The following is a 230,686-nucleotide window of genomic DNA, read 5'->3' on the forward strand; positions in this document are numbered from 1 at the left end:
TTGGAAAATATTGATGAATTATGGGTTGCTACACTAGAAAAGATTGAAGAAAAAATTAGTAAACCTAGTTTTGACACGTGGCTAAAGAATACAAAAGCAGAAGTACTAGAAAAAAATACCTTGATTATTTCAGCACCAAATGAATTTGCAAGAGATTGGTTGGAAAATCAATACTCGAACGTAATCTCAGAAATTTTAGGAGAAATTACCGGTACAAAGCTGGCCACTAAATTTATAATTCCATCATCTCAAGCTCAGGTTGATGACACGAAACCAGTAAAAAAAACAAATTCAGATAAAAATGCAACCAATGATGTACCAAAAACGATGTTAAATTCAAAATATACATTCGATACCTTTGTTATTGGGGCTGGAAATCGTTTCGCTCATGCAGCATCATTAGCTGTCGCAGAAGCACCTGCAAAAGCATATAACCCTCTTTTCATTTATGGTGGTGTCGGCCTTGGGAAAACACATTTAATGCATGCAATCGGACATTATGTACGCCAACATGAACCAGATGCGAAGGTTGTATATTTATCATCCGAAAAATTTACGAACGAATTTATTAATGCAATTATGGATAATAAAGCGACAAATTTTCGAAATAAATACCGTAATGTCGATGTTTTATTAATTGATGATATACAATTTTTAGCTGGGAAAGAACAAACCCAGGAGGAATTTTTCCATACGTTTAATACCTTACATGAAGAGAACAAACAAATTATTATCTCAAGCGATCGACCACCAAAAGAAATTCCTACACTCGAGGATCGTCTACGTTCTCGCTTTGAATGGGGTCTAATTACGGATATTACACCACCTGATTTAGAAACCAGGATCGCCATTATATCGAAAAAGGCAAAAGCAGAAGGACTGGATATTCCTAATGAAGTAATGCTTTATATTGCAAATCAAATTGATACCAATATACGTGAGTTGGAGGGGGCCTTAATACGAGTAGTAGCATACTCTTCATTAGTAAATCAGGATATTGATCCTTCACTTGCTGCAGATGCATTAAAAGATATCATTCCCAGCAATAAGCCAAAAGTTATTACCATTCAAGGAATTCAGGAAGTTGTCGGAGAAAAGTATAACGTCCGTCTGGAAGATTTTATTGCCAAAAAACGAACAAGAGCTATTGCATTTCCAAGGCAAATTGCCATGTATTTATCAAGGGAATTAACCGACTTTTCATTGCCGAAAATTGGCGAAGAATTTGGTGGTCGAGATCATACAACGGTTATTCATGCTCACGATAAAATTATTAAATCAATAGAAAATGATTCAAATTTAAATCAAGAATTAGAAGAAATGAAAGAACAGTTAAAATCACTATAAAGGTATATTTCGTTTGTAGAACAGAAATCCACATGTGTATAATGTGTAAAAGAGAACATACCCATGCACAACTTGTTAACATGTGTATAACTTAGGCAGACCCGAGTTAATTAGACTTATCAACATATTCACAGCCCTTATTACTATTACTACTGAATTTCTAATAAAAAATAAATAGATATAGAACTTCCACAGAAGGAGTAAAAAGATGAAATTTATAATTCAACGCGATCAATTAATTGCAAGTATACAAGACGTAATGAAAGCAATTTCTACTCGAACGGTTATTCCGATTCTAACGGGTGTAAAAATCGAAGCAAAACAGCATGGTATAACATTAACTGGTAGTGATTCTGACATTTCAATTGAATCCTATATTCCAGCTGAAGATGATGGAAATGTTAATATCGAACAAATTCAAGAAGGTAGTATTGTACTACAAGCAAAATATTTTCCTGATATAATTCGTAAACTACCAGAGAAAATAGTCGAAATAGAGTCGGATGAACATTTAAAACTAACGATTCGTTCTGGAAAAGCAGAGTTTAATTTAAATGGTCAAGACGCTGAAGAGTATCCACAACTTCCTACACTGCAAACCGATGACAGCTTTGAAATGCCTACTGATCTATTAAAAAATTTAATTAAACAAACTGGTTTTGCTGTTTCGACGATGGAAACCCGTCCAATCTTAACGGGCGTTCATATGAATTTAAAAGACAATATTTTAAAATTTACAGCAACAGATAGTCATCGACTTGCATCTAGAGAAATACCTGTGAAAGATGCGAACATTCAATTTCCTAGTGTGGTTGTTCCAGGTAAAAGCTTGAACGAATTAAATAAGATTCTGGATGATAACGATGCACCGATTGAAGTTAGTGTGACCAATAATCAAATCCTATTTCGTACCAAGCATTTAAATTTTATGTCACGACTACTTGACGGAAATTACCCGGAAACATCACGCTTAATTCCAGAGCAAAGTAAAACAGCATTTCATGTAAAAACAAAGGAATTACTTAATACGATTGATCGTGCCTCGCTTCTAGCGAAAGAAGAACGTAATAATGTGGTACGCATGACAACACAAGGTGATAAACTTGTCGAAATCACAAGTAATTCCCCTGAGGTTGGTACCGTTTCAGAAGAAATTACGGTTCAATCTATTGAAGGTGAAGCGTTAACGATCTCCTTTAGTTCCAAATATATGATTGATGCATTAAAAGCAATTGAGTATGAAGAAGTAAAAATTGAATTCACAGGTGCCATGCGCCCCTTTATCATTCGACCTGCTAATGAAGATCCAATTTTACAATTGATTCTTCCGGTAAGAACCTATTAAGAAAGATTTAGCTCCCGCCTCGTCTTTTTAGAAGTTGGAAATCAGAGAAATAGCCAATTTCGTTATCTAAATTTCTTTCTGCAATTTTATAGTTTACTTCCTAACAAAAAAGATGAAAAAGTCTCTTATCAAATATAGATAAGGGCTTTTTTCATTATAAAAGGCAAATTTAAGGCTAAATAAGCGTCTATTTTATAAATTTAGGGGTTTACCTTCCCTTAATGGCAAAACTTTAGTAAAATAGGTTTATGAGACTTTTATAAGTAAACTACATTAATCAAATGAAAATGAGTGGGTAAATGATATGGAAAATATTGGGATTAATACGGAATTTATTACGCTAGGTCAATTTGTAAAACTGGCAAATATACTTGAATCTGGTGGAATGGTAAAAGCGTTTCTACAGGATGAGGGTGTTTTTGTTAATGGGGAGTTGGAACACAGACGTGGAAGAAAGCTTTATCCAAATGATGTTGTACAAGTTGAAGGTATCGGATCCTATCGTGTAATGAAGGAAAATTAGTATTTCAGAGTAGAAAGTTTCCTAGTGTTACGGCAGACGTAGCATTAAGGTTTACTGTCTAAAAATGAGGAATTTGCATGCACATTGACCAGTTACAGTTAAAAAACTATCGGAACTACCAGCAATTGGATATTTCTTTTGATGATAAAATTAATGTTATTATTGGTGAAAACGCACAAGGAAAAACAAATTTGATGGAGGCTATCTACTTGTTAGCCTTTTCGAAGTCATACCGAACCCCACGTGAGAAAGAACTCATTCAATGGGACAAAGAGTATGCTAAAATAGAAGGTAGAATTACGAAAAGAAAGCAAGCTCTTCCTCTCGAAATTATTATTTCTTCAAAAGGAAAAAAGGCAAAACTAAATCGGATGGAGCAAAAACGTTTAAGTGATTATATTGGAGCGTTAAATGTTGTCATGTTTGCCCCAGAAGATTTAACCCTAGTTAAGGGGCCACCACAGAATCGCAGGCGTTTTATTAATATGGAACTTGGACAGATCCAACCAAGATATATCTATCATTTAGGCCAGTACCAAAAGGTATTAAAGCAACGAAATAATTTATTAAAAAAAATGCAGCGACGAATCGTTACAGAAAATACGATGTTACAGGTATTAACAGACCAGCTTGTAGAGCATGCTGCCACGCTTTTAGAAAGACGATTTGTGTTTCTAGATTTATTGCGAAAATGGGCTTCCCCCATTCATTATGGGATAAGTCGTAAGCTAGAAGAGCTGGAAATTAGGTATCATTCCACAATAGAGGTATCAGAAGAGGCAAACAAGGAGAAAATAGAAAAGATATACTTATCAAAATTTCATGAAATAGAAGAAAAGGAAATAGAAAGAGGTACAACCTTAATCGGGCCACATCGAGATGATTTAATTTTTTACGTAAATAATAAAGATGTTCAGGTTTATGGTTCCCAAGGTCAACAGCGAACAACTGCTTTATCCGTAAAACTGGCAGAGATAGAGCTTATTAATAATGAGGTTGGTGAATACCCTGTTCTACTTCTTGATGATGTATTAAGTGAACTCGATCAATATAGGCAATCGCATTTATTAAATACGATTCAGGGTAAAGTTCAGACCTTTGTATCTACTACCAGTGTCGACGGAATTAATCATGAAACATTGAAAAATGCAGAACTGTTTCACGTAAAAGGTGGAACAATAGATAGATAAAGGGGGGTCAGCCTATGTTCATTCATATAGGAGATGATAATGTCATTCAATCTTCTGATGTTGTAGCGATAGTTGATTATAATTTAATCTCTTCATCTTCCATTATGGAAGAAATGATGACAGAATCGAATAAGCAAAAAAAAGTTGTTGGGCCAATGGTTGAAGCTAAATCGGTCATGATTACACATGAAATAATTTATTACAGTACGCTATCTGTTGCAACATTGAAGAAAAGAGCAAGTATGATCTCTACGATAAGTAAGCTGGATGATTTCTCAGATGAAATAGAATAGAACGTATTATTCCTGACTCGCTACGTATGAAGAAATGGATGTGAAAACATGTCAATGGAAGATAATAGCATGAATGAAGAAGCATATGGTGCTGATCAGATTCAGGTTCTTGAAGGATTAGAAGCTGTTCGTAAAAGACCTGGAATGTATATTGGAACAACGAGTGAAAAAGGACTACATCACCTTGTGTGGGAAATAGTAGATAATAGTATCGACGAGGCTTTAGCAGGTTATTGTGATCATATTCAAGTAATTATTGAAAAAGGTAACAGTATAACGGTAAAAGACAATGGCCGTGGAATCCCTGTTGAAACACAGAAAAAAACCGGGCGCCCAGCTTTGGAAGTTATTATGACAGTTCTTCATGCCGGTGGTAAATTTGGTGGTGGTGGTTATAAGGTATCTGGTGGACTACACGGTGTTGGAGCATCTGTTGTTAACGCCTTGTCCAGAAATTTGGAGGTTTATGTACACCGTGACGAGAAGATACACTATTTAGGTTTTAAAAAAGGTATACCTCAGGGAGAAATTGAAGAAATTGGTGATACAGATCGCACAGGTACAACCACACATTTTAATCCGGATCCAGAAATCTTTGAAGAAGGTACAACTTTTGAATTTGACACCTTAACACAGCGTTTACGAGAATTAGCCTTTTTAAATAGAGGCCTAACCATAACCGTTGAGGATAAACGGACAGATGAGGAGCCGGTGAGTTACTATTATGAAGGTGGTATTAGCTCCTATGTAGAATATATAAATCAAACGAAAGATGTGTTACATGAGCCTTTTTACGCTGAAGGAGAAGAGCAAGGAATATCCGTTGAGGTTTCCATTCAATATAATAATGGATTCTCTAGCAATCTTTATTCCTTTGCTAATAATATTCATACGTACGAGGGTGGCACACATGAATTTGGTTTTAGAACCGGTTTAACAAGAGTTATCAATGATTATGCACGAAAGAATGCTTTATTTAAGGAAAATGATCCCAATCTCACAGGTGATGATGTGCGTGAGGGGATGACAACGATTGTCTCTATCAAACATCCTAATCCACAGTTTGAAGGCCAAACCAAAACAAAACTTGGTAACAGTGAGGTACGTACTGTTACAGATTCCGTATTCAGTGAGACGTTTTCTAAGTTTCTATTTGAAAACCCGTCCGTTGGAAAAATTATTGTAGAAAAAGGCCTTATGGCATCTCGCGCACGAATGGCAGCTAAAAAAGCACGTGAGTTGACACGAAGAAAAAGTGCACTAGAAATTTCCAATCTGCCGGGAAAACTAGCGGACTGTTCATCCAGAGACCCAGCTATAAGTGAATTGTATATTGTTGAGGGTGACTCTGCTGGTGGCTCTGCCAAGACAGGACGCAGCCGTCATTTTCAAGCGATACTCCCATTACGCGGTAAAATTTTAAACGTGGAAAAGGCACGTCTAGATAAAATTTTATCCAATAATGAAGTACGGTCCATGATAACGGCACTTGGAACAGGGATTGCTGAAGATTTTGATATTACGAAAGCACGTTATCATAAAGTGATTATCATGACAGATGCGGATGTTGATGGTGCGCACATTCGCACATTATTATTAACATTTTTTTATCGTTATATGCGTCCATTGATTGAATATGGATATATTTATATTGCGCAACCACCACTTTATAAAATTCAACAAGGTAAAGCAGCCCATTATGCTTATAATGATGCGGATATGGAAAAGATTTTGGCTGAACTTTCTAAGACACCAAAACCAGGCCTACAGCGTTACAAAGGACTTGGAGAGATGGATGCGACACAGTTGTGGGATACAACCATGAATCCAGATACCCGAACGCTGCTACAGGTGAATTTAGCTGATGCAATTGAAGCAGATCAAGTCTTTGATATGTTAATGGGTGATAAAGTAGAACCAAGAAGAATCTTTATTGAAGAGAATGCCCAATATGTTAAAAATCTGGATGTATGATAACGAGGGTCAGAAGTAAGAGGTGGAAACGGATGTCAGAGGTAGGAAGTCTGAGGTCAGAAAACAGAAGTGAATCGGCTAATTCGCCGATTTCTACAAATCTGAAATCTTGCATCTGACTTTTGGTTATAGGAGGTAAAAGTAATGGCAGAGGAACAACGTCCAAACGTTCAAGAAATAAATATCAGTAAAGAAATGCGTACATCATTCCTTGATTATTCAATGAGTGTTATTGTGGCACGCGCATTACCTGATGCACGTGACGGGTTAAAACCAGTACACCGAAGAATTTTGTATGCGATGAATGATTTAGGGATGCATTCAGATAAGGCACATAAAAAATCAGCACGTATTGTTGGTGAAGTAATTGGTAAGTACCATCCACATGGTGACTCCGCCGTTTATGAAACGATGGTTCGGATGGCACAAGACTTTAGTTATCGATACATGTTGGTAGATGGTCATGGGAACTTTGGGTCTGTTGATGGGGATGCTGCAGCTGCCATGCGTTATACCGAGGCAAGAATGTCAAAGATTTCGATGGAATTATTACGTGATATTACGAAAGATACCGTCGATTATCAAGATAACTATGACGGAACAGAACGGGAACCTATTGTTTTCCCCGCCCGCTTTCCAAACTTACTGGTAAACGGTACTTCGGGGATCGCAGTAGGTATGGCAACAAATATTCCACCACATCATCTAGGCGAAACGATAGATGCTGTTTTAGCACTCAGTAGAGACCCTGATATAACGATTGATGAGCTAATGGAAGATTACATTCATGGACCAGATTTCCCTACAGCGGGGAAAATTCTGGGTAAGAGTGGTATTCGTAAAGCATATGAAACAGGTAAAGGTTCGATTACGATACGTGCTGAAGCAAATATCGAGGAAGAAGCCAACGGTAAGGAAACCATCATTGTTACAGAATTGCCATACCAAGTAAATAAGGCTCGTTTAATTGAAAAAATTGCTGAACATGTCCGCGAAAAACGTATTGAGGGAATCTCCGATTTACGTGATGAATCGGACCGTACTGGAATGCGTATTGTGATGGAAATCCGACGTGACGCAAATGCAAATGTGGTTTTGAATAATTTGTATAAACATACGGCATTACAAACGACATTCGGTGTTAATACACTTGCCCTCGTTGACGGTCAACCGAAAGTGCTAACCCTTAAACAATGTTTGGAGCATTATTTAGATCATCAAATAGTAATTATCAAGCGCCGTACGGCATTTGAATTGCGTAAAGCAGAAGCCCGTGCACATATTTTAGAAGGATTACGTGTTGCACTGGATCATTTGGATGAAGTTATTTCGCTTATTCGTAACTCAGAAACTGCTGATCTAGCCAAAAATGGTTTAATAGAACGTTTTGAGCTAACGGAGAAGCAGGCACAGGCTATTTTAGATATGCGTCTGCAACGCTTAACAGGTTTAGAACGTGAAAAAATAGAAAATGAATACAGTGAATTAATGCAGCTGATTAATGAATTAAAAGCTATTTTGGCAGATGAAGAAAAGGTACTCGAAATTATTCGTGAAGAGCTTACAGAAGTGAAAGAGCGCTTTAGTGATAAGCGACGTACCGAAATTGTAGTTGGTGGAACCGACTTTTTCGAGGACGAAGATTTAATTCCTGAAGAAAATATTGTCATTACACTTACAAATCAAGGGTATATCAAACGCCTACCTGCATCAACATACCGGAGGCAAAATCGTGGAGGCCGAGGAATACAAGGTATGGGGACGAATGATAATGATTTCGTTGAACATCTCTTATCCACTTCGACACATGATACGACACTTTTCTTTACCAATAAAGGGAAAGTTTATCGCACAAAAGGATATGAAGTTCCAGAATTTAACCGCACTGCGAAAGGAATTCCAATCATTAATCTATTACAAATAGAGAAGGATGAGTGGATTAATGCGGTCATTTCCGTGAATGAATTCAGTGAGGATAATTATTTATTCTTCACGACAAGACATGGTATTACAAAGCGTTCATCATTGGCTCACTTTGCGAATATCCGTAAAGGGGGATTAATTGCTGTTGGCTTGCGTGAAGAAGATGAACTTATCTCTGTTCGATTAACGGATGGTACCAAGCATATGATGATAGGTACGAAAGATGGCTACCTGATTCGTTTTCCAGAAGAACAAATAAGATCAATGGGACGTACAGCAGCAGGGGTTAAAGGTATTACCTTACGAGGTGAAGATGAGGTCGTATCGATGGAGATCTTACAAGAAGGGGCCAAAATCCTTCACGTTACAAATAAAGGGTATGGGAAACAAACAGTAGAATCCGATTACCGTGTGACAAAACGTGGTGGTAAAGGTATTTTCACTTGTAAGTTAACAGACAAAACGGGTCACGTGGTTGCAGTTAAAGCCGTTCGTGGTGATGAGGACTTAATGCTTATCACAATTGCTGGTGTCTTAATACGTATTCCTGTGGATAGTATTTCAGAAACGGGACGTAATACAATGGGGGTACGATTAATTCGTTTGCAGGAAGAAGAAGAAGTAGCAACCGTCACGAGAATTGAAAACGAAGAAGAAGACGAGGAAGAACCGATAGAAGAAGAGCATTCAGATGAATCGATTGAAGAAAAAGAGAATGATGAAACCAATGAAGAATAGGTGAAAAAATAAGGTGACGCTAAAAGACAAATCTACAATTTAGTCTCTGCAGTCACCTTATTTTTACTATGTGATGGGGGGAAATCACATGCGTGTGGAAACGTCACAACTCGCTGCTGGCTGTGTTCTATTAAATGAGGTTAATGGAAAATCCGGACAACCTATTATACCTAAAAACACCGTGTTAACAGAAGAGCATATAAAGGTTTTACGATTTTTTTTAGTAGAATCGGTCGAAATATCTTCGAAGACGGTGGACGGTGATCCTTTTATACCAAAGGACCCTAAGCAAGAAGAGTCAGAGCAAGTGAAAGAAATAGAATCGAGTCTTTTATTTCGAGACCACTTTGAGTATGTCGTAACAACCTATAAAAAACTTTTTAAAAACTGGCAAAATGGTATGGAAATTGATATGTCACAAGTTCGAAAAATCATGATACCCTTATTGGAAAGAATGGATGAAATAGGATCTGCTGTTTATACCCTTCATCATTATACAACAAAAAAGGACTATTTTTATTACCATAGTGTTGCAGTTGGTATACTGGCTGCGTTTATTGGAAGAAAAATGGGGTATAACAAAGGAGAATGGATACAACTAGGGCTTGGAGGATTTCTAAGTGATAGCGGGATGGTGAAAATGGACCCTGCCATTCTTTCAAAGGAATCTAGCTTAACCTCAGATGAATTAGACAAAATAAGAAAGCATCCCATTTATTCATATCGCTTACTAGATAATATATCCATCCTAAGCAATAAGGTTAAATTAGCTGTTTTGCAACATCATGAAAGATTAGATGGGAGCGGTTATCCACTCGGTTTAACACAGGGAAAAATTCACATGTATGCACGTATTATAGCGGTATGTGATATGTATCATGCGATGACGAGTGAACGGTTATATAAGGGAAACCAATCGCCATTTAGCGTAATGGAGGAAATGCAAAAAGAACAATATTCAACCCTTGATACACAAGTTGTCATGCAGTTTATTAAAAGTTTGGCTGATTTTTCCATAGGGACAAGGGTTAGCCTTTCCAATCAAGCGACAGGTGAAATTGTCTTTATTGAAAACAAATATCCAACCAGACCAATGGTTAAATTAGATGCGACCAATGATATTATAAGTTTAAAGGATAAACTGGATCTCTATATTGAACAAGTGTTATTATAGTCACCTAACGTTCCCATTTACAAAATCGGGAATGGTATAGTAGACTACCTGTTATATTAATGAATAGGCATTGTAGGAGGTTACATACATGAATACAACAACTTTTATACCAATTATTATAGGAACTGACATAAACGCCTACAACATGGCTATCTCATTTCACCAAGCATATGGTATGAAACCAATATTAATCGGAAAACAACAAATGGGATTTACCGATATCAGTAACATAATTGAAAAAATTGACATCCATCCAAACCTAGCAGATGAGGGGCAATTTGTTCCTATTATGACGCAATTGGCAAAGGATCTTGAGTCCACAAACAAAAACCTAGTTTTAGTAGGGACAAATGATGTATATGTTCGATTGATCATTGAAAATGAAGCAGCATTAAAGCCCTATTATATGTTTAATTACATCAATGAATCATTAATGAATAAACTGCAAAATAAATCTAACTTTTATAAAGTTTGTGAAGAACATGGAATTGACACACCTACTACTTATTTTTATGATTGCAGTAAATCTGAGCCATTTAATGAAGAGATGATGTACCCTGTTATCATAAAACCAAGTAATGGTATTGCTTATTATGACCATCCGTTTGAGGGACAGAAAAAAGTATATCGAGTTGATTCAAAAGAAGAGGTTCAGCAAGTAATTGATAGGATCATCGCAAGTGGTTACCAGGACGAGCTTATCATTCAGGATTTCATTCCAGGAGACGACACGTACATGTGGGATTCTGTTATTTATGCGAATTCAAAAGGGCAGACACAGCTCGTTACATTCGGACAAGTGGTGCTTCAGGAACACACGGATACAGCTATTGGAAATTACACGGCCGTCATTACACGGTATAATGAGGATATGATGAAGAAATTACAAACCTTCCTGGAAGCTGTTGGCTATGTTGGTTTTGCTAATTTCGATATAAAGTATGATGTTCGTGATGATAAATTTAAAGTATTTGAAGTAAATATTCGACAAGGAAGATCCAGTTATTATGTTACGTCACTCGGTCACAATATGGCTGAATATATCGTGGACGATGTTATGTATGAAAAAGAAAAACCAATAACTTATTTAAACAAAGAATATTTGTTTACGGTTGTTCCTAAAATTGTCCTTCGTAAGTTTGTAAATAACGAAGCTGTTCGTGATGATGTAAAACGTCTAATTAAAGAAAATAACTATGAAAATCCTTTATTTTACAAGAAAGATCGCAACCTAAAGCGCAAAATCTATTTGTTTTTACGCCAGGTCAATTATTATCGTAAATACAGAAATAATAAATGGGATGGTTAAGCGTTCTGTATTAAGAGAATGGAGCCCTTTGAAGCAGCCATTCCCCAATTAAAAAGGTAATCTTTTCAACGGAGAAATTTAAATAATGGGATATGATGGCATGATCCATGTCATATTGTGTAGAAAATAATTCTGCCCAATACTCTGTTTCATAGCGACTAATCATACTTAGATTATATAAAAGTAAATAATGAATCATAATTTCATGTATGGGCAAAAAGAGCTCCCTGGTACAGGGGAAATACACTTCTTGTTTATCAAGGTGGAAGTAAAAAGGGCCAGTAGAATGCTGAATGGGCTTTTCTATCTCAACAAGAAGGTGATCCTTCGTTGCATTGGTATGAATGGACGGTACATGCATACCAACGCGCTGAAGAAACGCTCGCTGCGTCAAATGATAACGATCTAATAAATGGACTGGAAAAGCTAAGGAAGTTGATCCTATCTTGCCAACGGATACACAATGTTCTTCTTGTCTATGGGCGAAAAAATCTTCCATTTCAGGAATTAAACCAAGCAGCACATTCATTTTAATCTTTGAGAAAGAAGGCGTTGTTGAATTGAATAAATGGTTGTGTGTATAGCTAAATAAACCATTTTGCTGGATTTTAACTTCATCGTCAACAAACGTATAATGTTTCTTTTTCCGCTTTCTCGAACTAACCCCATGCGCTAAAATAGTAGTGGATTCTGGATAGTTTGGGCGATTTGTTAATAGGCATGCCTTCAGCAAATGACCCAGTCCATAAAAATATAAAATCGGTTTTAATCTGATATCCACTTTTTCACCTTCTTTTAAAAACAACTTACCTTGATTAAGGTAATACATAAAACTTCCACTGTTTTCAAAGCTCTTTTTTTCGGTATCAATATCTGGTAAATCCTTATAACAATTTTTTAAATAGAGTTGGCTGGTTTTTATGGTTTGCAAATAGGTGTAAATAGATTCTATTGATTTTTTACTCATATCATTTCTCCTCCGCAAACAATTACAATATTTCGAATCAATTTAATTTTTATTAGTGGTTGAAAAAGGTTAATTGATAGCGTATTGTATATTAAAAAACTTGGCATTCACCAAGTTTTTAGGTGAATTGTCATCGTTGCATTTATGCAGAAAGAAAGTATGATATACTTTCTTTACTGATAAAATAGAATTTCCTACGTAGCTTAACCAAGTATACGATCAGCATACATAGATGGAGGAGGATAAAGATGCGGGAAGATAAATTTGCTAAAGAAGGATTAACGTTCGATGATGTGTTGTTAATGCCAGCTAGGTCAGAGGTATTACCAAAGGATGTTGAAGTTAGTACAGTACTGTCAGCTAATCTTAAATTAAATGCTCCTTATATAAGTGCTGGCATGGACACCGTAACGGAAGCGGAAATGGCAATAGCAATGGCTCGACAAGGTGGATTTGGTGTCATTCATAAGAATATGTCAATTGAAGATCAGGTAGAGCAAGTTGACCGTGTGAAACGTTCAGAGAGTGGGGTTATAACGAATCCTTTCTTCCTAACTCCAGAACACCAAGTATATGATGCCGAACATCTCATGGGGAAATTCCGCATCTCAGGTGTGCCGATTGTTAATACAATCGATGAGCAAAAATTAGTAGGAATATTGACGAATCGTGATCTTCGTTTTATACAAGATTATTCGATTATGATTTCAGAAGTAATGACAAGTGAAAAACTTGTTACAGGGCCAGTAGGAACGACTTTGAAAGAGGCTGAAGAACTTCTGCAAAAATATAGAATTGAAAAGCTACCACTTTTAGATGAAACAGGTATTTTAAAAGGACTAATTACGATAAAAGACATTGAAAAAGCCATCGAATTCCCAAATGCTACAAAAGATGCACAAGGTCGATTAATTGCAGGTGCAGCTGTAGGTGTTACAGGTGATGGCATGAAACGAATTGAAAAATTAGTTGAAGCTGGTGTAGACGTCGTCGTTATCGATACGGCACATGGGCACTCTGGCGGTGTTATCAGACAAGTAGAAGCAGTTCGGACTGCCTATCCAGATCTGGACATTATTGCAGGAAATGTCGCAACAGCAGAAGCCACAAAGGAATTAATTGAAGCAGGTGCATCCATTGTAAAAGTAGGTATTGGCCCGGGATCTATTTGTACAACGCGAGTAGTGGCAGGGGTTGGCGTACCACAGATAACAGCTGTACATGATTGTGCAGTTGCAGCAGGGGAATATGGTGTTCCTGTTATTGCAGATGGTGGTATTAAATACTCTGGTGATATTGTAAAAGCATTAGCTGCGGGCGCGCATGCGGTTATGCTTGGAAGCATGTTTGCAGGGGTTGTGGAAAGTCCTGGAGAAACGGAAATATTCCAGGGACGACAATATAAAGTATACCGGGGAATGGGATCCGTTGGGGCCATGGAAGCAGGTTCAAAGGATCGTTATTTCCAAGAAGGTTCAGATGTGAAGAAACTGGTTCCAGAAGGTATTGAGGGAAGAATTGCCTATAAAGGTCCGCTTGCAGATACCATTCACCAGTTAATTGGCGGCTTGCGTTCCGGTATGGGATATTGTGGAACAGGTACGATTGATGCCTTACGAAATGATTCCCGTTTTATACGAATAACAGGTGCAGGTTTACGAGAGAGCCACCCACATGATGTACAAATTACGAAAGAATCACCGAATTACTCGGTATTGTAAACGAGTAGACAACATCGGTCGTCGCCAAATTTCGCAGCGAAAGGCAAAGCTTGCACTTATTGTTGTTTTTGACACAATTTTTATATGATAGCATACCGCTGCGGAAATACACTACGCGCACCTTAGGGTGACCCGTGAGCCTCCTTGCCCTGGCAAAGGGTATGTCGACGTTGTTCGCAAAGAACGGTTTTAGTCGACCTTCCTTAGGAGAGTTCTGCGGGGTCTCACTTTGGCCACTGTTCCCGCAGGAGTCTCCGTGTATTTCCTCCGCTGGTAAGGGGAGTTAAAACTTCACCAAAATTGCTTGATTATATAATAAACAAAGCCATGCACTTTTATAATGGTTGATTGGAGCGGAGGACCCTTGACTCCTGCGGGAATAGCACGTGTCTGAAGACCCCGCAGAGTGCTTTCCTCGAGGCAGGTTAAAGTCGCGACGTCCTGGGACTGCGCGTAAATGCTCGCCCCACCGAAAACATTTGTCGCAACACCTGCACTAGCACGTCCTGTGCTTCGAAGGCTGAGGCCGTGCCCGCGGAAAGCAACGTACGCAGCGGAAAGAAACCCAACGGGTACATTGCAGTTTATATCAACTCTCTCAGAAAGCAACAATACTTGTAAAAGAGCCTTTGTTAAAAAATAGATGGGACTATTACCGTCTATTTTTTTATTTTTTTCTGTGGTAAAATAATAGAGGTGTATGATTTAATAAACATATTAAAAATTAAGGTGGAGGTACGGGAGAGTGAAACAAGACATAAAGAAAAGACTAGCATTTTTAATAGTAAGTATAGGGATGACGATTCCACTAGTTATACAGCCGTTATCTACTCAAGCAGCTGATAATTTGGATTTGAATGCAGATTCAGCTATTTTAGTTGATGCAGAGACAGGAAAAGTTTTATATGCAAAAGACCCCGATGTAGCCTTACCGCCAGCTAGTATGACGAAGATGATGACCGAGTATCTTGTATTGGAAGCGATCGATTCAGGTGAAATTAGCTGGGATACAACAACCGAAATTAGTGATTATCCATATGGTATTTCTGCAAATCCGTTATTTTCAGGTGTAGGATTACGACAGAATCATGAATATACGGTTGAAGAATTATATAATGCAATGGCGGTTTTTTCCGATAATGCTACAACAATTGCACTTGCTGAATTGATAGCAGGATCGGAAACTGAGTTTGTGACGTTAATGAATGAAAAGGCTGAAGAACTTGGTCTTCCTGAATATGAATTCGTAAATTCAACCGGACTAGACAACGCTTCTTTAGGTGATGATCGTCCAGAAGGAACAGAACCTGATGGAACGAACTTGTTATCAGCTAGATCATCAGCTTTGCTTGCTTATCATTTAGTTAATAATTATCCGGAAGCACTGAAAATATCAAGCCAAACGGAAGTAGAGTTTGGGGATGATACACTCATAAACTTAAATTGGATGTTGGACCATGATGCTACTTTCTTAGAACAATTTCATTTTGAAGGTATGGATGGACTAAAAACAGGAAATACAGAACTTGCAGGTTATACGTTTACAGGAACAGCTGAACGTAATAACAATAGATTAGTTTCGGTAGTAATGAAAACCGATAGTGAAGAAGAACGTTTTAATGAAACCGAAGAACTTCTGGAGTATGGATTTGAAGAATTTGAATCACAGGAGTTATTTCCTGCTGGCTACCAACTTGAAGATGAACAGATAGCGGTAGCTCAAGGAAAAGAAGATGTAATAGATGTTTCAACAGCTGAAGCATTTACTGTCCCAGTTAAATCTGGCGAAGAAGAATTATACAGCGTTAGCTATACCATTAATGAAGAGAACTTGAACGAAGAGGGTGAACTAGCTGCTCCAATTGAAGCCGGGGACACAGTTGGCATTGCAGAACTTGTGTATGATGGTGAAGCAGATTATGGGTACATTTTTGAAGATAGAAGTGATACAGTTGATTTAGTAGCAAATGAAGATGTAGAAAAAAAGAATTGGTTCATGCTCACATTAGGTGCAATTGGTGATTTTTTCAGTAATATATTTACGACAGTAGTAGATTGGGTTAAAGGGTTATTTTAGTTAAATTTGATGATGAATAAATACTCGAGGGGGATAAACAATGACGAACAGAGGTACAGAACGTGTTAAACGAGGAATGGCAGAAATGCAAAAAGGCGGCGTGATTATGGACGTCGTAAATGCAGAACAAGCAAAAATCGCAGAACAAGCAGGTGCAGTGGCGGTTATGGCACTGGAACGCGTTCCATCTGATATACGTGCAGCAGGAGGCGTAGCACGTATGGCTGATCCAACAATTACAGAAGAGGTAATGAATGCTGTATCTATTCCGGTTATGGCAAAAGGACGTATTGGCCATATTGTTGAAGCTCGAGTCTTAGAAGCTATGGGTGTTGATTATATTGATGAAAGTGAAGTATTAACACCAGCAGATGAGGTTTATCATCTTAATAAATCTGATTATACCGTACCATTTGTCTGTGGTTGTCGTAATTTAGGAGAAGCAGCACGTCGCATTGGCGAAGGGGCCTCTATGCTTCGTACAAAAGGTGAGCCTGGTACAGGGAATATTGTAGAAGCGGTGTCTCACATGCGAGAAGTGCAATCCGAAGTTCGTAAGTTGAGTGCAATGTCAAAGGATGAAGTGATGACATTTGCCAAAGAAATCGGTGCACCATATGAGCTATTATTGGAAATCCGCGAAGAGGGTCGCTTGCCTGTGGTGAACTTTGCAGCAGGTGGTATTGCAACGCCAAGTGACGCAGCATTAATGATGGAATTAGGTGCAGATGGTGTATTTGTAGGATCTGGAATCTTCAAATCGGATCACCCAGAGAAATTTGCAAAAGCTATCGTTGAAGCAACTACCCATTATAAAGACTATAAATTAATTAGTGAACTATCAAAAGGTCTTGGTACAGCAATGAAAGGTCTTGAAATGAGCACGATTGAAGCTCATGACCGTATGCAAGATCGGAGTGAATAATGAATAATCTCCCTCCATTTTTGAAGTGGGAGTCTTACAGCCAGTTACACTGCAGGAAAGAAGGAATTGCTTATGACAACGATTGGTGTTCTAGCATTACAAGGTGCAGTTCGTGAACATATTCGATCGATAGAAGCATGTGGTGCAAGAGCAATTGAAATTAAACACAAAGAGCAATTAGAAGTAATCGATGGATTGATTCTTCCTGGTGGGGAAAGCACTACGATGCGTAGACTGATTGACAGCTATGACTTTTTCGATGCTATTGAAGCATTTGGTAATCAGGGAAAACCAATTTTTGGCACATGTGCGGGATTGATACTAATGGCACGTGCCATTGATGGATCAAAAACGGCACATTTAGGTTTAATGGACATGAAGGTCGCCCGAAATGCATTTGGTCGTCAGGTCGCAAGTTTTGAAGCAGAGCTGGAAATTACGGGAATTGCTGCTGACTTTAATGCAGTGTTTATTCGTGCACCTTATGTAACCGAAGTCGGTCCAGAAGTGGAAGTACTAGCAACCTACCAGGACCAGATTGTTGCAGCTAAACAAGGACATTATATTTGTACAGCTTTCCATCCGGAGTTGACGGATGATAATCGTTTTATTGCATATTTTGTGGAAATGGTGGAAGAATCATTAGAAAGTATGGCACTTGCAGGCCTTTAGGCTAATACCCTTCGTTACACGTATGCAGTGGGAAAGATTATACAAACACTTGCATCTTGGTAAGAAGTTGGATATTATATAACATAATATAATGCAATGAAATCCTTTAAAAGTATTGATAGGAATTAGTAATAGCTTATTTATCAGTAGAGAGTCGATGGTTGGTGCAAATCGATGGTAGTAGGCTGTGAATCCATCCTTGAACTGGTTTATGGAAATCGATGGTCTAAAATCCGTCGGTGTAAGTAAACCCGGTTATGTTCCGTTATACACGAGAGCCGGAAGAGTTCAACTCTTCAACAAGGGTGGCAACGCGGGAATTATACTCTCGTCCCTATATTTATTAGGGACGGGAGTTTTTTGTATTAGCAGTTAAGAAAGTATAAAAACTTTCTTACTGCATAAGTGCAACTAAGGCTGTCATCTAAAGGCTTGGTGACAACCAAGTTTTCTAAAAAATATAAGGAGGCAATCAATATGTTAGACATGAAACTTCTACGACATCATTTTGAAGATGTAAAAGCAAAACTAGCTCATCGCGGTGAGGATTTATCCGACCTGAATAAGTTTGGTGAGCTTGATGAAAAACGCCGTAAATTAATCGCTGAAACCGAAAGTCTAAAAGCGAAGCGTAATGAGGCATCAAAGCAAATTTCTGCACTGAAAAAAGACAAAAAAGACGCAGAACCAGCGATCAAAGAAATGCGCGAGGTTGGTGAGCAAATTTCCACGCTTGATATAGAGCTAAAGGAGATTGAAGAAAAACTGGATTCTATCATGCTATCCATTCCAAATATCCCCCATGACAGTGTACCGATTGGAGAGGATGAAGAAGATAATGTGGAGGCTCGTACATGGGGAGAGGCTCCGAAATTTTCTTTTGAAAAACAGCCTCATTGGGATATCGCGACGAATCTTGATATTTTGGATTTTGAAAGAGGAGCGAAAGTGGCGGGAAGTCGATTTGTCTTTTATAAAGGGCTTGGCGCAAGACTAGAGCGTGCGCTTTTAAACTTCATGATGGATCTGCATGCAGATGAGCATGGATATGAAGAAATGCTGCCGCCATATATGGTGAATCGTACGAGCATGACAGGTACCGGTCAGCTGCCTAAATTTGAAGAGGATGCCTTTCGTATAGATGATTGGGATTACTTTTTAGTTCCAACAGCAGAAGTTCCAGTGACAAATTACCATCGCGAGGAAATTTTATCCCCAGAGGCTTTACCGAAAAAGTATGTTGCATTCAGTGCAAGTTTCCGTTCAGAAGCTGGATCTGCCGGACGTGATACACGCGGATTAATTCGCCAGCACCAATTTAATAAAGTAGAGCTTGTTCATTTTGCAAAACCAGAAGACTCTTATGAAACGCTGGAAACTTTAACCGGTAATGCAGAAAAAGTACTACAGTTGTTGAATTTACCATACCGCGTAATGAGCATGTGCACAGGGGATTTAGGATTTACCGCTGCAAAAAAATATGATATTGAAGTATGGATCCCAAGCCAGGACACATACCGGGAAATTTCTTCTTGCTCGAATTTTGAGGATTTCCAAGCAAGGCGTGCAGGTATTCGGTTCAGAAGAGATGCAAAAGGAAAACCGGAATTTGTTCACACGCTTAACGGATCCGGACTTGCCATTGGTCGAACGGTAGCAGCTATTTTGGAAAATTACCAGCAAGAAGATGGATCTGTTGTGGTTCCAGAGGTATTGCGTGCTTATATGGGTGGGAAGGATGTTATTAAGTAATTCATCTTTTCGTAAGTATTGGGACTGCGCTTACTCGTCCCACCGAAAACCTTTGTTGCTTTTAAATCGTCGTAGTTGATTTAACACTGCTACATAGTGAAAATCCTTTTGCAAACGTTGGTTGAGAGCAGAGATTCGCTACGGAAAACACATTTCGCTTTCCGCTTAGCATACATTTTGACAACGAATTAACAGTATAAATAGCAAGCAAGCACAGATTATTTCTGTGCTTGCTTAAATGTAAAATTGCTCTTTTTTCCATAATTTCGCCCTTTAATCAAAAATGGTAAACTCATTTATCTCTATCAGATTTCTCTTTTTTGGACAAATAAAACCATAAAAGTAACATAGAAGTAGTCAAAATTAATGGTGTAAAGTTTACTTCTACCTTAACAGCAAACTTCAAATACAATTGAAACATTAAAGTTAAAGATGTGTTTTTCTGTAATCGTTATATTTTTGAATCTTATTTCCACATGCCTCTTATTAAGATTCGGTACTTCTATTTCTTTCATACCATACTTGGAAGATATAAATAATAATAGAAAGGGATATAAATATCAGTACTACTGTTACATTTGACATATTCCCGGAATAAATTTCTGCTTTTCTCCAAAGTTCTAATACTAATCCAAACAGACAATTAGCAATTATATTAACAATAAGATAAACCCAAAACTTACGGAAAGTGAAACGGAAAATCCATATTGTGATAACCCAATATGCGCTAAATATTATAGGAACTGGTGTTACCTGATCCCAATTAAAAAGAGATTCTTCATACCTCCACCAGTTGTATTCCCAAGCAATTGAATAAAGAATAGTATTTATAACAGTTACAAAAAGTGCAACGGATATATATCTTCTTATAATCGTCTGACCTAGAAAGAACAAAGAAACTAACGGAATAATGAATATTAACCAAGCAAATACATTAATCATTGGAACCTCCCCTTTAAGGCTTATAATTATCTTTCCCAAAAGGAAGTTTTTATTCCAGAAAATGGCCCTATTGCGACACATATTTATTCGATTATTGCGCCCTTTTTTGGAATATCTTTTCACTTATATTAGCTAGTATAATTTAATAGGAATCCTTGTATGGAAACATAAAAAACAAATAAGGAAACAATAATACTCATAAAGCCTATTTGCTTCCGTTCGTTTTTGATTTCGGATATACCCATAACCAATAGCAGTGCTCCCATAAAAAGCATCATATATGGTAATACTACTATGGAATTTCCAGTTGTCAGGCCATACCCTGCTAAAACTAAAGTTATGAGTGCAAAGACGATCTTAAGTGTTTTTAACAAAATATCCCCCCTAAACAACTAAGTGCCAACCATAAACTTCCATCTTTCTTCAAGAATGGCGCCCGTTTGTTGCATACTGATTTTATTTTAACATAGTTATTATTGTGTTTTTGAGGAATTCATTAAATATTACTATAAATAGTTGATGTTTTGACATATATAATCTTTTAGAAAACAATTGACAAAATAATATAACGGTAGTAAAGTAAGTTATACAAATTAAATAATTATTACTTCTTATTTAGAGAGGTGGAGGGAATTGGCCCTTTGATACCTCGGCAGCGGACTATTTTATAGTACTGTGCTAAATCCAACAAGTATTTACTTGGAAAATAAGAAGAGTGTGCATATACATAATGTGAATCTCTTCTTATATTTCATAAGAAGAGATTTTTAAATTCAAAATTAAATATAAAAACTTCTTATCAAGAGAGATGGAGGGATTGGCCCTATGAATTCTCGGCAACGAACTTTTCCTAGGAAAAGTAACGTGCTAAATCCAACAAGCGGTGAGCTTGAAAGATAAGTTGAGGATGTACGATAATACCTCTTCTTATTTGATAAGAAGGGGTATTTTTAATAGGAGGAAAAGAGATGCTTACATTTGAAGATGTTACAAAAGTTTATGATGGTAAGACGCAAGAGGTGAGAGCATTAGATCAAGTCAATTTACATATTGAAAAAGGCGAAATATATGGTGTGATCGGTTTTAGTGGTGCAGGTAAAAGTTCATTAATCCGTTGTGCAAACTTACTGGAGAGACCAACTTCTGGAAAAATCACCGTGAATAATCAAAACTTACTAGACCTATCAGCAAAGGAATTAAGGGAAGCAAAACAGAATATTGGGATGATCTTCCAACACTTTAATTTATTGAATTCGAAAACAATATTTACAAATGTAGCAATGCCATTATTACTCCAGAAAAAACCGAAGGAAGAAGTTAACAAAAGAGTTAATGAGCTACTTGATTTTGTGGGATTAAGTGATAAGGCAACTAACTATCCAGATCAATTATCTGGCGGACAGAAGCAGCGAGTAGGAATTGCGCGAGCATTGGCTACGCAACCGGAAGTTTTATTATGTGATGAAGCGACATCAGCACTCGACCCAGAAACGACCAAGTCGATATTAAATCTTTTAAAGCGTGTCAATCAGGAGTACAATATAACGATTTTAATTATAACGCACGAAATGGGAGTTATTCGGGAGATTTGCGATAAGGTGGCGGTGTTGGATAGCGGAAAAGTGGTGGAAGCTGGGTCTGTATTTGATGTATTCTCCCAACCTCAAACAAAGATTGCACATAATTTTGTAAGTTCGGTTATGCATGATGAAATACCAGATTCAGTATATGAGCTTATCAATACGCAAGATGTAGACCATCAAATTTATCGAATCGTATTTGTTGGTGAGTCAACAGGCGCTCCATTACTTTCGCAAATTGCAAAGAACTTTAATGTCGAAGTTAATGTTCTCTTTGGCAATGTTACCGAATTACAAGGGACGCCATTTGGAAATTTGATTGTAAAATTTGAAGGCGAAGAGAAAGAAATAAATCGAGTTATTATGCATATCCACCAACAAGAAGTAACGATAAAGGAGGTGTTAGCAGATGTTAGTTAATTGGGATCAAATTTTAGAAGCATTATGGGAAACGATCGCAATGGTAGGCTTCTCTCTAATATTTGCGATTATAATAGGGTTACCTTTAGGAATTTTACTTGTTGTTACACGACCAGGTCATCTATGGGAGAACAAAGTCACTTTCACGATTTTGAGTGGTGTCGTAAATATATTCCGGTCGATTCCATTTATTATTCTTATGGTCGCAGTCATTCCACTTACACGCTTGATTGTGGGAACATCTATCGGAACAGCTGCAGCGATTGTGCCAATGGTTCTTTTTTCAGGCCCCTTTATTGCGAGATTAATAGAGAATTCTTTGCTTGAGGTTGATCCAGGTGTTATGGATGCTGCACAGTCCATGGGGGCTACACCTACACAAATTATTATACGTTTTCTCATTCCAGAAGCATTAAGTTCCCTGATGTTGGGGTTAACCATCGCCACAATCGGTTTGGTTGGTGCTTCAGCAATGGCTGGTGCGATCGGCGGTGGAGGACTCGGTGATTTAGCCATTACATTCGGATATCAACGTTTCGATACAGCCGTTATGTTCGTTACAGTAACTATACTTGTCATTATGGTTCAAGGGCTACAATCAACAGGAAATATTTTATCGAATAAAATAAGAAGAAGGTAGGAGAAGACATCATGAGAAAAATAGGATTTATTCTTTTTATAACAGTTTTAGCAGCGATCATTACAGCGTGTTCAAGTAGTGAGGCAGCAACAACAGTTGAATTAGGAATTAGTGGATCTGATACGACAATTTGGGATTATGTTGCTGACAAGGCGGAAGAAGAAGGAATTGAAATTGAGATTGTGCGTTTTTCTGATTATGTTCAACCAAACTTAGCACTAGCTGAAGGGGAGATTGATGCAAATGCTTTTCAAACAGTCTCTTATTTTGATGCCTTTATTGAAGAACATGATCTAGATCTCACTCCAATTGCGACAACCGTAATCGCTCCAATGGGATTATATTCGGAAAAACACGATTCACTAGAAGATATACCAGATGGAGGAACGATCGCATTAGCAAACGAAGCAACAAATATGGGTCGTGGATTACAGTTGCTGGAGGATGCTGGATTGATTGAGCTTGAGGAAGGATTTGATGGCAATGGTTCGGTCGATAAAATCGTAGAGAATCCGAAAGATTTAAATTTTGAAACGATTGTAGCTGCTCAGACACCGCGTGTGTTACAGGATGTCGATGCCTCTATTATTAATAATGGCATCGCAGTAGATGGTGGCTATAGTCCATTGGATGATTCTATTTTCCATGAAGATGAAACGGCTACACCGTATATTAATATTATTGCAACACAAGAAGAAGACAAAGATGATGACGTATTAAATAGAATAGCAGAAATTTACCAATCAGATGACGTCGCAGAATTTATTATCGAAGAACGTGATGGCAATTCAATCCCAACAACGGTACCGTTAAGTGAGATTGGGCATTAATTTCCTATTAAAAAAACATTTATGAGGTGATGAAAATGACAGTAGTAACAACAAATAGTTTAGAGACAGTCAAAAAGAGTATTTTAGATAATATTGAGGAAAATAAACAACGCTACATTCAAACAAGTCATGATATCCATGACAATCCTGAAATTGGCAATGAAGAACATTTTGCTTCTACGTATTTAACTAGCATATTGGAGGATGAAGGCTTTCATATAGAGAAAGGTGTTGCGGGACATGAAACGGCCTTTTTGGCTAAGAAGAAAGGGCAGAAGGATGGACGAACGATTGGATTTTTAGCAGAATATGATGCACTTCCTGAAATTGGTCACGCCTGTGGTCACAATATTATTGGAACAACGAGTGTGGCTGCTGCTGTGGCATTAAGTAAGGTTATTGATGAAGTTGGTGGAGAGCTTGTTGTGCTAGGGACACCTGCAGAGGAAGGTGGACCAAATGGAAGTGCGAAAGGAAGCTTTGTGAAGGCAGGTTTAGTGGAAGGTATTGATGCAGCCATTATGCTTCATCCAGGAGCAGAAACCAATCTTACAGGCCCAACCTTAGCTGTTGACCCACTAGATTTCGAGTTTTTTGGAAAACCTGCACATGCTTCCGCACATCCGGAAAAAGGGATTAATGCATTAGATGGCGTTCTTCAATTATTTAACGGGATCAATGCATTGCGTCAGCATCTACCATCTGATGTACGAATTCACGGTATTATTACTGATGGCGGGGACGCACCAAATATTGTGCCTGAATATGCGAAAGCCAGATTTTTCATACGTGCAGCTTCAAGAACGGTGTTAAATGACGTGACGAAGAAAGTAAAAGCGATCGCTGAAGGTGCTGGGCTTTCAACAGGTGCAACCGTTCACGTTAGTGCGTTTCAAAATGAAGTGGATAATTTCATTTTAAATAATAGCTTTGATCAGGTGTTTAAAGGGGTCATTGAAGATTTAGGAGAAACCGTTGATACAGCAGAAAGAGAGGCACTAGGATCTACAGATGCAGGAAATATAAGCCAGGTTGTCCCAACAATTCACCCACATATTAAAATAGGTTCAAGTGATTTAATCGGACATACGGTAGAATTTAGAGAAGCAGCTCGCTCCCAACAAGGCGATCAAGCATTGATTTTAGGGGCAAAGGCAGCGGCCTTAACGATGTTAGAGGTTCTTACAAATAAAGCCACATTTGGTGAAATTCATCAAGAGTTTGTAGATCGATCAAAAGGCTAACTACTTAAAAGGGGGTCTGTCTCGTCATAAAGGGTTCAGTTTAGGGAGAGAAAATATAAAATCCAAGGATACAAATCACAATTGATTATATAATGCGTTATACCATGATTTTTAAGAAATTGAAGCACAGGCTCATGATAGTGTCCGGTAGATTCAAAGATGATAGCCGGAGTCTAACCCGAAACCCGTTCCACTTCTTGATAAAAACGATGAAATACGTGAAGCCCCTGTAGGTCGTGAGCAAATTTAAAGCTTTGCTTATAAGTTTGTTTCGTAAAAAAGCTTGGACCTGGCTTTCGCCTTTTGCGACATCCAGACCATAACAGGATCCATATGAATCACAACTCCTTTAATAGATTCGCCGGTGCGCCCCTACATCACTTGTAGTGTCATAGCTTCGCTTGTTATGCGGGATCGTGTCCCAAGCAGCCTCAAACATGTTTCTACAAGGAGGGGGTGGACAGTATTACGGACGGGATCAGTGTCCCACGGGCGCGATAACCGAATAAATATGTGCCGCAATAGGGCCATTTAACGGAATAAAAATAGTGAATTTAGTAACGCAATATATGGGGATCCGAGATATATGCAAAATTAGGACATAGTCTAGATAATTGATCCAGGTCACATTATATAAGAGGATTCAGCGCTTTTGTTATCATTCTGGTCAAACTATGCGATATAAATCATAATCATTACGATTTAACAATATAATGATTTTATAAAGTCATAAAGGGGATGAAGAATGAAACGCGTATCCACTACCACTGTAAAAAAACGAATCGTTACTGTTTTTCTTTTTGGGCTACTATTATTAGGTGTCATTGTTTTTCGTTTGGGGTATGTTCAATTTGTACTTGGTGAAGAACTAATGGAAAAAGCCGATGAATCATGGAGCAGGGATATAACCTTTGAACCTGACCGTGGTAATATACTTGACAGAAATGGAGATGTTTTAGCAGAGAATGTTTCTGCCCCTTCTGTCATGGTCGTACCTAGACAAATAGAGAACCCAGAAGAAACCGCTGAAAGAATTGCAAACATTTTAGAGCTACCTGTAGATGAAGCTTACGGGTATCTTACAGAAAATGAGAACATCGTTCGGATTCATCCGGAAGGCAGAAAGATTTCCGAAAATCAAGAAGAAGCACTTCGAACACTTAATACTGATGGCCTTTATTTAGCCAAAGATTCAAAGCGTCACTATCCATATGATGATAATTTGGCGCATGTTTTAGGATTTACAGGGATTGACAACCAGGGATTAATGGGGCTGGAGCTTTATTATGATGATAACCTGAGTGGGGAGGAAGGGAGCTTGTCTTATTATTCCGATGCAAAAGGTGGGAGACTAGATCAGCTTGCTGACAGTTATACATCACCGGAGGACGGCTTAAATTTAAAGACAACCATTGATTCAAAGGTGCAAACAATAATTGAGCGAGAACTCGACTTGGCTGTATCGCAATATAATCCGGATCAAGCGCTTGCTATTGCTGTGAATCCGAAAACAGGCGGGGTTTTGGGCATGTCGTCAAGACCCACATTCAATCCTGAAAACTACCAGGAAGTGGATGCTTCTATTTTTGACCGAAACCTGCCTATTTGGAGTACGTATGAGCCAGGGTCAACGTTTAAGATCATTACATTGGCTGCAGCTTTAGAAGAAAATGTTGTGGATTTAAGGGAAGATACATTCTATGACCCAGGTTATATTATGGTTGATGGTGTCAGGATTAATTCATGGAAAAAAGGTGGGCATGGTGAGCAAACCTTCTTAGAAGTTGTTCAAAACTCCTCTAACCCCGGTTTTGTTGTGTTAGGGCAAAAGCTTGGAGAAGAAAAACTGTTTAGCTATATTCGAAACTTTGGTTTTGGTAAAAAAACAGGTATTGATCTACAGGGTGAAGGAAATGGAATTCTGTTTGATCCCGAAGACATTGGTCAGGTTGAGCTGGCAACCACTTCTTTCGGTCAGGGTGTATCTGTAACGCCTATACAGCAAGTGATGGCCATATCTGCTGCCGTTAATGGTGGTGAACTATACCAGCCTTTTATTGCGAAAGAATGGATTGATCCGCAAACGAATGAAGTCGCTGAAAAAGTCGAACCGATATTAAAAGAAAACGTGATTACGGAATCCACATCCGAAGAAGTTCGTCATGCGCTTGAAAGTGTCGTTGCCGAGGGAACCGGCCGACCGGCTTACGTTGACGGTTATCGTGTAGGTGGAAAAACAGGAACAGCCCAAAAAGTAGGTCCAGACGGGAATTATATGCAGAATAATTATATCGTATCGTTTATGGGTTTTGCTCCAGCTGATGATCCGGAAATTGTCGTTTATGTAGCGGTGGATAATCCGAAAGACACTGTTCAATTTGGCGGTGTTGTCAGTGCGCCAATTGCCGGAACGATTATTGGCGACAGTTTGCGGGCAATGGGGGTTGAACCGCGTGAAGGCGGACCGGATAGGGAATATACCTGGCCGGAGCAGCCAAAAGTTGAAGTTCCGGATTTAATCGGACTTAACAAAAATGAATTGACCGAATACCAGACAAATTTATCAATCGAAACAAGCGGATCCGGTGAACATATCATTGATCAGGCACCAAGTCCAGATACTCAGTTGGAGGAAGGATCAACGGTAAGAATCTATCTATCTGACGAAAATGGTCGTGAATGAAGGTGAAATTTGCTAGAATGTAAAAGTTAATAGACGAGGAAGGGAGCTCTATCCTCTTAAAATAGGATGATGGGCAGAATAAATATGTAGAAAAATATTTTTGATAGCCCGAGTTTCGTTATTTTTGATGGGTTTTTATCAAAAACTGCCGAAACTTGGGTTAAGGGAATGTTTTTTAAGCATGTTCTGTCAAATTATTATAAAGGTTTTTCTGTACTATCCTACTAAGCAATTTAAACGCAATTACTCAAAATTTAATTATTTAAATGTATGAACTTAATTGGTGATTAGGCAAACTCATCATTCCGAATATATAATATTTTAATATAAGTAATTCTCAAAATGGTATGAGTTACACTATTCTAGCTCGTTGCCCTTTCGTGATGATGTACGAAGGTAAATTGCTCCGATATTGCATTTTCACGCGAAAAGTAAAATCCGTATCTATATTTAGATGCGGATTTTTTAATGAATAAATTAACAGTCGAATAAATATAATATAAATCGTAATCATTCCTATTTACAAATCGTAATCATTACGATATGATGATAAAGTAAAAAAATTCAAATAGAAGGGAACATGGTGAAATGAAATTTTTCCAAATTGTTTTCGCATTATTATTAGTGGGGTTGTTTGCTGTTGGCTGTTCTGAAGAAAACCAAGCTTCAACGAGTACAGATGAATCAGATCTTACTATATATACGACCATCTATCCACTTCAGTACGCAATTGAGCAAATCGGCGGGGGAACGGTTAACGTTGAAAGCGTATATCCTGCAGGCGCAGATGCACATACATACGAGCCTACTTCAAAAGATATGACAGCCATCGCAGAAAGTGACGCCTTCATTTATTTAGGAGCTGGAATGGAAGCTTTTGCAGAAACGGTTGGGGATGCTCTTAGTTCACAAGATGTAAGTTTAATGGAGATTGGCGAACACGAGGAACTTTTCACAGCATACGAGGATGAGCATGTTCACGAACACGAAGAGGAGGAAGTACATACCCATGAGTCCCATGATCATGAGTCCCACGATGAAGAAGGAAATGGTGGTCATGAAGATGAAAAGCAAGACGAACATGCGGGCCACTCCCATGATGGGCACAACCATGGTGACCATGATCCGCATTTTTGGTTCGATCCGCTGCGAATGATTGAAGCAGCTGAAATTATCAAGGATGAACTCATTGCCTTGAATCCAAGTAAAGAGGCTGATTACAATGAAAACTTTGAAAGCCTAAGGTCAAATCTAATCGAACTGGATGACCAATATACAGAAATATTGGGGGAAAAGGAAAATAAACAGGTCCTTGTATCACATGCTGCATTTGGATATTGGGAAGAACGCTATGATATCGAACAAATAGCAGTGAATGGTTTGTCCACTGAAAACGAACCATCCCAAAAGGAATTGATAGAAATAATCGATCAGGTAGAAGAAAATAATCTTAAATACATTCTTTTTGAACAAAATAGTTCAAATCGCGTAACTAAAGTTATACAGGAAGAAGTCGGCCTGGAACCGTTAACGATTCATACGCTAGAGGTATTGAGCGAAGAAGATATTACGAATAACAAAGACTATCTTTCTTTAATGAATGATAACTTAGAAGTTTTGGATCAAGCAACAAAATAATTAACCGAAGTGCCCCCAAATCGAAGTGGCTGGGGGAACTAGATGAAGGAGCCGTGAGAATGCTGCTGCGACAAAATAAAATTCCCGTCACAATTTTAACAGGATTTTTAGGAAGTGGAAAAACAACGTTACTGAATCACATTCTTAGTGAAAATTAACATAACAAGACAGCAATTATAAGGAATTCTCTATATTTCAGGTATGGGTGAACGAGTTGTCTTTCAAGGGGTTCATATGCTGTTTTCTGGAACAAACGACCGAGTATGGAAACCAGGAGAACCGAACGCAGTGAATTGGTTTTCATCGGAAATAATTTAACTAAGAACGAACTGGAAAAGGGATTTCATTATTGCGTACAGTAAAGAAAAAATTTTACGCTATAAACCGTAATGATTACGGTTTGATAGTTGGGAGGAATGACAATGGCTAAAAAATCAAAAATAGCAAAAGAAAAAAAACGACAAGCAATGGTTGAAAAATATGCTGAAATCAGGAGAGAATTAAAGGCAAAAGGTGACTATGAAGCTCTTAGAAAGCTCCCAAGAGATTCCTCGCCAACTCGTCTACATCATCGTTGTGAAATAACTGGACGGCCAAGAGGGTATATGCGCAAGTTTGGGATTTCTCGAATTGCTTTTAGAGAATATGCACATAAAGGCCAAATTCCAGGAATAAAGAAATCAAGCTGGTAAGATCGAAAGGATGGAAGAGATGAATAAGATTCCAGTGACTGTTTTAAGTGGTTATTTAGGAGCAGGTAAGACAACATTGCTGAATCATGTTTTACATAATTGTGAAGGCATGAAGATTGCTGTGATTGTCAACGATATGAGTGAACTTAATATTGATAGTGAACTCGTACAGAAACAAGGTGGATTCTCGAGGGCAGAAGAGAGATTAGTTGAGATGTCGAATGGCTGCATTTGCTGTACGTTAAGAGAAGATTTGCTCGTGGAAGTAGAAAAACTGGCTGAACAAGGGGAAATTGATTATCTCTTAATTGAATCATCCGGAATTAGTGAACCGATTCCCGTTGCTCAAACATTTACTTATATTGATGAAGAACTCGGAATTGATTTGAGCCGTTTTTGTGAATTGGACACCATGGTGACCGTTGTGGATGCCAATCGATTTTGGCATGATTTCGAGTCTGGCGATTCCTTGCTGGATCGTAAAGAAGCTGTTTCTGAAAATGACACCCGTGAAATTGCTGATCTATTAATTGACCAGATTGAATTTTGTGATGTCCTGATCCTCAATAAATGTGACCTAATTTCACCAGAAGAATTAGAAAAACTGGAAAATGTGTTACGGATATTACAGCCAGTTGCAAAGATAATTAAATCTATCAATTGCAAGGTCAGTTTAAACGAAATTATGAACACAGGATTATTTGATTTCCAGAAAGCGAGTGAATCACCCGGGTGGCTTCGCGAATTAAACATCGGTCCAGCTGATCATACACCGGAAACAGAAGAATATGGTATCTCTTCCTTTGTCTATTCAAGAAAGCAGCCTTTCCATTCAGAGCGTTTTTATAACTGGTGCGGCGCGATGCCGATGCAAATTATCCGGGCAAAAGGGATTGCCTGGTGTGCGACTAGAAATGATCTGGCATTACTATTGTCACAGGCAGGTCCGTCGGTAAGTATTGAACCAATGGCTTATTGGGTCGCATCACTTCCGGAAACGGAGCAAAAGGAAATAATTAAACAAGATCCATCGCTTCAGGGTGAATGGGATAAGGAATATGGTGACCGTTTTACAAAACTGGTATTTATCGGAACGAAATTAGAGGTTGAGTTAATCACGAAAGAGCTGGATGCATGTTTATTGACAGACGAAGAATTCCATAGCGACTGGAATGGACTGCCTGACCCATTTTCCTGGGAATTAAATCCTGGATAATGGGTATACATTGGGGATTTTCCCCGTTGTAAAGATATATGGATAATACTAATCGTAAACATAACCATTTGGAGAGAAGGAGTGTTATAATGAAAATTTCATTTGCAAAGGGGTTAAGTATATTAACTTTTAGTTCATTACTAATATTGGTGGGCTGTCAGACTTCAGGTTCATCCGAAGGCGAGTCTAATGAAGCAACACCATCCTCATCAGCTGCAGAAGGCTCTTCTGAATCACAAGAGCAAACATCTGAAAGTCACACACATGAAAGTGAACACGACCATGATCACGATCATAGTCATGCACATGATGAAGAAACAGAACAAATTTATAACGGCTATTTTGAAGACAGTCAAGTAAAGGATCGTTCACTTTCCGATTGGGGAGGAGACTGGCAATCTGTATATCCATATCTACAAAATGGTACGCTTGACGAGGTGTTTACTTATAAAGCGGAACATGAAGGTGACATGACAGCTGAAGAATATAGGGATTATTATAATGAAGGGTATCAAACAGACGCTGATCGCATTGTGATTGAAGAGGATGTTGTAACATTTTTCAAGAACGGAGAAGAATATTCTGGTGAGTACATCGATGATGGTTACGAGATTCTAACATATGATGCTGGAAATAGAGGAGTAAGATATATATTTAAATTAGCAGAAGAAGCTGAAGGAGTTCCTCAGTATATTCAATTTAGTGATCATAGTATCTATCCCACTGAAGCTAGTCACTATCACCTGTATTGGGGAGACGACCGTGAATCTTTACTAGATGAAGTCACTAACTGGCCTACCTATTACCCGTCAGAAATGGATGGACATGATATTGCCCTTGAAATGATGGCGCATTAATTTAAGGGTCAGAATGATTATCACTTTGTCAATAAGTTAACATTAAAAATATACTCTTATATTAACAAATGCTTTTATGGAATAAGGTTCGCAAGAATAATCCAACTTTTTTAAATAGGAATTCAATTATTATTGATTTTTATTGAATTTAGGCTTTATAAGCCCATTTTGTTTAAACTTTATTTTAAACCAACATATTTCATTGGGAGATAATGAATTGAGAGACACATGTATATATGCAATGACAAGATAGTTCTACAATACGATCAGGCGCGTTTCTAAAATAATAAGTCGTTCTGCTGGGGGCAAAAACATGTGTGTTGTTAGTTTTTAAAACTAACAACAAACTAACTAAAAATGTATTCAACCCTGAGTATATACGAAAACAAGTTTGTTTTCAGTAATTAACATTACTTAATACCATACTAGAAAATGGTTTATTGAAAATTTACGTATTTGTTTGGAATATGGGCGGCATGATGTTATCATCCCCCTAAGACCTTGATGTAATAGGATTTGGTGAATAGTTGATAGCAAAATGCTAACTTCCGTTCATTTGATTAGCCATATATAAAATTTTAGATATAAATTTAAAATGAAGTTGCGAATATTTCCCCCTTTGGATATGATATCTAAAGGGGATTTCTTATGTTTTAAAAATAAAATAAGTATTCAAGAATAGGGCCATTTTGTGGAAGAAATTTACTTAAAGTAACTGATTAGTTAGTGAAAGAACGAAATTCAAAAAGATTCCTTGTAGTACGATGAAAACTGTTAGTAAAAATATTATTTTGGCGGTGTAATTTATGAACAACAGTCCTATTGTGAAAGAATACTCTTATGAGAATCAAGTTCAAGTTGTAGATTTAATTCTTCAAATTCAACAACAGGAATACAACATATCAATAACAAAGGATGACCAGCCCGATTTGTTTACCATAGAAGAGTATTATCAGACGGGTAATGGTAACTTTTGGATTGCTCTTTATGATAAAAATGTAGTTGGTACAATCAGCCTTTTAGACATAGGAAATAATCAAGTAGCATTAAGAAAGATGTTTGTAAATAAAGAATATCGAGGAGCAATATATAAAACTGCAAGACTTTTGTTAGATACTGCAATTAAATGGGCAAAAGAACGTCCAATTAAAGCAATATTTCTAGGAACTACTCCGCAATTTTTGGCAGCTCATAGGTTTTATGAAAAAAATGGATTTATAAATATAGACCTTAATGATTTACCTGAGCATTTTCCAGTGTTACAGGTTGATAAAAAGTTCTATAAGTATGTGCTTGAATAAATAAAGAGAGAAAAATGTATTTAACAAACGGGCGCCGCTCGACAAGTTCTGTTATAAACGCTTTGTAGCGTGAAAAACAGGAAATAAAATAATTTCAACTTTACAACGGAGGATGGGAATGACGGAACCACGTTTCCCGAAACCACCCCGTCAATACTCCTGCATGCGTTATGGCTGACAGGTCATAGGGTTTGAAGTACAGGTAGATTCGGAAGAACGAAGGCTGAAGCCATTCTGAAAAGAAAAGGTATGCCAACGGATATGCCGCACGGCTGAAAAACTATATAAGGTGAGAATGTTCCGCTGAAAAGGGACTGACAAACTTCTGAATTTAAGGGTCTAAAGTTTGAACATAAGGAAACTTATGGGTCATCCAACGATGACGTGAGTGGTGTAAAGTAAAAATGCGCCCTCTGAAATACGCTATACCGAACAAAGGCGGTATCCAGCTCACAGGCTTACAGGAAGCACCTACGTTTAGAACGGATAGCTACGTTGTAAGGGACTTGGAAAGCAGGGAGCGTTGAAACAAGGACTGTTATCCGAAACGGTTGCCATAAGGCAAAAGCTGAAAGGCATTTATCCTTGTGAGGGTAAGGGCATGACTCAGGAATCTCCTGTAATGGGAGTGGAGGAACAGCCCCAAGTCTAGCGAATGGAACGATGGTTTTCCAAGCGTGCATCGCACCGATCGGGTAGGAACGTGGGGTTTTCCACAGTGCGAGCTTTCAAGCAAAAGGCATTTAGGCGATGGCCTTCTTGCTTGAAGGTAACGAGGAACTTATCATCTAGTAGATTCAGTTAGATGGAGCGCGGAATGTGGGGAAACTTGCACGTTCCGTGTGGAGCAGGGGAAAAGGGGGCACGGCCCATAGTCTCCTCGCGGGAAATCACCGAGGCTACTTTTTCAGTAGCTTCGAACAGTGGCCAGAGTAGGACCCTACAGAGCTACACTAAGGAAGATCGACTAAAACCGCTCTTTACGAACAACGTTGACATACCTTTTGCCAGGGCAAAGCCGTTCCCTAAGGTGCGCTATTGTACGCAGCGGAAATCAACCTGGTAGTTATGTCGTCTTTTATAGATTTTGCACCAAAAACAACAATTTTTTCGATGGGGCGATTAACCGCAGTCCCAAGCTTTTAGAAACAGCTATATTATAAGAAAGTGAGAAGTGACTAAAAAAATTTCGTAAAAATAATTGACAATAAAAACGAGGCATGATATATTAATTCTTGTCGTTACGGAGGAATACCCAAGTTCGGCTGAAGGGATCGGTCTTGAAAACCGACAGGGGTGTCAAAGCCCGCGGGGGTTCGAATCCCTCTTCCTCCTCCATTTATAAAACAGCGCATAATTTTGGAGATATAAACCGCTACATTGTAGTGGTTTTTTTGTTTTTTGCATAAGTGCGGATTCTGGCATTCACCGAAGGCTTGCACGCTAAAGCATAAGGGTTATTAATGGTTTGGGCAGTAAAACCCCCTATCTCAAAAATGGAGTTAGGACGAAAATTTTAGATGGGATAATTGCCTGTATAAGCCCGATGATAAGGTAGCATTGATTCGCTTTTGTTATACAAATCCATTTTATTCTTCACGAATAAAGGATTTTAAAAAAGTAGTCGTTAAATGATTCGTGTTATCGTTAATCATTTGTAAGAAATCAAACTCATCTTCTGTATCCTCCAGTCCCTTGATGTTCCCCACTTCTTTATGGATCTGTTCCATTCTATGATCTAATTCATTTGCTATAGAAGCAGCATTTGTCAGTTCCTTTGTTAAGTTTTCAGGTATCGTTTTATTATATTTGTAATAGATCTTATGTTCAAGACTAGCCCAAAAATCCATCGCTACTGTACGAATTTGTATTTCTACAAAAACCTGCTCTTCTCGGTCAGACAATAATACAGGAATGGATAAAATGAGATGCAAACTTTGGTAGCCATTGGGTTTAGGATTTTTGATGTAATCCTTAAAGTCAACTACCGTAATATCCTTTTGCATTTGAATCATTTCACTTATTTTGTATATATCCGATCTAAACGAGCAAATAACTCGTGTACCCACAATGTCATGAATATTTTGTTTGATGGATTCTTGTGACATATCAATGTTCTTTCGTGAGACTTTTTTCATAATACTTTCCGGCGTTTTTATACGTGATTTTATATGTTCAATAGGGTTATATTCGTGAACATTCTGGAATTCCTCTTTTAAAATGTTCAATTTGGTATTCATTTCATCTAATCCAAATTTATATATCATCATAAACCGTTTCATTTCATGTCTAATTTGTCTTAGTTCCTTTAATTGAACCTGATTCATCTCCATACTCAACTGCTATTCCCACTTTCTGCTGTCATTTTTTGAGTGATATAATATATTTTACTCTAACTCAAGTTATGATAACAATGAATAAACCCTTAAGAAATGCTTGACAATTGTAATAAAAGCTCTTATATTGCATACTTATGTAAATTATTAATTAATGTGGACGGATTACTTTTCGGCAAAAGGTGGTTATATATATATGAATAAAAATATTGCATTTATTGGTGCAGGATCGATGGCCGAGGCTATTATTTCGGGAGTCGTAAAGGCTGAGATTTTAAATAAGGAACAAATTATTGTTACGAATAAAAATAATCGAGAGCGTGTAGAGCAGCTTCAACAGAAATATGATATCCGGAGTATCATGGATAAAGAAAAAGTAGCACATGAAACGGATATTATTATTCTTGCTACCAAACCATATGACCTGCAAAAAGCTGTAGAGTCTATTAAACCCTATATTCGTCCTAACCATTTACTTATTTCTGTGATTGCGGGGGTTTCTACTGATTATATATCCAATTTATTCGGAGGTAATACACCAGTAGTGCGTACCATGCCAAATACCTCTGCATCTATCGGTTATTCAGCAACCGCTATTTCAGCTGGAAAATATGCTACGAATGAACATCTAGAACAAGCGGAGACTCTATTTAATACGATTGGTACCACAACAATTGTTGATGAAAATGATATGCACACCGTAACAGGCATCTCTGGGAGTGGGCCTGCATATATTTATTATTTAGTGGAAGCAATGGAAAAAGCAGCTGTTGAAGCGGGACTGGACCAAGAGGTTGCCCGTACGCTTGTTACCCAAACCGTCGTTGGTGCAGGTGAAATGCTCCAACATTCCGGTGAATCCGCATCTACTTTACGAGATAAAATCACCAGCCCGGCAGGAACAACTGCCGCCGGTATCGAAGCTTTAGATCAGCATCATTTTGAAGAAACCATTAGGCAATGCGTGAAAAGCGCACGAGATCGCTCGATAGAATTGGGAGAGAATGAATAAGGGGAGTTCTATATGCCGACATGTGCTCATTGTGGAATGCAGTGGAGATATAAGGATACATTGAAGCAGTTCTTCCGTGTGAGGATGATTTGTCCTTTCTGTGAGGAAAGGAATTTTCCGTCTTCTAAGGGTGGGAAGAAAATCGGATTATTTAATTTGATACTATTACCTTTAGTCATATTTCTTGGCACATTTCTTGATTTATCCAGTCTATGGATTTTTATTACAGTGCTTATTTTAGCATTAACTATTTTTTCAGTAACACCCTATTTTATCGAACTAAGTAAGGATAAAGAGGCATTATGGTGAATGGGAGATTTTTCTAGTGTGTTTGTGGGAATCTTTCCTGAAGTTATTCATCAAAGGGGATAAAAATGATTGGAACAATTGGGAATTATATTTTCTATTGGAAAAGGATCCTTAAATTAAGATAGGTTTGGATGAAATAATTGAACCTTTTAAAGTTCAAACAACAGACGGAGTTGTATTTGAAGCCGTTATGGATAAAGTAGGCGATTAAATTATCTAATCTTGTATTTTTTACTGGAAGGATGTGAGGCGTATGTGTATAGGTGGGGAGGAAAAAGATATGCATGCTACAGTAGAAGCGAAACATGATAAAAGTATTCCCCAATCCAGTACTTTTTCGAAACTCAGACAGAAAACGCAGAATGAAATGAAAAGAACTAATACCCAATATGAAGACGTTTTAAAAATTATGGAGTCAATAAAACGTGGTGAATAGAATAGCTCTAGACACCACGTTTTATTGAATATTATTTAGCGAGGAAATTTCATTGCTAATATTGGCTTCCATCCAACTACTTCATCATTTCCCTAGATTTCCATCGCCTCGATTGCTGGATAAAATGCCCGACCTTCTCCAAAACGGGCTCAATCGATCCTTCTTTTTTCATTAAATCGTAATCCGAAATATTAATCCGTAAAATTGGGCAGGCATTGAAATTATTAACCCAATTTTCATAACGTGTATACATTTCTTCCCAGTAGGAAATCGGCGTGTTCTTCTCCATTTCGCGTCCGCGTTCGTGAATTCGTTCTACGATTTCATCAAATGTACCCTCTAAGTAAATGAGTAAGTCCGGATGTGGGAAATATGGTGTCATAACCATGGCATCAAATAGATTTTTATATGTTTCATAATCTGTTTTGGACATGGTGCCGTTATCGTAATGCATACGCGCAAAAATTCCTGTGTCCTCGTAAATGGAGCGATCCTGAATGAATCCACCGCCATATTCGAATATTTTCTTTTGCTCCTTAAACCGCTCCGCTAAAAAATAAATTTGCAAATGGAAGCTCCAACGTTCAAAATCGGCATAGAATTTTTCCAAATAAGGGTTTTTATCTACCTTTTCTAGGGATGTTTTAAACTGCAATGCGTTTGCCAACGCATCTGTCATGGTTGATTTACCGACACCAACCGTACCTGCTACTGTTATGATACTATCATTTGGAATTTGGTATTTTTCTCTTAAATTCATTGATTTGTTCTCCTCTATAATCGTTTACCGTTCGGTTGAGCTGTGTGTGGACTTCTTCAATAATACGATTTAAATCGTCCTGATAATGCACAAAATCGATCTCATCTCCATTAATTCGTATGACCGGTATGTCTGGGTGCATGACCTCAAATTCGTTCATGTAATCCTCATAGTCTTGCGCGAGTTGTGCCAGATAGGATGGCTTCATGTTTTGCTCCACATCCCTACCACGTCGGCGGACACGCTCAACTAGTGTATCAAGGCTCGCATGCAAGTATATCATCATATTTGGGACAGGCATGTCACTAGTCAAAATGTGATAAATCTGCTCATACTTCTCAAATTTATCCGCTTGTAATGTACGTTTTGAAAAAATCATGTTTTTTGATATATGATAATCAGCAATAACTGCTTTATTATGATTCAGGAATTTCGTTTCAATTTCCTCTAATTGCTTGAACCGATTGCATAAAAAGAACATTTCTGTTTGAAAACTCCATGCTTCAATGTCATCATAAAATTTGCCGAGAAATGGATTTTCCTCGACGATTTCTTTTAATAAATGAAAATCAAAATGGGCAGAAAGTTTTTTTGCGAGGGATGTTTTGCCGATACCTATCGGCCCTTCAATTGCAATGAATGGGACTTCTGCCATAGCTACTCCTCCAATCAAAATTTTGGACAGATGTATTTTATTTTATCATAGAATGAGACAATCTTCTAACTGAAAAAAATAACACTTCCCAACAGCATGGGATTTTTGTATAATGAGTAGTGTTACTTTAAATTGGCTCCGTAGCTCAGGGGATAGAGCGTTGGTTTCCTAAACCATGCGTCGCAGGTTCGAATCCTGCCGGGGCCATCTATAAAAAGTCAGTCGTAGCAAGGGTTACAGCATTTCGCGACCTTGCTACTTTTATGCCAAAATCCCAAATTGGTCACCGATTGGTCACCTTTACCATGCTAAAGCGATTCTTTGTTCTTGTTTTTCGTCTCTTTTTTGAAAGCAGATTCTAGTGATTCCGCAACAGCTTCTTGCATGTTTGGTAGCATGTGGGAGTAAGTATCCAAGGTGACAGTAATAGAAGAATGCCCTAAACGCTCTTGCACAATTTTAGGATGTACGTCCAACGAAAACAACATAGACGCGTGTGTGTGCCTTAAATCGTGAAATCGTATGCGCTCTACCTCTAATCTTTCTATGCATCTGTTAAACGATCTCCAAATGTTAGATGGCAATACATAATTTCCACTACCAGTTGCTACTACTAGATTATAATCGTGATAATCCTTGCCAATTTTCATCTTAATTTCTTTTTGTTCATTATGGTGTTTTTTTAGCTCGAATACGTCCGAATCAGATATCGCAATGGTGCGATAGCTTGCGTTGTTTTTTAAATCAGCTATGATGTGTTTATCGTTATCTCGCTTTAATGCCCGTCGCACATGAATGGTTTTGTTCTCAAAGTCCACACAATCCCATTTAAGGCCAAGTATTTCACCTTGCCGCATTCCTGTAAAAGCCCCAAGATACCAGGATATATAATGCGCTTCCTGCCTAGTGGCATCTAAAAAGTCGCTTAATATATCCATATCCCAGAAGTTCATTTCCTTTTTTCGTACCGTAGCAGGTTCAACAGCCTTTGCCACATTGCTTTGTATATCGCCTATACGAGCACCTTTTTCCAATGCGTTAGATAAAATACGGTGGATGTGATGTACAGACCGCTCTGACAAATCTCCTTTTTCTAGCAAGGAATCATAAAAAGACTGCACCTGCCTAGGCTTTAAATCAAACACTTTGACGTTGCCAAGCGCAGGCTTAATGTGATTGTTTAAATATGACTTATAATGTAGGTATGTGCTATGCGCTATACGTTTTTCCTTGTGCTTAAGCCAATCATCCAAGTAATCCCCTAACGTCTCAGAGGATGGCTCTACATAACTACCTTTATTTAACTCATTGATTACATCATTCATGGCCGCCTGTGCCTTTTTCTTACTTGTGAAACCTGACACTCTTTTCTGTTTTCTTTTCTTAGTAACAGGATCACGGCCTAGATTAATTACAAATGAATACTTGTTACCTCGCTTGATTATAGACCCCTGCATCGATCATCTTCCTTTCGTACATCTCTAATCTATTGAAAGCGAATTCATACTCTACATTAAATAGATTCATGATTCTATATACTGTTAAATTCCTTTCTTTTTGTAGCATGAAAGTAGGTACGCAAAAATGATAAGCAAAATGATTGGCCTGATCCTCCTGCAAATCACGAAACATATAATACATCTTTGCTTGATTTCCAGTATGTCCTAAATAATGGGCCAATTCATGACCAAATTCCTGCCACTCTCTTTCTTTATTTGAACTTTTGAGAACAATGATATTTTCAAAACGAAAACTGACATTTGCATAACAAACTTTCAAATCTAATTTATCTGCTATATTGTTTATTTCTAACTGACCAGCGTCACTAATTTTTAATGACCTGTACAACTCACGAATACAATCTTCCGTAATTGTATAATTCATGTTGTCCCCCTAATAATAGAATGCACGCTCTTTATGTTTAAAAAAATAAGATGTACAAGTTAATGCACATCTATTCTTTATTGCTGTTAATATTGGCATATATATAATGTGTATCGTTTATATCTCCGTCCACCCTATAAGAGTGATCGTTCATGTCTTTATTTTCATTGTTTATTAGCCAATCTTCTATATAACCAATGTCGTCTATACTCATTGTCATGTCATCATCAAGAGTTACTATTAACGTCCCCATTAAGGATATCATTTTATCCAAGTGATCAGATGTGTGTCCGTTTCTTGATATAATTTGTACTTGAGTAACATTTTCTGGATCGTCTACCCCCATTAAAAGATTGGGTTCTTCTCCGATCCTTGCTAGGTTTTCATCGTTGAAATCTCCTAATTCTAAATCGTGGTTGATATGTCCGACTTCCCAATTTTCTTCAATTTCCTCTATAGGAATCCCTTCTCTTGCTTCTGATTCCGAGCATCCAATCAAAGTTATGAACATAATCATAATGAATGGTATTTTCTTCATTCAATCCCCCCTTTTACTTTGCTTGAATTTAATATATTCGTACACATCTTCTAATTGTTCTGCCGTCATATGAGCCAAATCATTAAACATAAGGTCAGCATCTGGAAATTCATTTGCTATTTTGTCCATGATTGCAGCTTTTTCGTCATCGGATTCCCTTTCTTCTATATAACCTGCCATTACAAGAAGTTTGTCATAGGAATAATGATAGGCATTAGCAATCAACTTTAACGTGTCTGGTGTTGGTTTCACCTCTTTTCCCGATCGTTTGTCATGACCTTTCTCAATTGTATCTAAGTAAGTATGACTAATCCCGATGCGTTTACTAGCTTCTCTTAATGATTCTTTTCCCCTTAATTCTTTTAGTAAGCTTCCAATATCAGACATGCTTTCACCCCTGTAATTCACACTTTACATCATGTAATCAAAAAAAGAAATAATCTTTTTGTAAATCTTTATTGACAGGTTTGTTATACATGTGTTACATTATGAATGTAGGAGGTGTTAAACATGAATAACAAATTACGACTAATTCGAAAAGAACGCGGAATGTCAATATCCGAATTATCGAGAAGGACAAACATTTCACGCCAGTCTATAACAAAAATTGAGCTTCATGATTCAGAGCCTAGCGGTATTACAATGTTGGAAATCGCTAGATCGTTAGATAAAGATCCACGCGATATTTTTTTTACTAATGTTGTTATACAAGATTTACAGAACGAGAAACAAATTATCTAGGAGGTATGTAAATGAATCAATTAAAAACAATTGCCGATGAAGTTCTACCTGTTTATGAAAAAGATACTGGAGAAAAATTAGTTAGCGCCAGGGAGTTGCATCAACAACTTTTCAGTAAACAAGAATTTGTAAACTGGATAAAGCGGCGAATTGACAATTATGGATTTATTGAAGGAGAAGACTTTTTGACAACTTTATCAAAAAGTACTGGCGGCCGTCCTTCAACTGAATATTTACTTTTGCTAGATACAGCGAAAGAAGTAGCAATGGTTGAAAACAATGAACAAGGACGAGCAATTCGAAAATATTTTATTCAAGTAGAAAAGCAGTCAAAAGTTGAACAACCAAAAACTCAACTCGAAATTTTGCAAGGAACCATTAATCAGATGGTTATGCAAGAAAAAGACATAAAACAGATCAAGCAAGAAAATGAAGCATTAAAGCATCGAATGGACAATTACGACAAAATAGATCAATTAGGCGATCTTCAACAACGTTTAAACAACATGATAAGAAAGTACGCGGCACAAAACGGAATTGCTTTTCCGGAAGCTTGGAGGCATTTTAGGAGATCCTTCAACAACTCTTATAGAACCAATATAAAAACTTTGATGAAAAACTTCCAAACTAAGCACGGATTAAAAAGCATTACGGCACCGCAATATCTGTCTATGTCCGGCAGGTTAGAAGATGCGGTAAGAGTAGCTGACAAAATGTTAAATCAGCAGACATTTTTAACCAATAAGGAGTTGATCTAGTGCTTTATCATAAGTTTTCTTTAGGTGACAGCAGAACATTGATAGCCGAATTATACGAAGATGAAATCATAACATTCTGTCCAACCTGCGGAAAGGAACACCAACTTGAGCCGGAAGAAATCGCAGATATCATCAACCGCGGCAGTGATTTTGTTGGAACAAGCTACTTTTGCAACGGATGTTATATAAAGGTGGTGAAATAAATGTCATTCGAAGATGCAATACGCCAAATCATCAAAGAAGAAAACGAAAAACACCTAAAAGACATTGAACGACTACTAGAATCACACGGCTACAACGAGATACCTAGATTCCTAAAAGTACCGGAAGCAGCCGAGATTCTACGTATAGGACGTACGGCAACATACGAATTATGCCAGCAATCAGAGGTTAACGGCTTTCCGTGTATCAAGGAGGGTAACAAGATACGGATTCCGTACAATGCCTTGATGAACTGGATCGAGCAACAAACAAGTAAAGCAATCTAGCAATCTATTAAGAGGGTCAGTAACTACATTATAAATCAGTCATCATGAAAATACTGTTCGCTCCTTGCACAAGAAAAAGATGTTCAATCGGTGAACATTAGGAGGTGATAACAATGGAATTCGGGGCAGTCTTACAGCGCATGAGAAAAGAATCGGGGATAAGTCAAGAAGAAATGTCGCTCAAATTACACAAGTCACGAAGCAGCATATCAAAGCTAGAGACAAACAAGCTAGAACTGCGCGCAACGGATTTAGTCAACTGGTGCAGGATTACGAATAATCCAGACGTGATGATGGGATTCATTTACGGACAAGACGTTGCACTTATGGCATCTGACTTTGTGCAGTCAATAGGGATGGTATTCATGACATTAGGAGGGATATTCTTATGAACAAAAAAGCAAATGATAATTACTTAGTTTTGTTAGGCGCATTTCCATTTATAGCTATATTAATAAACCATTTTTAGGAGGATTAACATGTTTTTAAAAGTAGATGAGAACCGAGCACAAAACGAACTTGAATGTTTCCATTATTGCGCTGACCTGGCAGAAAAGGAATTTAAAAAAGAGAATTACGCAAAGTCAGCAGCATATTACGAAGATGCAACACGATCACTATATGCACTTGAAAGGATGCAAGAAACGAAACGCAAGGTCGATCAGACTTGGTTTGAAATCAAACAAGCTGAGGGTCAAATGGCAATAGATAAAATGATACACGAAATGAGGGGTACATCATGAGCATGAAATTAATATCAAGGGTAGGAATCATCGCAGGAATAGCGCTTTATATAGTAAATCTTTATGCATTACACGATCTGTTAGGCAGGTACTAATATGCAGGATTGGAAGGAATTAATCAGCCAAGCAAGGGAGCAAGGGATAACTAAACAAGAGGTGAAAAACTTTTTAGGAGGTAGCAACATGCAAAAGAATTATAGAGATTACACGGTAGGTGAATTGTTGGATATGGGGCTTAAAATCGACGTTTACAATCACACGAATCCCTCAAAAGAGAAGGCTTATAATCTTTTATCAAAATTTGAAGGGATTAAAAGGACTTCTTACAAATTAGAAAGCCAAGTTAGCGTTGTCAAAGGATGGAAAAATGAATTTGAAATAATCAACTTTATAGACGAGGAGGGATAAATATGGATCATCCAGACGTTGAAAAAATCGAGAGGACAGGCTACGCAGAACCGCAACCAAAATTAAAAGAATATCCAGGCGAATATTGGGATCCGATTGAGTGGATGAAAGAAAATAGCCTGCGCAAACAGGCTAAGAAGGAAATCTATTAAAACATCTCGTCCCTTTATTATAAGGGACTTAAGGAGGAAAAGCAATGAACAAATTTGTCAGCAAATACAAGGATTTTCGCAATAGAGGATACAGCGATTTAGAAGCGTTTGGCATGGTTTCTAGCTATATAGCAGTGAAAGGGTCGCATGATGATTTAGAAACAGTGTACAGCTACTATTTTGATGATTTCATGCAAGAATCTAACAAACTATTTGGGGAGGAATTAAACGATGACTGTAAGAGAGTTAGTTGAAAGATTATTACATTGCGATATGGATCATGAAATCGGAGGTTCAATTGAATTTAGATAATGAAATCGATAATCATTCATTTGATGTAGAAGAAACGTCACATATGAAAGAGGTTCAGCTTGAAGTTAATCTAACAGACTCTGTTTTAGTCGATAAGGACAGGTTGGAAGAGTTGGAAAAAGCAGAAGATGAATTGGAGGAATTTAAAAATGACTAACCTAAACGATTACCTGGACGAGCAGGAACAGGTGGAAAATGAAGCATTTACCATTAAGGATGATAATGCCGCGAATTGGGCTTTACGAAAGATTAAACAGCATCAACAGCAAAAGGAAGCTAACAATAAATTAGCTGTTGAAGAAATCGAGAAATTAGAAGCATGGAACAAATCAGAAAATGATAAGGCGCAACAAAGCATTGATTATTTTCAAGGTCTACTATCCTATTATGCATTATCGAAGCGTGAAGCAGATCCGAAATGGAAGTCTCAAAAATTGCCGAACGGACGTATACGCTTTAAAAAACAGCAACCTAAGTACGTTTATAATGACGAATCGTTAATGATGTCACTTAAAGCCTTGGGACGTCACGACCTTATAACAGTAAAGGAGACTCCTAGCAAATCCGATGTCAAGAAGTCGTTTGTCGAACAAAACGGGCGATTGATAGACACAGAAACAGGTGCATTACTTGACGGTGTGACTGTGGTAGATCAAGAAGAGAAATTCGAGGTGGCGACTGATGACTGAAGAAAGAAAGCTTGTCAAAAAACTAGCAAACGTTATGAAGGAAGTTAAGTATATCGAGAAAAAAGGATTTAACAATTTCAACAAATACAAATACGCGACTGAATCTGATGTAGCTGAAAGAGTACGTGAAGTATTAGCTGAACAAAGTGTAATGATGCTCCCTGATGTGGTGGAACACACTACACGGGAGCACCAAAACAGGAAAGGGAATGTCGAATATATCGCCACAGTCAAGGTTAAATTTACCTTCATTGACGGTGAAACTGGAGAAGAAATATCCATTCACAGCGCGGGTGAAGGGCAGGATGCAGGAGACAAAGCAGTATACAAAGCAATCACTGGGGCGCAAAAATACGCTTTAATGAAAGCATTTATGATCCCCACAGGCGATGATCCAGAGAATGATCCCAATGAACAGAATCAACAAAACGGAGATAAAAGCAAGCCGAATCAACCACAGAAAGCATCGGACAAGCAATTGAACTTTGTCAAGAAGCTAATCAAGGATAATGTCACAGAAAAATTCAATGAATCACAGCTTCATGACCTACTAAAAAAGCGCATTAAAACTGAAAACAATATGGAAAATTGGACACCAAAAGAAGCGAGTGCGGCTATTAAAATACTAAACAAGGATGAAGAGAAGCAGGGGGCATAGCCCTTTGCTTCATAGGAGGAATGGGAATTGAGAGCAACAATAGAACAGTTAATCTTTATCGAAGAAATCGAGGATTTTGTTAGCGAAAGATTCGAAGGTTACACCAAGGAAGAAGCAAGGCTTTATATTCAAAGGAACATAGATTTGTACGAACTTTATTCATCGTCGAACTGGGCATCAATAAACGGATATGACTAACTAGGAGGGATAACATGATAACAAAATTAGAAGAACCTATTTTAATGCACGCAGAGAGCGAGTTCACTTTTATGATCGCTGAATATGTTGAAATCGAACCTTTACAAAACGGCGGACATATAAGTTACTACGGAAAAGTTTATAACTACGATGATGCAGAATTAACCTTGTACAACGAGGGTCAATGGGTGTATGACGTTTCTCTAAATATCATGCTGAGTAAGGATGAAAACGGTAATTACGATTGAAGGAGGGATAAAAATGCCAGCAATACCTAAGCCGCAACACAAAAGGAAAGCGCCCAAGCGATCTGCGAGGGGAGAATTTAGTAAAAGTACACGAATGAAAATTTATGAACGTGATGAGGGCAGATGTCGCCAATGTGGAGGGCAAGGAGAGGAAATACACCATATATATTTTAAATCGCGCGGCGGTCGAGGGGTTATGAAGAACGGATTAACTCTATGCAATGAATGCCATAGGAAAGCACATTCGAACAACGATATAGCTAATTATTGGATTGGGTGGGCAGCCGAAGAATATGGCCCGGATTTCTATAAGGATGTTTACGACTTATGAGTAATCAAGGATCACAAAAACGATTAAAACAAATATATGAAGAAATAGAACAATTGAATCCAGAACATTTAGCTGATCTAAACCAAACTATCAGACTATATTCACAAGCTCAAATGGTGATAGGTCACCTTGATGCAGATGCTCTTTATACCTATGGAGCGACTTACGCCCAAAGGAAGCATAAACAAGCTGAAATCAAGCAAGAAACAGAAGGAACAATTTCAAACAAAGAATCAACAGCAGAAATGGAAACATACGATTTGCGGATGAAAGAAGCAGAAGCGAAAGCAGAATCCCGTAAATGGCAGAATCTATTTAAATCTACGGACAATCTAATCATAGCGTTAAGACGGGATGAACGTACTGCGTTGGAAGAATACAAGAAGGCGAATGATCTAAATGCAGGATAAGATATTAAACCCAACAAAAATTATTTTGCCCAAATGGATATGGACACAAGCCGAGGATAAAGCGCATTTCAAACAGTTGGTATCTGAGTATTTAATGCGTTATCCCGGCTATACTGTCCGGGAAATTGGTAAGTATTATGCTATTTGCGAGATTCCTTTTCGATAAATAGAAGGTCTCCGGGATCACATTCAAACAGATCACATAACCTTTCCATTACGTCAAATGTAATTTGTATTGATATTTCATGATATAGCTTACTTACTGATTTACGACTTAAGCCAGTGGCTACGGAAACATCTTGTATATTCATTTTGTGTTGAGCCATCATGACTCGTAGGTTGTTCTTTACTACCATCACTTATCACCTCACAACCTATTATACACATAATGACGTCATTTTTATACCCGTTGTGATAAATTGGAACTTTTTCAATACCTATGGGTTGCATAGGAATACCCATTGATGGTACACTATAAATATGGAAGGTAGGGATTTACATGCGAAAGATAACAATAAATTTATATTCTCTAATGGCTCGAAAGAGAGTTAGAACAGTGTCCGAAGTGGCACAGGAAACCAATATTTCAGGCAAGGCCTTATATAAAATTATAAATGGACAAACTAGACGAATTGATTTCGAAACGATAGCAAAGCTATGTGAGTACTTTAATTGCGAAACTGGAGATCTGATTGTGTTTGAAGACATGCAGGAAGTAGGTTGATCGAATGTCAGGAATCATGAGGGTTGAGAAAAACAAAAACTTTGTAGTAATGGACAAAACGCCTTTAAATGATAAAAGTCTTTCTTGGAAAGCTAAGGGGATAATCGCTTACATGCTGTCAAAGCCCGATGATTGGATATTTTATCTCGATGAGGTAATGACGCATTCAACCGATGGAGAAAAGTCATTTCGAACTGGTTTCCAAGAGTTAAAAGATAATGGCTATGTAAAAAGAAAACCTATTAGGGAAGGTAGCAGGATCGTTAGGTGGGAAACGATAGTATACGAGAATCCTCTACTTGCCGATTTTGTACATGTAGGTAATGAACATGTAGGAAATGTAGATGTAGGAAATGGCTACGCTACTAAGAATGATAGTACTAAGAATGAATTAACTAAGAATGATAAAGATATATATGCGCTTTACGATCACTGGAACGAACAAGGAATCATCAAACATAAAAGAATGAACCAAGCAATGAAAAGTTCTACTAAAGCAAGATTAGAAGATTATTCAATTGATGAATTATTGAAAGCCATAGATAACTACACGGAAATACTCTCAAGTACAAAATATTACTGGACACATAAATGGACATACCAGGAGTTCATGAAGCCGAACAACGTAATTAGGTTTTTGGATGAAGTTGATCCAAAGAGTAACTTCTCAACAGAAGAAATCAAACAAGCAAAGCCAACAAAAGGATTTCAAAAATCAAAAGAGCAACTAGAACATGAACAGATGCTTAAAGAAGTGGGGTTTTTTAATTGAGTTACCTAGAAAAAGAAATACTAGGGTGTTTTCTCAAGGATAATACCCTGCTTAAAGAAACAGTAATAAACAAAAGTCACTTTGCCGAGGAACAAAACAAAATAGTCTATGAATCCATGATGAAGCTTGCACAGGATAACAAAGCAGTTGACCAGGTTACCTTGCTATCTACCAACTATGACTACATACAACAATTAGGTGGCCCTGACTTCATAACAAAACTAGAAATGACCGGAGACGTTGAACATTTTGAATCATATGAGCGTGAATTCATCGACCAGTTTAAGCAGCGTGAATCAGAACGGATTATCAAGTCGTGGCTAAGCAAAAGCGATAAAGATAACCAAGAATTGATAAGCGAATTGCAACAATTGGATGATGTTGGATTTTCGGACGAGCCAGATAAGAATGAAACACTGAAAGATATGCATGATGAACCGTATCACGAAAAGAAGGAAACAGGAACACCTAGCGGATTGAGTGATCTTGATAGCTTGACAGGAGGATTTCAAAACCAAAACAGTTATGTGATGGGAGCGCGTCCTAGTATGGGAAAAACAGCTACAATGCTTAAATTCGCTCTAAGTGCAGCGCAAAATGACAAAGTGCCTCTTATGTTTTCGTTGGAAATGTCAGAGAAAAGTTTACTAAGACGCCTAATAGCTACTGTTGGAAATATTAATTTATTCCTTACGAAAAACCCGAACAAGCTAATTGAAAGCAAAAAAGAACAATGGAAAAAAGCCGTTAACGCATTATATACACTGGATTTTGAGATTTATGACAAGCCAATGCAAACAATCCAGTACATCCGTTCAAAAATAAGGAAAGCCAAGAAGAAACATGAAGGCAAGCAAATAATTGTTTTGATTGACTACATGACGCTAATTAACAACGCAGGTACATTTCATTCAGATCATGCCAAAGTATCCGATATAAGCGCAAGATTGAAGGCAATGGCTAAAGAATACGATTGCCCGGTTATCACACTAGCCCAACTATCACGAGGTGTTGAATCGAGGCAGGACAAGCGCCCTATGTTAAGTGATATTAGGGAATCTGGAAGCATTGAGCAAGATGCCGATATGGTTATGTTCTTGTACCGTGACAGTTATTACAATCAAGAAAACCCGGATGATGAACTAGAGGTAATTGTAGCTAAGCACAGGGACGGGCCAACAGGTTCGGTTAAGGTTTATTACAATAAGGCGACTGGGAAAATGGGGGATTTGCATTGAAGATAAAAGAACTTTTTGAACAGTCGAACGAATACACGGACTTGCAAGCACTTATCATGTTCTTGACGTTGGAAAAGCAGGTTTTGAGCATGTCGGATGATGTAAATGAACTGGATTTGTATTTTAAAGAGAAGCATAACGTGCGCATGAACAAAGAACTTTTTGCTTACAAAAAGAAAATGAATATGCGGTACAGGCCTTACTTGTATGAAATTAAGTCAGAAAAATTTACTTATCTATATATTTTGGCTCACAGCGAAATACAAGCCAGACGTATTGCGAATGAAAATTTGGTGGAGGCAACGGATATAAAAACTTGTGACGAGGACAACGTAATGTCTTTTGAAGACAGGGATATGACGGTTAGAACACTCGTTAAAAATAAGAAAATAGGTATACTAGGAGGATTTCATGATTAATTCAGTAAATATTGTTGGAAGAATTACGAAGGACATACAACTTAGATATTCGGAAAAAGGGACAGCCGTTGCAAACTTCACAGTGGCTTGCAATAGACCTTTTAAAAATTCACAAGGTGAAAGAGAAGCTGATTTCATAAATGTTGTTCAATTTCAAAAGGGGGCGGAGTTAACAGCGCAATACATGAGTAAAGGAAGTCAGGTTGGTGTCTCCGGAAGAATCCAAACACGAAATTACGAAAACAAAGAAGGTCAGCGTGTTTTTATTACTGAGGTTGTTGCAGATCAAGTGGCATTCCTGGAATCGAAGAACAAGCAGGAAAATAGCCAGAATCAAGAAAAACCAAATAACGATCCATTCGAGAAAAACGGTGAACCAATAGATATCTCAGATGATGACCTACCGTTCTAAGGAGGAATTGAATATGAAACTATACGATTTTTATATCACGCCAGATGAATACGAAATAGCTAAGAAAAACGACATCCCTAGACGTCTTGTGGATGAGCGAGTCAGAACGTTGTGCTGGGATAAAGAAACAGCGATAACGAAGTCAGTAAAAGCACATAAGAATAACTTTGAAAAATGGTCTGCGGTGGCGAAACAGAACGATATACCATATCCGACATTCACGACAAGGGTGCGCAACGGAATGACACAAGAGGAAGCTGCAACAAAGCCAGTCCAATGCAAAAAGCAATGGAGTGCCGAAATGAGAAAAAGAATCAAAAGAAGACCTGATTGGATTAACACGAATTTAAAGAAATATAAAGTGTCTGTGGAAACGTACTACCGAAGGCGGAGATTGGGTTGGTCAAAAGAAAAAGCTTCCACAACAAGGCCTATGACAAAATCAGAAATCGGAAAAATGGTGATTGGAAAATGATCATTAAATGGAAAATCAGCAAATACAGAAAAGGCAGCACGAACAATAAATTTGATCCGAGGTTATCGAAATATTGGCAGTCAGTATATTATTCCGCATTTAAAAATTGGTAAAAGGAGAGGTTAACAATGGTAAAAACAAAAATGGAGTTACACCGCGATCATTTTCAAAATTTTAAAGGGTATAACATTCCGAGGGCTCAACTTGTCATAGCGGATATCCCCTATAACTTAGGAAACAACGCTTATGCGTCTAGCAATCAATGGTATGTGGACGGTGACAATAAAAATGGTGAAAGCAAACTGGCAAACACATCATTTTTTAAAACAGATGAAAATTTCAATCTAGCTGAGTACATGCATTTTTGCAGTAAGTTATTAAAGAAAGAGCCAAAAGCAAAAAACCAAGCGCCGGCAATGATTGTATTCTGTTCGCATCAACAGATTCCTATGATTGAGGAATATGGTAAGAAGTACGGGTTTAAAAAGTCGTATCCACTGTTCTTTGTTAAAAATACGAGTTCCCAAGTTTTAAAAGCAAATATGAAAATTGTGGGCGCAACTGAACATGCCGTTGTTTTATATCGAGATAAGCTACCAAAGTTCAGAAACGGAAAAACAGAAGATCAAAAAGGGCGAATGATAAAAAACTGGTTCGAATGGAAGAGAGACAAGGCTAAAGAATACCCAAAGGTTCACCCAACACAAAAACCTGTAAATTTACTAAAAGAATTGATTGAAATTTTCACAGATGAAGGTGATGTGGTAGTTGACCCTGTCGCGGGAAGTGGATCTACTTTAAGAGCTGCATATGAACTAAATCGTAACAGCTTTGGTTTTGAAATAGAAAAAGAATTTTATGATAAAGCAAAAGAAACACTCTTGGACGTTGAACATATAAGCAGGGCTGAACAGATAGAGTTGGCGGAAGTCATGGGAGGTAACCCATGAAAATATTTGTACGTGAAACAACCACCAAAACAGCAGACGGCGATAAATTAACACGGATAGAAACGTTTAATAGCAAGGTAGATAATTTTAGTTATATTTTGCGGCTTTAATAATAGGAGGGTGAAGTATGAGGAAAATTAAATTTAGAGCGTGGGATAAGGCAACTAAAAACGGATGGATACCCAAACCAATAAAACAGATGATTTATTTTAATGTTTATTGTCCACCAGAATATTTGGGGGTTACTTATGATGAGGAAGGTACTTGGAAAAGGCGATTTGAGATTATGCAATATACAGGATTAAAAGACCAGGTCGGCGAGGCTATTTATGAAGGGGATATTTTATATAGAACGGTTATTATATCTCTTATTGGATCAGATATGCCGAAGCGAACTGTTGGTGAATATTTAGAAGTAGTCTTCAGGGATGATTACGCAGGATTTTTTATTGGAGAAACGCCATTGCATGGTTATGTGGGTGCAACAGTTGATATTCATACAAAGTGTAAATGTACGGATGTTGAAGTGATTGGGAATATCTACGAAAATCCAGAACTACTAGAGGACAACACATGAACGCCAAACAACGCCTCCAAGAAGCTTTAAACACACAAAAGACCATAGCTACCAAAAAGCTTAAAACTCTATTGAGAGATAGCTATATTAAAGAAATAAAGGAACTACGGAAAGAGAATAATAGATTAAGTCAATCTAGGCATGATTACAAGCAAAAATGGGAGCGAGTCAGGAAGAAGAATAGGAATTTGAAGGATAAATTGGAGGGTGAATGATGACTGAACAGCTAGAACACATAATTAAAACGCACGAAAAACGAAAAGAGCAACTTAAAAACGGTAAAATGGTTAATTTTAGCCACCCGAACGACATTAGTTATCTTATCAAGCAAGCAAAGTTAATCGACGAGTATAAGGATTCCCTTAAATCTTACATGGAAGAGACTAGCGAGTTGCAGTATCGTGTGAAGGAATTGGAAGGACTAAACCAGCTATATAAACAAAATTTAGAAGAAGTTATTCAATGGTATGAGGTTGCTTATTATCGGAATCAGCGCTACAAGCAGGCATTAGAGCATATAGCAGTGGAAAGGTTGTACGAAAGCGAACTCATGGAATCAATAAAATTTGTAGCACGTGAAGCATTGGGGAGGGATCGAGATGACTAAACAAACCCTACTAACAATAGATAACGTCCGTATTAAAGAATATGACAGCATGAATGTAATTGTAGAACGATTTGAAGAAACATATAACCCTTTCGAGAAAGAAAATATAAGTAAGTGGCAGTTGAAGGGTTATTTCCCGACCGTGTTTGATGCTTTGAAAGGAATCAGCAGGAATGAATGGTTAATTGATTATAAAGCTGTACATGACCTTAAAAGCTATCTCTATGAGGTTCGGGGATCTAATAATAAATTATTGGAGGCAAAGAAATGACTCCTTACGATATTGCAGAAAAGAACGGAATAAGCGAACAGGCGTTAAATGCAAGATTAGCACGAGGCTGGACTCTAGATAGATCTATAAAAGCGCCAATCAACAAAGGTCGTTCTAAATGGCTAAAAATAGCGTTAGAGAACGGAATAAAAAAATCGACATTTGATTATAGGTATTATTCTCTGTTTTGGTCATTTGAGGACGCTGCTACAGTTCCCGTAAGTCAAAAACCGCCAAGCGAACGGCAAAGATGGTTAAAAGTGGCAAAAGAAAACGGCATAAGTTTAGGTACGTTTAATTCTCGCGTGAATATGTACGGACGATCATATGAATATGCAGCTACTCACCCTGTTCAGAAACAAAGGAAGAAAGAAATATCCTAATCGGAGGTAATCACATTGAAAACAGTTGATACGCATGATGGCTTTAAACGCAAGCATGTTATGGAGCAACTGGAGAAGGTCGGAAGCTATGAAAACGATCATTATACGTAAAACGAATTAGTGAGGAAGTTGGCGACTGCTAGGGCTTTAGATGTGGATGTTGAGAGTGATTCTAATAAGTATTTTTAGGGAGGTTATGACATGTTGGAAGTACTAATTAATACAATTTGGATATTCTTTATCTATTGCGGTGTAGCCGTTGCCTGGGTAGGTGCTGAGAAATTAATTTACGGAAAAATAACACCAAGAAAATTAGACGATGTAATTGCTATGACTTTGGCAGTGTCTCTATTTTTTAATTTTAGTTGAGGGAGGAAAAACAATGAATTTAACTACTGGTGAAATGATAGATAAATTGAAGGTCGGGGAAGTTGCGGAAAATGTAAACGGAACAATGCAAATCACAAAAAAACCAAGCGGTGAATTTGTGCACATAGACCATCCACAAGGCGCCATGATTGTTAATGAAAGGGTGAGTAACACCAAATGGTTCATCCTGCCAAACTATGTATCTTTTGAAGAAGCAATGACGGCGTTGGATAACGGAAAGATAGTTAGAATTAGTTTTTCTGGGACATTAGTTAAAGTTAGCCAGTTCTTGTCCTTGAAAGGGATTCAAGAGGCTTTAGGTGAACCTGTAGGCTTATTAGATTTAATTGACGGAAAATGGACCATTGAGGAGGACAACCAATGAACAACGAACAATACAAGAGATTGTCGAAAATACAATCAGGGTTAGATAATTACATCGGAGAGAGCAAAGGAATCGATATGAAGGATTACAAGCTTGAAAGAATTATCGCATTACAGGTAGAGTTTAATGAACTTTTGCAAGAATTACCTTTCTTATTCAAGTATTGGAGTAACAAAGAAATGAACAAGGAAAAAGCATTAGAGGAATTTGTCGACGGGATCCACTTCCTGTTATCAATTGGAAATGACCTCAATATCACAGATTACGAGTATGACAGACCAGAAGCGCATGATATGAAAAAAATAGTATTCGGAATACAAAACGCTATCAGTATTTTACCAGAAATGAATGTTCCTAAACCAATGTATAACGTATTAATGCATCACTATCTATTGTTTGGTGAGAAATTAGGATTTACCACAGATCAAATAATTGATGCTTACATGAGTAAAAACGAAGTCAATTATGCCAGGCAGGAATCAGGGGTGTATTAAATGACTGAATTATGGAGATACGTCAAGGGGCACGAAGGAGAATACATGGTCAGTAATAAAGGGAGAATGCTTTCTTTTAAAGATAATGATAAACCGCTTATATTGAAAACATTTTTCAATCATTCCGGATATGTGAGAGTTAATCTTATGAAAGAAAGCAAATTAAAACAAGTATTCGTTCATCGCCTTGTTGCTGAATCGTTTTTAAGAGAATTTAAAGAAGGCTATTCTGTTAATCACAAAGATGGAAATAAGGCTAACAATATTATTAAAAATTTAGAAATGGTCACTCAAAAAGAAAATGTAAACCATTCTCTATATGTTTTAGGAAACGGGATAAAACCAGTGCTAATGTTGGATAAAGATTCTTTCGTGCCTATAAGGGAATTCGATAATGTCGAAGTAGCTGGAAGAGAAACAGGGATCGACAGCGTCAGAATATGGAGAGTGTGCAATTGGGAGAGAAATTTCGTTAGTGGATATTCATGGATGTATAAGGATGAATATAGTGAAGAATGCATCGAAAAGCGAAAGAATAATGTAAACAAGGGATTTGGACGGAAAAGAGTTTACCAGATTGACCCTAAAACCAACATTGCCATAAATGCATTTGAAGGGGTAGGGATTGCCGAAAGAGAATTAGGATTAAGTAATATCAGGCATTGTGTCGCTGGACTCGGAAAGACAGCAGGAGGATATAAATGGAGTTATCAAAATCCGCATATTAAGGGGTGAGGGGATGAGGTTTACTGTGCCAGGAACATTGCCAACGATGAATGAGATCATAAAAGTAAGCAAATCACATCCGATGGCTTATGCAAATATGAAGAAGGACTATACAGCATTGATTATGATGCAATCTAAGAAACTTCCAGAAGTGGGTAAGGCAGACTTTGAAATCACATGGTACTGCAAGGATAAGCGTAAAGACAAGGACAACATTATGAGTGGTCAGAAATTCATATTTGATGGTCTGGTCAAAGCGGGAGTTTTAAAGGGTGATGGGTGGTCTCAAATTGGGGATGTGGCTCATTACTTTGAAATAGATAAGCAAAATCCGAGGGTGGAAATAAATATAAGAGAATATCTTGAAGCAAGCTAGGAGGTCAGACATGAATAAAGTAGAAGTAAGACTGGACGAGGATGCGGTTTATATCATTCAAGACGGAAAGAAAATAAAAGTTTCTCCTAAACAATTCGGGAACGATAAGATCATTTGGATGGACGGCAAGGTTTTAGACATAGAACGTAGCGAGAGGGTAAGAGTTGAAGGGCAGGAGATTATATAATGAGTAAAGAGACCATGAACAGCGACGTTGAGCGAATGTACAGGCCTTCAGAATATAATAATATCCAAAAAGAAAATGAACAATTAAAGAAGACCATCGAAGCATATAAGAAAGTTATAGAAGATTTATTAAATAAATAATAAGTCCTTACGGAAGAACCGACGGACGACATTGAGTGCATTGAGGGATGCGCATCATGTCGTCCTTTTATATTAGGAGGGGTTATATCGAGATGATTAAAATTTTCGAGTCAATGGCAAACGCAATCGAGAGTTTTTGGGATTACCTAGTCGATAAAAGCAAGTATGTTTATGTGGGTCTTGCTTTAACGATAATTATACTTCCGATCATTAAGTATTTTTTTTAGAACAAAAAATGGAGGGATTAAATGAAAACACTATCACACGCAGCAGGAGCAACGATATTATTTGTAATCTTATTAACGATATCAGAGGTACTAGCACAGTATTTGCCACTAAGCGTACCTTATATGTCGTCGATGCTGGCATTGGGTATAGTGTCGTCTTATTTAGTCGGAGAGTTTGTTTGGGGTAAGTAATCTAGCTAGGGGGTCAGTAAAGATGTATACCACGAAAAAAATAATGCAGATCATAAAATATTATCATATCAATGTGCAGAATTTGAGGGATATGCAGCAGGAGAGCATGAAAAGTGTAGGTGTTTCCCAATACGGGTTAGAAGCATCTTTGCCAAAAGGAAACGACATTAAAAGCGTAGTCGAGAATGAAGCGTTGAGGCGAATTGAAAACACTAAATTCTGGGCTGAAATAATAACGGATATAAAGTATCTCCAAGATAGATGGGATCGGATCACAGATGAAAAGGAAGCGCAGATATTAAGTTTACGATTGAGTGGATATAGGACAACTGATATAGCGGAAATTATGAAGATGACTCGCTCTGGGGTACACAGGACATTAGAAAGAATAGCGTGCAGGATTAAAAGTTATCCACAGGTGTACGCAACGCATTCAACAGGTTATGAGATGTTGAAAGAGGCGTGATATAATAGGGTTAGGAAGAAAATATACAGGATCTCAAAAAGCACTTGTCTGCGAGAAATCGGGCGGGTGCTTTTACATAGAAAAATCAACAAAACGAATATCATAGTTATTTCGGAGAAGCGTTTGTAGGGATAAATCAGCATGGCGGGGTGCTGATATAATCGTTCTAAACTTGAACAAGGGAAACGCCCCATTCTATCGAATTAGATAAGCGGAGGTGCTTCATGGACGATTTAAAAATAGACTGCACATATGAAATAATAATAGAAACAGATGAATATATCCTATACCGTGTGAGTTGGGTGATACTAGGCAAGCATGGGGAGCAATGGGTAACGGAATATAAAGATTAGGACATCCTGGAGGGTGTTCTTTTTTTATTGGGGGCGAGGTGCTATGTAGTGAAACTGACTGAAAAACAGCGTAAATTCGTTGATTATTATATCGAGACAGGAAATGCAGAGGAAAGTGCAAAAAGAGCGGGATATAGTGCAAGGGGTAACACAACCAAACTACTACAGAATACTACAATTTTGCAATATATGGATAAACAGATGAAAAAACTAGCCGACAAGCGAATAATGGGGCAGCGTGAAGCTCTTGAATTACTAACTAGTATTGGTAGAGGGGAAATGAAGGAAGAAGTCTATATGTCTACTGAAATGGGCATAGAACGCATTGAAAAGATTCCTGACATTCGAGATAGACAGAAAGCGGTCGAGGCATTATTGAAACGTTACCCAGTCAACGAGTATGAAGAACTTAAAAATGAACAACTTCGTAATCAAATTAAGAAATTGGAAGCTGAAACCCAAAACGAGGTAACGGGTGACAATCGTGTCATTATCGTCAATGATAAGGAATCAATGAGAAAGGCTATTGAAGATGAATAAGATAAATATTGCGGATTTAATAAATAAGAATTTTTATTCATTTTGGCTAAACGATAAACCTAACGCTATATTATCTGGTGGTCGTTCTTCCATGAAATCATCTGTAATCAGTTTAAAGTTGGTCATTGACTTTTTGGAGGATGACCAGGGCAACGTGGTGTGTTTGCGCAAAGTAGCTAAATATCTAGCGACATCGGTATATGAGCAAATCAAGTGGGCTATATACATGCTAGGTGTAGAGGATGAATTCTTTTTTGGCCGATCTCCATTAGTCATTATGCACAGACCAACTAATACAGGGTTCTATTTCCACGGCGTGGATGATCCATTAAAGCTAAAGTCTATGAATATAGCTAATGGTTACTACATGGCTTTATGGTATGAGGAACTAGCTGAGTTTGCAGGCGTTGAGGATATTGACGTTGTGGAAGACACATTTATTAGGCAGGATTTAGGCGATAAACAAGTAAAGGTGTACTACTCGTATAATCCCCCGCGTAATCCGTACAGTTGGGTAAATGAGTGGAAGGATAGTAAAGCTAGTGACGATGACTATTTCTTGCACCACTCAACTTATTTGGAAGATGAGAAGGGGTTCTTATCCAATCAGTTAATACGCAAGATTGAAAAGTACAAGGAATTAGATTATGACTATTGGCGTTGGATGTACTCAGGAGAGATAATCGGATTAGGTGGATTAGTTTATAATGCTGCACACTTTAAATGGCGTGACGAGATGCCTAGTGATGACGACATACTAATGATTGATATTGCTAGTGATAGTGGTTATTCCGTGTCCGCCACTGTATTCCTGGCATTAGGCTTTACAAAGCGAGGAAACGTGTACTTACTAGATACCTACTATTACTCACCTGCTAACAAGACAGTCAAGAAAGCACCTAGTGAGTTCTCGAAAGCATTAAATGAATTCGAGAAGGACGTAACAAGCAAACACCCTAAGCCTATTGATATGCGTACAATTGATTCTGCGGAAGCTGCATTGCGTAACCAGTATTTTAAGGATTACGGGGTAAGGTTGCATCCAGTAGCTAAGAAAAAGAAAGTTAATATGATCGAAAATGTAACCGACCTGCTAGCACAAGGTCGTTTTTTTATGCTTAATAACGAGAATAACAAAATATTCTATGAAGAACACAAAAAGTATGTATGGGATGAAGATACGTTGCAAACTGATGATCCCAAGGTAATAAAAGAGGACGATCATTCTGTCGATGCCTTTCAATATTATGTGCAAGACAACTTACAGAAACTAGGACTTAAAAATTAGGTGGTGACTACCATTGTGGAAAAAGATATTAAATGCGCTGAAAGGAGGTCTTGCTAAATTGGGGCTTATTAGATCTATCAATAGTATATCAGATCACAAGGACATCGAAATGGACGAAGAAATGTTCCAAAACATTGACGTATGGAAAGACTTATATCGCGGGTATCACGCCCCGTTTCATGAAATAAAATACCATACATTAGATGGGCAAAAGAAACGCACAATGCACACGCTAGGGTTGCCGAAGGTGTTAGCAGGTGAGATGGCTTCACTTGTTTTTAACGAGAAATGTGAGATTAGCATAAGTGATCAAGGATTATCCGATAACATCGATGAAGTGTTTAAGCAGAATAAATTCCATAAGAAATTCCAGGACTATATAGAATACGAATTCGCACACGGCGGTATGGTTATCAAGCCATATGTAGAAGATAACAAGATCAAACTATCTTTCGTTACTGCCGATTGTTTTATACCTCTCTCTTGGGATAACGATACGATAACCGAAGCAGTATTTCCTAATGAGTTCAAACGTGGAGATAAGAAGTATACGCATCTTGAATGGCATTTATGGGAGCAAGGAACTTATGTTATTCGCAATGAAGTATATGAGTCTAGTGGTAACGATTTAGGGCATAAGGTATCGCTTGAGCAATTCTTCCCAGGGTTAGATGAAGAAGTAAGGATAAACGGACTTAAAAAGGCTCTATTTATTCATTTCAAACCTAACACAGCTAACAACATAGATACACAATCACCGTTAGGCATCTCCATCTTTGCTAATGCGCTAGATACTATTAAAAGCATTGATACAGCGTTTGACAGCTTTAATAGGGAGTTTAGGCTAGGCAAGAAGCGTATTATAGTGCCAAGTCATATGGTAAAAAGCGTTGTTAATACCGAAACTGGTGCAATGGAAAGGTACTTTGATTCGACAGATGAAACATACGAATCATTTAATACGCAGGGCATGGACGAGAGCAAGATACAAGACGTTAGCATTGAATTACGAGTTGACGAACATATAGCTGGAATAAATGCGATGCTTAATCTACTGGCAACGCAAACAGGGTTTTCAGAAGGTACGTTTTCGTTTGATGGACAATCCATGAAAACGGCTACTGAGGTAATAAGCGAGAATAGCAAGACTTTCAAAAGTAAGCAATCGCATGAAATCATCATTGAAGCAGGATTGCAAGAATTAGTTGAGTCTATCGCTAACATTGCGAAGTTATACGGTATATTCAGCGCACCAGATGACATTGAGGTGTCGGTATCGTTTGACGACAGCATAGCCGAGGATAAGACGGCAATCATATCCAAGCAAATACAAATGGTTACTAATAAGCTAACATCTAAGAAAAAAGCCATTATGAAGATACACGGTATCACTGAGGACGAAGCTGCATTATTAATCGCAGAAATTAATGACGAAAATGCCACTGCTACTGCTGATAGTGTGGATATGTTCGGAACAGGAGGCGGAAATAATGGAACGAATACAAATTAAGAAGCGTAAAGATGCAAAAGGAAACTTATCTAATACAGGAAATTATGATTTTTGCATTGATGGTGAAGAACAAGACATGAAATGGGTTAGAAGTGTGAATGTGCGATTAGATGCGGGGGGTAATCCCGAGGTACAAATAGTAGCGCATCCTAGATATTTGGAATTAGACATAGATGGAGAAATTGAGATAATCACCGATAGATTCTTGGATGATGACTAATGGATAAGCGCAAACTACAGAATCTATCCAAGCCTACTGTAGATGTTTACAACGGTATAGAGGAACAACTACTTATTAACATAGCCGAACGTATAGCAAGGCATAATTCATTGCTTGACGGTGATATCGAAGCGTGGCAGACGCAAGTGTTAAGTGAATTAAACTCATTGAGTGATGATAATGTGAAATTCCTTGCTAGTCAGACGGATAAAACAAAAGATGAGATTGTCAAAATGCTAGATAAAGCAGGTTATGGGTCACTAACAGAAAACGAGGAAATATTGCAAGAAGGTGTTAAAGCAGGACGATTGGATGAGCCACCTAAATTACGTGAGAGTTCAGCGTTAGCTGGGATACTAGCAACATATGAAGCCCAAGCAACTGACAAGATGAATCTAGTTAACTCAACTCTATTAGATCAGTCACAGCAGGCTTATAGAGATATTGTTAACCGTACAACTGGACAAGTATTAGCGGGTGTGTCAACTGGGCAAGAGGCATTAAGGCAGACAGCTAGCGAGTGGGCAGAACAAGGTGTACCTGCATTAATCGATAGAGGCGGAAGACGTTGGAGCACAGAGGCTTATGTGTCAGCGGTGACGCGTTCTACGAGTAATAATATAGCTAACGAAATGCAACTGGAACGCATGGAAGAATACGGATCGGATTTAATCGAAATATCGAGCCATTCAGGCGCACGCAAAAATTGTTTCCCATATCAAGGTAAAGTTTTTTCAAGGAGTGGAGAGCATGGCAATTATCCACCACTTAGTAGCACATCATATGGCGAACCTAGCGGGATAGCGGGCGTAAATTGTGGCCATGTATTTCATGTTTTTATTGAAGGCATATCAGAACGAACTTACGAACAAGGTGACAAAAAAGAAAACGATAAAGTATATGAAGAAAGTCAAAAACAACGCTATCTTGAACGACAGATCAGACATGCCAAACGTGAAGAACGCATGATGGAATCGCTTGGTGATGATGAAGGTGTCAAGGCAGCGCACAGGAAAGTATTAGATAGGCAGAAAAACCAGAGGGAATTCCTTAAATCAAGCGGGCGCACGCGCAGGTATGATCGGGAAGCTATTCACTAGGAGGTCAGTCTTATGAATTTAATGTTTTTGATAGGCTTGCTAATGACTGTTTTCGTTACAATACCCATTGTTGGAATGTTTATTTATATTAAAAAGAAATACTAGGGGTGATGTATTAATGGCAACTAAAAAAGAACTAGAAAGCGAAATAAACGGATTGAAAGAAGAAATCAAAGGGTTGCATCATAATTTCTTTGCTCTTGCTGAGAAAGTGCACAAATTAGAGAAGAAAGAGAAAACGGAGTATTTCGGTTGAATCAGTTAATCCCGTTATGGGAGAAAGGTTTGAGTGATCCGCTATGTGCATATCTGACTAGAAAAGTTAAATTCGTCTTTAAGCATAGACGTTAAACAAGCTTTTTTATTACGCCCATTTTAAAGGCTTGGGGTAAAACTAAGCGTAACCTTAACGCATGAGGTGTAACATGCTAAAAAACATCAATAAGGAGCGAATATAAATGCCATTAAAAGATTTATTAGGCGAAGAATTGTATAACCAAGTAATCGAAAAAGCAGGTGATGAGAAAGTAGCTGTTGTTTCTGATGGTTCTTATTTACCTAAAGAGAAATTTGATGAGAAAAACCAAGAGGCAAAGGACTATAAGAAACAAGTAGAGGAACGCGATGAACAGATAAGCAATTTAAGCGAAAAAGCTAAAGGTAGCGAGGATTTAACCAAACAGATTGATGATTTAAAAGAACAGAACAAAAAGCAGTCAGAGGATTATGAGTCTCAGATTAAACAACAAGCATTCGACCATACTTTAAAAGATGAATTGACCGCTGCCAAGGTAAAAAATCCAAAAGCGGTTAAAGCTCTGTTGGATACCGATACTATTAAGCTAGATGGCGAGAAATTGCTAGGATTAGAGGAACAGTTGAAGGGCATTCAGGAAAGTGACCCATATATGTTCGAGGAAGAAGAAAGCAATGAACCGCCAAAGCCTAGTTTCTCAACAGGACAGCACAATAAGGGCGGGGGCGGAGAACCTGCTAGCTTGCAAGAAGCACTATCACAACACTTTTCACAAAAATAAAAAATGGAGATGATTATGTATGCCAGTAACATTAGAACAAGCAAAAGTCGGCATGGCCGACAAAATAGATCAATTTGTAGTAGATGAGTTTCGCCGAAGCTCTTTTCTGTTAGACCAACTAACTTTTGATGATGCGGTGTCACCAGGAACGGGCGGATCAACCCTTACGTATGGGTACACGCGTCTAAAAACACCGTCAACAGGACAATTCCGTAACATCAATGAAGAATATGAAGCGAATCAAGCAGACCGTGAAAATAAGTTTGTCAACCTTAAAATCTTTGGTGGTTCATTCCAAATTGACCGTGTCATCCAAGATACAAGTGGTCAAATTAATGAAATGAATTTCCAATTACAGCAAAAGGTAAAAGGAGCGTCGAACCTTTTCCATAACACGGTCATTAATGGTGATTCTGGAGCAGACGCTAAGTCTTTTGATGGACTGTCCAAAGCCGTTAATGGCACTTCTACTGATTTGGAAACAGATATTAACATTTCTGATAATACTAGCATGGAGAATAACAAACAGGCATTCATTGATGAAATTGACGGATTCCTGTCCGAATTGGACGGACGGCCAACCATGCTAATGGGTAACAACAAACTGATTACGAAAATTAAATCAGCAGCCCGCCGTGTTGGTTATTTCACGCAAGCAGAAGATGCATTCGGTCGAACAATTGATATGTATGACGGAATACCATTGGTTGACCTGGGTTATTTCTACGATGGTAGTAACTCAGTTCCTATTATAGGAGTAGATAATGGGTCAACTGATTTATATGCTGTTAACCTCGGTTTGGATGGGTTTCACGGAGTATCTCCACAAGGTAATGGAGTTATCAAGACTTATCTTCCAGACTTCGATCGCCCAGGAGCCGTTAAGAATGGGGATGTTGAAATGGTCGCAGCGGTAGCTCTTAAAGCAACGCGGAAGGCAGGTCGTTTGAGCGGAATTCAAATCGCAGGAGTTGATGCATAATGCCTTACAATATGAAAAACGTTCCGGCTAATACTGGAAGAATACTAGGAGAGGACGGCGAGGTTTATAACCTTGTCGATCTCCTTCAAAACGTAGGTGGTGGGAATATGGATCCCAATGACTTTTATAACAAAGAAGAAGTAGATGGTCTTCTAACGGATAAAGCTGATAGTTCTTATGTCGATACAGAATTGGGAAAGAAGGCAAACGCATCGTCTTTATCCAATAAAGCAGATCAATCCATCGTTGATGACTTGATTGCTAGAATCGAAGCGTTAGAAGGTGATTGATATCCCTTACATCGACAAACAATACTACGATGACGATTATCAAGGAAAACCGATTGAAGATGTGGCAGAATTCGAACGTACAGCAAAAAGAGCAAGCGACAATATAGACGAGTTAACAAGCTACTCTATAAAAAACAATCTGCCAGACGTACAAATGGATCTAGTTAAAAAAGCAACCGCGGCAATGATCGAGCATTATGCTTTAAACGGTGGCTATGAAGCTAGTAATCAACCTGGAATGGGTAACGTTAGTATAGGTTCATTTAGCTACAATGCAGGTGATAGCGCAAGTGGTGAAGTTCCTTCTAACGTGGTCGGTTATCTGAAATATAGTGGATTACTTTATAAGGGGATTGGTACGTATGGTTAAGAGTATTCCAAGTCAGTTGTTAATCCACACCATTGAATATGAAGCATTCGCAGGTAATGACGGTTGGGATGATACCTGGGCTGAACCTATCACAATTAAAAACGTTCGTGTTGAGCCAACTAGCAGGTTGCAACGATCTAACAATTCAGAGGGCGCACAGATTAGTCACGTGGTATTTGTGGACAGGGTTAATTCGTCTCATTTTCCCGTTTTCACTATACAATCAAGAGTGATATTCGAAGGTGTATCACGTGAGGTTATTGACGTGAAGCCTTTTTATACATTTGATACGGTGCCGCATCATTATGAAATTGAATTAGGGTGATTACATGCTTAGCGTGAAGGTTAACTTAGGTAATATAGGTGAAACAGTAAGTAAAGCTACCGAATATGGTCAATTCGTGCTAGATGAGGTCATATTAAAAGACAGCAACTACTATATTCCTGAGCACCAAGGATATTTAAGGGATAGTGGCGTAATTCACTCTAAGATTGGTGAGGGAGAATTAAGATGGAGCGAACCATATGCAAGACGACTTTATTACAACCCGCAATACGATTTTAGTACGGATCGCAATCCACAGGCCAGAGGGATGTGGTACGAGTACAGTAAATCACAAAACAGAAAAGACTGGTTGAAACAGGCTGAAAATGCTGTTAAATCAAGGTTGTAAATGTTATAATATAAGTACAGGCTAGGATGTATACACCGAAAAGGGAGTACCCACTCCCTTGCCTGTAAATATATAAATGGGGTAACTGTGGGAGGTTACGATATGAGTAGAACCAAAGACTTAACGGGAATGAAATTCAACCGATTGACTGTGGTTAATTTCTCTCATTCTAACAAATTTAAGAAAAAAGTTTGGGACTGTGTTTGCGATTGCGGCAACCATGCGCAAGCGGTAAGTTCCCAACTCACAAACGGATATACGAAAAGTTGCGGATGTTTGCAAAAAGAGAAAGCCAGAAAAAGTATACGAAATATAATTCCGAAAGAAAACTTTATTGATTTGGCAGGCGAAAAATTCAACCGATTGACTGTTGTTTCGTTTGTCGGAGAAGAAGGAACACACAGGCTCTGGCGTTGTAAGTGTGAATGTGGCAACGAGAGAACTATAAGAGAATACGCTTTTAAAAATGGAAGAACAAAATCTTGTGGTTGTTATAATAGACAAAGATCAAGTGAATATAACACAAAACATGGACAGTCGTATAAAAACAAGAAATTCACACCAGAGTACCAAGCGTGGGCGAATATGGTAAAGCGTTGTACAAACCACAATGCTACAGGATATGAATATTGGGGCGGTAGAGGAATAACCATATGTGATAGATGGGAGCTGTTTGAAAACTTCTTTGCAGATATGGGCAGTAAACCAACAGAAAATCATTCCTTGGATAGAATTGATAACGAAAAGGATTATTCGCCTGACAATTGCAAGTGGTCTGATAAAACAGAACAAGTTATAAACAGAAGAATACCGAAAAACAATTCAACAGGTGCAAAAGGGGTGTATTGGCATAAAACAGCCAATAAGTATCATGCAAGAATTGGCGTTAATGGTAAAACCATAAATTTAGGGTCACACAGAAACTTTGAAGAAGCTGTTAAGGCGAGGGTGGAAGCAGAAGAGAAATACTGGAAGTCATCCTAATGGGTGGCTTTTTATTATGCCTTAAAGAAGGTGATAGCAATAGACTTTTTAGAAATACTCAAAACGTATATAGAAGACTTATCATTCACACCTTCTACTATTCATATTGGGTTGTACAACGAAAACAACAACTCGATCGCCATACGTCCGATGCCTAGTAATATTGATGATCGGTACATGGAGTACGGCAAAGTGTACCCTTTCCAGTTTCAATTATTAGTACATCACAGAGAAAATTTGTTTGCGTACAGCATAACAGAGCAATTAATGAGCCAATTAGATAACCTATCAAGCGGAGCGATTACATCGAGTAATCGCTCTTTTAGTTTGATTTCTTTTCAGTGTACGAATACGCCTAATTTTGTGCAAAAAACAAGCTACGGCGTACTTTGGCAGACAGTTTTTACAGCTGAATTATATATAGGAGGTAATGCATGATGAATACGGGATTTTTATTGCAATCCAAAAACAAATTAGAAATAAACACCAGTCCAAATAATGGTGAAGAGAATTATGCTCGTCTAGCAAAGGGCATATCGAGCATGGAGCCAGACCCGAACGAGGAAATTGATCAAGCTAGTTACTTGGATGGAGATGGTTTCGCAGAAAGTGACGTAACAGGCGCTCAACTAATCGTGTCGTGTGATGGTCATCGCTATTACGGTGACGAGGCGCAGGATTTCATTTACGGGCTGCAGATGGAATTAGGCCCAGCTAGACGGACAACTTTTCGTTTAACACTGCCTGATGGCTCTAAATTTGAAGGGCCAGTTACAGTGGCTAACATTGTTGGCCCTGGTGGAGAAGCTAACACAAAAGGTGAGATTTCCTTTGAATTACACTTTAACGGAAAACCAACCTACGAACCTGCAGAAGTAGTTACAGAATAAGGAGTCGCTAAACGCGGCTCTTTTTTTATTAGGAGGGAAACCATGAAAAAATTTGAAGTCAAAAAGAGTTATGAAGAAGTTGACATCGAAGGCGATATATACCGCATTGATTTGAGCGACAACAAACTAAAAGAACATATTTTAGAAGGTCATAATTTAAAAGAAAAAGCAGATGAAATACTCAATATGCCAAGTGGTTCATCGGTGGAACAGATCGAACAAGGTTTAGAAGAGGTAAAGGCTGTCACCAAGGACGCTACTGACAACTTGCTAGGAGAAGGTGCGTTTGACGTTATTTATCCCAAAACAGGCGAGTCTGTAAACGTTATGGCTGACACACTTTTTCAAGTGATTGATTACCTGAATGAAAAACGCGAAAAAGATAACGAAAGCAAGAAAGCGAAATACACAAAAAAGAAAAAGAAATAGCCTATGTTACTTACTGAGTTTATAGAGGACAAATTCAAATATGGTAGATGCGTACTGCATGTAGATATGGCTTATGACAACATTCTAAGGCTGTTTGACTTGTTTAGGGATGATTCATTTAATCAATATGATCAGATTGACATAGGTCTTGAAATGCTTCTACACGACTACGACAAAATAGAAGATTTAGCACTAGATAAGAAATACGAACTGTTTAAATTTATATTACTTGAATTTATTGACATTGATCTTGATAAACCACAGGAACAATCGGGAGAAAAACAAGAAAAAATATATGACTTTGACATTGACGCGGATAGAATCTACGCGTCTTTTTTAATGGATTACAAAATCGATCTAATGGATCTACAGGGTGAATTGCATTGGAAGAAATTCTTTGCACTTTTTGAAGGATTAAGTAGCGAAACACCATTCCAAAAAGTTGTTGGTTATCGTACTGCAAAAGCTCCGAAAGAAACCAAACACAACAAAGAACAACGCAACAACATTAAAAAGTTGAAACAAAAATACGCGTTGGAGCAAAAAGAACAAAACGCAGATGACGTATTTAACGACATGATCACGGCATTTGGTGGCACTCAAAGTTAGGAGGTGATCACTATTTCAGACGGCTCAATAAAGATAGATACGAAGATAGATCAGTCAGGTATCGACAGTGGTGTAAAAACCATGCAATCCAAGCTAAACGGTACCGCATCTAAGTTAAAAGGCGCAGGTACTAAGATGTCAGCAGCGTTCACGGCTCCAATTGTCGGATTAGGAGCGGTGGCATTCGCGGCGGCGGACGACATGGAAAAAGCCTATAACAACATACGAGCGGGCACAGGCGCGACAGGAGATGAACTGGAAGAACTACAAGACAGTTTCCGCGATGTATTTAAGGATGTGCCACAAAGCGCGGATGAAGTAAGTAATGTCATGGCAGACGTTAATACTGCAACGGGCGCAACTGGCGACACACTAAAGGAATTAACAACAGCTACATTAGACGCAGCAAGAGCTTACGACATAAACGCTGACACATTAACAGGGAACGCAATGGAAGCGTTGAATCGTTGGAACATTGAAGCCGAAGACGGTGTTCTTGCAATGGACAAGCTGGCAGTCGTTGCCGAAGATACAGGTACTGATATGGATAAATTAGCGGGTTTGATATCGCAGCATAAAGGCACACTTGAAGGCTATGGCATGAGTTTCGAGGAATCGGCTGTATTTATGGGCGAGATGGAAAAAGCAGGTTTTGACGTTAACGGCGTTGTTCGTGAAATGCGGTCTAGTATGGAGCGTTTAGCCGAAGATGGGAAAGACCCTGCCGAAGCATTCGAAACACTTTCCAAAGAAATGATGGAAGCAGAAACACAGGCAGAAGCTACCGCAATTGCACAAGAAGTATTCGGTTCTCGCTCGGCAGACGTCGCCGGAGCTGTTAGAGACGGGACATTTGATATTGAGGAAATGGCAGCAGGATTAGACGATGCAGGCGGAACGATAGAAGAAGTTGGCGAGGATACCATGACAATGGGTGACAAATTCTCGCAGCTTAAAAACACTGCACAAGAGGGATTAGAGCCACTAGGAGAGATCCTCATGGAGTTGGCTGAACAAGCGATCCCACCACTAATGGATGGCATAGAGTTGTTAGTCGAGTGGTTTCGGGATTTATCACCAACCGCGCAAAAGCTAATTGTTGTAATCGGAGGAATCGTTGCAGCAGTTGGCCCACTACTCGTTATGCTCGGCATGATGATACCTGCCATAACAGCCGTTATAGGAATAATTGCCAAAGTTGGCGCGGCTATTATGTTGCTTGCCAACCCTATAACTTGGATTGTTGCGGCAGTAGCGGGAATCGTTGCGTTAATTATTGTTTATTGGGATGAGATATGGGAAGTCACGAAAACCGTTTTCACAGCTATTGGTGAGTTCTTTGTTGAGGTTTGGGATCAATTTGTGGAATTATTCACAACAAGTCTAGAGTGGATAAAGGAGATATGGAATACCGCATGGACTTGGGTAAAAGAGACCACGGTAACTGTATTCAATGCAATAGCTGACTTTTTCAGCATGATTTGGGAAACCTACGTTACGATTATCACAACTTATATAGAAATTGTGCAAACTGTCATTTCCACAGTATGGAATTTTATTAAAGACACAACAGAAACTGTCTGGAATGCGATAAGCAACTTTTTCTCAAATATATGGGAAAGCATTAGTAATACGTTTACAACAGTCACGTCAGCAATAAGTAACATTATTTCAACTGTCTGGAATACTATTTCAAGCGTTACATCGTCTGTATGGAATGCCATAAGTGGCGCCATATCAGCAATAATAAGCGGAATTTCATCTACGATATCAAGCGTATTCAGCGGTATTCAGTCGGTCATTTCGACGATATGGAACACAATTTCTAGCATTACATCTTCTATATGGAACGGAATTACCAGTACAATAAGCGGAATCATAAACGGAATTAGTTCCACTGTGTCAAGCGTATTTAATACGATCAGCGACACAATTAGCGGAGTATGGGATACTGTTTCGAATAAAACGAGCGAAATATGGGATGGAATAGTTGACGCTATAAAAGGCGCAATTAATGGCGTTATTGGTGCTATAAATGGAATGTTGAATGCGATAGGAGATATTAGCATTGATCTGCCGAGTATGCCAGATTGGGTTCCTGGCGACATTGGTGGCGGTTCAATAAGTTTTCCTAGCATACCGAATATACCTAGTCTGGATGTTGGTACTAACTTTGTAGCGCAAGACGGACTGGCTATGTTACACGCAGGTGAGGCAGTTGTGCCGAAAGAATATAACCCTGCTGCGGGTGGTAGCGGTGACGGTATCAAAGTAGGTAACATTATAATTGATGCCAAGAACGTGAAAGAGTTTAACGACGTTGTGGAAATTGTTAAAAACTTCAAGCAAACGGTGAGAAAGGGGTGAGAGAGTGGCTGTTATAAGATTTGAACCGGAGTTAATCCACGTTAGACAAGGAAATGTAGTCCAGTATGAAGGTGAACCTATAGTGACTGGTGCTGATCCGACATACAGGAGCGAAATGTGGTTTGATGTAGATGAAATTTTAAAAGTCATTAACTCATCTACAGAAAGTATAGAGGCCTACTTTTCTATGGTTGTTAGAGTAGAAGGGCGTTTTGTTTTTGGGGTTTTATACGATCCGCCCGATCCGCAAAACATACTATCTTATTACCCTACACAAGTAAGTCATGATGCGGAGTCCACAGGGGTGCACGAGATACCCTTTAACAGTTTTTGGACTCGTGAAACACTAGGAGAAAGAGCGTCATTAAGAGAAGCTATAGACCAAGGTGTTGTGGGTTTTAATGTGTATAGCGGGATTCATTATCCCGAGTCAGAAGCGATTGACGTTGCGATTGAAATAGAAGGGGATTGGGATAACCAAACCCCCTCAATTACTTATCCGATAGGTGGTGTCATGCGTAACATCAATGAACCTATAGAATTGTTATGGGTGCATAATTCCCCGCTTTTGCAAACAGAGTATCATATCAGATATCGCGAAAAAGGGACGTCAGATTGGATGACTGTATCGGGTTCATCTGGGTCAAAAACATATAGAATACCTGCTAATTCGTTGAATATTGGTGAATATGAATGGCAGGTCAGAACGATTAGTGAGTACGGATTTGAAAGTTCATGGTCAAGCATGGGCGTTTTTGGTGTAGGTGATCTAACTCCAGACCCAGTAATAATAGAACCAGGCGATGTAGTGCCTGTATCTGATTTGAAAGTTGTTTGGGAATCTGAAAATCAAGAGGAATATCAAATTGAGTTAGTATCTCCAAATGGCGTGGTTTGGACAAGCGGTTGGTCTAATTCAGACACGGAGGATAGTGTTGATGGGATACTCCAAAATGGAATTCCATACACAATTCAATTACGCGTTCGAGCAGTAGATAATCTGTGGTCGGCTTGGGTCAGTCATTCGTTTACAGTTGATTACACAGAACCTGCTAAGCCTGAATTTACATTTGTTAATGATAACGAAAAGTCTACCATAACAGTTTACATTGACAATCCAACGCCAACCGGAACAGACCCAGACGTTATAAGTCAGAATTTATACAGGCGCACAGGAAACACTGATTGGATCAAGATAGCAGATTCTTTAAATGCTAATGACTACTTTGTCGATTATACACCTGCCAGTGATACGGTTTATGAATATTATGTGAACATTCGTGGAGATAACGAGACGAATGCCGATAGTGATGTTTTTAATGCTTTAGTAAAGGTTAAGCGTGCGATACTATCTATTGCAAATGAATTAAATAAATCGATTCGGCTGGAAAGAGTTAGGACAAGATCCGGAGGCAATAACTACAATGCTACAACACGGATCTTTGCGGGTAGAAGGCTTCCAGTAACAGAATTCGGTGAATCAGTAGAGGGCACCCTTGATATAGAATGTCTAGTAAATCAAGATGAATTTGATTTACTGCTAAATCTAATAGAAAGAAATGAGACTATGCTTTACCGTGATGGGAGAGGGAGAAAGAAATACGTGACCATTTCAAACATATCCATTAATGATGAATTTATAAACCGTTATTCGGTCGAATTACCTTTATCAGAAGTAGATTACAACGAGGCGATAGTATGATAGATCTTAGCAGAGATGGGTATGCGCACGATCAAGTTAGAAACATGCTTCACATGCGGAAGGGTTCAAGAAAAGTACGGTTCCGATATTTTTTGCTAGATCAAAACGAAAATGAAATATTAGAGTTAGATAATGTTGAAGGCGGATCCGTTGAAATGGCTTCATTATCTGATTTAAAACGGTCAGCCAAATTTAGTATGAAGGAACCAGAGGGTTACGACATCGACTATAACAGTGATCGAATACAGGTATTTGTGGAATTTAAAATGCCAACTGAATATGAGCAGAATATAGTTGATGACGATGAGTGGTACTTTATATCACCAGGATTCTACACCGACCAAACCCGAAAGATGGTCATGACGAAAAAAGAAGGCGGTTGGGTATCGTTTTCTTTGGGCATTTTCCTGCTATCGTCACCAACTCAGGTAGAAGAAGGTAAGTCAGTGTACCGTGATATAGAGGCTTATGATAAATTGTTAATACTACAAGAAGATAAAGTGACAGATAGGTATACTATCAGCGCAGGAACAAGCTATTATGATGCTATGGTTGATATTTTAGAAAGTGCTGGCGCGGATAAAATTAACATCGAAAATGACGATAAGGTGATTAATAACGATAAAGAGTGGGATCCCGGTACTGAAAAGTTGCGTATTCTAAACGACCTAGTAAGTGATTTGAACTTTACACAATTATGGGTCGATGAATACGGATACTTCAGAACATCGGGCTATCAGTCACCACAGAATGCGCCAACAGACTATATCTATGAAGATGATGAACTGTCGGTAACGCTAGAAGGCATGGAAGAGGAATTGGATTTGTTCGATCTGCCAAATGTTTTTAATGTTGTTGTGGCTAATCCTGATACAGAGGAAGAATTTACATCCATTGTCGAAAACACGAATCCTAATCATCCGCGTTCGATACCTCGTTTAGGTAGGCGCGTAGTTAGGTTTGAGGAAAAGGACGATATAGCAGATCAAGATTCGTTGGATGGACACGTTGAGAGGTTAGCTTCTAATGCATCTCAAATATACGGAAAAGTAAAGTTTGATACGGCTATTATGCCATTCCATAGCTATTCTAATGTGATTAGAGTTCGTAACTCTGTATTAGGCATTGATCATAAATTCGCTGAAACGAGTTGGAGTATTGATTTGGAGGCAGGTTCCGATATGTCGCATGAAATGCGCAGGGTGGTGAGTCTTGTATAATGTTAAACTCTACTGAATTTAGGGATTTAATCCGCGATATAGTCCAGGAAGAAATGGGTAATCAGGCGCGATTTAAAATAGGAACAATTGCAAGTGCACACGAAAAGCCAACAGTCACTTTTGCAGGGGAAAGTCAACCAAGCGGAAAAGGGTATAGTTTTTTAGAAAGCTACACCCCTTCGGTTGGTGACCGAGTTTTGCTAACAAGAACAAAAGGCACGTATGTAATATTAGGTAAGTTGGTATCTACAGTTGCTATGGGATAGGAGGGGTAATATGAATAATGTGTCAACAGAACCAATCAAGCGCACCGTGTTAATTCAGTTATTTCACGTATCCTCTAATTACTCGTTTATAAGTCCTGTTCAGTCTCTAGAAAAGGCAGAGGAGCGTAAAGGATGAATCAAATTACATTAAAGCGTGGCGATACCGGAATAGGGCTGCGCGCTACATTATCGAATGAAGCAGGGAACGTGGATTTAACAGATGCCAACGTTCTCTTTTTTATGGGCAAACACGAGATCAAAGCAGGTATTCATGATGCGGAAGGTGGTGTAGTGAATGTCACATTCAATCGTAATCACACAAGTAAAACAGGCATATTTAGAGCTGAATTTGAAGTGACTTATTCAGATGGCAGAGTAGAGGCATACCCAAATGATGATTATGTTCAGATTAGAATCATGAAGGATTTAGGAGGGAATTAGCATGGCGGACTTAAATGTTGAGTTAAAACGCGCATTAGATGGGCCTGCTCCACAACATAAGGTTGCAGGTCAAGAGGAATTAGAAGTTACCGAGGGTTCTGATGGGCATTTACACGTAAAAGACTCAGAATTATTAAACAAGCTAAATGAGTTAGACAATATCAAGGAAACGCAAGGGCAGATAATCGACGTTTTACGAAGCACAAATGAAAGTTTGCTAGAAACAAATGAAAAGCTAAGTAGTGTTATTGAGGATGGTAGGTTACAAAGTGATACTCAACTAACTGGGAGTAATGTTGAGGATGGTATTCCAGTTCAAGTGGAGAAAGATTTTATAGAAATCACCGTCTCTGCTCAGGATATACCTGCTGAGTCAGATAAGGTTTTTGATGTGTATTCCAATCCAGGGGAAATTTGGACATTGCAACGTTTTGGGTATGATTGTGGCAGAGATACTGATGCGACAGGAGGTCATGCAGTTTGGGTTTATCACGGTGAAGGGAGCAGTACTGAAAGGTTTATTTTGAGTATAGGCAGAGATAATAATAACTTTTTGCGAGGTGCGATTCCAGGGAGAAGAGAAGGTTCTTATGCGGGAGAAACAAATCCCGATAGTAACTATGAATTAGTAGAAACTTTGAGGGGAACGACAGTTTTAAGTGATAAATTACCTATACGAATCAGGTATAGAAATTACGGAGATAAGCCCATGCCCAACGCATTATTTAAACTATTTTTCTTAGTTGAGAAGGTGGGAGAGTAGATGACTACAAAAAGTAAAGAAATAGGCGACACTTGGGAAGATGAATTAGGTAATAAATATAAAGTGATTGATAAGCTTGACACGGTTGTCATTTCCGAATCAGTCGGGGAATTGACAGAGGAACGGGAATAGATTACTCAACTAACGCAACGTCTATAGTTGAGGAATTAAAAGAAGGATTTTGTCCTCTTTTGTCGAATAGGTAGATAGGAGGGGATAAAATGACACTAGATCCGAAGCCAGAAAAATATGAAGTAAAAAAGAAAACTTGGGAAGACCTTAACAATTCACTCAATTTTTACTTTACAAAGGGGCAATTTGATCGTCCGTATTTCATTGTGAATTTTAATGAATACGAAATGTCAAAGGAAGAAATTATTGAAGAGGCTGAAACTAAAGGGTATAAAGTAACAGAGCATAAAAACGACCTGTTGAGGTTCGAATAAATAATAATTAAAAAAGCATCTCACACGAGGTGCTTTTTATATGGGGGGAACAGGGCTATTGTAGTAGCCCCTGCCACGTCCACGGAGTCATGTGGGCGTGGTATTTATATTTATACGAGATATGTCTGAATGTTTAAGGGGGTCAGTATGGCAGACCAAGAGGTGGAGGACATGAAAGAATTCATGGAAGTGCTCACAGATGTCAAAGTCAGCATGGCAGAACTAAACGGAAAGATCGATCAACTCACGGATATGAAGGAAACGCTAGCTGAGACGAAAAAGACAGCAGATGATGCGAGTTATCGATCTTTAGAAAACGAGAAAGACATCCAAGATATACAGTCTAATAACAGAAAAACTACAGTAGCACTCATAACAGTTGTGGGTGCTTTTGTGTTTCAAATTTTATTCTTTTTACTGACATTTAATTTTTAGAGGAGGTTTTTATATGAAGCAAAAACTAAACAAAATAAATAACAAATGGGTGCGCCTGGCTGTATTTATCATTGTAGCAATTAACTCTGCTGCAATGATTTTTAATGTGCAGTTATTGCCGTTTGACAATGATCAGATTGTAGCCGGAGCATCGGTTGTGGCAATGGTTTTATCTGAAGTCTGGAATCATTACCAGAACAACAATTACACCTCAGAAGCAAAACGCGCTCAAAAATATTTAGATGCTGAAAAGGAGACTAAATAATGGTCAAAACACAAGACGTAAGAAACCAAATGCCAGGTGGAAACAGCAAGCGAAATGTATCACAAATTAAAAACATTGCAAGGCATCACAGCGCCACTACAGCAGGCACGGCGCAATCATTTGCCGACTATCATGTTAATCATCATGGATGGGGTACAAGCGGCTATCATGAGGTTATATTGCGCGATGGTACTGTACAGATAGCTTATGATGATAATGTGGTAACAAATGGTGTTGGTGGTCACAATACACCGACTTATCACATTTGTGTGGTTGGGAGTGGCTCATTTACGGACAAGCAAGAAGAAGCATTCGAGGAGCGCGCTAGGGATGCAATGAGCCGTTTTGGCCTATCTGCTAGTGACGTGTTAGGTCATAATGAATTTTCTAACACAGGCGGATATAGTCACAGCTCCAATGCTTGCCCTGGCATTAACATGAATACAGTGCGCGGTTGGTTAGGCGATCCTTCACCAAAACAAAAAGTAAAATCGTCCACAACAACCTGGTATCTATCAAGTGGAGATCGAGGATCAGAAGTTAAAGACATGCAGCAAGACCTAATCAACTTGGGTTATGATTTAGGGAGTTACGGTGCTGACGGTGTGTATGGAAACGACACTAAAAAAGCAGTAACGCAATATCAGCGTGATAATAACCTGCAGGTTGACGGAATTTACGGAGTTGAAAGTCGTGGGGCTATGTCATCCGCTAGGTCTGTTGGATCGTCTAGCAACCTACCTAATGAGACTTATTGGGTTAAGTCGCCGATATTTAACGGTAGCGGTGTAAGGGCAGTGCAAGAAGCACTAGCAAGTATTTACTTTTATCCAGAAAAGGGTGCTAAAAATAATGGCGTAGATGGTTGGTACGGAAATAAAACAGCAGATGCAGTAAGGCGTTACCAGTCAACTAAATCTAACCTTGTGACTGATGGAGATTATGGCCCGAAGACAAAAGCGGAATTGGAAAAAGATATTTAAATAAAATAACAGTACATTGATTATTCTATAAAAGCCTACCTCACGGAAATGGGGTAGGCTTAATATTATTTATTCTTCCAACACTTTTATGATCCCGCTTCCGCAATAGGGGCATTTCAATATTGCACTTTCTTCATCCTCTATTATCTTTTCTTTACAGTTCATACATTGAGCTAATGCCATTTATGCCACCTCATATCCTATGATATCCATATCCTCATCATCTGAATAAATTGGTTCTATCTCAAATTCTTCCTCACTTGCTACCATGTTATATTCCCCTGTACATATCCAACAGTTATTAAATTTTTCTCCATTCCATCCGTGCAAAGCATATACGGTTCCGTCAATTTCCACTAAATCAATATCCTTATCGTTCCACCAAGTTCCAACATTTTTAAAGTTTGTCATTTTAATTTCCTCCTAATTTTTATTTGAGAGGCCGAAGCCCCTCGTTTTATATCTTATCTACACTTACAGGCTTATCCCAATCCTCTACCATTTCCTGCTCATCTTCTATTAGATCCCAGTTCTCAACAACTTCCCATTCAACTTCATATTCGTTGCCTTCTCGGTCGATTCCGTGAGCTTTGTAAATTGGCGTTTCGTCAGCAAGACCATCGATGTATGCTTGTTGCGTAAGTGCTATTTCTGTTGTAACGACTTCCTGAGTTCGTTCTGCTAATTTATCACCGCCGTTATTAGCAGCGCCTGTGCTTGTTGCTCTTGTTCCCGTTACCCCTCTAATCGCCCCGTGTTGTTTTTTTGCTCCCTCGAATTCTCTTATGCTTTCTAAACTGTTTGCGAAAATGTCTTCCATTTTATTTCCTCCTTTAATTTGTGTTTCCTAACTTTCTATACTCTTAGTGTATCATGTCTTGTCATGACATGCAAGTGTTTTATTTATTTTCTTTTATATATTTTTCAATCCACAATCTTATGAGCGCTGATGGATTCTGGGCATTTGATTTTGCTATGTCTTGAAACTCTTTCCTTAAAGACTCAGGTATTCTTGCTTGAACATGTACGCTTTTTTCGGTCATGATGATCAATCCTTTCTTTTTTTACAAGGGAGGTAAACATTATGCTCCTTTTAGTACATCGTTTCTTTTTTGTTGCAAATAAACTTTAGCTTTACCTATTTTGATTTGCATTGCCTTGGTAGCTCCCTCGATATTTTGCGGAGTTGCCTTTGCCATAAGTACATCAACGTCGATGACTGGTGTGTTTTTGTTATGCTCTTTAGCTTTTAAAGATAACTCTTTATATTGCTCCAACGCACTTTTGAAATTATCAAGCTGTAACTGGTAACGGTCTGTTTGGCCTTTAGCTTCTTTCCAAGCCATCTTAAGTGCTTCACTTAGATACTCACTAACTTTCCCACCATGATTATTTTGACCCCATTTTGCGATTTCCCAAGCTCTCTTCATAATGTTTTTCATTTTTATTTCCTCCCTTGTTTGACTGTAAATAAATTATATCATGGTTTGTCATGACGGTCAAGGGATAAGCGAAAACTTTTTAAATTTATTTTCAAACAAAAGAAAAAGACCGCTATTGCGATCTATAATGCCTTGATGTTTTCTTACTATTTAATTTACCGCATACAATGCAGCGATCATCATATATACTAAACCTGTGTTTTTTAAATACTTTGCAGTCAATGATCCATCTAAATTTCATACTTTACCTCCATTGGTCACCACATTGGTCACCGATTAGTCGAAATGAATTGAAACAAACTAAAACTAAAACACACTATTATATAGAAGGAACGCATTTATATAGTGTTTCCATTATCGATTGAAACATGATAAAATGATTCTTATCGGTTTCCTAAACCATGCGTCGCAGGTTCGAATCCTGCCGGGGCCACTTTCAATGCATGTTACCTACCTTGATTTTAGAAAACTTGGCATTGGCCAAGCCCCTAGGCGAATGTTCTAGCCCGCACTTATGCAGTAGGAAAATCTAAACGCTCCTATCTGCCAAGAAATAATTCATTTCCTTATTTAATCCCATAGATTTACAACAAGAGAGGATGTACTGATTATGAGTCTTACGAAAAAAATTCTTATCGCCCTTATTTTAGGGGGTATTGTTGGTATAGGTTTTACCTTTGCACCGTCAGAAGTATTTTCGCCTATTGACACGTATGCATTAACGCCGGTTGGGCAAATATTTTTAAACCTGATCATGATGATTGTTGTACCGATTGTGTTTGTATCTATCGTCTTAGGTACAGCTGGTTTAGGTGATCCAACAAAGCTTGGAAAAATCGGGTTGCAGACGATTGGTTTTTATTTAGTTACCACTGCAGCAGCATTAGTTATTGGGCTTGGGGTGGCTTATGTGCTTCAACCTGGTACGGAGGGAACATTTGATGTAGAAAACGCGAATTTTGAAGCAGAATCCACCCCACCGGTCATGGAGACGCTGATCAATATTATTCCGGATAACCCAATTGAAGCACTTGCCACCGGGGATATGTTGCAGATTATTGCCTTTGCTATATTCATTGGAATAGCACTTGCCTTTCTGGGTGAGAAAACGGCTGGAATTTATCGGTTGTTTGAACAGGTGAATGAGATTTTGATTTGGCTGGTTAATGTTATAATGAAAACAGCACCATACGGGGCGTTTGCTCTGATTGCATCAGCGATTGGTAGTGCTGGTTTGGATGCAGTTGGGTCCATGGCGATGTATATGGTTGCGGTGGTATTAGCATTAATTATACATGCGGCTGTTACGTATAGTTTGGCAATTTGGGGAATTGGAAAGGCAAGCCCAATTAAATTTTATAAAGGGTTTTTCCCTGCCATGTCAGTAGGATTTAGTACGTCCAGCTCCAGTGCTACGCTACCTATTTCCATGAAAACGGCTCAGGAAAGTTTGGGAGTCAAAAAGTCTATTAGCAGCTTTGTCCAGCCATTAGGTGCAACTATTAATATGGATGGAACCGCTATTATGCAGGCTGTTGCAACTGTGTTTATTTCTCAAGTCTATGGTATTCCATTAGGTTTCACTGAAATTATCATCATTATATTAACTGCAACACTCGCAAGCGTAGGAACAGCAGGAGTTCCGAGTGTAGGATTAATCATGCTTGCTATGGTATTGCAGCAAATTGGCTTACCGGTAGAGGGGATTGCATTAATTATCGGTGTTGACCGCTTACTGGATATGCTTCGTACATCCTTAAATATTACAGGGGATGCAACAGCCGCATATATCATCTCGGAAAGTGATAAGCGTAAGGAAGCGAAAACAGCTCAATCCACAAAATAATTAGAAAGAGCCCGCACTTATGCAAACAGGAAATTCTTCCTTGCTAAACAAAGACCGCCTTTATCGATAAAGGCGGTCTTTGTTAATAGTTAGGCTTTTAACAATCGTCAGTCGGTTATCACCTAAATATAAATTGGCTAGTTTTATCAGTATTTGTCCTATGCTACTCGAGCGAATCACTTTAAAAATGTCACTAAATGTTCTAAAATGGAAAATACGTTACCAAAATGTTTAAAAAATTTGTTTTTGTAATCGATTGCAATTTTATAAAAGAGGTGATTGGATGGAACTACAAAAAATTTCCGCAAGACAAGGGAATCATAATTTGCAAAACTATGAGAAAATGCGTGAGACGTTTAACTGGGAGGATATACAAAAGAACTTCAGCTGGAATGAAACGGGCAAAGTAAATATGGCGCATGAAGCGGTAGACCGCCATGCGCAGAATCCTGATAAAAAGAATCAAGTTGCTTTATCCTATTCTGCTCCGGACCGGGAAGAGGATATAACATTTGAGCAACTTTCCATTTCCAGTAATCGATTCGCAAACGTATTGAAAAAATACAATGTAAAAAAAGGGGATCGTATTTTCTTATTTATGCCGAGAATTCCAGAGTTCTATGCGGCTTTTTTTGGGATATTAAAAACTGGTGCGATTGCAGGACCCTTGTTTGAAGCCTTTATGGAACAGGCCATTCGTGATCGCCTTCAGGATAGTGAAGCCAGTGTGCTTATTACGACCCCAGACTTATTAGGCAGAGTGCCGCAAGAGGATCTACCGGATCTTGAAAAAATCATCCTCGTTGGCGATCACAATGAAAATTCGGATACGTATATAGATTATCAGGAGGAAATGAAATCGGCATCGCCAGATTTTGCGATCGAATGGGTTGAATTAGAGGATGGCATGCTGATTCATTATACATCTGGTTCTACTGGGAAGCCTAAGGGTGTTTATCATGTACACAATGCGATGATTCAGCAATATGCTACCGCTGATTGGGTGCTTGATCTTAAAGAAGGCGATGTCTATTGGTGTACCGCAGATCCTGGTTGGGTTACCGGGACAAGCTACGGCATATTTGCCCCATGGCTAAAAGGGGTTACGAATGTTGTCCGCGGTGGTCGTTTTACACCGGAGGACTGGTATGGCACACTCGACAAATATAACGTAAACGTATGGTATACAGCACCGACAGCATTAAGGAAGCTTTTAAGTGCCGGTGAAGAGGCTGTGAAAAAGCATGACTTATCATCCTTAAGACATATGCTGAGTGTTGGTGAACCGTTGAATCCAGAAGTTGTTACATGGGGATTAGATGCATTTGGTTTGCGTATCCATGATACATGGTGGATGACGGAAACGGGTGCACAACTTATTGTGAACCTTCCGTCAGAAGAGATTCGTCCAGGATCAATGGGTAAACCGATTCCTGGAATAGAAGCTTCCATTGTTGATAATGAAGGAAATGAAGTCCCACCAAATCAAATGGGGAACTTGGCCATTAAAGAGGGATGGCCGGCGATGATGCGTGCCGTTTGGAATAACCCAAGCAAGTTTGAAAGCTATTTTATAAATGGCTGGTATGTATCAGGAGACAGTGCCTATAAAGATGAAGATGGTTACTTCTGGTTCCAGGGTCGTTTGGACGATGTGATTAACACTTCGGGTGAACGCGTTGGTCCGTTTGAAGTAGAAAGTAAGTTAATTGAACACCAGGCTGTTGCAGAAGCAGGTGTGATTGGAAAACCACACCCAGAGCGCGGAGAAATTGTTAAAGCATTTATTACATTAAATGAAGGCCATGAGAAATCCGATGAACTGTTAGAAGAGGTTCGCCAATTCGTAAAAACAGGACTAAGTGCACATGCTGCACCACGAGAGATGGAATTTACGGATAGCATTCCCAAAACACGTAGTGGTAAAATCATGCGCCGCCTCCTGAAGTCATGGGAGTTAGGCTTACCTACAGGAGATACATCGACGTTAGAGGAATAGGGAGTATAAAACTTTGATTTTCGTCATCTTATTGGCTGGCGGAGGTCGAAGTTTTTCTTTATGCAGATCGGAAACGATAAAATATTCTTACTGCATACATGCAGCTAGAAGTAGCTTAAGAATGGAGAGGAAAAAACAAGCATGAATTATGTTGATGAGGCAGATGATCCTGTTCATATATATCCAAGAACATCCATTCTGATGCAGCCTGGTGACATCATTTATTCGCATAAAACGGGGTTGTCTTCATTTATCGTTGGACATGAAGGGATCGTTGGCGAGGATTTTAAAATTTACCATGTAAATAGCAGAGGCAGATACGGCCACTCCGATAGTATGCCCATCTACCTCAGCAGACATAAAAAAGGGGAGAAGCTAACCATATTAAGAAATAAAGATGCCGAGATTGCTAGACAGGCTGCCAAATGGGCAAAAAGAAATATTGAAAATGTGACAAGGTATACGTATTCGAGAAACCTGGCAGATGTAGAAAGGAACTATTGCTCTAAATTCGTTTGGCAGGCTTATTTTTATGGAAGTGAAGGGGAAATTGACCTCACTGATCGGGGGAGTGAGGTCAATGTAAAGCGCTATATAACACCAACGCATATTTATCGGAATTTGGTGGTGATTGGGCACTTTACGAACAACTTGTATCATCGGTGAAAATTGTACAATTCGACGTGAGAGCTGGACCGTAAACACATAACATCTCAATCACTTTTTTAAAAGATAAGAAAGCATATCATCTTATTCCTTATGCTGTAATATCTTCCGCCGGACCGAAAATTTCAAAGTGGAGGTCCGTATCTGCTACATGATAGTTTCTTAAGTTTTGGTAAACGGTACGCATGAACCCTTTTGGCCCACAGAAGTAAAAAGCAGCGTCATGTGTTGGAAGAATGTTTGCTAGCCATTCGTAATCAATATGTCCTTCTTTATCATAAACGTCTTCTGCAGATGGACTGTCATATACGGTATAGCTTGTAACTTGATCATGGGTTTGTGTAATTTCCTGTACACGTTCTTTCATCGCATGGATATTACCGGATTTCGCGGCATGAATAAAGACTACTTCACGATTTGGCTGTTCTTTAATCACTGTTTCAAGCATACTAATCATCGGTGTTAGTCCCACACCACCACTCATTAAAATTAATGGCCTTGTATCTTCTTGATCAAGAACGAAGTCCCCAGATGGTGCGCTAATCGGTAGAATGCTTCCTTCTTCCATTTTTGCATGCAAGAAATTAGATACGATACCTGCAGGATTATCACCCATTGGATCTTCGCGTTTTACGCTGATTCGATACATGTCTTCTCCAGGTGCGCAAGATAGGCTATATTGACGTAAATGCGTATAAGGTTGCCCCTCAATAGTAGCTTTTACGGTAATATATTGGCCTGGTTGATAGGCAGGAAAGGCTTTCCCATCTTCGGGTTCTAAATAAAATGAGGTAATAACATCACTCTCTACTACCTTTTTCATTACTTTAAAGTTACGGAAATCAATCCACCCGCCGGGACTATTTTGAACCGCTTTATACATTTCTTTTTCAACGTTGATAAATACATCCGCGATAACACCATAAGCCTTTTCCCAAGCATTGATGATGTCATCAGTAGCAGCATCTCCCAGCACATCTTTGATCCCTAATAATAAATATTTTCCAACGATCGGATAATGTTCTGGCTTAATATTCAGGCTTTTATGCTTCTGAGCAATTTGTTTCACTACCGGTAAAATTTCTTCCAGGTTATCAATATGCAGGGCTGCTGCGTACACCGTGTTTGCAAGCGCTTTCGGTTGATCCCCTTTTCGCTGATTTGTCAGGTTAAAAATGTTTTTTAATTCCGGATGATCTTCAAGCATGAGTTCATAAAATCGTTTTGTTATTGCATTCCCATGTTCTTGCAAAACTGGTACAGTTGCTTTTACAATGTCTCTCGTTTCTTTGTCTAATCCTACAGTAGTTTCAGTTGTCATAACAATGCACTCCCTTAAAGTAATTAAACATGTATTTCGTATACATGTTTATTGTATATGAAATGTAACAACTGTATCAATAGTATAAACGAGTTCTGTGTTACAATATTGTGAATAGATGTGTACAAGGAGAATTTAAATGCAATTAAAAAAATATACCGATTACGCATTACGCGTACTCATTTTAACTGGAATGAAACAAGATGGAGCGTTAGCGAGTATAAAGGAGATTTCTGAAGTATATAATATTTCCCAGCATCACGTAGGGAAAATTGTTTTTGAGCTAAATAAAATGGAACTTTTGGAAACAATCAGAGGAAGGAATGGGGGCATTCGACTGGCAAAACCAGCTGAGGAAATCAATGTCGGCCTCATTGTAAGACAGCTTGAAAATGACTTTGCTTTATTGGAGTGTTTTGACCATGGCACCAATCACTGTGTCATATCTCCAGGCTGTACGTTGAAACATGCACTAAATAAGGCGCTTCATGCATTTTTCCAGGTGCTTGATCAGTATACGATAAAAGACTTAGTAGCGAATGAAAGTGAATTGCGTGAACTGATGGGAATGAAATAATAAGTTTCGATCCTGTACAAATGGGAATACTCATTATGTAGACGTATTAAAAGGAGCGGATTATTTATGGGTAAGAAAATAGCAACCGTCATCACAGATTTATTCGAGGATGTTGAATATACAGATCCAGTCAAGGCTTTTAAGGATGATGGACATGAGGTTATTACAATTGAAAAGGAAAAAGGAAAAGATGTAACAGGAAAAAGTGACGACACAAAAGTTACCATTGATCAGGGGATCGATGACGTAAATCCGAGTGATTTTGACGCATTATTTATTCCAGGTGGTTTCTCACCGGATCAATTACGTGCAGACGACCGGTTTGTAAAATTTGCCAAGCATTTCATGGATGAGAAGAAACCTGTCTTCGCTATTTGCCATGGACCACAATTATTAATCACAGCAAAAACGTTAGAAGGCCGTGATGCAACTGGATTTAAATCCATTCAGGTTGACATGGAATATGCTGGTGCGAAAGTAGTTGATAAAGAGGTCGTTGTTTGTCAGAACCAATTGGTAACAAGTCGTCAGCCAGATGACATTCCAGCATTTAATCGTGAATCGGTTAACCTACTCAAATAAGTATAAAACCCCCTAATCGCAAGTTAGCGGTTAGGGGGTTTTTCTAATTGCATAGGAAACTATAGAATTTAAATGCTGGGGGATAACTTATATGCTGGAATATCCACGTCCAGCTCCAGCGCCCAGCAACTATCAAACTTCACACTCCTCCACTACGATAAAGAAGACTTACTGATTGCCAAGCCGGAGGCGTAGGCAGAAGTAAAGTCGCACTTATGCCCTGTGGGTGAAAAGAAGACTTACTGATTGCCAAGCCGGAGGCGTAGGCAGAAGTAAAGTCGCACTTATGCCCTGTGGGTGAAAAGAAGACTTACTGATTGCCAAGCCGGAGGCGTAGGCAGAAGTAAAGTCGCACTTATGCCCTGTGGGTGAAAAGAAGACTTACTGATTGCCAAGCCGGAGGCGTAGGCAGAAGTAAAGTCGCACTTATGCCCTGTAGGTGAAAAGAAGACTTGCCGATTGGCTCCGCCAGAGGCTTAGTCGCACTTATACCCTTGCGGTGAAAGTCAACATCTACTCCCTTCGTTTAAGGAAGGCCGACTAAAACCGGGCTTGCGCTCAGGCGTCGGCATACCCCTATGAAGGGGCATGTTTCCTTTTCGCTTTCCAAGCATAAGATTCACTTTGACTTTCGCCACTACTGGCGATAAGTCAAGTTCATCTAATCTCATTGCGGGGTGGAAGTTCAACTAAAACCGCCACTTTGCGTGGCAACGTTGAACCACCCGCGATGCGCGGGCGCAGTTTGTACGTTGCTAAACGGGCGCTTGCGCTTTTGTTCTCTATTCAAGTTTTGTAATGTTAAATTGATCCTGTAGTAATAGCCAGTTCTGCGGAAAGGCCAGACCCAGCTTCCAATAAGCAATTCCAAGCAGGTCCAATTCACGAATCAAATCGAACTTTGCCTGGATCGACCTAGCATCTTCAAACCATACCTCATGTCGGTTTCCTTGTGCATCTGTATATAAATAAAATGGTGCGTGTGCTGTCTGGTCAAATTCAATTGCTACGTTTTGTTCACGGGCTCTTGTTATCGCTTGTTGTGGACTGATGGCTTCAGCTAGTTCTCCCCCTTCTTCAAATGGTAGCGTCCAATCATATCCATATAAGTTTTGGCCGAGTAAGATTTTTTCAGAAGGCATTACGGATAGGGCAAACTCTACTACTTCACGAACCTGGTCGATGGGGGAGACAGCCATTGCGGGGCCACCACCATACCCCCATTCATACGTCATTAATACGACAAAATCAGCAATTTCCCCGTGAGCTGCGTAGTCATGGGCTTCATACCATGCCCCTTCTTGTTCAGGATCGGTTTTAGGTGCTAATGCAGTAGACATTAATAAGCCTGCATTAGCTATACGTTGTTTGGCGGTTCGCAGGAAATTATTATATGCTTCTCTATCGTCTGGCGGTAAAAATTCAAAATCGAAATGTATATCTGTAAACCCAGCCGTCGTTGCTGTATTAATCACACTGTCTATCAATGTGTTTTGAACAGCTTGAACCGTTAAAATGATATGGCCTAATTCAGCACTGAACGCGCCCTCTTCCAAATTAGTGACAACAAGCATGAGAGACGCATTATTGTTATTTGCAATTTGTGGCAGGTTACCAAGCGGAGGTGCTGTTAGCGTTCCATCACGATTAACATTGTAGCTGAAAAGCGCAAGATAGGTTAAATAGGGTGCATTTTTCGATGTGGCGTTTTCCAGTGTTTCCGAAACGGCATCGCCCATCGGTTCAACATAGGCATTCGTTGTAATAGCCCTTGTTGGTCTAGGTGGGATATATAATCGGTATCCAACCGGCAGTATATTACCTACAGGGAAATTATTTAGTTGTGCTAATTCCTGATAGGACATATCAAACTGCTGTGCAATTGAATAAAGACTGTCATTAGGTTGAACGAAATAAAATTGGCCAACAATAGGGACGACAATTGTCTGCCCGATAACAAGATTATCAGGGGCAGTTAGCTCATTTGCATCTGTCAGTGCAGTCGTCGTTGTATTGTACGTATTGGCTATCGCAGTTAACGTATCTCCCTGTTGCACAACATGTATTTGCAAAAAATCTCCTCCTTTATGTGACGTGTTACTATCACTTTATGAGGAGAAGTAATAAGATATAACTGTTAAATTGGTTCGATATTTGCCTTCATCACGGTTCGCATGAGGTATAACGCATATTCACTCCCTTCCTTTTCCTCAGAAGCCATGCAATTTTCTGGAATGTGCATATCAAAGTCGTACATGTACGCATCTTTTGCCGTAAATAAAATACATATATCTCCAGCAATGCCAGCCATAATAAGATGCGTCTTATTTAATTCATTTAGCAAGGATTGGAGCGGTGTCTGGAAAAATGCTGAGTGTTGTGGTTTAATGATAAAATAGTCATCTTTGTCAGGCTTTAATGTGTCAATAACCTGTTTGCTTCGTTCATTTTTACAGCGGTCGATAATTTTATTGAAATCGGCTTGCCATAAGCCATAATGGTCATTAATATAGATTGTAGGCAAATTATTTTTCTTGGCAAAATCCCTTAATTTTTTCATGTTTGGCAAAATTTCGTCGGTATGTTTCAGCAGATTCTCCCCACCATCAAAGTCAAAGTCGTTAATAACATCGACAAATAACACAGCCGTATTTTCAAGTGATTGTTTCATCGAATTCTCCTTTATGAATAGAAACGTATGGGTAGTATTATTCCCTTTTTCCTCTTTTAAAAACTATTACAGAAATGTTGTGACCAATATGACAGACGAAAAATTCATACATGTAGCGATGGAAGAAGCTAAAAAGGCACGTGAAATAGATGAAGTTCCGATTGGCGCAGTCATTGTATATGAAGGTGAAGTAATCGCCACTGGATATAATGTGCGCGAAACGTCACAAGAAACCCTGTCCCATGCTGAGCTGATTGCTATCCAAGAAGCAAACAGGAAAATCGGCAGCTGGCGCTTGGAGGATTGTACATTATATGTGACGCTTGAGCCCTGCCCGATGTGTGCAGGCGCAATTGTACAATCACGAATAAAGCGCGTTGTCTACGGTGCACCTGACCCGAAAGCAGGCTGCGGGGGCACGTTAATGAATCTGCTGGATGAGGAGCGGTTCAATCATCAGGTGGAGGTAACGCGCGGCGTGCTGGAAGAGGAGTGTGGACAGTTGTTGACGGCTTTTTTTAGGGAGCTTAGGAGGAAGAAGGGGAAAGAATAAAGGCTAATCCTTCTCAATCTAGAAAGAATATGTACAGCTTCAAAATAGCGATGAACTGTACATATTTAATGGTCATTTGTTCAATTTTAAAGATAATACAATGAATTAATACTTACCTTTTATTTTGCATACCATGGTGAATTTTAATAACTTTATCTTCCGTAAGGCCAGTGGATTCCACCACAAATTCAACACCCATGCCTTTTGCCAAAAGTCTGTGGGCAACTTCACCTAATCTTTCCTCAGCCATTTCCTCGGCTTTTTCCTCAGCCCTTTCCTCAGCCCTTTCCTCAGCCCTTTCCTCAGCCCTTTCTTCTACTTCCTTAGCCTTTTGTTCAGCTTCCTCTACTTGTCGCTGTGCCCATAATTGGACATCCCGTCGTCCTGCTTCGTCATCCATAATCTGTTTGAAGCGGGATTCATATGCAAGCCTTTGTTCCTGAGTAGTGCTCAATTCTTCCCAGTGCTCGAAAGCTTTATACAATGTCTCGTCATTCATGGCAATAGCCTCCAGTTCCTTATAAATATCATCGTAAACTTTCTTGTTTTTATGATCAACCATGCCAAGCATCAAAAGCCATCTTGCTAACACGCTGCTCCATGGATTTAGATCGTCATTTTTCCAGGCCTTTATTAACTTGCCCATCTCAATAAAATGAAATTCCATCACATTCGTCAGTTTGAATAGGTCTTCATCTTCATACAGATGATAGGACGTATGAAAACGTTCTGTTTGATCAAAGAGCTTGTAGTTAAGAATATTTATTGCGATTACGGGATTCAGCTCCGTATATCCCATACCCTTTTCAAGTGGCTCTGAGTATACTTTGGACCAATAGTAGATAGAACGTTTGATCATGTTGTGTTGATCCGAAAATTGAATTTCGACGTTGATACGCTCATTCGCATCCGTAATGACTAACAAATCCAATCTTGACTGTTTATCATCAACATATTCTCCGCCTAACTCTATATTCGTAAATAAAATATCTTTAATGGAGTTCCTACCTGTTGTTTGCAAGATCGCATTCAAAAATACAACCGTAATATCTTTGTTTTTTTCATTTCCAAAGAGTTGCTTGAAGGCGAAATCCACCTTTAAGTCCATCAGTTGTTCTAGCGGTATGCGTTTTAGTAACTGTGATCTTTTGCGTTTTTGCTTGGAGTATTCAGTTCGGTCTTCTCTTACTTGAGTAACTGTAGTATAATCAGTGGTTTTTTTATCATGTGGTCCAGCCAGTGTCATTCCAACACTTCCTTTGGTTATGTGAAGACTTACCGAGGTGTCTAACTAATTGTATTATATCAAAATTCAGACATATTAACAAGCGCTTCACCTTGTTAATCTCAAATGTTGATTTACCCAAGAGGACGGTAGGCTGGGGGCAAATTCGAGCCTATCTAGGGTAATCGTAAAAGCCGAGTCGAGTTTTAAATCACTATCGTCAAAATTATTTGATGAAGGCTGCTTATTCCTACCCTTTCACCAACTTAGCCATATAAGACATCGCCTCACCCAAAGGTGCATTTTCCCAGTATTCCCAGGTTTCATAATCCATCGCTCCACCTGGCTGTATATCGACTAGCTTTAGCCCCGTAGTTTCCAGTAACAGCTGTAAATCTTTGGGAGAGTAACATTTCAAGGATTGTGTTATCTGCTTATTATCGGAATCAAACCATGTATCAAGCATTCGAGAGCCAGCAAAATCATAATTATATTTTCTAGAAGCAGAACCGAACTTCATTTCCTGCCCTGCATTACTCGACCAGTACCACGGAGTATAAATATCAATTAACGCACAGCCATCTGAATTCAGCCACTCACTGATTCGCTTTAGTAACCGTCTCTGGTCCTGATCCCCTCCAATCCCAAATCCATCTAAATAACAAACTACATCATACGTTTCAGAGAGTTCAAGTTGATAAAAATCATCACATACAGTTGAAAGCTTCCCTTTTAGTACGTACTCTTGCTGTAATTTTCTCATATGCTTCACTAATGTAGGCACTAATTCCACTGCTGTAACATTATATCCCCTCTTGGCAGCTGTTACCGAAAATTCGCCCGAACCGGCACCTAACTCTAAAATGGAACGGAATGGCCGATCAGCAAAAGTTTCTACCTTATTTAGTTTTTCTTCATGGTTTGCCTCTATCCCTGAACCATTACCTTTCATTAGTTGAAATTGCTTTTCGTAAAATTGATGAATCCATTCCATGCTGATCGCTCTCCTTCTTTATATTTCCATATTTCATAGAGAGTTCAGACCAATGAATTATAAAATAACATAGACTCTCCCGGTGTTTAAAAAGTAAAAATATTCATACTCCATATTAAATGCTATTTCGCAAGTAGAGTCAACATTTCATTTCCATAAATTTGCACCTAAACATCATTGCATTTTCTCCTTAAAATAGTTATAATTGATATTGTCGTGCTAAGCGGGGAGGTAGCGGTGCCCTGTACTCGCAATCCGCTATAGCGAGGTCGAATTCCCACCCGAGGTGAGGCGTCTTTATGGTCTGCCTTAAGGGAGTGGTGTTGACACTTAGGTCCTGCGCAACAGGAACCCATGAATTCTGTCAGGTCCGGAAGGAAGCAGCAGTAAGTGGTGCTTTCTGTGTGCCGCGGGGAAGCCTGGGTAGAGCCATGAACTTAAGTAACGCATAGGGACGTCACATCAACGGTGGGTGCACGGCATACATAATGGAAGGAACCCTTGTCAATGTCGAATTGGCAAGGGTTTTTCTGTGTTTGTAACTCTCATGCACCGTGTCAAATACACTCCGCTTTTTCGCATATCTAATCCATTTTTATTTTTTCCAGTAAAGAGACATTTATAAATGATAAAATGTAAATAAAAAGGTATATGTTGTCAATATAATTCAAGGATTGTTTTTTATAACAGGGAAAGAATAGAGGTTGTGAGTAGTTACAAATCGAAATTTGATTTTGTAATTCACTTAACAAAAAATTGAGGAGTGTTTTACCGATGGCAGATAACAATAACAACAACCGTAATAACAACCGTAATAACAACCGTAACAACAATCGTAACAATAACGATAATAACAATGAAGTAAACAACGTCGAGTTCGCTAACGAATTTCTTGATGATAATCAAGATAACAATAATAACAACAACGATAACAACAATAATAATCGCAACCGTAACCGTAATCGCAATAGATAGTCGTAAAACTGAAATAGTTAAAGAGCCTGTATTTAGACTGAATCTAGATACAGGTTCTTTTTTTGGCAAATAGGGAAAATGCTCACTGGCTAAACCCGTCACGTCCTGGAGCTGTGCGTAAATGCTCGCCCCACCGAAAACATTTGTGCGTCGTGAGTGCGGGATTCGGCAATTCGCCTAAAAGTTACTCCAAATCCATAAGAATTTCTAACGTCGCTAAGTTTTACTTAAACATTTCTATTTCAAGTGCAGGTCTTTTACCAATACGATCCTTATATATTTTGTAAGTTCCGACATATTCTTTTGAAACATAGGGTGATGTCATGGCTAAAAGGAGTGCACCATAATTAAGGTCAAATCGCAACTCGTCTCCTACTTTTAAATTTGCTTTCTTCATGTTAAGAACAGTGTGGTCACTGCTTGATCCAATAATATCAATATCTAATCTTGGTGTAAGCCCTGATACGAGGATATCTTGAGATCCTACTCCCATAATAGCCCTTTTCATTTGTCCGATATCTTGAAATTGAGGGCGCTTGCCAAATGCATCCTGACCTATTTCTCCATAGGGAACGGATGGTTTTGATTTTAATTCAATGATCTCTGAAACCAATGTAAAAGCATCTGTATATAAACCAGGTATCACCATTCGATTTAGTGTTTCACGTCCCAAATAGATAGACTCACCAAGTCTTAGGTTATTGATTTTCTCCGTGTCAGAGGTGGACATGAACCAATTGTAATTAGCTGAGTTACCTCCTGATACAAAGGAAAGAGGTAACCTGAATTTTTCCTCCATGGTTTCCGCCAGTGAAGATAATTGGCGTATGTTTTCTCCACTTGGTTTTACACCACCAAAGCAAGCAAAGTTCGCGCCTATACCAACAATTTCAATCCCGGATAGGTTCAATACTTCTTTAATGAATTCCTCAAGTGTGTCGGGCATAATACCTTCGCGTAGGTCTCCCATCTCTATCATAAGGATAATTTTATGGCGGATATTGGAATCAATAGCTTTTGCTGAAAGTTTTTTAATGACGGCTAATTCTGTATTCATGCTGATGTCAACGTGTTTAATAACAGAGCTTACCTCACTAATAGCTGGTGACCGTAGTAGAACAAATTGTGCGGTGATACCTGCTTCGCGCATTCTCTTTATATTTTTCAATTTGGAATCTGCAAGCGTATGGATGCCTTGATTTACAAGAGCGTTAGCAACAGCAGGTTCTCCACAAACTGTTTTCGTAACGGCCATGATCCCGATACCTTTTGAGTCATATAATCGGACTAAATTTTTTGCATTATGTGCGATTTTTGCAAGGTTGATTTCAATTCTAGGTGTACCAAGTTGGCTCAATTAACAAGCACTTTCTTCTGTTTGCCTTTAAGTTCGGGGTAGCTTTTGAAAATGCTATCTATTAACTTATCGCATCCATGGGTGAGAACATCCGTTGATGGCAAATTCAATTGTGTTTCATTTTGTTTGATTTCTTCTTCAACCTCTTTATCCGTCATATCTTCATGGTTGATCGTAGTGGCGATGACCTTTGATATTTTTGAGTAGGCCTCAATAAGCTCTATTTCACCTTTTAAGGTTGGCATTTCCATAAAATTAAAATCGCCAAGGAATTTACGTTTTGGAGCGTGCTGAACAATAACCGCCCCAGGCCTCGATCCTCTTATAATTGCATTGGAGCTAATATAGGCAGGGTGACTTAATGCGCCTTGTCCTTCAACAATGATAATGTCGGGATTTTCCGTATCATGCGCTTTCATAATTTCATTCTCTATTTCACCTGTAATGAATTGGGAAGGAAGTGCGTCTACCGCAATACCGTATTTTGCACCTTGGATTAATCCAGTTTGCCCTGTTGTTATAAAGGCAGTCTTTATACCTTTTTTGTTTAAAGCTTCTTCTAGCAGAACGGATGTGGTTCGTTTGCCGATGGCGCTGTCTGTTCCAAGTATTGTTATGACAGGGGTTTCGATGTGTAGGATTCGCCCTGTGAAAAGATGCATATCTTTTTTGTGGGGAGGCTTTCTTACGTCCGTAATCGTAACGTTAAATTGTTTGGAGTGCTTTACAAACTCTTCATCATCTGTAAAGAATTCATGGAGTGTGTTTACAATATTCATTCCGTTTTCCATGGCACGTAAGACGATGTTTCTTTCATCACTTTTCAGAAAGGCTTCAGATGGGGCTATCCCATATATAAATTGGGCAGGTGTTGTGGGTAAATTCTTAAGCGCATGATCGAGACTTGCGAATACAGGAATACCGTTTTTCTCTCCACTTAGTAATTCACCTGTATCCATGCCAACCTTCGTACTGTCAATGACACCTTGAATTTGATATTTTCTCGAACTTCTAACCAGTCCGTTAGCTGTCTTTCCGTCCATTTTCCCGAAGTTGTTTTCACAATAAATAATTGCAGTTTCTTTCATCGACCTTACCTCCATTAGTGTTCATGTTTCTATTATTATGGGTATAAAGTAAAAAAATTCCATTTAGATACATAAAAAACACCTTTGTAATATTTTCGAGGGCTGGTAGGCGATTGCCAAGACGCTGAAAAAGTCCAAGGTGTTCTTTTGCTGTATCCAGTTTTACTCCCTATCACCCAGTATAGCATAGTTTAACGAATTTGAAAAAATTTGGTGATAATTAGCAAGAAAATTAATATTTAGATATCTTTAAAAAAGGTGCAATTATTCCATTGATTAGAATTGCTGCTCAGCAAATAATGATCGATCCAATAACGATAATGTTCTATTAGAAACAGCTCTGTTTAGAATCTACAATCGAATAAACTCCCAAAAAGGGCATTACCTCGAACTTTCATAAATGTTTTACCCTCAAGGTTCACATTTACCCCTTAAATCGGGTATAATTGCAAGAGAGATCCTAAAGGGGAAAATATACTATGAGTTATCAAGCGTTATACCGCGTCTGGCGGCCAAGAAACTTTGCTGACGTTGTGGGACAAACACATATTACACGTACACTTCAGAATGCGATTTCGCAGGAGAAGTTTTCACATGCGTACCTTTTTTCTGGCCCGAGGGGGACCGGGAAAACAAGTGCCGCGAAGATTTTCGCGAAAACAATCAACTGTGAGCATTCGCCTGTGAATGAGCCATGCAATGAATGTGATGCATGTCGTGGCATTCAAGATGGTTCAATTTCAGATGTCATTGAAATTGATGCCGCATCTAACACGAGCGTTGAGGATATTCGTGATATCCGTGATAAAGTAAAATATGCTTCAAGCTCAGTTCCATATAAAGTATATATTATTGATGAAGTGCACATGATCTCAACGAGTGCATTCAATGCGCTGTTAAAAACGCTTGAGGAACCACCGAATCATGTTGTATTTATTTTAGCAACAACAGAACCGCATAAAATTCCACTAACGATTCTTTCCAGGTGTCAGCGCTTTGACTTTAAGCCGATTTCCAATCAATCGATTGTTGATCGTATGCATACAATCCTTGAAGCAGAGGACATTTCCGTTTCATCTGATGCAATGGAAACTGTTGCTTTAACTGCAGAAGGTGGGATGCGTGATGCATTAAGTATTCTCGATCAGGCTATTTCGTACAGTGAGGAAACCGTTGAATTAGATGACGTGTTAGCTGTAACCGGCGGCGTTTCTCAGGAAATCCTGACAGATATGGTAAAAGCAATGCATGAAAAGGATGTGCAGCACGCTCTCGGGCGCTTAGATACATTAATCCAAAGCGGAAAAGATCCAGGACGTTTCGTGTATGATCTGATATACTTTATGCGTGATCTATTATTATATAAAAGCTCACCATCCTTGGAGGGACTATTGGAGCGAGCAAGAGTGGGTGAAAGTTTCCAAGCGCTGACTGAATCTGTATCGATAGACTGGATACAAGATGCGATTATGCAATTAAATCAGTGTCAGCAGGAAATTAAATGGACGAATAGCCCGAAAGTATTTATTGAAATTGCACTATTAACCATTACAAATCGGTATCATGAACAAGAACAGACAGCTAGTAGTATTGATTCCGAGGCGGTTACAAGGTTAACGAATAAAATGGCACAATTGGAAAAAGAACTAACCATGTTAAAAGAAAAGCCTGTTGAGCATGCGCAGCCAGCACCCCAACAACGGGAACAACGAAAACCACAATCCAGAGGGGCGAAAAACAGTTATAAAATACCCATTGAACGAATTCGAGATGTACTGAGACAAGCTGAAAAGGCGGAACTTAAAAATGTACAGTCACAATGGGCGAACTTTTTAAGCAAGTTAAAGACGACAAATGCACCTGCACATGCTACCATTCAGGATAGTAAACCAGTTGCTGCATCTAATCAAGCACTTGTCGTGTCCTTTAAATATGAAATACATTGTTCCTTGTTTCTAGATAACCAGGAAACAATTGAATCCGTACTCGTAAGTGTGATGGATAAAAGTGTAACCATCATTGCAATCCCAGAAAAAGATTGGACTCAGTTACGCACGGAATATATCAATAATCAAGAGAAGACAGAATCGAACCCTCAGGAAGAGGAAGAAGTGCAAGCAGATCCGTTTGTGGAAGAAGCAAGAAAGCTTGTGGGAGACGATCTACTGGAAATACATGATTAAATGAACCCATGTATCTGGAGAAAATAAGCAAATTACGTAAAGGAGGTATTTTCCATGAAGGGAAATATGAATAATATGATGAAGCAAATGCAAAAGATGCAAAAGCAAATGACGAAGGCACAAGAAGAACTGCATGAGTTAAGTTTCGAGGCGTCTGCAGGTGGCGGAATGGTTACCGTGACTGCAAACGGGAAAAAGGAAATTATCGATGTTCAAATTAAGGAAGAAGTCGTCGATTCTGATGATGTCGAAATGTTACAAGACCTTGTTCTTGCAGCAACGAATGATGTGCTTAAACAAATTGAGGACAAAACAAATGACACAATGGGACAATTCACGAAAGGGCTAAACATGCCGGGAATGTTCTAGGAGGCGCAACCTGATGTATTATCCAGAACCGATTTCTAAACTGATTGACAGTTTTACAAAATTGCCGGGGATCGGACCGAAAACGGCAGTCCGTCTGGCTTTTTTTGTATTAAATATGAAAGATGATGATGTCATGGATTTTGCGAAAAACTTGGTAAGTGCAAAGCGGGAGCTAACACATTGCTCCACGTGCGGCCATATTACCGATCAGGATCCATGCGCCATTTGCCAGGACACGTCACGTGATCAATCCATTATTTGTGTCGTGCAGGATCCAAAAGACGTCATTGCGATGGAAAAGATGAAAGAATTCCATGGAAAATACCATGTTCTTCACGGTGCTATATCTCCTATGGATGGAATTGGCCCGGAAGACATCAATGTTCCTGATTTGATTACTCGTTTAAAAGATGAAGAAGTGAAAGAACTGATCTTAGCAACAAACCCAAACATTGAAGGGGAAGCTACAGCTATGTATATTTCACGTCTTGTTAGACCATCCGGGATTAAAACGACACGAATTGCACATGGTCTACCCGTTGGTGGAGATTTAGAGTATGCGGATGAAGTAACATTATCAAAGGCATTAGAGGGTAGAAGAGATCTATAGGAGTTAGGTGAAGGACATGGGGAAAATAAACAAAAAAGATGTGGACGGGGAATTGTTAGATGCCATTTTTACGTTGGAACGTGAATGGAAGCAAATCGAGTCGATTGTAGAGAAAAGCATTGAACCCTCACACAGCAGCCACCAGATGGAAGCACTGGCACAGGCTAAGTATTTATTTTTACTGCGTGAAGCAAGGCATCGAAAGGTTAGCGCGCTACAGCGGGTGTGATTGATAGATTAATAGATAGGACAGCTAAGGCAAGGGGTGTAGGATTACTTTCCCTTGTCTTTTTCACTTTACTTAATGTGGTGGTAATCTCAAGTGAAATTTTCTTTTGGAAGTGACATTCTTTTTGGAGTGGTGATCAATGTTAGTATGATAATATCTTTGCTCTAAATTTACCGATTGAGGATAACACCATAATAGAAAGGGGCATAACCTATTATGAAAAAATGGCTGATGATTTTGATTCCTATCATTGTTATTGGACTTGGTGCGTTTCTTATTGTTAACTTCATGAATTCCACAACTTTTGAAGAGGAAATTTCAGATTTGGCTGATGAGTTTGGAGAAATCAGTGAAATTATTGTTTATGAGCATAGCGGAAATCAAGTAAGTGATGAAAGTGTAGTATTAGATGAACAAGAAGAAATTTATCACTTCCTCGATGCCCCATCAGGCATGGAGTTGAAACATGTATCCAGTCAACCTGTTGATTGGGTATATAGTTTAGTAGTCTTTAGGGAGGAATCTCAGACTCGACAAGTTTTCTTCATTGCTGAAAATGAAATAGGAATGGGTGGTAATTATTATGAGGTAAACGGTCAAAATGAGCTTATAGAATATATTGACAATGCTGATCTTGATTGGAGAGACCCTTCTAATAACTAACTTATTAATGATAAATATGAAAAAACTCTGTGACAGGCCTTCCTTTACCAGATGTATGATAATGGAAGGCCTCTTAATAGATATTACAATTCAATCCATCCAGTTTTCCGTTTGAAAACGTTGTACTATCCAGTCAACCCCCTCTGTTGCAGCGTCGCCCTTAACTCTTTTAAATCTTGGTAATCTCTGCGTAACCATTTATCATCCATGGAAACTTCCTCCAACTCAGCATAAATGTCATATAGACAATTATTTTTCCAAATCTCGCTGTATTCCCATCACTCTATCCCTGGGCAAACCAGTAGATTCGGCAACAAGTTCAACTTCGATCCCATGTAATAAGAGTCGGCGGGCAGTTGCTTTTTTTGACTTCATTACTGCTTCCTTTTTTATTTGACTTATTTTTTTCTCTTTTTGCCTTATTTCTTCCTTACCACGTTCTATCTCTTGTGCAAGCAAATCCATATCACGTTGGAAAGATTCCTCATCCATAATACGTTTCAAACGCGATTCATAAGCAAGTTTTTGTTCCTGCGTCATGCTTAACTCTTCCCAATTCTGGAAGGCTTCACGCAATGATTCGTCTTTCATGGCTATCTCCTCCAGTTCCGCATAAATGTCGTCATAGATTTTCTTGTTCCTGTGATCAACCATGCCAAGCATCAAGAGCCATCTGGCCAAAACACTATTCCATGGATCCAATTTGTCGTCTTTCCAAGCTTGTATTAATTTCCCCATTTCTATAAAGTGGTATTCCATCATATCCGTCAGCTCAAATTGCTCTTCATCCTCGTACAAATGATAGGAGGTATGGAAGCGCTCTGTTTGTTTAAAAAGGTCAAAATTAAGAATGTTAATCGCAATGACCGGGCGCAATTGTTTATAGGACATCCCTTTTCCAAGCGGGTTTAGATAGGCCCTGGACCAGTAGAAGATAGAGCGGTTAATCATATCGTATTTATTCCCAAATTGCATTTCTACATTAATCCATTCATCAGCATCCGTAACCACCATTAAATCTAATCTTGACTCCTTATCATCAACATATTCCCCACCTAATTCCGTATTCGCAAATGAAATATCTTTGATCCGGCTTCTGCCTGTTTTTTGAAGAATTGCGTTTAAAAATACGACCGTGATGGCTTTATTCTTTTCATTCCCAAAGAGTTGTTTAAATGATGACAATAGGTAAAGCTTTGAAGTTATCTCCGCTTTTTCCCCTGTCCCACACCGTGCGTGCGACTTTCATCGCACACGGCGTTCCATCTTTTAATTGTTTTTTTAACTGATAGATTCTAAGTTACACATCTTACGATAAATGTTAATTTTTACTAAGTCCCCACTACCAACTTTTTGTTCTTCTATATACTTTTTAATAGTTGCTTTATTGGTGGCATGAATGAGTACGTGTAAGGATTTATGGATGATTCTTAAATTCTTAAATACATCAAGCCCACCAAGCTTTACTGGCAAATAGTGATGACAATGAACCAGTTCGGCTGGAAGAAACCTTCCAGTAATTTCGCATTTCCCACTTCTCATACTATATCTGCTAATACGATTATCAATATATTCTATATTCCTTGTGGAAATATTTGATTTCATTAGTTTGATAATCTCCTGATATACATCAATATTAATGTTCTTATGTATACCTGCTCTTCCTTTTTCGGTATATGGCGTTTGCCACTGAGAAAAACTCCGTAATATCTGGTGTTTAATATCTGCCAAAGGATAGAGGTATACTCCATTAACTTTATAGGCCTTGATTGATGTCTTATAATACCTAGAGTATGTGGGAGGGGGTCTATTAGGGTAATCATATACTCCAATTTGTTTAAAGCGATTGTATAAACTTCTGCTTAGGCAATATGCAATTTCTCGAAATTCTTTACACACATGTGTAGCTGCCTTGCTATAATTATGGATGCCTAAAACCCAACTGTTAAAAAGCATTGCATTATTGGCAGTTGGTATTTTTTGAAGTTGCTTGATTCTTTTTAAACCTTCCGCTTTATAAGCTTCTTTTTTCTTTTTACTCAGACGTGAGTGAACGACTCGTTTATTACCTTTTTGTACAGCTCTAATTGTAAACCCTAAGAATTCCGAACTTCGTTTTCTTAAATTAACAATTTGAGACTTTTCCTCGGAAATGTTTAACTTTAAGCGTTCGTTTATATAAAGTTCAACCGCATGGTACCATTTTTGGGCAGTTTTCCAATCTCTACATAGTATTTTGAAATCATCTGCATATCTGACGATATATCCTTCTTTTAAACCCGTCTTTTTAAGAGCCTTAAATTTCCCGCTAATATTTGCATATTCATGATGGGTTTCAAAACATTCCCATTGACCCGAAACCCATTTGTCCACATCATGTAAAACAATATTTGATAGTAAAGGGGAGAGAATACCTCCCTGCGGGGTGCCCTTCGAAGGCACACCTTCGCCAGCTATTTCCGCTTTCAACATTTTGCTTATAATTCGTAGAATTTTTCTATCCTGAACACCAAAATTCCATAGTTGCTTTAATAATAAACTATGGTTCACATTATCAAAGAAACCTTTAATATCAATATCAACTACATAATGTAAGTTGCTTCGATTAATTAAACGATTCATTCTTGCAATAGCATCATGTGTAGAGCGGAGTGGTCTAAATCCATAAGAATGTTTAAAAAATTGAGCTTCACATATAGGTTCAAGAAATTGTTTAATAGATTGTTGTATAATTCTGTCACTCATACTTGGTATACCTAAAGGGCGTTTATCTCCATTTGCTTTCGGAATATATACTCTACGCACCTTCATAGGTTGGTAATTTGCAACCCTTTTTTGAATTAAATTTACAAGCTGCTCTTCCGACATGGACTTAAAGTCGTTAATTGTACGACCGTCTGTCCCCGCTGTTTTCGAACCCTTGTTATTCTTAATTGTACGATATGCTAATAAAATATTCTCTCTTGAAGTTATCTTGTCATATAATCTATTAAATGAGTTCCCAGCTTTCGCCTGTTCATACAATTCATCAAAACAGTTTGTTAGACCGTAATATTCCCAATATCGTAATTGCGTTTGCATAATGGACCATCCCCTTTCTTAGAGATGATTTCCCATCTTCTGACCAGACCCCTGCAATTCACTTTTAGAATACCAATCGAACAATAAAAGACTTGGGGTTGTTCCTCCACCTCCATTACAGAAGTTTCAACGGTCGTACCCCTACTCTTGTAAAGACAAATACATTTCGGCGTTTCACCTTATAGTAACCGCTTGGCTGACAGACCTTTTAAGCGTCCCTTACTTTCCTTGTTCCTTTTATTTTAGCTTTCCATTATATCCTTAGGTGTTTCCTCTGAGCCTGTGAATTTAGCAGCACCTTTGTTTGCTGGATGAATTTCATAACTACGATTCTTACTTTTCATCAACTCACCTAGCTTATTACTAGCAGTAGTTTTCATCTACTGTAATCGTCTAGACCCGTACATTCGGAAATTCGTCAGTCTTTAATTAGTCATTCTCACCATAGATGTTTTATAGCCACCCGGCTTATTACTAACCATACCTTCTTCAGACTCAATGGCTTTAGGTCAGCTTCAGCCGACTTTACCTAGCTTCACACCATCAATCTCTGTCCAGATTAAACGCATGTAGGAGTATCAGTGTAGATGTTTTGAAAAACATGGTTTTCGCATTCCATCCATCAAATAAAAAGTTAGATTAAAAAGAATTTTTTAACCCCTGTATTTCCTAGTTTAATTCCTAGTTATAACAGAACAAGTCACACCATAATCAACTTTTTAATCCATCAGTTTTTCTAATGGTATGCGTTTGAGTAATTTTGTCCTCTCTCCCTGTTTCTTCTTGATATAATCATTGGGGTCTTCTTTTACCGTGAAAATTATAGCGTCATGTGTAGGTTTTTGATAGTGCAGTTTAGCTAGTGCCATTTTAACACATCCCTTGCGCATTGTGAGGACTTACTGAGGTGTATATCTAATTAAATTATAACACATTTCTGATAAGGGAACGAAGGTTCTGGAAAAGACCCCTCTTCTACGAATCACCCAAAATCTCTCTTGTTTTATCAAGGATCTCATCATCTTTCAAACGAAACTTGAATTCCACTCTACGGGAATCTGTCGCACTATAGTCCCCCTCTTCATCTGTGCGTACAGCAGAATAGGACTTGCTGTTTACGGTCAACTTTTCTTTGACATGGTTTTGAATATTTTCATATGGAAAATCCTCACCCAGAATATAGTCAGCGACACTATACGCCCTGTCCTGTGCGAGCCTCAAGTTGTATAAATAGCCACCATCACGATCCGTGTGGCCTTCAATAATGATTTCAGCAATATATTCTTCGTACCCACTTTGCAAGAGGATATCTAGGTACTTTGGAACAAACTCATCCAAAAACGTAAAGGAATCTGGCTTTAATTCGTCATCACCATACTCAAATAATATTTCCGTGTTAAAAATAATCGCACCTGTTTTATCGTCCACCTCAACCCCCATAGCAGAGCCACTGAATTCCTCTTTTAATTCACTAACCAGGTTTGCCCGCACGCCCATGATTTGGTCGAGCGTTTCCTCCATCTCCTCTATCTGCAATGATTTAATAACCATCATGAAAATAAAAATTAACATGAAACACAGCAAAATGGTCGTAAGCAAATCCGTGAACGATGGCCAGAATTGACCTTCGTCCTGGTCTTGTTTAAATAATCGTTGGTATTTAGTATTCATTTTGATCCAACCCTATACCATTAACCCTTTTTCGTGCTTGGGAACCAATGGAATTTTGCTGCTGATTGAGTGCTTGAATTTCCCGGGCGAGCTCCTGTAATGTTTGTTGGATAAAGCGACCATTGCTTTGATGGGTTGCTTCGGTTATCCGACGTAATTCCTTAAATTCGTTTCGCATCCCTTCATTTGTTTCATTCACGTATTGTCCAAATCCTTGAGCTACCTTATCCAGTTTGTTTCCAAGGTTTCCTTCCAGCGTGGCAACATAATTGGTGAGTGTATCCTTTAGAACGCCTACACTTGCCTCAAGCTGATTCTCCCGCTGATTGAATGTGTGATTCATTTGAGCAATCGTCCCGTTCATCTCATTGATGAGCTGGTTATTTTTCATCCCTACCTGTTCATAGGTTCTGGAAGCCTCCTGTATATGCTTCTCAAATGCCATTGATTCAGAGGAATGGGCTTTTAGATGGTTATTAAATGTTCGATTAAATTCCTTCAATTCATTAAAACGATCGGATAACAGATGCTTATATTCGGCCTGTGTTTGATTGATAACGTCAAGGGCATCAGGAAGCTTGCCAATTGAATCACCCATTTTATCAAAATCCCCCGAAAGCTCACTCAAATATGTCATGATTCCTGCGAGTTTTCCAGTAAGATCGTCCCCAAAAATCTGTTTGAACTCCTTATTATGTGCCTCCATCCGATCCACAAGGTCACTGCTTTTTCCATGTATTTTCTCAAATGCAGCTTGTATGGATTCTTGCCCTTCCACAATGGAGGAGGTGAATTGTTTGATATCCACCACCGAATCCTCGAATTGATTTAGAGTCTCCAGTTGCGTATTTGAGACTTCCTTCACTTTTTCATAAGTATTTTCAAAAGCCTGCGTCATTCGCTCATTTCGTCCGTCCATCTTTTTGAAATAGGAAAATAGACTATCAAAGTTCTTATTTAGCTTTGTTGTACCTTCTCCAAATCCGTCCGTCACTTCCTTCATACTTCGGAAAAGCTCCTGAAATTCCCCTAGGTTATCAGAAAGTCCCTCATTAAATGCAGCCAAGTCCTTAGCCGATTGCTGGAGCCCTGTCGTATATTCCTGAAATCCCGTAAACGCAGATTCTATTCCCTGTAGAGATTGCTGATTCGTTTCCTGCAGGCTGAGAATGGATTGATTAATTGTTTCCGACACCTCAATCATCCGGCTGAGTCCATTTTGCTCCGTTCCTTCCAGATTGGATTCGGTCATCAGCATAATATCTGTCAGCATCAATTCCGTGTTGAGCATTCTAATGAGAACCGTCATGATCAACGAGAAACTCATACCCACTATACTTGTGTAAAAAGCAACATCAATCCCTGACAGAACGCCAGCTACTCCTGCAACTAAATCACTATCGTCTAAATTAATACTATTTAAGGATGATGTCAGCCCAATAAACGTCCCCAATACACCAATCAGGATAAAAACAGAGACCGTCATCTGGATCATTTTAATTAGACTGACAACAGGCACATTGAAAACACGCCAACTCGAAAACTTCTCCTGCACGAAGGTTTCCGCCTTTACCGCTTCTTGTTTCTTTTCAAATTGTTCCTTAAAAGAAGATAGTGGATCGATATCCATTCGATTTGTGTCTTTTAAGTAATTCCTTATTTTTTTCAATTTATTAAATAGGACAATATGAACCAGAATCGCGATCACGAAAGCGGTAAATAAAAAGATAAAAATGCCCTCAATCATTGGATTGGCCAACATCGCCTCCGCTTTTTGCTCACTTGTAAACATCTCCAGAATTGATTGCACCATTCGTTTTCCCCCTACCGGAAAGCTTTTTTTACAGCGTTACACATCGTATACGGAGGTAACCAGATTTGCAGCCCTCTCTTACTATTGCTATTCGGGGGTTGGACGATTCATGTGTACAAGGTGGATAGATATTGAATAATATCGGTGGAAGGTTATTTGGAAAGCGGATATTATAAAAAATCAGGATCTTTGCTTTATCATTGCTGTTAATTTAGTGATCTATTCTTATAGTTACTTTGTAGAGTTTGAGTTTGCAATAGACATGTTAAGCGGTAGGTAGTTGATGTTCCACTGCCTCTAGAAATTTAATATTCACTTTATCTAGTAAGAGCTGTTACTTTCCTAATAAGGAGGTGAAAGGTGTTAAAAGACAAAAGCCAAAAAATGAAGGATTTTAACTAACTCTAAAAATTTACGAAAAATTAAAAGGGAGGATATATAAATCCAATGACATTATTGGCATTCATTTTCTGTAATGTTCCTGCTCAGGCACATCAACTACAAAATGATTATTCTATTTTCCTTCTATAATTTCCTCAGAGGTTTGTACAAGCATGAACGGATTACAGAAAAAATTAAAAAAAGAGCGAACCTATTTGATTTTATTCATTCAACTTCTCTTTCTTAGGATGTGAGACATCAAACGAGTAAGACGGTTTGAGGCTGAAACATAAAATAAAAGGAGATGAATGGTTTGGTACAACTACAAAACACATTAAGACCAGGCGATGAAGGGCAGGCGGTAAGAGATCTTCAGCAAGCACTGGTAGAACACAATTTTTATCCAGACATCGATTCACCGAATAATGGCGTCGATGGCATCTATGGACCGGATACAGAAGACGCTGTACGCCGGTTTCAGATTATAAACGGTCTACAAGTAGATGGTATCGCGGGCTCTGAAACGCGTAATGCATTAGGTATTGGTGGCGGTTCCGGTGGAGGAACTGGAGGGGGCTCTGGCACTACACTACGAACAGGTCATTCAGGAGAGCGTGTGCGAGGATTGCAGCAGGCGCTAGTTGATGCTGGGTACTATCCGAATATTAATGCTTCTAACAATGGGATCGACGGTATCTACGGCGCAAATACTCAAGACGCGGTTCGGCGTTATCAAATTATGCATGGTTTACAAGTGGACGGGATTGCCGGGCCAGAAACATTAGCGTCACTTGGTTTAAGTGGCGGTTCCGGACAGGTATTGCGTCTGGGCGACGAAGGTGAAGCCGTACGCCAGTTACAACAGGCCCTTGTAGACAACAACTTCTACCCTGACATTAACGCACCAAATAATGGGGTGGACGGCATCTATGGTCCCAATACTGAAGACGCGGTACGCCGTTACCAAACGATAAACGGCTTAATGGTTGATGGCATTGCAGGTCCAGATACCCTTTCATCGTTAGGTATTAGCGATGGCGGATCAGGAGGAGGCGGTAATGACGGTGGCTCAGGAAATCCAGGTAATCTTCGCAGAGGCGACCAGGGTGAAGCTGTTCGTGTTTTGCAACAAGCCTTAGTTGATAACAATTTCTATCCAAACATTAACGCCGCGAATAATGGTGTGGATGGACACTACGGCGCTAATACAGAAGATGCTGTTCGTCGCTTCCAAATCATAAATGGTTTAACGGTCGACGGGATAGCTGGATCCGAAACGCTGAATGCTTTAAGTATTAGTGCAGGCACAGGTGACCCCGGTGACGGATCAGGAGGAGGCGGTGGCCCTGCTACTGGCGGTGATATTTCTGGTATGAAAAAGGTTGAACGCCTTGTTCCTCGTTCCAACTATAACCGCCCAGAGTATGCAATGAATCCAGACTATATTACGATTCATGAAACAGCAAACACAGCACCGAGCGCGACTGCTTCTATGCATGCAAGCTTTGTTCGCAATTCGTCCACACAAGTTTCATGGCACTTTACTGTTGATGATTCCGACACATACTATCAACATCTGCCGCTAAACGAAAGTGGATTCCATGCAGGTGATGGCAGTGGGGATGGAAACCGAAATAGCATTGGCATTGAACTGTGCGTAAATACTGGTGGGGACTTTTCTAGAACTAGGCAGACAGCTGCAGCACTTGTTAGACAGTTAATGCATGACTTAAACATTCCGATTGAAAATGTCGTCACGCATAATCACTGGAGCGGTAAACTGTGCCCAGCAAATCTCTTAAATATCTTTGATGAATTCAAAGATCAGGTGATGAATTCAACAGTCCACGACGACGGGAACCCAGGGGAGCTCCCAGAAGATGGGGGAGTGATTGAATATGGAACCTTTAAATATACTTCTCCTTTTATTGATTTAGAGTCAGAGCATCGTATGCGAGAAGAGGGGTATACATTTGGTTTTAATGTGGTCGCAGACGTTGAGCTAGGACCCGTTTCAGGAGAAATGTCCGTCACGATTGGGTTCGGTGACCCTGATGACTCTCTATTTGATGTAGGAGAGACTTGGAGATTGACTGAGAATGAGTTGGGAACAGAGATAACCGCAGCAATTACAGACATTGCAGAGTTTTTTGGAGTTCCTGGTTCGTCTGAATACAATCAAGCCAGAGATACCCTTAATGACATCCTTAGTGAAGATATAAACGACATTGTGGAAGTGCGTGTGCAACCACCATCAAACCCGCAATTTAGCTCTTCTTGGCCATTTTTCACCTTTGATTTGTTTACCATAGAGGTAATGCGAAAACTTGAAGACGATGGCGTCTTTGTAGTAGAAAAAATGGTTATTCAAGATGTGGATTGGAACAATGACGATAATTTTAAAAGGTATGCCACAGTCGTTGTTCTTGTTCTACTAGCTGCAATTCTATTAAAAGGTAGCTGGTTAGCAGTATTTATTGGGAATGTTTTAAGACAAATTGCTGGCTGGTTTGGTCGAAACTTACCAGGGATGCCGGCCCCGATTTAAGCTCTTAAAAAAAGGAAGTTGGCAATTTGCAACTTCCTTTTTTCTTTTAAATTTATTTTAATTTTGATAGAATAAGGGTTCGTTAAACTGTGTAAGGAGGTTTAGATTTTATGAAAAGCTACATAACGTTAGCAAGCTTGGTTGTATTAATCTTTGCAGGCTGCTCAAATGAAGGAACTGAAGAAACGAATAATTTAGACATAAAAGACGTTGAAGAAGCTAGGAGTGAAGAACCAGACTTGGCATTTCCTATTGAGCTAGCGAGGTTTGAAGTGGGGGAAGAGCTTCGTTTTGAAGAGATCTTATTTGACTTTGATGAAGCCACATTCGTAAACGGGTATTTTAAGGATTCCTTTCTTGAAGAAGATGTGGGAGACGAAGAATTGGATTTTATAGGGTTTGAAGTAGATGCTTCAGGTTTTGAGGAAAGTGGAAACGATATTCATTTTGAGTCAGACCAATTTGAGCTTACGATTAATAATGATGAATCTTATCCTCTCCGCGATGGCTTCAATTCCATGCCTGTCATTAGAGGGAATGAAGAGGTAGTTTTGTATTTCGATGTGACGGACTTTATCGAATCGAATGAGTATGAAGAAATAGTCACAATAAAGTTACATATTGAAGCGCCGATTGATCCTAAAACGGATGAACGAATTGGCAAGGATGCATCGGTGGAAATTGAGGTTTAACAATCGCTTATTGAGAGGAGGGACTCTAATTGAATTCTGTCTTTCTTGTACAGGATAGTTGGGTGATCACGATGCTTTCGGTTTATATCCTCGCACTGACCCTCTATCTATGTATAATTTATTTACAAAAAATCGATTTTTATTCTCTTAAGGGAGGAAAAGTTAAGAAGCCTCAAAATCGCCGGCCGGTTTCTCTACTATTTCAAGTCCATGTCATTCCCCTTCTAATTGGTGCGCTGCAATTCTTTAGCGAGGGTCTAGAAAACTGGTTGTCTACAGTGGTTCATTTCGTTGTTTTAAGTACTTATATTATTTTGTTCATCGCTATTGTTAAACATATTTTTTACATTTTGGCGTACAAACGAAACGCCTATACAGACGTTTGGTCCATCGATATTGGTCAGTCTAAGGTTTATTATATACTTGCTATTATCGTGTTTCCTTTTTCTTTTTTCTTTGAATGGAGTGTTCTTACGTGGCTTCCGCTTGTTTTTCTCATCTATGGATTTATAACTAAAGTTGGGGCTGAGGACGCCCTCAAGGCAAACGAGCAGCGTGCGTACATGGAGAGGTTAGAAGAAGAGAATAAGCAGCTCAGAAAACAGTTAAGTCAAAATGAAGACTGAATTAGTTAAAAGAAACAAGCATCTACTAAAAAGCAGATGCTTGTTTCTTATTTGTCAAAGTTAATTAACCCTAGAAATTCAATTAGCCCAGGAGCCTCTAAGTTTTGGATGACCGGCATCTTTTCGTAAAGCTTTAGTTTCAGTTCTTGTTCCAGTTCTTCTCGCTTTTGATAGTCGGTTTGGTTCAACGACTTTTTAATCTTAGGTTTAAACTTTGTAAGTAGTGTGTGGTAGTCGTAATCAATGGTGTTCATGTTAATGTTATCCCTCCAATGCTGCTCGTAGTTGTTTTAGTGCACTTTTTCGGTGATAGGAGACCATTTGCTCAGAAAGGTTCAAGGCTTGAGCTATTTCTTTGTTCATCAAGCCACTTACAATTGAGTAAGTGAGTACATCTTTTTGTTCGGGTCGAAGTTTTTTAAATGCCTTCGCTACGCATTCATTCTCAATCAAATCTTCTAAAGGTACTGTTTTTTCAAGCGCTGACTCAAAAATTTCTTCTACGTCTCCGTCCTTTAATGCATCTTTGAGCGTGACGGTCTCGTCCTCGGAGTCGTTAATGGGCCTATCTAAAGACAGGGAAGCCCCTTCTTTTTTTGAGCGTTTATCATAATCTTGAGCAAAACCCTTGATTAAGTTGCTTATATAAAGGACTTTCTTTTTTTCTTTAAAGTACCGTTTGAATGCTCTATCTAATTTTTGAATATTAGTATCATAAGGGTCGTTAAGTGCTTGAATAAAGAGACGATAGTTGTCGCTGTCTTTGTAAAAATTGACTAACAATGGATCGTCGCTCGTATTCTTGATTTTTTCAACTGTGTTCATTAGTTCTCTATTCATTGATCCACACTCCAGATTACCGTTTTCCTATTAAAGAGACCAAAAGAAAGAAAAGATCAAAATGCGAACATAAGTTCTTTAAATAAATTTATCACAGTATGCCAACTCGAACAAGAAAAAACCAATAAGAAATTATTGGTTTTTTTCTTGAGAGGGCTTACCTCCATCTTCTTGCCCTTTTCGTTGTTCAGCTTTTAGGGAATCGGCTGGGTCATACCGATCCTTTAATAGGTTCATCGTTTTTTTCATGACATTAGGCACATAGACGCCTGCATCGCGCAAGTTTTCCAGAATTGACACGGCTTCATTAATCAGATAGGCCCAAATGACCAGAGTTCGGAGCGGAATATCAAATAGAGGATCGTTTGTAGTAATGAGCAGATGGTCGATTGCATGAGCCATCAAGACCACGAGGATAACAGAGAATTTACGAAGAATCCCAGCCCATCCGAACCGACTCGATAAGCTTTGGTTTTTAATGGAGCGAATCATGCTGATACAATAGTCGATAATCATAAAGAGCACTAAATATTGAAAAAGCATGCCAAAACTCCCAAGCAGATGGTTTAGTTGAAAGAACGTTAAAAAGGAATCCATTAAACTGCCTCCTTAGATGTGGAAGTTTTTATCTAAAGAGAAATAGAGCTGAAAAAAATCAAATGAAAGGAGGGGAATGGTGTTTAGGAAGAATGTGGGTAATAGTTATCACGTTTTTCAGGGCCTTAATCGGGCATTGGGAGCTTGACAGAGTGAATACAAGGGTGACATCCGAAAAGAATTGAAAGAACATAGTTGGGGGAATTTCATCTTATGGCTTGATACATGTGAGAAAACGCTGGATGATTCGAAGAGAATAGAGAAGGTTGGAGAGTATCGCTCGTACATAGGGCAGTATGCAGAAATTTATGTGCCACTATTGCTGGTGAAGGCTGTAATGCTGCAAAAGAAAGCTTTTGTTAAATGACAGGACTAAGGAGGAATAATGAACCTTATAGCCTACAAAGATTCGACTGGAACACCGACAAAATTTGATTTATTTTTCTTTAAATGCCTCCACTTACTGACTTTGAAACGTTCTAACTGGGTGGAAAAACAAATTCGACAGATAAATAAAGATAAAACAGAGGAATAAGAATAAAACTATATATTAAGTTAGATTTAAAGGAGCTGGTTCAAGAAGGTTTTTAGAGTTAACTTCCTTTTTTATTGCTGGAAAATCTGTCATGGTATATCTATTTGTAGAATTGATGCGAATGCTTTATCCTACCTAACTACTGAAATTACAAGTTAAAAAAACAGTATGAAGAACTATTTACACCTCACACTGCTTTTATTCTTCATTTGGTTTTTGTTTAGAATATAAAAGGTCGCGTTTAGGCACTAATTTGTCTTCCCTACATTTTTAATTGTTTTCCTGTATAAATTCCCAAAACCCTGGACTGTACCTACATTCAAACATCTGAAGTTTTTCAATTTTGATAGCTAATTCCTGTTCTAAATTCTCACGTTCCTGATAAGTCGTGTTTGTGATACTACTCTTTATTCTTGGGGTTAACTCCTTAATTATTTTCTTTACCTCCTCATTTTCCAATCGTTCTCTACAGTTTGAATCTTGCACTCGGAAGGCATTTTTTCTTTACACCTCTTCTAATAATTCTTCTCTCTCTCTTATTTCTATTTCCCTACTGGTATAGCTGGGGATCAAGTGAAATTTATACAAATGGATGCGACACTTCAGAATACAACTGATGATCCAATGCAATTCTTCTTTGCTTCCACAACGCTTCAACTGAACGGTGCGCAGTTAGTTGCGCAGGATATGTTTAGTGGAGAAGCCAATGGTAATTTTGATACACAGACACCGAGAAACACCACGTTAGTGTATATGCTGAGTGATGAGAATTTGACTGCGGAAGATATAAACGACCTGACTGTTCAGATCACGGGTGTTCCGATGAATCTGAAAAAGGAAGAAGAAACTGTACAGGTGCTTTCTTTGAGGTAGGAATTGAGCGATGAAATCAGGAATATTTAACAATGAACCAAGGGACATAAGTACTTGTCCCTTGGTTTTTACTCATCCTATAGAAATCCGGTATTGCTCGCTACCTGACATCACTTTATTCTTCTTCTCTATCCCCTTTGGATACATCCTGTACATTTAATTTTTTCTTTTGCTCTTCTTTAATAAAATCGTAAAATCCAGGCACATCCTCATATTTAACATTATCAGCAGATTTAATAATCTTTTCCATTAAATCTTGCTTGACATCCTCACGATATTTCTCGGGAATAGAATTAATACTCTTTCTAATTTTTGGTTCAACTTTCTTTATAAGTTCTTGATGCAACTCTTCATATCTTCTCAAGATGCCACCTCCAGCTTGTTTTTTAAAGATTTTATTGCCCGTTTATGGATTCTGGAAATGTTTTGGTCACTATCACCGAAAACATCTGCAATTTCTTTATTTCCTAAACCCTCCGCATATAACAAGTTAAGAACCTTTAGCTGTTTAGTAGAAAGTGACAAGAGGGCTTTATAAAGGTTTTTGTCCGTTGTGCAGTCTAGAAGTCCCAAATGATTCTCTAATTTATCTTCCGGAGTGTGAATATTTTCATCTGTAGTTAAATCTATTAATCCAACGCTTTCGTCTTCTTCTGTCGTAAAATCATCTAAAATAAAAAGGTTTCGCTTATGGAACCTTGAATACCTTTCCTTCATCTCAATGGTGTAAAAACGAATTAATTTGGTCGTATAATTGAACAATTTTACTTTATAGAAATGTTCTTTAAATGCTTCATCCAAGTGTCTTTTGTTGGCAATGCCTTCCTCTTCATATGCAGAGATTAGAAGAGAGATATTTTTATCAGAACTAAAAAAGTGATGCATTACCGAGTTTTCCAAAATATAGAGATCACCAGGAAAATAGTCTTCAATATAATTACCTGTCATTTCCATTGTTAACACCCCCTTATATTATTAAAGAGACATATGTTTGCATAAAATAAACTTCTTCAAGAAAAAAATAGAACATACATTCCTTAGAATGTGTGTTCTATTATGTAGATTGACTATCTCGATGTCTATTTTTTCTTTGTTCCACTTTATGGTAATTATTACTTATTCTTATCTTTTATTAATATTTTTTCAATTGTTCTTGCCATTGAATTAACCCTATCAGAAAGTTCTCCTATTTTCTGTTCAAATCGAACAAGCAAGTAGATAGATACGAGAATAGGAAACCCAAAATTACCTAATAACATTGCAATTTCATTCGCATGTTCCATATGACCCCTCCTTTCCTATTATCTAAAGAGGATTCGAGTTAATCCTATTCAACTATCAAATTTTTACATTGGAGTTGATTTTTACTTCATATATCCCTCTTTTATAGTCAACTGATGAAAAAGGGTGGTGAGGAAATGGACTTGATTTCTATGATTTCTAATTCGCAAACATATTGATAAGGATAGGGAGATCTGCCGAAGAAAAGAGGATTGCTTAAAAAATTTATCAAAATGGTTGATTTTTTAGTATACTTTTTCCTCTTTTATAAAGTGAAAGATGCTCCACCTATTAAGGAACGAGAGGATTCTTAATTCTTTCTATTTGAAACAGGTGGATATAAAAAATAGTATAAGGAGATGGACAATTATGAGCACAGGAAGAGTTTTACGTTTAACAAGTCCTTACATGCAAGGAGAAGATGTTCGAGAGCTGCAACAAGCATTGGTAGATAATAACTTTTATCCGGATGTAAATGCTTCAGACTATGGAGTAGATGGAGTTTATGGTCCAGATACCGAAGATGCGGTACGCCGTTACCAAACTGTTCAAGGATTAGAAGTAGACGGTATAGCAGGCCAGGCAACATTGGCATCTCTCGGGGTTAGCAGTGGAGGAACTGGCGGCACTGGAGGAAATGTATTACAACGAGGAGATTCTGGATCAGCAGTACGAGAGTTGCAACAAGCACTGGTAGATAATAATTTCTATCCGGATGTAAACGCCTCAGACAATGGAGTAGACGGGGTTTATGGTCCAGATACTGAGGATGCAGTACGCCGTTATCAAACCATTCAAGGACTAGAAGTAGATGGAATAGCAGGTCCAGCGACATTGGGATCACTTGGTTTAAGCAGCGGTGGAACAGGAGGCACCGGTGGCTCAGGAGGAAGTGTTTTGCAACGAGGAGATTCCGGTTCAGCAGTACGAGAGCTGCAACAAGCATTGGTAGATAATAATTTTTACCCGGATGTAAACGCCTCTGACAATGGGGTAGACGGAGTTTATGGTCCAGATACCGAAGATGCGGTACGCCGTTATCAAACCATTGAAGGACTAGAAGTAGATGGCATCGCTGGCCCAGAGACATTGGGATCACTTGGTTTAAGCAGCGGTGGCACAGGAGGAAACGTATTACAACGAGGAGATTCGGGTTCAGCAGTCCGAGAGTTGCAGCAAGCATTGGTAGATAATAATTTCTATCCGGATGTAAATGCCTCTGACAATGGAGTAGATGGAGTTTATGGTCCAGATACCGAAGATGCGGTACGCCGTTACCAAACCATAGAAGGGTTAGAAGTAGATGGAATCGCTGGCCCAGAGACGTTGGGATCACTTGGTTTAAGCAACAGCGGAGGAACCGGTGGAACTGGAGGCACTGGTGGCTCAGACGGTGGTTACAGTATTGGTGGTGACATGGGTCATCTAACTGTAGTAAATGATATTATTCCACGTTTTAATGGTAACCGTCCAAGTATTATCATGACTCCACAGTATATTACGATTCATGAGACGGCTAATACGGATGTTGGAGCAAATGCTGCTATGCATGCTAATTATGTAAAACAACCAGGGACAGCAGTTTCGTGGCATTTTACGGTAGATGATGGAAATAGGATTTATCAACATCTCCCAACGTATGAGACTGGGTATCATGCAGGAGATGGAAGTGGAGATGGAAATCGCAATAGTATTGGAATTGAACTATGTGTAAACAGTGATGGATACTTCTTGGAAACCAGACGAAATGCAGCGGCATTAGTTAAGAAATTAATGACGGACTTTGCAATTCCAATTTCTAATGTAGTTCCGCATAACCATTGGAGTGGGAAAAACTGCCCTGCTAATTTACTAAGTGTCTTTGATGACTTTCTGGCTCAAGTTGAGAATTCCTCTTATGAGGAGCCTGAAGTATACAGCCCGGACTCCGTCTTTACAGATAAAAACCCTTTCTTATCACCGGATACCCCTGAATACGATTATGACATTACAGTAGGAGGACTAACCGGGACTCTGACCGGAACTCTGGTTTTAGACGGTGACGTTCCATGGACAATTGCAGAAGAAGGAGAGAATGGTGAAAGTAAAGTTCTGCATAGTCATGAGTTGGATGATGGCATGGATAAGATGCTAAATATAATGAAAGAACACTATGGATTGAATGAATATGGGAGTATTCAGGAGGCGCGGACTGAAATTGAAGGGATACTTGGTGAAGTGATGGATCGTCTAGAGGAGGTGCGTATTGATTACTTTACTGATTTTGAAGCTACGTGGGATCCGCCTTTTCTTAACACAACTTATATAAAGATGGAAATTCTCTATTTTATTCCGGGTTCGGATGCAAAACTTTTGGAAACTGTTTCTTTAGATGAAATAGATTATGATAATAATAGGAATAGGGGTAGGCCGCAAACTGGGTTAGTTTTGGTGTTGGTTTTGCTCGCGGTATTCGCGCTTGTGGCATTAGGGTTAACGATGGGCAGTATTATAGCTGCAATTATAGCGTTGTTATTTGGTTCATCCGCAGCAAGCTAAGTAACCTGGTTAGAAGCTAATGAATTAGTCATCTCCCTTAATATTATGGAGCTGTCTTCACCGAAGACAGCTCCAGTAATGAAATCATCAATTAAATTATGTTTATTTAGTGTTTGGCAAATTAAATCTCCATGAATTAGCAAAATGGCCTAACCCACCTAGTAAAAACGAAATAAGGGCTAATAAATAATTAATATCTGAGGTCGCAAAATATAACAACCCTAAAAACACACCAATTACACCACAAAGTAAAGAAGCTTTTCTCCATATTTTATGGATACTTTCTCCATCATTTAATAATAAAAAAGCGGCTATTAATAACGAAGAAGCTGAACTAAATTCGTTGAGTGATAAGATAATAATAAGGATGACAATGAGTCTATGAAGGGAGGGTTCCTCCGGTAAAGTTTGCTCTGTAATCACCATGCAAAGGAATATACACACCACTGCCACAAAGGTTGCAAGTATAGGTACTAACTTTTTCTCTCTAATGAACAGGGTGCGTTTGTGTGCTTTTTTTAAAATCTGGATGTCTGGGATACTAGCACTTTTATATTTTATGACAATGAATATGCTTACTTGGACAAAAATGAGGCAAAACGCCAGGAGTCCTGCAGCTAATATAGCGTTCCCCCATAAAAGGTCAATCATGAATAGTCCTCCTTTTTGATTTTAATAGTTAATATATAATCTGAGTGACAACAAAGAAATCAGCTTTAATCATCCTAACATAAAATTATTTAATTATGTCGATTGCCTGTATCTATAAATCGAATATCGTTAATATCGTATTTTCTTTGAATAGGAAAATAAGTAAAGAAAATGCTGAAAAAGAGTATGATAATTGCTTGAAAAAGCAATTACTTTCCCAATATACAAATTATTTATTCTATGATAAGTTTATTATAAGAAAGTTTAATAAATTACAAAAGTAGGATAGCTTAGGAAGACAATTAAAATAGTAGTTTATTAATAATGAAAAGAGAGGTTTATCAATGAAACTAAAAGCCTTTATAGGAAGTATGTTGTTATGTATAATTATACTATTTGCCCCGATTATGGTGAACGCTGGCGTAAGTACTCATATACTTCATCCGGGGGAATCAGGGGGGATGACGTATGGTGTACATCTTCACCAAGACCCTGCTAGTTTCTGAAACAACAGCTGGAAGAATTAAAGATATTACCGAACCTGGAAATTATTTAGATGTAGATCCTTTTGCTTATGGTTTAAAAGGGCCATCAAGTATAGTTCCGTTGCCAGATGGGAGAATTTACGTCTGTGAAACTTCAGGGAATAGGATTGTTGATATAAGTATGGGTGGAGAAAGCTCAGATAATATACCTTTTATTGATGGTTTAAAAAGACCATATAGTTTAACCTATTTAGATAATAATTTAGAAGTAGTAGAGCGTGAAAGTGTTAGCTCAAATAGAGTTTTAAAAATTAATCCAGACACTGGTTCTAAAAATGTGTTAATAAAAAATATACCAGCAGTACCAATGCCTGGATTAGAAGGAATTCTTCCTCAGAGTGCCTTTCCTGATGACTGGGAATATGAGTGGAGTATGTTTAGTAGTTGTGCAGGCTGGAAAACGAAAATACGAGCCGAGGATGGGAACGAATTTAGTGTATCTAGTAGTTCTGCTTTGGGCCAAATTGTTAAGGATCCAGAGAGTGAATCAGATTATATGGATATAGTTAAAAATGGACATTTGATAGCTTCTGGATTGGATTGGAAAGGTGGTATGATTCAACATCCAACTAATAAAATGTTATATGTTACTCAGCCACACAAAGGTACTATACTGGAAGTAGATCCTTTTGATAGTAGAGATTATAGATTTCAAGCCCCTATTATTCAGGGTTTAAACATGCCGACCTGTGTGAGATTCAGTCCTGATGGCAATAGTTTGTATGTATGTTCAGCGCCTACAGGGTCTATTTGGAAACTTTCGGGTTTTCAAGCTTAAAGGAATGGAGGCTTTATTGCCTCCTTTCTTCTATATGGGGGTGTTTTAATATGGCATACACGCCAAAACTTATAACCGCACTACATAATAAGTCCTTTGCTTTGCTATGGTCCGGACAGAGCATATCTTTTTTTGGGTTAGCGATCTATTCCACTACACTTCCTTTTCTAGTTTTTCATGCTGACGGGGGTGCAATTGAACTCGGATTGACAAATACATTCTTTATTCTTCCACAGATTATCTTTCTATTAATGAGTGGCGTTTATGTTGATCGATGGCCGAGGCGAAGGGTACTGATAGTTTGTGATATCATTCGCGGCGGAGCTGTACTTGGGATTTCATTGCTCATCATCACGGATGCGTTGGTGCTCACGCATATTTACATATTAACGGCCTTAATGGGGTTTATTTCCACGTTTTACCGTCCGGCTGTTCGAGGAATAATTCCGCAGATTGTAAGAAAGGATCAGCTTATAGCTGCTAATTCGCTTCGATCTATTTCGGGGCAAGTAAGTGAAATGGTTGGACCTGTAGTTGGTGGGGCGCTTGTTGCTGCTATCGGGCTCTATATTGCTTATAGTATTAATGCGGTTACATTTTTATTATCCGCCCTGTTTATTTCTTTCGTATCGATTAAAACGAAAGATGAAAAGGGGATAAATGAGCCGAAACTCGCAACTTCTTTTTGGAATGACTTTAAAGATGGATGGAATGCGATTCGTGAGCGAGCATGGCTGGGAGCGAGTATTTTAATTGGATCTTTATCAAATATTGGGATTGCCTCTTTTGATGTGATCATTTTGCCTGTTTATGCAGAGACTTCATATAATGGGGTGCAAACATATGGATGGTTTTTGGCTGCGATGGCTATAGGAGCATTATTATGTGCAACGATCATTGGGCGATTAGAGAGGATATCTTATCGTGGTATTTTATATTATGTTTTTATGGCATTGTCAGGGGTATGCGTTCTGCTTTTGTCATTAAGGCCAGTATTCCTTGTGTCTCTCTTTCTATTAGCCGTAATCGGATTCAGCTTAACGGCATTTATCATTATTTGGGATAGCGCTGTACAGGAATTAGTCGATGAGCATGTACTGGGGCGTGTTACTAGTTTTCAGATGTTTGGTGGGTTGGCCCTTTTGCCGATTGGTTACGGCTTATTTGGTTCTTTCATTGAAAACCTGGGAACTGTAATGGCAATGGGGATAGCGGGGGTAATAATTGTTCTTGTCTCTTTGCTTGGTTTGACTAATAAAAGGGTGCGGCAGCTTAACTAAGGATGTTTTGGTTTTTTCCAGTTCTTTTTCCACGTTTTATATCATATGTACTAATAAGGGGACAAGGAAAAGGGGTTGATTTGAGTTGAGTTCTACGGTCGTTATTTCCATTATGATTGCATTAATTGTTTTATTATTAATTGTAGGTGCTCCGGTTAAGCCGATGCGTTTTATTGGACAAAGTACCGTTAAACTGGGGATAGGTATCTTGTTTTTGTTTTTCCTGAATGTGTTTGGTGGAGCAATAGGGCTACATATTCCTATTAATCTGTTTACCGTAATCGTGTCAGGGTTTTTAGGTATATTTGGACTAGCCTCACTGACGGCAATTCATTTGTTTTTAATTTAAGGTAGGTTGGATCAAAGCTAAAATAAAAGTTTCAAAGTTTCCTTGTATAAATTCCGTTAGATTGGGAGATACTAATTTCTAATGGAGGTGGGGAAATGAAACAATCTAATTTCTTTGAGCGGTGCGGTATTTGTGAGGAAGAAAAGGCAAGGGGCATTCATTTGTATACCATGTTTATTTGCAGTGAATGTGAGTATAATATGATTCATACCGAGCCCAGAGAAGAGAAGTATAACTACTATCTAAGAAAATTAAAAAATGTAAGCAAACCGAAATTATATTCATAGATTAGAAAGTCTTTGCGCGTCAAAGGCTTTTTTTGTTTTTAATGTGCTTTTCAATGGGGTGGACGAGGGGCCACCCGTTTCACTCACATATTCCTCCGGTACATGGCCTCCCGCTTTGAAATAACAGCGTCTCTATTCGGCATGCGATGCTTATTGATTAAGGCTTCATCACTCATGTCGCTTGAATTACCGAATGTGCAGCCTCTACCTTGAGAACGTTGGTGGCATCGTTTCATAAGCTCATCATCAATAATTGGCAGATTCATGCTTTCATAAGGTTTGTTTGCGCGAATAGCAGTCAATTTCTCCGCAAACAACTGCAATGCAACTTCCCCATCTAAACCAAAAGCACGCAGCAGAGACTGTTCTTTTTCCAAACGTGTTATGGCGTTTTGCATGGCACGTTCCCCGCCTTTGAAATTACCCCGACGGTGATGGTATTGCGAAACGGCAATGGCGATGAACCCTTTCCAATACGATTTTCTTTCTTCAGGGGGGACCTTCTTCCATTCATCTTCCAAAATTTCATGACACTCGAAATAATCCCGTACACCTTGAAAATAAACAAGGAAATCAACATAGGCTTCTGGATAACGCACATGCTCCCTCCTCTCCAAACCGATGAACCCTATTGGCCATTGTATCATAGCTGCGCGGTAGGGGCGATTCCTTAGACCTTGTGTGGTCGTGTACATAACAGTGATAACAGCAATTTTGAGGATGCGAGGAAAAGCACTACGTAACTTTGATATACTAAGATAAATAGAACCTATAAAGGGAGGTGGGATTCTGATGATGGTAGAAGTTATTGTACAAAATCAAATAGAAGCTGTTCAAGCGGAAAAATGGGGTGCGGATCGGCTTGAGTTAGTATCCGCTATTAGTGAGGGTGGTTTGACACCAAGCTATGGCACGATAAAACAAGTCCTTCGCAGTGTTTCTATACCTGTACAGGTTATGATTCGCCCGCACAGCAAAGGCTTTTGGTATGATGAAAATGATTTTGCTATTATTCAAGATGATATCAAGGCTGTTCTCGACCTAGGAGGTAAAGGGATTGTATTCGGTGCGCTTCTCGAAAATGGCACGATCGATGAATATAGGTTAAAAGAGGTTATTGCCACTGCGCCGGAAATGGATATTACGTTTCACCGTGCATTTGATGAAATTCCTGACCAAAAGGCTGCATACACGAAGCTCGCGCGTTATTCCGATCATATAAAGCGAATCTTGACGTCTGGTGGGGAGCCAGATGCACAAGCTGGTAAAGAAAACCTTCGTGAACTGGTGAAACTTGCGAAAAATATCGAGGGGCCCGGAATATTGCCAGGAGGAGGACTCTCACGGTACAACATAAAGTCAATTCATCAAGCTATAGGTGCCAAGCAGTATCATTTTGGAAAAGCGGTACGGGTAAATAATTTGTTCACGAACACGTTTGATCCGGAAAAAATGAATTCCATTAGCAACGCATTGATTTAGGTGGGCAGAGACTTGTTTAAAAGGGGGACGAGGAACCTGTCCCCACGTCCCCTTATCCGCTATACCACGCTCGCACTTTTTGATCAGACGGGAGCCACCATGCAAGCAATCCGAGGATTGGCAGAAGGGACATGAGGCTCATGGTTGTGCCTAAACCAATCATGTCGATCATAACCCCGAGCGCAACGGATCCAATTGCTCCTATTCCGAAACCGAGTCCCACAATCAATCCGGACATGGTGCCAATTTTGCCGGGAATGAGCTCCTGGGCATAGACGACGGAGACTGAAAAACTAGACGTGATGACAAGTCCCAAGACCCCAAGCAATGGGATTGCGACAAATGGGCCGACGACAGGCAAAAGCAGAGCAAGCGGCGTTGCCAGTAAAAAGGAATATACAATCACATTCTTTTTACCAAATTGGTCTGCGATAGGCCCGCCCAAGAAAGTACCCACTGCACCCATTCCAAGGAAAGTAAAGATATAGATTTGAGCTTCTGCAATGGAAAGTCCATACCGATCGATGGCAAAAAATGCATAGAAGCTAGAAAGCGAACTTACATACCAGGAGCGTGCAAACACGATAAATACGAGTGTGACTAACGCCAATTTAATTGCCTTCGAGACCTGTTGATCGCGTTTTTTTGGCTTGGCCTCTTTTATTGTAGGCGCCCCGGGTCCAACTTGCGCGGCATACCATTTCGCAATATAGATCAGAAACAGTACCGCCAATCCGGCTATCAATGTAAACCAAATCGCGCCGAATTGCCCCAGCGGAACGAGTACCAATGCAGTTATGACAGGGGCAAGCGCCTGGCCTGAATTGCCACCAACCTGATAGATGGATTGAGCCAACCCCCTGCGCGAGCCTGCAGCCAAATAAGCCACCCGTGACCCTTCTGGATGAAATATTGCCGAACCCAACCCGATAAACACCACACTCAGTAAAATGAAAACAAAATTAGGTGCCAGAGCCAAACCTAACATACCAATCATGCTGCTGGCGAGTCCAATTGGTAAAGCAAATGGCACGGGCTTTTTATCGGCATATAACCCAACGACAGGCTGCATAACGGATGCAACCATATTCAATGCAAATGTTATGAATCCAAGTTGTGTAAATGTCAGGCCGTGTGATTGCTCCAAAATAGGGAACATCGCTGGTATAACCGCTTGAAGCGTATCATTTAACAAATGACAAATACCGAGAATGACTAAAATAGGATAAACGGTATGATTGCTTGAATTTACTTTAATTTTACGCGTATTCGCCTTTGCCAATATTACGATGCCCCTTTCCATCCCGATGTAACAACTGACTTCCATCATAGCATTATACATGTGGCATTTCTAGAGGGATTTGGGCGGACCTGAGGTTAGCGCAGATGGATTCACTTAATGGCAATATATTCTGTTAAATATATTTACAAATTAGATAGTGATGGTATAATTAAAATAAAGGTTTAAAGAAATAAATTTTTTTAAATTAAAAGTATATATTTTATGGGGAGGGGCATATATTATGGTAGTGACAATACCAAAGGAGAGAGTTGATATGGCAGATATACATGGAAAGCCAGTCCGGCGTGTAAAAGTTTCTAAGCAAAGACAAATCAGTATTCCAAGGGATTTTTATGATGCTTTGGATTTAGATGATGAAGCAATCGTAGAATATACAGGTAAGGAAATTGTTATCCGACCTGCTGTATTTGAGGACGTTGATTTCTCTGAGGATATTCTAAAGGATTTAGTCAAACAGGGGTATTCCGGTGATGAGCTAATAGAGGAATTCAGTCGTATTAAATCAAAAATACCAAAGGCAATGGACTATATGAAGCGAGAAGCGATGGAGCAACCAATTGTCGCAGAGAGTCTGGACGATTATTTAGACGCTTTGGAGGACGGAGAAGAAAATGAGTGAGTTGTTGCCATATAAGATTGGGAAGCGAGCTGCAAAGGAATTTAAAAGAATACGTAAAACGGATCAAAAATTGTATCGGAAAATGAATGAGGCTATTGAATTTATCCGCAAAAATCCCTTCTCAGGTAATGCCAAAACAGGAGACTTGAAAGGGTATTTTTGTATTGACGTGAGCCATATTGGAACCAATTATGAATTATGTTATACATTGGAAGAGGATGATACTGGCGACATGATTCTTATAGTCTTAATGGGGCCAAGAGAGAATTTTTATGAACAGTTGAAACGGTATTTAGGGAAAACATGAAAGGGGTTTCAAAAAGAGTGCATAAGGATAATCTAAGAACCTGCCCCCCTGTCCCCACCCGCATTTTGTCAAAATTGTCTAATTATGGAGTGTGAAAAAAGGGCTCCGCATAACGGAACCCTTTTGTTCTGATTTTTAATCAGTTTATACGCCGATACCTAAATAGTTGGCGAGTAAAATAATAATGATCATGATTGGTGCTACGAAACGAAGTAGAATCAACCACAAGTTTCCAAGCCATTGATTTTTAAAATCTGCAGTTTCAAACGCTTCGCTACGTTTCCAGCCCCAACCGACAAAGAGAACAACGATCAAACCGCCAATCGGCAGGAAGTAACTGTCCGTTAATAAGTCGACAAAGTCAAGGATCGTTTCGCCAAATATCAGAACCTCACCGAGCGGGCCTCCCTGACTTAATGCCGATGGTACACCAACTAGTGTAATGAGTGCCCCAACAATGAGCGCTGCTTTCTTTCGGCTCATGTTAAACTGGCGAATCGCAAAGGAAACACTGACTTCAGCCAAGGAAATAGCGGAAGACAGACCGGCGATAAAGACAAGGAAGAAAAACAGGATCGCAAAGAATGTACCTGTACCAGCCATTTGGTTAAACACTTCAGGTAACACCGCGAAGATTAACGTTGGCCCTTGGTCTGGTTCAATTCCGCCAATCGTGAAAATAGAAATAAAGATGATAACCCCCACTACGATCGCGAATAGCGTATCAAGTAGGACAATACTCGCAGCGGTTCCCGGCAAACGTTTGCCGGTTTGGCTCGACAAGTAACCGCCATAGGTGACCATTATTCCCATCCCAAGAGATAAGGTGAAGAAAGCCTGCCCGATAGCTGCCAGATATAAATTCGGATCTCCCAAAGCACTCCAATCAGGAATGAACAAAAATGCCAAGCCTTCAGCAGCGCCATCCAGCGATAAACTGTACCCAGCCAATACGATAAGAATGACGGCAAGCAACGGCATAAAGATTTTATTAGAAAGCTCGATTCCTTTCTTTACGCCAAAATACAGGATGCCCACAATAATAGCCATGACAATAATTTGCCAAACGACCGGAAGGAAATCATGCCCGATAAATCCTTCGAAAAATTCTCCAATCCCGCCAGGCTCCACCTGCTGAACCGCTCCGGTTAAATAACTAAACATATAATACAAAACCCAACCGGTAATGACCGCATAAAACGACACAATTAAAAACGAAGTTATAACGCCGAGCCAGCCACCAATGACCCACGGTTTAGACTTTGCTGTTTTTTGGAATGAACCCACGGCATCTAGCTGACCTCGTTTACCAATTGAAAACTCTGCAATCATTGTCGGTAAACCAATGATGAGCACACAAATAAGATATACTAATAAAAACGCTCCGCCACCTAATTCTCCTGTAATATAGGGAAAACGCCAGATGTTACCCAAACCGACTCCTGAACCAACAGCCGCAAGCATAAATCCATAGCGAGTTGCCCATTGTTCTCTGCCTTGCATCTTAAACTACCCCCTTTTATCGATATTTCTTAAAATTATAAATAATAGTTGTGCAAATGTCAAAAGATAGATAAAATTTACTAAGTAATTTGCATTATAGGTATAATGAACTAGATATATTCAAGCGTTCTGGAGAAATGGGGAGCATGGGCTAAAGTCGTGGGGTGCAGTTTGTTTTTACATAGATTATGATGGTATGATTAAATAAGCAAATATTTAAATAAAAGTTTCTAAGCAAAGACAAATTAGTATTCCAAGGGATTTTTATGATGCTTTAAATTTAAATGATGAAGCAATCGTAGAATATACAGACAAGGGAATTGTTATCCGGCCTGCTGTATCTGACGAAATCGATTTTTTGAAGATATTTTAAAAGATTTAGTAAAACAAGGGTATTCTGGTGATGACTTAATAGAGGAATTCAGCCAGATTAAGTCAAAAATACCAAAAGCATTGGATTATATGAAGCGAGAAGCGATGGAACAACCTATGGCCGCAGAGAGCCTTGACGATTATTTAAGCGCTTTGGAGGACAGGAAGAAAATGAATGAGTTGTTGCCATATAAAATTGGGAAGCGAGTAACAAAGGAACTCAAAAGAATACGTAAAACGGATCAAAATTATTATCGGAAAATGAAAAAAGGAGACTTGAAAGGTTATTATTATATTGACGTGAGCCATAATTGGAACTAATTATGAATTATGTTATACATTGGAGAAAAATGAGACTGGGGAGTTGATTCTTATGGTTTTAATGTGACCAAGAGAGAATTTCTATGAACAGTTGAGACATTATTTAGGGAAAATATGAAAAGGTTTGAAATCCAAACCTTAGCGATACAATTAATTCATCATCCATATAATTTTTGATATACATCACTTGGTAAATGTCTATGCCCGAATCCGCGGATTCTAATAAAATCTCCTGTGTCATGATATATAATTCGGAGATCAGCTGGGTGTTTTTGAGTACGTTGACTTTGAAAATGAAATGACATCCAACTGGATAAATTGCCGACAAGTGGTTGTCCGATATCTCTGGTCTTCACAATTTGAAGCATTGCTTTTTTAATTTGAGCAATTGCTGTCATGAACAGAAGTTCGTTATCAAATACATAAGCGACCAGCACAATATCATCAAGCATCGCATTTGGATCTGTTTTTATACCTTCTATCTCAGTGATAGCATCAATAGCTTGTTCTATTAAATTATTGTCGATCGTCATCTAGTAAACCTCGAATATATCTTTGTCGTTCTTCTAGGCTTGCCTTTGCTTTTGTAGCTAAATCCTCCCCGGATGACCAATCATTTGAATCTTTACGGTATGCAAATATTGCTTCAACTTGTTCTTGTTCAAGTTCCTGTTCAACTTGGTCTAGATACGTCATAAGTGCTTTAAAGGATTCCGGTTTAAGTAATACAGCAGCTGTCTGGTTTCTATCCACAACCTCCATGGCTGTTAAGCGTTCAAGGTCGTCACGCCATTGTGTAGAACGCCCCAGTTGCGTAACACCCACACGACTGCCAAGTTCAAATCCTCTTCTGATTTTCTCAACATCTTTAAGCATCTGATTAGTCATCTTGTTCAGTCCTTTCTGCTTCATTATTCTCACCTCCATTATATATTATTTTATGCTTTTATACCAGTTAAATACACGTTAAGCTGTGTATTTATATATGTTACTAATTGTGTCTATTAATTATTGCCTTTATGTATTATATTTACACAGTAAAAATAGTGTTCTTTTTCATTTTAATGTATGCTTTTAAATAATAAGTAATTGCTAAAATATAAAACTAAAAAATGGAGACGAGATATTAACATGGATCATTCTCACACCCCACTATTTCAAACCTTAAAACAATTTAATAACACAAACCCAACCTCCTTCCACGTCCCTGGGCATAAAAATGGCCGTCTCTTTCCTGAGGAGGCACGGGAATTTTTCGACTCAATTTTAAAATTGGACATGACAGAGATCCCTGGCCTGGACGACCTGCATGCTCCAACAGAAGCAATTGCCGAAGCGGAAAACTTGGCAGCGGATTTTTTCCAGGTGGATCATACCTTCTTTCTTGTCGGTGGAAGTACTGCCGGTAATTTGGCAATGATTTTGGCGACATGTAATGCCGGGGATAAGGTGATTGTGCAGCGAAATAGTCATAAATCGGTGATGAATGGGATGGAGCTAAGTGGTGCAAGGCCAGTATTTATAGCGCCGGAATATGATCAAATGGTGGGTCGTTATGCCAATCCGAGTTTGGATACCTTACGAGAAGCACTTCGCCAGCATCCGGATGCAAAAGCTGTTGTGCTTACTTATCCGGATTATTTTGGGAAAACCTATGAGATGAAAGAAATGATAGATGTAGTGCATGCCTATCATATGCCTGTACTCGTGGACGAAGCACATGGGGTCCATTTTTCACTGGGAGATCCCTTTCCTGCATCAGCCTTGGAACTTGGGGCAGATGTTGTTGTCCAGTCGGCGCATAAAATGGCACCTGCTATGACGATGGGTTCCTTTTTACATATGAATTCCGGGCTTGTTTCAAAAGAGCAAATCGCACATTATTTGCAGATGATCCAGTCTAGTAGCCCATCCTATCCATTAATTGCGTCACTTGATATTGCGCGTGGATTTTTGGCAACAATGAAAGCAGAAGAAATAAATAATACTGTACAAAGTGCTACAATGGTGAGGACGATCCTGCAAGCATCTGTGCACTGGGATATTCTACCGACAGATGACCCATTGAAAATAACGTTACACTTAAAAGATGGCTTATCTGCAAAAAATACAGCTCGTCTTTTTGAAAGGCAAAACATCTATCCAGAGCTGGTTACACATAATCAGATTCTATTTATTCATGGTCTTTCCCCGTTTCAAAAACCAAATCAATTGAAAAAAGCTGTGAAAAGCGTAGGGGAACAATTAAAAAATCAGACGAACCATGCTACAATAGAGATAACAAAGCTTTTCACACATCCGATTCAGGAATTGGCTTTGTCGTATCAGGAAATGAATCAATTAAACGATAAACAGGTTTCTTTTCACGAAGGAATTGGACATATAGCAGCAGAAGCGGTAATTCCGTATCCACCAGGAATCCCTGTTATTCTAAAAGGGGAAAGAATTACAACAGAACATATTGAAATCATAGAACAACTGGTTGAGCGGGGTATCAACATTCAACAACGCGATAAGGGCATCAAGATATACACGGAATGACGAAGGAGATAAGAACGTGAGTGGACATTTTATAACAGTTGAAGGTGGCGAGGGTGCAGGCAAAACTTCCATTCTTCATTCTTTAAATAGCAAACTACAGGACCTTGGATATGACGTGCTTGCAACACGAGAGCCTGGAGGCATCGAAACCGCAGAACAAATAAGGAAAATCATTCTCGATCCAAACCACACAAAGATGGAAGAACGAACCGAGGCATTGCTATATGCGGCGGCTCGAAGACAACACCTCGTCGAAAAAATAGTACCAGCGTTAAAGCAGGGGAAAATTGTCTTATGCGATCGTTTTGTTGATAGTAGCCTTGCTTACCAAGGTCATGCGCGTGGGCTTGGAATAGATGAAGTTCTTGCGATTAACCAATTTGCTATCCAGGATACGATGCCTGATTTAACTTTATTTTTTGATATTGAGCCAACAAAGGGATTAGAGCGCATTACAGCGAATAAAGATAGAGAGAGGAATCGGTTAGATCTGGAAAAGCTTCATTTTCATGAAAAAGTATACGAGGCCTATCATATGCTTATGAATCGATTTCCGAATCGTATGCAGTCTATAAATGCCGACCAATCGTTGGAAGCTGTTGAAAAGGATACCTTGGATCACATTCTTGCTTATCTACATAAAAATGAGTAAAGGAGGTATGCCAAATGAAATTAATTATTGCAGTCATTCAGGATAAGGACTCCAATCGACTTGTCGATGCTTTAGGGGAAGAAAAATTTCAAACGACCAAGCTTGCGACGACGGGTGGATTTTTAAAGGAAGGCAATACAACACTTATGATTGGGTGTGAGAATGAATATGTGGATGAGGCATTAGCTATTATTCGAGATAATTGCTCCCATCGTGAACAAATGGTTGCACCGATCTCGCCAATGGGCGGAAATGCCGATTCTTATATTCCAAATCCAGTTAAAGTCGAAGTTGGCGGAGCAACCGTATTTATGCTACCAATCGAATCATTTTATCAATTTTAATATAAAAGTGCAGGCGACTGTTCAGGGGTGACCGCATAAGCAAGAGACCGTAGATCGTCAACTGCTTATGATGCGAGCTCCTAGGAACCGGAATTAGCAATGTTATAAAAAGGGGGCTGAACGCATGAAAATAAGCCAGGAAATGCATACACAAACAGAAACGAAACATCCACGACCCGCTGCAGCGGAAACAAAGTCCTTTAATAAAATGGTTCAGTCCCAAACACAACATCTAAAGCAGCAGGAATTACAGCAATTAATGAAGAACATTACAGTACAAGGGGATAGAGTCGCTCGATTTCGATCGTTTCGTGATCTTGCAAAATTTAAACGTATGGTTAAGGGCTTCCTACAGGAAACGGTATATAGTGGACTCGACTTACAAAAATCGCATAGCTTTAATGTTGAAGGGAAAAGCCGTCAACTAGCAATTGTTAAAGAAGTAGACGAAAAGCTTCTTGAATTAACGGAAGAAATAATGAACCAAGAAAAAAAGACAGTAGATATCCTCGGCCTCATAGGTGAGATAAAGGGACTACTCATTAATATATATACATGATTAGAAAAACTCGGCTGCCACCTCGTCTTTCTAGAGGAAAGTAAGAAAAGGTTATATGGAATAAAATTGGCGAAGGAGCCGGTTTTGTTAGTAAGGAAGGGTACTTATGAAAACGTGGTCTGAAGTTGCAGAGGTACAACCATTAGCAAGTAAGATTATTACGAACAGCATAAAAAAAGACCGCATTTCTCATGCGTATTTGCTTCAGGGCGGGCGCGGTACTGGTAAAGAAGCGATCGCTTTATTACTCGCGAAAGATTTATTTTGCGAGTATAAGGCAGCGGCGGAACCTTGTAATGCGTGTAATGCTTGTAAGCGTATTACTTCTGGGAATCATCCGGATGTTCACTGGATCGAGCCTGAGGGGCAATCGATTAAAATAGAACAAATTAAAAACCTCCAAAAAGAGTTTACCTATTCAGGGCTTGAATCCAATAAGAAAGTTTATGTGATTAAAGCTGCAGATACATTAACATCGAATGCCGCTAATCGGATTTTGAAGTTTTTGGAGGAGCCGAGCAAGCAGACGACGGCGATCATGCTGACCGAAAATAGTCAATGGATTATCCCGACGATTAGGTCACGTTGTCAGGTGATTGATTTACAGCCGCTGAACCCCATCTCTTTTGAGAACCGTTTGGTGGAAGAAGGAATGACGAAAGCAAATGCCGTTTTAATGCGTGCATTAACGAATAATTTAGATGATGCATTTGCCATGAATGACGATGAGTGGTTTGCTTCAGCAAGAAAGTTAATGGTACAATTGGTAGGAGTATTTTCAAATAATCCAGAAGATGTATTTCTGTTTATTCATAATCATTGGGTGACACATTTTAAGGAAAGGAAAGAGCAGGAGCAAGGATTGGATTTATTGCTTTTAGCTTTTAAGGATATTCTTTATTACCATATTGGAAACGAAGACTCCATGGTTTTTTTTGCCGCAAATGATGAAGTGCTAGAAAAAGCAGCAATGTCTTTTTCACAAGAAAAATTAGTAACTGTCTTGAATGAAATTTTGCAGGCAAAAAGAAACTTGAAGCAAAATGTTCATCCTACATTAGTGATTGAACAGCTTACACTTCAAATACAGAGGTGATACAGAATGATTGATGTTATTGGCGTCCGATTCAAAAAAGCGGGTAAAATATATTATTTTGATCCAGGTGCTAAAAGCCTTTCAATAGATAACTATGTTGTTGTGGAAACCGTTCGCGGTATCGAATTTGGAAAAGTTGTAATCACCAATAGACAGGTCGATGAGGAAGATGTTGTGCTTCCTTTAAAGAAAGTCATTCGTAAGGCTGACGAGAAAGATAAGCATACAGTTGTGGAAAATCAGGAGTACGCTGATTTAGCCTTCAAAACTGGGACAGAAAAAGTTATAGAACATAAACTGGATATGAATCTAGTAGAAGCAGAATATACATTTGACCGGAATAAAATTATTTTTTATTTTACAGCAGACGGCAGAGTCGACTTCCGAAAGTTGGTGAAAGACCTGGCGGCGATGTTTAAAACACGTATTGAGCTTCGCCAAATTGGCGTTCGTGATGAGGCGAAGATGTTGGGTGGGATTGGCCCATGTGGCAGAATGCTTTGTTGTTCCACCTTTTTGGGAGACTTTGAGCCTGTTTCTATTAAAATGGCAAAGGATCAAAACCTTTCCCTTAATCCAGCGAAAATATCTGGTTTATGCGGCCGATTGATGTGCTGTTTGAAATATGAGAATGATAATTATGAAACAGCGAAGCGTGAATTGCCGGATATTGGGCAAGCTATTAAGACACCTTTTGGTAATGGGAAAGTAGCAGGGCTAAACATTCTTGAGCGTCTTGTTCAAATCGAAATTCCAGAAAAGGAAAGTCAAGTTGAATATACGCTAGATGAGCTGATCGAAGAAGGGATTTTAGCTTAGGGCCACAGAATAACGGAGTGAGTAGGCGTGAACAATAGACAAATATTTGACCAAGTATCGGATATGGAAAAGCAAATAGGTGAGTTATATGAACAACTTGGTGACTTGAAAGGACAATTAAGTAACTTGTTGGAAGAAAATCATCGGCTCGCTATGGAAAATTATAATTTGCGAAATCATTTGGATCACCCCAAAGAAGATGAAGAAGATGCTGATGAAAGGCCGTCTAAGACAATTCCTGGTGAAGGCTATGATAATTTAGCCAGATTGTATGAAGAAGGCTTCCATATCTGCAATCTGGAATTCGGTAGTCCAAGGCAAAATGCGGATTGCATATTCTGTCTTGATTTATTTAATCGGACGAAATAGAGTATAAATTAACAGCTGTCTCGGATCCGGGGCAGCTTTTCTTAACTTAAGTAAAGAGGGTTGGAACATGGTAGAATTATACGATGATGAAAGACTTGATTATTTACTGGCAGATGAAGGTATGAAAATTATTCAGAGTCCGACTGCCTTCTCCTTTTCGCTTGATGCTGTACTGCTTGCAGATTTTGCTTATGTTCCAGTCAGAAGAGGTAAAATACTGGATCTATGTACTGGAAATGGTGTCATTCCTCTGTTACTAACAAGGCGCACAAACGCTACTATAACAGGAGTAGAAATTCAGGAACGGATTTTTCAAATGGCAGAAAGAAGCGTACGAATGAATGAACTAAGTGGTCAATTATCGATGATCCATGGGGACTTAAAGGAAATGCAGTCAACGCTGGAGCAAAGTAATTTCGATGTCGTCACATGCAATCCGCCATATTTTCGTACAGCTTCCGAGAAGGAACGTAACCATAATGAATATTTGACAATTGCTAGACATGAAGTTTATTGTACCTTGGAAGATGTTGTTAAAGCTTGCAAATTATATGTGCGGCCTGGCGGTAAGGTAGCAATGGTACATCGACCAGGGAGACTGATTGATATTATTTCGCTTTTTCGGAAATATAAACTAGAGCCAAAGCGATTGCAGTTTATATATCCCAAGGCAGGAAGAGATGCGAACATGTTATTGATAGAAGGTATTCGTGATGGGAAAGCGGATTTGAAAATTTTACCCCCTTTGTACATATACAATGCGGATGGAACCTATACAGAAGAGGCAGAGGATATTATCTATGGCAGAACATGAACATACCGTTTATATACTAAAATGTGGTGATAACTCGTTATATACGGGTTATACGAATGATTTAGAGAATCGATTAACCATGCATAACGAGGGAAAAGGTGCAAAGTATACGCGTGGGCGTGGCCCGTTTCAGGTTGTCTTTGTGGAGAAATTTTCTACAAAGGAAGAAGCATTGCAGAAGGAATACCAGATCAAACAACGTTCCCGAAAAGAGAAGTTTGAACTGATTCGGGATAAGCTGAAAGAAGTGATGCAGTTTGGACATACAGAAAAGCTTTGATGATGAAGCAAAGGGTGCTATCTACGTTGTTCCAACGCCGATTGGCAACCTCGAGGATATAACGTTTCGTGCGCTGAAAATATTGGGATCTGTGTCGATAATTGCTGCAGAGGATACGAGGAATACGAAAAATCTCCTCAATCATTTTGAAATCACTACATCCTTAATTAGCTATCATGAGCATAATAAAATGGCTCGTGAGGATCAGCTACTGGAAAGAGTGGAAAACGGGGAATCGGTCGCTATTGTCAGTGATGCGGGCATGCCTGCCATTTCTGATCCAGGCTATGAACTGGTGCAAGCCGCTACCAGCAGAGGTCAGTCTGTTGTTGTTCTTCCGGGGGCGAATGCTGCGTTATGCGCGTTAGTTGGTTCAGGACTTTCAACGGATACGTTTTACTTTTACGGATTTTTGCCACGGAAGAAAAAGGAAAAAATAGAAGCGCTAAATCAGATGAAGGCATTCCAGGCAACACTGCTATTTTACGAATCTCCTTACCGGTTAAAGGATACATTGAAAGAAATGCTGGAGCAACTGGGTAACCGTCAAATTGTGATTGCACGCGAGTTAACGAAGCGGTTTGAGGAATATGCACGTGGAACAGTAGAAGAACTTATTTCCTGGGCTGAAGGAAGAGAGCTAAAAGGCGAATTTTGTATCGTTTTGGAGGGGAATCCTGAACAGCTAGAGCCGGACACTGCTTTATGGTGGAGCCACTTATCGGTCACAGAGCATGTGAACCATTATATAGAAGAACGTCATTTATCCAGTAAAGAGGCGATTAAGCAGGCTTCAGTGGACAGGAAGATGCCGAAGCGGGCTGTTTATCAGGCTTTTCATGTCGGGACATAGGGACAGGTTCCTTGTCCCGGTAAGAGCATCTTGTGATCAACCATGAATCATGTCGGTATTTACACCGTGTTTTCATTACCAAAAAGGGACAAGGTTTCTGCCCCCTGTCCCTTTATTTATCGAATCGTGATTGTATCTCTTCAATTAATCCTTGTGCGCCTTCTTGGCTGAGTACAAGTTTTCCATTTGCAAATGATAGGTTTTCATCTGAGGTTTCGCCGGTTATTTGGCATGTCATATTTGGTTTGAATTTCTTTAAAACAATACTATCATTTTCGACATAAATTTCCATTGAATCCTTCTCGTGGATATCAAGTGTCCGACGTAATTCAATGGGTATGACAACACGACCAAGTTCGTCAACTTTTCGTACAATCCCAATAGACTTCATATTTTTTCTCCTCCCTCTTAAGGTTGGAAAAACGTTGCTAATCGCAAAAGCGGATGCATTAGTTTTTCTTTTAAATTATAATTATTAAAAAAATCCACATATTTCGACATCTGTCAAAATAATACCAATAATCCCCTGTTGTGTCAATTAATTTTTAGAAAAAAGAAAAATTGGGTTTTCGCAGAATTTGGCAAATGACACTTTAATCGCTACAATAGAAATAGTTTTAAATTTTGTAGAAAGCAACGAAGGTTTCACCTATAAAGACTTGGTGGATGCTTCTTTTTCTAAATGCTGGTAGTAGACTCGAGGAGGTAAAATGAATGCCAAAAAATGATAAAACGTTTTATATAACGACACCGATTTACTATCCAAGTGGGAACCTCCACATTGGACATGCTTATTCAACGGTTGCAGGGGATGCCATTGCAAGGTACAAACGCATGAGGGGCTACGATGTCATGTATTTAACGGGTACTGACGAGCATGGTCAAAAAATTCAACGAAAAGCAGAAGAGAACGATCAAGAACCACAGGCGTATGTTGATGAGATTGTTAGTGGTATTCAGGACCTGTGGAAAAAACTTAAAATATCGAATGATGATTTTATACGTACGACAGAAGACCGTCACAAAAAGTTAGTAACAAAAATCTTTAATCAGCTTTTAAAACAGGGAGATATCTACCTGGATGAATACGAAGGTTGGTATTGTACATCAGATGAATCCTTTTTTACGGAGCGTCAGTTAGAAGATGGACATTGTCCGGACTGTGGGAATGCAGTTGAAAAGGTTAAAGAAGAGTCTTATTTCTTCAGAATGAGTAAATATGTGGATAGACTGGTTCAGTTTTATGATGATAATCCTGATTTTATTCAACCAGAAAATCGTAAAACGGAAATGCTGAACAACTTTATCAGACCTGGTCTGGGTGATTTAGCCGTATCACGAACAACGTTTGATTGGGGAGTTGAGGTTCCTGGAGACCCGAAACATGTTATTTATGTATGGATCGATGCGCTGAGTAATTATATTACAGCACTCGGATATGGATCAGACAATCCTCAGAAATACGAAAAGTATTGGCCGGCTGATGTACACCTGATGAGTAAAGAGATTGTCCGTTTCCATACGATCTATTGGCCAATTATGCTTATGGCACTTGATATACCATTACCGAAAAAAATCTTTGCGCATGGCTGGATTTTGATGAAGGATGGCAAAATGTCCAAATCAAAAGGAAATGTGGTTGATCCAGTTAAGCTTGTGGATCGTTACGGGCTTGATGCATTGCGCTATTATTTACTACGTGAAGTTCCGTTTGGTTCGGATGGTGTATTTACCCCGGAAGGATTTGTGGAGCGTACGAATTATGACCTTGCAAATGACCTTGGGAATTTGCTGAATCGTACGGTTGCTATGATTGATAAGTATTTTGATGGCGAAATCCCGGCATATAAGGCTTCTGAAACCGAAGTTGACGCGGAACTGGAGCAATTTTTTAAAGATACAATTAACCAAGTGGAAGATGCAATGGAAAACATGGAGTTCTCTATAGCTCTCTCGTCATTATGGAAACTGATTAGCCGTACCAATAAATACATTGATGAAACCAGACCGTGGGTAATGGCGAAAGAGGAAGCTCAAAAAGAACGTCTTGGAAACGTAATGGCACATCTTGTAGAGTCGCTAAGAAAAACGGCCGTTATGCTTCAGCCATTTTTAACAGAATCACCAACCGAGATATTCAATCAATTGAATGTAACGGATGATTCACTAAAAGAATGGGATAGTGTTTATGAAGATGATCTAATTAAAACAGGAACTCAAGTTCGTAATGGCGATCCTATTTTCCCGCGACTGGATGTAGACAAAGAAGTAGAGACAATTAAAGCAATGATGCAAAACCCTGCACAGGAAGAAGAAGCTGCAGTTAAAAACGAGATTCCTGAGCAAAAGGAACAAATTGCCTTTGATGATTTTATGAAGTTGGATATGCGTGTAGCGGAGGTCCTTCAAGCAGAAAAGGTGAAAAAAGCTGATAAGCTACTACAGATACAGATTGATGTTGGGACGGAAAAGCGCCAAGTAATTTCCGGTATTGCAGAACATTACAAACCAGAGGACTTAATTGGCAAAAAAGTAATTTGTGTAACGAATTTAAAGCCTGTAAAACTGCGTGGTAAAATGTCTGAGGGAATGATCCTTAGTGGCGAAGATGAGTCTGGAAACCTTGCTCTAGCATCTGTTGAGCAATCGTTGCCGAATGGATCTGTTGTAAAATAATTAGAAAAGGTCACCTTAGGGTCGGCCTTTTCCTTTGATATAAGGAAGTGATGAAGTGCTTTTTGATACACATGTACATTTAAATGCAAGGCAATTTTCCGAAGACCGTGGAGCGACGATTCAGCGTGCTTTTGATGCGGGTGTAACCAATATGGTTGTCGTTGGTTTTGACAGGGAGACAATTCCGTTAGCCATTGAAATTGCCGAACAGAATGAGACGATTTATGCAGCTGTAGGCTGGCATCCGGTTGATGCGATTGATATGACGGATGAAGATTTGAATTGGATTGAGGAGTTGGCCGCGCATCCGAAAGTAGTTGCTATTGGTGAAATGGGATTGGATTATCATTGGGACAAATCGCCGAAAGATATACAAAAACAAGTCTTTCGTAAGCAAATTCGTCTTGCAAAAAAAGTGAATATGCCGATTACCATTCACAACCGTGAAGCTACCTCAGATATCATTGAAATTTTGCAGGAAGAAGATGCGAAAGCTGTAGGTGGGATTATGCATTGCTACAATGATTCGGTAGATTACGTCCAGGCATGCCTGGATATGAATTTTTATATCTCTCTTGGGGGCCCGGTAACCTTCAAAAACGCTACAATGCCAAAGGAAGTTGCTGTTGAGGTGCCTATAGATCGTTTATTAGTGGAAACCGATGCACCATTTCTAGCACCACATCCGAATCGCGGCAAACGAAATGAACCGGCTTATGTTAAGTTGGTAGCTGAGAAGATTGCTGAACTAAAAGAGATGACCTTAGATGAGGTTAGTAAAATTACGACAGAGAACGCATTTTCTTTGTTTCGAATTAATAAGTAGAAAAAGATGTCATCCTATCTGAAAAAGTTGAGACTAGCTATTCATTAAGCTAGTCTTTTCTCTATTTTTATAGGTAGCTTATAACCCGTTCATAACGGCAATTCTTAGCTTTTTTGGATAATTAATGTGCCTGTTCGTTATAACTTGTAACTTAATTGTAAACGAATCGTAATTGAAATTGCTTTGACTTCGCATATGAATGTTTATATAATCGATAACGATATGGGGGAGGCAGAAGCATGCGAATTATTCAAAAGCTAATGCCGGCGTCAAAAATGAAGCTGGTTATTTCAAGTATTGGGGTTTTAGCACTTATTTTATTTTCTGGACACTTATTGTTTGAGGGCACGCAAGCAGAGGTAGTAATTGTAGATAATGACGAAAAGCAGACGGTGCACACACACACCGATACCGTTGAAGACCTGCTTAACGAAGTAGGTATTACGGTTAGCGAGCATGACGATTTGTCACACGATGCAGACGAAACGGTCGTTAATGGGATGGAGATCGAATTCGTATCTGCTAAACAAATTAGCCTAGAAATTGATGGCGATGAACAGGAATACAACACGACAGAAGGCACGATTGGAGAATTTTTAGCAGCGAATAATCTTTCGTTTGAAGAACGTGACGATGTCTCACATGATAAAAAAGAAGCAATCAAAGACGGACTACATATAGAAGTTAACCAAGCATACGAAGTCGAAATTAATGACGGTGGAGATGAGGACACATTCTGGACAACTGGCGGGTCTGTTGAAGAATTATTAGCAGAGGCTGATATTGACTATGATCAGGATAGTGATGATGAAATCAAACCAGGCTTAAGTGACGATGTAACGAAAGACACGCCGATAGAAATTGTACGTGTCCAAAAGGATGAAGATGAAGTTACGGAAGCAATTGCCTTTGAAACAGAAACAAAGGAAGACAGCTCCCTTGCTAAGGGGGAAGAACAGGTCGTTAGTGAAGGCGAGCAAGGAACGGTTAAAAAAATCTTTGAAATAATAACGGAAAACGGCGAGGAAGCAGAACGTAATTTAGTCAGTGAAGAAGTGACAGAAGAAAGCGAAAATCGTGTGGTGGCTGTTGGCACGAAGGAATCGGACCCGGATCCCGAACCACAAGAAGATTCAAACCTTGTCACATTATCAAGCGATAGTTCTGAGTCAGACAATAATACAGAAAGTGCTTCAGCTAGTGAATCCGAAAGTGAATCAAAGCGTAACGCAGGTGGAGAAACATATACCATGAGCGCAAGTGCGTATACGGTAAATTGTTCTGGTTGCTCCGGAAGTGGATATACGGCGACCGGCATTAATTTGAACGAAAATCCGAAAGTTATTGCAGTAGATCCAAATGTAATCCCTCTCGGTACCAAGGTATGGGTTGAAGGGTATGGAGAAGCGATTGCCGGAGATACTGGTGGAAGTATAAATGGAAATAAGATTGATCTACATTTCCAAAGTAGGCAGGATGCTTTGGCGTTCGGCAGACAAACAGTTGAATTAAGAATTATTGATTGATAAATAAAACTGCTCTTGCCATGATATAATGGTAAGAGCAGTTTTTATTTAAATGTAAAGAAACGTAGTAAAATCAAAGACTAGGTTTTGATTATGAACTTGGTAGATGCCGAGTGTGTTGCCAAGGTCTTGAGAATGTCGAGGTTAATTTTGAAATGAGGAATCGTATTGAAAATTAAAGAGGTAATTGTTGTTGAAGGAAGAGATGACACAACTAAAATCCGCCAAGCAGTTGATGCGGATACGATTGAAACGAATGGTTCAGCGATAAATAAAGAAGTGTTAGGACGAATAGATCATGCAAAACGTAAAAGAGGTATTATAATCTTTACGGACCCAGATTATCCTGGTGAACGGATTCGTCATATTGTTGATCAAGCTGTTCCTGGTTGTAAGCATGCTTTTTTAGATCAGGATAACGCACGAGCGAAACATCCGCATAATAAAAGTCTTGGCATTGAACATGCATCAACGGAAGCAATTCAGCAGGCACTGCAGGGCGTTTATGAATTAACCAATAGGGTAGAAAGTGAGATCATGAAAGAAGACTTAGTTAACCATGGGCTGATTGGTGGCGCAAAAGCAAGCTCACGTCGAGATAGGCTTGGTGAGTTATTGCAAATCGGGCATACTAATGGAAAACAGCTGTTAAAACGGTTAACCCTATTTCAAATTACGAAAGAGCAGTTCGAGCAAGCAGTAATCCAGCTGCAACAGGAGGAGAATCATGACACCTAAAAAGCATATAGCTACTCCAATCCGCACGAAAGAGATTTTAAATAAGTATGTTTTTTCATTTAAGAAAAGCTTGGGACAAAACTTTTTGGTGGATGTCAATATACTAAAAAATATTATAAAGCATGCAGGAATAGATCGTAAATCGGGAGTAATCGAGGTTGGTCCTGGAATCGGCGCATTAACAGAGCAGTTGGCTATACATGCTGATAAGGTTGTTGCATTTGAAATTGACCAGCGTCTGTTGCCCATTTTACAAGATACATTAGAAGATTATAACAACATACAAATTATTCATGAGGATATCCTTGAAGCGAATGTGCATGAAGTGATGGAGGCTCACTTTGAAACGGAACAGCCCGTTCACATTATCGCAAACCTCCCTTATTATATTACCACGCCGATACTGATGAAATTATTAAAAGATAAGTTGCCAGTATCGAGTCTCACCGTAATGATCCAAAAGGAAGTTGCTGAACGCATGGCCGCAAAGCCTAACACGAAAAGCTACGGATCGTTGACGATTGCGGTTCAATATTATACGCAAGCTGAAGTTATGATGAGCGTGCCAAGAAGTGTCTTCATGCCACAACCAAATGTTGACTCAAGTGTTCTTCATTTAGTTAAACGTGATGTGCCACCCGTTCATGTGGAGGACGAAGCGTATTTTTTTGCTCTTGTGCAAGCATGTTTTGGCCAGCGCCGGAAAACATTGCGAAATAATTTAACGCGTTATTTTGAGGAAACATACGATAAAGAATCAATTAATCAAAAGCTGGAGCGTATAGATATTGATGGTACGAGGCGCGCGGAATCGTTGAATATGCAGGAGTTCGCTACCATGGCCAATGAATTCTATAATGCTGATAAATAAAATAAGTATCAAGCTATTGCTGTTAGGGAGGCAATAGCTTTTTCTTTTAAGCCATATACTATACATTTTGTGTGAGGTTTAGAAAGGCTCTTTTCGTAAGCAGTTGATATAAAAGACGACGCACGTGTTGGGTTTCTTTCCGCTGCGGACCGTTGCTTTCCGCGGGCACGGCCTCAGCCTCCTTGCCCCGGCGAGGGGTATGCCGACGTTGTCCGCAAAGGACGGTTTAGTCGGCCTTCCTTAGGATAGTCCTGCGGGGTCTTCAGACTCGTGCTGGGGCTGCGCGTAAATGCTCGCCCCATCGAAAACCTTTGTTCCCGCAGGAGTCAACGGTCCTCCGCTCCAAGCAATCACCGGAAAAGTGCAAGCATTTGTTTACATTAATCAAATAATACATTTTTAGAAGCAGAAAAACACAACACACAGCGGAGGAAATACATGGAGACTCCGGCGGGAGGAAAGGTCTAGGTGAGACCCCGCAGTGCGTTAGCACGAGGAGGCTCACCAGCCGCCCGCGGAAAGCGGAATGTATTTCCGTAGCGGGTATAAAAAGCATCACCCTTAATTTCAATTTACGTCGTCTTCTATAGATTTTGCGTCAAAAACAACGATTCTTTTCGGTGGGACGAGTAAGCGCAGTCCCAGTCCCAATCTTTTAGAAAACAGCCCAATACATAAAAATTTCTGTATCATATCTTTTCGTGAATAGACCGATTTATTTCACAAATACTAATAACGGTGTTTCCGAACTCTTATAATCAATGGGAACCTAGAAAGGGATTTTACATGAAAAAGGTAACCACGGTCTTTTGGGTTACATTGGTGATTGTGTTAGGGCTATCTCTTTGGGGATCATTGGATCCTGTGAGATTTGAAAATGTTTCAAGTACTATTATGAACTATGTATCTGTTCACTTTGGTTGGTATTATTTATTAATCGTATCACTGTTTCTCATCTTCTGTTTGTATTTGATCTTCAGTCCATATGGGAAGATCAAGCTCGGAAAAAAGGATGACAAGCCGGAATTCAGTTATCCTACTTGGTTTGCCATGCTCTTTAGTGCAGGTATGGGGATAGGACTTGTGTTTTTCGGCGTAGCTTCGCCAGTATCTCACTATGCTACAACCCCACCTACTGCAGATCCTGCTACAAGTCAGGCTATTGAGGATGCGTTGCGCGTTACATTCTTCCATTACGGGATTCATGCATGGGCAATATATGCAGTCATCGCACTAGTGCTTGCTTATTTCATGTTTCGCCATGATAAGCCTGGTTTAATCAGTGCGACCCTTGAGCCAATATTTGGAGATCGTATGAAGGGTGCTTGGGGTAAAGGGATTGATGTCATCGCCGTGTTTGCGACTATTGTTGGTGTAGCCACAACCCTCGGGTTTGGTGCCACTCAAATTAACGGTGGTTTAACGTATTTGCTGGGCATCGATAATGCGTTTTGGGTTCAACTGGTTATTATTCTTGTCGTTACTGTTTTGTTCATGATTTCATCCTATACCGGCCTTAGTAAGGGTATTAAGTACTTAAGTAATGCCAATATGGGGATAGCTGGTTTATTGCTTGTTGCCACGATTATTTTAGGCCCGACGCTCTACATTCTAAATTCATTAACGGATGCAATTGGGGCGTACTTTCAACAGATACCTGCTGAAAGTCTGCGTCTATCACCAAATAATGCGGATGAACAGCAGTGGGTGTTGGACTGGACTGTCTTTTTTTGGGCTTGGTGGATAGCCTGGTCCCCGTTCGTTGGAATATTTATTGCTCGTGTATCGAAAGGACGTACTATTCGGGAGTTTCTATCTGGGGTTCTAATCGTACCTTCTGTCGTTAGTTTTGTATGGTTTGCAACATTTGGGATTTCAGGCATTGATGCACAGCAAGGCGGTTTAGATATTGCTAGCCTTCCTGAAGAGCAAGCGCTGTTTGCCATGTTTAGCGAAATCCCTCTTGGTTTGATTTTATCGATTCTAGCGATGCTGTTAATAGGCACCTTTTTTATTACATCAGCAGATTCCGCTACATTTGTTTTAGGAATGCAAACGACAAATGGATCTTTATCGCCTCCAAAAAAGGTTAAATTCGCATGGGGATTTGCACAATCGGCTATAGCAGCTGTGCTTTTATATACTGGAGGACTGCAGGCACTAGAAAATGCACTAATTTCGGCAGCTCTCCCATTCTCATTTATCATGCTACTTATGGTCTTCTCATTTTATAAAGCGCTAACGAAAGATAAACAAGAAGAAAAAAAGCAGAAGCATTCATAAGATGAACGGAATTCAAATGAACGATTAGCGCACAGATAGGTAGGTCCCCTCATAGTCTATAAAAGGATTGCTTTCATTCTAATGGAGGCTGTGAGGTGAATATATGGACTTTACAACCGGCGAACTAGTAACACGTAAATCATATAATAATGACCTGCTTTTCCGAGTGGCTTTAGTGAAAGATGATATTGCTAAATTACATGGGGAGTACACTCGATTAGAGGCAGATTCTCCTTTTGAAGATCTTACTCAGGTGCAATCAAGGGAATTAGAAAAGAGACGCAAAAAAGGTAAGGAACAAGAGGAGTTTTCCTACCGTTTGTTTAGGCAAGATTACCAATTAATGCGGGAAAAGCGAGAATATGAATCAACAGATGGCTATCATAGCGATGTTTCGTATTTTCAATTACCTACTAAGGTGCTTCATTTAGATGGGGATCAAAACTATTTGCGAAAATGTATTGAATTATACGAACGGATGGGTATGCAAGTACATGGTGTGCATTTATATGAAAGGGATATGCCGCTTGAAATAGGAGATTTGATTGACAGAATACAACCAGACATCATTGTGATAACGGGGCATGATTCTTTCTCAAAGAATAAAGGAATAAAAGGCGACCTCCGTGCTTATCGAAATTCCAAATACTTTGCGGAAACGGTTAGAGAAGCAAGGCGGAAGAACCCTCATATGGATCAGCTTGTTATATTTGCAGGAGCATGCCAATCTCATTTTGAATCCATGATACGTTCTGGAGCCAATTATGCCAGTTCTCCATTACGAATTAATATTCATGCGCTCGATCCCGTATATATCGCAGCAAAAATTGCTTACACACCATTCATGGAGAAAGTGAATGTCTGGGATGCGCTGCGGAATACATTAACCGGTGATAAAGGAATGGGAGGGATAGAAACAAGAGGACTACTTCGAACGGGAATGCCATATATAAAAGAAGAGTCAGAGGAGTCAACTAATTAAGGTGCAAACATCTTGTCTTCATTCAAAAAAGCTGAGGACAGGATGTTTTTTAATCATATTGGATAAAATGTAAAAAATAATACATAATTTGCAAACTTTTACAAAGAATAAAGGTAACAAGTGAATTTTACTGTTGACATTAAAAAAGGAATACTGATATAATATAAAGTTTTATTTGACTATTATACAAGCTTATGGTATGATAAATACAGTGAGGTGGAGTGTAGTGGCTAAAACATTAATCGAAATTAAGCAAGGTCTTGAATGTCAACTTGGAAACCGTTTGAAATTGAAGGCCAACGGCGGACGAAGGAAGACCATTGAACGCTCAGGTATATTGGCGGAAATGTATCCTTCAGTTTTTGTTGTTGAGCTGGACCAAGACGAGAATGCCTTCGAACGTGTTTCATACAGCTATGCAGATGTTTTAACAGAAACAGTAGAATTAAGCTTCCCCGACGAGAGAACGGTAGCTTTACTCATGGAGCAGTAAACAAGAAATTGTTTGCTGCTTTTGTTTTCTGCTACATTTTCTGACTATTTAAAAAGGAGATTACGCTTAAACTTGAAAAATGCTTAAAGAGTATGTTTTTCCATGTTAAAATTAACCAATTTTGTATACATATAACTGGAGTTTAAATTAACTTATAACATAAGCTATAGATGTCGTAATAATTCACGGAAAGGGGTTGTTCTTTCATGGCTAGACGTCGAGGTGTAATGTCAGACCATATGAAAGAAGAAATTGCCAAAGAGTTAGGATTTTACGACACGGTACAGCAGGAAGGCTGGGGAGGCATCAAATCCAGAGATGCCGGTAATATGGTGAAACGTGCAATAGAAATGGCCGAGCAAAATATGCAAAAAAAAGACAGACCCTAAATGGGTTTGTCTTTTTTGGCAGTTAAGAAAGTTTTACTGCATAAGTGCAACTAAGGCTGTCACCTAAAGGCTTGGTGACAACCAAGTTTTCTAACATCGCTAATCCCTTTAAATCTTGTCAGCTGATAATGAATAGCTCTTGTCCTAGAAGTCGCGACTGTTTTCCTAATGTGTTACAATTTGTTTATATTTTCAAAGTAGGTGACGGTGATGGCTCTTTTTGAAAAAGCACCGGCAAAAATTAACTTATCCCTTGATGTGCTGAGTAAACGAGATGATGGTTATCATAATGTAGAAATGATCATGACGACGATTGACTTAGCAGATCGCATTAAAATGTACTCCATTGAATCGGATCGGATCGAGATTTATTTGGAGAGCAGATTCGTGCCAAGTGATGAGCGAAATTTGGCGTATAAAGCTGCTGATGCTTTTAAAAAAAAATACGGAATTAAAAAGGGGGTACATATTCATATTGAAAAGAGTATCCCTGTGTCGGCTGGTCTTGGTGGTGGCAGTACAGATGCTGCTGCTGTGTTGCGTGGACTAAATCGGCTATGGTCGCTGAACATTCCTCTTGAGGATTTAGCGGCACTTGGGGCAACGATTGGATCTGATGTGCCTTTTTGTGTGTATGGTAATACAGCAATCGCAAAAGGGCGTGGGGAAATTATTGAAAAATTAGCTTCACCTCCTTCCTGTTGGGTTGTTCTCGCAAAACCGGACATTGGCGTATCCACATGGACTATTTTTCAACGAATCAATATAGATAAACTCTCTCACCCAAATAATGATGCACTTATCGATGCACTTCATCATAAAAATTTCTTTAAAATGTGCGCAAATGTTGGGAATGTATTAGAAGATATTACGCTAACCATCTACCCAGAAGTTCAGCGGATTAAAGATAAAATGGCAGAAGCAGGGGCAACAGGTGTCCTTATGAGCGGAAGTGGGCCGACAGTGTACAGTTTAATTGAACAACAGAGTAAAGCGCAGCGTATTTATAATGGGATGCGTGGCTTCTGTGAAGAAGTTTATTTAGTACGTATATTAGGGTGAACATTGCCTAAACACGTATAAAAGTGGTATATTTAATGTAAATATTCGGTTTTGAGGTGTGTAAATGAAAAGAAGTAATCGATTAGTTGCATTAACTAACTTTTTTCTGGAAAATCCAAGGGAGCATAGACAGTTACCATATTTCTCTGAAATTTATGGGTCATCCAAGTCTTCCCTTAGTGAGGACTTGGATATTATTAACGATGTTTTCAAAACGGAATCGATAGGTTATTTGGAGCGAAACTCTGGAGCAACTGGTGGCGTTAAATATATTCCGGAATTTTCTCTTGAAAAAAGTGTTCAATTTATAAATGAGCTTTGCCATAAGTTAGAAGACCCGACTCGTATTCTTCCCGGAGGTTATCTCTACATGAGCGATATACTAGGTGATCCGAGGCAAACGAGAGAAATAGGTCGCGTCTTTGCATCAGCATTTTCTCAAAGAGAGATTGATGTGGTTGTAACGGTGGCTACGAAAGGGATTCCTTTAGCGTACGCTGTTGCCTCCTTCCTTGATGTTCCCGTTGTCATTGTTCGAAGAGACCCTAAGGTTACCGAAGGATCTTCTGTAAGTATTAATTATGTATCTGGTTCCTCCCGTAAAATTCAAACGATGGTATTGCCAAAACGCAGTCTGCAAGAAGGTGCAAATGTGTGTATCATTGATGATTTTATGAAAGCTGGCGGAACCATTACAGGAATGATTAATTTACTGGAAGAGTTTGACGCAAATGTCAAAGCAATTGGTGTACTGGCTGAAGCAGATGACGATGAAGAGGAACGCGTTGTAGACGAATATACTTCATTAGTCAAAATAAGGAATGTAGATAGTAAAAAGAAATATATAGATGTCCATTCTGGAAATTTTATCGAAATTTAAAAAAACCAAGCTTTCTAACCTTTAAAACGAGTTTATTTTGAAAATATTTAATTTTTTTTAATAATAGGCAGGAATTCCTGTTGTTTTGTTGAAATAGTTAAATAAGTTCAAATGTGAAAAGGTGGTGAATCATCATGGAAGTAACTGACGTAAGATTACGCCGCGTTAATACAGAGGGAAGAATGCGAGCAATTGCATCGATTACATTGGATGAGGAGTTTGTTGTTCATGATATCCGCGTTATCGACGGAAACAATGGACTATTTGTAGCAATGCCATCCAAACGTACCCCTGATGGTGAATTTAGGGATATTGCACATCCGATTAATTCGGGTACTCGTGCAAAGATACAAGATGCTGTGTTAGAGGAGTATCGTCGTGTAGGGAAAACGGAAGAGGAATACGAAGAAGCGGGTGCTTCCTAATAAGTATGAATAAGAAATGATTAAAAAGCTTTTAAATTTTTCATACAAACTAATACTTTTCACGAAAGAGGTCTAACCTACTACTAAAGGTTAGTCTTCTTTTTTTTGGCAAATAGGAAGGTAACGTGGACTAAAATCGTTATTTCCTGGGGCTGGGACTGCGGTTACTCGTCCCACCCGCCTTTGTGCGTCGTAGTGCAGGCTAATCTGTTTCTCCGAAAGGCTTTCACTCTAGTATAAGGGGTTCTAACAAAGCCAAGCGCGCTTTCTAAGAATCCTTTAACGAATGCCAAGTTTTCTAAAAAAACGAATACTACAGGCTATTATATGTTGAAATCATCTGGTTTTTACGATATATTCATAATGGAGAATATAGGATTATTGGAGGTTTCCTTATGATGAGACGTTATGCTGTCATTCTAGCAGCAGGGCAAGGAACCAGGATGAAATCGAAGCTCTATAAGGTGCTCCACCCCGTTTTGGGTAGACCGATGGTGCAGCATGTTATCGATCAGATAAAAGCAGTGAAGGTAGATAAAACGGTTACAGTTGTTGGTCATGGTGCCGAAAAAGTAAGCGAACATATTGGCAATGACACGGAATTCGTTATACAAGGGGAACAACTCGGAACAGGGCATGCTGTGATGCAAGCTGAAGATTTGTTAAAAGATAAGCATGGGACAACAATTGTTGTTTGTGGGGATACGCCATTAATTACAACTGAAACCTATCAAGCTCTCTTTGCTCATCATGAGAATGAAGGAGCTAGTGCTACTATTTTAACAGCGAAAGCAGAGGATCCTACAGGATATGGAAGAGTCATCCGTAATGAAGCGGATGAGGTCGAACGTATTGTAGAGCATAAAGATGCGAGTGGAGCGGAGAGGCTAGTAGATGAGATTAATACTGGTACATATTGCTTTGATAATCAAGCTCTGTTCGCAGCGTTGAAAGAAGTATCAAATGATAATGTTCAAGGTGAATATTATTTACCTGATGTGATAGAAATTTTACGTAATAAAAAGGAAAAGGTGACCGCTTCCCTAACACCTGATTTTGAAGAAACGTTAGGGGTGAATGACCGTGTAGCGTTGGCTCAAGCTGAGAAAATAATGAAAAAACGTATTAATGAGAAACATATGCGTAACGGTGTAGCGATTAGTGATCCAGATAATACGTATATTCATCCTGGTGTTGTAATTGAACAGGATGCAGTTATTCATCCAGGCACGCATATAACAGGGGGTTCGACGGTCAAAATGGATGCTGAAATTGGTCCGAACAGCGAGGTCGACAACTGTTATGTTGGCATCGGTTCAGTTGTCAAGCAGAGTGTCGCAACGAATAGTAAAATTGGTGACCGTGTAAATGTTGGGCCATTTGCTCATATTCGACCGGAATCTGCAATCGGCGATGACGCTAAAGTTGGTAACTTCGTAGAAATTAAAAAGACAGTAATTGGGGAAGGTAGCAAGGTTCCCCATTTAAGTTATATGGGTGATGCACAAGTTGGAAGCAATGTGAATGTCGGATGTGGTACAATTACAGTGAACTATGATGGAAAAAATAAATATGTAACAACCATTGAAGATGATTCATTTATTGGTTGTAATTCCAATTTAATTGCCCCAGTAACAATAGGAAAGGGCTCCTATGTTGCTGCAGGATCAACGATTACGAAGGATGTCCCTACAGAGTCGCTATCCGTTGCCAGAGCAAGACAAACGAATAAAGAAGGATACGCTACAAGACTTAAAAACAGACAAAAAGATTAACGGAGGGTTTATCTCATGGCGTCTAGCTATAAGGATCCATCTTTAAAAGTATTCACATTGAATTCAAACCGCAAGTTAGCAGATGAAATTGCGGAACATATTGGAACACCCCTTGGAGAGTGCACCGTTAAACAATTTAGTGACGGTGAAATTCAGATTAATATCGAAGAAAGTGTACGTGGACATGATGTATATGTTTTACAATCAACTTCTTCACCGGTTAATCAACATATTATGGAATTACTGATAATGATTGATGCATTAAAACGTGCTTCTGCAAGGTCTATTAATATTGTAATGCCGTATTATGGTTATGCGAGACAAGATAGAAAGGCTCGATCAAGAGAGCCGATTACTTCAAAACTAGTAGCGGATTTATTAGAGACTGCAGGGGCTAATCGGGTGATTACACTCGACTTACATGCTCCACAAATTCAAGGGTTCTTCAATGTGCCAATTGATCATCTTCAGGGTGTTCCTATTCTTTCTGACTACTTTAAGGAGAAAGGCCTTGAAGATATTATCATTGTGTCACCTGATCATGGTGGAGTTACACGTGCTAGGAAGATGGCCGATCGTTTGAAAGCGCCGATAGGTATTATTGATAAAAGACGCCCCCGTCCAAATGTTGCGGAAGTTATGAATGTTGTTGGTAATATCGAAGGCAAGACAGCGATTCTTATAGATGATATCATAGATACAGCTGGAACAATTACCTTAGCAGCTAATGAACTAATCGAAAAAGGGGCTAAAGAGGTTTACGCATGTTGTACCCATCCTGTATTATCCCATCCGGCAGTTGAACGAATTAACAACTCACAAATAAAAGAGTTGGTTGTGACCAATTCGATACCATTAGCAGAGGATAAACAAAGTGAAAAGGTTAAAGAATTGTCTGTTGCCCCGCTTATCGGTGAAGCAATCATACGTGTCCACGAGCTACAGTCCGTAAGTATCTTATTTGATTAATGTTTAGAAGTCCTGTAATTCGGGAATTATCTAGTTGATAGGGAAGTATAAACTTTCTTACTGCAACGTGCAGCGAAGGACATACCCCTAAAGCGTTTAGCGGATGCCAGGTTTCTGACATTTAAGGAAAGCTTAACAAAAAATATAAACAGATTTAAATGTAATAAAAATGAAGCTATCACTTGATAAGTGAATTTTTTCTAAAAATAGTTGGAGGATGATGGAAATGGCAGTAAAATTACAAGCAACAAAACGAGATGACTATACAAAATCGCAAACGAAAGAAATCAGAACGAGTGGAAGAATACCAGGTGTTGTTTATGGAAAAGCGAAAGAGCCTATAACGGTTTCGGTTGATAATCTTGAACTCGTTAAAACAGTTCGTGACGAAGGAAGAAACGCAATTATTTCGCTTGATGTTGATAATGACAAAGCAGTAGACGTTATGTTACATGATTATCAAATGGACTCCCTTAAGAATGAACTATTACACGTTGATTTCTATATCGTAAACATGGCAGAAGAAATGGATGTTACAGTAGCACTACGCCTTGAAGGTGAAGCAGCAGGTTCAAAAGATGGTGGCGTATTACAGCAACCATTATATGAGTTACAGGTTCGTGCAAAGCCAGCTGATATTCCTGAGGAAATTACAGTAAATATTGACTCCTTAGGAATTGGTGACAGTATAACAATTGATGATCTACCTACAGGAGCGAATTATGAGTTCACGGAAGATGAAGACACAACAATCGCTACAATCCTAACACCGGACAACCTAGACGACGAGGAAGAATCAGCGGATGGAGATGCTGAGCCAGAATTAGTAGGTAGCAAAAAAGATGAAGACGAAGAGAAGTAAAATATTATAGCAAAACCAATACCCCTCCTTCTAAGAAGCTGTAAGAATAAATAATCCTTAAGGAGGGATTATTGTATTGGTTAAAAAGGAAGAAGTTAAATGAAATGTATTGTTGGACTTGGAAATCCAGGTAAAAAATATAAAGATACCCGTCATAATGTCGGATTTATGGTAATAGAAGAATTACTAAATCGGCATCAATGGGATTTAAATAAGAAGAAGTTTAACGGCAAATACGCGATGGAACATCTTCAAGGTGAAAAGGTACTATTGCTGCAGCCTCACACGTATATGAATCTTTCGGGGCAGTCGATTCGTCCTTTAATGGATTATTATAATATGGATGTGGATGATGTACTTGTTATGTATGATGACCTGGATTTACCACCTGGAAAAATCCGCCTTAGGCAAAAGGGTGGACATGGCGGACACAATGGAATCCGTTCATCAATTGATCATTTAGGAACGAAAGAATTCAAACGCCTTCGTATCGGTATCGGAAGGCCAACTACGTCAATACCAGTTGTTGATTACGTTCTGGGTTCCTTTACAAAAGAACAGCAAGAAGATGTAGAGCATAGCATTAAAGTAGCCGCAGATGCTTGTGAGTATTGGTTACAGAATCCATTCCTTGAAGTAATGAATGAATATAATAGCTAATGGAAGCATAGTGTAGCATCATAGGTTTGAAAGGATTGGCCATCAAATGTATAAATAACTACTTTTCGGATAAACTTTAAAATATGTGTTTATTCGAGGAGGTTTTTATATGGCTATTGTCTATACATGCAGACATTGCGGACATGTGATTGGAAAGTTAGAACAAAAAATGGTTGACACATCCCTGTTGGGGTTTGACCAATTATCAACGAAGGAAAAAATAGATATGATAGAATATAAAGATAATGGGGATGTTCAGATCAAGGCAATTTGTGAAGATTGTGAAGATACGTTAGGACATCATCCACAATACCATGAACTAGATTTTTTTATACAATAAAATAAGCAACAAAAGCTTTGGTTATAAAACCAAGGCATTTTTGCGCTTACGTAGGACTGCGTGGGGGTTTAACAATGCAAGGTATAAACAATTATTTAAAGTCAAAAGAAGATATACAATCAATTTTACAAGGGGTATCCAGTGGAATGCAGGAGCAACTCGTTGCAGGTTTATCCGGATCGGCAAGAAGTCTGCTTGTGTCGCTAATTAGTGAATCCACAACGAAGCCGATCTTACTGGTTACGCATCAATTAGTACAAGCGCAACAGCTTTATGATGATTTATCCGAGTTTGTTGGAGAAGGGTATGTACATTTATATCCAGTTAATGAACTAATAGCTTCTGAAATAGCGATTGCAAGCCCGGAACTTAGAAGTCAACGAATCGACTCCTTAACAGCCTGGTCCAAAAAGAAATCAGGTATATTAATCGCGCCAGTAGCTGCATTAAAAAGGATTTTGCCACCGCCAGATTATTGGAGCACGTATCAATTACAATTTGCACTTGGGGAAGAGATTCAGATTGATGATTACCTATCATCTTTAGTAGATATGGGGTATGAACGTCAAGACATGGTCACTACACCCGGTGAATTTAGTAGGCGTGGTGGAATCATTGATATATATCCAATAACAGAAGCGCATCCGATACGTATAGAATTATTTGATGACGAAATCGATTCTATACGCTATTTTGATGCGGGAACACAGCGGTCTTTAGAGAAACAGCAGGAGGTCATTGTCGGACCAGCGACGGAGTTATTACTTACAAATGAAGATATACATTTGGCTGCCGGCAGATTGCAGGATGCATTGGCAGATAGCTTGAAAAACATGAAAGCTTCAGAAGGAAAAGAGAAATTAGCGGAAACGATAGAACATGATATCGGACGCTTACAGAATGCAGAACACTTTCAGGAAATGTATAAATATATTGGATTTCTTTATAAAAATCCTGCTAGTTTGTTAGATTACCTCCCTTCAAACGGACTCGTTATTTTAGATGAAATGAGCAGAATTCAGGAAACAGCTACGAATTTGGACTCCGAGGAAGCAGAATGGTATAACAGTCTATTGGAATCGAATCAAATGGTAAAAAATAGTAGTTTTTCATTTGATTGGCCAACCATATGGGGCAATATGGATCATCAACGACTATATATGTCAGTATTTTTACGGCATATCCCAAATACACAACCACAAAATATTATTGATCTCTCGTCAAGGGCCATGCAAGAATTTCATGGTCAAATGAGTCTATTCAAAAATGAACTAACCCGCTGGAAAAAAGGCGATTATTCTGTTGTGGTTCTAGCTCCTAATCAAAAACGGGCAGAGAAAATTCATTCTATATTTATGGACTATGATATTGAAGCGAGCATTACAGGTAAATTGGAGCTTCCTGTGAGCCAACCTACAATAGCCATTGGAAATATTAGCAGTGGTACGGAGCTGCCCATGCATAAGATGGCTCTGATAACGGAGAATGAGCTGTTCAAAAAAAGAACGAAACGCCCGAAAAGACAACAGAAAGTATCCAATGCCGAACGTATTAAGGATTACCAAGAGTTAAAAATTGGCGATTATGTCGTCCATGCCAACCATGGAGTAGGAAAGTATATAGGAATTGAAACGCTTGAAGTGAAGGACTTGCATAAGGATTATCTGTTAATCAAATATTCCGGTGATGATAAACTCTTTGTACCGATTGATCAAATTGATTTAGTCCAAAAATTTGTCGGTGGTGAGGGAAAAGAGCCAAAGCTTTACAAATTAGGCGGCTCAGAATGGGCGAAGGTGAAGCGAAAAGTTCAATCATCTGTTGAAGATATCGCGGATGATTTAATTAAACTCTATTCCGAAAGAGAAGCAAGAAAAGGGTATGCCTTTTCAAAAGATAGCGAGATGCAGCGTGAGTTTGAAGCGGCATTCGCCTATCAGGAAACGGACGATCAAATTCGCTGTATCGAGGAAATCAAGCATGATATGGAAAGAGAACGCCCAATGGATCGTTTGCTTTGCGGTGATGTCGGGTACGGAAAAACAGAGGTAGCGATTCGTGCTGCCTTTAAAGCAGTGGCAGATGGTAAGCAGGTGGCTATTTTAGTTCCAACAACGATTTTAGGACAGCAGCATTATGAAACGATCCGTGAGCGATTCCAGGAACATGCAGTGAATATTGGACTATTAACCAGGTTTCGAACAAAAAAACAGCAAACGGAAACATTACAAGGTTTAAAAAACGGCACAGTTGATATCGTTATTGGTACACATCGCTTATTATCCAAAGATGTAGAATATCGCGATTTAGGGTTGCTTATTGTAGACGAAGAGCAACGATTCGGTGTTAAGCATAAAGAAAAAATCAAACAATTGAAAGCCAATGTAGATGTACTTACCCTTACAGCTACGCCAATCCCAAGAACCTTGCATATGTCTATGTTGGGGGTTCGTGACTTGTCTGTAATTGAGACGCCACCAGAAAATCGTTTTCCAATTCAGACCTATGTGATGGAACATAATCCTGTTTTTATCCGTGAATCGATTGAGCGAGAAATGGCTCGTTCGGGGCAGGTGTTTTTCCTATATAATCGAGTGGAGAATATTGAAAAGGTGGCACGGGATATTAATAACCTCGTGGACAATGCGAGAGTAGCGGTGGCGCATGGACAGATGAACGAGGCGGAGCTTGAAAATGTGATGTTCGGCTTCTTAGCAGGTGAATTTGACGTTCTAGTTAGTACAACGATTATTGAAACAGGAGTAGATATTCCGAATGTCAATACACTTATCGTCAATAATGCGGATCGTATGGGTTTAAGCCAACTTTACCAGCTTAGGGGACGCGTAGGACGCTCCAATCGTGTAGCTTACGCCTACTTCACTTACCAAAAAGATAAAGTACTCACAGAGGTTTCGGAAAAGCGCCTGCAGGCTATTAAGGAATTCACGGAATTAGGGTCAGGCTTTAAGATAGCCATGCGCGATTTGTCCATTCGAGGAACTGGGAATTTATTGGGTGCTCAACAACATGGATTCATTGACTCTGTCGGATTTGATATGTATTCACAAATGCTTAAAGATGCAATCGACGCACGTAAAGCCGGTAAAGATATGGACGATATCAAAGTATTTGAACCAGAACTAGCACTGGATATAGATGCGTACATCCCAGACTCCTATATTAATGATGAAAAACAAAAAATTGGTATCTATAAACAGTTTCAAGCAATTGAAGCTGCTGAGGATATAGATGATTTAAAAGATGAATTGATTGATCGATTCGGTGATTACCCACAGGAAGTAGAGCATTTATTTGCTGTTTCTTCCCTGAAAATGTATGCAAAAAGAGAACGCATCGAATCGATAAGCGAAAAGAATAAAAAAATTGAGTTAATCGTTGAAGATAATCGAAGCCAACAAATTGATGGGTCAAAATTATTTGAAGTAGCAAACACTTTTGGGCGAGGCGTGCAATTGGGGACGGAGAACAATAAATTAAAAATGGTGTACAAATATACTGCTGAATCTGGCCTTAGACGCTATCAAATAGTGGAAGACTTGGTGGATCAATTAGCAAAAGTGGATAGAGATGGATAAAAAATTGGTATCATATGTATAGTCTATCTGAGATGAATCATACTAAAAGCACAACAACTGGTGATTTTTGTATTTGAAAAGGGCTTTGTACAAATAATAATAATCATCATCTTAAGAAAGTGAGGCTACTTAGATATGAAAGCAACTGGTATTGTACGACGTATTGATGATTTAGGCAGGGTAGTTATTCCAAAAGAGATCAGAAGAACATTACGTATCCGAGAAGGAGATCCACTGGAGATATTTGTGGATAGGGAAGGCGAAGTTATTCTGAAAAAGTATTCACCGATAAGCGAATTGAGCCACTTCGCCAAAGAATATGCAGAAGCATTGTTTGATTCCATGCAATCTCCGGTTCTAATTTGCGATCGAGACGAGGTTATAGCTGTAGCTGGCGAGTCAAAAAAGGATTATCTAAATAAAAATATTGGATCTGAATTAACAAAAACAATCGAAGACCGATCCCAGGTATTTGAAACAGAAGCAAGTAATACAGAAATCATTGATGGCATTCAACAGGAAATCAAGTCTTATTGCATCAGCCCAATCATCGCAAACGGTGATCCAATTGGCTGTGTTATGATATTTTCTAAAGAAGAAAAACTAACCAATGTGGAACAAAAAGCAGTCGAAACAGCAGGGAGCTTTTTGGCAAGGCAGATGGAATAATACGTAAATGGCCAGGGGCTGTCTCTAAAAGGTGTAGACTTTTTAGAGGCAGTCTTTTTATTATGGGTGAGGGAAAATGGTAACGTGACCTTTTAACGGGAAATTAATACAAGCAGAATCATTTTAGATAGTAGCTTTTTATTATATCAAGACACCTAAATCGTAAAAAATAAAGGTTAATATATATTTTACATGACTAATATGTATCAACCTTTAAATTCTACAATAGCGCGTAGATTGGCGCGAAGTTTCATCCAATTTAAGTGTTATTACTTTTTAAGGCTTCTACTGAAATGACATGTTCCTTAAAAAAGAAAGCACCGTTTTCGTTAAAGAGTCCATCTTCCCCCATGATTTGATTTTTAATTTCTCGGTCACTTTCTCCTTGTAAGGTCGTCTCAATAACATGGCCATTTTTAAGGGATATTTTTACATTATATTGTTGCATTTGTTTCATCTCCTTTATTCTTTTTATACCCATAGGTGGAATTTATTACACATTTTCCTGAAAAAATTTGAATCCATGTTCGCTTGTTACTTGCTAAGTTACGCTTTTCTCGAACCACTTTTTTCTAATATAATTGGTAATGCTGAAGAAGGCTACCACAACGGTTCATCTTTATCGCTTATTTTGACAAAGAAAAGGAGAAATGGAACGAATATAAGACTTAGATACCCCAATGTAAGTATCCGCTGTGTCACTGATGAGATGCATTGCTTATGCTGGCAATTCGGGCAATTTTTCCCGTATTTTGAAAACCCAATTAACAAAATAGCTTTCACTTCCCATTTATAATTACAATTTGTGCATCGTGCCATGGGGCTATCTCCTTTCTCTCTACCTCAACTAACTTGTCATCTAACTTCAGCAAAATGCCACGTTGCAGATGAACGCACTATTCGATTAGCGCGCACTCGTTTCAGAAGATCGTTATTTATGAATGATTGTTTCCTTTCTTACTATAAATTTCATAAGCAAAGTACCCAAATAAATAGCCTATTATCTATATCCCTCGGATTGATTTTACGATTTAACTACATAAGAGATAAACGTTTTGTTACAATAATCTAAAGTGAGGTGAGCGGTTTGGATAAATCATATCTTGATATCATACAACTCGAAAAAGAAAAAGGTTTCAGAAATGGTCTGTACGATTATATCAACGTCAAAATGTCGTATGATACCAATAGAATGGAAGGTAGTACACTAACATTCACGGACACGCAGGCTCTCTACGAGAAAAATATTGTGCCTACTGGGGGACATTCTTTTGATGATCTGTTAGAGGGCAAAAATCATTTTGAACTGATGGATTTTATGTTAACCACAATTGATGAGTCTTTAACGGAAAGATTGATAAAGGAATTTCATCAAATACTTAAAAAAGGAACGCTTGATGAGGAAAGATATGGAATAGGACGATACAAAGGAATTCCGAATATGGCAGGCGAGCAAAAAGTTGCCGAACCTCATGCAGTTCCTGAATTAATGAGAAATTTGCTGGAAAGTTATGATAAAAAGGATGCAACGCTTGATGATGTTTTACGTTTTCATCATGAATTTGAGTTAATTCACCCTTTTCAAGATGGGAATGGCAGAGTTGGCCGGCTAATCATGCTTCGAGAGTGTCTGAAGCATGACATAACACCTTTTATCATTTCGTCTGATCGGAAAGAAGAATATATTAATGGGCTGCGTTTTTTTGAAGCGAAGCCACATCTCTTAAAAGAAGAAGTTATGGCACAACAAGAAGCGTTTAGAGGAATAGCAGAGCCCTTTGTTAATCATTATAATTAATAAATTAGTGGTGAAAGAGGTTCAGATATCTATGATATGGATACTTTTAGTAATTAGTTTGTTTTTTGGTATTAGTTTAATAGTAAAAGCTAAATCAAAACCGTATAAAATTATTGGATATATTTTAACGGTGGTTGTATTTCTATTTTTAATCGTTGTTATTTTAAATATAGGAGTGGGAAGTAATGAAGAGATTATAGAAGATGACTTTTTGATTAATTGAGAATATAAAAGTATCCTTCTGCTTTAGGTTTGTGCAGAAGGATACTTTGTTGTTAGTTACTATACACGTTGTTTGTCTTTTTATTTATTGATTCCTATTCTCTGCCTTATTAAAATTTTTCAAGGGAATTATCACATGAAACGGGCTAATTTATCCGTGTTTTGTCACTATTACGGCTGGATAATCTTGATATTACGGACTAGGATTTATCGAATAACCCATTAGAATAACAACTAGAAAGGTTATGATTGTTAACAAGTTGATTATAAGGCTTAAGATAGTAAACAGTTTGTTTCTTGTTTTAAGAAATAATGCGGCTATCCCTGTGAGAACAGCGATTAGTAATAGAGCAAGAGCGCCGGTCGGAAGCAAATTACGATCAGTCATTATTGTCAAGTTAAGCAAGATTAAATGAACAAAACCAATAATAAATGATGTTCCAGTTAGGACAGCACCAATATTTAGTTTATTTAATTTACCCAGTTCCATAATTCAACCTCCCCTACTTCCGCTTTGCTTACTTGTGATAGATTTTCCACCTTTAGTAATTCATTTGTTGGGCCAGTCAGCACAACACCATATATTTGTATCTCGCCTTCTTCCAAAAAGTTTATTCTATCTGTTAAGTTTAAAGCTTTTGATCTTGCTGCTGTAGTTGCCCATTCTTCGTGTTTAGCTAAGTTACGTAGAACATCAAGAAATTGCTCCTGATTATTTGCATTTTTATTAAAGGAAGAATTAATATCCATATTTGTTTCAGCTGGATAGCCGATAGGTTGAATTGGCAAACCTTGGTCGTTTACACCTAACTGATCAATTCCTGTGTTGACAGCAAACCATGTAAGGTCAACGTCTAATTCAGAGAAAATAGATTTAACATCTGCTTCGTTGTATAAGTCACCAAGCGAAACGTATAATTCACCAACCGTGCCATCAGGGAGCTCATCTAGTAAGCGAAATTCATTAGTAGAACTGATTTCTCCGGCAGGGGGAACTAAAAATGACGAATCCTCCACTTGATATACCGAATCAGGAGCATCAATGAGGTAATTCCGTTCGGGGAATTCCATGCTACTCATCCACAGGGAGTGTTCCTGTTCACCAATTTGTTTCTCCCTTTTTCCGATGCGTTTATAAAGATCCATCGTTGTACTCATTGAAAATGGACTGATGTTTTCATTTATACTATCTAACTCGACTCTCGTGTTAGGCTCTGTAATGGTTATTGTATCCGTAATAACTTTCAAAAATTGATTTCCTTTACTTTGATCAATCCCATACCCATAATATAGAAATGTGAATGCGGTAGTAATCGGAAGAATCATTAATATAAAAGAGGCTGTAACAAGTGTATTCGTAATAATGGCCTTCCTTTTACTTTGGTTAAGAACCTTCATTTGATTTGAAGTATCCGATTCCTTCTTTTTACTGTTAACATGTTTTTCATCCAAGCTGTAATCTATATAGTCCTGGTAAATTTCAACCTTTTCGAGTTCGGCTTCAACTTGTTTTTCATCTTTTTCTGATAGTAAACCATTATTATAATCGTCTAATTTCTTTTTAAATTCTTCGTTATTCACGTATGATCACCTCTATTTCCTTTCTCCCATTTTCTTATTTTTTGTCGACCTCTAAATAGGGAGGATTTAAAATTAGCTAGTGAAACACCCATAATATTGGCTGATTGTTCATAAGTCAGATCACTAACGTCACTTAATAAAATTGCTTGTTTTTGTTTATCTGGTAGCGTTTCAATGAATGCTATAATTTGATTCAAAGTCTCGTTTCGCAACACGGTCTCTTCTATATTTATATTAGATTTTAGATGGCTGAACTTTTCATCACCCGTCACTGTTACTCGCTTATGCTTCCTAAAATGATCAATACATAGATTATGCGCCACACGAAAAAGCCATGGTTTAATATCATCAATTTCAAACTTTTGAAGGTGAAGAAAAGCTCGATAAAAGGTTTCTTGAAGCAAATCTTCTGTTAGATAGTGATCAAAGGTAAGGGAATAAAGATATCGATAAATATCATTTACATACTGTTTATATATCTCTTCAATCGTTCAAACCTCCCTCCCCATCTGTATTATTCACGTATGAGATGTTAAAAAGTTTCACATTTAATAAAATCATTCCAAAAGATTTACTTTATTGCTATTTTTAATCCAACCCATGCACGTCCCTAACTATAATTACAAACATAACTCCCATCTATCCTATAATGAAATCTACATTTACACGACGAAAAAAGGGCGTTTACCATGGACGGGAATGAAACGAATAAATTAGTTAAAGGCGCTTTGCTGCAGGGGACATCGGTTTTTATATTTACCAGCAGATGTATCCCATTCTTGGGGTTGCGCTGGTTCTGGCATTATATGGCTTTCCGTCAGCGATATCAAAAATGACGGTCGACTTAAAAGTGGAAGGGAAAAACTTTTCGCTCACAACGGCTGTTCTGGTTCCAACCCCTGGGAAGAAAGAAGCTGCAACAATTGCTCCAGATGCTACCGTTCCAATATCATTTGGTATAGTTTTGTATCCTTCTTGTGAATATGAATGCTGCCAGTTAGTTAAATCACTAGATTGTATCCCTAAATGATCCTCGTATTGATCAAATTTCGCAGTAAGTTGTGTTTCAGATTCAAAAAACATGTATCACTTTTTGTGAAATTGTGTATGATATGTGTATACAAATTTTGAGGGTTGTGATATTATGGATAATAATAATAAAAAAGGGGATGTTATTTTGACAACAAAAGCCCAAAAATGGGGAAATAGTATCGGTGTACGTATTCCTTTTAGAGTGGCAAATAAATATGGAATTGAAAATGGCTCACCTATTGAAATGGAAGAAAAAGAGGATGGGATATGTGTTAGACCAGTTGAAAAGGAGCCATCGTTAGATGAAATGTTAGATCAGATCACTGATGAAAACAGACATGACTATATTGATTTTGGAAAAAAAGGGGATGAATTGCTCTAATGGAAATACCAAAAAAGGGGGATTTAGTTTATATAGATTTTGACCCTCAAAGCGGATATGAACAAGCAGGGCATAGACCAGGAATTATTTTATCCCCCGAAAGGTTTAATCGAGTAACCAATATAGCGGTTGTGTGTCCGATTACCAGTAAAATAAAAGGTTATCCGTTTGAAGTAAAATTACCAGAAGGATTACCCATTTTTGGAGCAGTACTTACAGATCAACAAAAAAGCCTAGATTGGAAATCAAGAGGTTTAAAGATTATTGGACAAGCACCTGAAAATACTGTTAAAAAATGTGTAAATCACATTCACAAATTTATTTATGAATAACGTTTTGTAGATTATTGTAATGTATACACGTAAAAAGTTATATCTAAAAAATGTGCAATATATTATTCGGTATTTATTCCTTCCTAGAATTAATTTTATGGAGGATTTTTTTATGTAATAATATAATAATAAGACGTACAAATTTTGATTAATAGGTTCGGCCGTTATTTTTACTCTTAGTTCCAACCCACACAAGTCCCTAACCCCAATTACAAACATAACCCCCATCTATGCTATAATGAAATCTACATTTACACGACGAAAAAAGGGCGTTTACCATGGACGGGAATGAAACGAATAGATTAGTTAAAGGCGCTTTGCTACTGACCATAGCCGGCTTGTTCAGTAAGGTCCTAAGTGCCGGCTACCGGATTCCCCTGCAAAACATGACAGGGGACATCGGTTTTTATATTTACCAGCAAGTGTATCCCATTCTTGGGGTTGCGCTGGTTCTGGCATTATATGGCTTTCCGTCAGCGATATCAAAAATGATGGTCGACTTAAAAGCGGAAGGGAAAAACCTTTCGTTCACAAGCTTTTATATCCCCATTTTTATCATTCTCTTAGGAATCAATGGGGCATTATTTCTTTTTCTATTTTTTAATGCGCCTTCGATAGCTGGCTGGGTAGGAGACGCGAATTTAGCGAATACGTACCGGTTTGCGGCGTTTGCCTTTTTACTAACTCCCTTCTCTGCCTTATTAAGAGGGGTGTTTCAAGGGAATTATCAGATGAAGCCGACAGCCTATTCGCAAATCGGAGAACAGTTTATTCGCGTTTTTATCATCATAACAGCTGCGGTTGTCGTTGCCGTTCAGGGACGAGATTTTTATGAGGTTGGACAGGCTGCTGCACTTGCGTCGATACTAGGCGGGGCAACGGCTATTCTGATTCTGGCTCTGTTTTTTATAAAAGAGAAGCCAGTCGTACGGGATACATCTAAAGTGCCGTGGAATTATTATATACGGACGATTTTAACATTGGGAATGGTGGCTGCTTTAAATCATATGGTGCTGTTGGTGATTCAATTTGCCGATACATTCACGCTGATCCCCAGTTTAATGGACTATGGTTTCACGCAGATGGAAGCGATGGAGGCAAAGGGCGTGTTTGACCGCGGGCAGCCGTTAATCCAGCTGGGAACGGTGTTGGGATCTTCTTTTGCGCTTGCACTTGTACCATCTATATCAAAACAAAAGCTGGAGAGAGACCCGGATACATTTCATCATTACATAAGCGGCGCGATGTTGTTCAGTTTTTATTTAGCAGTTGGGGCCACAGTAGGATTAATTGCCATCTTCCCGGAAGCGAATGTATTATTGTTCCAAAATGATAAAGGAACGGTTGATTTACAAATACTTGTGATTGCCATACTCCTTTGTTCGCTAGCAATTACGGCATCTGCTATTCTTCAAGGGCTGGGCTATATGAAACGAACAGCTGGCTTTATTTTGATTGCATTCTTTATAAAATGGATCTGTAATCAGTTGCTGGTTCCATGGTTTGGTATAACGGGTAGTGCTGTAGCAACGGTGATCAGCTTACTTGTATTATGTATGGTTGTTCTTTTTGAACTGAAGCGAAAATTGCCAGGCCTGCATTTTTTTGGGCAAATTAATGGTGTTGCACTTATAAAAGCTACGTTAGCGATGGTTATTTATATTCTAGTAGTGGAATCTATTTTTTCCAATGTGGGTGTATCAACACGCATTGGATTACTGTTCTATATCGTGTTTGTTGCTGTGTCGGGTGGGGTTATCTTTATATACAGCCTGTTAAAATGGCGAGCCTTTACAGCCAGAGAACTAGCCATGCTACCGTTCACACATGTTTTCATTCGTATCCATAAAGGGAGGAACATAAATGAGTAAAATTGAAATTATCGGATTAGGCGCAGGTGATATGGACCAGCTGTCTCTAGGCATTTATAAAAAATTGACGAATACGAACGGTGTTATCTATACACGAACAATCGATCACCCCGTTATCGGTTCGTTACAGCAGGAGGGAGTCACCTTCGAGGCATTTGATCATGTTTATGAGAAAGAAGAACAATTTACAGCGGTCTATCAAACGATCGTAGACACCTTAATCGAAAAAGCAAAGGATGCGTCCATTATTTACACACTCCCTGGGCACCCGATGCTAGCGGAAAAAACGGTACAGCTTTTACTCGAGCAAACAGAGGTAGAAGTGGAGGTTGCAGGTGGACAGAGCTACTTGGATGACTTATTTACAGCCCTGAAAATTGATCCAATCGATGGGTTCCAATTTGTAGATGGTACGTCTTTTGAACGCAGTCAGCTTGATTATCGGCACCACCTCCTATTTTGCCAGGTGTATGACCGCTTTATTGCATCAGATGTGAAGCTTACGCTATTAGAGGATCTACCACCAGACTATCCAGTTACAGTGGTGGAAGCGGCTGGGAGCGCGCTCGAGGTTATCCAGACCATTCCAATCGATGAGCTTGATCACTCTATTGAAGTTAGTAATGTAACAAGTGTTTATGTACCACCAGTTCCTTCCAGGATGCTCCATCATACGTTTACAAATTTAAGAGAGACGATCGCAACATTAAGAGGGCCGAATGGCTGCCCATGGGATAGGGTGCAGACCCATGAAACGCTTCGGGAATATGCGATCGAAGAGGTGTATGAATTAATCGATGCCATTGATAATGAAGACGATGAAAACATCATCGAAGAGCTCGGGGATATCCTCTTGCAGGTCATGCTTCATAGTCAAATTGGGGAAGATGATGGCTATTTCAATGTTGATGATGTGATTGGTTCCATTACGAACAAGATGATCCACCGTCATCCGCATGTTTTTGCTGATACAGCGGTTGATTCGGTTGATGACGTTTATAAAAATTGGGACGAATTGAAGGAAGAGGAAAAAGGGGAACAGCGCAAATCGGTACTAGATGGTATTCCAAGACAGCTTCCATCTCTATCAAAAGCATTCAAACTGCAGAAAAAAGCAGCAAAAGTTGGTTTTAATTGGGACGCTATTTCGGATGTATGGAATAAACTAGAGGAGGAACTGGGAGAAGTACAGGAAGCTATAGAGTTGGATGATAAAATGGAGATAGAGAAAGAATTCGGTGATGTACTATTTGTACTTGCCAATCTTACCAGGTATTATAAAATAAACCCGGAAATCGCGTTAAACCAAACCAATAAGAAGTTCCTTTCTCGTTTTTCTTATATCGAAGAACAATTACGTATACAGGAAAAAGAAATGACGGACACGACGTTAGAAGAAATGGATGCATTATGGAATCAAGCAAAAAAAGGGGAATGATAGAATTGCGACTGGATAAATTTTTGAAAGTATCGCGTTTGATTAAACGTCGTACAATGGCAAAGGAAGTTGCGGATCAAGGAAGAGTTACAATTAATGGAAACAAGGCAAAATCATCATCGACTGTGACCAGTGGTGATGAGCTTGTGATTAAATTTGGGCAAAAACTTGTAACAATCGAAGTGAATGATTTGAGAGAGAACGTAAAGAAATTCGAAGCTGAATCGTTATATAAAGTTATCAAAGAAGAGCAAAATGAATAGTTCTATACTTGTCCTTCCTATCATAAAGTAATAATGATAAGGAGGGCTACCTGAAATGAATAACTTTTATGAAAATCGAGACAATGTCACGGGTGTTCAAAAAGAGCATTATGTCAAACTGAATAACCGCAAAGACCTGGAAATAACTGGTGTTAAAGAAGTAGATAGCTTCGATAATGAGGAATTTTTGCTAGAGACTGTTATGGGGTATCTCATCGTCCGTGGGCAAAATTTGCAGTTGCAAAACTTGGATGTAGGTGAAGGTATCGTTACGATTAAGGGTAAAGTTTATGAGCTTTCTTATGTGGATGATACCAATGAGGAAAAGGCTAAAGGATTCTTTAGCAAGCTATTCAGATGACGCTTAGCATTCAATTCATGACGATGATAGCCATGGTTTTAAGTGGCTTTTATTTGGGTATCATACAAGAAACGTTCCGGCGATTCACTTTATATTGGGAAAAAAGAGTTATTTTCTCTTATTTTATGGAAGTTTGTTTCTGGCTTACGCAAACAGTCATTTTATTTTATGTTTTATTTCGATTAAATGGTGGCGAATTTAGGCTGTATATAGTGGCGGCTGGTTTATTAGGCTTTGCCATGTACCAAGTATTTGCTGCACGGATATATAAGCGAATTCTTGAGCGAATAATTCGTACCACAGCAGCGATTTATCAGTTTTTTGCAAGAATGGTACAAGCAATCATCATCACGCCAATTCAATGGATTGTGAAGCTACTTATAAGATCTGTTTTAGTGCTAGCAGGATTACTAGGTTCTATTCTCCTTTTTATAGGTAAGCTTATAATTGTGCCCATAAAATGGGTCTTGCAGCTTATTTATCGATTATTGCCGGAAAAGGTGCAAAACTTTATATTCAAAATAGCAGGATTTTATAGTACAATGAAGAATATATATATAAAATGCGTGAAGTATATAAAGTCTAAGAGGAGGTAGAAACCTATGTCTAAAAGGGATAAAACGGTGACAAGACTAGATTCAGCATATATGCAGCAATATGATGCACATATGGAGAGACAGAAAAGGAAGAAGAAACGGTTGATTCGACGTCTTGTTGTATGTTCGTTCATCGCATCGTTGTTCATTGGGGGCATGGCAATCTTCCATTACCAACAGCGGGTCGTTCATGCAGAGAAGGAAGAAGCGTATGAACAACTAGAAGAGGAATTGGCTTTCTTAGAAAAACAAGAAGAGAATTATAAGGAAGAAATAGAATTGTTAAATGATGAGGACTATGTGCTGGATGTAGCCCGGACGAATTATTTCTTCTCAAAAGAAGGAGAATTAATTTTTAATATCCCTGACGAGGATCCCTCTTATTGACACACTTTCATGAGCTTAGCTATACTATAGGAGTAGTATACATTTAATCTTTTAAGGAGGAGCATTTTTTTTATGTCAATCGAAGTAGGCAGCAAATTGCAAGGAAAGGTAACAGGTATTACTAATTTCGGGGCATTTATTGAACTTGAAGAAGGTAAAACAGGACTTGTCCATATTAGTGAGGTTGCGGATAGCTATGTCAAAGACATTCATGAACATCTTAGCGTCGGTGAAGAAGTAACGGTAAAAGTAATTAATGTCGAAAAGGATGGAAAGATTGGTCTATCGATTAAAAAGGCTAAAGATAAACCAAAGCGACCACAAAACACCCGAGTACAGACGGAAAATTTTGAATCGAAAATGAACCGTTTCCTCAAAGATTCTGAAGACCGTCTAGCCTCTTTGAAGAAGCACACGGAATCCAAACGCGGAGGTCGAGGTGCTAAAAGAGGATAGCATTTTGCTGTCTATATAATGCTCTATAAAAAGAACAAAAGCGCAAGCGCCCGTTTAGCAACGTACAAACTGGAGCACTCCGCAATGAGATAAAGGAAACACGACGAACGAAGGGAGTCGATGTTGACTTATCGTAGTGGAGGAGTGTGAAGTTTGATAGTTGCTGGGCGCTGGAGCTGGACGTGGCTATTCCAGTATATAAGTTATCCATAGCTTTTAAATTCTATAGTTTCCTATCCAATAAAAAAGCAGGTACTTAGCCTTGTGCTGGTACCTGCTTTTTGTATTTAAGGAAAGTGCGGGATGTCTAAGGGCTAGTTGTTGAATAAAAATAAAGGACTTTATTTTTAAAATTGTGCAGCCGCATTTCTCCGTTGACCAAGATATATATTGCGTTATTGCTATAATTATAGACAAACCTCATGTCAGGTGTCATTTGGGATTCAGGTGAAAACAGAAAAAATTTACATTCTCTCCATCCCAACAAATCATACTAGTTAATGGAACATCTATTTTGTATTTACCAAGAAATTATTTTGTCTCGCTTAAACTGACTAGTTGAATGATAAAAACGCAGGCAGTTGTTGTTCATGCTTGTCGAGCATAATCTGTACTGGCTTGATGCCTTGCTCGCGTAGTACGTCAATGTTCTGCACGAGGAATTCGTCGCTGCCGACAACATAAAAGAGTCCATCTTTGTCTGCAGCAAGATTTTTCACTTCTTCATAGTAGTCTTTACGATTATCGATGAATTGTGATGTGAACTTCTTGTCAGGTGTGGATTCAAAAATATCGGTAAATAAGAAATTTTTTGATGAATCGATGTTCAGGGAATGAATTTGCTTAACATTGTCAGCACGTTCGAAATAATCAAGTACAAGTGGTCTAAAAGTTGCTAGGCCGACCCCTGAAGACAGTAGGTATACATTTTTGTCTTCTCTTTTAAGTGGTACATTCGAATGGGTTTTAAATATTGCAACTTCATTGCCGACTTCAAGATTTCTTAAAATCGCTTTAAACTCAGAGCACTGCTCTCTGATACGTGTTGTGATACCGATTAAATTTGATTGCGGTAAAGTAGAGATTGACATATGGCGAATCAGGCTGCGATTTGGTTTATCTCCAGCATTAAAACCTTCGAGTGCCAAGTGGATGTGGGCGCCTTCTTCCCATGTATAGTCTTCCGGACAGTCGAGCAGGTATGTTTTAACCTCAGGCGTTTCTTCAATAATCTTATTTATTTTAGTCCAGTATATTTGCATTATATATCCCCCTTATATGTATCGTTACTATCTAATGTACAGTAAGTGATAACAATTCTCAATTAAAAGGATTGGTTATTTCAACATAGCTTCATTACTGAAACCTCTCCTCAATAAAATGAGCCGTTTGCTTAAGGTCATCAACTAGACTTGCTTCATATATATATATTTTGCGGAATAGTATAATGGGCGTATTTCTTATACATAACATAGAACAATAGGGAAAATTGGCATAAAAAAAGTAGAAACCCACAGGATTTCTACGTAAGTAAGCCGAAGCTTGGATTATTTTTAAAATAGCGGCAGAGGGGTTCGAACCCCCGACCTTACGGGTATGAACCGTACGCTCTCGCCAGCTGAGCTACGCCGCCAAAATTAGTCAACAGAAATTATGATACAACAGAGTAAGGATTATGTCAATGAAAATTTATAAAGTGTTGCTCTTTTTACCGAGCAGCACTTTATATCTTATCTATTTTCATATCCTACTTCGCGTGTTACATGCATGTTCGATTCCTTTTTGCTTGCAGCTTGTCGGTAATATTCTTCATCTTCCTCAACTGGCTTTGTTTTTTTGATAAAGAAGGATAAAATAAATCCTACGACCGCAAAGACGGTAGCAACCATGAATGAGTCGTTAATCCCTTCGATTGTTGCCAGATTTTCGATGTTTACTAACTGCGATTCGGATGGTGTCCCTGAAGCAGGCATGAAATCAGCAACGTGTTTGGCTGTCTGGCTGCTCATAACAGTTACCAGAAATGCGGTACCAATGGAGCCGGACATCTGGCGCAATGTATTGGCCATCGCCGTTCCGTGTGAATACAAGCGTCTTGGCAATTGGTTTAGTCCCGCAGTCATAATCGGCATCATGATCATGGATATACCAATCATTCGCATCGTATAAGCGAACATCATGAAGTAATATCCTGTCTCATCCGTAAGGTTAGAAAATAATAATGTGGTCACAGCCGTAAGCCCAAGGCCAACTAATGCCAACGGTCGCGCGCCAATTCGGTCAAAAAGTGCCCCGGTGAATGGTGACATGAAGGCTGCTATTATTGCCCCTGGAAGTAAGAGTAGTCCGGATTCCAATGGGGAAAACCCACGGACGTTCTGGAGATAAATCGGAATGAGAATCATAGCTGCAAACATGGCCATCGTAACAACAACACTAATCACGGTCGTCAGTGAAAACATACTATATTTAAATACGCGGAACTCAAGCATTGGTGTTTTCATCCGGAGCTGCCTTAATACAAAGAAGACCATAACAATCATACCAATCCCAAGTGGTGCAAGTACGAGCGGGCTCCCCCATCCCATTTCCCCTGCGCTACTGAATCCATACAATAATCCGCCAAATGCAAAGGTGGATAGAATGATAGATTTATAGTCCACTTTTGGATTAGATAATTTTGTCACATTCCGTAATAGGAAATAGGCTAGAATGATATCAATAATTGCTATTGGCAGCACGATGAAAAATAATACACGCCATGAAAATGACTGCACGATAAGCCCGGAAAGTGTAGGTCCGATTGCCGGGGCAAACATCATCGCTAGACCAATCATTCCCATTGCGGAGCCACGCTTTTCAATCGGGAATAAACTTAGGATAACATTCATTAATAATGGCATCATAATCCCTGCACCGGCCGCCTGTACAACGCGTCCTGCCAAAAGCGACGGGAATGAAAAAGATATGCCACAAATAAGCGTTCCGAATGCAAACAGAGACATGGCAGTCAAAAATAAATGCCTCGTTGTAAATTTCTCCATTAAGAAAGCGGTAATTGGAATTAAAATGCCGTTTACCAGCATAAATATCGTCGTTAATGATTGTGCGGCATTGGCTGACATTCCCATATCAACAATCATAACCGGAAGTGCTATGTTCAGCAGGGTTTGGTTCAAAATAGCAACAAAAGCCCCCATTACCATGACAAAAATAATCGGTCCTTTTGCTACTTCGTTTGCATCTATAAAAGCTGTTCTATCTTTCAACTTCAATTCTTCTCATCTCCAGTTACTTGAATCTTTTCCTTTACTAATTGATGCAGATCAAGCAACGTGTTTACATCTTCATCACTGATCTCATCAAGATGCTTGAGTCGTTCATAAAATAAGGTATGCCCCTCTTTCTGCCTTTCCTTTCCTATTTCCGTCAAGTTAAGGACAATTGCCCTCCTGTCTTTTTCTGATTGTTCCCGTTCTATATATCCTGCTTTAACCAGACGTTCTATCGTACTACTGACCGTGCTTTTGTTTACATTCATCTTTTTTGTAAGCTCCAGTAGGCTCATGTTTGGTTCTTCATCGATTATTTTCAAGATTTGCAGCTGCACAATGGTGATACCTAATTCATTTGCGTGTTGCCACATCTGTCTGTAAAAAAATTTATTTACCTCGCGAAAAGAATAAATAATCGTACTGATTTTTTCATCTTTATCCATAGCTTATCTCCTTCGACAATAAAAAAGTTCATGCACGAACAATTCGCACAAGAACCATTATAGGAAAGTAATGTTTACTTTGCAAGAGGGTTGCTTATTAAAAAGCTCTTTTCTAAAACTGGGAATGCGCTTACTCGCCCCACCGAAAAGATTGTTGTTTTTATCCGCCGCTACAGAAATACATTCCGCTTTCCGCGGGCGGCTGATGAGCCTCCTTGTGCTGGCGCACTTCAGAGTCTCACCTAGGCCTCAGCTCCCGCAGGAGTCTCCATGTATTTCCTTCGCTAGTATTGGTTTACTATATATTATTTGTGTGATGAAACGAAACAGTGTTGTTGCTATCACTAGTCAGGGTGAGTGGAGGGCAGTCGACTCCTGCGGGAACAAGGGTTTTTGGTGGGGCGAGCATTTACGCGCAGTCCCAGCACGTGTCCGAAGACCCCGCAGAGTGGGCTTCTCGAGGCAGGTTAAGTTCGCGACGTCCTGTCGCAACACCTGCACTAGCACGTCCTGTGCGTCGAAGGCTATGGGCCGTGCCCACGGAAAGCGACTGCCCGGAACGATTACGGACGGCAGCAAGAGCACACGTCTTTGGAAATAAATCTAAAGTTACGTCGCACTTTACATCAATTCCGAAGGTTTAAAAGCAACAATACATAATAATGGAAAGTTTCGTAATATCCATTTTTTCTGCACAACACATCCCATTTCGGCAAACTTTTGAATGAAAACCGTAATCGCCCTTTTCAAAATAATCCGATGTCTATAAGGATTAGCAAAAACTGCCATACGTCCGTTCGTGTTGAAACGTGCCTCTTATTCAGAAAGCCGTCGAACGATTTATGGAATAGCCTCTGTTATTTTGACAAAAAAAGAAAGCGTCGTGTGTTTTAATAACACATAGACGGGAGTGGTTTTATATGATGGATTCATTATCAAGAGTGGAACCTGAAGCGCTTGGAAAACAGAAGGATAACAAAATAAACAGGCTTTCGAAACGGTTGTACACGCAAGCTAAAATAATTTTGCTTGATAAAGGGTGGCTCTACTATATTGTTGGTTTTTTATTGGGACGAGCAGTTATATTGTCTGCCGTTTCTCCCTTTGCGGTGGCATTCTTAGCTACCATGTGGTTTGTAAAAAAGGACAAGGCTGCAAAATCAATGCTTGCAGTGTTTGCTGGTGCGCTAACTTATTCAGTAACACATGGGATTTTTATTGCTCTGGCTATGATTATATTTATATTCCTTGCAGGATTGTTTAAAAATGCGAATAACCAACAAGTTATTATTCCATTATTTGTTTTTATATCTACTACCGCACCACGATTATTTCTTTACTCTATTAATGATCGGTTATCATCTTATGAATGGATGCTTCTATCTGTCGAAGGAATATTAGGAACGGTCCTAGTATTGATATTTATGCAAAGCATTCCATTATTATCACCAAAAAGATTTAAACCAACATTAAAAAATGAAGAAATCGTTTGTATGATTATTCTGATTGCCTCTATATTGACAGGTACTATTGGTTGGGAGATCTATGGTGCTTCTTTGGAGCAGGTGTTATCACGTTACTTTGTTTTACTTCTTGCATTTATTGGTGGTGCAGCAATCGGTTCAACGGTCGGGGTTGTAGCCGGATTAATTTTATCACTGGCTAATGTGGCGAATTTATACCAGATGAGTCTTCTTGCTTTTTCCGGTTTACTAGGTGGGCTGTTAAAAGAGGGGAAGAAGCCTGGTGTTGCTGTAGGGCTTTTAGTCGGGACGTTTTTAATCGGCATCTACGGAAGTGCGGATACATTGGTTCCAGCACTTATGGAATCACTTATTGCGATTATTTTATTTTTCCTAACTCCAGCCAGCTGGGTTAGAAGTCTTTCTCGCTACATACCAGGTACCCAGGAGTATACGAGTGAGCAAGAACAATACTTACAAAAGGTTCGTAATGTTACAGCTAAACGAGTGGAGGAATTCTCTAATGTATTTGGTGCTTTGTCTAAGAGTTTTGCTCCTTCTAGTGTAACGATGCAGGATGAAAAGGATACGAGCCGGGAAACCGACTATTATTTAAGTCAAGTTACGGAAAAGACATGCCAGACCTGCTTTCTGAAAGACCGATGTTGGCAGAAGCAATTCGATCAAACCTATTCCATGATGGAAGAAATGAAAGGTGATATTTTCGAGGGGCGTGAGCCGAATCGCAAAGTGATGCGTGAATTTGAAAATTATTGTGTGAAACCCCAAAAAATAGTAGATGTGATGAAGGATGAAATCTCCTTCTTTGAAGCAAATCGAAAGCTTAAGGAACAAGTAATGGAGAGCAAGCAATTAGTTGCGGATCAGTTGCAAGGTGTTTCGGATGTTATGGAAGATTTTTCAAAAGAGATTTTAAAGGAAAGGCAACACCACGAGCAACAGGAATTAGAAATTGTTCATGCCTTAAACCATATGGGAATTAATTTGGAGAAGTTAGATATTTATAAGCTGGAAACAGGTAATGTTGATATTGAAATGACTGTATCCTTTTATGATTATCATGGAGAAGGACCTAAATTAATTGCTCCGGTACTGTCTGACATTCTAGGTGAAATAATTGTTGTGAAGCAGGAAGATATTTCGCCATTTCCAAATGGCTATTGTTACTTGGCGTTTGGTTCAGCTAAGGAGTTTATCGTTGAAACTGGTGCGGCAAATGCAGCAAAGGGTGGTGGGCTTATTTCAGGTGATAGCTATACAACGATTGAACTTGGTGCTGGCAAATATGCGATGGCTATAAGTGATGGCATGGGGAATGGGAAACGGGCGAAGGAAGAAAGTATGGAGACGCTCCGCTTGTTGCAGCAAATCTTGCATACAGGTATTCCGGAACAAGTGGCAATTAAATCGATTAATTCGATACTAGCACTAAGGACAACGGATGAGATGTTCGCAACGCTTGATCTTGCGGTAATCGACCTGCATGATGCCTATGTTCGTTTTCTGAAAATTGGATCCACTCCAAGCTTCGTTAAGCGTGGGGAGAAAATGTTGAAGATAGAAGCAAGCAATTTGCCGATGGGGATTGTTCAAGAATTTGATGTGGACATTGTTAATGAGCAATTAATTTCGAATGATTTGTTAATCATGATGAGCGATGGGATTTTTGACGGCCCAAAACATGTGGAGAATGCGGATGTATGGGTGAAAAGAAAAATTCGTGAAATGACGACCGAAGACCCGCAGGAAATAGCAGACCTATTGCTTGAAGAGGTAATACGGACAAGGTCTGGTGAAATTAAAGATGATATGACCGTGCTCGTAGCGAAGGTTAAGAAAAACACCCCAAAATGGGCAGCGGTACCGGTGTATCAGAATAAGGCGCAATGATAACTTGTAAGCAAATAATGAGATCGTCTATTTCGCCGATTTCCACCAATCCGACTTCCAGTATCTGAGCTCTAAAAATACGTTTCAGCGCTTTTGTTCATCACGTATACTCCTTTCTTTTTTTGTCTATGATGGTAGTGGAATAGTTGGGAGGTATGACGGTGAAGAAAGGTACGTTGAAACAGATACTGCTGATCACGGATGGTTGTTCGAACAGGGGCGAGGACCCTGCTGCGGTGGCTGCGCTGGCAAACCAGCAAGGTATTACCGTAAATGTCATCGGGATTCTGGAAGATGATCAGTCGGAACAGCCAGAAGGATTGCAAGAGGTAGAAGATGTTGCATTATCTGGTGGTGGCGTGAGTCAATTAGTTTATAAGCAGGCTTTATCGCAAACGGTTCAAATGGTCACGAAGCAAGCAATGACACAAACACTACAGGGGTTTGTAAATAAGGAACTTAAACAAATTTTAGGATCAAATGAATCACTGGAAGATTTAGAACCAGAAAAACGTGGTGAAATTATGGAAGTCGTCGAAGATATGGGAGAAACAAGCGATTTGGAGGTTCTTGTTCTACTTGATACGAGTGCAAGTATGCATGACAAGCTTCCAACAGTGAAAGAAGCGTTAATTGATTTATCAATAAGCTTGAATGCCCGTATTGGTCGAAATCGTTTTTGTATTTTTAGTTTTCCGGGTAAACGCAAGGATATTCAAAAAGTATTTGATTGGTCACCAGAACTCGATGCAGTAACAACTATTTTTCCCAAGCTGACAAGTGGAGGAATTACTCCAACTGGCCCAGCGATACGTGAAGCAATGTATCAATTTGGTAAGAAGAACTTACTAAGGAGATTTAGAGATGAAGACGAACCAGGAATGGAAGAAGCAGGGTATTGAATTAAAACCGGGAACGAAACTAACTGGCAAGTGGCATAAGAAGAGTTATACGATTAAAAGTAAGCTCGGTTCTGGTGCTATTGGAGCGGTATATTTATGTGAATCGGGCGGAAACCCTGCTGCATTAAAAATTAGTGATAAGGGTTCATCAATGACGGTTGAGGTCAATGTGTTGAAGTCGTTGAAGAAGGTCCAAGGACATCGTCTTGGGCCTTCTTTATTGGATGTAGATGATTGGGTGTCGCCCTATGGTCCAACTTATTCCTTTTACGTCATGGAGTACCTGCAAGGTGAGACACTATCTTCTTTCGTACAAAAACAAGGGAAAGAGTGGACGGGTGTGTTTATGCTTCAACTGCTTGAAGATCTGGAACGTTTGCATAAATCGGGCTGGGTTTTCGGTGATTTAAAGACAGATAACCTTCTCGTCGTTCATTCGCCTCCAAGGGTCCGCTGGGTTGATGTTGGCGGCACAACTCAAATGGGGCGCGCAATCAAAGAATATACGGAGTTTTATGATCGAGGTTATTGGGGAATGGGATCAAGACGTGCGGAGCCAAGTTATGATTTGTTTGCATTTGTAATGGTTTTTTTAAATTTGTATTATCCGAACCGTTTTGAAAAAGGTTCTCAACCTGAAAAAACGCTTTTTAATAAGTTACACCAGGTAAAAGCATTGGCTCCATATAGTACCCCTCTAAAAAAGGCAATCTTAGGAAAGTATCAATCTAGTGCCGAAATGAAACAAGAAATAACGAATCGTTTATACAATGTCCAAAAAAGAACTCGTTCGAAAAGAAAAGCTAAAAAAGCACCATTCTTCATAGAAGCAGGAGGCATTACGTTAGTTGCATTAGGTTACTACCTTTTTTCTCTACTTTTATAGTGAAAAGAGGTATGATGGAATAAGTTAGTTTGCAATCATTCGTCTTGGAGTTGGAAGTGAAATGAAATGAAGCGTAATGTAATGACATTTATAAATAAGCATCAGTTATTGACAAAGGAATCAACGGTATTGGTTGGGGTTTCCGGTGGCCCTGATTCGATGGCTCTCCTCCATTTTCTTCATTCTATACGCGAGGAATGGAATTTGAAACTTATTGCGATTTCAATCGACCATCAACTCAGAGCGGACTCGTCTACTGCAGATCTTCTGTATGTTCGCAAGATGTGTGGTAATTGGGGTATAGCGTGCGTGGGGGCTTCTTTAGATGTTCCATCGTATAAACAGGACAATCGTGTTGGAACTCAAGTTGCTGCACGCGAGATGCGTTATCAATATTTTGCAGAGCAAATGGAGAAGTATCAGGCTGATTATCTGGCGCTTGGCCATCATGGTGATGATCAAGTGGAAACGATGTTAATGGGATTGTCCCGATCTGCAAACTCAAGTGCATTAGCAGGTATACCGATTACACGGCGCTTTGCTACAGGGGCTATAATCCGCCCGTTACTCCGGGTTACGAAGGAAGAGATAGAAACCTATTGTCAGACGCATAACATTATGCCTAGAATCGATCCAACCAATTATGAAACGAACTATACGAGGAATTTTTTTCGAAAAAACGTACTTCCACTACTAAAAGAAAAAAATAGAAATATACATACTACAGTACAACACCTAAGTGAAACCCTTCAACAAGATGAGAATTATATGAGGGATGAGGCAGAAAAAGTGTTGCACGAAACGGTAAAATTAGACCCGGATATCAAAAAAGCAACAATCAAAATCGATATGTTTCATACACACCCCGATGCTTTACAAAGAAGGACGTTTCATCTAATATTGAACTATCTGTATAATAGGCCACCCAAGGATTTATCTTATATTCATGAGGAGCAATTTTTTGCGTTATTACGAAGCGATAAAGGGAAACTTCGAATGGACTTTCCATCTGGTTTGAAATTAGAGAAATCATATGAAAAGATCATGTTTTATTTCTCAAGTCAACATACCTACAATCCTTCTTATCACAAGACGCTGGAAATTCCCGGACGTTTAGATTTGCCAGATGGTTCAACCATTGTTAGTTTATATAATGATAATTATCAGGAGCAAGATGAGTATTCCTATTTTTGTAATGTTGACCAAATTGCGCTACCGTTACATATCCGATCTCGTCATGAAGGAGACAGGATGCGCTGGAAGGGTTTAGAAGGAAGTAAAAAGTTAAAAGATATTTTTATCGATGCGAAGATACCACAAAGCGAACGTGATAAATGGCCGATCCTAACCGATGATAACGGAGAAATCCTATGGCTTATTGGATTAAAAAAAGGACAACCTAAGCATCATACAAAAAACAACACCTCATATATTCAGATAATCTATGAAAAAGGTGACATGTAGGAGGAACAAGCATGTATAATGATATTAAGGAAATATTAATATCAGAAGACGAAATTGCAAAAAAGTGCAAGGAACTTGGACAGGAACTAAAAGAGGAGTATGATGGGAAGTTTCCATTAGCCATTGGTGTATTAAAGGGTGCGATGCCTTTTATGTCTGATGTATTACGCCAGATTGATACGCATTTAGAAATGGACTTTATGGATGTTTCAAGCTATGGAAGCGGAACACGCTCTTCAGGTGAAGTGAAAATAGTGAAAGATCTGGATACACAGGTAGAGGGCCGTGACCTATTGATAATCGAAGATATTATTGATAGTGGGCTGACATTAAGTTACCTGGTTGATCTATTTAAATACCGTAAAGCAAATTCCATTAAAATTGTGACGTTACTTGATAAACCATCAGGGAGATCGGCTGCTATTAAAGCAGATGTTGTTGGATTTGAAGTTCCGAATGAGTTTGTTGTAGGTTATGGATTGGATTATGACGAGAAATATCGTAATTTGCCTTATATTGGAATATTGAAACCAGAGATTTATGGTGGATAAAAAAAGTGAAGACAATTGAGTTGATTAAAGTTAGAAGATTAGTATAAAATACATATTATCTATTGGGAATATGCACTTTTTAAGAAGTCATCGAGAAGTGAGAAATGTAACATCACGAATGAGTGAATTAGTTGTATTGAAACTTTTTCATATGATACGATGTAACATAGTTTTTCCCGTTTAGGGAGGAGGCAGGAAATGAAACGGATATTTGGAAATGCATTTTTTTGGATACTTATATTTCTTGTAGTTGTAGCAGTTATAGGGGTATTTCAAGGAGATACTGACGAACAAGTAGAATACAATGTACAAGAATTTATGGATGCTTTAAATAATGGTGAAATCGAAGAAATGACGATGCAACCAGCTAACGGTATTGTTCGATACAGTGGAACATTAACAGATGGCGAACAGCCATTTATCGCAGAAGTTCCAGATAATACTGAAATTGTAGCATCCGTTACAGATCAAGCAACACAACAGAGTGTACTTCATGTAGAAGAAGAGGAACAACCAAATGCGTTTGTTAGCTTTCTAACAATGATGCTTCCGTTCCTAATTATAGGTCTTATATTCTTCTTTATCCTCAGCCGAGCCCAAGGCGGCGGCGGTGGCGGCGGTGGAAAGATGATGAATTTTGGTAAAAGTAAGGCCAAAATGTACACCGAAGATAAGAAAAAGGTTCGTTTCGCTGATGTTGCCGGAGCAGATGAAGAAAAACAGGAGCTCGTTGAAGTCGTCGACTTTTTGAAGGATCCTCGTAAATTCGCTGCAGTTGGTGCACGTATTCCAAAAGGTGTGCTTCTTGTAGGGCCACCTGGTACTGGTAAAACGCTACTTGCTCGTGCCGTTGCAGGTGAAGCTGGGACGCCGTTCTTCTCAATAAGTGGTTCAGACTTTGTGGAGATGTTCGTTGGTGTTGGTGCTTCTCGTGTACGTGATCTATTTGAAAACGCGAAGAAAAACGCGCCATGTATCATATTTATTGATGAAATTGATGCAGTTGGTAGACAACGTGGTGCAGGCCTTGGCGGTGGTCATGATGAACGTGAACAAACATTAAACCAGTTACTAGTGGAAATGGATGGATTTGGAGCCAACGAAGGTATCATCTTAATCGCAGCAACAAACCGTGCGGATATCCTTGACCCAGCGTTACTCCGTCCAGGACGTTTTGACCGTCAAATTACGGTTGATCGCCCAGATGTTAAAGGACGCCAAGATGTGTTAAAAGTTCATGCTAGAGATAAACCGCTAGATGACACAGTTGACTTAAAAACAGTTGCAATGCGGACGCCAGGGTTTTCGGGAGCTGATTTAGAGAATTTATTAAATGAAGCAGCTCTCGTAGCAGCCAGAAGTGACCGTCATAAAGTTAATATGTTTGACGTCGATGAAGCAATCGATCGCGTTATTGCAGGTCCTTCTAAGAAGAGTAGGGTTATTTCGAAAAAAGAACGAAACATTGTGGCATACCATGAAAGTGGACACACCATTATTGGAATGGTTCTCGAGGATGCTGACTTAGTTCACAAGGTTACGATTGTACCGCGTGGTCAAGCTGGTGGTTATGCTGTTATGCTACCAAAAGAAGATCGCTACTTTATGACGAAACCAGAACTGTTCGATAAAGTTATTGGTCTGTTGGGTGGCCGTGTTGCCGAAGAAGTGATGTTTGGTGAAGTAAGTACCGGCGCATCAAATGACTTCCAACGCGCTACTGGCATTGTTCGTAAAATGATTACTGAATTTGGTATGAGTGATAAGATTGGTCCGCTTCAATTCACAAGTGGCGGTGGCGGTGATGTTTTCTTAGGTCGTGATATTGGCAACGAGCAAAACTATAGTGATACGATTGCCCATGACATCGATCAGGAAATGCAAAACTTTATTAACTACTGTTATGATCGTGCTAAAACAATTCTTACAGAAAATAAAGATAAACTGGAGCTTGTAGCACAAACACTTCTTGAAGTAGAGACATTGGATGCAAAACAAATTAAATCATTAATGGATCATGGTGTACTACCAGAGCCTGAAAAAGAAGACGCTGATTCAGAAGATGTAAAAGTGAACATCCAATCGAAAGAAGAAGCAGAAACATCTGTGCCTAATGAAGAATCAGAAACAAAAGAAGAAAGCACAGAACAACAAGACACAGCCAATAAACCATTGACAGAGCAAGAAAAAGAAGAAATTTTTAAAGACAACAAGCCTTCTTCAGACGATATAGATAAAAAAGAATAATTTCAAAAAGTGCAGTCACTTATGAATATAGTGGCTGCACTTTTTTCTTCTGAAATTAAAATGTGGTATATTAATAAAAGGCTCTTTCGTAAGTGTTATTGCTTTTAAATTTTCGGAGTTAATATAAGTGTGACGTATGCGCTGGGTTTCTTTTCGCTGCGGACCGTTGCTTTCCGTAGCGGGTAAAAAGCATCATAAATTACGTCTTACTTTATAAATCTTGAGTCAAAAACAACAATTCTTTTTGTTGGGACGAGTAATCGTAGCCTCAATCTTTTAGAAAATAGCCAATAAAAAAGAAAAAACTTGTAACTTTATGAATAGGAAGGTTTGGGATGGGATGTTATTTGTTCTCGATGTAGGAAATACGAATACAGTGCTTGGTGTTTTTGAAGAAAATGAATTAAAGCATGAATGGCGAATCAAAACGGATCGTTACAAGACGGAAGATGAGTTCGGCGTACTGATTAAATCATTGTTTGACCATAAAGGGGTCTCCTTTTCAGATATTCACGGTGTTGCCATATCAACAGTGGTTCCTCCGATAATGTACGCACTTGAAAAAATGAGTCATATTTATTTTGATATAGACCCTTTAGTTATAGGGAGAGAGACGGTACAATCCTCACTGAAAATGCGTTACCCTAATCCGCGGGAAATTGGAGCAGATCGAATTGTTAATGCTGTAGGAGCGATTGAAACGTTTGGTGCACCACTCATTATTATTGATTTTGGTACTGCTACAACCTTTTGTTTTATAAACGAACAAAAAGAATATCAGGGAGGCATCATCTCCCCAGGTGTTGATATTTCGATGGAGGCATTATATAGTAAGGCGTCTAAGCTTCCTAAAATTGAAATTCAAGCACCAGATAATATAGTAGGAACGTCAACGGTAGAAGCAATGCAGTCTGGTGTTTTTTATGGATATGTTGCACAAGTAGACGGTATAATAACACGTATTGAACACCAAATGGGTAGCAAACCAAAGGTAATTGCTACTGGGGGATTAGCATCGTTGATAGCTGGTGAATCTGAAACAATTGATTATGTTGATAGCTACTTAACGTTAAAAGGTTTAAATTTGATCTATCAAAAAAACAGACAAATATAAAGGAGGTTTTCGGTATGAAGGATTATTTAGTCAAAGCAACAACGCATCAAGGTATGGTTCGTGCATATGCAGCTATATCGACAAACACAGTAGAGGAAGTGTGTAGAAGACAGGATACATGGGCGACCGCAACTGCTGCTTTAGGGCGTACCGTTACAATAACAGCAATGATGGGTGCGATGCTTAAAGGAGAAGAGACAATTACTGTAAAAATGGAAGGTGATGGGCCAGTAGGTGTTATCATTGCAGATGGTAATGCCAACGGTGAGACTCGTGGTTATATAACAAATCCACATGTTGATTTTGATTTAAACGATCATGGGAAATTAGATGTCGCGCGTGCGGTTGGTACGTCAGGGAGTCTTCGTGTTATCAAGGATTTAGGGTTAAAGGATTATTTTACAGGAGAAGTGCCGATTATTTCCGGGGAAATTGGGGAAGATTTTACTTATTATTTTGCGCATTCGGAACAAACCCCTTCTGCAGTAGGTGCGGGCGTATTAGTTAATCCTGATCACTCGGTACTGGCCTCTGGTGGGTTTATTATTCAAGTGATGCCAGGAGCTGACGAAGAACTAATTAATGAATTAGAGGAACAAATCCAATCATTTCCTGCAATATCCTCCCTCATCCAAGAAGGAAATTCACCAGAGGAAATTTTACAACGCTTGTTTCCTGATGAAGAGGTGAAAATGCTAGAACAGTTGCCACTTGTATTTAAATGTAAATGTTCCAGAGATCGGATCGAACAAGCGATTAGTGGTTTAGGGGCTAAAGAGATTCAAAGTATGATTGAGGAAGATCATGGTGCGGAAGCTAGTTGCCATTTTTGTAATGAAGTTTATCGTTTTACAGAAGATGAACTTGAATTGTTAAAGTAGAATAATCATGAATTACTGGGAAGGAAGTCATCAATGTCAAGGAAATTACTGCTAGGAATTATCGTTGTGCTAGTCATTACAAATATTGCTTCATTGCTGTTTTGGAATAACGACAATGCAAATGTAGCAAGTGATGAAGAAGTAGATATAGATACGGAAGAAGCAGTAGCATCTATTGGTGGTGAAGAAGTTAGCTATCAGGACTGGATGGGTGCTTTAAGAAGTACATATGGGGAAAATCAATTAAAAACAATGATCGACTATGCGGTAGTTAATCAACTGGCCAATGAAAAAAATATAGAAGTAGATGATAAAGTTGTGGAACGAGAGGTAGCGTTATTAACATCAATGCAAGGGATAATGACTGCAGAGGAATTTGAGGCGGAAGAGGAAGCGTGGCGTGAAGATATTCGTTATCGCTACCAATTGGAAAAATTGTTAACAGAGGATGCGACCATTCCTGAAGAGGAAATTCAACGTTATTATGATGAATACGGAAATCAATATGATTTCACATCGACTATGCAACTCTCCCATATTCTTGTACGGGATTTGGATACTGCTGAACAAGTTACGGAAGAACTAGAAGAAGGAGCTTCCTTTGATTTACTTGCACAAGAGTATTCGATAGATGAAGAAACGAAGGACGAGGGTGGTTACCTTGGCTTTATAAATACGAATAGTCAATTCTTTCCGAACGGTTATGAGGAGGTAGCTGCTGATATAGAAGAGCACTCCTATAGCGAGCCATTTCGAGCTGATCGTGGGATAGCGATCATTTACGTTCACCGAAAGCTCCCGGCCATTGAGTTTACATATGAGGAAATGAAACCATATGTTGAAAGTGAGTTAGCCTTACAAGAATTAAATCAATCGCTCACAGCAACCCCTTTATGGGAAGAACTGGAAATAGACTGGATATATGCTGAATAATGGATGTAAGAGGATATTCAACTATTAGTTGACATTATTCTGAGAATAACGTACATTTGAATTAATCATACAAAATAACTAGGGATTAGGAGGCAGTATTATGAGAGTAGGAAATGATATTGCTAGTTTAATTGGAGAAACACCAATTGTTAAGCTAAACCGCATGACAGATGCAGATAGTGCGGATATTTATTTGAAATTGGAATTTATGAATCCTGGAAGTTCGGTTAAGGATCGTATTGCTATGTCCATGATCGAAGCAGCAGAAAAAGACGGTTCTTTAAAAGATGGGGACACAATTATTGAGCCGACAAGTGGAAATACTGGTATTGGTTTAGCAATGGTGGCTGCAGCGAAGGGATATAAAACAATCTTAGTAATGCCAGATACCATGAGTAACGAGCGTCGTAATTTACTCCGAGCCTATGGCGCTGAGTTAGTATTAACTCCAGGTGCAGAAGCGATGAAAGGTGCTATTAAGAAGGCTGAAGAATTAAAAGCAGCAAATGGCTATTTCATGCCACAGCAATTTAATAATGAAGCAAACACCGAGGTTCATGCACGTACAACCGGAAAAGAAATCGTTGAACAAATGAACGAAGGACTTGATGCGTTCGTTTCTGGTATTGGAACAGGTGGGACCATTACAGGTGCAGGAAAAGTTCTAAAGGAACATTATAAAGGTATTAAGCTCTATGCTGTAGAGCCTGAGGATTCCCCGGTTTTAGCTGGCGGATCTCCGGGGCCACATAAAATTCAAGGAATTGGTGCGGGTTTTGTACCTGGTATATTGGATACAACAATTTATGAGGAAGTGCTTGGTGTATCCAATAATGAAGCAATGGAAACAGCACGTGAAGTTGCGACAACAAATGGGGTTCTCGGTGGCGTTTCAGCAGGGGCCGCAGTGGCTGCAGCTAAAAAAGTAGCGAAGCAATTAGGCAAAGGCAAAAAAGTACTTGCGATATTACCAGATAACGGAGAGCGTTATCTGTCGACTCCTTTGTATCAATTTGAGGGAGATAACAAATAATAGAATGAAAAGGAAGGGGTTAGCATCGAAAAAATGATGCTAGTCCTTTTTTTCTGTGATAAAATAGGAATCAAATAAAGTTGCTGGAAGAAGGTTAAAATTAAAATGATCTTAAAAACAACTACGAAAACATACGACTTATCAGATCGTACACATATAATGGGTATACTAAATGTTACGCCCGATTCCTTTTCGGATGGTGGGAATTATACATCAGTTGAAAAAGCAGTGAAACAAGCAGTTGAGATGGAGGAACTTGGGGCAGATGTGATTGACATTGGTGGTGAATCAACCCGACCAGATCATGATCCTGTATCCTTAGCAGTCGAAATGGAGCGTGTTGTGCCAATAATTCAAGCAGTAAAGGCCAAAGTAAATATACCGATTTCCATCGATACATACAAAGCAGAAGTAGCAAGAAAAGCAGTGGAAGCCGGTGCCGAAATAATTAATGATATATGGGGGGCAAAAAAAGACCCTGAAATTGCGAAGGTGGCTGCTGCTTATAATGTACCGATTATTTTAATGCACAATCGTACAGATATGAATTATACCTCTCTCCTAGACGATATGAAAAATGATTTAGCTGAGAGTGTTGAAATTGCTTTACAGGCTGGTGTTGCAGAGGCGAACATCATACTGGATCCTGGCGTCGGTTTTGTGAAGACGGCAGATGATAATTTAGTCGTAATGAACAATTTGGAACAATTTACAAACTTAGGTTATCCGGTTTTGTTAGGTACGTCACGCAAAAGGTTTATTGGTGGTGTCTTGGATCTACCTGCTGAAGAACGAGACAATGGAACTGGTGCAACCACTTGTTTAGGTATAACAAAAGGTGTTCAAATCGTTCGTGTTCATAATGTGAAAGTCAATGCAGAGCTGGCAAAAATGATGGATGTAATGCTCGCTAAAGGAGGAAGGGCTCTTGGATAAGATCATGCTTACTAACATGCAGTTTTATGGCTATCATGGGCTATTGCCAGAGGAAAACAAACTAGGACAACGATTTAATGTCGATATAGAGCTTTTCTCCAATTTAAAAAAGCCGGCACAAACCGATAACATGAATGATTCCATTCACTATGGCCATGTCTACGAGCTGGTGAAGGAAATAGCGGAAGGTGAGGCGATGAATCTTATCGAAGCAGTTGCAGGAACTATTGCGGATGAGTTGCTTGCCTCATTTGACCTATTATCCGCTTGTATGGTAAGGGTTACGAAGCCAGATCCGCCTGTTCCAGGACATTATCAATCCATAGCTGTAGAAATTTTCAGGGAGAAAACATTATGAATATAGCCTATATCGCTTTAGGGGCCAATATCGAGCCAAGAAAAGAATATATGAATAATGCTTTGAAGGAATTGGCAGCTCGTGATTCTGTTTTCATTCAGAAAGAGTCTTCCATTTATGAAACAGCCCCAGTGGGTTATGCGAATCAAGCTTATTTTCTAAATATGGTGATTGAGGTAAATACATCCCTTTCACCTATAGAATTAATGTTATTATGTCAGAAGATCGAACATAAAATGGGCCGTGATCGTAAAATCCGAAATGGGCCGAGGACAATAGACCTTGACATTTTAGTGTATAATCAAGAAAATAGTAAAATGGAAAACTTAATTCTTCCACACCCAAGGATGCATGAACGTGCATTTGTACTCATTCCATTGAATGAGGTTGCACCTAACCTAATCCTACCAACATGGAATAAGCGTGTTGCGTATTTTATAAATAAACTTCCAGAATCAGACATAAAGGATGTAACAAAATGGATGCAAAGCGAGTCGGTAGAAGAGTAAAGGCGTTTCGGAAATTAAAGGGTTTTACACAAATAAAATTTGCAAATGAGTTAGGTGTCTCTGTTAGCGTAATTGGTGAATTGGAAAGAGGAAAGAAGCAGGTATCCGAAGAATTGTTAAACCAAATCGCTACGACACTAGTTGTATCAAAGGAAGAATTAACCTTGACAGATAAGAAACCAACATGACTCGCCTAGGTCGAGCCACCATCTACCGTGAAAATAATGATTGGACGTGCTTGGAAACAGGTAAGCTAATTAGCGATTCGAAACCAAATGAAAAAATCGACGTTTGTATGCTTCATATGGACGGGTTGGTGAAAATAAAAGGTGAAAAAGTAATGGAAAATGTGAAAACACTGCATGGTATCTAATAGGTTTAAAAGGAAATGGGAGTAAGAAAGCTTATTAATATTGCTGAGACGCGGGAACAGCTACTAGAGATCTTATACACGTACGCTAGTGATTTAGAAGCTGTTAGTAATGCATAAGGCTTGATTTTGATCCCTTATTAGAAAGCTTGGCACCGCCAAGCTTTTCGAAGGAATGTAGTAGCCTGCACTTATGCAAATAGGAGTTTTATCTTTCCTATTTGCGAATAAAACCTGCCAGTAGTTTGCTGGTAGGTTTTATTCTTTAGCGGGGTTTGGCAACAACTATTTGGATTAGTTACGTTTTCTACAAGCAATAAAGTATCCATATAACGTGAAAGGTTCCTGCTTTTTCTATATACTTAATTTAACAAATGACTGGAGTGATAATTGTGTCAGAGGAACTAAATGAACAAATGCAAGTTCGCCGTGAAAAACTAAACACGTACCACGAACAGGGGTTAGACCCATTTGGCGATAAATTTTCTAGAACACACTTAGCAACGGAGTTACAAGAGCAATATGATGCGTTCTCTAAAGAAGAATTAGAACCAAAGGAAGACCAAGTCACGATTGCTGGAAGAATAATGACAAAACGAGGCAAAGGAAAAGCGGGATTTGCGCATTTACAGGATCAAAGTGGTCAAATTCAAATCTATGTACGTCAGGATTCTATCGGCGAGGAAGGTTATGAAGTTTTCAAGACAGCAGATATAGGAGATATTATCGGTATTACTGGAGTTATGTTCAAAACAAAAGTTGGGGAGCTGTCCGTTAAAGCAACAGAATTTAGTCTGTTAACAAAGTCACTCCGTCCGTTACCAGAAAAATATCATGGCCTAAAAGATGTGGAACAGCGCTATCGTCAGCGGTACTTAGATCTAATTTCAAATACAGATAGCAAAGAAACATTTATTTTAAGGAGTAAAATCATTCAATCTATGCGCAGGTATTTGGATGAGCAAGGATTTTTAGAAGTGGAAACACCGATGATGCACGGCATTCCTGGTGGTGCTTCTGCGCGACCATTCCTAACCCATCATAATGCGCTTGACGCTCAACTATATATGCGAATTGCGATTGAGCTACATTTAAAACGCTTGGTTGTCGGCGGGATGGAAAAGGTTTATGAAATTGGGCGCGTGTTCCGCAACGAAGGAGTTTCTACAAGGCATAATCCAGAGTTCACGATGATTGAATTGTACGAGGCATATGCAGATTATCATGATATTATGTCACTAACAGAAAACGTTATTGCGCATATTGCAAACGAAGTATTAGGAACAACAAAAGTCTTGTATGATGAACAGGAAATTGATCTTGAGCCGGAATGGACAAGACTACACATGGTCGATGCAGTAAAAGAGAAAACAGGTGTGGATTTCTGGGAACAAATGAGTGATGAGAAAGCAAGAGGGCTGGCTAAAGAGCATGGAGTCGAGATTACAAAAGCAATGACTTTTGGACATATCGTCAATGAGTTTTTTGAACAAAAGGTAGAAGAATCCTTAATTCAACCGACATTTATTTATGGACACCCATTGGAGATTTCGCCATTGGCAAAGAAAAACAAAGAAGACGATCGTTTTACGGATCGATTTGAATTGTTTATCGTTGGTCGAGAACATGCCAATGCATTTAGTGAATTAAATGACCCAATCGATCAGCGTGAACGTTTTGAAGCGCAGGTGAAGGAAAGAGACGCAGGGAATGATGAAGCGCATTTAATGGATGAAGACTTTCTGGAAGCATTGGAATACGGAATGCCTCCAACAGGTGGATTGGGAATTGGTATCGATCGACTTGTCATGCTATTAACAAACGCTCAATCGATACGCGATGTCTTGCTATTCCCGTTAATGCGTGATAAATAATTAAAGTGGCCGGCAATATTGTATTGTCGGTCCTTTTATTTTGAAGAGGGTTTTATTTGTTAGCGTTCGGTTAAAATGGAAAGCGTACTTTGTATTTATCGCATCGCCATTATGATAGAAGGAAGTAATAATAATTGCAGAACGGAAAGAGGCATTCAAGCTTTGTGTCGCGCTTTTCTAGACGTTAGCAACTATATAAATAGTGAAAAACATTATTTCCAGTTATTTCTTTTTCAAATACACTTGATTTCTGTAAATAATCATGGTAAATTAAATATCGTTGTTCAAACAAAAGACAACCCATAGCAAAACAGGTAATAAAAATAATTTTAAAAACATATTGACTTTCACAAGTCAGCATGGTAAATTAATAAAGTCGCATTTTTGAGAAGCGGCACAAAATCAAATCTTAAAAAACACTTCAAAAAAGTTATTGACTTATAGGAGTGGGCATGATAAGGTGAAGAGGTTGCTATTTTAAAGCAATCACTGAAATTTGCTCCTTGAAAACTGAACAAAACAACCAGTATGTCAAGAAGAACAGGTTACTGTTTTTCACATGTCAGAAGAGGTAAGTGAATGTCCGGATTCTATGAATTCGACAAAAACAAATTTCTTTTGCACATGAAAGGAAGGAAGCTAAGACAATTGATGAGATTGACGGTGTCGATCTTATTCAAACTTTTTTGGAGAGTTTGATCTTGGCTCAGGACGAACGCTGGCGGCGTGCCTAATACATGCAAGTCGAGCGCGTGAAGCAGATGGAATCCTTCGGGAGGAAATCTGTGGACCGAGCGGCGGACGGGTGAGTAACACGTGGGCAACCTACCTGTAAGATTGGGATAACTCGCGGAAACGCGAGCTAATACCGAATGACACTTTTTATCTCCTGATGAGAAGTTAAAAGGCGGCTTTTAGCTGTCACTTACAGATGGGCCCGCGGCGCATTAGTTAGTTGGTGAGGTAAAGGCTCACCAAGGCGACGATGCGTAGCCGACCTGAGAGGGTGATCGGCCACACTGGGACTGAGACACGGCCCAGACTCCTACGGGAGGCAGCAGTAGGGAATCATCCGCAATGGACGAAAGTCTGACGGTGCAACGCCGCGTGAGTGATGAAGGTTCTCGGATCGTAAAACTCTGTTGTTAGGGAAGAACAAGTACCGTTTGAATAAGGCGGTACCTTGACGGTACCTAACCAGAAAGCCCCGGCTAACTACGTGCCAGCAGCCGCGGTAATACGTAGGGGGCAAGCGTTGTCCGGAATTATTGGGCGTAAAGCGCTCGCAGGCGGTCTTTTAAGTCTGATGTGAAATCTTGCGGCTTAACCGTGAGCGGTCATTGGAAACTGGAGGACTTGAGTACAGAAGAGGAGAGTGGAATTCCACGTGTAGCGGTGAAATGCGTAGAGATGTGGAGGAACACCAGTGGCGAAGGCGACTCTCTGGTCTGTAACTGACGCTGAGGAGCGAAAGCGTGGGGAGCGAACAGGATTAGATACCCTGGTAGTCCACGCCGTAAACGATGAGTGCTAGGTGTTAGGGGGTTTCCGCCCCTTAGTGCTGAAGTTAACGCATTAAGCACTCCGCCTGGGGAGTACGGCCGCAAGGCTGAAACTCAAAAGAATTGACGGGGGCCCGCACAAGCGGTGGAGCATGTGGTTTAATTCGAAGCAACGCGAAGAACCTTACCAGGTCTTGACATCCTCTGCAACCGGTAGAGATACCGGGTTCCCTTCGGGGACAGAGTGACAGGTGGTGCATGGTTGTCGTCAGCTCGTGTCGTGAGATGTTGGGTTAAGTCCCGTAACGAGCGCAACCCTTAATCTTAGTTGCCAGCATTAAGTTGGGCACTCTAAGGTGACTGCCGGTGACAAACCGGAGGAAGGTGGGGATGACGTCAAATCATCATGCCCCTTATGACCTGGGCTACACACGTGCTACAATGGATGGAACAAAGGGCAGCGAAGCCGCAAGGTGTAGCAAATCCCATAAAACCATTCTCAGTTCGGATTGCAGGCTGCAACTCGCCTGCATGAAGCCGGAATCGCTAGTAATCGCGGATCAGCATGCCGCGGTGAATACGTTCCCGGGCCTTGTACACACCGCCCGTCACACCACGAGAGTTAGCAACACCCGAAGTCGGTGAGGTAACACGTTTACGTGAGCCAGCCGCCGAAGGTGGGGCCAATGATTGGGGTGAAGTCGTAACAAGGTAGCCGTATCGGAAGGTGCGGCTGGATCACCTCCTTTCTAAGGATAAATAGAAGGAACGCTTCAGAGGTACCCTAACGGGTTCTCTGAGGTCAGGGACATACATGGTTGTTTGGTTCAGTTTTGAGGGATGTAAATCTCTCATTTTGTTATTTTGTACCTTGAAAACTAAATAAGAGTAATCAACGACATCAAATTAAATTGTACGTTCTTTTGAATGAAAACAAGTAACTTAGTTAAGTGAAGAAGAGCGCACGGTGGATGCCTTGGTACGAGGAGCCGAAGAAGGACGGGACTAACGCCGATATGTCTCGGGGAGTTGTAAGTAAACATTGATCCGAGAATTTCCGAATGGGGGAACCCACTGTTCGTAATGGAACAGGACATTTATCTGAATACATAGGATAAATGAGGCAGACCCGGGGAACTGAAACATCTCATTACCCGGAGGAAGAGAAAGCAAATGCGATTTCCCAAGTAGCGGCGAGCGAAACGGAAACAGCCCAAACCAAAGAGCTTGCTCTTTGGGGTTGTAGGACATTCCATTGGAGTTACAAAGAAATGCGTTAGACGAATCGATCTGGAACGATCAGCCATAGAAGGTAAGAGCCCTGTAGTCGAAAAGGCATTTCCTCCGGAGTGTATCCTGAGTACGGCGGAACACGAGAAATTCCGTCGGAATCTGGGAGGACCATCTCCTAAGGCTAAATACTTCCTCGTGACCGATAGTGAACCAGTACCGTGAGGGAAAGGTGAAAAGCACCCCGGAAGGGGAGTGAAATAGAACCTGAAACCGTGCGCTTACAAGTAGTCGAAGCCCGTTAATGGGTGACGGCGTACCTTTTGTAGAATGGACCGGCGAGTTACGATTACATGCAAGGTTAAGTGGAAGACACGGAGCCGCAGCGAAAGCGAGTCTGAACAGGGCGTCTCTAGTATGTGGTCGTAGACCCGAAACCGTGTGATCTACCCATGTCCAGGGTGAAAGTCAGGTAACACTGACCGGAGGCCCGAACCCACGTATGTTGAAAAATGCGGGGATGAGGTGTGGGTAGGGGTGAAATGCCAATCGAACACGGAGATAGCTGGTTCTCTCCGAAATAGCTTTAGGGCTAGCCTCAAGGTTGATTGTACTGGAGGTAGAGCACTGATTGGACGAGGGGCCCTCACCGGGTTACCGAATTCAGTCAAACTCCGAATGCCAGCTACTTTGCCTTGGGAGTCAGACTATGGGTGATAAGGTTCATAGTCGAGAGGGAAACAGCCCAGACCGCCAGCTAAGGTCCCAAAGTATACGTTAAGTGGAAAAGGATGTGGAGTTGCCCAGACAACCAGGATGTTGGCTTAGAAGCAGCCATCATTTAAAGAGTGCGTAATAGCTCACTGGTCGAGTGACTCTGCGCCGAAAATGTACCGGGGCTAAACGTATCACCGAAGCTGCGGATTGTTCTTAGAACAATGGTAGGAGAGCGTTCCAAGTGCTGTGAAGTCAGACCGTGAGGACTGGTGGAGCGCTTGGAAGTGAGAATGCCGGTATGAGTAGCGAAAAAAGAGTGAGAATCTCTTTCACCGAAAGCCTAAGGTTTCCTGAGGAAGGCTCGTCCTCTCAGGGTTAGTCGGGACCTAAGCCGAGGCCGAAAGGCGTAGGCGATGGACAACAGGTAGATATTCCTGTACCACCTCGTGACTGTTTGAGCGATGGGGGGACGCAGTAGGATAAGGAATGCGCACAGATGGAATAGTGCGCCCAAGCAGTGAGAAAGTCGAATAGGCAAATCCGTTCGGCAATTTCAAGCTGTGATGGGGAGGGAAATTGAGTACCGAAGTTCCCGATTTCACACTGCCAAGAAAATCCTCTAGTGAGGTCACAGGTGCCCGTACCGCAAACCGACACAGGTAGGCGAGGAGAGAATCCTAAGGTGAGCGGGAGAACTCTCGTTAAGGAACTCGGCAAAATGACCCCGTAACTTCGGGAGAAGGGGTGCTCACTCGTGAGTGAGCCGCAGTGAATAGGCCCAAGCGACTGTTTATCAAAAACACAGGTCTTTGCGAAGCCGAAAGGCGAAGTATAAGGGCTGACACCTGCCCGGTGCTGGAAGGTTAAGGGGAAGCGTTAGCTTTCGAGCGAAGCGCAGAACCGAAGCCCCAGTAAACGGCGGCCGTAACTATAACGGTCCTAAGGTAGCGAAATTCCTTGTCGGGTAAGTTCCGACCCGCACGAAAGGTGCAACGACTTGGGCACTGTCTCAACGAGAGACCCGGTGAAATTATACGATGTGTGAAGATGCACATTACCCGCGACAGGACGGAAAGACCCCGTGGAGCTTTACTGTAGCCTGATATTGAATGTTGGTATAGCTTGTACAGGATAGGTGGGAGCCTTAGAAACGTGAGCGCTAGCTTACGTGGAGGCATCCGTGGGATACCACCCTGGCTGTACGAACCTTCTAACCCAGGACCGTAATCCGGTTCGGAGACAGTTTCAGGCGGGCAGTTTGACTGGGGCGGTCGCCTCCTAAAAAGTAACGGAGGCGCCCAAAGGTTCCCTCAGAATGGTTGGAAATCATTCGTAGCGTGTAAAGGCACAAGGGAGCTTGACTGCGAGACCTACAAGTCGAGCAGGGACGAAAGTCGGGCTTAGTGATCCGGTGGTACCGCATGGAAGGGCCATCGCTCAACGGATAAAAGCTACCCCGGGGATAACAGGCTTATCTCCCCCAAGAGTTCACATCGACGGGGAGGTTTGGCACCTCGATGTCGGCTCATCGCATCCTGGGGCTGTAGTCGGTCCCAAGGGTTGGGCTGTTCGCCCATTAAAGCGGTACGCGAGCTGGGTTCAGAACGTCGTGAGACAGTTCGGTCCCTATCCGTCGTGGGCGTTGGAAGTTTGAGAGGAGCTGTCCTTAGTACGAGAGGACCGGGATGGACATACCGCTGGTGTACCAGTTGTTCCGCCAGGAGCATGGCTGGGTAGCTACGTATGGCAAGGATAAGTGCTGAAAGCATCTAAGCATGAAGCCCCCCTCAAGATGATACTTCCCATCACTTTAAGTGAGTAAGATCCCTCAGAGACGATGAGGTAGATAGGTTCGAGGTGGAAGCGTGGTGACACGTGCAGCTGACGAATACTAATCGATCGAGGACTTAACTAATTTCTTATTTGATCGGCGTTGATGATACTCTTATTTAGTTTTTAGGGTATAAATGGACAAAAACCCTTGCATTTTAGACAAAAAATGCATATAATAAAACTTGTCCTTATCATAAGGAAGTTCTGTTGATATGTTCACATCCAGTGAATAACACAGAATGACATCAGGTCTGGTGGTAATAGCGGAGAGGTCACACCTGTTCCCATGCCGAACACAGAAGTTAAGCTCTCCAGCGCTGATGGTAGTTGGGGCTTTGCCCCTGCAAGAGTAGGACGTCGCCAGGCTTTATAGATATAATGAATCAATTTGATATTATATATCTATACGTAAGAATATATTATATGTTGGAGGATTAGCTCAGCTGGGAGAGCACTTGCCTTACAAGCAAGATGTCGCAGGTTCGAGCCCTGCATCCTCCACCATTTGCCGGCCTAGCTCAACTGGCAGAGCAACTGACTTGTAATCAGTAGGTTGGGGGTTCAAGTCCTCTGGCCGGCACCACTTTTGATTTTATGAAAATGTATATTACACTTAGATTGACAATCACATAAAGTAATTGGTTTAATTGTACGAGCCATTAGCTCAGTCGGCAGAGCATCTGACTTTTAATCAGAGGGTCGGAGGTTCGAATCCTCCATGGCTCACCATTAGCGGGTGTGGCGGAATCGGCAGACGCGCTAGATTTAGGATCTAGTGTCTTCGGACGTGGGGGTTCAAGTCCCTTCACCCGCATTATTATTTAAATATGCCAAAGCGGAAGTAGTTCAGTGGTAGAACACCACCTTGCCAAGGTGGGGGTCGCGGGTTCGAATCCCGTCTTCCGCTCCAAACCCTGCCGGGGTGGCGGAATGGGCAGACGCACAGGACTTAAAATCCTGCGATAGGTTACTATCGTGCCGGTTCGAGTCCGGCCCTCGGCACCATATATATGCGCCCGTAGCTCAATTGGATAGAGTACTTGACTACGAATCAAGGGGTTAGAGGTTCGAGTCCTCTCGGGCGCACCATTTTAACGGGAAGTAGCTCAGCTTGGTAGAGCACTTGGTTTGGGACCAAGGGGTCGCAGGTTCGAATCCTGTCTTCCCGACCATTTAATACGGGGCCTTAGCTCAGCTGGGAGAGCGCCTGCCTTGCACGCAGGAGGTCAGCGGTTCGATCCCGCTAGGCTCCACCAAAAATAATTTTAAAAACATATTGACTTTCACAAGTCAGCATGGTAAATTAATAAAGTCGCATTTTTGAGAAGCGACACAAAATCAAATCTTAAAAAACACTTCAAAAAAGTTATTGACTTATAGAAGTGGGCATGATAAGATGAAGAGGTTGCTATTTTAAAGCAATCACTGAAATTTGCTCCTTGAAAACTGAACAAAACAACCAGTATGTCAAGAAGAACAGGTTACTGTTTTTCACATGTCAGAAGAGGTAAGTGAATGTCCGGATTCTATGAATTCGACAAAAACAAATTTCTTTTGCACATGAAAGGAAGAAAGCTAAGACAATTGATGAGATTGACGGTGTCGATCTTATTCAAACTTTTTTGGAGAGTTTGATCTTGGCTCAGGACGAACGCTGGCGGCGTGCCTAATACATGCAAGTCGAGCGCGTGAAGCAGATGGAATCCTTCGGGAGGAAATCTGTGGACCGAGCGGCGGACGGGTGAGTAACACGTGGGCAACCTACCTGTAAGATTGGGATAACTCGCGGAAACGCGAGCTAATACCGAATGACACTTTTTATCTCCTGATGAGAAGTTAAAAGGCGGCTTTTAGCTGTCACTTACAGATGGGCCCGCGGCGCATTAGTTAGTTGGTGAGGTAAAGGCTCACCAAGGCGACGATGCGTAGCCGACCTGAGAGGGTGATCGGCCACACTGGGACTGAGACACGGCCCAGACTCCTACGGGAGGCAGCAGTAGGGAATCATCCGCAATGGACGAAAGTCTGACGGTGCAACGCCGCGTGAGTGATGAAGGTTCTCGGATCGTAAAACTCTGTTGTTAGGGAAGAACAAGTACCGTTTGAATAAGGCGGTACCTTGACGGTACCTAACCAGAAAGCCCCGGCTAACTACGTGCCAGCAGCCGCGGTAATACGTAGGGGGCAAGCGTTGTCCGGAATTATTGGGCGTAAAGCGCTCGCAGGCGGTCTTTTAAGTCTGATGTGAAATCTTGCGGCTTAACCGTGAGCGGTCATTGGAAACTGGAGGACTTGAGTACAGAAGAGGAGAGTGGAATTCCACGTGTAGCGGTGAAATGCGTAGAGATGTGGAGGAACACCAGTGGCGAAGGCGACTCTCTGGTCTGTAACTGACGCTGAGGAGCGAAAGCGTGGGGAGCGAACAGGATTAGATACCCTGGTAGTCCACGCCGTAAACGATGAGTGCTAGGTGTTAGGGGGTTTCCGCCCCTTAGTGCTGAAGTTAACGCATTAAGCACTCCGCCTGGGGAGTACGGCCGCAAGGCTGAAACTCAAAAGAATTGACGGGGGCCCGCACAAGCGGTGGAGCATGTGGTTTAATTCGAAGCAACGCGAAGAACCTTACCAGGTCTTGACATCCTCTGCAACCGGTAGAGATACCGGGTTCCCTTCGGGGACAGAGTGACAGGTGGTGCATGGTTGTCGTCAGCTCGTGTCGTGAGATGTTGGGTTAAGTCCCGTAACGAGCGCAACCCTTAATCTTAGTTGCCAGCATTAAGTTGGGCACTCTAAGGTGACTGCCGGTGACAAACCGGAGGAAGGTGGGGATGACGTCAAATCATCATGCCCCTTATGACCTGGGCTACACACGTGCTACAATGGATGGAACAAAGGGCAGCGAAGCCGCAAGGTGTAGCAAATCCCATAAAACCATTCTCAGTTCGGATTGCAGGCTGCAACTCGCCTGCATGAAGCCGGAATCGCTAGTAATCGCGGATCAGCATGCCGCGGTGAATACGTTCCCGGGCCTTGTACACACCGCCCGTCACACCACGAGAGTTAGCAACACCCGAAGTCGGTGAGGTAACACGTTTACGTGAGCCAGCCGCCGAAGGTGGGGCCAATGATTGGGGTGAAGTCGTAACAAGGTAGCCGTATCGGAAGGTGCGGCTGGATCACCTCCTTTCTAAGGATAAATAGAAGGAACGCTTCAGAGGTACCCTAACGGGTTCTCTGAGGTCAGGGACATACATGGTTGTTTGGTTCAGTTTTGAGGGATGTAAATCTCTCATTTTGTTATTTTGTACCTTGAAAACTAAATAAGAGTAATCAACGACATCAAATTAAATTGTACGTTCTTTTGAATGAAAACAAGTAACTTAGTTAAGTGAAGAAGAGCGCACGGTGGATGCCTTGGTACGAGGAGCCGAAGAAGGACGGGACTAACGCCGATATGTCTCGGGGAGTTGTAAGTAAACATTGATCCGAGAATTTCCGAATGGGGGAACCCACTGTTCGTAATGGAACAGGACATTTATCTGAATACATAGGATAAATGAGGCAGACCCGGGGAACTGAAACATCTCATTACCCGGAGGAAGAGAAAGCAAATGCGATTTCCCAAGTAGCGGCGAGCGAAACGGAAACAGCCCAAACCAAAGAGCTTGCTCTTTGGGGTTGTAGGACATTCCATTGGAGTTACAAAGAAATGCGTTAGACGAATCGATCTGGAACGATCAGCCATAGAAGGTAAGAGCCCTGTAGTCGAAAAGGCATTTCCTCCGGAGTGTATCCTGAGTACGGCGGAACACGAGAAATTCCGTCGGAATCTGGGAGGACCATCTCCTAAGGCTAAATACTTCCTCGTGACCGATAGTGAACCAGTACCGTGAGGGAAAGGTGAAAAGCACCCCGGAAGGGGAGTGAAATAGAACCTGAAACCGTGCGCTTACAAGTAGTCGAAGCCCGTTAATGGGTGACGGCGTACCTTTTGTAGAATGGACCGGCGAGTTACGATTACATGCAAGGTTAAGTGGAAGACACGGAGCCGCAGCGAAAGCGAGTCTGAACAGGGCGTCTCTAGTATGTGGTCGTAGACCCGAAACCGTGTGATCTACCCATGTCCAGGGTGAAAGTCAGGTAACACTGACCGGAGGCCCGAACCCACGTATGTTGAAAAATGCGGGGATGAGGTGTGGGTAGGGGTGAAATGCCAATCGAACACGGAGATAGCTGGTTCTCTCCGAAATAGCTTTAGGGCTAGCCTCAAGGTTGATTGTACTGGAGGTAGAGCACTGATTGGACGAGGGGCCCTCACCGGGTTACCGAATTCAGTCAAACTCCGAATGCCAGCTACTTTGCCTTGGGAGTCAGACTATGGGTGATAAGGTTCATAGTCGAGAGGGAAACAGCCCAGACCGCCAGCTAAGGTCCCAAAGTATACGTTAAGTGGAAAAGGATGTGGAGTTGCCCAGACAACCAGGATGTTGGCTTAGAAGCAGCCATCATTTAAAGAGTGCGTAATAGCTCACTGGTCGAGTGACTCTGCGCCGAAAATGTACCGGGGCTAAACGTATCACCGAAGCTGCGGATTGTTCTATCGAACAATGGTAGGAGAGCGTTCCAAGTGCTGTGAAGTCAGACCGTGAGGACTGGTGGAGCGCTTGGAAGTGAGAATGCCGGTATGAGTAGCGAAAAAAGAGTGAGAATCTCTTTCACCGAAAGCCTAAGGTTTCCTGAGGAAGGCTCGTCCTCTCAGGGTTAGTCGGGACCTAAGCCGAGGCCGAAAGGCGTAGGCGATGGACAACAGGTAGATATTCCTGTACCACCTCGTGACTGTTTGAGCGATGGGGGGACGCAGTAGGATAAGGAATGCGCACAGATGGAATAGTGCGCCCAAGCAGTGAGAAAGTCGAATAGGCAAATCCGTTCGGCAATTTCAAGCTGTGATGGGGAGGGAAATTGAGTACCGAAGTTCCCGATTTCACACTGCCAAGAAAATCCTCTAGTGAGGTCACAGGTGCCCGTACCGCAAACCGACACAGGTAGGCGAGGAGAGAATCCTAAGGTGAGCGGGAGAACTCTCGTTAAGGAACTCGGCAAAATGACCCCGTAACTTCGGGAGAAGGGGTGCTCACTCGTGAGTGAGCCGCAGTGAATAGGCCCAAGCGACTGTTTATCAAAAACACAGGTCTTTGCGAAGCCGAAAGGCGAAGTATAAGGGCTGACACCTGCCCGGTGCTGGAAGGTTAAGGGGAAGCGTTAGCTTTCGAGCGAAGCGCAGAACCGAAGCCCCAGTAAACGGCGGCCGTAACTATAACGGTCCTAAGGTAGCGAAATTCCTTGTCGGGTAAGTTCCGACCCGCACGAAAGGTGCAACGACTTGGGCACTGTCTCAACGAGAGACCCGGTGAAATTATACGATGTGTGAAGATGCACATTACCCGCGACAGGACGGAAAGACCCCGTGGAGCTTTACTGTAGCCTGATATTGAATGTTGGTATAGCTTGTACAGGATAGGTGGGAGCCTTAGAAACGTGAGCGCTAGCTTACGTGGAGGCATCCGTGGGATACCACCCTGGCTGTACGAACCTTCTAACCCAGGACCGTAATCCGGTTCGGAGACAGTTTCAGGCGGGCAGTTTGACTGGGGCGGTCGCCTCCTAAAAAGTAACGGAGGCGCCCAAAGGTTCCCTCAGAATGGTTGGAAATCATTCGTAGCGTGTAAAGGCACAAGGGAGCTTGACTGCGAGACCTACAAGTCGAGCAGGGACGAAAGTCGGGCTTAGTGATCCGGTGGTACCGCATGGAAGGGCCATCGCTCAACGGATAAAAGCTACCCCGGGGATAACAGGCTTATCTCCCCCAAGAGTTCACATCGACGGGGAGGTTTGGCACCTCGATGTCGGCTCATCGCATCCTGGGGCTGTAGTCGGTCCCAAGGGTTGGGCTGTTCGCCCATTAAAGCGGTACGCGAGCTGGGTTCAGAACGTCGTGAGACAGTTCGGTCCCTATCCGTCGTGGGCGTTGGAAGTTTGAGAGGAGCTGTCCTTAGTACGAGAGGACCGGGATGGACATACCGCTGGTGTACCAGTTGTTCCGCCAGGAGCATGGCTGGGTAGCTACGTATGGCAAGGATAAGTGCTGAAAGCATCTAAGCATGAAGCCCCCCTCAAGATGATACTTCCCATCACTTTAAGTGAGTAAGATCCCTCAGAGACGATGAGGTAGATAGGTTCGAGGTGGAAGCGTGGTGACACGTGCAGCTGACGAATACTAATCGATCGAGGACTTAACTAATTTCTTATTTGATCGGCGTTGATGATACTCTTATTTAGTTTTTAGGGTATAAATGGACAAAAACCCTTGCATTTTAGACAAAAAATGCATATAATAAAACTTGTCCTTATCATAAGGAAGTTCTGTTGATATGTTCACATCCAGTGAATAACACAGAATGACATCAGGTCTGGTGGTAATAGCGGAGAGGTCACACCTGTTCCCATGCCGAACACAGAAGTTAAGCTCTCCAGCGCTGATGGTAGTTGGGGCTTTGCCCCTGCAAGAGTAGGACGTCGCCAGGCTTTAACAATAAAAGCATGAATGCAAAATTTGCATTCATGCTTTTTGTATTATATATGGTATTATATATAGAATAAGTTAGTATGTTGGATCAATTTCATAAATCTTAACTCAAGTCTTCAACATAGGAAGCACTTCAAGTATGTATGAAAAAAGAAATTTTTAAATCCTTTTTACTGCTCAAAACGAAACACTACTTCGTTTATATTTTTTGTATGAATAAATTAGAGATTATATATATACACATGAGTATATCACAACATATTGGTATATAAGAAAAGGAGATCAAAAATGCAGGAAGCTCTTCAGCATGTATTTGGAGATGATTTTTTTACGATAATGATCCGCGTGCTAATTGCATTGCTTTTATCAGGGATAATTGGTTTTGAACGTGGATTGAATAATCATTCTGCTGGTTTTCGTACACATATTCTTGTGGGTGTCGGAGCTTGCTTAATGATGCTTTTTTCTTTTTATGGTTTCGAAGAATTTATAGAAGAATATAATAATATTCGATTTGATCCAGCAAGAATCCCATCTTATGTTATTAGTGGGATTGGCTTCCTTGGAGCAGGAACGATCATTGTATATGGAGGAACGATTCGCGGCTTAACTACTGCGGCTTCAATTTGGACAGTTGCTGGGATAGGATTGGTAGTAGGTGCAGGAATGTATGGAGCAGCTATATTTACAACATTTATAATTTTACTTAGTTTGGTTTTCCTGAATAACTTTGAAAAACTATTCACAAAAGGAAATTCTTCAAATTTAATTGAAATTATAGCTTTACCAGATCTACAGATAAATGAAGTTATCTCTGCATTTGAAAAGTTCGATTCGGTAATAAAAAAAGTAGAAATTACGAAGTCAGAAAATAATATAAGAAATATCTTTGTGAAAATTGAACGGAAATCTAATTTGGATAGAGTGGCTTTAGTTGAAGAAATCTCCAAAATTGAGCATGTTAAAAATATATCTGAGATAAAATAATCAAATTTACTTGGGAACTTTACACATTAAATATGTTGTAAAGTTTTTTCTTTGTTTTGAATCTCCTTTTTTTGTCTAACATATATATAGGTTGAGAATGCTACTATTTTTATTGAATAAGAAATGCTCGAAAATACTTATCAAGCCACCTTACCGTTTGCAACTTTTATGAGGCTACTTTTTTTAGAAAGGTTAGCATTGGTCAGGCCGTAAATGTCGAGTTCCAACTCCCGCACTTATGTAGTCCTATTTGCAAAAAATACGTAGGAATAGAAAACAAGGTATTTGCATCTCACATATTTTGGAGTATAATAAAAGCATAGTCAAAGATAGTCAAAGTCAAAGGCTTATACAACGAAGAGGAGGTGGGCTCATGAGTAATATTTCAGATGTGATTGAGCAATATTTAAAAGAGATTTTGCAATCAAGAGGACAAAATACCATCGATATAAAACGAAGTGAAGTTGCTGATCAGTTTCAGTGTGTCCCCTCGCAAATTAATTATGTGATTAACACCCGCTTTACTGTGGAAAAGGGATATATAGTAGAAAGTAAACGTGGTGGCGGTGGTTACATTCGAATCATACGAATTATACATCAAGAAAAGTCTGAACTTATTGATGAAATTATAGAGATGATTAACCCCACAGTTACACAACAAGCTTCAATTGATGTGCTGGATAGGCTTTTAGAAGAAAATTTAATCACTGAGCGGGAAGCAAAAATAATGTTGAGTGGAATTGATAGAAATACACTAGCGTTTCAGCTTCCTCTCCGGGATGAAGTACGTGCTCGTGTGTTAACAGCTATGCTTGCTCAGTTAAAATACTTAATCAAGTGAGGGGGAAACACAATGGAATGTCAAGAATGCCAACAGCGTCCGGCTACATTCCACTTTACTCAAGTGATAAATGGCGACAAAAAGGAAGTCCATGTTTGTGAAGAGTGTGCAATGGAAAAAGGATATATGACGTCCCCAGAAGAAGGGTATTCTCTTCATAATTTACTTGCAGGCTTGTTTAACTTTGATTCTGCAATTATGGAAAGCAAGCAAAGTAATGCTTATAAGCAAGAAAATGAGCTAAAATGTTCCCATTGTGAGATGACACTTTCGCAATTTAAACAATTAGGGAAATTTGGCTGCGCAGCTTGCTATGATACGTTTTCTGGGCGACTTGATCCAATATTTCGTCGTGTACATTCAGGGAATACACAACATTATGGAAAAATACCTAAACGTCAAGGTGGCAATTTGCATACAAAGAAACAACTGGAAAGTTATAGAACAGAATTACAAAAATTAATTGGAGAAGAAAACTTTGAAGAAGCCGCAAAGGTAAGGGATCAAATTAGAGCATTGGAACAAGAAAATGGCAATACGGAAGCAGGTGATAATTCATGACATTAAAACGATTCATGAATGAAGCAATCAGTCCTTGGATGCGTGAGGAAGGCCCGGATAGCGATATTGTTTTAAGTAGTCGTATCAGACTTGCAAGAAACTTCTCAAGCGTTTCTTATCCTATTTTTGCTGATCGGGTAAAGTTAACGGAAATTCGTGATTTTTTCAAAGAGGAATATGAACATCGGTCTTTTCAGGATTATGAAGATTTTGCATTTATCTCTATTCAGGATTTATCAGATGTCGAAAAACGTGTATTAGTAGAAAAACATCTTATTAGCCCGCATTTATCAAAAAACGAGGGGGCTGCTGCAACCATCATTTCAAAAAATGAGCAGGTATCGATTATGATAAATGAAGAGGATCATATTCGTCTCCAGCTTTATTTTCCAGGTTTCCAATTATCTAAAGCATTGGAAAAAGCCTTTCAGTTGGATGATTGGCTGGAGGAAAAGGTTAACTATGCCTTTGATGAGACAAGAGGATATTTAACAAGTTGTCCAACAAATGTTGGTACGGGAATGCGCGCTTCTGTTATGATGCATCTTCCTGCGTTGGCAATGACAAAACAAATTAATCGAATGATACCAGCGATTAACCAGTTGGGGCTCGTCGTTCGAGGGATCTATGGAGAAGGCAGTGAAGCACAAGGGAATATCTTCCAAATATCGAATCAAATTACATTAGGGAAATCAGAAGAAGATATTATAGGTGACTTACAGAGCGTTGTTAACCAGTTAATTGAGCATGAAAGGAATGCAAGAAGTCATATAATGAAACAATCAAGTACGAAGTTAGAGGACCGCATTTATCGTTCCTATGGCGTGTTGGATTATAGCAGGGTTATTGGATCAAATGAAGCAGCAATATGCTTGTCAAATGTACGATTGGGAATTGATTTGGGTTTGATAAAAAATGTTTCTCGTAACATACTTAATGAATTAATGATTCTTACACAGCCAGGATTTTTGCAACAATATGCAAAGGCGACATTAAGCGCAGATGAACGTGATAAACTTAGGGCGACACTAATCCGCGAACGATTACAATTGGAGAACCGATAGGAGGAAATAATATATGATGTTTGGACGTTTTACAGAAAGAGCACAAAAAGTATTAGCTTTATCACAAGAGGAAGCAGTAAGACTTGGACATAGCAATATTGGTACAGAACATGTTCTTTTGGGACTTGTGGGTGAAGGAGAAGGAATTGCTGCAAAAGCATTGGAGTCGTTAGGGCTAGAAGTTTCTAAAATTCAAGAAGAAGTAGAGAAGCTAATCGGTGTTGGAAAAGAACCAATGAAGTCGATTCACTATACACCAAGAGCGAAAAAAGTGGTGGAATTATCCCAGGATGAAGCAAGAAAACTTGGACACTCTTATGTTGGAACAGAGCACATTCTTTTAGGTCTGATCCGTGAGGGTGAAGGTGTTGCAGCTCGCGTACTAAACAACCTCGGTGTGAGCTTAAATAAGGCAAGACAGCAAGTGCTTCAGCTACTCGGGAGCAATGAGTCACAAGGCGGGAGACAAGGGCGTAATAATCAGCAGTCAAGTGCAAATACACCAACCTTGGATTCCTTAGCAAGAGATTTAACGGTAATTGCTAAAGAAGGAAGTGTCGATCCCGTTATTGGTCGAGGCAAAGAAATTGAACGCGTTATCCAAATATTAAGTCGCCGGACAAAAAATAACCCCGTATTAATTGGGGAGCCTGGTGTCGGTAAAACTGCTGTTGCAGAAGGTTTAGCACAGCAAATTATTGATAATGAAGTTCCTGAGACATTGCGTGATAAACGCGTAATGACACTTGATATGGGGACAGTGGTAGCAGGTACGAAATATCGTGGTGAATTTGAAGATCGATTGAAAAAGGTAATGGAAGAAATACGCCAAGCAGGCAACATTCTTCTATTTATTGATGAGCTGCATACACTCATTGGTGCAGGAGGAGCTGAAGGTGCGATTGATGCATCGAATATATTGAAACCTTCCCTCGCACGTGGCGACCTGCAATGTATTGGTGCAACGACACTAGATGAGTATCGTAAATATATTGAAAAGGATGCTGCACTGGAGCGTAGGTTCCAACCAATTCAAGTAGATGAACCAACATTAGAGGAAACAGTTCAAATTTTACGTGGTCTACGTGACCGTTATGAGGCACATCATCGTGTAACCATCACAGATGATGCGATTGAAGCTGCTGCAAACCTATCCCATCGTTATATTTCAGATCGCTTCCTGCCTGACAAAGCGATTGACTTAATTGATGAAGCGGGTTCAAAAGTTCGATTAAATTCATATACGATTCCACCTAATTTAAAAGAGTTGGAACATAAACTTGGTGACGTGCGCAAAGAAAAAGATGCATCCGTACAGAGCCAGGAGTTTGAAAAGGCAGCATCGTTACGTGATAACGAACAGCGTCTGCGTGAAGAATTGGAAGAAACCAGAAAGGAATGGAAGGAAAAACAAGGGCAAACAGACACAGAAGTAACGGTTGAAGATATTGCTAGTGTTGTTTCGATATGGACAGGAGTTCCGGTCTCAAGGCTGACGAAAGATGAAAGCGAACGCTTGATGAACATGGAAGAAACGCTGCATAATCGTGTTGTTGGCCAAGAAGAGAGTGTTAATGCGGTAGCTCGAGCTATTCGAAGAGCTCGTGCAGGCTTAAAAGATCCGAAACGTCCTATTGGCTCGTTTATATTCCTGGGACCTACAGGTGTTGGTAAAACGGAGCTGGCTCGAGCATTAGCGGAAACAATGTTTGAAGATGAGGAAGCGATGATCCGGGTTGACATGTCGGAATACATGGAGAAACATTCGACCTCTCGTTTAGTTGGCTCGCCTCCTGGCTATGTAGGCCATGAAGAAGGTGGTCAGTTAACAGAGAAAGTTCGAACAAAGCCATATTCTGTTGTTTTACTTGATGAAATAGAAAAGGCGCATCCAGATGTATTTAATATTTTATTACAAGTACTGGAGGATGGCCGTTTAACAGATTCAAAGGGACGTGTTGTTGATTTCCGTAATACGGTTCTCATTATGACTTCCAACGTTGGAGCTAGTGAATTAAGGCGTAATAAATATGTCGGATTTAACCTTGGCGAAGAAGGTTCGGATTACAAGGATATGAAAGCCAAAGTGACAGAAGAAATGAAAAAGGCATTCCGACCAGAGTTCTTAAACCGTATTGATGAAATGATTGTATTCCATTCACTGGAAAGAAAGCATATGAAGCGTATTGTCACATTAATGATTGACCAATTAAAAGAACGTTTAGCTGACCAAGATATCGAATTTTCGTTGACCGATAAATCGATAGAAAAAATTGCAAATGAAGGGTTTGACCCTGAATATGGCGCTCGACCATTGCGAAGGTCAATTCAGCATAACATTGAAAATCTATTGTCAGAGGAACTTCTCAAGGAAAACATTACAAAAGGTCAAAAAGTGAAGGTTGGTTTAAACAATAAAGGTGAATTCACTTTACTATAGGGGTTTAAGCGAATTCCCCTCCTTTGCTTAATAGATAAAGTTGTTTTCTAAAAGATTGGGACTGTGGTTACTCGTCCCACCGAAAAGAATTGTTGTTTTTAGCACAAGATCTATAAAAGACGAAGTAACTACCAGGTTGATTTCCGCTGCGTACAGTCGCTTTCCGCGGGCACGGCTTTGCCCTGGCAAGGAGGCTCACGGGTCACCCTAAGGTGCGCGTAGTGTATTTCCGTAGCGGGGTAAAAGTATCATCCCTTATTTCAAGTTACGTCATCTTTTATATCAACTATGGAGATTTAAAAGCAACAATACTTATGAAAAGAGCCATAGATAAAAAGCTAGAAGCATCGTCTTCTAGCTTTTTATCATAGATCATTTTTCAGCTAGAACATGAAATTGTGGCATTACTTTGGAAACTTTTAAACAAATTGATAGATTGCTGTAACCTAAAAGGACGAAAAAAGGTATATAATAGAGGAATGAATGAATGAAGGGGTAGAGTGCTTTGGCAAAACGGAAAACGAAATATGTATGTCAGGAATGTGGATATGAATCAGCTAAATGGATGGGAAAATGTCCTTCCTGTAATGACTGGAATACATTAATTGAAGAAGTTGAAGCATCAAGTGGCAGAAATCAGCATACAGTAAGCGGGGGCGTAAAAAATGCTAGTAAACCAGAAAAAATAACTGCTATCGAATCGGAAAAAGAACCTCGGATGACAACCTCGATGATGGAATTTAACCGAGTGCTGGGTGGAGGAATTGTTCCTGGATCTTTAGTGTTGGTTGGTGGTGATCCTGGTATAGGTAAATCAACATTATTATTACAAATTTCCGCCCAATTAGCTGATAAAAACCTCTCTGTATTATACATATCAGGAGAGGAATCAACTCGCCAAACAAAGCTTCGTGCAGATCGATTAGGGATTAAATCTGATTCACTCTATGTTTTGGCTGAAACAAACTTATTTGATATCACGAAACAAATTGATGAAATAAGGCCATCTTTTGTTGTCATTGATTCGATTCAAACCATTTTTAAAGAGGAAGTACAAAGTGCTCCTGGAAGTGTACCTCAAGTACGAGAGAGTACAAATGAATTAATGAAAATAGCGAAAACGAACGGCATCCCAATCGTTATTGTTGGACATGTAACGAAAGAAGGTGCTATTGCAGGGCCGAGAATGCTCGAACATATGGTAGATGCAGTGCTTTATTTTGAAGGGGAAAGGCATCACATGTATCGAATTTTACGGGGGGTCAAAAACCGCTTCGGAAGTACCAACGAAATGGGTATATTTGAAATGAAAGAAGAAGGGCTTCGCGAGGTGATGAATCCTTCTGAAATATTCCTAGAGGAACGTTCTCAAGGGGCTGCTGGATCTACTGTTGTTGCTTCTATGGAGGGAACGAGGCCTGTTTTAGTTGAAATACAGGCATTAATTTCTCCGTCCAGCTTTGGAAATCCGCGTAGAATGGCTACAGGAGTTGATGCTAGCCGAGTACCTTTATTAATGGCGGTATTAGAAAAAAGAGTCGGTTTAATGCTGCAAAATCAAGATGCATATATTAAAGTTGCTGGTGGAGTGAAACTTGATGAACCCGCTATCGATCTGGCAATTGCTGTTAGTATTGCCTCCAGTTTCCGTGATCAAGCAACCTTACCAGAAGATATTTTTATTGGAGAAGTGGGGTTAACAGGTGAGATAAGGCGTGTTTCTCGTTTTGACCAGCGTGTTCAGGAAGCAGCAAAACTAGGTTTTAAACGTGTTATTTGTCCCAAAAAGAATTTGGATGGCTGGAAAATCCCAAAAGGTATTCAAGTTGTTGGTGTGGATACCGTTCAGGAAGCATTAGATACAGGTTTGGCAAGATAATCCAGAAAAAAGTATTGATAATGTTATTTACTTATGCTATAATTTAATGTTTCCCAAATTGATAACATGCCAGAGCTATGCTATTATTTAATTAGTATGATAGTTTTTCTTTATTATAGGATTATTTTTTATTTTAAAAGGCAATAATAAGGACAGGAGGTGACAGTGGTGCTGAAAAATATTGTTCATTTATTTTTTATTATTTTAGGTGGTACCATGGGGTATTTATATATACCATATTTGATTAATTTATTTGATTTTACGCAAGCAAGTTGGTTAGCATCGGCATATCTAGGCATGATAGTAGGTGCAATTATATTCTTTCTTATTTCCTACTGGCTCGCAGGTTATATCGTAAAATCATTAAAATGGGTAGAAGACGCGCTCATTAAAGTCCCTGCAGTAGATTTATTTTTTGGTAGTGTAGGGTTGATACTGGGGTTAGTTATTGCTTACTTTATTAATATGCCACTACAGGATATTAACATTGGAATTGTCTCACAAGTACTACCGCTCTTTATTATGATTTTATTAGGTTATCTTGGATTTCAAGTTGGGTTTAGACGTAGGGAGGAATTCGTCAACTTATTAAATGTGAATAAAAAAGAGCAAAAAAGAAGGCCGTTAGATGCCGATGCTCGTGAATCCAATCAACCAAAAGCAAAAATCCTTGATACAAGTGTTATTATTGATGGCCGGATAGCGGATATTTGTCAAACAAATTTCCTAGAAGGAACGATTGTGATCCCACAATTCGTTTTAGGGGAATTGCAGCATATCGCCGACTCTTCAGATGCATTAAAGCGAAACAGAGGACGCCGAGGATTAGATGTGCTGAATCGAATTCAAAAGGATTTGCCAGTTAAAGTAGAGATTTATGAAGGCGACTTTGAAGAAATACAGGAAGTTGACAGTAAGCTGATTAAATTAGCTAAAGTTATTGGTGGAATTGTTGTAACGAATGATTTTAATTTAAATAAAGTGTGTGATTTACAAAGTGTACCGGTATTAAATATTAATGATCTAGCAAATGCGGTTAAACCAGTCGTATTGCCAGGAGAAGAACTGGAAGTGCAAGTAATTAAGGATGGAAAAGAACATAATCAGGGAATTGCCTATTTAGATGATGGAACGATGATCGTCGTGGAGGAAGGAAGAAATTATATTGGAAAAACGATTGAAGTACTAATAACTAGTGTTCTACAAACCTCTGCTGGCAGAATGATTTTTGCAAAACCAAAATTACTTGAAAAAGCACAGTAAAAAGGGTATAACTTATAGAGGATACCATGAAAAAAGTGATAACAGACTATGTTATCACTTTTTGTTACACTAGTATCTGAGTAGTACATGACAGCACCTTATCTTCTAGGTAGATAGGGAACGCTTTTTGAACATCCTCTTTAACGAATGCCAAGTTTTCTAAATATAAACGTTTAACGATGAAAGGGGCAATACCATGACAAATGAAGTTCGTGTACGTTATGCGCCAAGTCCAACAGGTAATCTACATATAGGGAATGCGCGTACGGCATTATTTAATTATTTATATGCAAAACATTTCGGTGGGAAATTTATTATTCGGGTTGAGGATACGGATGACAAACGAAATGTAGTTGGTGGAGAAGAAAGTCAGCTTAAGTATTTAAAATGGCTCGGTATTGATTGGGAAGAAGGAGCTGATGTTGGTGGAGACTATGGCCCGTATCGTCAGACAGAGCGACTTGATATATATAATAAATATGTAGAGGAATTGCTTGAGAAAAACCTAGCCTATAAATGTTACATGACAGAAGAAGAACTAGACGCTGAACGAGAAGACCAACGTGCAAAAGGACAAGTACCGAAATACGCAGGTGCGCATTCAAATTTAACACCGGAGCAGATTGCTCAATTTGAAGAAGAAGGTCGCCAGCCTAGTATTCGTATGCGTGTCCCTGCTAATCAAACGTATACGTTTAACGATATAGTGCGTGCTAACATTACGTTCGAATCAAGTGATTTTGGTGATTGGGTCATCGTGAAGAAAAATGGTATCCCAACGTATAACTTTGCGGTTGCGATTGATGATTATTTAATGAAGATATCACATGTTCTGCGTGGGGAAGAGCATATTTCTAACACACCGAAGCAAATGATGGTCTATGATGCATTTGGTTGGACTCCGCCAAAATTTGGTCATATGACGCTAATTTTAAATGAAGATCGCAAGAAATTGAGTAAGCGCGATGAGCATATCTTACAATTCATTGAGCAATATCATAATTTAGGGTATTTACCTGAAACATTATTTAATTTTATTACGTTACTTGGCTGGTCTCCAGTTGGCGAGGAAGAAATCTTCGATAAGAGCAAACTGATTGAAATTTTTGATCCAGAACGCTTATCTACATCGGCAGCTATTTTTGATCCTCAGAAATTAAAATGGATGAGCAATGAATATATTAAAGCATCAGACCTTCAAACAGTAATTGATTTAGCAATGCCATATCTGATTGAAGCTGGTAGATTGTCTGAAGATATGGATGAAGACAAGCGGACCTGGGCAGAAAATGTAATTGCTTTATACAGAGAGCAACTTCGTTATGGTGCGGAGATTGTCGAATTAACCGCGTTATTTTTCAATGAAGCGATTCATTATGACGAAGGCTCTATGGATGTTCTTGAGCAGGAGCAGGTACCTGAAGTGTTGCAGGTGTTCACAGATAAACTTATCCACTTGGAGGATTTCACGAAAGATGCTATAAAAGCAGAAATTAAAGCAACACAAAAAGAGACAGGTCATCGAGGGAAAAAGCTATTTATGCCTATTCGTGTTGCAACTACTGGGCAAACGCATGGACCGGAACTCCCTATGGCTATTGAGTTGTTAGGAAGAAATGTTGTTTTAACAAGGCTGGATAAAGTTTTAAAGCAAATTGGAGCTTAATTAATTCACATTACAGCAAAAATGTAATATAGTATGAGTAATAAAATAGGGAACGTTTAACGAGGAAAAGTAGAAAACGGAGGCCTTATTCAGAGAGAATCACCACTGGCTGCGAGTGATTTTAAGGATCGTTTTTGAAGTGCCCCTCCTGAGTCTGTTATGGAATGCTAGTACATAACAGCGGAACTCTACCGTTATTTAGAGCATAAGTTGGGAGGAGATTTTATCTTTTCCAAACAGAGTGGAACCACGTTTCAAAGCGTCTCTGTGTATCTATTACACAGAGGCGTTTTTTCTATTAAGGGAGGTTAGTTTTAAATGGGGATATTCAAGCGGATGAAAGAAGATATGGCGGTTGTATTTGAACAGGATCCAGCAGCGCGGAGCAATATGGAGGTACTTTTGACTTATTCTGGTTTGCATGCCGTTTGGTTTCACCGGTTAGCCCACGCATTCTATAAAAAGAATTTATTTTTTATAGCAAGGGTTATCTCACAAATAAGTCGCTTTTTTACAGGAATAGAAATTCACCCAGGTGCGAAGATAGGCCATAGCCTTTTTATCGATCATGGAATGGGTGTTGTGATAGGAGAAACATGTGAAATTGGAAATAATGTAACTATCTTTCAAGGGGTTACATTAGGTGGTACAGGTAATGAAAAGGGAAAACGTCATCCAACCATTAAAGATAATGCACTTATTTCTACTGGAGCCAAAGTATTAGGTTCATTAACAGTTGGCGAAAGCTCTAAAGTAGGTGGTGGTGCTGTTGTTGTAAAGGATGTACCTGACCATTCCACCGTTGTAGGTGTACCAGGGAGAGTTGTCGTGCAAAATGGTGAGAAGGTACGAAAAGATCTGGATCACCATAAACTGCCGGATCCGGTCGCTGATAGATGTGCGGAATTGCAAAAGGAAATTGATGAATTAAAAATAGAATTAGCTACGTTGAAAGAAGGAGAATCTCCATATGCCGATAAAAGTTTATAATACACTAACACGTCAAAAAGAAAATTTTCAAGCGCTTCGTGATGGAAGAGTAAGCATGTATGTTTGTGGTCCGACCGTATATAATTATATCCACATAGGGAACGCTCGTCCTGCTATTGTTTTTGATTCTGTCCGTAGATACTTTGAATACAAAGGGTATACGGTTGATTATGTGTTAAATTTCACGGATGTGGATGATAAGATTATTAAAAGCGCAATTGAGCTGGGAGAAGAGGTACAGGATGTAGCGGATAAATTTATCGATGCATACCTGAGCGATGTAGAGGCTTTAGGCGTACAAAAAGCAACGTATAATCCACGTGTTACAGAAACAATGAATGATATTATTAGCTTTATTGAAGGCTTAATTGAAAAAGGGTATGCCTATGCAGTGGATGGAGATGTATACTTTAAGCCTCGTGCATTTGAAGGCTATGGAAAGCTATCGCATCAATCCATTGATGAGTTGCGTTCAGGGGCAAGAATTCAAGTTGGCGAGAAAAAAGAAGACCCACTTGATTTTGCTCTATGGAAAGATGCAAAAGACGGAGAAATAGCATGGGATTCCCCGTGGGGACGCGGAAGACCTGGGTGGCATATTGAATGTTCTGCAATGGCCAGAAAATATTTAGGTGAAACGATCGATATCCATGCAGGTGGACAGGATCTAGCGTTCCCTCATCATGAAAATGAAATTGCACAATCGGAAGCTATGACAGATCAAACGTTTGCAAATTACTGGATGCATAATGGTTATATTAATATTGACAATGAAAAGATGTCGAAGTCAGTTGGTAACTTTGTGCTTACAAAAGATTTGATTGAACATTACGATCCACGGGTTCTTCGCTTCTTTATGCTTAGTGTTCATTACCGCAATCCAATTAACTTCACTGAAACGTTATTAAGTAGTGCGAAGAATAGTCTGGATCGTATTAATACAGCCTACTTTAATTTGGAGCATCGTAAGCAAACAAGTATGAATTTAGTGGATGACAACGATCAGTGGTTGCAAAAAATATCGGAATTAGAACAACAATTTGAAGTGGAAATGGATGATGATTTTAATACAGCAAATGCTATTACAGTACTATTCGAGTTGGCGAAAGAAGCGAATGTTTACTTACAATCAAAACAAACGTCGACAACGGTTATAGAAGCTTTTCAGGAAACAATGCTTACGTTCGTTCATGTGCTAGGGATTGATTTGCAAGAAGAAGAAGAGCTAATAGATGAGCAAATAGAAGCGTTGATTCAAGAAAGAAATGAAGCTAGAAAAAATCGTGACTTTTCCCGTGCGGATGAAATTAGGGATCTGTTAAAAGAAAAAAATATTTTTCTGGAAGATACAGCCCAAGGCGTTCGCTGGAAAAGAGGCTAACAATGGTGTCTGATGTGAAACAAATGAAAAGTCTAGCCCTGGCCTATATAGGTGACGCCATCTATGAGGTTCATGTACGAGAACATTTGCTACAGACAGGTCAGGTGAAACCGAATCAACTTCATCAAAAGGCGATCATGTTTGTATCAGGAAAGGCTCAAGCCGATGTTATTTTACATTGGCTTGAAATGGGGGACCTTACAAACGAGGAAGAGCGAATTGTTGCCCGTGGGCGGAATGCAAAGTCTGGTTCTATACCTAAAAATACAAGCGTACAAACCTATCGTTATAGTACCGCATTTGAAGCATTAATTGGCTACCATCATTTAGCAAAAAACCAAGACCGTTTAACGGAATTACTACAAAAAGCGGTTCAATTTACAGAAAGGAGGAATTAAAGTGGATCAAGAACTCATTATCGGGAAAAATCCGGTTATAGAAGCATTAACCGCTGGACGGTCCGTTAATAAAGTATTGCTATCAGAACAGTTAAATGCAGGCGCTCAAGGGAAGTTAATACAACTTGGAAAAACAGCAGGGACAATTGTTCAAAAAGTACCTAAAAATAAGTTGGATCAGTTAGCAAATGGTAATCACCAAGGGGTTATTGCCTATGTAGCATCCTATCAATATGCATCATTGGAAGATCTATTTAACAGAGCGGAGGAACGAAGCGAAGATCCTTTTTTTATTATTTTGGACGAGCTAGAGGATCCGCATAACCTTGGGTCCATTTTACGTACAGCTGACGCTACTGGTGTACATGGTGTCATTATTCCAAAAAGGCGATCCGTTGGCTTAACAGCTACCGTAGCTAAAACAGCTGCAGGTGCAATAGAGCATGTCCCTGTGGTTCGGGTGACAAATATTTCAGATACAATCAGCGAGCTAAAGGAACGAAATGTATGGATTGTCGGTACAGAAGGAAATGCAACAGAGGACTATCGCGTATTAGAAGGTACACTGCCCATTGCGCTGGTTATTGGAAATGAAGGCAAAGGGATGAGCCGTTTAACAGCAAAAAAATGTGATTGGACAGTGAGTCTTCCCATGCAGGGTAGTGTTGAGTCCCTAAACGCCTCTGTAGCATGCAGCCTCTTGTTGTATGAGGTATATCGTAAAAGGCATCCGGTTGGTGGTTGACTGTGGATGTATTAGTTGTAGACGGCTATAATATTATCGGTGCATGGGACGAGTTACAACGGTTAAAAGAACGGGATATGGCGCAGGCTCGCGATCGTTTAATTGAATCAATGGCCGAATATCAGGCTTATTCAGGCTACCGTGTTATTGTTGTGTTTGATGCATACTATGTACACGGAATTGCCAATAAACTCAAAGCATATAAGGTTGAAATTATATTTACCAAAGAAAAAGAGACAGCGGATGAATGTATTGAGAAACTCGTTAAAAATTTGAAAAACGTTCAAAATCAAGTGTATGTAGCGACATCTGATTATGCCGAACAAAGTACCATATTCGGCAGAGGTGCATTACGAAAGTCGGCAAGGGAGCTTCATATTGAGTTACGGAATATCGAGAAGGAAATCGAAGAACGTATTGAGACTCATAAGAAAATACAACCACAATCCAGAATAACACTCGACAAGGATATTTTGGAAAAATTCGAAAAATGGCGTCGAGGGGATGCTTAAGCGAGTAAAACACCTTTAAATCGGGCGTTTTCCCCTTTTTTCGCTATTGACTCAATCAAAATGCTTCCTGTATAATAACTTTAAAATGACTGAAGTTTGGTCAGGAGGTTATTCTTGGTGGTGGGTATCAAGCAAGTAGCGACAGATGATAAAAGCCTGAAAATGCTCAATGATGATGAATTACTACACTTGATTCATCAAGGGAATAGTCAAGCGCTAGACTTTTTAATACATAAATACAGAAATTTTGTCTGGGCAAAAGCACGTACTTATTTCTTAATTGGTGCAGATAGAGAAGATATTACGCAAGAAGGAATGATTGGTCTTTATAAAGCAATAAGAGATTTCGATGGGGACAAGTTGTCTTCATTTAAGGGTTTTGCTGAGCTGTGTGTAACACGACAAATAATTACTGCTATTAAGACTGCAACAAGACAAAAACACATTCCGCTTAATTCATATGTATCACTGGATAAACCAATTTATGACGAAGAGTCAGATCGGACGTTGCTCGATGTGATCGCTGGTTCCACAGGAATTGACCCACAGGAATTGCTTATAAACAGGGAAAAATTTGGTGATATGGAGTCTAAGTTATCGGAATTATTGAGCGAATTCGAAAAGGAAGTGCTCCGTTTATACTTAGATGGACAATCCTATCAGGAAATTTCCCTTGAATTAAAACGACATATGAAAGCGGTTGACAATGCGCTTCAGCGTGTTAAGCGAAAACTGGAGCAGTTAATCGAAGCGAATAAGGTCGCGCATTGAACGGCGTTGACACATTTATATAACCATGCTACATTTATATGAGGTAAACTTGGAGAATAGACCCTTTGATGGGGTGGTATGATGAGTAAAAAGATAACGTTATCGTGTGCAATTTGTTCAAGCAGAAACTACACAACGAATAAAAATGTATCCACAGAACCTAGTCGCTTGGAAGTAAAGAAGTACTGCAAAACATGTGGGAAACATACATTGCACCGCGAGACAAAATAAGAGCGCATTTTAGGTGGAATTTAGGGGGTACAAGCATGTTTAAGTTTTTAAAAGACGTTTCCAGAGAAATGAAAAAGGTTAGTTGGCCAAAAAGTCGTGAATTAACGACGTATACCATAACGGTAATAGCAACAGTAAGTTTTGTAGCAGTATTTTTTGCAGTGGTGGATTTTGGGATTTCCCAATTTCTAAACAATTTTTTTGAATAATAATTGTAAACTTATGCTATAATGGAAAATAATATTCCTATTAAAACCCGGTCTTACGGGTTTTTTAATGTTGTTTAAACAAAAGTAATAACGACGAACCTGTAGTAGTCTACTGAAATAGTGATGCGAACGAAAAACCACGACAACATGAAGGTTCATAATAGATATTAAAAGCATAAAGGGAGGGAAGGGCAAATTATATTGTCCTGTTCTAATGGAGAAAAACTGGTATGTCATTCATACATATTCTGGGTATGAAAACAAAGTGAGAATGAATTTGGAAAAGCGTGTTGAATCAATGGGCATGGAAGATAAGATATTCCGTGTATTGGTTCCAGAAGACGAAGAAACTGAAATTAAAGATGGTAAAAAAAAGGTTACGAAAAAGAAGTTCTTCCCTGGTTATGTCTTAACAGAGATGGTTATGACTGATGATTCTTGGTATGTTGTGCGAAATACACCTGGAGTCACAGGATTTATTGGCTCTAGTGGTGGTGGGGCAAAACCAACCCCTCTATTACCTGAAGAAGTGGAATCCGTATTAAAACGCATGGGTGTAAATGAGTCACCTGTCCAAGTCGATTTCGACATAAAAGAACATGTGACGGTGACAGATGGACCGTTCACTGACTTTACTGGCACCATTGAGCATATTGATGCTGAAAAGCAAAAAGTAAAAGTTCATGTGAATATGTTCGGCAGAGAAACCCCAGTTGAACTGGACTTCTCACAAGTTGAGAAGATGGTGTAGAAAATAGCCTCACTAATTTAGGCTGTTTTAAAGGAATTGATTCAGTTGCTAAAAAATGCTAGTAGAAACCCTTGCATTTTATGACTAAACATGGTAGAATTTTTTTGTTATTAATGGTCCCGAGATGGGGACGATGGTAAATTGAGTGGGAGGGTTCTTTTGTACCCTATTACCACATCACGGACTTTAAGGAGGTGTGTCTCGTGGCTAAAAAAGTAATCAAGTTAGTGAAATTACAAATTCCTGCAGGAAAAGCAAATCCAGCACCGCCAGTAGGACCAGCATTAGGTCAAGCAGGTGTTAATATTATGGGATTTTGTAAAGAATTTAACGCACGTACACAAGAACAAGCAGGTACAGTTATCCCTGTAGAAATCACGGTATTTGAAGACCGTTCATTTACATTTATTACAAAAACTCCACCTGCAGCTGTATTGCTGAAACAAGCAGCTAGTATTGAAACTGCTTCAGGTGAGCCTAACCGTAATAAAGTAGGAACAGTAACGGGCGATCAAGTAAAAGAAATCGCTGAAACTAAAATGGAAGACTTAAACGCTGCTGATGTAGAAGCAGCGATACGCATGGTTGAAGGAACTGCACGCAGCATGGGTATCTCGATTCAATAATTCTTGATGAGCACAGGCTGTGACATTAAAATGAGGGCTTTGGCGCTCGCAGAAAGGCTTGGCGAATGCCAAGCTTTCTAATAAAATGTGGTGTCGCTATAAGTTAGCGCCGCGTCTGTTATAAGAGCCTTTGCGCTTTTATAAGTGGGAGGTATTGCCGTTATAACCACAATAGAGGAGGAAACAAAATGGCTAAAAAATCAAAAAAGCATCAAGAAGTTGCAAAACTTGTTGATCGCTCTAAATCATATGAAGTAAGCGAAGCTGTTGCATTAGCGAAAGAAGCAGCTCGAGCAAACTTTGACGAAACAGTTGAAGCTGCATTTCGTTTAGGGGTTGACCCTAAGAAAGCAGACCAACAAATTCGTGGTGCAACTGTATTGCCACACGGAACTGGTAAAACGCAACGTGTGCTAGTGTTCGCAAAAGGTGATAAAGCAAAAGAAGCAGAAGCAGCTGGAGCAGATTATGTAGGAGAAACGGATTATATCAATCAAATTAACCAAGGTTGGTTTGAGTTTGATGTTATTGTTGCAACTCCTGACATGATGGCTGAAGTTGGTAAGCTAGGGCGCGTGCTTGGGCCAAAAGGTTTAATGCCTAACCCGAAAACAGGTACTGTTACGTTTGAAGTAGAAAAAGCTATCCAAGATATTAAGGCTGGTAAAGTAGAGTATCGTGTAGATAAATCTTCTAATATCCATGTTCCAATTGGTAAGCTTTCATTCGATAATGAAAAATTAATCGAAAACTTTGTAGCAATTACGGAAACCCTTGTTAAAATTAAACCGCAATCTTCAAAAGGCACTTACATGCGTAATGCTTCCCTAGCTTCCACAATGGGGCCTGGGATTAAAGTTGATGTTTCTAGTTTAGCTCGTGGCTAATTAGGTATTGACTTTTTTAGAAACGTTGCGTATACTACACGTTGCTAATTAAAAAAATACGTTGTACCGTAGACAGCAGGGGCGAACATTCGCTTAATAGCCTGCCGAGGTGTTTAGAAGCAGATTAGATGATCCGTTGTTGATTGTCATTTGTTATAAAAGCCTCCATGTCTATATGGGGGCTTTATTAATATGTCTATGTCTAGAGAGAACGGTATGATAAACGTAATAGGAGGTGGAACAATGTCTGGTATTATCGAAAAGAAAAAACAGGTTGTTGAAGAAATTACGGAAAAATTTCGTGCAAGCCAAACAGCTGTAATTGTTGATTATCGTGGACTTGATGTTGCTGAAGTAACAGAATTACGTAAAGAACTACGTGATGCAGGAATTGACTTTAAAGTATACAAAAACACGATGACACGCCGTGCGGTGGAAGCTGCAGAGTTATCAGGCCTAAATGAAACACTAGTTGGACCGACTGCAGTTGCATTTAGTAATGATGATGTCGTAGCACCTGCCAGAATTATTAATGATTTTGCAAAGACACATCAGGAGCTTGAAATCAAAGGTGGGGTAATCGAAGGTGAGGTTGCTTCCGTTGATCAAATGAACGAGCTTGCTAGCCTGCCGAACTATGAAGGTATGGTATCTATGCTACTTAGTGTGTTGCAAGCACCTGTACGTAACTTTGCTTATGTTACAAAATCGGTGGCAGAACAAAAAGAAGAACAAGGCGCATAAATGGTGCTCGGTGTTTTAAATAACTAAATTAAAATGAAATCAGGAGGAATAATATTATGTCTAAAGAACAAATCATTGAAGAAATTAAAGAAATGTCCGTATTAGATTTAAATGACTTAGTAAAAGCAATTGAAGAAGAGTTCGGTGTAACTGCAGCAGCACCAGTAGCAGCAGGAGCCGCAGCAGGAGAAGGCGAAGCTGCTGAAGAACAAACTGAATTTGATGTAGTACTTGAAAGTGCTGGAGATTCAAAAATTAAAGTTGTTAAAGCAGTTCGTGAAATCACAGGTCTTGGTCTTAAAGACGCAAAAGACGTTGTTGACAACGCGCCAAAAGCAGTTAAAGAAGGCGTGACAAAAGAAGAAGCTGAAGAAATTAAAGGTAAACTTGAAGAAGTAGGCGCAGGTGTAGAAGTTAAGTAATATAAACGCAGCATTTGTAAAAAAGGTTTCTTATGAAAGCGTACTTTGTTTGCTAAGCAGCTAAAAAAGAAGCTCGTCGTATTACGGCGAGCTTTCTATATCTTATTCGTTATGATTAGCACCATTGCCTAGACCCCTCAAGATCTTAAGTATGCATTCATGACAGCGAAAAATGGCTGTGAATTATAGCTTAAGCTTCGAACTTTTATTCAATGATTTAAATGGATAAAAGTATAAGTGCGACTAAGTATTGACTGCACTACAGTCATGAAGTCTTCTTTAATAGGTAAGTATGGCGATCGCGCTTTTTATCACGTATTTTCTCCATTCTATTAATGAATAAAGTAGGTGCCCTAATGTCTGAGCATTACTTTTCACAAAAACCCCAATCTGGAAGTTCACCCAAGACGTGGAAATATCAATTACGAAAAAGCGTATATACATTCACTAGTGATGTCGGTGTTTTTTCTAAAAACGAAGTAGATTTTGGTTCAAAGTTGTTAACGGAACAATTCAGAGAACCAAGTATTAGTGGGGATTTTTTAGACCTTGGCTGTGGTTATGGGCCAATCGGCATTGCTCTAGCTGATCACTATAGTGATCGAAACATAGTATTGTCGGATGTGAATGAACGAGCATTATCATTAGCACGTAAAAATGCAGCGCAGAACCACGTTGAGAATACCGTTTTTGTGTTAAGTGATCAGTTTTCTAATTTAACTGATCTCTCTTTTGCGGCGATTGTAATGAATCCACCGATTAGAGCTGGGAAAAAAGTCGTTCATCAAATGTTAGAAGGATCGAAAGCAGCATTACAGGATCACGGAGAATTGTGGGTCGTTATCCAAAAGAAACAAGGTGCTCCATCAACGAAAGCGAAGTTAGAGGAACTATTTGAGGATGTAGTAGTAATTGCTAGAGATAAAGGCTACTTTATATTACGAGCATCAAATGTTTGACCCGGCTACACACATATGGTAGGATTGGTAAATGCTAAGATTGGATTCTTCTGTCAAGAAGAATTTTGGTGACAGTAAAGAAAGTAACCTGTTTTTCTCTCTTCATACAATGAATTTTTACCATTAAAATGTAAAAGGTATATTTCATTGATGATCGGAGACACTGGTAAAATCTAGGGAATATAACAAACGGTGAAGTATGTAATAAATCTGTATCACAAGTTTGTTCAACGGTTTGTGAGATAGTTGAACAATACGTATGGTAGATCCTGAAAAATAAAACTGAAAAAAGCTAGTTTTTTCGGTTTGTTTTTCTTAATATAATAAACTTTTTTAGTAGAAAAATGCTTGATTTAAGGGGTGAAGCTGTTGACAGGTCAACTAGTTCAGTATGGACGGCACCGCCAACGCAGGAGCTATGCACGTATTAACGAGGTATTAGAGCTTCCAAATCTAATCGAAATTCAATCCGCTTCTTATCAATGGTTCCTGGAAGAAGGGTTAAAGGAAATGTTCAAAGATATTTCTCCTATTGAAGATTTCACAGGAAATTTATCTTTGGAATTTGTCGATTACAGTCTAAGTGATCCTAAGTATCCTGTAGGCGAGTCAAAGGAAAGAGATGTCACGTATAATGCGCCGCTTCGCGTGAAGGTTCGTTTAATAAATAATGAAACCGGCGAAGTGAAAGAGCAAGAAGTATTTATGGGAGATTTCCCACTTATGACAGATACAGGGACGTTTGTTATAAATGGGGCTGAACGTGTCATTGTATCACAGCTCGTGCGTTCACCTAGTGTCTATTATAACGAAAAGTTTGATAAAAACGGCAAAAGAGGCGTAGCCGCAACTGTTATTCCAAATCGTGGTGCATGGTTAGAATTTGAAACAGATGCTAAAGACGTTGCTTTTGTCCGAATTGATCGTACACGTAAATTGCCGATTACCGTGCTATTACGTGCACTTGGTTTTGGTACAGATCAGGAAATTATTGATCTTTTAGGTGAAAGTGAATACCTGAAGAACACGCTTGAGAAAGACAATACAGAAACGACGGACAAAGCATTGCTTGAAATTTATGAGCGTTTACGTCCAGGAGAACCTCCAACAGTAGAGAATGCGAAAAGTCTATTAGTTTCTCGCTTTTTTGATCCAAAACGTTACGACCTCGCAAATGTAGGTCGCTATAAAATGAACAAAAAACTAGATATAAAAGATCGCCTGTTTAATCAAATTTTGGCGGAGACGATTGTTGACCAGGAGACTGGGGAAGTCTTAGCGCAAAAAGGTGATAAATTAGAGCGTAAATTATTAGATAAAATTATTCCGTATTTGGAAAACGAAGAAGCAAAACTTGGAGAAAAAATAGTAGAACCACAAGAAGCTATTATTGAAGAACAAATTTCGGTTCAATCCATAAAAATTGTAGACCCAACAGACCCAAGTGGTGAGGGAGAACTTAATGTTATTGGAAATGCGAATGTGAACGCAGACACTAAAAATATTACACCAGCTGATATCATATCATCAGTAAGTTATTTCTTTAATTTACTGCATCGAGTCGGAGGAACGGATGACATTGACCATTTAGGAAATCGTCGTCTTCGCTCAGTTGGGGAATTATTGCAAAACCAATTCCGTATAGGTTTATCACGTATGGAACGTGTTGTGCGTGAGAGGATGTCCATTCAGGATACATCCAGTATCACACCGCAGCAATTAATTAATATTCGACCTGTGATTGCCTCGATTAAAGAGTTCTTTGGTAGTTCACAGTTATCACAGTTTATGGATCAGACTAACCCCTTAGCGGAACTCACGCATAAGCGTCGACTATCCGCACTTGGACCTGGTGGCTTGACACGTGAACGTGCAGGTTTTGAAGTACGTGACGTTCACTATTCGCATTATGGGCGTATGTGTCCAATCGAAACGCCAGAAGGACCGAATATCGGGTTGATCAACTCGTTATCAAGCTATGCAAAAGTAAATAAATTTGGTTTTATTGAAACACCTTATCGTCGTGTTGATCCGGAATCTGGTAAAGTCACCGCCCAAATCGACTATTTGACAGCAGATGAGGAAGATAATTATATCGTTGCACAGGCAAATGCGAAGTTGAATGAAGATGGTGGGTTTACGGATGCGGAAGTGATTGCGCGTTTCCGTGGTGAAAACACTGTTGTTCCCCGCAGTCAGCTTGATTACATGGATGTATCGCCAAAACAGGTTGTATCGTCGGCGACGGCATGTATTCCATTCCTGGAGAACGATGACTCGAACCGAGCATTGATGGGTGCGAACATGCAACGTCAAGCAGTTCCGCTAATGAACCCGGAATCGCCAATTGTTGGCACTGGTATGGAATATGTGAACGGGAAAGATTCAGGTGCTGCAATTATTTGTCAGAACGATGGTATTGTAGAACGTGTTGAAGCGAAAGAGGTTCAGGTTCGACGTATATCTGAAGTTGATGGAAAAGAAGTGCAGGGCGATGTGGATCGCTACAGTCTTCAAAAATACATTCGTTCCAACCAAGGAACAAGTTACAATCAGCGCCCAATCGTCAGTCAGGGTGACCGCGTAACAAAAGGTGAAATCCTTGCTGATGGCCCTTCTATGGAAAATGGTGAACTGGCACTTGGTCGTAATGTGCTGGTCGGCTTCATGACATGGGAAGGTTATAACTATGAGGATGCTATCATATTTAGCGAGCGACTCGTTAAAGATGACGATTTCACATCTATTCATATTGAAGAATATGAAGCAGAATCCCGTGATACAAAACTTGGTCCAGAAGAAATAACGAGAGATATTCCAAACGTTGGTGAAGATGCGCTAAAGGATCTAGATGAAGAAGGAATTATCCGCGTTGGTGCTGAAGTAACAGATGGTGATATTTTGGTAGGTAAAGTAACGCCAAAAGGGGTAACTGAATTATCTGCTGAAGAACGGCTGTTACATGCAATCTTTGGAGAGAAGGCTCGTGAAGTTCGCGATACGTCGCTTAAAGTACCGAACGGATCAGGTGGAATTGTATTAGACGTTAAAATATTCAATCGGGAAGATGGAGACGAATTGTCCCCTGGCGTTAATAAACTGGTTCGTGTGTATATCGTACAGAAACGTAAAATTTCCGAAGGCGACAAAATGGCTGGTCGTCACGGTAATAAAGGTGTAATATCAAAAATATTACCAGAAGAAGACATGCCATTTATGCCTGATGGTACTCCAATCGATGTAATGCTTAATCCGCTAGGTGTTCCATCACGAATGAACATCGGACAGGTATTTGAAATGCACCTGGGTATGGCAGCTAGAGAACTGGGTATCCATGTAGCGACACCAGTGTTTGATGGGGCAAACGAGCAAGACGTTTGGGATACCTTGGAAGAAGCCGGAATGCCAAGAGATGCTAAGACAATCCTTTATGATGGAAGAACGGGAGAATCACTTGATAACCGTGTATCCGTTGGTGTCATGTATATGATTAAACTAGCACATATGGTTGATGACAAATTACACGCACGCTCCACTGGCCCTTATTCATTGGTTACGCAGCAGCCACTTGGTGGTAAAGCGCAATTCGGTGGACAGCGCTTTGGAGAAATGGAAGTTTGGGCACTTGAAGCATATGGAGCAGCATACACACTTCAGGAGATATTAACCGTTAAATCAGATGACGTCGTTGGCCGTGTGAAAACGTACGAATCCATTGTTAAAGGTGATAATGTTTCGGATCCGGGAATTCCGGAATCATTCAAGGTACTGATCAAAGAACTTCAAAGCCTTGGAATGGATGTCAAAATGCTCTCAAGTGACGAAGAAGAAATTGATATGCGTGAGCTAGAAGAAGAAGAAACACAAGCTGCAAGTAAACTTAACTTGGAAGTTGGAGAAAATTAGTTCACTGGATAGTTGACTCTAGGGCGGGTCAACGTCCAGTTAAATAAATGAGTTAGGTAATCAGATGGGAAACTTAGCGTTCGCCAAGCCTTTCGGTGAATTGCCAAAGCCCGCACTTATGCGACTAGGGAAGCTTTATATTTTCCTAGTCGCTAAAATAGGACACTAAAAGGGAGGTACGCCCCTTGCTAGATGTAAATAACTTTGAGTATATGAAAATAGGTTTAGCTTCATCTGAAAAGATTCGCTCTTGGTCTTACGGCGAGGTTAAAAAGCCAGAAACGATTAATTATCGTACATTGAAACCAGAAAAAGATGGTTTGTTTTGTGAACGGATTTTCGGCCCGCAAAAAGATTGGGAATGTCATTGCGGTAAGTACAAACGCGTACGGTATAAAGGTGTTGTCTGTGATCGTTGTGGAGTTGAAGTAACAAAAGCTAAAGTTCGCCGTGAACGCATGGGACACCTTGAGTTAGCTGCTCCTGTATCACATATTTGGTATTTTAAAGGTATCCCTAGCCGAATGGGACTTGTATTAGACATGTCTCCGAGAGCTTTGGAAGAAGTTATTTATTTTGCTGCATATATCGTTACAGATTCAGGAGACACTCCTTTAGAAAAGAAACAGCTGCTATCAGAAAAAGAATACCGAACCTATTATGATAAGTATGGGAAATCTTTTAAAGCTGGAATGGGTGCCGAAGCCATCCGCAGGCTTCTTCAAGACATTGATCTTGAAAAAGAAGTTGAAGGGTTAAGAGAAGAATTAAAAACAGCGCAAGGACAACGTAGAACACGTGCAATCAAACGCTTAGAAGTAATCGAGTCATTTCGTCATTCAGGAAACGATACATCTTGGATGGTATTGGACGTATTGCCGATCATTCCACCGGAAATACGACCAATGGTACAGCTTGACGGGGGACGTTTTGCTACATCCGACCTAAATGATTTATATAGACGCGTTATCAACCGTAACAACCGTTTGAAGCGTTTGTTGGATCTTGGGGCACCAAGCATTATCGTACAAAATGAAAAACGAATGCTTCAAGAAGCAGTAGACGCCTTGATTGACAATGGCCGTCGTGGCCGTCCAGTTACAGGTCCTGGTAACCGACCACTTAAATCCTTGTCTCACATGTTAAAAGGGAAACAAGGACGTTTTCGTCAGAACTTATTAGGAAAACGTGTTGATTATTCTGGACGTTCCGTTATCGTGGTAGGACCTAACCTAAAGATGTATCAATGTGGTCTACCTAGGGAGATGGCGTTGGAGCTATTTAAGCCATTTGTTATGAGAGAATTAGTAGCAAAAGGAATTGCTCATAACATCAAATCGGCCAAACGTAAGGTAGAACGCGTGCATCCGGATGTTTGGGATGTATTAGAAGAAGTAATCAAAGAACATCCTGTATTGCTTAACCGTGCACCAACATTGCACCGATTAGGCATTCAGGCATTTGAACCAGTATTAGTTGAGGGTCGTGCCATTCGTTTACACCCATTAGTATGTACGGCATATAATGCTGACTTTGATGGTGACCAAATGGCCGTTCACGTTCCGTTATCAGCAGAAGCTCAAGCAGAAGCGCGCATCTTAATGCTTGCAGCGCAAAACATTCTAAATCCGAAAGATGGAAAACCAGTTGTTACCCCATCACAGGATATGGTACTAGGTAACTATTACTTGACGCTGGAACGAGAGGGTGCAGTTGGTGAAGGAAGTGTGTTTAACAACGTTGATGAGGCATTGCTTTCCTATCAAAACGGGTATGTGCATTTACACACTAGAGTAGCGGTTCATGCATCTGGCTTGAAGAACAACACGCTAACGGAAAAGCAGCATAATCAATTGTTGTTAACAACAGTAGGTAAACTGATTTTTAATGAAATTTTACCAGAGTCGTTCCCATATATTAATGAACCGACAAATAGTAACCTTGAGATTAAAACCCCTGAGAATTACTTTGTGGACTATGGAACGAACATTAAAGAAGAAATTAAAAACCGCGATCTTATTGGTCCCTTTAAGAAAGGTATTTTGGGTGATATTATTGCTGAAGTCTTCAAGCGGTTTAAAATTAGTGAAACATCAAAAATGCTTGACCGCATGAAAGACCTAGGATTTTACTATTCTACAAAAGCCGGTATCACTGTTGGCGTATCTGACATTGTTGTGTTAGCTGAAAAAGAAGAAATTCTTGAGGAAGCGCAGAAAAATGTGGATAACGTATCGAAACAGTTCCGTCGTGGTTTGATTACGGATGATGAGCGTTATGACAGAGTAATTGCAATATGGTCACAAGCAAAAGATACCATTCAACAAAAATTAATGGAATCATTAAGTGACAAAAACCCTATCTTTATGATGAGTGATTCAGGAGCAAGGGGTAACGCTTCAAACTACACACAGCTTGCTGGTATGCGGGGTCTAATGGCGAATCCGGCTGGGGAAATCATTGAATTACCGATTAAGTCAAGTTTCCGCGAAGGGCTAACTGTACTTGAATACTTTATTTCTACACACGGTGCTCGTAAAGGACTTGCTGATACTGCACTGAAAACAGCTGACTCTGGTTATCTAACAAGACGTCTCGTGGATGTGGCGCAAGATGTTATCGTCCGTGAAGCAGACTGTAAAACGGATCGCGGTTTAACCGTATCCGCATTAGCGGATGGAACAGAGCTAATTGAGCCGTTATACGATCGATTAGTAGGACGTACGCTTTTCCATTCGATCAAGCATCCTGAAACAGGCGACGTAATTGTTGAAAAGGAAGAAGTTATTTCTGAGGATCAGGCAAAACTTGTTGTTGATGCTGGTGTCGAAGACGTAACGATACGTTCTGCATTTACATGTAATACGAAACATGGCGTATGTAAAAAATGTTATGGAAGAAATCTCGCAACAGGTGATGAAGTCGAAGTTGGTGAAGCAGTAGGTATTATTGCTGCACAATCCATTGGTGAACCAGGTACACAGTTAACGATGCGTACGTTCCACACAGGTGGAGTTGCTGGTGATGACATTACGCAAGGTCTTCCGCGTATCCAAGAACTATTTGAGGCACGTAATCCAAAAGGGCAAGCGGTTATCAGTGAAGTTTACGGCACAATATTAGAAATGAAAGAAGTGAAGGACAAACAGGAAATAGTTGTTCAAAGCGATGTAGAGCAACGCTCCTATCCAGTTCCTTATAACGCTCGTATGAAAGTTTCTGTAGGCGATGAAGTAATTGCAGGAGAGCCTCTGACAGAAGGGTCGATTGATCCAAAAGATCTACTACGCATACAGGGTGTAGAAGGTGTTCAAGATTACCTATTACGTGAAGTACAACGGGTATACCGTATGCAGGGTGTTGAAATTGGCGACAAACACGTTGAAGTAATGGTTCGTCAAATGCTGCGTAAAATCCGTGTCGTGGAAGCTGGGGATACGACAGAACTTCCAGGTTCATTACTTGAACTGCATAAATTCAGAGATGCAAACCATACGGTTCTAAACGAAGGGCAACAGCCGGCAACCGGAAAACCCGTATTACTTGGCATAACGAAGGCATCACTAGAAACAGATTCCTTCTTATCTGCGGCATCATTCCAAGAAACTACGAGAGTTCTTACAGATGCAGCGATTAAAGGTAAGCGTGATGAATTATTAGGGCTCAAGGAAAATGTTATTATCGGTAAACTAGTACCAGCTGGTACAGGGATCAACCGATACCGTAATGTAAAAGCATCTACAGATGTTACGGAAGATACCACCGAATCAACGGAAGAATCAGAAACAGTACAATAGGACACCGTTATAAGTGTCGACTATCGTAATTGTTTCGAAATAATATGTAAACAAGTAATAAAAAGTCCGGAAGCACCGAAAAATTAGTGTTTTATATTGACATTGAAATATATGGGTGATAGAATACTCAAGGTGCTTCCGATTTATACTTGTCAGTAAAAAGTATATCTATTTCCTTCATGCACAGAAGTGGGCTTTGCAATTCTCACCTAAATGCTTGGGGAGTTAGTGATACGTTTTCTAATTACTTTGGAGGATATAAAATGTCTTATGAAAAAGTGACCCAGGTTCAATCACGGATCATTATCGGCACAAAACAAACATTGAAAGCCATGAACAATGGTGAAATTAGTGAAGTGCTTATTGCTGAAGATGCTGATCAGTATATAACAGAGAGCGTGGCAAGTTTAGCAGAAGAGTTAGACATACCATGTGAGTGGGTAGATTCGATGAAAAGGCTAGGAGCTGCTTGTGGTATAGAAGTTGGAGCATCCACGGTGGCAATAAAACGATTATAGTTTTGGCGGATCATAACGCGAAAGCTTTGTTTTTGCTTAAAGATGAACCACCTGGCTGCGTGGGATTACAAAACCCTTAGCCATAAGTGGTAACAGTACTCATTTTTCTATTTAAACCATGTAATAAAGAAGGGAGGATATATAAAATGCCTACAATTAATCAACTTGTTCGTAAAGGTCGTATTAACAAACCAAAAAAGTATGACTCTCCAGCACTTAATAGAGGGTATAACAGCTTTAAAAAGAGACCGACTAACCAAAATTCACCGCAAAAACGTGGTGTGTGCACGCGTGTTGGTACGTTAACACCGAAGAAACCAAACTCAGCACTTCGTAAATACGCTCGTGTTCGTTTGTCAAACACAATGGAAGTAACTGCATATATTCCTGGAATTGGACACAATCTACAGGAACACAGTGTTGTACTCTTACGTGGTGGTCGTGTTAAAGACTTACCTGGTGTACGTTATCACGTTGTTCGTGGAGCGCTTGATACTGCAGGAGTACAAGGACGTGCACAAGGACGTTCTAAATACGGTACAAAAAAACCAAAGAAAAAAGCATAAGTTAATATAGAAAAGGGAAGGAGGATAACACATGCCACGTAAAGGACCAGTACCAAAACGGGATGTTTTGCCAGATCCGCTTTATAATTCAAAATTAGTGACTCGTTTAATCAACCAGATCATGGTTGATGGTAAACGAGGTATTGCACAAAAAATTCTTTATAATGCGTTCTCGATTATCGGTGAACGAAGCGGACAAGATGCTATGGAAGTTTTTGAACAAGCAATGAAAAACGTAATGCCTGTACTTGAAGTTCGAGCACGCCG

At 39.5% G+C, this 230,686-nt stretch carries 253 protein-coding genes, 12 tRNA genes, 6 rRNA genes, 1 other RNA gene, 4 pseudogenes, 2 riboswitches and 3 other annotated features (1 of these 281 cut by a window edge); of the genes and pseudogenes, 224 read left to right on the forward strand and 52 right to left on the reverse strand.

Going from position 1 to position 230,686, the window contains the following annotated elements:
• The 9 genes from dnaA (at position 1) to OLD84_RS00045 (ending at position 11,816) form a co-directional block, all read left to right on the forward strand.
• Positions 1-1,347 carry a chromosomal replication initiator protein DnaA gene (dnaA, locus tag OLD84_RS00005; RefSeq protein ID WP_209464127.1) on the forward strand — a complete coding sequence of 449 codons (1,347 nt, stop codon included), beginning with the start codon at positions 1-3 and terminating at the stop codon, positions 1,345-1,347.
• Between the two features lie 208 nt (positions 1,348-1,555).
• Positions 1,556-2,692, forward strand: a complete 1,137-nt coding sequence (gene dnaN / locus OLD84_RS00010; protein WP_209464128.1) for a DNA polymerase III subunit beta — start codon at positions 1,556-1,558, stop codon at positions 2,690-2,692.
• Positions 2,693-2,996: 304 nt separating this feature from the next.
• The gene (gene yaaA, locus OLD84_RS00015; protein ID WP_209464129.1) at positions 2,997-3,215 is read left to right on the forward strand and encodes a S4 domain-containing protein YaaA; all 219 of its coding nucleotides are present in this window, start codon (positions 2,997-2,999) and stop codon (positions 3,213-3,215) included.
• 77 nt (positions 3,216-3,292) lie between these two features.
• Entirely contained in the window at positions 3,293-4,405 is a 1,113-nt protein-coding gene (gene recF / locus OLD84_RS00020) for a DNA replication/repair protein RecF (RefSeq protein WP_209464130.1), read from the forward strand.
• Between the two features lie 14 nt (positions 4,406-4,419).
• Positions 4,420-4,698, forward strand: coding sequence for an extracellular matrix regulator RemB (gene remB / locus OLD84_RS00025; RefSeq protein ID WP_209464131.1), 279 nt, complete (start codon positions 4,420-4,422; stop codon positions 4,696-4,698).
• Positions 4,699-4,746: 48 nt separating this feature from the next.
• A complete protein-coding gene (gene gyrB, locus OLD84_RS00030) occupies positions 4,747-6,672 on the forward strand; it encodes a DNA topoisomerase (ATP-hydrolyzing) subunit B (protein ID WP_209464132.1) in 1,926 nt (641 codons plus the stop codon).
• 144 nt (positions 6,673-6,816) lie between these two features.
• Positions 6,817-9,333, forward strand: coding sequence for a DNA gyrase subunit A (gene gyrA, locus OLD84_RS00035; RefSeq protein WP_209464133.1), 2,517 nt, complete (start codon positions 6,817-6,819; stop codon positions 9,331-9,333).
• An 88-nt stretch (positions 9,334-9,421) separates the two neighbouring features.
• A complete protein-coding gene (locus OLD84_RS00040) occupies positions 9,422-10,507 on the forward strand; it encodes an HD-GYP domain-containing protein (RefSeq protein ID WP_209464134.1) in 1,086 nt (361 codons plus the stop codon).
• A gap of 88 nt (positions 10,508-10,595) precedes the next feature.
• Positions 10,596-11,816, forward strand: a complete 1,221-nt coding sequence (locus tag OLD84_RS00045) for a carboxylate--amine ligase (RefSeq protein WP_209464135.1) — start codon at positions 10,596-10,598, stop codon at positions 11,814-11,816.
• 10 nt (positions 11,817-11,826) lie between these two features.
• On the opposite strand, the gene OLD84_RS00050 is transcribed toward OLD84_RS00045, so the two are convergent.
• Positions 11,827-12,783 (reverse strand): YaaC family protein, encoded by a 957-nt coding sequence (locus OLD84_RS00050; protein ID WP_209464136.1) that lies wholly within the window; start codon positions 12,781-12,783, stop codon positions 11,827-11,829.
• Positions 12,784-13,031: 248 nt separating this feature from the next.
• Here OLD84_RS00050 and guaB point away from each other — a divergent pair, with 248 nt between their 5' ends.
• From guaB to serS, 5 genes are all read left to right on the forward strand, one after another.
• Positions 13,032-14,504 carry an IMP dehydrogenase gene (gene guaB, locus OLD84_RS00055; protein ID WP_209464137.1) on the forward strand — a complete coding sequence of 491 codons (1,473 nt, stop codon included), beginning with the start codon at positions 13,032-13,034 and terminating at the stop codon, positions 14,502-14,504.
• A 745-nt stretch (positions 14,505-15,249) separates the two neighbouring features.
• Positions 15,250-16,581, forward strand: a complete 1,332-nt coding sequence (locus tag OLD84_RS00060) for a D-alanyl-D-alanine carboxypeptidase (RefSeq protein WP_264917250.1) — start codon at positions 15,250-15,252, stop codon at positions 16,579-16,581.
• Between the two features lie 40 nt (positions 16,582-16,621).
• A complete protein-coding gene (pdxS, locus tag OLD84_RS00065; RefSeq protein WP_209464138.1) occupies positions 16,622-17,506 on the forward strand; it encodes a pyridoxal 5'-phosphate synthase lyase subunit PdxS in 885 nt (294 codons plus the stop codon).
• A gap of 72 nt (positions 17,507-17,578) precedes the next feature.
• Positions 17,579-18,178 (forward strand): pyridoxal 5'-phosphate synthase glutaminase subunit PdxT, encoded by a 600-nt coding sequence (pdxT, locus tag OLD84_RS00070; protein ID WP_209464139.1) that lies wholly within the window; start codon positions 17,579-17,581, stop codon positions 18,176-18,178.
• Positions 18,179-18,284: 106 nt separating this feature from the next.
• Positions 18,285-18,517: a binding site (T-box leader), on the forward strand.
• 138 nt (positions 18,518-18,655) lie between these two features.
• On the forward strand, positions 18,656-19,930 hold the full coding sequence (gene serS, locus OLD84_RS00075; RefSeq protein ID WP_209464140.1) for a serine--tRNA ligase: 1,275 nt from the start codon (positions 18,656-18,658) through the stop codon (positions 19,928-19,930).
• A gap of 486 nt (positions 19,931-20,416) precedes the next feature.
• On the opposite strand, the gene OLD84_RS00080 is transcribed toward serS, so the two are convergent.
• Both OLD84_RS00080 and OLD84_RS00085 read right to left on the reverse strand, forming a co-directional pair.
• A complete protein-coding gene (locus tag OLD84_RS00080; RefSeq protein WP_209464141.1) occupies positions 20,417-20,872 on the reverse strand; it encodes a hypothetical protein in 456 nt (151 codons plus the stop codon).
• Between the two features lie 128 nt (positions 20,873-21,000).
• Positions 21,001-21,246 carry a YczI family protein gene (locus OLD84_RS00085; protein WP_209464142.1) on the reverse strand — a complete coding sequence of 82 codons (246 nt, stop codon included), beginning with the start codon at positions 21,244-21,246 and terminating at the stop codon, positions 21,001-21,003.
• 234 nt (positions 21,247-21,480) lie between these two features.
• A riboswitch (SAM riboswitch) is annotated at positions 21,481-21,585 on the forward strand.
• 80 nt (positions 21,586-21,665) lie between these two features.
• Positions 21,666-21,775, forward strand: a riboswitch (SAM riboswitch).
• Between the two features lie 65 nt (positions 21,776-21,840).
• Here OLD84_RS00085 and OLD84_RS00090 point away from each other — a divergent pair.
• From OLD84_RS00090 to OLD84_RS00105, 4 genes are read left to right on the forward strand one after another with little or no spacing between them, the layout of a single operon-like run.
• Entirely contained in the window at positions 21,841-22,872 is a 1,032-nt protein-coding gene (locus OLD84_RS00090; RefSeq protein WP_209464143.1) for a methionine ABC transporter ATP-binding protein, read from the forward strand.
• Complete coding sequence (locus tag OLD84_RS00095; RefSeq protein WP_209464144.1) at positions 22,862-23,512, forward strand: methionine ABC transporter permease; 651 nt, start codon at positions 22,862-22,864, stop codon at positions 23,510-23,512. The genes OLD84_RS00090 and OLD84_RS00095 overlap by 11 nt, the downstream gene beginning before the upstream one ends.
• A gap of 11 nt (positions 23,513-23,523) precedes the next feature.
• Positions 23,524-24,342 (forward strand): MetQ/NlpA family ABC transporter substrate-binding protein, encoded by an 819-nt coding sequence (locus OLD84_RS00100; RefSeq protein ID WP_209464145.1) that lies wholly within the window; start codon positions 23,524-23,526, stop codon positions 24,340-24,342.
• A gap of 35 nt (positions 24,343-24,377) precedes the next feature.
• A complete protein-coding gene (locus OLD84_RS00105) occupies positions 24,378-25,586 on the forward strand; it encodes a M20 family metallopeptidase (protein WP_209464146.1) in 1,209 nt (402 codons plus the stop codon).
• Between the two features lie 80 nt (positions 25,587-25,666).
• Here OLD84_RS00105 and OLD84_RS19565 read toward each other — a convergent pair.
• Positions 25,667-25,902 (reverse strand): annotated as a pseudogene (locus OLD84_RS19565) (IS110 family transposase); the annotation flags it as partial.
• Between the two features lie 429 nt (positions 25,903-26,331).
• Between OLD84_RS19565 and OLD84_RS00110 the strand changes: the two are divergent.
• The 9 genes and pseudogenes from OLD84_RS00110 to OLD84_RS00145 all read left to right on the forward strand — a co-directional run bounded on the left by OLD84_RS00110 (position 26,332) and on the right by OLD84_RS00145 (position 35,311).
• Positions 26,332-28,269 (forward strand): stage V sporulation protein D, encoded by a 1,938-nt coding sequence (locus OLD84_RS00110; protein WP_209464147.1) that lies wholly within the window; start codon positions 26,332-26,334, stop codon positions 28,267-28,269.
• Between the two features lie 588 nt (positions 28,270-28,857).
• Positions 28,858-29,907 carry a metal ABC transporter solute-binding protein, Zn/Mn family gene (locus OLD84_RS00115; RefSeq protein ID WP_209464148.1) on the forward strand — a complete coding sequence of 350 codons (1,050 nt, stop codon included), beginning with the start codon at positions 28,858-28,860 and terminating at the stop codon, positions 29,905-29,907.
• A 59-nt stretch (positions 29,908-29,966) separates the two neighbouring features.
• Positions 29,967-30,062 (forward strand): annotated as a pseudogene (locus OLD84_RS00120) (GTP-binding protein); the annotation flags it as partial.
• A 108-nt stretch (positions 30,063-30,170) separates the two neighbouring features.
• On the forward strand, positions 30,171-30,269 hold the full coding sequence (locus OLD84_RS19395; RefSeq protein ID WP_209464150.1) for a GTP-binding protein: 99 nt from the start codon (positions 30,171-30,173) through the stop codon (positions 30,267-30,269).
• Positions 30,270-30,329: 60 nt separating this feature from the next.
• Positions 30,330-30,599 (forward strand): 30S ribosomal protein S14, encoded by a 270-nt coding sequence (gene rpsN, locus OLD84_RS00125; RefSeq protein WP_209464151.1) that lies wholly within the window; start codon positions 30,330-30,332, stop codon positions 30,597-30,599.
• A gap of 19 nt (positions 30,600-30,618) precedes the next feature.
• Positions 30,619-31,815, forward strand: coding sequence for a GTP-binding protein (locus tag OLD84_RS00130; protein WP_209464152.1), 1,197 nt, complete (start codon positions 30,619-30,621; stop codon positions 31,813-31,815).
• Between the two features lie 89 nt (positions 31,816-31,904).
• On the forward strand, positions 31,905-32,672 hold the full coding sequence (locus OLD84_RS00135; protein WP_209464153.1) for a metal-binding protein ZinT: 768 nt from the start codon (positions 31,905-31,907) through the stop codon (positions 32,670-32,672).
• 806 nt (positions 32,673-33,478) lie between these two features.
• A complete protein-coding gene (locus OLD84_RS00140; RefSeq protein ID WP_209464154.1) occupies positions 33,479-33,973 on the forward strand; it encodes a GNAT family N-acetyltransferase in 495 nt (164 codons plus the stop codon).
• A gap of 1,245 nt (positions 33,974-35,218) precedes the next feature.
• Positions 35,219-35,311 (forward strand) — tRNA-Ser (locus OLD84_RS00145).
• 251 nt (positions 35,312-35,562) lie between these two features.
• Here OLD84_RS00145 and OLD84_RS00150 read toward each other — a convergent pair.
• A complete protein-coding gene (locus OLD84_RS00150) occupies positions 35,563-36,306 on the reverse strand; it encodes a GTP pyrophosphokinase (protein WP_245301649.1) in 744 nt (247 codons plus the stop codon).
• A gap of 199 nt (positions 36,307-36,505) precedes the next feature.
• Between OLD84_RS00150 and proC the strand changes: the two genes are divergently transcribed.
• From proC to OLD84_RS00165, 3 genes are all read left to right on the forward strand, one after another.
• Positions 36,506-37,321: a pyrroline-5-carboxylate reductase gene (proC, locus tag OLD84_RS00155; RefSeq protein ID WP_209464155.1), complete on the forward strand. Its 816-nt coding sequence runs from the start codon at positions 36,506-36,508 to the stop codon at positions 37,319-37,321.
• A 12-nt stretch (positions 37,322-37,333) separates the two neighbouring features.
• A complete protein-coding gene (locus OLD84_RS00160) occupies positions 37,334-37,630 on the forward strand; it encodes a TIGR04104 family putative zinc finger protein (RefSeq protein WP_209464156.1) in 297 nt (98 codons plus the stop codon).
• A 253-nt stretch (positions 37,631-37,883) separates the two neighbouring features.
• Entirely contained in the window at positions 37,884-38,066 is a 183-nt protein-coding gene (locus tag OLD84_RS00165; protein WP_209464157.1) for a hypothetical protein, read from the forward strand.
• Between the two features lie 76 nt (positions 38,067-38,142).
• On the opposite strand, the gene OLD84_RS00170 is transcribed toward OLD84_RS00165, so the two are convergent.
• Together OLD84_RS00170 and OLD84_RS00175 are read right to left on the reverse strand one after the other, a co-directional pair.
• Positions 38,143-38,826: a deoxynucleoside kinase gene (locus OLD84_RS00170; RefSeq protein ID WP_209464158.1), complete on the reverse strand. Its 684-nt coding sequence runs from the start codon at positions 38,824-38,826 to the stop codon at positions 38,143-38,145.
• Positions 38,792-39,481 carry a deoxynucleoside kinase gene (locus OLD84_RS00175; RefSeq protein WP_209464159.1) on the reverse strand — a complete coding sequence of 230 codons (690 nt, stop codon included), beginning with the start codon at positions 39,479-39,481 and terminating at the stop codon, positions 38,792-38,794. The genes OLD84_RS00170 and OLD84_RS00175 overlap by 35 nt, the downstream gene beginning before the upstream one ends.
• 134 nt (positions 39,482-39,615) lie before the next feature.
• Between OLD84_RS00175 and OLD84_RS00180 the strand changes: the two genes are divergently transcribed.
• Positions 39,616-39,688: transfer RNA gene (locus OLD84_RS00180), tRNA-Arg, on the forward strand.
• Between the two features lie 101 nt (positions 39,689-39,789).
• On the opposite strand, the gene OLD84_RS00185 is transcribed toward OLD84_RS00180, so the two are convergent.
• From OLD84_RS00185 to OLD84_RS00200, 4 genes are all read right to left on the reverse strand, one after another.
• Positions 39,790-40,938, reverse strand: a complete 1,149-nt coding sequence (locus OLD84_RS00185) for a site-specific integrase (RefSeq protein ID WP_209464660.1) — start codon at positions 40,936-40,938, stop codon at positions 39,790-39,792.
• Entirely contained in the window at positions 40,910-41,365 is a 456-nt protein-coding gene (locus OLD84_RS00190; RefSeq protein ID WP_209464659.1) for an ImmA/IrrE family metallo-endopeptidase, read from the reverse strand. The genes OLD84_RS00185 and OLD84_RS00190 overlap by 29 nt, the downstream gene beginning before the upstream one ends.
• Before the next feature lie 70 nt (positions 41,366-41,435).
• The gene (locus OLD84_RS00195) at positions 41,436-41,903 is read right to left on the reverse strand and encodes a hypothetical protein (protein WP_209464658.1); all 468 of its coding nucleotides are present in this window, start codon (positions 41,901-41,903) and stop codon (positions 41,436-41,438) included.
• Complete coding sequence (locus OLD84_RS00200) at positions 41,904-42,290, reverse strand: helix-turn-helix domain-containing protein (protein WP_209464657.1); 387 nt, start codon at positions 42,288-42,290, stop codon at positions 41,904-41,906.
• Positions 42,291-42,413: 123 nt separating this feature from the next.
• Between OLD84_RS00200 and OLD84_RS00205 the strand changes: the two genes are divergently transcribed.
• The 17 genes and pseudogenes from OLD84_RS00205 (at position 42,414) to OLD84_RS00280 (ending at position 48,039) form a co-directional block, all read left to right on the forward strand.
• Positions 42,414-42,644: a helix-turn-helix transcriptional regulator gene (locus OLD84_RS00205; RefSeq protein ID WP_209464656.1), complete on the forward strand. Its 231-nt coding sequence runs from the start codon at positions 42,414-42,416 to the stop codon at positions 42,642-42,644.
• An 11-nt stretch (positions 42,645-42,655) separates the two neighbouring features.
• Positions 42,656-43,402 carry an antA/AntB antirepressor family protein gene (locus OLD84_RS00210; RefSeq protein WP_209464655.1) on the forward strand — a complete coding sequence of 249 codons (747 nt, stop codon included), beginning with the start codon at positions 42,656-42,658 and terminating at the stop codon, positions 43,400-43,402.
• On the forward strand, positions 43,402-43,605 hold the full coding sequence (locus tag OLD84_RS00215; RefSeq protein ID WP_209464654.1) for a hypothetical protein: 204 nt from the start codon (positions 43,402-43,404) through the stop codon (positions 43,603-43,605). Before OLD84_RS00210 ends, OLD84_RS00215 begins: the two co-directional genes overlap by 1 nt.
• Positions 43,606-43,890: a helix-turn-helix domain-containing protein gene (locus tag OLD84_RS00220; RefSeq protein ID WP_209464653.1), complete on the forward strand. Its 285-nt coding sequence runs from the start codon at positions 43,606-43,608 to the stop codon at positions 43,888-43,890.
• A gap of 113 nt (positions 43,891-44,003) precedes the next feature.
• Positions 44,004-44,282 carry a helix-turn-helix domain-containing protein gene (locus OLD84_RS00225; protein WP_209464652.1) on the forward strand — a complete coding sequence of 93 codons (279 nt, stop codon included), beginning with the start codon at positions 44,004-44,006 and terminating at the stop codon, positions 44,280-44,282.
• An 87-nt stretch (positions 44,283-44,369) separates the two neighbouring features.
• Complete coding sequence (locus OLD84_RS00230) at positions 44,370-44,633, forward strand: hypothetical protein (RefSeq protein ID WP_209464651.1); 264 nt, start codon at positions 44,370-44,372, stop codon at positions 44,631-44,633.
• A gap of 96 nt (positions 44,634-44,729) precedes the next feature.
• Positions 44,730-44,795 (forward strand): annotated as a pseudogene (sinI, locus tag OLD84_RS19400) (DNA-binding anti-repressor SinI); the annotation flags it as partial.
• 21 nt (positions 44,796-44,816) lie between these two features.
• Positions 44,817-45,041: a hypothetical protein gene (locus OLD84_RS00235; protein ID WP_264917251.1), complete on the forward strand. Its 225-nt coding sequence runs from the start codon at positions 44,817-44,819 to the stop codon at positions 45,039-45,041.
• Positions 45,042-45,043: 2 nt separating this feature from the next.
• On the forward strand, positions 45,044-45,193 hold the full coding sequence (locus tag OLD84_RS00240; RefSeq protein ID WP_209464649.1) for a hypothetical protein: 150 nt from the start codon (positions 45,044-45,046) through the stop codon (positions 45,191-45,193).
• Positions 45,194-45,237: 44 nt separating this feature from the next.
• Positions 45,238-45,447 (forward strand): hypothetical protein, encoded by a 210-nt coding sequence (locus tag OLD84_RS00245; RefSeq protein ID WP_209464648.1) that lies wholly within the window; start codon positions 45,238-45,240, stop codon positions 45,445-45,447.
• On the forward strand, positions 45,444-45,662 hold the full coding sequence (locus tag OLD84_RS00250) for a hypothetical protein (RefSeq protein ID WP_209464647.1): 219 nt from the start codon (positions 45,444-45,446) through the stop codon (positions 45,660-45,662). The genes OLD84_RS00245 and OLD84_RS00250 overlap by 4 nt, the downstream gene beginning before the upstream one ends.
• The gene (locus tag OLD84_RS00255; RefSeq protein WP_209464646.1) at positions 45,655-46,194 is read left to right on the forward strand and encodes a host-nuclease inhibitor Gam family protein; all 540 of its coding nucleotides are present in this window, start codon (positions 45,655-45,657) and stop codon (positions 46,192-46,194) included. Before OLD84_RS00250 ends, OLD84_RS00255 begins: the two co-directional genes overlap by 8 nt.
• Positions 46,187-46,852, forward strand: coding sequence for an ERF family protein (locus OLD84_RS00260; protein ID WP_209464645.1), 666 nt, complete (start codon positions 46,187-46,189; stop codon positions 46,850-46,852). The genes OLD84_RS00255 and OLD84_RS00260 overlap by 8 nt, the downstream gene beginning before the upstream one ends.
• Positions 46,853-46,879: 27 nt before the next feature.
• Positions 46,880-47,050 carry a hypothetical protein gene (locus OLD84_RS00265; RefSeq protein ID WP_209464644.1) on the forward strand — a complete coding sequence of 57 codons (171 nt, stop codon included), beginning with the start codon at positions 46,880-46,882 and terminating at the stop codon, positions 47,048-47,050.
• 14 nt (positions 47,051-47,064) lie between these two features.
• Positions 47,065-47,298, forward strand: a complete 234-nt coding sequence (locus tag OLD84_RS00270; protein ID WP_209464643.1) for a hypothetical protein — start codon at positions 47,065-47,067, stop codon at positions 47,296-47,298.
• Positions 47,299-47,311: 13 nt separating this feature from the next.
• Positions 47,312-47,629 carry an HNH endonuclease gene (locus OLD84_RS00275; RefSeq protein WP_209464642.1) on the forward strand — a complete coding sequence of 106 codons (318 nt, stop codon included), beginning with the start codon at positions 47,312-47,314 and terminating at the stop codon, positions 47,627-47,629.
• Complete coding sequence (locus OLD84_RS00280) at positions 47,626-48,039, forward strand: hypothetical protein (protein ID WP_209464641.1); 414 nt, start codon at positions 47,626-47,628, stop codon at positions 48,037-48,039. The genes OLD84_RS00275 and OLD84_RS00280 overlap by 4 nt, the downstream gene beginning before the upstream one ends.
• A 140-nt stretch (positions 48,040-48,179) precedes the next feature.
• Here OLD84_RS00280 and OLD84_RS00285 read toward each other — a convergent pair whose 3' ends face one another.
• Positions 48,180-48,395: a helix-turn-helix domain-containing protein gene (locus OLD84_RS00285; RefSeq protein ID WP_209464640.1), complete on the reverse strand. Its 216-nt coding sequence runs from the start codon at positions 48,393-48,395 to the stop codon at positions 48,180-48,182.
• 143 nt (positions 48,396-48,538) lie between these two features.
• On the opposite strand from OLD84_RS00285, the gene OLD84_RS00290 reads away from it, so the two are divergent.
• The 51 genes from OLD84_RS00290 to OLD84_RS00540 all read left to right on the forward strand — a co-directional run bounded on the left by OLD84_RS00290 (position 48,539) and on the right by OLD84_RS00540 (position 78,593).
• Complete coding sequence (locus tag OLD84_RS00290) at positions 48,539-48,763, forward strand: helix-turn-helix domain-containing protein (protein ID WP_264917252.1); 225 nt, start codon at positions 48,539-48,541, stop codon at positions 48,761-48,763.
• Between the two features lie 4 nt (positions 48,764-48,767).
• Positions 48,768-49,535 carry a hypothetical protein gene (locus OLD84_RS00295; protein ID WP_209464638.1) on the forward strand — a complete coding sequence of 256 codons (768 nt, stop codon included), beginning with the start codon at positions 48,768-48,770 and terminating at the stop codon, positions 49,533-49,535.
• Positions 49,532-50,773, forward strand: a complete 1,242-nt coding sequence (locus OLD84_RS00300) for a replicative DNA helicase (RefSeq protein WP_209464637.1) — start codon at positions 49,532-49,534, stop codon at positions 50,771-50,773. Before OLD84_RS00295 ends, OLD84_RS00300 begins: the two co-directional genes overlap by 4 nt.
• A complete protein-coding gene (locus tag OLD84_RS00305; RefSeq protein ID WP_209464636.1) occupies positions 50,770-51,192 on the forward strand; it encodes a hypothetical protein in 423 nt (140 codons plus the stop codon). The genes OLD84_RS00300 and OLD84_RS00305 overlap by 4 nt, the downstream gene beginning before the upstream one ends.
• Entirely contained in the window at positions 51,185-51,604 is a 420-nt protein-coding gene (ssb, locus tag OLD84_RS00310) for a single-stranded DNA-binding protein (RefSeq protein WP_209464635.1), read from the forward strand. Before OLD84_RS00305 ends, ssb begins: the two co-directional genes overlap by 8 nt.
• Before the next feature lie 13 nt (positions 51,605-51,617).
• Positions 51,618-52,079: a hypothetical protein gene (locus OLD84_RS00315; RefSeq protein WP_209464634.1), complete on the forward strand. Its 462-nt coding sequence runs from the start codon at positions 51,618-51,620 to the stop codon at positions 52,077-52,079.
• 128 nt (positions 52,080-52,207) lie between these two features.
• The gene (locus tag OLD84_RS00320) at positions 52,208-53,029 is read left to right on the forward strand and encodes a DNA-methyltransferase (RefSeq protein WP_209464633.1); all 822 of its coding nucleotides are present in this window, start codon (positions 52,208-52,210) and stop codon (positions 53,027-53,029) included.
• Positions 53,030-53,156: 127 nt separating this feature from the next.
• Positions 53,157-53,606, forward strand: a complete 450-nt coding sequence (locus OLD84_RS00325; RefSeq protein ID WP_209464632.1) for a YopX family protein — start codon at positions 53,157-53,159, stop codon at positions 53,604-53,606.
• Between the two features lie 211 nt (positions 53,607-53,817).
• Positions 53,818-54,213: a hypothetical protein gene (locus tag OLD84_RS00330; RefSeq protein WP_209464631.1), complete on the forward strand. Its 396-nt coding sequence runs from the start codon at positions 53,818-53,820 to the stop codon at positions 54,211-54,213.
• Positions 54,206-54,484, forward strand: coding sequence for a hypothetical protein (locus tag OLD84_RS00335; protein ID WP_209464630.1), 279 nt, complete (start codon positions 54,206-54,208; stop codon positions 54,482-54,484). Before OLD84_RS00330 ends, OLD84_RS00335 begins: the two co-directional genes overlap by 8 nt.
• The gene (locus OLD84_RS00340; RefSeq protein ID WP_209464629.1) at positions 54,481-54,867 is read left to right on the forward strand and encodes a hypothetical protein; all 387 of its coding nucleotides are present in this window, start codon (positions 54,481-54,483) and stop codon (positions 54,865-54,867) included. The genes OLD84_RS00335 and OLD84_RS00340 overlap by 4 nt, the downstream gene beginning before the upstream one ends.
• A gap of 201 nt (positions 54,868-55,068) precedes the next feature.
• Entirely contained in the window at positions 55,069-55,236 is a 168-nt protein-coding gene (locus tag OLD84_RS00345; protein ID WP_209464628.1) for a hypothetical protein, read from the forward strand.
• Positions 55,237-55,249: 13 nt separating this feature from the next.
• On the forward strand, positions 55,250-55,621 hold the full coding sequence (locus OLD84_RS00350) for a hypothetical protein (protein WP_209464627.1): 372 nt from the start codon (positions 55,250-55,252) through the stop codon (positions 55,619-55,621).
• Positions 55,618-56,115, forward strand: coding sequence for a dUTP diphosphatase (locus OLD84_RS00355; protein WP_209464626.1), 498 nt, complete (start codon positions 55,618-55,620; stop codon positions 56,113-56,115). The genes OLD84_RS00350 and OLD84_RS00355 overlap by 4 nt, the downstream gene beginning before the upstream one ends.
• Positions 56,116-56,850, forward strand: a complete 735-nt coding sequence (locus OLD84_RS00360; protein ID WP_209464625.1) for an NUMOD4 motif-containing HNH endonuclease — start codon at positions 56,116-56,118, stop codon at positions 56,848-56,850. It begins immediately after the preceding gene.
• Positions 56,851-56,854: 4 nt separating this feature from the next.
• On the forward strand, positions 56,855-57,217 hold the full coding sequence (locus OLD84_RS00365; protein WP_209464624.1) for a RusA family crossover junction endodeoxyribonuclease: 363 nt from the start codon (positions 56,855-56,857) through the stop codon (positions 57,215-57,217).
• A gap of 10 nt (positions 57,218-57,227) precedes the next feature.
• Positions 57,228-57,404, forward strand: a complete 177-nt coding sequence (locus tag OLD84_RS00370) for a DUF3954 domain-containing protein (protein ID WP_209464623.1) — start codon at positions 57,228-57,230, stop codon at positions 57,402-57,404.
• Positions 57,404-57,544: a hypothetical protein gene (locus tag OLD84_RS00375; protein WP_209464622.1), complete on the forward strand. Its 141-nt coding sequence runs from the start codon at positions 57,404-57,406 to the stop codon at positions 57,542-57,544. The genes OLD84_RS00370 and OLD84_RS00375 overlap by 1 nt, the downstream gene beginning before the upstream one ends.
• A 92-nt stretch (positions 57,545-57,636) precedes the next feature.
• Entirely contained in the window at positions 57,637-57,771 is a 135-nt protein-coding gene (locus tag OLD84_RS00380) for a hypothetical protein (RefSeq protein ID WP_264917253.1), read from the forward strand.
• A 21-nt stretch (positions 57,772-57,792) separates the two neighbouring features.
• Positions 57,793-57,963, forward strand: a complete 171-nt coding sequence (locus tag OLD84_RS00385; RefSeq protein ID WP_209464621.1) for a hypothetical protein — start codon at positions 57,793-57,795, stop codon at positions 57,961-57,963.
• Positions 57,964-57,985: 22 nt separating this feature from the next.
• Positions 57,986-58,429 carry a helix-turn-helix transcriptional regulator gene (locus OLD84_RS00390; RefSeq protein ID WP_209464620.1) on the forward strand — a complete coding sequence of 148 codons (444 nt, stop codon included), beginning with the start codon at positions 57,986-57,988 and terminating at the stop codon, positions 58,427-58,429.
• 224 nt (positions 58,430-58,653) lie between these two features.
• A complete protein-coding gene (locus OLD84_RS00395; RefSeq protein ID WP_264917254.1) occupies positions 58,654-58,782 on the forward strand; it encodes a hypothetical protein in 129 nt (42 codons plus the stop codon).
• 48 nt (positions 58,783-58,830) lie between these two features.
• A complete protein-coding gene (locus tag OLD84_RS00400; RefSeq protein WP_209464619.1) occupies positions 58,831-59,322 on the forward strand; it encodes a terminase small subunit in 492 nt (163 codons plus the stop codon).
• On the forward strand, positions 59,315-60,610 hold the full coding sequence (locus tag OLD84_RS00405) for a PBSX family phage terminase large subunit (protein ID WP_209464663.1): 1,296 nt from the start codon (positions 59,315-59,317) through the stop codon (positions 60,608-60,610). The genes OLD84_RS00400 and OLD84_RS00405 overlap by 8 nt, the downstream gene beginning before the upstream one ends.
• A 13-nt stretch (positions 60,611-60,623) precedes the next feature.
• A complete protein-coding gene (locus OLD84_RS00410) occupies positions 60,624-62,120 on the forward strand; it encodes a phage portal protein (protein ID WP_209464618.1) in 1,497 nt (498 codons plus the stop codon).
• Positions 62,101-62,340 (forward strand): hypothetical protein, encoded by a 240-nt coding sequence (locus tag OLD84_RS00415; protein WP_209464617.1) that lies wholly within the window; start codon positions 62,101-62,103, stop codon positions 62,338-62,340. The genes OLD84_RS00410 and OLD84_RS00415 overlap by 20 nt, the downstream gene beginning before the upstream one ends.
• Positions 62,340-63,440: a phage minor capsid protein gene (locus OLD84_RS00420; RefSeq protein ID WP_209464616.1), complete on the forward strand. Its 1,101-nt coding sequence runs from the start codon at positions 62,340-62,342 to the stop codon at positions 63,438-63,440. Before OLD84_RS00415 ends, OLD84_RS00420 begins: the two co-directional genes overlap by 1 nt.
• A 118-nt stretch (positions 63,441-63,558) precedes the next feature.
• Positions 63,559-63,696, forward strand: coding sequence for a hypothetical protein (locus tag OLD84_RS00425; RefSeq protein ID WP_209464615.1), 138 nt, complete (start codon positions 63,559-63,561; stop codon positions 63,694-63,696).
• Positions 63,697-63,898: 202 nt separating this feature from the next.
• On the forward strand, positions 63,899-64,477 hold the full coding sequence (locus tag OLD84_RS00430; RefSeq protein ID WP_209464614.1) for a phage scaffolding protein: 579 nt from the start codon (positions 63,899-63,901) through the stop codon (positions 64,475-64,477).
• 19 nt (positions 64,478-64,496) lie between these two features.
• Positions 64,497-65,459, forward strand: coding sequence for a major capsid protein (locus OLD84_RS00435; RefSeq protein WP_209464613.1), 963 nt, complete (start codon positions 64,497-64,499; stop codon positions 65,457-65,459).
• A complete protein-coding gene (locus tag OLD84_RS00440) occupies positions 65,459-65,749 on the forward strand; it encodes a hypothetical protein (RefSeq protein WP_209464612.1) in 291 nt (96 codons plus the stop codon). The genes OLD84_RS00435 and OLD84_RS00440 overlap by 1 nt, the downstream gene beginning before the upstream one ends.
• Positions 65,742-66,119, forward strand: a complete 378-nt coding sequence (locus tag OLD84_RS00445; RefSeq protein WP_209464611.1) for a head-tail connector protein — start codon at positions 65,742-65,744, stop codon at positions 66,117-66,119. Before OLD84_RS00440 ends, OLD84_RS00445 begins: the two co-directional genes overlap by 8 nt.
• Positions 66,112-66,444, forward strand: coding sequence for a putative minor capsid protein (locus tag OLD84_RS00450; RefSeq protein WP_209464610.1), 333 nt, complete (start codon positions 66,112-66,114; stop codon positions 66,442-66,444). Before OLD84_RS00445 ends, OLD84_RS00450 begins: the two co-directional genes overlap by 8 nt.
• 4 nt (positions 66,445-66,448) lie before the next feature.
• Positions 66,449-66,793 carry a minor capsid protein gene (locus OLD84_RS00455; RefSeq protein WP_209464609.1) on the forward strand — a complete coding sequence of 115 codons (345 nt, stop codon included), beginning with the start codon at positions 66,449-66,451 and terminating at the stop codon, positions 66,791-66,793.
• 102 nt (positions 66,794-66,895) lie between these two features.
• Entirely contained in the window at positions 66,896-67,777 is an 882-nt protein-coding gene (locus OLD84_RS00460) for a hypothetical protein (RefSeq protein ID WP_209464608.1), read from the forward strand.
• Positions 67,778-67,780: 3 nt separating this feature from the next.
• Positions 67,781-68,215, forward strand: a complete 435-nt coding sequence (locus tag OLD84_RS00465) for a phage tail terminator protein (RefSeq protein WP_209464607.1) — start codon at positions 67,781-67,783, stop codon at positions 68,213-68,215.
• Positions 68,212-68,667: a phage tail tube protein gene (locus OLD84_RS00470; RefSeq protein ID WP_319961675.1), complete on the forward strand. Its 456-nt coding sequence runs from the start codon at positions 68,212-68,214 to the stop codon at positions 68,665-68,667. The genes OLD84_RS00465 and OLD84_RS00470 overlap by 4 nt, the downstream gene beginning before the upstream one ends.
• A gap of 42 nt (positions 68,668-68,709) precedes the next feature.
• Positions 68,710-69,096 carry a hypothetical protein gene (locus OLD84_RS00475; RefSeq protein WP_209464606.1) on the forward strand — a complete coding sequence of 129 codons (387 nt, stop codon included), beginning with the start codon at positions 68,710-68,712 and terminating at the stop codon, positions 69,094-69,096.
• Between the two features lie 3 nt (positions 69,097-69,099).
• On the forward strand, positions 69,100-69,705 hold the full coding sequence (locus tag OLD84_RS00480; RefSeq protein ID WP_209464605.1) for a Gp15 family bacteriophage protein: 606 nt from the start codon (positions 69,100-69,102) through the stop codon (positions 69,703-69,705).
• A gap of 81 nt (positions 69,706-69,786) precedes the next feature.
• Positions 69,787-72,072: a phage tail tape measure protein gene (locus tag OLD84_RS00485; RefSeq protein ID WP_209464604.1), complete on the forward strand. Its 2,286-nt coding sequence runs from the start codon at positions 69,787-69,789 to the stop codon at positions 72,070-72,072.
• Between the two features lie 4 nt (positions 72,073-72,076).
• Positions 72,077-73,774 carry a fibronectin type III domain-containing protein gene (locus OLD84_RS00490; RefSeq protein ID WP_209464603.1) on the forward strand — a complete coding sequence of 566 codons (1,698 nt, stop codon included), beginning with the start codon at positions 72,077-72,079 and terminating at the stop codon, positions 73,772-73,774.
• On the forward strand, positions 73,771-74,994 hold the full coding sequence (locus tag OLD84_RS00495; protein ID WP_209464602.1) for a hypothetical protein: 1,224 nt from the start codon (positions 73,771-73,773) through the stop codon (positions 74,992-74,994). The genes OLD84_RS00490 and OLD84_RS00495 overlap by 4 nt, the downstream gene beginning before the upstream one ends.
• Complete coding sequence (locus OLD84_RS00500; protein ID WP_209464601.1) at positions 74,994-75,260, forward strand: hypothetical protein; 267 nt, start codon at positions 74,994-74,996, stop codon at positions 75,258-75,260. The genes OLD84_RS00495 and OLD84_RS00500 overlap by 1 nt, the downstream gene beginning before the upstream one ends.
• A 10-nt stretch (positions 75,261-75,270) precedes the next feature.
• Positions 75,271-75,396, forward strand: coding sequence for a hypothetical protein (locus tag OLD84_RS00505; protein WP_264917255.1), 126 nt, complete (start codon positions 75,271-75,273; stop codon positions 75,394-75,396).
• Positions 75,393-75,701 carry a BppU family phage baseplate upper protein gene (locus OLD84_RS00510; RefSeq protein ID WP_209464600.1) on the forward strand — a complete coding sequence of 103 codons (309 nt, stop codon included), beginning with the start codon at positions 75,393-75,395 and terminating at the stop codon, positions 75,699-75,701. Before OLD84_RS00505 ends, OLD84_RS00510 begins: the two co-directional genes overlap by 4 nt.
• 1 nt (position 75,702) lies before the next feature.
• Positions 75,703-76,464 carry a hypothetical protein gene (locus tag OLD84_RS00515; protein WP_209464599.1) on the forward strand — a complete coding sequence of 254 codons (762 nt, stop codon included), beginning with the start codon at positions 75,703-75,705 and terminating at the stop codon, positions 76,462-76,464.
• Complete coding sequence (locus OLD84_RS00520; protein WP_264917256.1) at positions 76,465-76,596, forward strand: hypothetical protein; 132 nt, start codon at positions 76,465-76,467, stop codon at positions 76,594-76,596. It begins immediately after the preceding gene.
• Between the two features lie 89 nt (positions 76,597-76,685).
• On the forward strand, positions 76,686-76,910 hold the full coding sequence (locus OLD84_RS00525; protein WP_209464598.1) for a hypothetical protein: 225 nt from the start codon (positions 76,686-76,688) through the stop codon (positions 76,908-76,910).
• 147 nt (positions 76,911-77,057) lie between these two features.
• On the forward strand, positions 77,058-77,345 hold the full coding sequence (locus tag OLD84_RS00530) for a hypothetical protein (RefSeq protein ID WP_209464597.1): 288 nt from the start codon (positions 77,058-77,060) through the stop codon (positions 77,343-77,345).
• Between the two features lie 13 nt (positions 77,346-77,358).
• On the forward strand, positions 77,359-77,610 hold the full coding sequence (locus OLD84_RS00535) for a phage holin (RefSeq protein ID WP_209464596.1): 252 nt from the start codon (positions 77,359-77,361) through the stop codon (positions 77,608-77,610).
• The gene (locus tag OLD84_RS00540; protein ID WP_209464595.1) at positions 77,610-78,593 is read left to right on the forward strand and encodes a peptidoglycan recognition protein family protein; all 984 of its coding nucleotides are present in this window, start codon (positions 77,610-77,612) and stop codon (positions 78,591-78,593) included. The genes OLD84_RS00535 and OLD84_RS00540 overlap by 1 nt, the downstream gene beginning before the upstream one ends.
• A gap of 183 nt (positions 78,594-78,776) precedes the next feature.
• Here the strand turns inward: OLD84_RS00540 and OLD84_RS00550 are convergent, their stop codons facing one another.
• From OLD84_RS00550 to OLD84_RS00565, 4 genes are all read right to left on the reverse strand, one after another.
• Positions 78,777-79,004 (reverse strand): hypothetical protein, encoded by a 228-nt coding sequence (locus tag OLD84_RS00550; RefSeq protein WP_209464594.1) that lies wholly within the window; start codon positions 79,002-79,004, stop codon positions 78,777-78,779.
• Between the two features lie 46 nt (positions 79,005-79,050).
• On the reverse strand, positions 79,051-79,413 hold the full coding sequence (locus tag OLD84_RS00555; RefSeq protein ID WP_245301702.1) for a hypothetical protein: 363 nt from the start codon (positions 79,411-79,413) through the stop codon (positions 79,051-79,053).
• A 79-nt stretch (positions 79,414-79,492) separates the two neighbouring features.
• Positions 79,493-79,636, reverse strand: a complete 144-nt coding sequence (locus OLD84_RS00560) for a hypothetical protein (RefSeq protein WP_209464593.1) — start codon at positions 79,634-79,636, stop codon at positions 79,493-79,495.
• A 39-nt stretch (positions 79,637-79,675) separates the two neighbouring features.
• Positions 79,676-80,035 carry a hypothetical protein gene (locus tag OLD84_RS00565; protein WP_209464592.1) on the reverse strand — a complete coding sequence of 120 codons (360 nt, stop codon included), beginning with the start codon at positions 80,033-80,035 and terminating at the stop codon, positions 79,676-79,678.
• 610 nt (positions 80,036-80,645) lie between these two features.
• On the opposite strand from OLD84_RS00565, the gene OLD84_RS00570 reads away from it, so the two are divergent.
• From OLD84_RS00570 to OLD84_RS00580, 3 genes are all read left to right on the forward strand, one after another.
• Positions 80,646-81,881 carry a dicarboxylate/amino acid:cation symporter gene (locus OLD84_RS00570; protein WP_209463418.1) on the forward strand — a complete coding sequence of 412 codons (1,236 nt, stop codon included), beginning with the start codon at positions 80,646-80,648 and terminating at the stop codon, positions 81,879-81,881.
• 283 nt (positions 81,882-82,164) lie between these two features.
• Complete coding sequence (acsA, locus tag OLD84_RS00575) at positions 82,165-83,880, forward strand: acetate--CoA ligase (protein WP_209463419.1); 1,716 nt, start codon at positions 82,165-82,167, stop codon at positions 83,878-83,880.
• Positions 83,881-84,021: 141 nt separating this feature from the next.
• Complete coding sequence (locus tag OLD84_RS00580; RefSeq protein WP_209463420.1) at positions 84,022-84,546, forward strand: C40 family peptidase; 525 nt, start codon at positions 84,022-84,024, stop codon at positions 84,544-84,546.
• Between the two features lie 91 nt (positions 84,547-84,637).
• Here OLD84_RS00580 and hmpA read toward each other — a convergent pair whose 3' ends face one another.
• Positions 84,638-85,867 carry an NO-inducible flavohemoprotein gene (gene hmpA / locus OLD84_RS00585; RefSeq protein ID WP_209463421.1) on the reverse strand — a complete coding sequence of 410 codons (1,230 nt, stop codon included), beginning with the start codon at positions 85,865-85,867 and terminating at the stop codon, positions 84,638-84,640.
• 139 nt (positions 85,868-86,006) lie between these two features.
• Here hmpA and OLD84_RS00590 point away from each other — a divergent pair, with 139 nt between their 5' ends.
• Both OLD84_RS00590 and OLD84_RS00595 read left to right on the forward strand, forming a co-directional pair.
• Entirely contained in the window at positions 86,007-86,444 is a 438-nt protein-coding gene (locus OLD84_RS00590) for an Rrf2 family transcriptional regulator (RefSeq protein WP_209463422.1), read from the forward strand.
• Between the two features lie 66 nt (positions 86,445-86,510).
• Entirely contained in the window at positions 86,511-87,026 is a 516-nt protein-coding gene (locus OLD84_RS00595) for a type 1 glutamine amidotransferase domain-containing protein (protein WP_209463423.1), read from the forward strand.
• A 782-nt stretch (positions 87,027-87,808) separates the two neighbouring features.
• Here OLD84_RS00595 and OLD84_RS00600 read toward each other — a convergent pair.
• Entirely contained in the window at positions 87,809-89,098 is a 1,290-nt protein-coding gene (locus OLD84_RS00600; protein WP_209463424.1) for a LysM peptidoglycan-binding domain-containing protein, read from the reverse strand.
• A 65-nt stretch (positions 89,099-89,163) separates the two neighbouring features.
• On the reverse strand, positions 89,164-89,697 hold the full coding sequence (locus OLD84_RS00605) for a cysteine hydrolase family protein (RefSeq protein ID WP_209463425.1): 534 nt from the start codon (positions 89,695-89,697) through the stop codon (positions 89,164-89,166).
• Positions 89,698-89,785: 88 nt separating this feature from the next.
• Between OLD84_RS00605 and tadA the strand changes: the two genes are divergently transcribed.
• Positions 89,786-90,250, forward strand: coding sequence for a tRNA adenosine(34) deaminase TadA (gene tadA, locus OLD84_RS00610; protein WP_209463426.1), 465 nt, complete (start codon positions 89,786-89,788; stop codon positions 90,248-90,250).
• Positions 90,251-90,362: 112 nt separating this feature from the next.
• Here the strand turns inward: tadA and OLD84_RS00615 are convergent, their stop codons facing one another.
• Together OLD84_RS00615 and OLD84_RS00620 are read right to left on the reverse strand one after the other, a co-directional pair.
• Positions 90,363-91,496 (reverse strand): Rpn family recombination-promoting nuclease/putative transposase, encoded by a 1,134-nt coding sequence (locus OLD84_RS00615; protein WP_209463427.1) that lies wholly within the window; start codon positions 91,494-91,496, stop codon positions 90,363-90,365.
• A 229-nt stretch (positions 91,497-91,725) separates the two neighbouring features.
• On the reverse strand, positions 91,726-92,469 hold the full coding sequence (locus tag OLD84_RS00620) for an SAM-dependent methyltransferase (protein WP_209463428.1): 744 nt from the start codon (positions 92,467-92,469) through the stop codon (positions 91,726-91,728).
• 214 nt (positions 92,470-92,683) lie between these two features.
• On the opposite strand from OLD84_RS00620, the gene ffs reads away from it, so the two are divergent.
• An RNA gene (gene ffs / locus OLD84_RS00625) (signal recognition particle sRNA large type) lies at positions 92,684-92,949 on the forward strand.
• A 288-nt stretch (positions 92,950-93,237) separates the two neighbouring features.
• On the opposite strand, the gene OLD84_RS00630 is transcribed toward ffs, so the two are convergent.
• The 3 genes from OLD84_RS00630 to OLD84_RS00640 form a co-directional block, all read right to left on the reverse strand.
• On the reverse strand, positions 93,238-93,513 hold the full coding sequence (locus tag OLD84_RS00630; protein WP_209463429.1) for a hypothetical protein: 276 nt from the start codon (positions 93,511-93,513) through the stop codon (positions 93,238-93,240).
• 154 nt (positions 93,514-93,667) lie between these two features.
• Complete coding sequence (locus OLD84_RS00635; RefSeq protein ID WP_209463430.1) at positions 93,668-94,801, reverse strand: alanine/ornithine racemase family PLP-dependent enzyme; 1,134 nt, start codon at positions 94,799-94,801, stop codon at positions 93,668-93,670.
• The gene (locus OLD84_RS00640; protein WP_209463431.1) at positions 94,798-95,889 is read right to left on the reverse strand and encodes an N-acetyltransferase DgcN family protein; all 1,092 of its coding nucleotides are present in this window, start codon (positions 95,887-95,889) and stop codon (positions 94,798-94,800) included. The genes OLD84_RS00635 and OLD84_RS00640 overlap by 4 nt, the downstream gene beginning before the upstream one ends.
• Before the next feature lie 479 nt (positions 95,890-96,368).
• On the opposite strand from OLD84_RS00640, the gene dnaX reads away from it, so the two are divergent.
• The 5 genes from dnaX to OLD84_RS00665 all read left to right on the forward strand — a co-directional run bounded on the left by dnaX (position 96,369) and on the right by OLD84_RS00665 (position 99,943).
• The gene (dnaX, locus tag OLD84_RS00645) at positions 96,369-98,072 is read left to right on the forward strand and encodes a DNA polymerase III subunit gamma/tau (RefSeq protein ID WP_209463432.1); all 1,704 of its coding nucleotides are present in this window, start codon (positions 96,369-96,371) and stop codon (positions 98,070-98,072) included.
• Positions 98,073-98,126: 54 nt separating this feature from the next.
• Positions 98,127-98,441 (forward strand): YbaB/EbfC family nucleoid-associated protein, encoded by a 315-nt coding sequence (locus tag OLD84_RS00650; protein ID WP_209463433.1) that lies wholly within the window; start codon positions 98,127-98,129, stop codon positions 98,439-98,441.
• 13 nt (positions 98,442-98,454) lie between these two features.
• A complete protein-coding gene (gene recR / locus OLD84_RS00655; protein ID WP_209463434.1) occupies positions 98,455-99,051 on the forward strand; it encodes a recombination mediator RecR in 597 nt (198 codons plus the stop codon).
• A gap of 16 nt (positions 99,052-99,067) precedes the next feature.
• The gene (locus OLD84_RS00660) at positions 99,068-99,280 is read left to right on the forward strand and encodes a YaaL family protein (protein WP_209463435.1); all 213 of its coding nucleotides are present in this window, start codon (positions 99,068-99,070) and stop codon (positions 99,278-99,280) included.
• 216 nt (positions 99,281-99,496) lie between these two features.
• Positions 99,497-99,943: a hypothetical protein gene (locus tag OLD84_RS00665; protein WP_209463436.1), complete on the forward strand. Its 447-nt coding sequence runs from the start codon at positions 99,497-99,499 to the stop codon at positions 99,941-99,943.
• Between the two features lie 249 nt (positions 99,944-100,192).
• On the opposite strand, the gene OLD84_RS00670 is transcribed toward OLD84_RS00665, so the two are convergent.
• The 5 genes from OLD84_RS00670 to OLD84_RS00690 all read right to left on the reverse strand — a co-directional run bounded on the left by OLD84_RS00670 (position 100,193) and on the right by OLD84_RS00690 (position 106,508).
• A complete protein-coding gene (locus tag OLD84_RS00670) occupies positions 100,193-101,128 on the reverse strand; it encodes an Rpn family recombination-promoting nuclease/putative transposase (protein WP_209463437.1) in 936 nt (311 codons plus the stop codon).
• 96 nt (positions 101,129-101,224) lie between these two features.
• Complete coding sequence (gene ltrA / locus OLD84_RS00675) at positions 101,225-103,024, reverse strand: group II intron reverse transcriptase/maturase (protein ID WP_209463438.1); 1,800 nt, start codon at positions 103,022-103,024, stop codon at positions 101,225-101,227.
• A 719-nt stretch (positions 103,025-103,743) separates the two neighbouring features.
• On the reverse strand, positions 103,744-103,893 hold the full coding sequence (locus OLD84_RS00680) for a hypothetical protein (RefSeq protein ID WP_209463439.1): 150 nt from the start codon (positions 103,891-103,893) through the stop codon (positions 103,744-103,746).
• Between the two features lie 106 nt (positions 103,894-103,999).
• Entirely contained in the window at positions 104,000-104,695 is a 696-nt protein-coding gene (locus OLD84_RS00685) for an OmpA family protein (RefSeq protein ID WP_209463440.1), read from the reverse strand.
• Positions 104,685-106,508, reverse strand: a complete 1,824-nt coding sequence (locus OLD84_RS00690; RefSeq protein ID WP_209463441.1) for a MotA/TolQ/ExbB proton channel family protein — start codon at positions 106,506-106,508, stop codon at positions 104,685-104,687. The genes OLD84_RS00685 and OLD84_RS00690 overlap by 11 nt, the downstream gene beginning before the upstream one ends.
• Positions 106,509-107,202: 694 nt before the next feature.
• On the opposite strand from OLD84_RS00690, the gene OLD84_RS00695 reads away from it, so the two are divergent.
• The 3 genes from OLD84_RS00695 to OLD84_RS00705 all read left to right on the forward strand — a co-directional run bounded on the left by OLD84_RS00695 (position 107,203) and on the right by OLD84_RS00705 (position 110,755).
• Positions 107,203-109,437: a peptidoglycan recognition protein family protein gene (locus OLD84_RS00695; protein WP_245301591.1), complete on the forward strand. Its 2,235-nt coding sequence runs from the start codon at positions 107,203-107,205 to the stop codon at positions 109,435-109,437.
• A gap of 110 nt (positions 109,438-109,547) precedes the next feature.
• Positions 109,548-110,129 (forward strand): hypothetical protein, encoded by a 582-nt coding sequence (locus OLD84_RS00700; RefSeq protein WP_209463442.1) that lies wholly within the window; start codon positions 109,548-109,550, stop codon positions 110,127-110,129.
• 29 nt (positions 110,130-110,158) lie between these two features.
• Positions 110,159-110,755, forward strand: a complete 597-nt coding sequence (locus OLD84_RS00705) for a WVD2 family protein (RefSeq protein WP_209463443.1) — start codon at positions 110,159-110,161, stop codon at positions 110,753-110,755.
• A gap of 47 nt (positions 110,756-110,802) precedes the next feature.
• Here the strand turns inward: OLD84_RS00705 and OLD84_RS00710 are convergent, their stop codons facing one another.
• The 3 genes from OLD84_RS00710 to OLD84_RS00720 all read right to left on the reverse strand — a co-directional run bounded on the left by OLD84_RS00710 (position 110,803) and on the right by OLD84_RS00720 (position 112,192).
• Entirely contained in the window at positions 110,803-111,009 is a 207-nt protein-coding gene (locus OLD84_RS00710) for a hypothetical protein (protein ID WP_209463444.1), read from the reverse strand.
• Positions 111,010-111,016: 7 nt separating this feature from the next.
• Positions 111,017-111,595: a sigma-70 family RNA polymerase sigma factor gene (locus OLD84_RS00715; protein ID WP_209463445.1), complete on the reverse strand. Its 579-nt coding sequence runs from the start codon at positions 111,593-111,595 to the stop codon at positions 111,017-111,019.
• A 132-nt stretch (positions 111,596-111,727) separates the two neighbouring features.
• Positions 111,728-112,192: a phage holin family protein gene (locus OLD84_RS00720; RefSeq protein WP_209463446.1), complete on the reverse strand. Its 465-nt coding sequence runs from the start codon at positions 112,190-112,192 to the stop codon at positions 111,728-111,730.
• Between the two features lie 181 nt (positions 112,193-112,373).
• On the opposite strand from OLD84_RS00720, the gene OLD84_RS00725 reads away from it, so the two are divergent.
• A complete protein-coding gene (locus tag OLD84_RS00725; protein WP_209463447.1) occupies positions 112,374-112,559 on the forward strand; it encodes a hypothetical protein in 186 nt (61 codons plus the stop codon).
• 18 nt (positions 112,560-112,577) lie between these two features.
• The gene (locus tag OLD84_RS00730; protein ID WP_209463448.1) at positions 112,578-112,727 is read left to right on the forward strand and encodes a hypothetical protein; all 150 of its coding nucleotides are present in this window, start codon (positions 112,578-112,580) and stop codon (positions 112,725-112,727) included.
• A 270-nt stretch (positions 112,728-112,997) separates the two neighbouring features.
• On the opposite strand, the gene OLD84_RS00735 is transcribed toward OLD84_RS00730, so the two are convergent.
• Complete coding sequence (locus tag OLD84_RS00735) at positions 112,998-113,186, reverse strand: hypothetical protein (RefSeq protein ID WP_245301592.1); 189 nt, start codon at positions 113,184-113,186, stop codon at positions 112,998-113,000.
• Positions 113,187-113,300: 114 nt separating this feature from the next.
• On the opposite strand from OLD84_RS00735, the gene OLD84_RS00740 reads away from it, so the two are divergent.
• A complete protein-coding gene (locus OLD84_RS00740; protein WP_209463449.1) occupies positions 113,301-113,600 on the forward strand; it encodes a hypothetical protein in 300 nt (99 codons plus the stop codon).
• Positions 113,601-113,715: 115 nt separating this feature from the next.
• Here OLD84_RS00740 and OLD84_RS00745 read toward each other — a convergent pair whose 3' ends face one another.
• The 3 genes from OLD84_RS00745 to OLD84_RS00755 all read right to left on the reverse strand — a co-directional run bounded on the left by OLD84_RS00745 (position 113,716) and on the right by OLD84_RS00755 (position 114,883).
• Positions 113,716-113,964, reverse strand: coding sequence for a hypothetical protein (locus tag OLD84_RS00745; protein ID WP_209463450.1), 249 nt, complete (start codon positions 113,962-113,964; stop codon positions 113,716-113,718).
• Positions 113,961-114,554: a sigma factor-like helix-turn-helix DNA-binding protein gene (locus OLD84_RS00750; protein WP_209463451.1), complete on the reverse strand. Its 594-nt coding sequence runs from the start codon at positions 114,552-114,554 to the stop codon at positions 113,961-113,963. Before OLD84_RS00750 ends, OLD84_RS00745 begins: the two co-directional genes overlap by 4 nt.
• Before the next feature lie 158 nt (positions 114,555-114,712).
• Positions 114,713-114,883 carry a YvrJ family protein gene (locus OLD84_RS00755; protein WP_209463452.1) on the reverse strand — a complete coding sequence of 57 codons (171 nt, stop codon included), beginning with the start codon at positions 114,881-114,883 and terminating at the stop codon, positions 114,713-114,715.
• A 367-nt stretch (positions 114,884-115,250) separates the two neighbouring features.
• Here OLD84_RS00755 and OLD84_RS00760 point away from each other — a divergent pair, with 367 nt between their 5' ends.
• Positions 115,251-117,419, forward strand: coding sequence for a peptidoglycan recognition protein family protein (locus tag OLD84_RS00760; RefSeq protein ID WP_209463453.1), 2,169 nt, complete (start codon positions 115,251-115,253; stop codon positions 117,417-117,419).
• A 102-nt stretch (positions 117,420-117,521) separates the two neighbouring features.
• Here the strand turns inward: OLD84_RS00760 and OLD84_RS00765 are convergent, their stop codons facing one another.
• Positions 117,522-118,070 (reverse strand): hypothetical protein, encoded by a 549-nt coding sequence (locus OLD84_RS00765; protein WP_209463454.1) that lies wholly within the window; start codon positions 118,068-118,070, stop codon positions 117,522-117,524.
• A gap of 468 nt (positions 118,071-118,538) precedes the next feature.
• Between OLD84_RS00765 and OLD84_RS00770 the strand changes: the two genes are divergently transcribed.
• The 4 genes from OLD84_RS00770 to OLD84_RS00785 all read left to right on the forward strand — a co-directional run bounded on the left by OLD84_RS00770 (position 118,539) and on the right by OLD84_RS00785 (position 121,309).
• Positions 118,539-119,393 (forward strand): NHL repeat-containing protein, encoded by an 855-nt coding sequence (locus OLD84_RS00770; RefSeq protein ID WP_209463455.1) that lies wholly within the window; start codon positions 118,539-118,541, stop codon positions 119,391-119,393.
• Between the two features lie 50 nt (positions 119,394-119,443).
• Complete coding sequence (locus OLD84_RS00775; protein ID WP_209463456.1) at positions 119,444-120,673, forward strand: MFS transporter; 1,230 nt, start codon at positions 119,444-119,446, stop codon at positions 120,671-120,673.
• A gap of 85 nt (positions 120,674-120,758) precedes the next feature.
• Positions 120,759-121,022, forward strand: coding sequence for a pro-sigmaK processing inhibitor BofA family protein (locus OLD84_RS00780; RefSeq protein ID WP_209463457.1), 264 nt, complete (start codon positions 120,759-120,761; stop codon positions 121,020-121,022).
• A gap of 95 nt (positions 121,023-121,117) precedes the next feature.
• Positions 121,118-121,309 (forward strand): sigma factor G inhibitor Gin, encoded by a 192-nt coding sequence (locus OLD84_RS00785; RefSeq protein WP_209463458.1) that lies wholly within the window; start codon positions 121,118-121,120, stop codon positions 121,307-121,309.
• 83 nt (positions 121,310-121,392) lie between these two features.
• Here the strand turns inward: OLD84_RS00785 and OLD84_RS00790 are convergent, their stop codons facing one another.
• Positions 121,393-121,908 (reverse strand): DUF309 domain-containing protein, encoded by a 516-nt coding sequence (locus OLD84_RS00790; protein ID WP_209463459.1) that lies wholly within the window; start codon positions 121,906-121,908, stop codon positions 121,393-121,395.
• Positions 121,909-122,101: 193 nt separating this feature from the next.
• On the opposite strand from OLD84_RS00790, the gene OLD84_RS00795 reads away from it, so the two are divergent.
• A complete protein-coding gene (locus tag OLD84_RS00795; protein ID WP_209463460.1) occupies positions 122,102-122,791 on the forward strand; it encodes a copper homeostasis protein CutC in 690 nt (229 codons plus the stop codon).
• Positions 122,792-122,843: 52 nt separating this feature from the next.
• Here the strand turns inward: OLD84_RS00795 and OLD84_RS00800 are convergent, their stop codons facing one another.
• Positions 122,844-124,076, reverse strand: a complete 1,233-nt coding sequence (locus tag OLD84_RS00800) for an MFS transporter (protein ID WP_390336764.1) — start codon at positions 124,074-124,076, stop codon at positions 122,844-122,846.
• Between the two features lie 238 nt (positions 124,077-124,314).
• Between OLD84_RS00800 and OLD84_RS00805 the strand changes: the two genes are divergently transcribed.
• Both OLD84_RS00805 and OLD84_RS00810 read left to right on the forward strand, forming a co-directional pair.
• The gene (locus tag OLD84_RS00805; protein ID WP_209463461.1) at positions 124,315-124,713 is read left to right on the forward strand and encodes an AbrB/MazE/SpoVT family DNA-binding domain-containing protein; all 399 of its coding nucleotides are present in this window, start codon (positions 124,315-124,317) and stop codon (positions 124,711-124,713) included.
• Complete coding sequence (locus OLD84_RS00810) at positions 124,706-125,020, forward strand: type II toxin-antitoxin system RelE/ParE family toxin (RefSeq protein ID WP_209463462.1); 315 nt, start codon at positions 124,706-124,708, stop codon at positions 125,018-125,020. Before OLD84_RS00805 ends, OLD84_RS00810 begins: the two co-directional genes overlap by 8 nt.
• A gap of 144 nt (positions 125,021-125,164) precedes the next feature.
• On the opposite strand, the gene OLD84_RS00815 is transcribed toward OLD84_RS00810, so the two are convergent.
• On the reverse strand, positions 125,165-126,523 hold the full coding sequence (locus OLD84_RS00815) for a sodium-dependent transporter (RefSeq protein ID WP_209463463.1): 1,359 nt from the start codon (positions 126,521-126,523) through the stop codon (positions 125,165-125,167).
• A gap of 220 nt (positions 126,524-126,743) precedes the next feature.
• Between OLD84_RS00815 and OLD84_RS19405 the strand changes: the two genes are divergently transcribed.
• A complete protein-coding gene (locus tag OLD84_RS19405) occupies positions 126,744-126,896 on the forward strand; it encodes an AbrB/MazE/SpoVT family DNA-binding domain-containing protein (protein WP_390336765.1) in 153 nt (50 codons plus the stop codon).
• Between the two features lie 104 nt (positions 126,897-127,000).
• On the forward strand, positions 127,001-127,216 hold the full coding sequence (locus tag OLD84_RS00820; RefSeq protein WP_209463464.1) for a hypothetical protein: 216 nt from the start codon (positions 127,001-127,003) through the stop codon (positions 127,214-127,216).
• Between the two features lie 158 nt (positions 127,217-127,374).
• Here OLD84_RS00820 and OLD84_RS00825 read toward each other — a convergent pair whose 3' ends face one another.
• Both OLD84_RS00825 and OLD84_RS00830 read right to left on the reverse strand, forming a co-directional pair.
• Complete coding sequence (locus OLD84_RS00825) at positions 127,375-127,749, reverse strand: hypothetical protein (RefSeq protein ID WP_209463465.1); 375 nt, start codon at positions 127,747-127,749, stop codon at positions 127,375-127,377.
• The gene (locus tag OLD84_RS00830) at positions 127,733-128,128 is read right to left on the reverse strand and encodes a hypothetical protein (protein WP_209463466.1); all 396 of its coding nucleotides are present in this window, start codon (positions 128,126-128,128) and stop codon (positions 127,733-127,735) included. Before OLD84_RS00830 ends, OLD84_RS00825 begins: the two co-directional genes overlap by 17 nt.
• Before the next feature lie 219 nt (positions 128,129-128,347).
• Between OLD84_RS00830 and OLD84_RS00835 the strand changes: the two genes are divergently transcribed.
• The 10 genes and pseudogenes from OLD84_RS00835 (at position 128,348) to rsmI (ending at position 135,543) form a co-directional block, all read left to right on the forward strand.
• Complete coding sequence (locus OLD84_RS00835; RefSeq protein ID WP_209463467.1) at positions 128,348-129,757, forward strand: aminotransferase class I/II-fold pyridoxal phosphate-dependent enzyme; 1,410 nt, start codon at positions 128,348-128,350, stop codon at positions 129,755-129,757.
• A gap of 16 nt (positions 129,758-129,773) precedes the next feature.
• Positions 129,774-130,455 (forward strand): annotated as a pseudogene (gene tmk / locus OLD84_RS00840) (dTMP kinase).
• Positions 130,424-130,753: a cyclic-di-AMP receptor gene (locus tag OLD84_RS00845; protein ID WP_209463469.1), complete on the forward strand. Its 330-nt coding sequence runs from the start codon at positions 130,424-130,426 to the stop codon at positions 130,751-130,753. The pseudogene tmk and the gene OLD84_RS00845 overlap by 32 nt, the downstream one beginning before the upstream one ends.
• 124 nt (positions 130,754-130,877) lie before the next feature.
• The gene (locus OLD84_RS00850; protein WP_209463470.1) at positions 130,878-131,312 is read left to right on the forward strand and encodes a YaaR family protein; all 435 of its coding nucleotides are present in this window, start codon (positions 130,878-130,880) and stop codon (positions 131,310-131,312) included.
• A 106-nt stretch (positions 131,313-131,418) separates the two neighbouring features.
• Entirely contained in the window at positions 131,419-132,408 is a 990-nt protein-coding gene (gene holB / locus OLD84_RS00855; protein ID WP_209463471.1) for a DNA polymerase III subunit delta', read from the forward strand.
• Positions 132,409-132,414: 6 nt separating this feature from the next.
• Positions 132,415-133,227, forward strand: coding sequence for a PSP1 domain-containing protein (locus OLD84_RS00860; protein ID WP_209463472.1), 813 nt, complete (start codon positions 132,415-132,417; stop codon positions 133,225-133,227).
• A 27-nt stretch (positions 133,228-133,254) separates the two neighbouring features.
• On the forward strand, positions 133,255-133,596 hold the full coding sequence (yabA, locus tag OLD84_RS00865) for a DNA replication initiation control protein YabA (RefSeq protein ID WP_209463473.1): 342 nt from the start codon (positions 133,255-133,257) through the stop codon (positions 133,594-133,596).
• Positions 133,597-133,663: 67 nt separating this feature from the next.
• Entirely contained in the window at positions 133,664-134,410 is a 747-nt protein-coding gene (locus OLD84_RS00870) for a tRNA1(Val) (adenine(37)-N6)-methyltransferase (RefSeq protein WP_209463474.1), read from the forward strand.
• Positions 134,397-134,690: a GIY-YIG nuclease family protein gene (locus OLD84_RS00875; RefSeq protein WP_209463475.1), complete on the forward strand. Its 294-nt coding sequence runs from the start codon at positions 134,397-134,399 to the stop codon at positions 134,688-134,690. Before OLD84_RS00870 ends, OLD84_RS00875 begins: the two co-directional genes overlap by 14 nt.
• Positions 134,668-135,543 carry a 16S rRNA (cytidine(1402)-2'-O)-methyltransferase gene (gene rsmI / locus OLD84_RS00880; RefSeq protein ID WP_209463476.1) on the forward strand — a complete coding sequence of 292 codons (876 nt, stop codon included), beginning with the start codon at positions 134,668-134,670 and terminating at the stop codon, positions 135,541-135,543. The genes OLD84_RS00875 and rsmI overlap by 23 nt, the downstream gene beginning before the upstream one ends.
• A gap of 112 nt (positions 135,544-135,655) precedes the next feature.
• Here rsmI and OLD84_RS00885 read toward each other — a convergent pair whose 3' ends face one another.
• Positions 135,656-135,934, reverse strand: a complete 279-nt coding sequence (locus OLD84_RS00885; protein ID WP_209463477.1) for a transition state genes transcriptional regulator AbrB — start codon at positions 135,932-135,934, stop codon at positions 135,656-135,658.
• A gap of 323 nt (positions 135,935-136,257) precedes the next feature.
• Here OLD84_RS00885 and metG point away from each other — a divergent pair, with 323 nt between their 5' ends.
• The 19 genes from metG (at position 136,258) to spoVT (ending at position 157,568) form a co-directional block, all read left to right on the forward strand.
• Positions 136,258-138,219, forward strand: a complete 1,962-nt coding sequence (metG, locus tag OLD84_RS00890) for a methionine--tRNA ligase (RefSeq protein WP_209463478.1) — start codon at positions 136,258-136,260, stop codon at positions 138,217-138,219.
• A gap of 55 nt (positions 138,220-138,274) precedes the next feature.
• Positions 138,275-139,045 (forward strand): TatD family hydrolase, encoded by a 771-nt coding sequence (locus tag OLD84_RS00895; RefSeq protein WP_209463479.1) that lies wholly within the window; start codon positions 138,275-138,277, stop codon positions 139,043-139,045.
• A gap of 239 nt (positions 139,046-139,284) precedes the next feature.
• A complete protein-coding gene (locus OLD84_RS00900; RefSeq protein ID WP_209463480.1) occupies positions 139,285-140,571 on the forward strand; it encodes a resuscitation-promoting factor in 1,287 nt (428 codons plus the stop codon).
• 168 nt (positions 140,572-140,739) lie between these two features.
• A complete protein-coding gene (rnmV, locus tag OLD84_RS00905) occupies positions 140,740-141,309 on the forward strand; it encodes a ribonuclease M5 (RefSeq protein WP_209463481.1) in 570 nt (189 codons plus the stop codon).
• Positions 141,299-142,180 carry a 16S rRNA (adenine(1518)-N(6)/adenine(1519)-N(6))-dimethyltransferase RsmA gene (rsmA, locus tag OLD84_RS00910; RefSeq protein ID WP_209463482.1) on the forward strand — a complete coding sequence of 294 codons (882 nt, stop codon included), beginning with the start codon at positions 141,299-141,301 and terminating at the stop codon, positions 142,178-142,180. Before rnmV ends, rsmA begins: the two co-directional genes overlap by 11 nt.
• A 786-nt stretch (positions 142,181-142,966) precedes the next feature.
• The gene (locus OLD84_RS00915; RefSeq protein ID WP_209463483.1) at positions 142,967-144,463 is read left to right on the forward strand and encodes a glycine betaine uptake BCCT transporter; all 1,497 of its coding nucleotides are present in this window, start codon (positions 142,967-142,969) and stop codon (positions 144,461-144,463) included.
• A 103-nt stretch (positions 144,464-144,566) separates the two neighbouring features.
• Entirely contained in the window at positions 144,567-145,445 is an 879-nt protein-coding gene (gene yabG / locus OLD84_RS00920; RefSeq protein ID WP_209463484.1) for a sporulation peptidase YabG, read from the forward strand.
• Between the two features lie 226 nt (positions 145,446-145,671).
• The gene (gene veg / locus OLD84_RS00925; RefSeq protein WP_209463485.1) at positions 145,672-145,938 is read left to right on the forward strand and encodes a biofilm formation stimulator Veg; all 267 of its coding nucleotides are present in this window, start codon (positions 145,672-145,674) and stop codon (positions 145,936-145,938) included.
• A 206-nt stretch (positions 145,939-146,144) separates the two neighbouring features.
• On the forward strand, positions 146,145-146,327 hold the full coding sequence (locus OLD84_RS00930; protein WP_209463486.1) for a small, acid-soluble spore protein, alpha/beta type: 183 nt from the start codon (positions 146,145-146,147) through the stop codon (positions 146,325-146,327).
• A 210-nt stretch (positions 146,328-146,537) separates the two neighbouring features.
• Positions 146,538-147,389, forward strand: coding sequence for a 4-(cytidine 5'-diphospho)-2-C-methyl-D-erythritol kinase (ispE, locus tag OLD84_RS00935; RefSeq protein WP_209463487.1), 852 nt, complete (start codon positions 146,538-146,540; stop codon positions 147,387-147,389).
• Between the two features lie 64 nt (positions 147,390-147,453).
• Complete coding sequence (purR, locus tag OLD84_RS00940; RefSeq protein WP_209463488.1) at positions 147,454-148,269, forward strand: pur operon repressor; 816 nt, start codon at positions 147,454-147,456, stop codon at positions 148,267-148,269.
• 134 nt (positions 148,270-148,403) lie between these two features.
• On the forward strand, positions 148,404-148,694 hold the full coding sequence (gene spoVG, locus OLD84_RS00945; RefSeq protein WP_209463489.1) for a septation regulator SpoVG: 291 nt from the start codon (positions 148,404-148,406) through the stop codon (positions 148,692-148,694).
• Between the two features lie 395 nt (positions 148,695-149,089).
• Complete coding sequence (gene glmU / locus OLD84_RS00950) at positions 149,090-150,469, forward strand: bifunctional UDP-N-acetylglucosamine diphosphorylase/glucosamine-1-phosphate N-acetyltransferase GlmU (RefSeq protein WP_209463490.1); 1,380 nt, start codon at positions 149,090-149,092, stop codon at positions 150,467-150,469.
• A gap of 15 nt (positions 150,470-150,484) precedes the next feature.
• Complete coding sequence (locus OLD84_RS00955; RefSeq protein ID WP_209463491.1) at positions 150,485-151,438, forward strand: ribose-phosphate diphosphokinase; 954 nt, start codon at positions 150,485-150,487, stop codon at positions 151,436-151,438.
• 226 nt (positions 151,439-151,664) lie between these two features.
• The gene (locus tag OLD84_RS00960) at positions 151,665-152,300 is read left to right on the forward strand and encodes a 50S ribosomal protein L25/general stress protein Ctc (protein ID WP_209463492.1); all 636 of its coding nucleotides are present in this window, start codon (positions 151,665-151,667) and stop codon (positions 152,298-152,300) included.
• A gap of 99 nt (positions 152,301-152,399) precedes the next feature.
• Entirely contained in the window at positions 152,400-152,960 is a 561-nt protein-coding gene (pth, locus tag OLD84_RS00965) for an aminoacyl-tRNA hydrolase (RefSeq protein WP_209463493.1), read from the forward strand.
• Between the two features lie 109 nt (positions 152,961-153,069).
• Positions 153,070-153,300, forward strand: coding sequence for an anti-sigma-F factor Fin (locus OLD84_RS00970; protein WP_209463494.1), 231 nt, complete (start codon positions 153,070-153,072; stop codon positions 153,298-153,300).
• Positions 153,301-153,374: 74 nt separating this feature from the next.
• The gene (gene mfd, locus OLD84_RS00975) at positions 153,375-156,899 is read left to right on the forward strand and encodes a transcription-repair coupling factor (protein WP_209463495.1); all 3,525 of its coding nucleotides are present in this window, start codon (positions 153,375-153,377) and stop codon (positions 156,897-156,899) included.
• A gap of 135 nt (positions 156,900-157,034) precedes the next feature.
• Positions 157,035-157,568 (forward strand): stage V sporulation protein T, encoded by a 534-nt coding sequence (gene spoVT, locus OLD84_RS00980; RefSeq protein ID WP_209463496.1) that lies wholly within the window; start codon positions 157,035-157,037, stop codon positions 157,566-157,568.
• Between the two features lie 259 nt (positions 157,569-157,827).
• Here spoVT and OLD84_RS00985 read toward each other — a convergent pair whose 3' ends face one another.
• Positions 157,828-158,016, reverse strand: a complete 189-nt coding sequence (locus tag OLD84_RS00985) for a hypothetical protein (RefSeq protein WP_209463497.1) — start codon at positions 158,014-158,016, stop codon at positions 157,828-157,830.
• Positions 158,017-158,655: 639 nt separating this feature from the next.
• On the opposite strand from OLD84_RS00985, the gene OLD84_RS00990 reads away from it, so the two are divergent.
• Positions 158,656-159,366 (forward strand): Fic family protein, encoded by a 711-nt coding sequence (locus tag OLD84_RS00990; RefSeq protein WP_209463498.1) that lies wholly within the window; start codon positions 158,656-158,658, stop codon positions 159,364-159,366.
• 415 nt (positions 159,367-159,781) lie between these two features.
• On the opposite strand, the gene OLD84_RS00995 is transcribed toward OLD84_RS00990, so the two are convergent.
• The 4 genes from OLD84_RS00995 to OLD84_RS01010 form a co-directional block, all read right to left on the reverse strand.
• Positions 159,782-160,078, reverse strand: a complete 297-nt coding sequence (locus tag OLD84_RS00995) for a hypothetical protein (protein ID WP_209463500.1) — start codon at positions 160,076-160,078, stop codon at positions 159,782-159,784.
• Positions 160,060-161,169, reverse strand: a complete 1,110-nt coding sequence (locus tag OLD84_RS01000) for an anti-sigma factor (protein ID WP_209463501.1) — start codon at positions 161,167-161,169, stop codon at positions 160,060-160,062. Before OLD84_RS01000 ends, OLD84_RS00995 begins: the two co-directional genes overlap by 19 nt.
• A complete protein-coding gene (locus OLD84_RS01005) occupies positions 161,166-161,657 on the reverse strand; it encodes a sigma-70 family RNA polymerase sigma factor (protein ID WP_209463532.1) in 492 nt (163 codons plus the stop codon). Before OLD84_RS01005 ends, OLD84_RS01000 begins: the two co-directional genes overlap by 4 nt.
• A gap of 268 nt (positions 161,658-161,925) precedes the next feature.
• The gene (locus tag OLD84_RS01010; RefSeq protein WP_209463502.1) at positions 161,926-162,252 is read right to left on the reverse strand and encodes a hypothetical protein; all 327 of its coding nucleotides are present in this window, start codon (positions 162,250-162,252) and stop codon (positions 161,926-161,928) included.
• A gap of 61 nt (positions 162,253-162,313) precedes the next feature.
• On the opposite strand from OLD84_RS01010, the gene OLD84_RS01015 reads away from it, so the two are divergent.
• The 9 genes from OLD84_RS01015 (at position 162,314) to OLD84_RS01055 (ending at position 168,287) form a co-directional block, all read left to right on the forward strand.
• A complete protein-coding gene (locus OLD84_RS01015) occupies positions 162,314-162,583 on the forward strand; it encodes an AbrB/MazE/SpoVT family DNA-binding domain-containing protein (protein WP_209463503.1) in 270 nt (89 codons plus the stop codon).
• A complete protein-coding gene (locus OLD84_RS01020; protein ID WP_209463504.1) occupies positions 162,583-162,915 on the forward strand; it encodes a type II toxin-antitoxin system PemK/MazF family toxin in 333 nt (110 codons plus the stop codon). Before OLD84_RS01015 ends, OLD84_RS01020 begins: the two co-directional genes overlap by 1 nt.
• 278 nt (positions 162,916-163,193) lie before the next feature.
• A complete protein-coding gene (locus tag OLD84_RS01025; RefSeq protein WP_209463505.1) occupies positions 163,194-164,786 on the forward strand; it encodes a putative polysaccharide biosynthesis protein in 1,593 nt (530 codons plus the stop codon).
• Entirely contained in the window at positions 164,779-166,224 is a 1,446-nt protein-coding gene (locus tag OLD84_RS01030) for a bifunctional methyltransferase/pyrophosphohydrolase YabN (RefSeq protein WP_209463506.1), read from the forward strand. Before OLD84_RS01025 ends, OLD84_RS01030 begins: the two co-directional genes overlap by 8 nt.
• 5 nt (positions 166,225-166,229) lie before the next feature.
• Complete coding sequence (locus OLD84_RS01035; RefSeq protein WP_209463507.1) at positions 166,230-166,487, forward strand: RNA-binding S4 domain-containing protein; 258 nt, start codon at positions 166,230-166,232, stop codon at positions 166,485-166,487.
• A gap of 55 nt (positions 166,488-166,542) precedes the next feature.
• Positions 166,543-166,848: a sporulation protein YabP gene (gene yabP / locus OLD84_RS01040; protein WP_209463508.1), complete on the forward strand. Its 306-nt coding sequence runs from the start codon at positions 166,543-166,545 to the stop codon at positions 166,846-166,848.
• Entirely contained in the window at positions 166,845-167,444 is a 600-nt protein-coding gene (yabQ, locus tag OLD84_RS01045; RefSeq protein ID WP_209463509.1) for a spore cortex biosynthesis protein YabQ, read from the forward strand. Before yabP ends, yabQ begins: the two co-directional genes overlap by 4 nt.
• A 6-nt stretch (positions 167,445-167,450) precedes the next feature.
• The gene (locus OLD84_RS01050) at positions 167,451-167,831 is read left to right on the forward strand and encodes an FtsB family cell division protein (protein WP_209463510.1); all 381 of its coding nucleotides are present in this window, start codon (positions 167,451-167,453) and stop codon (positions 167,829-167,831) included.
• A 72-nt stretch (positions 167,832-167,903) separates the two neighbouring features.
• Positions 167,904-168,287 (forward strand): S1 domain-containing RNA-binding protein, encoded by a 384-nt coding sequence (locus OLD84_RS01055; protein WP_209463511.1) that lies wholly within the window; start codon positions 167,904-167,906, stop codon positions 168,285-168,287.
• A 554-nt stretch (positions 168,288-168,841) separates the two neighbouring features.
• On the opposite strand, the gene OLD84_RS01060 is transcribed toward OLD84_RS01055, so the two are convergent.
• The 4 genes from OLD84_RS01060 to OLD84_RS01075 form a co-directional block, all read right to left on the reverse strand.
• Positions 168,842-169,549, reverse strand: coding sequence for a ferredoxin reductase domain-containing protein (locus tag OLD84_RS01060; protein ID WP_209463512.1), 708 nt, complete (start codon positions 169,547-169,549; stop codon positions 168,842-168,844).
• 297 nt (positions 169,550-169,846) lie between these two features.
• Positions 169,847-169,920 (reverse strand) — tRNA-Met (locus tag OLD84_RS01065).
• Between the two features lie 97 nt (positions 169,921-170,017).
• Complete coding sequence (locus OLD84_RS01070) at positions 170,018-171,556, reverse strand: DHA2 family efflux MFS transporter permease subunit (RefSeq protein ID WP_209463533.1); 1,539 nt, start codon at positions 171,554-171,556, stop codon at positions 170,018-170,020.
• Positions 171,557-171,558: 2 nt separating this feature from the next.
• Positions 171,559-172,005 (reverse strand): MarR family winged helix-turn-helix transcriptional regulator, encoded by a 447-nt coding sequence (locus OLD84_RS01075; protein WP_209463513.1) that lies wholly within the window; start codon positions 172,003-172,005, stop codon positions 171,559-171,561.
• Positions 172,006-172,925: 920 nt separating this feature from the next.
• On the opposite strand from OLD84_RS01075, the gene spoIIE reads away from it, so the two are divergent.
• From spoIIE to rpsG, 58 genes are all read left to right on the forward strand, one after another.
• The gene (spoIIE, locus tag OLD84_RS01080; RefSeq protein ID WP_209463514.1) at positions 172,926-175,379 is read left to right on the forward strand and encodes a stage II sporulation protein E; all 2,454 of its coding nucleotides are present in this window, start codon (positions 172,926-172,928) and stop codon (positions 175,377-175,379) included.
• A gap of 161 nt (positions 175,380-175,540) precedes the next feature.
• Positions 175,541-176,281 carry a VWA domain-containing protein gene (locus tag OLD84_RS01085; protein ID WP_209463515.1) on the forward strand — a complete coding sequence of 247 codons (741 nt, stop codon included), beginning with the start codon at positions 175,541-175,543 and terminating at the stop codon, positions 176,279-176,281.
• Positions 176,244-177,167 carry a protein kinase domain-containing protein gene (locus OLD84_RS01090; RefSeq protein ID WP_209463516.1) on the forward strand — a complete coding sequence of 308 codons (924 nt, stop codon included), beginning with the start codon at positions 176,244-176,246 and terminating at the stop codon, positions 177,165-177,167. The genes OLD84_RS01085 and OLD84_RS01090 overlap by 38 nt, the downstream gene beginning before the upstream one ends.
• Positions 177,168-177,233: 66 nt before the next feature.
• Entirely contained in the window at positions 177,234-178,631 is a 1,398-nt protein-coding gene (tilS, locus tag OLD84_RS01095) for a tRNA lysidine(34) synthetase TilS (RefSeq protein ID WP_209463517.1), read from the forward strand.
• A gap of 11 nt (positions 178,632-178,642) precedes the next feature.
• Positions 178,643-179,182: a hypoxanthine phosphoribosyltransferase gene (hpt, locus tag OLD84_RS01100; protein WP_209463518.1), complete on the forward strand. Its 540-nt coding sequence runs from the start codon at positions 178,643-178,645 to the stop codon at positions 179,180-179,182.
• Positions 179,183-179,380: 198 nt separating this feature from the next.
• A complete protein-coding gene (ftsH, locus tag OLD84_RS01105) occupies positions 179,381-181,429 on the forward strand; it encodes an ATP-dependent zinc metalloprotease FtsH (RefSeq protein ID WP_209463519.1) in 2,049 nt (682 codons plus the stop codon).
• A gap of 340 nt (positions 181,430-181,769) precedes the next feature.
• A complete protein-coding gene (locus tag OLD84_RS01110) occupies positions 181,770-182,543 on the forward strand; it encodes a type III pantothenate kinase (RefSeq protein ID WP_209463520.1) in 774 nt (257 codons plus the stop codon).
• A 14-nt stretch (positions 182,544-182,557) separates the two neighbouring features.
• The gene (gene hslO, locus OLD84_RS01115; protein ID WP_209463521.1) at positions 182,558-183,424 is read left to right on the forward strand and encodes an Hsp33 family molecular chaperone HslO; all 867 of its coding nucleotides are present in this window, start codon (positions 182,558-182,560) and stop codon (positions 183,422-183,424) included.
• A 33-nt stretch (positions 183,425-183,457) separates the two neighbouring features.
• On the forward strand, positions 183,458-184,357 hold the full coding sequence (locus OLD84_RS01120) for a peptidylprolyl isomerase (RefSeq protein WP_209463522.1): 900 nt from the start codon (positions 183,458-183,460) through the stop codon (positions 184,355-184,357).
• A 100-nt stretch (positions 184,358-184,457) separates the two neighbouring features.
• Complete coding sequence (cysK, locus tag OLD84_RS01125; RefSeq protein ID WP_209463523.1) at positions 184,458-185,390, forward strand: cysteine synthase A; 933 nt, start codon at positions 184,458-184,460, stop codon at positions 185,388-185,390.
• A 105-nt stretch (positions 185,391-185,495) separates the two neighbouring features.
• On the forward strand, positions 185,496-186,326 hold the full coding sequence (gene folP / locus OLD84_RS01130; RefSeq protein WP_209463524.1) for a dihydropteroate synthase: 831 nt from the start codon (positions 185,496-185,498) through the stop codon (positions 186,324-186,326).
• The gene (gene folB / locus OLD84_RS01135; RefSeq protein ID WP_209463525.1) at positions 186,319-186,684 is read left to right on the forward strand and encodes a dihydroneopterin aldolase; all 366 of its coding nucleotides are present in this window, start codon (positions 186,319-186,321) and stop codon (positions 186,682-186,684) included. The genes folP and folB overlap by 8 nt, the downstream gene beginning before the upstream one ends.
• On the forward strand, positions 186,681-187,193 hold the full coding sequence (folK, locus tag OLD84_RS01140) for a 2-amino-4-hydroxy-6-hydroxymethyldihydropteridine diphosphokinase (RefSeq protein ID WP_209463526.1): 513 nt from the start codon (positions 186,681-186,683) through the stop codon (positions 187,191-187,193). Before folB ends, folK begins: the two co-directional genes overlap by 4 nt.
• Positions 187,163-187,381, forward strand: coding sequence for a helix-turn-helix domain-containing protein (locus OLD84_RS01145; protein ID WP_209463527.1), 219 nt, complete (start codon positions 187,163-187,165; stop codon positions 187,379-187,381). The genes folK and OLD84_RS01145 overlap by 31 nt, the downstream gene beginning before the upstream one ends.
• The gene (locus OLD84_RS01150) at positions 187,378-187,566 is read left to right on the forward strand and encodes a hypothetical protein (RefSeq protein ID WP_209463528.1); all 189 of its coding nucleotides are present in this window, start codon (positions 187,378-187,380) and stop codon (positions 187,564-187,566) included. The genes OLD84_RS01145 and OLD84_RS01150 overlap by 4 nt, the downstream gene beginning before the upstream one ends.
• Before the next feature lie 371 nt (positions 187,567-187,937).
• Positions 187,938-189,437: a lysine--tRNA ligase gene (gene lysS, locus OLD84_RS01155; RefSeq protein WP_209463529.1), complete on the forward strand. Its 1,500-nt coding sequence runs from the start codon at positions 187,938-187,940 to the stop codon at positions 189,435-189,437.
• Positions 189,438-190,120: 683 nt separating this feature from the next.
• Positions 190,121-191,688: ribosomal RNA gene (locus tag OLD84_RS01160) — 16S ribosomal RNA — on the forward strand.
• Between the two features lie 195 nt (positions 191,689-191,883).
• A 23S ribosomal RNA gene (locus OLD84_RS01165) occupies positions 191,884-194,801 on the forward strand.
• 168 nt (positions 194,802-194,969) lie between these two features.
• A 5S ribosomal RNA gene (gene rrf, locus OLD84_RS01170) occupies positions 194,970-195,085 on the forward strand.
• A 62-nt stretch (positions 195,086-195,147) separates the two neighbouring features.
• Positions 195,148-195,223: transfer RNA gene (locus tag OLD84_RS01175), tRNA-Val, on the forward strand.
• A 3-nt stretch (positions 195,224-195,226) separates the two neighbouring features.
• Positions 195,227-195,302: transfer RNA gene (locus OLD84_RS01180), tRNA-Thr, on the forward strand.
• A 70-nt stretch (positions 195,303-195,372) separates the two neighbouring features.
• Positions 195,373-195,448, forward strand: a tRNA-Lys gene (locus OLD84_RS01185).
• A 3-nt stretch (positions 195,449-195,451) separates the two neighbouring features.
• A tRNA-Leu gene (locus tag OLD84_RS01190) sits at positions 195,452-195,533 on the forward strand.
• 21 nt (positions 195,534-195,554) lie between these two features.
• Positions 195,555-195,629: transfer RNA gene (locus OLD84_RS01195), tRNA-Gly, on the forward strand.
• A gap of 6 nt (positions 195,630-195,635) precedes the next feature.
• Positions 195,636-195,724, forward strand: a tRNA-Leu gene (locus OLD84_RS01200).
• A gap of 7 nt (positions 195,725-195,731) precedes the next feature.
• Positions 195,732-195,808 (forward strand) — tRNA-Arg (locus OLD84_RS01205).
• A 6-nt stretch (positions 195,809-195,814) separates the two neighbouring features.
• Positions 195,815-195,891, forward strand: a tRNA-Pro gene (locus OLD84_RS01210).
• A gap of 8 nt (positions 195,892-195,899) precedes the next feature.
• Positions 195,900-195,975 (forward strand) — tRNA-Ala (locus OLD84_RS01215).
• Between the two features lie 363 nt (positions 195,976-196,338).
• Positions 196,339-197,906 (forward strand): 16S ribosomal RNA (locus OLD84_RS01220).
• 195 nt (positions 197,907-198,101) lie between these two features.
• Positions 198,102-201,020, forward strand: a 23S ribosomal RNA gene (locus OLD84_RS01225).
• Positions 201,021-201,188: 168 nt separating this feature from the next.
• Positions 201,189-201,304: ribosomal RNA gene (rrf, locus tag OLD84_RS01230) — 5S ribosomal RNA — on the forward strand.
• The 16S, 23S and 5S rRNA genes sit together here with 9 tRNA genes alongside, the layout of an rRNA operon.
• A gap of 289 nt (positions 201,305-201,593) precedes the next feature.
• Positions 201,594-202,292 (forward strand): MgtC/SapB family protein, encoded by a 699-nt coding sequence (locus OLD84_RS01235; RefSeq protein WP_209463925.1) that lies wholly within the window; start codon positions 201,594-201,596, stop codon positions 202,290-202,292.
• Positions 202,293-202,665: 373 nt separating this feature from the next.
• Positions 202,666-203,133: a CtsR family transcriptional regulator gene (locus tag OLD84_RS01240; protein ID WP_209463926.1), complete on the forward strand. Its 468-nt coding sequence runs from the start codon at positions 202,666-202,668 to the stop codon at positions 203,131-203,133.
• 12 nt (positions 203,134-203,145) lie between these two features.
• Positions 203,146-203,694, forward strand: coding sequence for a protein-arginine kinase activator protein McsA (locus OLD84_RS01245; protein WP_209463927.1), 549 nt, complete (start codon positions 203,146-203,148; stop codon positions 203,692-203,694).
• Positions 203,691-204,758, forward strand: coding sequence for a protein-arginine kinase McsB (locus tag OLD84_RS01250; RefSeq protein ID WP_209463928.1), 1,068 nt, complete (start codon positions 203,691-203,693; stop codon positions 204,756-204,758). Before OLD84_RS01245 ends, OLD84_RS01250 begins: the two co-directional genes overlap by 4 nt.
• Positions 204,759-204,771: 13 nt before the next feature.
• Positions 204,772-207,198 carry an ATP-dependent protease ATP-binding subunit ClpC gene (gene clpC, locus OLD84_RS01255; protein WP_209463929.1) on the forward strand — a complete coding sequence of 809 codons (2,427 nt, stop codon included), beginning with the start codon at positions 204,772-204,774 and terminating at the stop codon, positions 207,196-207,198.
• A 505-nt stretch (positions 207,199-207,703) separates the two neighbouring features.
• On the forward strand, positions 207,704-209,077 hold the full coding sequence (radA, locus tag OLD84_RS01260; protein WP_209463930.1) for a DNA repair protein RadA: 1,374 nt from the start codon (positions 207,704-207,706) through the stop codon (positions 209,075-209,077).
• A gap of 168 nt (positions 209,078-209,245) precedes the next feature.
• On the forward strand, positions 209,246-210,340 hold the full coding sequence (locus tag OLD84_RS01265) for a PIN/TRAM domain-containing protein (protein ID WP_209463931.1): 1,095 nt from the start codon (positions 209,246-209,248) through the stop codon (positions 210,338-210,340).
• Positions 210,341-210,536: 196 nt separating this feature from the next.
• A complete protein-coding gene (gltX, locus tag OLD84_RS01270) occupies positions 210,537-212,006 on the forward strand; it encodes a glutamate--tRNA ligase (protein ID WP_209463932.1) in 1,470 nt (489 codons plus the stop codon).
• Between the two features lie 46 nt (positions 212,007-212,052).
• Positions 212,053-212,276: a binding site (T-box leader), on the forward strand.
• A gap of 48 nt (positions 212,277-212,324) precedes the next feature.
• On the forward strand, positions 212,325-212,996 hold the full coding sequence (gene cysE, locus OLD84_RS01275) for a serine O-acetyltransferase (protein WP_209463933.1): 672 nt from the start codon (positions 212,325-212,327) through the stop codon (positions 212,994-212,996).
• Positions 212,977-214,377: a cysteine--tRNA ligase gene (gene cysS / locus OLD84_RS01280; protein WP_209463934.1), complete on the forward strand. Its 1,401-nt coding sequence runs from the start codon at positions 212,977-212,979 to the stop codon at positions 214,375-214,377. Before cysE ends, cysS begins: the two co-directional genes overlap by 20 nt.
• Positions 214,378-214,379: 2 nt before the next feature.
• Positions 214,380-214,775: a Mini-ribonuclease 3 gene (locus OLD84_RS01285; protein WP_209463935.1), complete on the forward strand. Its 396-nt coding sequence runs from the start codon at positions 214,380-214,382 to the stop codon at positions 214,773-214,775.
• Between the two features lies 1 nt (position 214,776).
• Positions 214,777-215,520, forward strand: coding sequence for a 23S rRNA (guanosine(2251)-2'-O)-methyltransferase RlmB (rlmB, locus tag OLD84_RS01290; RefSeq protein ID WP_209463936.1), 744 nt, complete (start codon positions 214,777-214,779; stop codon positions 215,518-215,520).
• Between the two features lie 2 nt (positions 215,521-215,522).
• Entirely contained in the window at positions 215,523-216,032 is a 510-nt protein-coding gene (locus OLD84_RS01295) for an NYN domain-containing protein (RefSeq protein ID WP_209463937.1), read from the forward strand.
• Positions 216,033-216,149: 117 nt separating this feature from the next.
• Positions 216,150-216,803, forward strand: a complete 654-nt coding sequence (sigH, locus tag OLD84_RS01300; protein ID WP_209464024.1) for an RNA polymerase sporulation sigma factor SigH — start codon at positions 216,150-216,152, stop codon at positions 216,801-216,803.
• Between the two features lie 81 nt (positions 216,804-216,884).
• Positions 216,885-217,034 (forward strand): 50S ribosomal protein L33, encoded by a 150-nt coding sequence (rpmG, locus tag OLD84_RS01305; protein ID WP_209463938.1) that lies wholly within the window; start codon positions 216,885-216,887, stop codon positions 217,032-217,034.
• 35 nt (positions 217,035-217,069) lie between these two features.
• A complete protein-coding gene (gene secE, locus OLD84_RS01310) occupies positions 217,070-217,243 on the forward strand; it encodes a preprotein translocase subunit SecE (protein ID WP_209463939.1) in 174 nt (57 codons plus the stop codon).
• Positions 217,244-217,457: 214 nt separating this feature from the next.
• Entirely contained in the window at positions 217,458-217,994 is a 537-nt protein-coding gene (nusG, locus tag OLD84_RS01315) for a transcription termination/antitermination protein NusG (protein WP_209463940.1), read from the forward strand.
• A 203-nt stretch (positions 217,995-218,197) separates the two neighbouring features.
• Positions 218,198-218,620 (forward strand): 50S ribosomal protein L11, encoded by a 423-nt coding sequence (gene rplK / locus OLD84_RS01320; RefSeq protein ID WP_209463941.1) that lies wholly within the window; start codon positions 218,198-218,200, stop codon positions 218,618-218,620.
• 188 nt (positions 218,621-218,808) lie between these two features.
• Complete coding sequence (gene rplA / locus OLD84_RS01325; RefSeq protein ID WP_209463942.1) at positions 218,809-219,507, forward strand: 50S ribosomal protein L1; 699 nt, start codon at positions 218,809-218,811, stop codon at positions 219,505-219,507.
• 48 nt (positions 219,508-219,555) lie between these two features.
• Positions 219,556-219,705: a sequence feature (ribosomal protein L10 leader region), on the forward strand.
• A gap of 45 nt (positions 219,706-219,750) precedes the next feature.
• Positions 219,751-220,251, forward strand: a complete 501-nt coding sequence (gene rplJ / locus OLD84_RS01330) for a 50S ribosomal protein L10 (protein ID WP_209463943.1) — start codon at positions 219,751-219,753, stop codon at positions 220,249-220,251.
• A 56-nt stretch (positions 220,252-220,307) separates the two neighbouring features.
• Positions 220,308-220,673: a 50S ribosomal protein L7/L12 gene (rplL, locus tag OLD84_RS01335; RefSeq protein ID WP_209463944.1), complete on the forward strand. Its 366-nt coding sequence runs from the start codon at positions 220,308-220,310 to the stop codon at positions 220,671-220,673.
• Between the two features lie 356 nt (positions 220,674-221,029).
• A complete protein-coding gene (locus OLD84_RS01340; protein ID WP_209463945.1) occupies positions 221,030-221,632 on the forward strand; it encodes a class I SAM-dependent methyltransferase in 603 nt (200 codons plus the stop codon).
• A 369-nt stretch (positions 221,633-222,001) separates the two neighbouring features.
• Complete coding sequence (rpoB, locus tag OLD84_RS01345) at positions 222,002-225,538, forward strand: DNA-directed RNA polymerase subunit beta (RefSeq protein ID WP_209463946.1); 3,537 nt, start codon at positions 222,002-222,004, stop codon at positions 225,536-225,538.
• 185 nt (positions 225,539-225,723) lie between these two features.
• Positions 225,724-229,335, forward strand: coding sequence for a DNA-directed RNA polymerase subunit beta' (rpoC, locus tag OLD84_RS01350; protein WP_209463947.1), 3,612 nt, complete (start codon positions 225,724-225,726; stop codon positions 229,333-229,335).
• Positions 229,336-229,598: 263 nt separating this feature from the next.
• The gene (locus OLD84_RS01355; protein ID WP_209463948.1) at positions 229,599-229,853 is read left to right on the forward strand and encodes a 50S ribosomal protein L7ae-like protein; all 255 of its coding nucleotides are present in this window, start codon (positions 229,599-229,601) and stop codon (positions 229,851-229,853) included.
• Between the two features lie 146 nt (positions 229,854-229,999).
• The gene (gene rpsL, locus OLD84_RS01360) at positions 230,000-230,419 is read left to right on the forward strand and encodes a 30S ribosomal protein S12 (RefSeq protein ID WP_209463949.1); all 420 of its coding nucleotides are present in this window, start codon (positions 230,000-230,002) and stop codon (positions 230,417-230,419) included.
• 31 nt (positions 230,420-230,450) lie between these two features.
• Positions 230,451-230,686 carry the 5' portion of a 30S ribosomal protein S7 gene (rpsG, locus tag OLD84_RS01365; protein WP_209463950.1) on the forward strand. Its footprint extends 235 nt past the window's final position, so only the first 236 of its 471 coding nucleotides appear in the window; the start codon lies at positions 230,451-230,453; its stop codon lies off the right edge, out of view.

Origin of the sequence: Virgibacillus natechei (assembly GCF_026013645.1) — a bacterium.
GTDB classification, from domain to species: domain Bacteria; phylum Bacillota; class Bacilli; order Bacillales; family Amphibacillaceae; genus Virgibacillus_L; species Virgibacillus_L natechei.

Excerpts from the sequence above, each read along its gene's own strand:
- OLD84_RS00260 (WP_209464645.1), top strand. The coding sequence starts at position 46,187 with ATGACTGAAGAAAGAAAGCTTGTCAAAAAACTAGCAAACGTTATGAAG.
- OLD84_RS00440 (WP_209464612.1), top strand. The coding sequence starts at position 65,459 with ATGCCTTACAATATGAAAAACGTTCCGGCTAATACTGGAAGAATACTA.
- rplL (WP_209463944.1), top strand. The coding sequence starts at position 220,308 with ATGTCTAAAGAACAAATCATTGAAGAAATTAAAGAAATGTCCGTATTA.
- OLD84_RS00385 (WP_209464621.1), top strand. The coding sequence starts at position 57,793 with ATGAAAACACTATCACACGCAGCAGGAGCAACGATATTATTTGTAATC.
- OLD84_RS00090 (WP_209464143.1), top strand. The coding sequence starts at position 21,841 with ATGCTTACATTTGAAGATGTTACAAAAGTTTATGATGGTAAGACGCAA.
- spoVT (WP_209463496.1), top strand. The coding sequence starts at position 157,035 with ATGAAAGCAACTGGTATTGTACGACGTATTGATGATTTAGGCAGGGTA.
- OLD84_RS00955 (WP_209463491.1), top strand. The coding sequence starts at position 150,485 with ATGGCGTCTAGCTATAAGGATCCATCTTTAAAAGTATTCACATTGAAT.
- pdxT (WP_209464139.1), top strand. The coding sequence starts at position 17,579 with ATGACAACGATTGGTGTTCTAGCATTACAAGGTGCAGTTCGTGAACAT.
- rpsL (WP_209463949.1), top strand. The coding sequence starts at position 230,000 with ATGCCTACAATTAATCAACTTGTTCGTAAAGGTCGTATTAACAAACCA.
- folP (WP_209463524.1), top strand. The coding sequence starts at position 185,496 with ATGATCTTAAAAACAACTACGAAAACATACGACTTATCAGATCGTACA.
- OLD84_RS00110 (WP_209464147.1), top strand. The coding sequence starts at position 26,332 with ATGAAACGCGTATCCACTACCACTGTAAAAAAACGAATCGTTACTGTT.
- gyrB (WP_209464132.1), top strand. The coding sequence starts at position 4,747 with ATGTCAATGGAAGATAATAGCATGAATGAAGAAGCATATGGTGCTGAT.
- OLD84_RS01110 (WP_209463520.1), top strand. The coding sequence starts at position 181,770 with ATGTTATTTGTTCTCGATGTAGGAAATACGAATACAGTGCTTGGTGTT.
- OLD84_RS00615 (WP_209463427.1), bottom strand. The coding sequence starts at position 91,496 with ATGACACTGGCTGGACCACATGATAAAAAAACCACTGATTATACTACA.
- OLD84_RS00720 (WP_209463446.1), bottom strand. The coding sequence starts at position 112,192 with ATGGATTCCTTTTTAACGTTCTTTCAACTAAACCATCTGCTTGGGAGT.
- hslO (WP_209463521.1), top strand. The coding sequence starts at position 182,558 with ATGAAGGATTATTTAGTCAAAGCAACAACGCATCAAGGTATGGTTCGT.
- recR (WP_209463434.1), top strand. The coding sequence starts at position 98,455 with ATGTATTATCCAGAACCGATTTCTAAACTGATTGACAGTTTTACAAAA.
- OLD84_RS00230 (WP_209464651.1), top strand. The coding sequence starts at position 44,370 with ATGTTTTTAAAAGTAGATGAGAACCGAGCACAAAACGAACTTGAATGT.
- cysS (WP_209463934.1), top strand. The coding sequence starts at position 212,977 with ATGCCGATAAAAGTTTATAATACACTAACACGTCAAAAAGAAAATTTT.
- spoIIE (WP_209463514.1), top strand. The coding sequence starts at position 172,926 with ATGATGGATTCATTATCAAGAGTGGAACCTGAAGCGCTTGGAAAACAG.
- OLD84_RS00700 (WP_209463442.1), top strand. The coding sequence starts at position 109,548 with ATGAAAAGCTACATAACGTTAGCAAGCTTGGTTGTATTAATCTTTGCA.
- OLD84_RS00570 (WP_209463418.1), top strand. The coding sequence starts at position 80,646 with ATGAGTCTTACGAAAAAAATTCTTATCGCCCTTATTTTAGGGGGTATT.
- OLD84_RS00270 (WP_209464643.1), top strand. The coding sequence starts at position 47,065 with ATGATAACAAAATTAGAAGAACCTATTTTAATGCACGCAGAGAGCGAG.
- nusG (WP_209463940.1), top strand. The coding sequence starts at position 217,458 with ATGGAGAAAAACTGGTATGTCATTCATACATATTCTGGGTATGAAAAC.
- recF (WP_209464130.1), top strand. The coding sequence starts at position 3,293 with ATGCACATTGACCAGTTACAGTTAAAAAACTATCGGAACTACCAGCAA.
- OLD84_RS00285 (WP_209464640.1), bottom strand. The coding sequence starts at position 48,395 with ATGGTAGTAAAGAACAACCTACGAGTCATGATGGCTCAACACAAAATG.
- rplA (WP_209463942.1), top strand. The coding sequence starts at position 218,809 with ATGGCTAAAAAATCAAAAAAGCATCAAGAAGTTGCAAAACTTGTTGAT.
- OLD84_RS00225 (WP_209464652.1), top strand. The coding sequence starts at position 44,004 with ATGGAATTCGGGGCAGTCTTACAGCGCATGAGAAAAGAATCGGGGATA.
- OLD84_RS01235 (WP_209463925.1), top strand. The coding sequence starts at position 201,594 with ATGCAGGAAGCTCTTCAGCATGTATTTGGAGATGATTTTTTTACGATA.
- yaaA (WP_209464129.1), top strand. The coding sequence starts at position 2,997 with ATGGAAAATATTGGGATTAATACGGAATTTATTACGCTAGGTCAATTT.
- OLD84_RS00500 (WP_209464601.1), top strand. The coding sequence starts at position 74,994 with ATGTTAAACTCTACTGAATTTAGGGATTTAATCCGCGATATAGTCCAG.
- hpt (WP_209463518.1), top strand. The coding sequence starts at position 178,643 with ATGTATAATGATATTAAGGAAATATTAATATCAGAAGACGAAATTGCA.
- serS (WP_209464140.1), top strand. The coding sequence starts at position 18,656 with ATGTTAGACATGAAACTTCTACGACATCATTTTGAAGATGTAAAAGCA.
- OLD84_RS00235 (WP_264917251.1), top strand. The coding sequence starts at position 44,817 with ATGCAAAAGAATTATAGAGATTACACGGTAGGTGAATTGTTGGATATG.
- OLD84_RS00325 (WP_209464632.1), top strand. The coding sequence starts at position 53,157 with ATGAGGAAAATTAAATTTAGAGCGTGGGATAAGGCAACTAAAAACGGA.
- OLD84_RS00470 (WP_319961675.1), top strand. The coding sequence starts at position 68,212 with ATGATGAATACGGGATTTTTATTGCAATCCAAAAACAAATTAGAAATA.
- OLD84_RS00550 (WP_209464594.1), bottom strand. The coding sequence starts at position 79,004 with ATGACAAACTTTAAAAATGTTGGAACTTGGTGGAACGATAAGGATATT.
- OLD84_RS00605 (WP_209463425.1), bottom strand. The coding sequence starts at position 89,697 with ATGAAACAATCACTTGAAAATACGGCTGTGTTATTTGTCGATGTTATT.
- OLD84_RS00455 (WP_209464609.1), top strand. The coding sequence starts at position 66,449 with ATGCTTAGCGTGAAGGTTAACTTAGGTAATATAGGTGAAACAGTAAGT.
- OLD84_RS00280 (WP_209464641.1), top strand. The coding sequence starts at position 47,626 with ATGAGTAATCAAGGATCACAAAAACGATTAAAACAAATATATGAAGAA.
- OLD84_RS00805 (WP_209463461.1), top strand. The coding sequence starts at position 124,315 with ATGGTAGTGACAATACCAAAGGAGAGAGTTGATATGGCAGATATACAT.
- proC (WP_209464155.1), top strand. The coding sequence starts at position 36,506 with ATGAATAAAAATATTGCATTTATTGGTGCAGGATCGATGGCCGAGGCT.
- OLD84_RS00515 (WP_209464599.1), top strand. The coding sequence starts at position 75,703 with ATGGCGGACTTAAATGTTGAGTTAAAACGCGCATTAGATGGGCCTGCT.
- OLD84_RS00525 (WP_209464598.1), top strand. The coding sequence starts at position 76,686 with ATGACACTAGATCCGAAGCCAGAAAAATATGAAGTAAAAAAGAAAACT.
- OLD84_RS00245 (WP_209464648.1), top strand. The coding sequence starts at position 45,238 with ATGAACAAATTTGTCAGCAAATACAAGGATTTTCGCAATAGAGGATAC.
- OLD84_RS00785 (WP_209463458.1), top strand. The coding sequence starts at position 121,118 with ATGAAACAATCTAATTTCTTTGAGCGGTGCGGTATTTGTGAGGAAGAA.
- OLD84_RS00335 (WP_209464630.1), top strand. The coding sequence starts at position 54,206 with ATGACTAAACAAACCCTACTAACAATAGATAACGTCCGTATTAAAGAA.
- OLD84_RS00665 (WP_209463436.1), top strand. The coding sequence starts at position 99,497 with ATGAAAAAATGGCTGATGATTTTGATTCCTATCATTGTTATTGGACTT.
- OLD84_RS00845 (WP_209463469.1), top strand. The coding sequence starts at position 130,424 with ATGAAATTAATTATTGCAGTCATTCAGGATAAGGACTCCAATCGACTT.
- OLD84_RS00390 (WP_209464620.1), top strand. The coding sequence starts at position 57,986 with ATGTATACCACGAAAAAAATAATGCAGATCATAAAATATTATCATATC.
- OLD84_RS00105 (WP_209464146.1), top strand. The coding sequence starts at position 24,378 with ATGACAGTAGTAACAACAAATAGTTTAGAGACAGTCAAAAAGAGTATT.
- OLD84_RS01060 (WP_209463512.1), bottom strand. The coding sequence starts at position 169,549 with ATGCAAATATACTGGACTAAAATAAATAAGATTATTGAAGAAACGCCT.
- OLD84_RS00590 (WP_209463422.1), top strand. The coding sequence starts at position 86,007 with ATGCAATTAAAAAAATATACCGATTACGCATTACGCGTACTCATTTTA.
- OLD84_RS01355 (WP_209463948.1), top strand. The coding sequence starts at position 229,599 with ATGTCTTATGAAAAAGTGACCCAGGTTCAATCACGGATCATTATCGGC.
- OLD84_RS00540 (WP_209464595.1), top strand. The coding sequence starts at position 77,610 with ATGGTCAAAACACAAGACGTAAGAAACCAAATGCCAGGTGGAAACAGC.
- yabG (WP_209463484.1), top strand. The coding sequence starts at position 144,567 with ATGGACTTTACAACCGGCGAACTAGTAACACGTAAATCATATAATAAT.
- OLD84_RS00685 (WP_209463440.1), bottom strand. The coding sequence starts at position 104,695 with ATGAATACTAAATACCAACGATTATTTAAACAAGACCAGGACGAAGGT.
- OLD84_RS00080 (WP_209464141.1), bottom strand. The coding sequence starts at position 20,872 with ATGATTAATGTATTTGCTTGGTTAATATTCATTATTCCGTTAGTTTCT.
- OLD84_RS00815 (WP_209463463.1), bottom strand. The coding sequence starts at position 126,523 with ATGCAAGGCAGAGAACAATGGGCAACTCGCTATGGATTTATGCTTGCG.
- OLD84_RS00495 (WP_209464602.1), top strand. The coding sequence starts at position 73,771 with ATGATAGATCTTAGCAGAGATGGGTATGCGCACGATCAAGTTAGAAAC.
- OLD84_RS00290 (WP_264917252.1), top strand. The coding sequence starts at position 48,539 with ATGCGAAAGATAACAATAAATTTATATTCTCTAATGGCTCGAAAGAGA.
- OLD84_RS00795 (WP_209463460.1), top strand. The coding sequence starts at position 122,102 with ATGATGGTAGAAGTTATTGTACAAAATCAAATAGAAGCTGTTCAAGCG.
- OLD84_RS00830 (WP_209463466.1), bottom strand. The coding sequence starts at position 128,128 with ATGAAGCAGAAAGGACTGAACAAGATGACTAATCAGATGCTTAAAGAT.
- OLD84_RS00660 (WP_209463435.1), top strand. The coding sequence starts at position 99,068 with ATGGGGAAAATAAACAAAAAAGATGTGGACGGGGAATTGTTAGATGCC.
- OLD84_RS00825 (WP_209463465.1), bottom strand. The coding sequence starts at position 127,749 with ATGACGATCGACAATAATTTAATAGAACAAGCTATTGATGCTATCACT.
- OLD84_RS00095 (WP_209464144.1), top strand. The coding sequence starts at position 22,862 with ATGTTAGTTAATTGGGATCAAATTTTAGAAGCATTATGGGAAACGATC.
- OLD84_RS00750 (WP_209463451.1), bottom strand. The coding sequence starts at position 114,554 with ATGGAAATGACAGGTAATTATATTGAAGACTATTTTCCTGGTGATCTC.
- OLD84_RS01285 (WP_209463935.1), top strand. The coding sequence starts at position 214,380 with ATGGTGTCTGATGTGAAACAAATGAAAAGTCTAGCCCTGGCCTATATA.
- OLD84_RS00775 (WP_209463456.1), top strand. The coding sequence starts at position 119,444 with ATGGCATACACGCCAAAACTTATAACCGCACTACATAATAAGTCCTTT.
- ftsH (WP_209463519.1), top strand. The coding sequence starts at position 179,381 with ATGAAACGGATATTTGGAAATGCATTTTTTTGGATACTTATATTTCTT.
- OLD84_RS00460 (WP_209464608.1), top strand. The coding sequence starts at position 66,896 with ATGAGTAGAACCAAAGACTTAACGGGAATGAAATTCAACCGATTGACT.
- OLD84_RS00370 (WP_209464623.1), top strand. The coding sequence starts at position 57,228 with ATGAATAAAGTAGAAGTAAGACTGGACGAGGATGCGGTTTATATCATT.
- OLD84_RS01020 (WP_209463504.1), top strand. The coding sequence starts at position 162,583 with ATGGAAATACCAAAAAAGGGGGATTTAGTTTATATAGATTTTGACCCT.
- OLD84_RS19395 (WP_209464150.1), top strand. The coding sequence starts at position 30,171 with ATGGAAACCAGGAGAACCGAACGCAGTGAATTGGTTTTCATCGGAAAT.
- OLD84_RS00275 (WP_209464642.1), top strand. The coding sequence starts at position 47,312 with ATGCCAGCAATACCTAAGCCGCAACACAAAAGGAAAGCGCCCAAGCGA.
- OLD84_RS01240 (WP_209463926.1), top strand. The coding sequence starts at position 202,666 with ATGAGTAATATTTCAGATGTGATTGAGCAATATTTAAAAGAGATTTTG.
- ltrA (WP_209463438.1), bottom strand. The coding sequence starts at position 103,024 with ATGCAAACGCAATTACGATATTGGGAATATTACGGTCTAACAAACTGT.
- OLD84_RS00870 (WP_209463474.1), top strand. The coding sequence starts at position 133,664 with ATGGTAGAATTATACGATGATGAAAGACTTGATTATTTACTGGCAGAT.
- OLD84_RS01150 (WP_209463528.1), top strand. The coding sequence starts at position 187,378 with ATGACTCGCCTAGGTCGAGCCACCATCTACCGTGAAAATAATGATTGG.
- OLD84_RS00135 (WP_209464153.1), top strand. The coding sequence starts at position 31,905 with ATGAAAATTTCATTTGCAAAGGGGTTAAGTATATTAACTTTTAGTTCA.
- OLD84_RS00580 (WP_209463420.1), top strand. The coding sequence starts at position 84,022 with ATGAATTATGTTGATGAGGCAGATGATCCTGTTCATATATATCCAAGA.
- metG (WP_209463478.1), top strand. The coding sequence starts at position 136,258 with ATGCCAAAAAATGATAAAACGTTTTATATAACGACACCGATTTACTAT.
- OLD84_RS00850 (WP_209463470.1), top strand. The coding sequence starts at position 130,878 with ATGAAAATAAGCCAGGAAATGCATACACAAACAGAAACGAAACATCCA.
- OLD84_RS00715 (WP_209463445.1), bottom strand. The coding sequence starts at position 111,595 with ATGAATAGAGAACTAATGAACACAGTTGAAAAAATCAAGAATACGAGC.
- OLD84_RS00555 (WP_245301702.1), bottom strand. The coding sequence starts at position 79,413 with ATGGAAGACATTTTCGCAAACAGTTTAGAAAGCATAAGAGAATTCGAG.
- OLD84_RS00960 (WP_209463492.1), top strand. The coding sequence starts at position 151,665 with ATGGCAGTAAAATTACAAGCAACAAAACGAGATGACTATACAAAATCG.
- OLD84_RS00140 (WP_209464154.1), top strand. The coding sequence starts at position 33,479 with ATGAACAACAGTCCTATTGTGAAAGAATACTCTTATGAGAATCAAGTT.
- OLD84_RS01340 (WP_209463945.1), top strand. The coding sequence starts at position 221,030 with ATGTCTGAGCATTACTTTTCACAAAAACCCCAATCTGGAAGTTCACCC.
- OLD84_RS00520 (WP_264917256.1), top strand. The coding sequence starts at position 76,465 with ATGACTACAAAAAGTAAAGAAATAGGCGACACTTGGGAAGATGAATTA.
- OLD84_RS01055 (WP_209463511.1), top strand. The coding sequence starts at position 167,904 with ATGTCAATCGAAGTAGGCAGCAAATTGCAAGGAAAGGTAACAGGTATT.
- spoVG (WP_209463489.1), top strand. The coding sequence starts at position 148,404 with ATGGAAGTAACTGACGTAAGATTACGCCGCGTTAATACAGAGGGAAGA.
- OLD84_RS00835 (WP_209463467.1), top strand. The coding sequence starts at position 128,348 with ATGGATCATTCTCACACCCCACTATTTCAAACCTTAAAACAATTTAAT.
- OLD84_RS00165 (WP_209464157.1), top strand. The coding sequence starts at position 37,884 with ATGTGTATAGGTGGGGAGGAAAAAGATATGCATGCTACAGTAGAAGCG.
- OLD84_RS00530 (WP_209464597.1), top strand. The coding sequence starts at position 77,058 with ATGGCAGACCAAGAGGTGGAGGACATGAAAGAATTCATGGAAGTGCTC.
- OLD84_RS01120 (WP_209463522.1), top strand. The coding sequence starts at position 183,458 with ATGTCAAGGAAATTACTGCTAGGAATTATCGTTGTGCTAGTCATTACA.
- rpsN (WP_209464151.1), top strand. The coding sequence starts at position 30,330 with ATGGCTAAAAAATCAAAAATAGCAAAAGAAAAAAAACGACAAGCAATG.
- OLD84_RS00190 (WP_209464659.1), bottom strand. The coding sequence starts at position 41,365 with ATGAATTATACAATTACGGAAGATTGTATTCGTGAGTTGTACAGGTCA.
- remB (WP_209464131.1), top strand. The coding sequence starts at position 4,420 with ATGTTCATTCATATAGGAGATGATAATGTCATTCAATCTTCTGATGTT.
- OLD84_RS00330 (WP_209464631.1), top strand. The coding sequence starts at position 53,818 with ATGATGACTGAACAGCTAGAACACATAATTAAAACGCACGAAAAACGA.
- OLD84_RS00915 (WP_209463483.1), top strand. The coding sequence starts at position 142,967 with ATGAAAAAGGTAACCACGGTCTTTTGGGTTACATTGGTGATTGTGTTA.
- OLD84_RS00450 (WP_209464610.1), top strand. The coding sequence starts at position 66,112 with ATGGTTAAGAGTATTCCAAGTCAGTTGTTAATCCACACCATTGAATAT.
- OLD84_RS00050 (WP_209464136.1), bottom strand. The coding sequence starts at position 12,783 with ATGAGTAAAAAATCAATAGAATCTATTTACACCTATTTGCAAACCATA.
- OLD84_RS00560 (WP_209464593.1), bottom strand. The coding sequence starts at position 79,636 with ATGACCGAAAAAAGCGTACATGTTCAAGCAAGAATACCTGAGTCTTTA.
- folK (WP_209463526.1), top strand. The coding sequence starts at position 186,681 with ATGAATATAGCCTATATCGCTTTAGGGGCCAATATCGAGCCAAGAAAA.
- OLD84_RS00480 (WP_209464605.1), top strand. The coding sequence starts at position 69,100 with ATGTTACTTACTGAGTTTATAGAGGACAAATTCAAATATGGTAGATGC.
- OLD84_RS00875 (WP_209463475.1), top strand. The coding sequence starts at position 134,397 with ATGGCAGAACATGAACATACCGTTTATATACTAAAATGTGGTGATAAC.
- OLD84_RS01145 (WP_209463527.1), top strand. The coding sequence starts at position 187,163 with ATGGATGCAAAGCGAGTCGGTAGAAGAGTAAAGGCGTTTCGGAAATTA.
- OLD84_RS00205 (WP_209464656.1), top strand. The coding sequence starts at position 42,414 with ATGAATAACAAATTACGACTAATTCGAAAAGAACGCGGAATGTCAATA.
- OLD84_RS00350 (WP_209464627.1), top strand. The coding sequence starts at position 55,250 with ATGAATTTAACTACTGGTGAAATGATAGATAAATTGAAGGTCGGGGAA.
- secE (WP_209463939.1), top strand. The coding sequence starts at position 217,070 with ATGTTTAAGTTTTTAAAAGACGTTTCCAGAGAAATGAAAAAGGTTAGT.
- OLD84_RS00765 (WP_209463454.1), bottom strand. The coding sequence starts at position 118,070 with ATGATTGACCTTTTATGGGGGAACGCTATATTAGCTGCAGGACTCCTG.
- OLD84_RS00505 (WP_264917255.1), top strand. The coding sequence starts at position 75,271 with ATGAATAATGTGTCAACAGAACCAATCAAGCGCACCGTGTTAATTCAG.
- yabP (WP_209463508.1), top strand. The coding sequence starts at position 166,543 with ATGAATAACTTTTATGAAAATCGAGACAATGTCACGGGTGTTCAAAAA.
- acsA (WP_209463419.1), top strand. The coding sequence starts at position 82,165 with ATGGAACTACAAAAAATTTCCGCAAGACAAGGGAATCATAATTTGCAA.
- OLD84_RS00175 (WP_209464159.1), bottom strand. The coding sequence starts at position 39,481 with ATGGCAGAAGTCCCATTCATTGCAATTGAAGGGCCGATAGGTATCGGC.
- OLD84_RS00620 (WP_209463428.1), bottom strand. The coding sequence starts at position 92,469 with ATGGAATGGATTCATCAATTTTACGAAAAGCAATTTCAACTAATGAAA.
- pdxS (WP_209464138.1), top strand. The coding sequence starts at position 16,622 with ATGACGAACAGAGGTACAGAACGTGTTAAACGAGGAATGGCAGAAATG.
- OLD84_RS00430 (WP_209464614.1), top strand. The coding sequence starts at position 63,899 with ATGCCATTAAAAGATTTATTAGGCGAAGAATTGTATAACCAAGTAATC.
- ispE (WP_209463487.1), top strand. The coding sequence starts at position 146,538 with ATGGCTCTTTTTGAAAAAGCACCGGCAAAAATTAACTTATCCCTTGAT.
- OLD84_RS00930 (WP_209463486.1), top strand. The coding sequence starts at position 146,145 with ATGGCTAGACGTCGAGGTGTAATGTCAGACCATATGAAAGAAGAAATT.
- gltX (WP_209463932.1), top strand. The coding sequence starts at position 210,537 with ATGACAAATGAAGTTCGTGTACGTTATGCGCCAAGTCCAACAGGTAAT.
- dnaX (WP_209463432.1), top strand. The coding sequence starts at position 96,369 with ATGAGTTATCAAGCGTTATACCGCGTCTGGCGGCCAAGAAACTTTGCT.
- OLD84_RS00380 (WP_264917253.1), top strand. The coding sequence starts at position 57,637 with ATGATTAAAATTTTCGAGTCAATGGCAAACGCAATCGAGAGTTTTTGG.
- OLD84_RS01010 (WP_209463502.1), bottom strand. The coding sequence starts at position 162,252 with ATGTTTTTTGAATCTGAAACACAACTTACTGCGAAATTTGATCAATAC.
- hmpA (WP_209463421.1), bottom strand. The coding sequence starts at position 85,867 with ATGACAACTGAAACTACTGTAGGATTAGACAAAGAAACGAGAGACATT.
- OLD84_RS01250 (WP_209463928.1), top strand. The coding sequence starts at position 203,691 with ATGACATTAAAACGATTCATGAATGAAGCAATCAGTCCTTGGATGCGT.
- OLD84_RS00650 (WP_209463433.1), top strand. The coding sequence starts at position 98,127 with ATGAAGGGAAATATGAATAATATGATGAAGCAAATGCAAAAGATGCAA.
- OLD84_RS00680 (WP_209463439.1), bottom strand. The coding sequence starts at position 103,893 with ATGGCACTAGCTAAACTGCACTATCAAAAACCTACACATGACGCTATA.
- OLD84_RS00045 (WP_209464135.1), top strand. The coding sequence starts at position 10,596 with ATGAATACAACAACTTTTATACCAATTATTATAGGAACTGACATAAAC.
- OLD84_RS00170 (WP_209464158.1), bottom strand. The coding sequence starts at position 38,826 with ATGAATTTAAGAGAAAAATACCAAATTCCAAATGATAGTATCATAACA.
- OLD84_RS00195 (WP_209464658.1), bottom strand. The coding sequence starts at position 41,903 with ATGAAGAAAATACCATTCATTATGATTATGTTCATAACTTTGATTGGA.
- glmU (WP_209463490.1), top strand. The coding sequence starts at position 149,090 with ATGATGAGACGTTATGCTGTCATTCTAGCAGCAGGGCAAGGAACCAGG.
- OLD84_RS00295 (WP_209464638.1), top strand. The coding sequence starts at position 48,768 with ATGTCAGGAATCATGAGGGTTGAGAAAAACAAAAACTTTGTAGTAATG.
- cysK (WP_209463523.1), top strand. The coding sequence starts at position 184,458 with ATGAGAGTAGGAAATGATATTGCTAGTTTAATTGGAGAAACACCAATT.
- OLD84_RS00405 (WP_209464663.1), top strand. The coding sequence starts at position 59,315 with ATGAATAAGATAAATATTGCGGATTTAATAAATAAGAATTTTTATTCA.
- OLD84_RS00690 (WP_209463441.1), bottom strand. The coding sequence starts at position 106,508 with ATGGTGCAATCAATTCTGGAGATGTTTACAAGTGAGCAAAAAGCGGAG.
- OLD84_RS00640 (WP_209463431.1), bottom strand. The coding sequence starts at position 95,889 with ATGAAAGAAACTGCAATTATTTATTGTGAAAACAACTTCGGGAAAATG.
- OLD84_RS00420 (WP_209464616.1), top strand. The coding sequence starts at position 62,340 with ATGGATAAGCGCAAACTACAGAATCTATCCAAGCCTACTGTAGATGTT.
- OLD84_RS00375 (WP_209464622.1), top strand. The coding sequence starts at position 57,404 with ATGAGTAAAGAGACCATGAACAGCGACGTTGAGCGAATGTACAGGCCT.
- OLD84_RS00885 (WP_209463477.1), bottom strand. The coding sequence starts at position 135,934 with ATGAAGTCTATTGGGATTGTACGAAAAGTTGACGAACTTGGTCGTGTT.
- guaB (WP_209464137.1), top strand. The coding sequence starts at position 13,032 with ATGCGGGAAGATAAATTTGCTAAAGAAGGATTAACGTTCGATGATGTG.
- OLD84_RS00365 (WP_209464624.1), top strand. The coding sequence starts at position 56,855 with ATGAGGTTTACTGTGCCAGGAACATTGCCAACGATGAATGAGATCATA.
- pth (WP_209463493.1), top strand. The coding sequence starts at position 152,400 with ATGAAATGTATTGTTGGACTTGGAAATCCAGGTAAAAAATATAAAGAT.
- rplJ (WP_209463943.1), top strand. The coding sequence starts at position 219,751 with ATGTCTGGTATTATCGAAAAGAAAAAACAGGTTGTTGAAGAAATTACG.
- OLD84_RS00485 (WP_209464604.1), top strand. The coding sequence starts at position 69,787 with ATGCAATCCAAGCTAAACGGTACCGCATCTAAGTTAAAAGGCGCAGGT.
- OLD84_RS00535 (WP_209464596.1), top strand. The coding sequence starts at position 77,359 with ATGAAGCAAAAACTAAACAAAATAAATAACAAATGGGTGCGCCTGGCT.
- OLD84_RS00255 (WP_209464646.1), top strand. The coding sequence starts at position 45,655 with ATGACTAACCTAAACGATTACCTGGACGAGCAGGAACAGGTGGAAAAT.
- OLD84_RS00770 (WP_209463455.1), top strand. The coding sequence starts at position 118,539 with ATGGTGTACATCTTCACCAAGACCCTGCTAGTTTCTGAAACAACAGCT.
- OLD84_RS00360 (WP_209464625.1), top strand. The coding sequence starts at position 56,116 with ATGACTGAATTATGGAGATACGTCAAGGGGCACGAAGGAGAATACATG.
- purR (WP_209463488.1), top strand. The coding sequence starts at position 147,454 with ATGAAAAGAAGTAATCGATTAGTTGCATTAACTAACTTTTTTCTGGAA.
- OLD84_RS00510 (WP_209464600.1), top strand. The coding sequence starts at position 75,393 with ATGAATCAAATTACATTAAAGCGTGGCGATACCGGAATAGGGCTGCGC.
- OLD84_RS00415 (WP_209464617.1), top strand. The coding sequence starts at position 62,101 with ATGGAACGAATACAAATTAAGAAGCGTAAAGATGCAAAAGGAAACTTA.
- clpC (WP_209463929.1), top strand. The coding sequence starts at position 204,772 with ATGATGTTTGGACGTTTTACAGAAAGAGCACAAAAAGTATTAGCTTTA.
- OLD84_RS01050 (WP_209463510.1), top strand. The coding sequence starts at position 167,451 with ATGTCTAAAAGGGATAAAACGGTGACAAGACTAGATTCAGCATATATG.
- OLD84_RS00130 (WP_209464152.1), top strand. The coding sequence starts at position 30,619 with ATGAATAAGATTCCAGTGACTGTTTTAAGTGGTTATTTAGGAGCAGGT.
- gyrA (WP_209464133.1), top strand. The coding sequence starts at position 6,817 with ATGGCAGAGGAACAACGTCCAAACGTTCAAGAAATAAATATCAGTAAA.
- OLD84_RS00200 (WP_209464657.1), bottom strand. The coding sequence starts at position 42,290 with ATGTCTGATATTGGAAGCTTACTAAAAGAATTAAGGGGAAAAGAATCA.
- OLD84_RS00220 (WP_209464653.1), top strand. The coding sequence starts at position 43,606 with ATGTCATTCGAAGATGCAATACGCCAAATCATCAAAGAAGAAAACGAA.
- OLD84_RS00240 (WP_209464649.1), top strand. The coding sequence starts at position 45,044 with ATGGATCATCCAGACGTTGAAAAAATCGAGAGGACAGGCTACGCAGAA.
- OLD84_RS00210 (WP_209464655.1), top strand. The coding sequence starts at position 42,656 with ATGAATCAATTAAAAACAATTGCCGATGAAGTTCTACCTGTTTATGAA.
- OLD84_RS00315 (WP_209464634.1), top strand. The coding sequence starts at position 51,618 with ATGAAACTATACGATTTTTATATCACGCCAGATGAATACGAAATAGCT.
- OLD84_RS01090 (WP_209463516.1), top strand. The coding sequence starts at position 176,244 with ATGAAGACGAACCAGGAATGGAAGAAGCAGGGTATTGAATTAAAACCG.
- OLD84_RS00395 (WP_264917254.1), top strand. The coding sequence starts at position 58,654 with ATGGACGATTTAAAAATAGACTGCACATATGAAATAATAATAGAAACA.
- OLD84_RS00810 (WP_209463462.1), top strand. The coding sequence starts at position 124,706 with ATGAGTGAGTTGTTGCCATATAAGATTGGGAAGCGAGCTGCAAAGGAA.
- OLD84_RS00435 (WP_209464613.1), top strand. The coding sequence starts at position 64,497 with ATGCCAGTAACATTAGAACAAGCAAAAGTCGGCATGGCCGACAAAATA.
- OLD84_RS00355 (WP_209464626.1), top strand. The coding sequence starts at position 55,618 with ATGAACAACGAACAATACAAGAGATTGTCGAAAATACAATCAGGGTTA.
- OLD84_RS01025 (WP_209463505.1), top strand. The coding sequence starts at position 163,194 with ATGGACGGGAATGAAACGAATAGATTAGTTAAAGGCGCTTTGCTACTG.
- OLD84_RS00995 (WP_209463500.1), bottom strand. The coding sequence starts at position 160,078 with ATGGAACTGGGTAAATTAAATAAACTAAATATTGGTGCTGTCCTAACT.
- OLD84_RS00040 (WP_209464134.1), top strand. The coding sequence starts at position 9,422 with ATGCGTGTGGAAACGTCACAACTCGCTGCTGGCTGTGTTCTATTAAAT.
- OLD84_RS00425 (WP_209464615.1), top strand. The coding sequence starts at position 63,559 with ATGGCAACTAAAAAAGAACTAGAAAGCGAAATAAACGGATTGAAAGAA.
- rpmG (WP_209463938.1), top strand. The coding sequence starts at position 216,885 with ATGAGTAAAAAGATAACGTTATCGTGTGCAATTTGTTCAAGCAGAAAC.
- OLD84_RS01075 (WP_209463513.1), bottom strand. The coding sequence starts at position 172,005 with ATGGATAAAGATGAAAAAATCAGTACGATTATTTATTCTTTTCGCGAG.
- lysS (WP_209463529.1), top strand. The coding sequence starts at position 187,938 with ATGACTGGAGTGATAATTGTGTCAGAGGAACTAAATGAACAAATGCAA.
- OLD84_RS00710 (WP_209463444.1), bottom strand. The coding sequence starts at position 111,009 with ATGAACACCATTGATTACGACTACCACACACTACTTACAAAGTTTAAA.
- tilS (WP_209463517.1), top strand. The coding sequence starts at position 177,234 with ATGAAGCGTAATGTAATGACATTTATAAATAAGCATCAGTTATTGACA.
- OLD84_RS00345 (WP_209464628.1), top strand. The coding sequence starts at position 55,069 with ATGTTGGAAGTACTAATTAATACAATTTGGATATTCTTTATCTATTGC.
- OLD84_RS00340 (WP_209464629.1), top strand. The coding sequence starts at position 54,481 with ATGACTCCTTACGATATTGCAGAAAAGAACGGAATAAGCGAACAGGCG.
- mfd (WP_209463495.1), top strand. The coding sequence starts at position 153,375 with ATGCAAGGTATAAACAATTATTTAAAGTCAAAAGAAGATATACAATCA.
- OLD84_RS00100 (WP_209464145.1), top strand. The coding sequence starts at position 23,524 with ATGAGAAAAATAGGATTTATTCTTTTTATAACAGTTTTAGCAGCGATC.
- OLD84_RS00755 (WP_209463452.1), bottom strand. The coding sequence starts at position 114,883 with ATGGAACATGCGAATGAAATTGCAATGTTATTAGGTAATTTTGGGTTT.
- OLD84_RS00115 (WP_209464148.1), top strand. The coding sequence starts at position 28,858 with ATGAAATTTTTCCAAATTGTTTTCGCATTATTATTAGTGGGGTTGTTT.
- OLD84_RS00475 (WP_209464606.1), top strand. The coding sequence starts at position 68,710 with ATGAAAAAATTTGAAGTCAAAAAGAGTTATGAAGAAGTTGACATCGAA.
- holB (WP_209463471.1), top strand. The coding sequence starts at position 131,419 with ATGAAAACGTGGTCTGAAGTTGCAGAGGTACAACCATTAGCAAGTAAG.
- OLD84_RS00985 (WP_209463497.1), bottom strand. The coding sequence starts at position 158,016 with ATGCAACAATATAATGTAAAAATATCCCTTAAAAATGGCCATGTTATT.
- tadA (WP_209463426.1), top strand. The coding sequence starts at position 89,786 with ATGACAGACGAAAAATTCATACATGTAGCGATGGAAGAAGCTAAAAAG.
- OLD84_RS00760 (WP_209463453.1), top strand. The coding sequence starts at position 115,251 with ATGAGCACAGGAAGAGTTTTACGTTTAACAAGTCCTTACATGCAAGGA.
- OLD84_RS00150 (WP_245301649.1), bottom strand. The coding sequence starts at position 36,306 with ATGGAGATGAATCAGGTTCAATTAAAGGAACTAAGACAAATTAGACAT.
- rsmA (WP_209463482.1), top strand. The coding sequence starts at position 141,299 with ATGACACCTAAAAAGCATATAGCTACTCCAATCCGCACGAAAGAGATT.
- cysE (WP_209463933.1), top strand. The coding sequence starts at position 212,325 with ATGGGGATATTCAAGCGGATGAAAGAAGATATGGCGGTTGTATTTGAA.
- OLD84_RS00185 (WP_209464660.1), bottom strand. The coding sequence starts at position 40,938 with ATGCAGGGGTCTATAATCAAGCGAGGTAACAAGTATTCATTTGTAATT.
- OLD84_RS01030 (WP_209463506.1), top strand. The coding sequence starts at position 164,779 with ATGAGTAAAATTGAAATTATCGGATTAGGCGCAGGTGATATGGACCAG.
- yabQ (WP_209463509.1), top strand. The coding sequence starts at position 166,845 with ATGACGCTTAGCATTCAATTCATGACGATGATAGCCATGGTTTTAAGT.
- ssb (WP_209464635.1), top strand. The coding sequence starts at position 51,185 with ATGATTAATTCAGTAAATATTGTTGGAAGAATTACGAAGGACATACAA.
- OLD84_RS01245 (WP_209463927.1), top strand. The coding sequence starts at position 203,146 with ATGGAATGTCAAGAATGCCAACAGCGTCCGGCTACATTCCACTTTACT.
- OLD84_RS00970 (WP_209463494.1), top strand. The coding sequence starts at position 153,070 with ATGGCTATTGTCTATACATGCAGACATTGCGGACATGTGATTGGAAAG.
- OLD84_RS00730 (WP_209463448.1), top strand. The coding sequence starts at position 112,578 with ATGAACCTTATAGCCTACAAAGATTCGACTGGAACACCGACAAAATTT.
- OLD84_RS00860 (WP_209463472.1), top strand. The coding sequence starts at position 132,415 with ATGATTGATGTTATTGGCGTCCGATTCAAAAAAGCGGGTAAAATATAT.
- OLD84_RS00900 (WP_209463480.1), top strand. The coding sequence starts at position 139,285 with ATGCGAATTATTCAAAAGCTAATGCCGGCGTCAAAAATGAAGCTGGTT.
- OLD84_RS00595 (WP_209463423.1), top strand. The coding sequence starts at position 86,511 with ATGGGTAAGAAAATAGCAACCGTCATCACAGATTTATTCGAGGATGTT.
- dnaN (WP_209464128.1), top strand. The coding sequence starts at position 1,556 with ATGAAATTTATAATTCAACGCGATCAATTAATTGCAAGTATACAAGAC.
- OLD84_RS00820 (WP_209463464.1), top strand. The coding sequence starts at position 127,001 with ATGGAACAACCTATGGCCGCAGAGAGCCTTGACGATTATTTAAGCGCT.
- OLD84_RS00565 (WP_209464592.1), bottom strand. The coding sequence starts at position 80,035 with ATGAAAAACATTATGAAGAGAGCTTGGGAAATCGCAAAATGGGGTCAA.
- OLD84_RS01015 (WP_209463503.1), top strand. The coding sequence starts at position 162,314 with ATGGATAATAATAATAAAAAAGGGGATGTTATTTTGACAACAAAAGCC.
- OLD84_RS00160 (WP_209464156.1), top strand. The coding sequence starts at position 37,334 with ATGCCGACATGTGCTCATTGTGGAATGCAGTGGAGATATAAGGATACA.
- OLD84_RS00320 (WP_209464633.1), top strand. The coding sequence starts at position 52,208 with ATGGTAAAAACAAAAATGGAGTTACACCGCGATCATTTTCAAAATTTT.